The sequence below is a fragment of the Streptomyces sp. NPDC039430 genome (assembly GCF_055639435.1).
This window is the reverse complement of sequence record NZ_JBVKAK010000002.1, coordinates 1-224,312: the sequence shown is the minus strand read 5'-3', so window position 1 is coordinate 224,312 and position 224,312 is coordinate 1. Positions and strand designations below refer to the sequence as shown.

Genomic DNA, 224,312 nt, shown 5'->3' with positions numbered 1-224,312 from the left:
GGCCGCCCCCCCTCAAAGCAGCACTTGCGGTGCAGGGACGGGAGTCAAGGGTGGGCGCAGCCCATCGGCTTGCCGACGCGACGAAGGAGCGCCCTTGACGCCCGACCCGGAGCCGCGAAACTGAAACCCAAGGGGCGGCCCCCACCCGACACCACACCCCCCGGCCCACCACGACTACCCCTCGGTCCTGACCGGTAGCCGAAGAACCCACCCACACCAGCGGGGCATGCATCCCAACCACCCCCCACGGCCAGACGCCGAGCCGGTGCCGGGCCACCCCACACCACTCACGCGCTCCAGCAGACGACAGTGGGCCAGTCGGAGGCCGTGGGGCGCCCTGAGGCCCGGTTAGCTGGCACCAGGACGCATGACCAACCCGACGACCCCCCAAAAGGCCCGCCAAACTGAGACATAGGGGGCAGGTGGCCGCTTCCATCCGCCCCGGCCTACAGAAGCAGCCAACAACGGGCCCTCACCAGCGGGGCATGCGCCCCAACTACCCACTCACCCCTGCTCGCCGAGCCGGTGCCGAGCCGCCCCACTCCACTCCTGCGCCCCCACCCACCGACCGGCAGTCGGCAACCGGACCCCGGGAACAAGGGACCTTCCCCGGGGACCCCTCCCCCCGGGCCGCCCCCCTCAAAGCAGCACTTGCGGTGGAGGGGCGGGAGTCAAGGGTGGAGCGAAGCGGAATCGGCGCAGCCGACGCGACAAAGGAGCGCCCTTGACGCCCGACCCGGAGCCGCGACACTGAAACCCAAGGGGCGGCCCCCACCCGCCATGATCCATTCCGGGTCACCCCGACTACCCCTCGGTCCTCACCCGCACACACCCGCCTCACGGCACGCGCTTCTCCTCCGGCGGCGGGTGGCCGAAGATCTTCTCGAACAAGACGGCCTCATCCGGTTCCTGGAACGCGCTGAGCAGCGCACGGTGGAGACGCCGGTATGCGAGGCGCTGCCTCCGTCGTTCCACCAGCCGCGCGACGACGCCTGACCACCAGCGCGACCTTCGCCTCACAGTCCACCACCCCCGCCGACGGACGGCGCCGCCGGCGGCGGCGGCTCGTAGTCCGGGCACATGGGATGGCCGCACTCGCACGGCGGCCACGCGAGCGCCGACGCCGGGGCCAGGTCAGCGCCTTCCGCGCCGGGAACACCCTTCCGTACGACGAGGACGCCGTCCGTCCCGAACGTCGCGATCAATACGGACAGTCGCCGCCGCGCCTCACTCCCTGTCATGCGACCAACCGCCTGAGCCCGCTCTCCACATGCTCCAGCAGTGCGGGTGTCGGTTCGACGAAGTCCCGTGGCACCCACCCCGGCACCAACCGCCAGAAGCCCCCCGCCTCCACCGTCACGGCCAACTCGTCCGGGTCGTCCGACCTCGTACCGGTGGCTTGTTCGGTCATGAGAGATGTACCTTCCGTTATCGCGCGCTTGCTTTGTGTGTTCAAGCTTCGACGCCGCTGAGCGCGCCCAACAGATAGGCGACTTGGACTCTGGAAGGTGTCCAATGATCATTCGGGGGTTTGAGTGACTGTCGAAAACGAGACCACGGAGACAACCGACCCTGCGGCATCGCCCCTCGCTCACTTCGGAGCCGAGGTACGGCTGGAACGTGAGCGACTGGACATCTCACGCGCGGAGTTGGGCCAGGCGGCGTGCTGTAGCTACTCGCTCGTGGCGAAGATCGAGGCAGGCAAGCGGGTGCCACCGCTGGACTTCGCCGAAGCGTGTGACCGGATGTTCCCGCACTCCAACGGGCGCTTTTCGCGGCTCTGGCCGCTTGCCCTGCGGTGGGCTTTCCCACCGTGGTTCCGTAGATATGTCGAATTGGAGTGGACCGCTACCTCGATCTCCATGTTCCACCCCCAGCTCGTGCCTGGGCTCGTACAGACCGAGGAATACGCGCGGGCTGTGCTACGAACGGGGCGTCCCAGCAATCTTGAGGACCTGGTGACTGCCCGGATGGAGCGACAGCGGATCCTCGCGCGCGAGGATCCGACCCGGCTGTGGATCATTCTGGACGAGGGCGTTCTCCGACGCGCTATCGGCGGGAAGCACGTCATGAGAGAACAGCTCAAGCAGCTGCGGGCTCTGGCGGAGACACCGCGCCATGTCATCCAGGTCATCCCCAAGACCATCGCGGCGTATCCCGGATCGGGTTCCCCGTTCGGGCTCTTGTCCTTCAGCGAAGGCACAGACGTGGTGCACGTCGACGGCTTCCCAAAGGGCTATGTTCTGGCCGGTCCAGACGATGTGGCCACGGCTTACGATGCCTATGATCTGCTTAAGGCAACAGCTCTGCCGCCAGACGAGTCGGCCTCTAAGATCGGCTCCATTTTGAAGGAATGCTATTCATGACCGAGCCGATCCGCGTACCGGAACAGGCGTGGCGCAAGTCCAGCTATAGCGGCAGCAACGGCGGCGAGTGCATCGAGGTGGCCGACGGCATCCCCCACACCGTCCCCATCCGCGACTCCAAAAACCCCAACGGCCCCATCCTCACCCCCTCCCCCACCTCCTGGACCACCTTCATCGCCTTCGCCAAAGCGACCACCGTCTGACCCGTCCGCCAGGACCAGGACCAGGACCAGGACCAGGACCGGAACCAGGACCAGGACCAGGACCGTCACCCGAAGCTGACCCTCTCCAGCCAGAAGTCCAGCAACTTCGCGTCCCCAAGCACCTCGATGTCCCCTCCACCGACCGGCCGGCGTCGCTTGTAGATGATCAGCAGCAGCTCCGTCAGCGGGCCGCGCACGGCGACCGCCGCCTTCTCGTGCGCGCGGCGCCAGGCGAGGGTGTCGCCGGTGAGGTCGACCAGCCACTCCGCCGCCGTCCCCGGTGCGGTGTCGGTCGCGTGGAAGTGGAGGGTGCGGCCGGGGCCGAGCAGTTCGCGCGTCCAGGGGTGGACGTCGAAGTGCATGGGCAGCGAGCCCAGTTCCATCCACTCGTCGACCGCGTCGAGGGCGACCTCCTCGTCGAGTGTGAACTCCGCGCCCAGAGCCAGCGTCGCGTCGGCCCGGTGGATGGCCGTCTCGTGCGTGAACCGGCGGGCGTAGAACGCGCTCGTGCCGCCAGGCACCGGCGTCCATAACCGCGCGTCGGGTCCCGCGGCGCGCAAGGTGTCCGCCAGCAGCGCCGCGCCCTCGATGAGCCAGGGGCCTACCACCGCGGGGTCCTCGTGGGTGTAGGCCGACAGGTCGCGGAAGCGCTCGCCGGAGAGCGGTTCGGCCGCCCGGGTCCGTACGATCGCCTCGGCCCAGCGATGCGCGCCGCCGAGGTGCCGCAGCAGCTGACCGGCGTTCCAGCCGGGGCAGCTCGGCACGGGGACCGTCAGATCCGCGCCCTCGATGCTTGATCGCAGCAGCTCGGCCTGCGCGACGATCTCGGAGCAATAGCGTTCATGGCTCAGGAGGTTCATGTCCTCACGGTAGAGCGCGGCACTGACACCAACCGGTTGTTGGCAAGGATGCCGACCGCCGGACCGGCTCCCCCAGCCCGTCCGGCGGCCGTCGCGTACCTCCCAGGCCCGCGCCGCTCAAGCCCGCGCCGCCCAGGCCCGCGCCGTTCAAGCCCGCGCCGTTCAAGCCCGCACGCGCGCCACCGACACCACGTCGTAGTCCGTCTCCGGCGTCGGTTCCACCACGTCGAAGCGGGCGTTGGGCAGATAGATACGGTCCCCGTAGACCGCGGCGGTCGTCGGGACCCGGAAGTTCTCGGGGTCGGTGATCCGGGTGACCGCCGTGCCCTTCGTGCCCGCGTCGTTGATCCTCAGCACATCGATGGCGTTCTGCCGCTGCTGCACGGCGTACAGCGTGTGGCCCAGGAGGAGCAGGCCGTCGCCGTTCGGCAGTCGGGTCGGGCCGAGGTCCACGGCGCGCGCCACTCCGGTGCGCGGGTCGACCCGCATCAGACCGCCGCCGTTGGCGAAGCTGTTGACCACCAGCAACGCCCGGCCGTCCGGGGTCGTGGTGATGCCGTTGGCGGTGATGGCCGTCCCCTGGACCCAGTCGCCGGACAGCGGGACGGTCACGATCCGGTCCCCCGGCTCACCGTGCCGGCCGAGCGGGAGTTTGTAGAGCTGCGGCTCGAACGAGTCGGTGAACCAGGCGGCGTCAGGGGTCAGGATCACATCGTTGACCATCGTGGCGTCCGTGCCCACCGTGAAGGTCCGGGTGATCTCGCCCGTACGGAGATCGGCGATCCGGATCTCGCCGCTCACCCCGCCGCACAGGAACAGCCGCCCCCGGCCGTCGGTCTTGAGCCCGATGACGGGGTGGTCGGGGCCCAGCCCCTGGACGACGACCCGGCCGCTGCCCGTCGCGAGATTCGCGCGGTACACGTCGCCGCGCGCGATCGATCCGATGTAGGCGTACGGCTCCGAGCCGATGGCGATCCCCTCGGGCCGGAAGCCGGCGGGCAGGGGGAAGCCGGCGGGCCAGCGCCTTCCGGTGGTTTCCATGGCGGCTGCCGTGCCGCCGAGCGGGGCCAGGAGCGCCGCGCCGCCGATGGCGGCCGCGGCTCCGAACAAACTCCGGCGTGCGAAGGAATGTCGCATGACGAACGTCCTTCCGAGGAATGGGATGCGTCCCTCGCACCCCATCACACGCTCTGGCCACACGGGCGCATTGGCCGGAACAGGCCCGCCCACAAGGCCGGTTACTACCCTCGGACGTCGGCTCTCGCCCTCGCGGCACCCCGCGAAGGAGCGTGCGGAGCACCCGCTCCTTCGCATTAGGCTCGGTCGGTGTGAAGGACGAGAAGTACCAGAAGGACGCAGGCGCAGTGCGGCGCTCCAAGGCGCCGAAGGCACCCACGGCGGCCACAGCAGCTACGGCAACCAGGGCAGCCATGAAGCCAGTCGCCAAGGCCCCGGTCCCCAAGAGCGAGCAGACCCGCACGCTCATCCTCGAAACCGCGCTCCGGCTCTTCCAGGAGCGCGGTTTCGACAAGACGACCATGCGGGCCATCGCCGCGGAGGCCGGGGTCTCCGTCGGGAACGCGTACTACTACTTCTCGTCCAAGGAACACCTGGTCCAGGGCTTCTACGACCGGATCGGCGCCGAACACCGGCTGGCGGCGCAGGCCGTGCTCGACCGGGAGACCGATCTGGAGGCGCGTATGGCCGGCGTGCTGAAGGTCTGGATCGATGTGGCCGCCCCGTACCACGAGTTCGCCGCCCAGTTCTTCAAGAACGCAGCCGACCCCGAGAGTCCGCTGAGCCCCTTCTCCCCCGAATCGGAGCACGCGCGGGACGCGGCCATCGCCGTCCACCGCGAGGTGCTGGCCGGTTCGAAGTCGAAGGTGCCGGACGAACTGGCGGAGCTGCTGCCGGAGTTGATGTGGCTCGCCCAGATGGGGCTGGTCCTGTACTGGGTGTTCGACCGCTCCGAGGGCAGCGAGCGGTCACGCCTGCTCGCGGAGCGCGGCGCGCGGCTGACCAGCAGGGGCATCGCGCTTTCGCGGTTCCGGGTGCTGCGGCCGCTCGTACGGGAAGTGCACGAGCTGTTCGCGGACTTCCTGCCGGGGATGGCTGAGATGGCCGCGACCCGCGCCTCCCGGAAGCCCGGCGGCGAAAGCTAAGTCCTGTCCGGACGGAACCGCGCCCCCTGAGCGCGCCCGCCACCGCCCCGGACCGCCCCGCCCCGCACAGCCCCGCCCCTGACCGCCCGGCACTGACCCCCCGCCCCGCACAACCCCGCGCCTGACCGCCCCGCCCCGGACAGCCCCGGCCCTGACCGCCCGGCCCGTCCAGCCCGCCGTCCGCCCACACGCCCCGCCGTCAGAGCCGGCCCAGCTGCCACAGCCGCCAGATCCCGGTCCCGTCCGACAGATACTGCGCTCCCGTGACATCGTCGCTGCTCAGCACGTAGTCCTTCTTCTGCCACAGCGGCAGCAGCGGCACGTCCTCGGCCACCACCTTCTGGATGGACCTGAAGTCCTGCGCGGCGCGGGCGCGTTCGCTGTACTGCTGGGTGGACTCGATCAGCCGGTCGACGCGGTCGCTCGCGTACCCCGTGTGCAGCGTGGAGTCCCGGCCGACCAGGGGCTGGACGAAGTTGTCCGGGTCCGGGAAGTCCGGGAGCCAGCCGACGGTGTACGCGTCGAACTGACCGCCGCCGTAGCCCTTCTGGAACGCCGTCCACTCCCGCTCGACGATCTTCACCTTGAACAGCCCGGTGGCCTCCAGCTGTTTGCGCAGCTCCGCCGCCTCCGGCGCGGCCGAACCGCCCTCCGCGTGCGCGAGCGTGAAGGTCACCGGGGTCTCCACGCCCGCGTCCGCCAGCAGTTCCCCGGCCCGCTCCGGATCCGGCTCGGGATAGGTGTCGAAGAACGGTGTGGTGTGCGAGGTGATGCCCTGCGGGATGGGCGAGTAGAGCGGATCGACCGTCGAGGCATAGACATTGAAGGCGATCTTGGACCGGTCGACGATCGCGGCGACCGCCTGGCGTACCGCCTTGTCGGCCATCGCCGATCCCTCGCGCACGTTGAAGACGAGATTGCGGATCTCGGCGCTGTCGGCCTCGTTCATCCGGATGTCGTCCTTGCTCGCGTCCAGCCCGGCGATCAGCGACGGCGGCAGCTGGCGGTGGGTGACATCGACCGTACGGGCCTTCCAGGCGGCGGCCAGGTCGGCGGACGTCTTGAAGTAGGTGACGTCCACGGGCCCGCCGACCTCGCCGATCGCGCCCCGGTACCGCGGATTGGGCTCCAGGCGCGCCATGGAGCCGGGGGTGTACGTCTTGAGGACGTACGGCCCCGATCCGTCGGTCTCCGGGCCCGTGCGCAGCCCGTTCGCCGGGTAGCGGGTGTGGTCGACGATCGAACCGGCCCCGGTGGCGACCTTCAGCGGGAAGGTCGCGTCGCGCGAGCCGAGCCGGAAGGTGACGGTCAGACCGTCCGCCTCGACCGACTTGAGCGTGGCGAAGAGGGACTGCGGGCCGACGTCCGCCTTGATGGCGAGCACGCGGTCGAAGGAGTACTTGACGTCTTCCGCCGTGATCCTGTTCCCGTTGGCGAAATGGAGGTCGTCCCGCAACTCGCAGCGGTAGGTGCGCAGTTCGCTGCCGATGAAACCGCAGGTGCGGGCGGCGTCCGGAACCGGCGTCACCGAACTGGGTTTGAACGTCAGCAATGACTGGTAGATGTTCCCGAACAGCGCCCAGGATCCGGCGTCGTACGCGCCGGCCGGATCGAGCGAGGTGACCACGTCGGTCGTACCGACAGTGATCGCCTTCTGGTTGGCGTCGCGGGACGGGAGCAGCTGCCAGCCCCCCACCCCCGCGACCACCAGCACAAGAGAAGTGATGAGTATCCGCAGACGGATCGGCCGCATGTGCTGTGCCCCTCTATCACGCCCACCCCTGACCGTGATGGCGCTCACCCAACCACAAGGGGTTCATGGGCGGAAGAGGAATGCCCGGCCACACAGGAAACGGTCGTGTTAACCCCGCCGGGCGGGGCCTGGGCCCGGCCCGGCCCGGCGAAGGTCTCCGCGAAGGTCTCCGCGAAGGTACCGGCAGGGGTCCCGGTGACGGTCCTGGTGAGGATCCGCCAACGGGGTCTACGCCTGCCGCGAGGCCAGTTCCACGAGCGTGATGTCGGAGGGGGCGCCGACCCGGACCGGCGGGCCCCAGGCACCCGCGCCGCGCGATACGTACAGCTGGGTGTCGCCGTACCGCTCCAGACCGGCCACGGTCGGGTTGGCCAGGCCCGCGAGGAGATTGCCCGGCCACAGCTGACCGCCGTGGGTGTGTCCGGAGAGCTGGAGGTCGACGCCGTAGCGCACGGCGTCGTCGATGACGACGGGCTGGTGGGCGAGGAGTACGGATGCCCTGGTCCGGTCGCGGTCGTCGAGCGCCTTCGCGAAGTCGGGGCCCGCGCCCTCGCTCTCGCCCGCGACGTCGTTGACCCCGGCGAGGTCGAAGCCGGGGATCTCCACGCGTTCGTTCTCCAGGGGCCGCAGGCCCAGTTCACGGATATGGTCGACCCAGGCGTCGGCGCCCGAGAAGTACTCGTGGTTGCCGGTCACGAAGAACGAGCCGTGCCGGGCCTTGAGACCGGCGAGGGGCTCGGCCGCGGGACCCAGGTCCTTGACGCTGCCGTCCACCAGGTCGCCGACGACGGCGATCAGATCGGGCTGGGTGGAGTTGATGGTGTCCACGATGCGCTGGGTGTGGGCGCGGCCCAGGATCGGTCCGAGGTGGATGTCGCTGACGACGGCGATACGGAAGCCATGGGCGCCGCGCGCCAGCTTGGCGAGCGGGACGGTGACGCGCTTGACGCGGGGGCCGCGCAGGACGCCGTACGTGCCGTAGCCGACGGTGGCGAGCGCGGCGGTGGCGGCCGCGCCGCCGACGACGCGCGAGACGAACAGGCGGCGGGAGGGCGTGGGAACGGAAGCGACGGCAGGGGAGGCAGCGGGAGCAGAGGAGGGTGAGACGGCCGGGGCGGACACTTCCGCCGCGTCCGGACGTCCGTCGGATATGCCCGTGCCAGGACGGGTATCAGGACCCGCGCCCGGCCCTGTGCCAGGACCCGCACCCACCGGCGTACGCGCGACGGCGTCCGCCGGGACCTCAGCCCCGGCCGTAACCTCAGCCCCGGCCGTAACGTCAGCCCCCGCCGTGACGTCAGCCCCGGCCGACGCGTCCGCGTCGCCCGACGCGTCCCGGCGCTCCAGCAGCCGCCTCAGCAGCGGGCGTACGGCCTCGCCCACCAGCAGCGCCAGCAGCAGGTAGAGCAGCGCCGCCAGCCACAGAAAGCCCGGCCAGGCCAGCGTCTGCTGCGCCCAGAAGGGCATCCCCGAGCGCCCCGAGACCACGGCGCCGACCGACAGTAACGGCAGCACGACCACGGCGACGGTACCCAGCCTGCGGGCGAAGCCGCCGGGGCTGGTCGTGTCGCGCACCAGGCGCCGCCAGAGGTACCAGTGCGCCCCAGCCACCAGCGATATGGCGGCGAGCGCCCCCAGAACGGTCACGACGACCACGAACAGGCCCCTTATCCCTTGTCCCAGTTGTTCACGGCGGTACCTGCGTTACCTGCGTTACCTGCGTTACCTGCGCACACGGCGCTCAAGACGCTCACGGCGTCGGCTGCTGCTGCTCGCGCTCTTCGCGCTCTTCGCGCTGTACGCGCTGTTCGCGCCGGAGCGCCCGCACACTTCGGAACCCGATGACACCGACAGCCGTCCCCAGAAGAAAGGACACGATGGCGAGCGTCAGGTGCACCCAGAAGTACCCCGTCGGGTCACCGGCGTCGTCAAACGCGAGTCCGCTGCCGTCCTGCCACAGGTTCTTGACGAAAGTGATCCAGATGAACCAGCTCCACACCCCGAACGCGAGCAGGAACCAGGACACGGGGCGGTTGAGCTTCATGGGTTCAGTATCACCGGCGCCGTCCGGTCGACGGCAGCCGGGTCCGGAGAGCGGGCGGCCGGATCGGCGGGCGGTACGGCCGCGGGCGGTACGGCCGCACGCGGTAGAGCCAGTGGGGCTGTACGCGCCGGGAACGGGGCCGATCAGCCCACCCGGGTCGGCGTCGGTGTCCACGCCATGTACGTTTTCGATCGTGTCCGCTCTGAAAAAGACCGCGTTGACGGTCGCCGCCGCCGCAGTGCTTCCCGTGATGATTGCCGTGCCCGCGTCGGCCGACGGCAAGATCGACGGGCCCGACACCAACGGGCCGAAGCCGCCCGTCTCCATGTCCACGGTCGGCGGGGCGAAGCTCGGCCGGGCGGGTACGCAGGTGAACCTCGGCGCGGGCGCGCCGGTCCTGCCCAAGCAGTTGAGCGGCCGGTCCTGGATCGTCGCGGACGCCGAGTCCGGCGCGGTGCTGGCCTCGCACAACGCCCACTGGCGGCTCCCGCCGGCGTCCACCCTCAAGATGCTCTTCGCGGACACGGTGCTGCCCAAGCTGTCCAAGAACGAGGTGTACAAGGTGGGGCCCACCGATCTCGCGGAGGTGGGCGCGGGCAGCAGCCTGGTCGGCGTCAAGGAGAACCTCACCTACTCCGTGCACGATCTGTGGCTGGGGGTCTTCCTGCGCTCCGGCAACGACGCCGTCCACGTGCTCTCCAAGATGAACGGCGGGATCCCCAAGACCGTCAAGGACATGCAGAAGCACGCCGAAGAGCTCCAGGCCCTGGACACGCATGTCGTGACGCCCGACGGTTACGACGAGAAGAACCAGGTCTCCAGCGCGTACGACCTCACGCTGATCGCCCGCTCCGGACTCCAGAAGAAGGACTTCCGGGAGTACTGCTCGACGGCGTCGGCCAAGTTCCCCGGCGACGTGCAGAAGCCGAAGGAGGGCGAGAAGGTCGAGAAGGACAAGAACGGGGACCCGAAGCGCGACTCGTTCGAGATCCAGAACACCAACCGGCTGCTGACCGGCGCCCCCGGCGTCACCACGTACAAGGGCATCGCCGGGGTGAAGAACGGCAACACCACCCACGCGGGCGCGACCTTCACCGGGGTCGCGGAGCGCGACGGCCGGGTGCTGCTGGTGACCGTCATGAACCCGTCCTCCACGGAGGGCCAGGCGGTCTACCAGGAGACGGCGCGGCTGCTGGACTGGGGCTTCTCGGCGGCCGGGAAGGTGAAGCCGGTCGGTGAGCTGGTGCCGCCCAAGTCCGCCCGTACGAAGGCCTCGCCGAACCCCACCGCCGTGGGAGCGGACTCGGCCGGGGCCGGTAAGGCCACCGAGCCCGCCAAGCTCGCGGCCGCGAACGGCGAGGGCACCGGCGGTGTCGGCACGGCTCTCGCGGTCGCGGGCGGGGTGCTGGTCCTGCTGGGAGGCGCGGTGTTCCTGGTCAACCGGCGCTGGCCGCTGCCCGACCTGGTCCGCCGCCGTCCGCGCGGGTAGCCCCGCCGGCGCGGTTGCCGTCGCCCCGCCGCCGCTCGGTCTCCGGCCCGGTGTCCTGCTCGATCTCCTGTCCGGTCCTCGGCCCGGCGTCCGGCCCCGCGTCCTGTCCGGTGTCTCCCTCGTCCGCCAGGTCGCTCTTGCTGGGGGTCGCCGTCCAGGCGGCGCAGAACAGCAGGAGCTTCGCCGTGAAGTTGATCCACAGCAGCAGCGCCACCGGCACCCCGAACGCGCCGTACATGCTCTTCGCCGCCACGCCCTTCACATAGCCGCCGAGCAGCAGCTTGAGCAGTTCGAAGCCGATGGCGCCGATGAGCGCGGCGACGACGAGCCGGCGGCGCGGCGGGTGGACGCGGGGCAGCAGCGTCAGTACGTACAGCAGCAGCAGGAAGTCGGCGAGGACCGCCACGACGAGGGCGGCGGTCTGGAGCAGGACGCCGCCCGCGCCGTTCTCGGGGATGCCCAGCCGCTCGGCGGACCAGCCGACGGCGGTGGAGCCGAAGCCCGAGGCGCCCAGTGAGGCCAGCCCGACCGCTCCCAGGCCGAGGAGCGCCACCGCGTCCTTGCCCTTGAGCAGGAACGGATTGCCCTCTTCCGCGTCGTCCAGTTCCCAGACGGCGCGCAGGCACTCCCGCATCGAGCCGACCCAGCCGATCCCGGTGAGGAGCAGCAGCGCGCCGGCCACCACCCCGACCGTGCCCGCGTTGGCCACCAGGCCGTTGATGTCCAGCTGCTGGGAGATGCCGGGGACCTGCTTGGCGATGGTGTCCTGCACCTGGTCGAGCCGGCTCTGGCTGAGGAGCGCGGCGCCGATCGCGGCGCCGACGGTGATCAGCGGGAAGAGCGCGATGAAGCTGATGAAGGTGATGGCGGCGGCGAGCCTGGTCCAGTGGACGCGGTCGAGCGTCTCGTACGAACGCCAGGCGTGCGTCAGCGTCAGCCTGGCCACGAACGGGCCGACAAGGGGCAGTTTCTTCAGCCAGTCCATGAACGACGTGTACCCGCTGATCGGAAAACAAGCGCGAGCGGCACGACAAAGGCCACAAAGAACGCGGTATGGGGCGATACGGTCACCACCATGTCTGCCGACACCGCCCTCGACACCGACACCCCTACCGCCCTTGACACCGCCTTCGTGGACGACGGCGCCGACCCGTTCGTCTCCCTCACCGGCTGGGGCCGTACCGCCCCGACGACCGCCCTGCTGGTCCGCCCCCGTTCGTACGAGGAAGCGGTCGCCGCCGTACGCGCGACCGGAAGCCGTGGTGCCATCGCCCGCGGCCTCGGCCGGGCCCACGGCGACGCGGCCCGGAACGCGGGCGGCGCGATCCTCGACACGACCGCGCTCGACCGGATCCACGCCATCGACGCGGACACGGGCGTCGTCGTGTGCGGCGCGGGCGTGAGTCTGCACCGGCTGCTCGAAGTGCTGCTGCCGCTGGGGTGGTTCGTGCCGGTGATGCCCGGGACGCGCTATGTGACGGTCGGCGGGGCGATCGGCGCCGACATCCACGGCATGAACCACCCCGGGGCCGGTTCCTTCGCCCGCCATGTGCTGTCGGTGGAGCTGCTGACCGCCGACGGTGAGGTACGTACGGTCCACCGCGGCACGCCGCTCTTCGACGCGACGACGGGCGGGCTCGGCCTGACGGGCGTGATCCTCTCGGCGACCGTACGGCTGCACCGCGTGGCGACCTCCCTGATGTCCGTCGACACCGAACGGGCCGGGGACCTGGACGATCTGCTCGCCCGGCTGGCCACTTCCCGCCCCCGCCACCGGTACGCGGTCGCCCGGATCGATCTGCTGGCCCGGGGGGCGGCTCTGGGGCGCGCGGTGCTGATCCGCGGGGAGCACGCGCCGCTGGACGCCCTCCCCGCGCGCGCCCGGCGGCACCCACTGGCGCTGCGTCCGCTCCCCTTCCGGCCGGGGAACCTCACCGCCGCGCCCGCGCTCGTACCGCCGGGGCTCCTCGGACGGACCGCGGCCGGGCTCGTCAGCGCCCTCGGATACCGCGCGGCGCCGCCGCGCAGGACCGGGGAGCTGCGGCGGCTCGCGGCGTTCTTCCATCCGCTGGACCGCGTGCCGCACTGGAACCGGATCTACGGGCGCGACGGCTTCGTCCGGTACCAGTTCGTCGTCGGAGACGGGCAGGAGGAGGCCCTGCGGCGGATCGTGGAGCGGATGGCGCGCCGGGGCTGTCCGTCGTTCCTCGCCGAGCTCAGACGTTTCGGAGAGGCGGATCCGGGGTGGTTGTCCTTCCCGATGGCCGGGTGGGCGCTGGCCCTGGACCTGCCCGCGGGGCTGACCGGTCTCGGCCCGTTCCTGGACGAGCTGGACCAGGACGTCGCGGCGGCCGGGGGCCGGGTCTGTCTCGCGAAGGACGCCCGGCTGCGGCCGGACCTGCTGGCCGCGATGTATCCACGGCTGGAGGAGTTCCGCGCGCTGCGCGCGGAACTGGATCCGCGCGCGGTCTTCACCTCGGACCTGTCACGCCGGCTGTCGCTCTAGGGCGTGTTGCGAAAGTCCCGCCTGGCCCTCCCGGGCCTTCTCCTCCCCCCACGTCCCCACGTCCCCACTTCCCTGCTGCCCCCTGAGGAGCGATTCACGATGAAGGACGCCTTCGGCACCCCGCAGTCCCTGCTCATCCTCGGCGGTACGTCGGAGATCGGGCTCGCCACCGCGCGCCGGCTGATCGCCCGCCGGACCCGTACGGTCTGGCTGGCCGGCCGCCCCTCCGCCGCCCTGGACACCGCCGCCGCCCGGCTGCGCGCCCTGGGCGCGGACGTCCGTACCGTCGCCTTCGACGCCCTGGATCCCGGCTCACACGAGGAGACGCTCGGCAAGGTCTTCGCGGAGGGCGACATCGATATGGTGCTGCTCGCCTTCGGGGTCCTCGGCGACCAGGCGAACGACGAGGCGGAGCCGCTCGCGGCGGTCCGGGTGGCGCAGACCAATTACACCGGCGCGGTCTCGGCGGGCCTGGTGTGCGCGGGCGCGTTGCAGACGCAGGGGCACGGTTCGCTGGTGGTGCTGTCGTCGGTGGCCGGTGAGCGTGCCCGCCGCGCGGACTTCATCTACGGGTCGAGCAAGGCGGGCCTGGACGCGTTCGCGCAGGGGCTCGGGGACGCCATGTACGGCACGGGGGTGCAGGTCATGGTCGTACGGCCCGGGTTCGTACGGTCGAGAGCGGCGACCGGCCGGCCGGAGACGGGGCTGGCCACCACACCGGAGGCGGTGGCGGCGGCCATCGAGCTGGGGCTGCGGCGGCGCTCGGAGACCGTATGGGTGCCGGGGGCGCTACGGGTGGTGATGGCGGCGGTGCGCCATCTGCCGCGCCCGCTGTTCCGCAGGCTGCCGGGCTGAGTCGGGGTTCCGGGGTTCCGGGGTTCCGGCGCCCCGGAGCGGGACCGGAAACAGGAGGGCGGGGCTCAGCGCAGGAGCCGTGACTCCGCGCAGGGAGGCGGGCCGCTCGACGGGGGTGCGTCGACGGGGGTGCTCTGCGAGGGCACCCCCGAGATCTCTCCGCCACCGCCGAAGGCGTACTCCTGCAGCTTGCGCCATACGGCGTCCGCGCCCTGCTCGTACAGCGCGAACGAGGTGCAGCTCCAGGCCGCGCCGTACTCGGACAGTTCCTCGTAGGCGCGGTCCATCGCCTCCTCGGCGATGCCGTGCGCCACCGTCACATGGGGGTGGTACGGGAACTGGAGCTCGCGTACGAGCGGTCCCGACGAGTCCCTGACCCGCTTCTGCAGCCAGGTGCAGGCCGCCGCGCCCTCGACCACCTGGATGAAGACCACGGGCGAGAGCGGGCGGAACGTACCGGTGCCGGACAGCCGCATCGGGAACGGCCTGCCGGCCGACGCGACCGCGGCGAGATGCGCCTCGATCGCGGGCAGCGCCGACGCGTCGACCTCGGTGGGCGGCAGCAGCGTGACATGCGTGGGAATGCCGTGTGCGGCGGGGTCACCGAAGCCCGCACGCCGGTCCTGGATCAGGCTGCCGTACGGCTCCGGGACCGCGATCGAAACGCCGAGCGTTACGGTCCCCACATCGATCTCCTCAGTCCCGTGGTCCATGTGTCGATGGTCTGTGTCTTCGCCGCCGCCCGCCAGTGTGACGGTCGCACCGCCCGGCCCGCCAGCGGTGGCCGGGGCCGTCCGGCGCGGTGGTCTTCCGTACCGGTGCACCCCACTGACCTCCGGTGTCTTCGCTCCGCGACGGCGCCCGGCGGCACTTCCGCGCCGGTGCGCCGCCGGTACTCCTCCGTACCGCGCCAGTACTCCGTCGGTGCGTGGCCCGTACTCCGTCAGTGCGTGGCCCGCGCCGTCAGTGCTTGGCGGGGAGGAAGCCGACTCTGTCGTAGGTCTGCGCCAGCGTCTCGGCCGCGACCGCGCGGGCCTTCTCCGCGCCCTCGGCCAGGATCGAGTCCAGCGTCTCCGGATCGTCCAGATACGCCTGGGTGCGTGACCTGAACGGGGTGACGAACTCGACCATCGCGTCCGCCAGGTCCGTCTTCAGCGCACCGTAGCCCTTACCAGTGTATTTGTCCTCCAGCTCCGCGACGGTGGAGCCCGTGAGCGTGGAGTAGATCGTGAGCAGATTGCTCACCCCCGGCTTGGCCTCCGTGTCGAACCGGATCTCCGTGCCGGTGTCGGTGACCGCGCTCTTGATCTTCTTCGCGGTGGCCTTCGGCTCGTCGAGCAGATTGATCAGGCCCTTGGGCGTGGACGCCGACTTGCTCATCTTGATCGCCGGGTCCTGGAGGTCGTAGATCTTCGCGACCTCCTTGACGATGTGCGGCGCCGGGACCGTGAACGTCTGTCCGAAGCGGCTGTTGAAGCGCTCGGCGAGATCGCGGGTCAGCTCGACGTGCTGCCGCTGGTCCTCACCGACCGGGACGGCGTTCGCCTGGTACAGCAGGATGTCGGCGACCTGGAGGATCGGGTACGTGAAGAGCCCGACCGTGGCGCGGTCCGCGCCCTGCTTCGCGGACTTGTCCTTGAACTGCGTCATCCGGGAGGCCTCGCCGAAGCCGGTGATGCAGTTCATGACCCAGGCGAGCTGGGCGTGCTCGGGCACATGACTCTGGACGAAGAGCGTGCAGCGCTGCGGGTCGAGCCCGGCGGCGAGCAGCTGGGCCGCGGCGAGACGGGTATTGGCGCGCAGCTCGGCGGGGTCCTGCGGAACGGTGATCGCGTGCAGGTCGACGACCATGTAGAAGGCGTCGTGGGTTTCTTGCAGCGCGACGTACTGACGCACCGCACCGAGGTAGTTCCCGAGGTGGAACGAGCCTGCGGTGGGCTGGATTCCGGAGAGCGCGCGGGGACGATCAGAGGCCATGCTCACCATTCTCTCAGGTATGACCGACAGGTCGGGAACGGAGACGGGGGCCGAGCCGGAACGGATACGGAGCGGATACGGAGCGGGGACGGGACGGAGACACGGCCGGGCAAGGTTTCCTCGTCCTCGCGGCGAGCGACGATAGAAAGTGGGGCCGCGCCCCGCCCGTACCGCACAGCTTGTCCCGCACTGCCCGCACTGCCCGCACTGCCCGCACAGCTGGTACCGCACAGCTGGTCCTGACCGATCGGAGAAACCCGTGTCGACAACGGAGAGTGCCATCGCCTCGGCGGAGGCGCACAGCGCGCACAACTACCACCCGCTGCCCATCGTGGTCGCCTCCGCGGACGGCGCGTGGATGACCGATGTCGAGGGGCGGCGCTACCTCGACATGCTCGCCGGGTACTCGGCGCTCAACTTCGGCCATGCCAACAGGAGGCTCATCGACGCCGCGAAGGCGCAGCTGGAGCGGGTGACGCTCACCTCCAGGGCGTTCCACCACGACCGGTTCGCCGACTTCTGTACGCGGCTGGCCGAGCTGTGCGGCATGGAGATGGTGCTGCCCATGAACACCGGCGCGGAGGCGGTGGAGACCGCCGTGAAGACCGCCAGGAAGTGGGGCTACCAGGTCAAGGGCGTGCCGGACGGCATGGCGAAGATCATCGTCGCGGCCAACAACTTCCATGGCCGTACGACCACGATCGTCAGCTTCTCGACGGACGCGGAGGCGCGGGCGGACTTCGGCCCGTACACGCCCGGCTTCGAGATCGTTCCGTTCGGGGACCTCACCGCGATGGAAGCGGCGATGACCGAGAACACCGTGGCCGTGCTCCTGGAGCCGATCCAGGGCGAGGCCGGGGTGCTGATGCCGCCGGCGGGCTATCTCGCCGGGGTCCGGGAGCTGACCCGGCAGCGGAACGTGCTGTTCATCGCGGACGAGATCCAGTCGGGCCTGGGCCGGACGGGGAAGACGTTCGCCTGTGAGCACGAGGGCGTGGTGCCCGACATGTATGTCCTGGGCAAGGCGCTGGGCGGCGGGGTGGTGCCGGTGTCGGCGGTGGTGTCCTCGGCCCGGATCCTCGGCGTGTACCGCCCCGGAGAGCACGGCTCGACCTTCGGCGGCAATCCGCTCGCCTGCGCGGTGGCGCTGGAGGTCATCGCGATGCTGCGGACGGGCGAGTTCCAGCAGCGCGCGACGGAGCTGGGCGACCATCTCCACCACGAACTGGGCGTGCTGGCGGGCGGCGGCGCCGTGGAGACGGTACGGGGCCGGGGCCTGTGGGCGGGGCTGGACATCGTGCCGTCCCACGGAACGGGCCGGGAGATCTCGGAGCGGCTGATGGACCGTGGCGTGCTGGTGAAGGACACGCACGGCTCCACGATCCGGATCGCCCCGCCGCTGGTGATCAGCAAGGAGGACCTGGACTGGGGCCTGGACCAGCTCAGGGCGGTGCTGGCGGAGTAGGCGGGTGCCCGGTGTCCGCTCGGGGGCGTTTTCCGGGCGGACCCGGGCGTAACCGGGCGGACCTACCCGGGCGGACCCGGGCCGTACTGCGCCGTACGGGGCCTACAGGCCCTAGAGGATCACATGCGGCAGGAAGCGGGCGTACTCGTCGGTGATCAGCCCCGCGGACTCGCGGATGCCGAGGCCCGCCGCCTCGTCCTCGACGACCCACGCGCCGAGCACCACGCGGTTGCCGTCGAAGTCGGGCAGCGGCGCCAACTCCTGGTAGCAGCACGGCTCGTCCCGTAGCACCGGGGGCGCACCCGGTTCGTGGACGGTGACTCCGGCGCCTTCCCGGCCGAGGAGCGGCTTGGCCACATAGCCGCGGGACGCGGCCAGTTCGCGGGGGCCGTCGAGGTGGGAGGGCAGCAGGTTGGGGTGGCCGGGGTGGAGTTCCCAGAGCATCGCCAGGAGCGCCTTGTTGGAGAGGAGCATCTTCCAGGCGGGTTCGATCCAGCAGGTGGTGCCCGTACCGCCGCCGTTGTCCAGGGTGTCCTGGACGTATGGGCCGAAGCGGTCGGTGGTCAGCCACTCCCAGGGGTAGAGCTTGAAGCAGCTGCGGATGAAGCGCAGCCGGTCGTCGACGAAGCGGCCCGACAGCCGGTCCCAGCCGATCTGTTCGACGGAGAGCGCCTCCGTGTCCAGGCCCGCCTGCTGGGCGGTCTCGCGCAGATACGCGACCGTCATCAGGTCCTCGCCCAGTTCGTCGCCGTCGGAGTGCGCGAAGTGCACCGGGCCGGGCGGGAGGAGTCCGGACTGCCGTTTCCAGGCGGCGACCAGGCGTTCGTGCAGGGAGTTCCACTGGTCGGCGTGGGGGAACCGGTCCTCCATCCAGAACCACTGGGCGCTCGCGGCCTCGACCAGTGAGGTGGGGGTGTCGGCGTTGTACTCCAGCATCTTGGCCGGACCCGTGCCGTCGTAATGCAGGTCGAACCGCCCGTAGACGGACGGCAGTTCGGCGCGGCGCCGCCAGGACTCGGCGATCAGGGCGGCGAGCCGGGGGTCGGTGATGCCGAGGTCGGCGAAGCGGTCGTGCTCGACGATGTGCGCGGCGGCGCCCAGACACAGCGCGTGCAGCTCTTCGACGACCTCTTCGAGGGCCTCCACCTCGGGCAGCGTGAAGGAGTAGTAGGCGCTCTCGTCCCAGTACGGCCGCAGCGAGTCGTCCGGGTAGCGGGTGAGCGGATAGATGACGCCCTGTTCCTCGACGATCCGCTGCCAGTCGGGGCGGGGCTCTATGGCGTGACGTTTCATCAGCGGATCAGCCGCCGGTCACCTGCCGGCCTGGCCATCGCTCAGCCGCCTCCGGAGCCGGAGGAGGAGCAGCCGAACCCGCCCCTGTCGACCGCCGACTTGTCGAAACTGCCGCCGTCGACCTTGCCCTTGCTGCTCGAACCGCCGTAGTAGTACGAGCCGCTGCCGCCGCTCTTGCACTCCGAGCTGGGCAGGGTCTGCCGGGTCGTCCGGTCGGCGCACCGTTTGTCCGGGTCCGAACCGCAGGACGTGATCGTGACGGCGAGGACCCCCATGCTTCCGAGCACGACCGTGCTCGACCTCAGCCTCCGTTGACGCGTAGCGGCCATGTGCCCGCCCCTTCCCCCGTTGTTGTGAACACCATAGGTGGCCCCACCGCCCTGTCGTAAAGGCGCCCGCGCCGTCTTTACGGCTTCCGCCGGGGCCGCTACCGTCCCGCGGCGCGCCGGATCCCGCCCTCCGCGGGCAGCCCGGCGGGTGGCGGTTCCGGACGCCGAAGCCGCGGACGGCCGCGCCGTCCCGGCCGTCAGGCCTGGCTCTCCGCGAAGAGCCGGGTGGACCGCGCGAAGGCGGACCGTATCGCCCCGCCCCTGGTCAGCGGGGCCCGGTCCACGCCGGCGAAGAGCGCGACGATCGCGATGTCCGCGGCGACGGCCCGGCCCGCCACCCGCACCACCAGCTTCTTGCCCGCGCCGATGCCGGACTGCTTGGCCGTGAGGGAGACGCCCGGGTCCTCGTTGTCGGCTTCCCGGCGCAGGACGTACTGCTTCCGGTTGACCGCCCACAGCCGGTAGTGGTCGCCGCCGTATCGGAAGTGCAGGGCGCGGGCCTTGTGCGTCAGCCCGAACCGGTCGCGCCGCGGATACACCGTCGCGTCGCCGACCCTGAGGGTGGACCGGTTGAGCGTCGGCAGGTCCGCCGCCTCGGTGTGGATGCCGCTGGTCTCGAACGTCGCGGTGAGGATGAGCGTGCCGCGCACCTCGGAGACCACGCTGCCCGGGGTCGTCTTCCTGGGCAGCGGGCAGGTCAGCACGATCTCGCCGAACTCCGGCGAGGCGCCCCGGTAGCCGGCGCGCCGCTCGTGCGTGCGGCCCTCCTTCCAGAACTCCAGCGTGATCGGGGCGGTGGCGGTATGCATCGGCCTTCGGTCTCCTTCGGTCGAACGGGTTGAGGGTGCGGTCGAACGGATTGAGGGCGCTGCCCAGCTTCTTCGCCCGGCCGGAGGTACCGTCTCCGGTGTCCGACCGGTCCGGCTTACGGCAGCACCCGGCACAGCGCGTCCAGAGCGCCCGTCCACGCGCTGTCCGGCGGGGTGGCGTAGCCGACCACCAGGGCGTCGCGTCCCGGCGGCGCCGAGGGGTGGGAGAAGCGGGACAGGCCCTCCACCGCGAGCCCCTGCCAGGCCGCGGCCTCGACCACCGAGCGCTCGGTGCCGGGGGGCAGTTCGAGGACGGCGTGCAGGCCGGCCGCGATCCCGGTCACGCTGATGCCGGGCGCCCGCTCCGCCAGCGCCGCCACGAGCTGGTCGCGGCGGCGCCGGTAGCGCAGCCGCATGGACCGGACATGACGGTCGTACGCGCCCGAGGCGAGGAACTCCGCGAGCGTGAGCTGGTCCAGCGCGCTCGACGCCCACTCCGCCTCGCCCTTCGCCGCCACCACCTCGCCGACCAGCTCGTCGGGCAGTACCAGCCAGCCGAGCCGCAGCCCCGGCGCCAGGGACTTGCTCGCCGTGCCGAAGTACACGACCCGCTCGGGGTCGAGCCCTTGGAGCGCGCCGACGGGCTGTCGGTCGAACCGGAACTCCCCGTCGTAGTCGTCCTCCAGGATCAGCCCGCCCGTACGGCGCGCCCAGTCCACGGCCGCCGCGCGCCGGTCGGGGTGGAGCGCCACGCCCGTCGGGAACTGGTGCGCGGGCGTCAGCAGCACCGCGCCCACGCCACGGGCGGCCGCCGGGTCCGGCGGGTCGGCCAGGTCCTCGGTGCGCGTGCCGAGCGCGTCCAGGGCGAGCGCGGGGGTCCGCAGCCCGGCTCGGGTCAGCAGGTCCCGGTGTACGTCGAGGCCGTACGACTCGGTGGCCACCGCCCGCACCCGGCGCGCGGCCAGGACCGTCCCGAGGAGCGTCAGCCCGTGGACGAAGCCCGCGCACACCACGATCCGCCCGGGGTCGGCGTACACACCGCGCGCCCGCGCCAGGTAGTCGGCGAGTACGGTACGCAGCTCGGTCCGGCCCCGCGGGTCGCCGTACCCGAACGCTTCGTGCGGCGCGGCCGTCAGCGCGCGGCGGGCGGCCGTGAGCCACTGCGCCCGGGGGAACGCGGCGAGGTCGGGGGTGCCCGGCATCAGGTTGTACGCGGGCCCGCGGCGTACCGGCCGCGTTCTGGGCGCGGCGGGCGCGGGTCTGCGGGGCGCGGCGCGCCTGGCCACCTGGGTCCCCGAGCCCTGCCGCGCGGTGAGCCAGCCCTCGGCGACCAGCTCGGCGTACGCGTCGGCGACGGTGTTGCGTGCGATGCCCAGATCGGCGGCGAGCGAGCGGGAGGACGGCAGGCGGGTGCCGGGCGTGAGGCGGCCCGTACGGACGGCGTCGCGCAGGGCGTCCATGAGCCCGGAACGCAGTCCTGAGCCCGGTCCTGAGCCGGGTCCTGAGCGCGGTCCTGAGCCGGGTCCTGACCCGCGCAGCTCCAGATGCAGATCGACACCGGCGATCCGCGTATTGGCCCAGGAATCCGTCATGGAAATGGACCATACTGCTGTGCCACTGGGCGCGTAGCGTCGTACACATGACGACGACAGAGACGACGACAGAGACGACGACAGAGACGACGGCAGACACGGCGACGACAGACACGGCGAACGCCTCCGAGGGAGCCGAGGGGACCAAGGGATACGCCCCGGAGCACAGCCCCCGCCTGGACATGGCCAAGCTCGCCCCCGAGGTCTACAAGGCCATGGTCCGGCTGGACGCGGCGGCCCGGCGGGGCGTGGATCCGACCCTGCTCGAACTGGTCAAGATCCGTGCCTCCCAGCTCAACCACTGCGCGTTCTGCCTCGACATGCACTCGAAGGACGCGCTGGCGGCGGGCGAGTCGGTGGAGCGGATCATCCAGCTCAGCGCCTGGGAGGAGTCGCGGCACTTCTACACGCCGAAGGAGATCGCGGCGATCGAGCTGACCGAGGCGGTCACCGTGCTGACCGACGGTTTCGTGCCGGACGAGGTGTACGAGCGGGCCGCGGCCCACTTCGACGAGACCGAGCTGGCCCATCTGATCTCCGCGATCACGGTGATCAACGCCTGGAACCGGTTCGGGGTGACCACCCGGATGGCCCCGGGCCACTACACGCCCGGCCAGTTCAAGCACTGATGACGGCCCTGGCCTTCCGCGCCCTGCACCACGGCCGCGCCGCCGCCGACCCGCTGGTCCTGCCGGGCCCGTGGGACGCGGCCAGCGCCCGCGTCTTCGCCGACGCGGGCTTTCCCGCCCTCGCCACGCCGAGCGCGGGGGTCGCGGCGTCGCTCGGTTACGAGGACGGCGCGACCCCTCCCGACGAGATGTTCGCCGCGATCGCGCGCATCGCCCGCGCCGTCTCCGTACCGGTATCGGCGGACGTGGAGGACGGCTACGGCCTCTCCCCCCGCGAGCTGACCGGGCGCCTGCTGGACGCGGGCGCGGTCGGCTGCAATCTGGAGGACTCCTCCGACGGCGCCCTCAAGGACCCGCACCGGCACGCGGACTGGCTGGCGGAGGTACGGGCCGCGGCGGGCGACGCCCTCTTCATCAACGCGCGCGTCGACACGTTCATCCGGGGCGTCGACGACCCGGCGGAGGCGGTGGCGCGGGCCCGGCTCTATGTGGCGGCGGGCGCGGACTGCGTCTACCCGATCGCCGCGCCACCCGAGGCGCTGCCCGCGCTGCGGACGGGCATCGAGGGCCCGCTCAACACGATCGCTCTCCCGACGGGCCCGCCCCCGGCCGAGCTGGGCACCCTGGGCGCGACCCGCGTCACCTTCGGCCCGCTCCTGCAACGACGCGCGATGACGGCGCTCAGGGAGATCGCGGACCACCTCCCGCACCCGGCCGGCTGAGGACACCGGACTGAGCCTCGGTGCCCGACCGCTACAGCCCGCCCTGCCGAACCGGGGCGGACGCGCCCGGCGACGGGCCTGTCCGTCGCCGGGCCGCCGTCGTCTACTTCTTCGTGAGCCACTTCTTCCAGGTCGGACCGTTCGTTTTGACCCACTTCGCGGCCGCTTCCTCCGGGGAGAGTTTCTGTTCCGCGATCATCAGGGCGACCTCGTTCTGCTGCTCGGTCGTCCAGGTGAAGTTCTCCAGGAACCGTGCCGCGCTCCCGCCCTTCTCCGCGAAGTCCGCGTTGAGGAACTTCTGGAGCGGGGTGTGCGGGTAGGCGCAGGCGACCTTCTCGGGGTCGGCGTCGCAGCCCTCCTTGTACGCCGGGAGCTTCACCTCCGTCATCGGCACCTTCTGGAAAAGCCACTGCGGCTTGTACCAGTAGGTGAGGAAGGGCTTCTTCTCCTTGGCGAACTGCTTGATCTGGGTGATCTGCGCCGCCTCCGAGCCCGCGAAGACGACCTGGTAGTCGAGATCCAGGTTGTTCACCAGCGCCTTGTCGTTGGTGACGTACGACGGTGAGCCGTCGAGCAGTTGTCCCTTGCCGCCGCTCTCGGCGGTGCGGAGCTGGGAGGCGTACTTGTTGAGGTTGCGCCAGTCCGTGACGTCCGGGTGGCGCTCGGCGAAGTACGTCGGTACGAACCAGCCGATGTGGCCGGTGACCCCGAGGCCGCCGCCCGGTGCGATCGTCTTCTTCTCGTCGACGTACCGCGCTTCCTGATCCGGGTGGCCCCAGTCCTCCAGGATGGCGTCGACCCGGCCCTGACTGAGGGCGTCCCAGGCGGGGACCTCGTCGATCTGGACGGTGTCCACGCGGTAGCCCAGCTCGTGTTCGAGCAGATACGACGCCACGGCCACATTGGCCTGGGCGCCGACCCAGGACTGCACGGAGAGGGTGACGGTCTTCGCGCCCTGCGCGTTGGCGTACGGGGACGCCTGCTTGGTCATGTCGGCCGCGCCGCAGCCGGTGACGGCGAGCAGGGCGCCCGCCGAGGCGAGAGCCAGAGCGGCGTGTGTACGGGTACGAGCCATGTCAGGCCGCCTTCCTGGTCCGGCCGGTACGGCGGTGCGTACTGCGTTGCGCACCGCGCTGCGCACGGCGCTCCGTGGGCTGGGTCACCCGGTCGAGCATCAGGCCGAGACAGACGATGGCCGCGCCCGCGACCAGCCCGGTCGCCAAGTCGCCCTGCGCGAGCCCGAACACGACGTCGTACCCGAGCGCCCCGCCGCCCACCAGACCGCCGATGATGACGACGGCGAGCACCAGGACGACGCCCTGGTTGAGCGCGAGGCGCAGCGCGGGCCCCGCGAGCGGCAGTTGGACCTGGCGCAGTTGCTGGCCGCCGGTCGCGCCGAGCGAGCGCGCCGACTCCATGGCGGCGGGGTCGACCTGGCGCAGGCCCTGGGTGGTGATACGGACGACCGCCGGCAGCGCGTACACGACGGCGGCGGCGACCGCGGGCGCGCGCCCGACGCCGAACAGCGCGACCACCGGGATCAGATAGACGAACTGCGGCAGGGTCTGGAAGACGTCCAGTACGGGCCTGAGCAGCGCTTCCACCCGTGAGCTGCGGGCGGCCGTGACGCCCGCGGCGAAACCGATGACGAGCGTGACGGCGACGGCCGCCAGCACCTGCGAGAGCGTGTCCAGCGACGGCTTCCACACCCCGAGGACACCGATCGCGGCCATGGCGAGCACGGCGGTCAGCGCGGTCTGCCAGGTGCCGATCAGCAGCGCGAGCGCGGCGACGACCAGCAGCACCGCCCACCAGGGCAGGGCCTGGAGGCCGCCGCGCAGCGGGTCGAGCACCCAGGTGGTGAAGCGGGCGGCCCAGTCGGCGGTGCCGCCGATGACGGGGACGCCGGAGTAGAGATGGGCGGTCATCCAGTCGACGGCCCGGTTGACGGGCTCGGCGATGTTGACGGTCCAGGTCCCGGGCCAGTCGAGCCGGTCCGTGAGACGTCCCGCGATCGCCACGAGGACGGTCGCCAGGGCCGCGACGGCCCAGCCGAGCCTGCCGCGCATGCCGCGGCCTCCCGCACCGGGACCGGCGCTCGAACCGGCCCCCGTACCGGAACCGGTCGTACCGGAACCGCCCGTGCCGGAGGCGGAAGTACCGGAACCGGCCGCCGCCGTCGTACGGTCCAGGACCACCGCAAGCAGCACGATCGGCAGCCCCGCCGCCAGCGCCGCGCCCACATCGACCGAGGCCAGCGCCTGGTACACCCGGTCGCCGAGTCCCCCGGCGCCGATCACGGACGCGATCACGGCCATCGAGAGCGCCATCATGATGGTCTGGTTGAGGCCGAGCAGCAGTTGCTTACGGGCGAGCGGCAGCCGTGCGGTCAGCAGCCGCTGCCGGGCCGTCGCGCCGAGCGAGGAGACGGCCTCCATCACCCCGCGGTCCGCCTCGCGCAGCCCGAGCGCGGTCAGCCTGGCCATCGGCGGAGCCGCGTAGACGACGGTGGCGAGGACCGCCGCCGGGACGCCGATGCCGAAGACCAGCACCACGGGCAGCAGATACGCGAAGGCGGGCAGGACCTGCATGGTGTCGAGCAGCGGGCGCAGCGCCCGGTACAGCCGGTCGGAGAGCCCGGCGGCGAGGCCGAGCAGGCCGCCCAGCACCACGGACGCGGTGACGGCGACCACCATGAGAGCAAGTGTCTGCATGGTGGGGACCCACATACCGAGCACGCCGCAGACGGCGAACGACACGGCGGCGGTGAGGGCGAGTCGTACGCCCGCGACCCGCCAGGCGATCAGCCCGGCCGCCGCGGTGACCCCGGCCCAGCCGGCCGCGAGCAGCAGCAGGTACACGCCGCGCACGGCGAGCACGACCGCGTTGCTGATGTGCCCGAAGAAGTAGAGGAAGAGCGGGTGGCTGTCGCGGTTGTCGATGATCCAGTCGCTGGCACTGCCGAGCGGCGCGGACAGATCCACGGTCAGCGCGGCGGGCCAGGCGGTGCCCGGCCAGCGGGTGAGGGCCAGGGGTACGAGGACCGCCGCGAACACGGCGAGCGGCAGCAGTCTGACGAGCGCGCTGCCGAGGGGTGAGGAGAGCACGGCGGACGGGCCCCCGCGCTCGACGGGCGCGGTGGTCGCGGTGGTCGCGGTGGTCATCGGAGCGCCGCCTTCCCGGCCTCCGCCCTCGCTCCGGGAGATCCAGGTGATCCGGGGGATCCGGGGGATCCGGGGGATCCGGGGGATCCGGGTGATCCGGCGGCTCCGGGAGATCCGGGCCGCTCCCCTGGCGCCTCCGGCCCCGAAGGCCCGGCCCCGCCCGCCATTTCCGTCGTACCCGCCACCACGTTCAGCAGGCGCTCGCGGTCGACGACACCGAGCAGCCTGCCCCCGTCGACCACGCGCGCCGCCGCGTCCCCGGAGCGCGCCACGGCCTCGATCGCCTCGGAGACGGTCGCGGTCGGCGCCAGCGCGGGCCCGGATTCGGCGTCGCCCGCCAGCGGGCGACGCATGGCGGCCCCGACGGTGATGACCTGCTCGCGCGGTACGTCGCGGACGAAGTCCCGTACGTACGCGTCGGCCGGCCGCCCCACGATCTCCTCCGGCGTGCCCAGCTGTACGACACGGCCGTCACGCATCAGCGCGATCCGGTCGCCGAGACGCAGCGCCTCGGTCAGATCGTGCGTGATGAAGACCATCGTGCGGTGCTCCTCGTGGTGCAGCCGGATGACCTCCTCCTGCATATCGCGGCGGATCAGCGGGTCCAGCGCGCTGAACGGCTCGTCGAACAGCAGCACTTGGGGGTCCACGGCGAGCGCGCGTGCCAGCCCGACGCGCTGCTGCTGACCGCCGGAGAGCTGGCCGGGACGGCGGTCCTCCATCCCGTCGAGGCCGACCTTGCCGATGACCTCGGCGGCCTTCTCGCGACGCTGGGCCCGGCCCATGCCCTGGATCTCCAGGCCGTAGGCGACGTTGTCGAGGACCGAGCGGTGCGGCAGCAGCCCGAAGTGCTGGAAGACCATCGCGGCGCGGTGGCGGCGCAGTTCGCGCAGCCGGCCCCTGTCCATCGACAGCACGTCCTCGCCGTCGATGGCGACCGCCCCGGCCGTCGGCTCGATGAGCCGCGTCAGACAGCGGACGAGCGTGGACTTGCCGGAGCCCGACAGCCCCATGACGACGAACACCTCGCCCTTGCGGACGTCGAAGGAGACGTCGCGTACGGCGGCGGTGCAGCCGGTACGTTCGCGCAGCTCGGCGGCGGTGAGCGCGGCGAGTTCCGGGTCGCCGGGTACCCGCTCGGCCTTGGGTCCGAAGACCTTCCAGAGGCCGCGTACGGCGAAGACCGGCGGCCGTTCCGACACCTCGTTCTCCGTGCCGGGCGGGGTGAGGTCCTTGCCCGCCGGGTCGTCCCAGTGTGCCGTCTCCGCCGCTGTCGCCGCATCGCTCATCGGTTCCGCGTCGCTCATAGGTTTCGCGTCGCTCATCGGTTCCGCGTCGCTCATCGCTTCGGGCCCTTCTGGTCGTCATGAGCCTCGTCGCGGCTCTCGGTCAGCAACTGGGCGCACTTCTCGCCGACCATCAGGACCCCGATCATGGGATTCACCGCCGGCATCGTCGGGAAGACGGACGCGTCGGCGATACGGATGGCCTCCAGCCCCCGGATTCTCAAGTCGGGTGCCACCACTGCCTGTTCATCACCGACGGCGCCCATCCGGCAGGTGCCCGCCGGGTGGTACACCGTGTGCGCGCACCTACGGGCGTACTCGCTCAGCTCCTCGTCGGAGGTGACCTCGGGCCCCGGACAGACCTCCCGCTTCAGCCAGCCCGCCAGCGGCTCGGTGGCGGCGACCCGGCGCGCGATCCTGATGCCGTCGACGAGGGTCCGGCCGTCGTAGTCGTCCTCGTCGGTGAAGTAGCGGAAGTCCAGGGCCGGTTTGGCCTCCGGATCCGCGCTCGTGAGGTAGAGCCGGCCGCGGCTGCGCGGCTTGGGGATGTTCGGGGTCATCGACACGCCGTGCGCGGGGCGCTCGTACCCGAGCCGCTCCGGATTGTCCGTGAACGGGATCTGGGAGAAGTGGAACATCAGGTCCGGCCCCTCGGCCGCCGGATCGCGCCGGACGAACAGCCCCGCGTCGGAGTCCATCGCCGAGTTCTCCGGGATCGGCCCGTCCGTCTCCCAGACGATCACCGACTCGGGGTGGTCGAGCAGGTTCTCCCCGACGCCCGGCAGATCGTGGACGACGGGGATCCCGAGCTTCTCCAGGTCGGCGCGCGGCCCGATGCCGGAGTGCAGCAGCAGCCGAGGGGTGTCCACGGCCCCCGCGCAGACGAGGACCTCACGCCGGGCCTCGATCAGCCGCTCCTCGCCGTCCGCCGCCCGTACGCGCACACCCCGCGCGCGCGTGCCCGCCAGCTCCAGCCGGAACGCCCAGGTCTCCAGCAGCAGACGGAGATTCGGCCGGTCGAGGAAGGGGTGCAGATACGCGACGGACGCGGACGACCGCTTGTTGTTCTCCGGGTGGTACGCGAGGTCGAAGAAGCCGGCGCCTTCGTGGAAGGGCTTCTTGTTGAAGCCCTCGACGCGTGGAACGTCCAGCGCCCCGCGCGCCGCGTCCACGAAGTCACGGGCGATGGGATTACGGTCCCGCTCGTCCACCGGCACGATGTTGTTCCGCAGCCGGCCGAAGTACGGGTCCATCGCGGCGGCGTCCCAGCCCTCGGCCCCGGCCGCCGCCCACTCGTCCCAGTCGGACGGCAGCGGCTTGAAGGCGATGAGCGTGTTGTGCGAGGAGCAGCCGCCCAGCACCCGGGCCCTGCTGTGCCGGATGTGCGAGTTGCCGCGCGGCTGTTCGGTCGTCGGGTAGTCGTAGTCCAGCTCACCGCCCAGCAGTCCCATCCAGCGCCGCAGCGTCAGCACGTCCTGGCGGTCGACATCGGAGGGGCCGCCCTCGATGACGGCGACGGTGATGTCCGGGTCCTCGGTGAGGCGGGAGGCGATCACCGATCCGGCGGTGCCGCCACCGACGACGACGTAGTCGTACACGTCGTCGTGCGCGGACTCGGGCTTCGGGTCAGGGGCGACCGTAGATCCCATGGCTGGCTCTGCTCCTCTGCTTGCGGTGGTGGGGGGTGCGGGTGCGGGGTGGCGGGGCCGGGGTGCGGGGTGCGGGGTGCGAGACGGCCGGGCTGTCCGGTTGTCAGCCCGCTGGCTGTCCGGCTGTCAGCCCGCGAACCAGCGGACCGGGCGCGGCGCGAGGTTCTGGTAGATGTGCTTGGCCTCGCGGTATTCGGCGAGTCCCGCCGGCCCCAGCTCCCGTCCGATGCCCGACTTGCCGAAGCCGCCCCACTCCGCCTGCGGCAGATACGGGTGGAAGTCGTTGATCCAGACGGTGCCGTGCCGCAGCCGTCCCGCCACGCGCCGCGCGCGCCCCGGGTCCGCGCTCCACACGCCGCCCGCGAGTCCGTACTCGGTGTCGTTGGCGAGGGCCACGGCCTCGTCCTCCGTACGGAAGGTCTCCACCGTCAGCACGGGCCCGAAGACCTCTTCCCGTACGACCCGCATCTCCCGGTGGCACTGGTCGAGCACGGTCGGCTCGTAGAAGTAGCCCTCGGCGGGCCGGACGTCCGACGGCTCGGGCCGCTTGCCGCCCGAGCGCAGCACGGCGCCCTCGGCCAGCGCGGAGGCGACATACTCCTCCGTCTTCGCCAACTGCCGCGCGGAGACGAGCGGTCCGCACTCCACGCCCTGCTCCGTACCGCGTCCGAGGCGGATCCGCGCGGCGCGGCGGGCGAGTTCGCCGACGAAGCGCTCGCGTACGGACTCCTCGATGATCAGCCGCGCACCGGCGGAGCAGACCTGGCCGCTGTGGATGAACGCGGCGTTCAGCGCCTGGTCGACGGCGGTGTCGAAGCCCTCGTCGGTGGCGCAGGCATCCGCGAAGACGACGTTCGGGTTCTTGCCGCCGAGTTCGAGGGCGACCTTCTTCACGCCGGGCGCGGCGGCGCGCATGACCTGCGTACCGCTGCTGAGCCCGCCGGTGAACGAGACGAGGTCCACGTCCGGGTGTTCGGACAGCCGGGCGCCCACCGGATCGCCCGCGCCGGTCACCAGATTGGCGACGCCGGGCGGCAGGCCCGCCTCGGCGAGCAGGTCGATGAGGTCGACCGTGCTGAGCGGGGTCAGCTCGCTCGGTTTGACGACAAAGGTGTTGCCCGCGGCGAGGGCCGGGGCGATCTTCCAACTCGCTTGCAGCAGCGGGTAGTTCCAGGGGGTGATCAGCGCGCAGACGCCGACGGGCTCGTGGACGACCACGCTGTGGACGGTGTCCGAGCCGGCGTCGACGACCCGGCCGCCGCTCTCGTTCATCACGAGATCCGCGAAGTAGCGGAAGGCGTCGGCGACGCAGTCGACGTCGACGCGCCCCTCCTCCAGCGTCTTGCCGGAGTCCCTGCTCTCCAGCAGCGCTATCTTCTCGCGGTTGCGGATCAGCAGCTCGGCGGTCGTGCGCAGCAGCCTGGCCCGCTCGGCGACCGGGGTACGGGGCCAGGGGCCCTCGTCGAAGGCCGTACGCGCGGCGGCGATCGCGGCGTCGGCATCCTGCGCGCCGCCCTCGGACACGACGGCGAGGACCGTCGCGTCGGCGGGGTCGAGGATGTCTCGTGTGGCGCCGGAGGCGGCTTCACGCCACTTCCCGTCCACATGAATCGTCTGTTGTGCCGACACGTCGCGTATCGCCTTCCATTCCCGGAGCGTTCACCACCAGCGAGAACTGGCGATCCGGGCGCCTGCCCCGAGGCGCGGAAAGCATGCGTGCCGGGTGACCGAAAGTGCTTCGGGTCACCCGGCCGGGGCATGTCCACCGGTCCGCACCCCCGTGTCGGACCGGTGATCCGCCGGTCACTCCTCGTCGGGCTCGTCCCGTACGGTCAGCCCGGCCACCCACAGGGGCATCAGCCAGTGCGGGACCAGGACCGCGATCAGTACGGGGGTGACCAGCGCCTCGACCCGTACCTCCCCGAGCCAGCCGAGGAAGCCGATGCCGACGGCGGCGGCCAGCAGCAGGAGCGAGGTCAGCCGGTGGGCGCGCGCGAGGACGGTGTCGCGCTCCCTGAGCTGACGCTCGTCCAGCGCACGGCCGCGCAGCTCCAGCAGTCCGCGCGTGGCGCCATTGATCAAGCCGGTCGCGACGCACCACGGCAGCAGCGCCCCGAGGAGGACGAAGATGGACCACATCCGGTCGGCGAAGACCATGAGGGTCCAGCCCGCGACACCCGCCACGGTCAGAGCGATATGCGCGCAGACGATGGCGCGCCGCCGGGCGGCCGTCGCGTAGAACGGCCGCCCCTCGCGCCTGTTCATCACCGTGTACATCCGCCGGTCGTACTTCGTCAGTCCTGTGGTCATCGCTGCTTCCTCCCGTAGACCTCGTCCGTGAGCGGGCTGAAGGGTTCGAGGGAGAACAGCGCCTCCACGGGGAGGCCGAAGAACTCCGCGATCCTCAGCGCCAGGTCGAGGCTGGGGTTGTACTGGCCCCGTTCGATATAGCCCACGGTCTGATAGTGGGCCCCGACTGCCTCGGCCAACTGCTGCCGGGACACCTTCCGTTCGGCCCTGACGACTGCCAGCCTGTTGTGGACCTGCTCGCTCATGTATAAGAAGTACTACATTCGAGTGGAGGTACGCAATAACTCGTGCGCGTGGGCTGAGAAGTTGAGACCTTGCGGAGCCGAGGAACTGCGGGAGCTGCGGGGTCCAGGAATCGCGAAAGGCCCTGGACCGCGGGGTACGCGGTCCAGGGCCTTCCGGGGGATCGGAGGGCGAGTGGGATCAGATCAGACCCAGCTCGCGCACCGCGTCGCGCTCCTCGGCCAGCTCCCGCACCGAGGCGTCGATCCGGGTCCGCGAGAAGTCGTTGATCTCCAGGCCCTGGACGATCTCGTACGCACCGTTCTTGGTGGTGACGGGGAAGGAGGAGATGAGCCCCTCCTCGACACCGTAGGAGCCGTCCGACGGGATACCCATGGAGGTCCAGTCGCCCGCGGCCGTGCCGTTGACCCAGGTGTGGATGTGGTCGATGGCGGCGTTGGCGGCGGAGGCGGCCGAGGAGGCGCCACGGGCCTCGATGATCGCCGCGCCGCGCTTGGCGACGGTCGGGATGAAGGTGTCGGCCAGCCACGTCTCGTCGTTGACGGTCTCCGCGGCGTTCTTGCCGGCGATCTCCGCGTGGAAGATGTCCGGGTACTGCGTGGCGGAGTGGTTGCCCCAGATCGTCAGCCGCTTGATGTCGGAGACGGCGGCACCGGTCTTCGCGGCGAGCTGCGAGATGGCGCGGTTGTGGTCGAGGCGGGTCATCGCGGTGAAGCGCTCGGCCGGTACGTCGGGCGCGGCGGCGCGTGCGATCAGCGCGTTGGTGTTGGCCGGGTTGCCGACGACGAGGACCTTGATGTCGTCAGCGGCGTGGTCGTTGATGGCCTTGCCCTGCGGCTTGAAGATGCCGCCGTTGGCGGCGAGCAGGTCGCCGCGCTCCATGCCCTTGGTGCGGGGGCGGGCACCGACCAGCAGCGCCACGTTGGCACCGTCGAAGGCGACGTTCGGGTCGTCCGTGATCTCGATGCCGCTGAGCAGCGGGAAGGCGCAGTCATCGAGCTCCATCGCGGTGCCCTCGGCGGCCTTGAGGCCCTGCGGGATCTCAAGGAGACGCAGCTTGACCGGCACGTCCGAGCCGAGCAGATGACCGGAGGCGATGCGGAAGAGCAGCGCGTAGCCGATCTGGCCGGCCGCGCCGGTGACGGTGACATTCACGGGAGTGCGGGTCATGGCGATCTCCGTAAGACAGCTGGCGGTGGGGGTCCCTGCCCCTGGTGCGGGACATCTCCCCATCGCTGAACTGAATCTTGACGTGAAGAGATATCCAGCGGTCAGGCTATCCGACCCAGGAGACCCCACACCCACGCACCCTTGTGGCGCGGCTCACGACAGGGGGCGGGACGGCGTGGCGCGGCGGCGCGGTGATGGCGCCGCGGCCGCTGCGGCAGCGCTGCGGCGTGGTGGGAGACGTACGAGGGAGCGCCGCCGGAGTGGAGGGGCCAGGGCGGGCGATCCGGAGTGGAGGGGCCAGGGCGGACGGGCCAGGGCGGGCGGTCCGGGGCGGACGGGTCCGGCCCCGGTCACCGAACCGGGGTCACCGTACCGGGGTGCAGCCCGTCTCCCCCGAGGCGAGCCTCGCACACGCCTTGGCGCCCGCGGAGTCCGGTGAGGCGACCATCGGGGTGTAGGCGTTCGCGGTTGTGTCGACCTCGCCGGTCTGGCCGCTCGTCTCCCCGCCCGTCGTGATCCGCACCTCGTCGCCCACGGCCGCCTGGGTGATCCGCGCCCAGGCCGCCGAGCACCTCTTGCTGTAGCGGACCTCGATCAGGGCCGTACCGACGGTCGCGCTAGCGACGGTCTCGACGAACTCGCCGCCGCAGCCCATCTCTTCGGGATCCTTCCCGGTGCAGGCGTCGCCACCGCACTTCACCCCGGGCGGCAGTACGGGTGCGCTGCTGGACTGCGACGGCGAGGGCGACGGGGACTCGGCGACGGTCCGCTCACCGCTGTCACCACCGATATCGGTCAGCAGCACCGCGGCGGCTATCACCAGCGCCGCGCCTACGACACCCGCGACGAAGACCGTCATCCTGCGCCGGCCGCGCTTCCGGTCCGCCGACGGCGGCCCGGCGGGCGACGGGCCGCCCGGTCGCGGAGGACCGCCGGGACCCCGCTGCTGCGGTACGGAGGGTGCCCCGGGCCCGCGCGTGCCACCGAACTCGACGGTCGCGCCCGCCGGCCGGCCCCCCACGCCACCGGGTCCGGCGGATCCGCCCGACCGAGCCGACGCCCCGGACGCCCCGGACCCGCCGGAACGGCCGGAGCGGCCGGAGCGGCCGGATCCGCCGACCGGGTTCTGGCTGAACTCCCCGAGCGACGAACGCGCCTGGGAGATCCGTATCGCCTCCATCGTCATGTCGTGGCGCATCTCGGACCGGCTCCAGGCGCGCTCCGCCAGCTCCCACATCGTGGTCAGATGCCCCTGATGCGTGCCGGTCACCTCGGCCAGCGCGACGATCGCGCCCTTGGGCGCGAGCAGCCGCCCGTTCAGATAGCGCTCCCACGACGTCTTGCTGTAGCCGGTCCTGTCGGACACGGCGGCGATGCTCAGACCACTGCGGTCGACCAGCCCGCGCAACTGGCTCGTGAACTTGCTGACCTCCGGATCGAGCCCCTCCGGCAGCGCCTTCCAACGAGGCATCTGTGCCTCCCCCTTGTCCCCCGCACGTGCTGGATGTGCTCCGCGCTGCCATCCCCACGCCGCCCGCTGCCCTCCCCGTCAGTCGACAGCGCACAGGAGTATTCGGGACAGTCCGCACGCCCCGTCGCGCGCCCCCTGTACCGAACCCCGCACAGTCTCACATCCGTTGCCCGCCGATCACGCCTTGGCAAAATGGCCAATTCCGCGCCATGGACACCAAGCGCCCCTTGAAGGATCTCGGCCGGTCCATGACGCGAATCTCATACGGACAGCCGGTATTCACGACTGTTCACGACCGGTCACGACCGTTCACGACTGTTCGCGACTTTTCACGACGCGGAAACCCGCGGCGCCAGGCCCAGACACTCCTGTTCACCGCCGCCTTCGGGCAGGAGACAGGCCCGTGCCTCGGACGGATCGTCTGCGGGCACCATCGGCGTCACGAGATAGCGTCCTGTGTCCCGCCGGGCGACCGCCGCGATCTGCTGTTCCCGCCGGCCGGGTACGGTCAGCACGACCCGGTCCCCCACCCGCAGCCCGGTCGCCCGCACCCACACCGTGCGGCACGTTTCCCCGTACCGCAGTTGCAGCCGCTGGCCGCCCGTCGCGGTCAGCGAGCCGAGCGTGGTCATCGCGCCTTCCACGCCGCACTCCATGGGCGCGGGATGCTCGCCTTCGCACGCCGGGCCGGTGCAGCCGGGCCGCAGCGGGCCGACCTTGCTCCACGCCACGTCCTCGGGGACGTCCCGCCGCGCTCCGTCGTCGCCCGTCAGCCAGGCCCCGAGCACCGTCGCCACGGTGACGACGGCCGTCACGGCCGAAGCGGCGAGCACCGCGGTACGGCGTCTGCCACGCGGCGCCTTTCCTGGCGTCGGAGACGTCGGGGATGCCTGCGGCGTCGGTGATGCCGGTGGCGTCGCCGGTCCCGCCGGCCCCCCTTGTCCCGTCCGCGGAGGCGCGGGTGACGGCGGGGAGGGCCCTCGTACGGTCCCGACTCCGGCCCCGCCCCCGGCTTTGGCTCCTGCACCGGTATCCGCGGCCGCCCTGCCGCTCCACGCCACGTCCGCCAGCTCCCAGAGCGCGAGCAGCCGCCCCGGCGGCTCCCCCGCCAGCGTGCACAGGGCCACCACAGCCTGCCGCGGCAGGGGCTTCGTACCGTTGAGATAGCGCTGCCAGGACGACTTGCTGTACGGCGTACGCCCGGCGAGCGCGACCAGGCTCAGCCCCGTACGGGCCCGGAGCGCGCTCAACTCACCCGCGAGCCGCTCGCACTCCGCCGCCGGCCTCTCGGCGACCGGCTTCTCGGCCACCGGCTTCCCCACCGTCCGCTTCTCCGTCCCCGGCCTCTCCGCCGCGTTCTCCAACGCGCCGCTCACCGGCGTAACTCCGCCCAGGTGTCAGGCCCCACGATGCCGTCGCTGACCAGCTTCCGCGCCTTCTGGAATTCCTTTACGGCGGACTCCACGCCCGGCCCGTAGAGCCCGTCGATCTCGCCCGGGTCGAAGCCGTGGCGCTGCAGATGACACTGCACCTCGACCACGTCGGGTCCACTGCCGTTGATGCCGACAAGCGCTTCGACGGTGGTGCTGTGCCCGGCGTAGGCCGCGCCGTCCTTACGTCCCTCGTGGTCGCAGTCGTACGTACGGCCGGGACCGTACGTCACCGGCTTCGCGGCCTCGTCGCCCCCGCCCCCGTCGCCGCCGGCCACCAGCAGCCCCGCCGTGAAGGCCGCAGCCGCGGCCGCGACCGCACCGGCGACCGCGTACCGCAACGGCACCCGCCGGACGGCCGAACGCGCCCGGGGCTCCGGGGCACCGGGCCCCGGGACACCGGACGTTCGGGTTCCGGCCGGCTCGTCCGTGACCGCCGCCTCACTCGCCGCCTCACCCGTCTCCTCATCCGCGCCCTCACCCTCACCGCCACCCACCGCGCCCGTCCCGGCGACGGGCTCGGCGACGGGGCCGGCGGCGGGCTCGGCGGCGGGCTCGGGCGGTTGCCGCTCGGCCACTTCGTGCAGGACGAGCAGCTTCGTCGGATCCGTTCCGCAGACCTTGGCCAGTTCCTCGACGGCCTTCCGGGGCACCGGCTGTTTTCCGTTGAGATAGCGCTCCCAGGAGGAGCGGCTGTACCCCGTCTTCGCCGCGAGCGCGGCGAGTCCGAGGCCGGAGTGATCCTTCAACCGTCGCAACTGAACGATCAGTTGACGGTCCTTCTCGGGCAGTTCTGACGGGAGCGATTTCCAACGCGGCATGTCCACCTCATGCGTGATCGGACCCCTTCGGGGTTCCACGTCCCCTTTACTCCCCGCGAACGACGGCCTCGCAACACCCGGTTCCGCGGGCGGCTCCGGGCCGCCGCCATCCGGCCAGGCCGCCACGCCACGACAGCGGGCCCCCGGCGTCCCACAACGTCCCACGAGGTGCGGCGTTCCCGCAGGTCAGGATCGCCCGCGTCCCACAGATACCCGCTTCGACGGGCTTGCCTGGCGGCGGTGCGAGGTGACGCGGAACAGTCTGTGGTGCACACCGGGCGGCGCGGTCCACCCCGCGCCGCCCTCATGTGGTCACGGAACGGGCGCGCACTGGGACGGCGGTCCGTCCTCCTCGGGGGAGAGGACGGCCCGCCGTCACGGACCGGCGTCACCGGCCGGCGCCACGGACCGTGGCACGCGCTACGGGACCGTCGAGTGGACGACGTCCTCCAGGAACGGGATCTCCAGCCACGGCTTGGGCTGTGTCATCAGGCTGAGCAGCACGATCGCGAGACCCAGCAGGCCGTACGTGAGCATGTCGGTGAAGCGTGACCGTACGGCCAGCATGCCCACGGAGGGCAGCACGCGGCGCAGCACAGCGCCGCCGATCAGGGCCACGCCGATCAGGATGGTGCCGATCCGGAACGCCTCCGCGAAGGGGTGCGTACCGACGATCAGCAGTCCGAGACCGGTCGTCCCGAGGACGCTGAGCAGGGGCCACTGCCGGGCGGGCGCCGGGGCGTCCGAGGGCGCGGCCCGGCCGCCGCCCTCGGGCCGTGCGGTGTCCTGGGTGAGCGAGAACCGCCGGTCGCGCTGCTCGGAGGCCCCGGTCCCGTCCGAAACGTCCGCGGCGCCGGCCGTGCCCGAGGCGTCGGCCACGTCGGGGGTATCAGTCGCATCCGGGGCGTCGGCCGTGCCCGGGGCGTCGGTCACGTCGGGGGCATCGGTCACATCCGGGGCCGAGGCGTCCGTACGCTCCGTGCCCGCCGTCCTCTCAGCGGCCCCCGTACCCTCAGCCGCCACCGTGCTCTTCGTCACGGTGTCCGCGCCGAGGGCGCCCGCGGCCACCACCGGCCCGGCCTCCCTGACCGCCTGTCCCTCGGTCTCCGGCGCCTGCCGTGTCCCGCGCCGCGACCGGGCCGCGTCGCCCGCGCTCGTACCAGCACCCATCAGTGGCGCCCCTTTCCGGTTCGGCTCGCGTTCAGCCCGCGTCCGCGACGGCGCGTTCGGCCGCCTCGACCACGTTGACGAGCAGCTGGGCCCGCGTCATCGGACCGACGCCGCCCGGGTTCGGCGAGATCCAGCCCGCCACCTCCGCGACGTCCGGGTGGACATCGCCGACGATCTTGCCGTCACCGTCCCGGCTGACCCCCACGTCGAGGACGGCCGCGCCCGGCTTCACGTCCTCGGGCTTGATGATGTGCGGCACCCCGGCGGCGGCCACGATGATGTCGGCCTGCCTGAGCTGCGCCGACAGATCGCGCGTGCCGGTGTGGCACTGCGTGACCGTCGCGTTCTCGGACTTACGGGTCAGCAGCAGCGGGATGGAGCGCCCGACGGTGATCCCGCGGCCCACGACCACGACATGCGCGCCCTTGATCTCGACGCCGTGGTGGCGCAGCAGCTGGATGATGCCGTACGGGGTGCAGGGCAGCGGACCCGTCTCGTTGAGCACCAGCCGGCCGAGGCTCATGGGGTGCAGCCCGTCGGCGTCCTTGACCGGGTCCATCAGTTCGAGCACCCGGTTGGTGTCGATGCCCTTGGGCAGCGGCAGCTGCACGATGTAGCCGGTGCACTCGGGGTTGGCGTTCAGCTCCGCGACCACGGCCTCGATCTCCGCCTGGGACGCGGTGTCGGGCAGTTCGCGCTGGAGCGAGGCGATACCGACCTGGGCGCAGTCGCGGTGCTTGCCGTTCACGTACCAGCGGCTGCCGGGGTCGTCCCCGACCAGCAGCGTGCCGAGGCCGGGGGTGACTCCCCGCTCCTTGAGGGCCGCCACGCGGGCGGTCAGATCGGACTTGATCGCGGCTGCGGTGGCCTTGCCATCGAGAATCTGGGCGCTCATACCCCCATCCTCGCGGATGACCCCTCCCCGGTTCCAATTCGCTTCCCATCCTGAGACGACCTGGGAGTTCGCGCGCCCTGTCGCGGGCGCCGGGAGAGGTTGCGCTTGCACAACGCCCACCCATGGCGACTGGACAAAATAAGAGGTAGATAACACGATTGCGGGCGCAGTACGCGGCCGTCGACGGGGGGCAGACCGCTCACTTCTGAGAAGTTCCTCCTCCACGTGGGTCGCGCCGTCCCCGCAACACCCAACGGAGGAACCCCGCCATGAGCTTCGGCGACCCCAACAACCCGTACGGCCAGCAGCCCCAGTCCGGATCCGGCCAGCCCCAGGGACAGCCGGGCTACGGCTACCCGCAGGGCCAGCCGCAGCAGCCCGGCTACGGCTACCCGCAGGCGCCGCCGGTCCAGCCGTACGGCGGCGGCTTCCCGGGCGGTCCCGGCGGCCCGCTGGAGATGCCGGGCGGTGTCAAGGCGGCTCGTGTGATGCTGTGGGTGATCTCCGGTCTCTGCCTGATCGGCACGTTCATCTTCTTCGGTTCGGCCGCGTCGCTCAACGCGGCGAAGGACAGCTCGACGCTGCAGAACGACTCGCAGTTCCAGGACCTCGTGGATGGTTCGAGCGGCTTCCTCTACGGCCTCGGCACGCTGGCCCTGGTGTGGCTCGTGCTGTCGGCCTTCCTCGCCATCAAGGTCAAGACCGGTGGGAGCGGCTTCCGTACCGCTCTCATCGTGTACGGCATCGTGACCGCTCTGATCGCCGTCTACCCGTTCACGGTCTTCGGGATCGTGCACCTCGTGCTCGCCATCCTGATCGCCGTCTTCGCCGGGAAGTCCGACGGCGCCGCGTGGTTCAACCGCCCGCGCTACTGACGCCACGCGGCGCACCGGGCAGCGCGTCGAGCGACGCACCGGGCACGCGTCGAGGCACCGGGCAGGAATGAAGGCCGTAATACCCGTCCCCCAGCGGGTTTTACGGCCTTCCTGCGTTTTCGCTGTCCTGTCTGCCTCTGCCTGCCCGCCGTCCCGTCCGTCCGCCGCCAAAACGGCTCAGTGGAAGAAGTGGCGCGTCCCCGTGAAGTACATCGTCGCGCCCGCCTTCCGCGCCGCCTCGACGACCAGCTCGTCACGGACCGAACCGCCCGGCTGCACCACCGCCTTGACGCCCGCGTTCAGCAGGATCTCCAGCCCGTCGGGGAACGGGAAGAACGCGTCGGACGCGGCGTACGCACCACGCGCCCGCTCCTCGCCCGCCCGCTCCACCGCGAGCTTCGCGGAGTCGACGCGGTTGACCTGGCCCATACCGACCCCCACCGACGCCCCGCCCTTGGCGAGCAGGATCGCGTTGGACTTGACCGCCCGGGACGCCTTCCAGGCGAAGGCCAGTTCGCGCAGCCCGGCCTCGGAGAGCGCCTCGCCGGTCGCGAGGGTCCAGTTCGCCGGGTCGTCGCCGTCGGCCTGGAGCCGGTCGGTGACCTGGAGCAGCGCACCGCCGTCGATCGGCTTGACCTCGACGGACGCGGACGGGGCCTCGGGGCAGCGCAGCACGCGGATGTTCTTCTTGCGTGCCAGCACCTCGACCGCGCCGTCCTCGTAGCCGGGCGCCACGATGACCTCGGTGAAGATCTCGGCGACCTGCTCGGCCAGCGCCACGGAGACCGGCCGGTTGACGGCGATCACCCCGCCGAACGCGGACAGCGGGTCGCAGGCGTGCGCCTTGCGGTGCGCCTCGGCGACATCGTCACCGATCGCGATGCCGCACGGATTGGCGTGCTTGATGATCGCGACACAGGGCTCGGCGTGGTCGTACGCGGCACGGCGCGCGGCGTCCGTGTCCGTGTAGTTGTTGTACGACATCTCCTTGCCGTGCAGTTGCTCGGCCTCGGCGAGGCCGCCCTCGGCGCTGGTGTAGAGCGCGGCGGGCTGGTGCGGGTTCTCGCCGTAGCGCAGCACGTTCTTGCGCGCGTACGTGGCGCCCAGGAACTCCGGGAGGCCCGCGGCCGAGCCGCTGTCGGACTCGGCGTCCGCCGCCGCGTAGTCGTCGACGAACCAGGTGGCCACGGCCACGTCGTACGCGGCCGTGTGCTGGAACGCCTCCGCCGCGAGCCGCTTGCGGGTCGTCAGGTCGAATCCGCCGTCCCGTACGGCGCCGAGGACGTCCCCGTACCGTTCCGGGCTGGTGACGACCGCGACCGAGGGGTGGTTCTTGGCCGCGGCGCGGACCATCGAGGGCCCGCCGATGTCGATCTGCTCCACGCACTCGTCGGCGGTGGCGCCGGAGGCGACCGTCTCGCGGAACGGGTAGAGGTTCACCACGACCAGGTCGAACGGCTCGATGTCCAGCTCGGCGAGCTGCTCGCGGTGCGAGTCGAGCCGCAGGTCGGCGAGGATGCCGGCGTGGACGCGCGGGTGCAGCGTCTTGACCCGGCCGTCCAGGCACTCGGGGAAGCCGGTCAGCTCCTCGACCTTCGTGACCGGCACCCCGGCGGCGGCGATCTTCGCGGCGGTGGAACCGGTCGAGACCAGGGTGACGCCCGCCTCGTGCAGCCCGCGGGCCAGCTCTTCCAGACCCGTCTTGTCGTAGACGCTGACCAGCGCTCTGCGAATGGGGCGCTTCGTACCTTCGGCGCTCACTGGATCGTTACCTTTCGTCCCTCAATGCGATAGCCGTGCCGGGCGAGACGCCCCACGACCTCGACGAGCAGGCGTCGCTCGACTTCCTTGATGCGCTCGTGGAGAGCGTCTTCATCGTCCTCGTCCCGTACCTCGACCACGCCCTGCGCGATGATCGGGCCGGTGTCGACACCGTCGTCGACGAAGTGGACTGTGCAGCCGGTGACCTTCGCTCCGTAGGCGAGCGCCTCGCGCACGCCGTGGGCACCGGGAAAGCTGGGGAGCAGCGCGGGATGGGTGTTGACGAACCGCCCGCCGAAGCGCGCGAGGAACTCCTTCCCCACGATCTTCATGAAGCCGGCCGAGATCACCAGATCCGGTTCGTACGCCGCGGTCGCCTCGGCGAGCGCCGCGTCCCAGTCGTCACGGCTCGGATGGTCCTTCACCCGGCACACGAACGTGGGAAGCCCGGCGCGCTCGGCGCGCTCCAGACCCGCGATGGAACCGCGGTCCGCGCCGACGGCCACGACCCGCGCGCCGAAGGCCACCGGGTCGTCACCGATCGCGTCGAGCAGGGCCTGCAGATTCGTACCGGATCCGGAGACCAGGACCACGAGCCGGGCCGGGCGGGCGGAGGAGGGCGGGGAGGCCACGGCGGGGCGCCTTTCTGGAGCGAGCACAGCCTGTGCGGACGGCTGCTTGAGTCGTCGTACGGTTTTGTGTGGTCGTACAAACGAATCACGTCCCCCGATACGGGGAACTCTACGAAGAAGCCGACCGTCAGCAACGATACCGGCACACCGAGCGGCCCCCACGGGACGGGGGCTTGGCCGGGAGGTAGCGTCTGGGGACAGGGTTCGTCTCCGGGACGGGCCATACGAGACAAGACCCCCGCGCACTGGGTCTGAGGGGAAGACGTTCACCTGATGCCGGACCGACGCCGCCGCACGGCACTCCACCTCCCGCAGCCTTCTGGGCCGGTGCTGCTGCCGCGGGAACGCCAGTCCTCTTCCACCGGGCCTTCCGGACCCTCAGGGCCGCCCGGAACCTCCGGGCACTCCGGGACGGACGCCCCTGGACCCTCCAAGACTCCCGGGGCTCCAGGGCCCTCCGGGACCGCGGGGCCGGGGTCCTCGGGCGCCGGTTCGCCGGACTCGTCCTCTTCGGGCACTTCCACGCCGGGCACGTCCTCGCCGGGCACGTCCTCGCCGGGCACGTCCTCGCCGGGCTCCGCCGAGGACAATCCGTTCGCGCCGCCGCCCGAGGACGCGCCCGACCAGCCGTGGCAGCCCCGCCGTCCCGAGCACGGCGGTGACGCGTCGAACGACGGCTCCGGCTCGGGGCGGGGCGGCTGGGGCAGCCAGTGGAGCAGCCGTCAGCCCGGACGCTCCCAGGGCGGCTTCGGCAGCCGTCCGGGGGGCCAGAACGGACAGAGCGGCCAGGGCTCCGGCAAGGACGGACCCGACGGAGGCCGGGGCGGCCTGCGCTGGGACCCGACGGACCCGGCCCAGCGCCGCGCCCGCTACGCACTGCTCGCCGGAATGTGGGCCTTCTTCTTCGCGCTCTTCGACTTCCCGGAGATCGCGCTGCTCCTCGGGGCGCTGGCGCTGTACTGGGGCATCAGCTCGCTGCGCAACAAGAACAAGAGGCCGTCGCCGGACACCGACGGCACAGCGGCCGGCGGCTCGGCCCCGGCGGCGGTGCGGGCGGGCGGAGCCGCGACCGGCCAGCCGCAGCCGGGCCGGCCCGGAGCGCCCGTCCCCGCGTCGAGCAGGCCGCAGACCTCCGCGGCGGTGAGCGGACTGGTGACGGCCGTCATCGCGCTGGCGATCGTGGCCACGACCTTCACCGTGCAGCTGGTCTACCGCGACTACTACACGTGCGTGAACGACGCTCTGACGACGACGGGCCAGCTCTCCTGCAACGACCTGCTGCCCGACTCGCTGGTGCCGGTCTTCGGCGTCAAGGAGTAACGCCTCCCGGATCCTCGTCCGTGCCGGAGCCGCCCTTCCTGGGGGAGGGCGGCTCCGGCGCGAGCGGCCCCGGCGTGGCCGGAAAGTCGGCCATCAGCCCACCCGACGCCTCCTTGAACGCCGCCCACCGCGCTTCCCGCGCACCGCGCTCGTGCCAGGCCTCGGCCGGCAGGAAGTCATAGGGCTCGAATGCGGGATCGATCGCTTCCCGCGCCCCGGCTCCCGTACTGCCCGCACCGCCTGTACGGCCCGCACCACTCGTACGGCCCGCACCACTCGCACCGCCCGCACCACTCGCACCGCCTGTACCGCCCGCACCACTCGTACGGCCCGCACCTGTCGTACCGCCCGCGGCCGCTCCCGCGCTCCCGCCCGGCCCCGCGCCCGCGCCGGCCTCCGCCACATCCAGCGCGTCCAGGATGTCCAGGCCGCCGATCGCCTCTTCCTCCTCCGAGGGGGCGCGCGGACCCGGCGCCGCCGCGCCCGCACCACCCCGTCCCGCCGGTCGCCGCCAGGGCATCCGCCACCACGCGCCCCCCGGAGCACCGGATTCCGCGCCCCCGGCACCGGACGCCGCTCCCGGCCCGGTCGCGGGGGGCTGTTCGGCCGCCGGCAGGTCCTTCGGGCGCCGCTCCCGGAGCCGCCAGAGCCGCAGCAGCAGCGCCGCCGGTACGCCGAGCGCCACCGTCCATGCCAGCGCCGCGGCGCCCGTCAGCCACCACACGGGGCCGAAGGCCGCCAGCCTGCCGCTGCCCAGCGGTCCGCCCGCGAGCCCCGCCAGCACCGCCGTCAGCCCCGCGCACACCACGCCCCCCAGCGCCGCCGTGAGCGCCGTCCCCCGCGCGCTCCACGCCTCTTCCCGCAGGGCGAACGGGGGCGCGGCCACCCGTACCGTGAACCAGGCGACGGCCAGCCCCGCGACGACCGGGACCCCGGCCGCGGCCCAGTTCAGCGGCGTGCCGAGACCGTCCGGCACGGCGGCGAGCAGCGGGAAGGAGGGCAGCGCGGGGGTGCCCACGACCCCGAGCGGCGTCGCCGTCGCTGTCGTACCGAGCGCGAAGCCGGGCCCCAGGCCGTACGCGGCGCCCCAGACCGCCGCGTTCGGCACCAGCGCCAGCCCCAGCAGCAGCACGGCGACCCGCCCCGACCAGTCCCCGGCGAGCTGGACGAACGAGGTGTGTGCCGGGTCTCCGTGCCATACGAGCGACGCCCCGACCAGGAGCGCGCCGCCGCCCACCAGCAGCAGGCAGGCCGCCGCCCCCGAGCGCCCCGCGACGGCCACCCCCCGGCGTCCGGCGGGCGTCCAGAACGTGCGGGCGAGCGCTCTCCGTACCGCCCCTGGCAGCCGCTGCGGCAGGGGCAGGCGCGGGCATCCGTGCGCCGTCCATGCCCCGGCCGCCGCCGACAGCACCGTCAGCACGGGCAGCGTGAGCGCCGCGCGCAGCGGATGCGCGGTGAGCGCGCCGCCCCCGGCATAGAGCACGGCAGAGGCGCCGACCAGCAGATATCCCCCCGACACGGTGCAGACGGCGCCGAGGCCGGTGAGCTGGGGCCGTCCCTCGTCGGGTTCGAGGGCGTCCCGCGCGGCGCGGTACGCCAGCCAGGCCGGCAGACCCATTAGGAGCAGCGGTACGACTCCGATGGGCGCGGGGGTCCCGGAGAGGGTGTCCGGGCGCACCAGCTCGACGCCATGGCCCAGCAGCCAGAGCCCGGCCGCGATCCGCAGAGCACCGCCCGCACCGCTGTCGGGGAACGGTGAGGTGATCCACATCGCCATCACCAGCACGGCGATCGCGCCGAGCCCCAGGCCCGCGGCGAAGGCTCCACGGAGAACGGCGGAGGTGAGCGTCGCGGCCCTACCACGCTCAAGGGCCGCGGCCGAGGACAACGGCGCACTGTGTTCGGTCAATTGGGTCACGACGTCATGCTGCCCATGACGGGCATCTAATTCGCGCAACAGGCGAATAGTCGCCGTGTCGCTCAATATACGCTTATGCGCTTTATTGCCCAGAACCGTGCTGCGGGGAGCCCCACATGACGCAGAAGACCACGCAGAGCACCGCACGAGGCACCAGGGCCGGCGCCCCGTCGCTGCCCGCCCCCGAGGAGCGGCGAAGACTGCGCGAGTCGAAGCCGATGACCGAGAAACAAGCCGCCGCCGCGGTGGGCGTCACACGGTCGACGCTCAGGTCCTGGGAGACCGGGCGCACGGCTCCGCGCGGCCGCAAAGGGGAGTTGTACGCGAGGCTGCTGGCGTCGATCGCGGCGGAACTCCGGGAGAACGCGGAGCAGGAGGAACGGGCCAGGCGGGAAGCCGCGAGGGCGGCCGCGCAGCGGTCCGCGGCGCGGAGCAGGAGCCCCTCCCCGTCCAGGGGAACCGCGGGTACGGCGCGGGCCGCCGGACCGGCGAGGGCCTCGGGCCCGGCGAGGGCCGCGGGCGCCGCGAGGGCCGCGGGTACGGCGCGCGTCGCGGGTACGGCAAGAGCCGCCCCGGCGTCCGCGGCGGGCTCCGCGTCATCGCCCGTCCCGGGCACCGCCGGGCGCGGCCGCGGGGCGAAGGCGAACACGACGAAGGCGAACGCCGCGACGGCGAACCCCGTACCGGCGAGAGCGGCGTCGGCGAGCACGGCCGGAGCGGTTCGGCCCGCCCCGGTTCGGCCCGCCCCTGACGTGCGCAACACCGACTGGCCCGAGCCGCCCGCCGTCGGGATCGAGCCCCGGACGCCCGACGAGGCCTTCGACGCCCTGTACGCGTTCACCGCGCCCGCCCTCGTACGCCAGGCGTATCTGCTCACCGGGCGGCGGGTCCTCTCCCAGAGGTCCGTCGAGCGCGCCTTCCATCTCGCGTGGGCGCGCTGGCCCGAGGTCGCCGTCGACCGGGACCCGGCGGGGTGGCTGCGGGCCGCCGCGTACGAGTACGCGATGTCGCCCTGGCACCGGCTGCGCAGCCCTCGGGAGCGCCCCGATCCGGTCGCGCGCGCACAGGAAGAGCCCGATGAGCGGGCGCTGCGCGAGACGCTGTTGAGCCTTCCCGCGTCGTACCGCCGCACGCTGCTGCTCTACGACGGGCTCGGCCTCGACCTGCCGGAGACGGCCGCCGAGACCGAGGCGAGCACCCCGGCCACCGCCAACCGGCTGCTGAACGCACGCAAGGCCGTCGCCGTGCAGTTGCCCGAACTGACCGACACGCGGCTGCTCCAGCAGCGGCTCGGCACGCTCGTCCGGGCGGCGACGCCACCCCCGATCGGGGAGGCGCCCGCCGTGAGGTCCGGCTGCGAGCGGCGGGCCCGGTTCTGGACGCGGGCGGCCATCGCCTTCACCGTGCTGATCGTCGGGGCGACGGGGTTCACCCTGGCCACCGCGCCGACGCAGTACCAGCCGAAGGTGTCGCCGGGCGAGCGGGTCGGCGGTGTTCCGGTGACCGGCGGTCCGCCCCGGCTGAGCAAGCAGGACATGATGCTGCGCGACAAGCTCCGCCGCGCACCGGCGACCGGCCCCCACCGGCTCGTACCGCGGCCGTTCTGACCCGCCGGCCGGGAACGCTCGTGGGCCCGCACCCGGGAGAGGGTGCGGGCCCACGCGCGTGTGCCGTACGGACCGGCGGCCGACGGCCCGCGGAAGACGGACCTCTGCGGACGGCCTACGGGAGGCGGATACTCAGCCCGCGAGGATGGCGCGGGCGAGCCCGGCCGTCTCGGTCGGCGTCTTGCCGACCTTCACGCCCGCGGCCTCCAGGGCCTCCTTCTTCGCCTGGGCGGTGCCGGAAGAGCCGGAGACGATGGCGCCGGCGTGGCCCATGGTCTTGCCCTCGGGCGCGGTGAAGCCCGCGACGTAGCCGACGACCGGCTTGGAGACGTTCTTGGCGATGAAGTCGGCAGCGCGCTCCTCGGCGTCGCCGCCGATCTCGCCGATCATCACGATCAGGTCGGTCTCGGGGTCGGCCTCGAACGCGGCGAGCGCGTCGATGTGGGTCGTACCGATGACCGGGTCGCCACCGATGCCGACGGCCGAGGAGAAGCCGATGTCACGCAGCTCGTACATCATCTGGTAGGTCAGCGTGCCGGACTTGGACACGAGACCGATCCGGCCGGGCTTGGTGATGTCGCCCGGGATGATGCCCGCGTTGGACTGGCCGGGGGTGATCAGACCGGGGCAGTTCGGGCCGACGATCCGGGTCTTGTTGCCCTTGCTGCCCGCGTACGCCCAGAAGGCGGCGGAGTCGTGCACCGCGATGCCCTCGGTGATCACGACGGCCAGACCGATCTCGGCGTCGATCGCCTCGATGACGGCGGCCTTGGCGAAGGCCGGCGGCACGAAGACGACGGACACGTCGGCGCCGGTCTTCTCGATGGCCTCGGCGACGGAGCCGAAGACCGGTACGGACGTGCCGTCGAAGTCGACGGACGTGCCGGCCTTGCGCGGGTTCACACCGCCGACGATGTTGGTGCCGTCAGCGAGCATGAGCTTGGTGTGCTTCATGCCGGTGGCGCCGGTCATCCCCTGGACGATGACCTTGCTTTCCTTGGTCAGGAAAATAGCCATGGTGTCGGAATCCCTGTCCCTTACTTCGCAGCCGCGAGCTCGGCGGCCTTGTCGGCCGCGCCGTCCATGGTGTCCACGCGCTGCACGAGCGGGTGGTTGGCGTCGGACAGGATCTTGCGACCCAGCTCCGCGTTGTTGCCGTCCAGACGCACGACCAGCGGCTTCGTGACGTCCTCGCCCTTGGTCCTGAGCAGTTCGAGGGCCTGGACGATGCCGTTGGCGACCTCGTCGCACGCGGTGATGCCACCGAAGACATTGACGAACACGGACTTGACGTCCGGGTCGCCGAGGATGATCTCCAGGCCGTTCGCCATGACCTCGGCGGAGGCGCCGCCGCCGATGTCGAGGAAGTTGGCGGGCTTCACGCCGCCGTGGTTCTCACCGGCGTACGCGACGACGTCGAGGGTCGACATGACCAGACCCGCGCCGTTGCCGATGATGCCGACCTCGCCGTCGAGCTTGACGTAGTTGAGGTTCTTGGCCTTGGCCGCGGCCTCCAGCGGGTTGGCGGCGGCCTTGTCCTCCAGCGCCTCGTGTCCGGGCTGGCGGAAGTCGGCGTTCTCGTCGAGCGAGACCTTGCCGTCGAGCGCGATGATCTTGCCGTCGCCGGACTTGATCAGCGGGTTGACCTCGACGAGGAGGGCGTCCTCCTTGATGAAGACGGTCCACAGCTTCTGCAGGACGTCGGCGACCTGGTCGGCGATCTCGGCCGGGAACTTCGCGGCGGCGACGATCTCGGCGGCCTTCTCGGGCGTGCAGCCCTCGTTGGCGTCGACCGGGATCTTGGCGAGCGCGTCGGGGTTCTCCTCCGCGACGACCTCGATCTCCACGCCGCCCTCGACGGAGGCCATGGCCAGGAAGGTGCGGTTGGTGCGGTCCAGCAGGAAGGAGACGTAGTACTCCTCCGCGATGTCGGCGGTCTGGGCCAGCATCACCTTGTGGACCGTGTGGCCCTTGATGTCCATGCCCAGGATCTGACCGGCCTTCTCGACGGCGTCCGCCGGGTCGGCGGCCAGCTTCACGCCACCCGCCTTGCCGCGCCCGCCGACCTTGACCTGCGCCTTGACGACGGCCTTGCCGCCGAGCCGCTCGGTCACCTCGCGAGCCGCGTCAGGCGTCGTGATGACTTCACCGGCCAGCACCGGTACACCGTGCTTGGCGAAGAGGTCCCTCGCCTGATACTCGAACAGGTCCACGCGTGTCCGTCCCTTTGTCTTTTAAACCGCAGCCTGGTGATCGCGGGTTCGTTGTCTGCGTGGGCGTGCCGCGAAGGGCAACGTGACTGCGCTGTCACAGAGGGAGGCGTACTCGCTGTCCGGTACGCGGCATGTCCGTCTCGCAGGTTATCCCCGTGGGCGGTAGGTCCCTAAATCGCAGATCACAGATGAGCGGTGATACCTGTCACAGAGCGGTGATACCCGTCACACCCGCCCCGGAAGCCTTCCGCGTCACCGGGAGATCGCCCCGTTCGGCAGCTCCTTGTCCGGTTTGGGAAGGGGGCGCTTCTCGATGGCGGCCGCCATCACCTCGGGGAAGAGATCGGGGGTGCAGGCGAAGGCCGGCGCACCGAGCGCGGCGAGGGCCGCCGCGTGCTCGCGGTCGTACGCGGGCGCTCCCTCGTCGGACAGCGCGAGCAGCGTCACGAACCGCACGCCCGACGCCTTCATCGCCGCGACCCGCTTGAGCATCCCGTCCCGTATCCCGCCCTCGTAGAGGTCGCTGATCAGTACGACCACGGTGTCGGCGGGCCGGGTGATCCGCGACTGGCAGTAAGTGAGCGCGCGGTTGATGTCGGTGCCGCCGCCGAGCTGGGTGCCGAACAGGACATCGACAGGGTCGTCGAGCTGGTCGGTGAGATCGACGACGGCGGTGTCGAAGACCACGAGCCGGGTGGCGAGGGAGCGCATGGAGGCCAGGACCGCGCCGAAGACGGAGGCGTAGACGACGGAGGCCGCCATCGAACCGGACTGGTCGATGCAGAGGATGACCTCCTTCTTCACCGACTGCGCGGCGCGGCCGTAGCCGATGAGCCGCTCCGGGACCACCGTGCCGTGTTCCGGCAGGTAGTTCTTGAGGTTGGCGCGGATCGTACGGTCCCAGTCGATGTCCCGGTGGCGCGGCCTGCTGAGACGCGCGGACCGGTCGAGCGCGCCGGTGAGCGTCGCGCGGGTGCGGGTGGCGAGCCGCTTCTCGATGTCCGCGACCACCTTGCGCACGACGGCGCGCGCCGTTTCCTTGGTCGTCTCGGGCATCGCCTTGTTGAGCGACAGCAGTGTGCCGACGAGATGGACATCGGCCTCGACGGCCTCCAGCATCTCCGGCTCCAGGAGCAGCGCGGCGAGTCCGAGCCGGTCGATCGCGTCGCGCTGCATGACCTGGACGACGGAGCTGGGGAAGTACGTACGGATGTCACCCAGCCAGCGGGCGACGGAGGGCGCGGAGGCGCCGAGGCCGGCGGAGCGGCTGGTGCCGCTCGCGCCGTTCTTCTCCCTGCCCGTGCCGTAGAGGGCGGCCAGCGCGCCGTCCATCGCCGCGTCCCGGCCGGTGAGCGCGCGTCCTGTCCCGTCGGCGCTCTCCCCGCCGAGCACCATCCGCCAGCGGCGCAGCCGCTCGTCGGCGGCGCGGTCCGTCCCGTCGGCGCCGGCGCGGTCCGTGCCGGTGCCGTCGGTCGCGCTGCCGATGCCGCCGCTCATCCCACCGCTCATCCCGTCGCCTCCAGAAGATCGTCGCTGTTGTGGGCGGCGCTGCCCCCGGCTCCCAGCAGCAGACGGAGCACCGGCAGTACGGCGTCCGCGCGCGTCTCGTCGAGCCCGGGGCCGAAGCCGGGCGCGGCGGCCTCGGGCGCCACCGGGCCGCCGTTCGCGGGCCCGCGCCTGACCAGCTCGCCCAGCGTGCGCCGTACGCCCGGCTCGTACGCGGAGAACGTGCGGCGCAGCAGCGGCAGCACATCCGTGAACGCCTCGGCCGACACTCCGGTCAGCCAGGCGTCCACCAGGCCGAGGAGCCGTTCGTCATGGACCAGGAGCATGCCTCCCGCGCTGCTCGCCGCCTGGCGCCCGGCTCCGGACGCTCCGCCGACGAAGCCCTCGATCCAGGCCGCGGCGTCGGTCGGCGGGGTGCCGGGCGACAGCGCGAGGCCCATGAACCGCGCGGCCTCGTCCTCGGCGAGCCGTCCGTCGTCCAGCAGCAGCCGGGCGGCCCGGCCCCTGATCTCCCCGGGGGCGGTGTCCCGTCCGGCGAGCGTGCGGAGGACGGCTCCCCAGCGCCCGGCCAGATCGCGGCCGTGGCCGTCCGGGAGGAGGCCGATCGCCGTGTGGACGCCGTCGAGATGGCCGCGCATCTCGGCCGCTCCGTCCGCGTCGAGTCCGGTGCAGGCGGGCGGCAGTCCGACGCAGATCCGCTCGGCGAGCCCGGCCGCCACCTCGCCGAGCGCCCCGGTGTCGGTGGAGCGCACGTCGCCGTAGCGCAGCGAGCGGGCCAGCGCGGGCAGCGCCTGGGCGAGCCGGCCGACATCGGCGTCGAGCGCGGCGCGGTCGGCGAGGGCCCGCATCACCGTGGGCAGGGCGTCCGGGAGCGCGGCCAGCAGACAGCGCTCCGCCAGCGCCGTGACCTCGGCGAGCGCGGTCGCCGCGAGGGCCCGCGATTCGGCCTTGGCGGTGGCGGCGGAGAGCACGGTCGTGCCCCATACGCCGGCCTCCGCGACCCGTACGTACAGCTCGGGCTCCCAGCGCAGCCGCCAGCTCTCCCGGAACGTGCCGGTGCTCGGCCGTGCGATGAGCGGTTCGCCCCAGTCGATACCGAGCAGCCGCAGCCGGTGCAGGAGCCTGCCGCGCTCGGCGTCCAGCTCCTTGCGGAGGTCCAGGTCCAGCTCGCGCTCCAGCGCCTCCGGCTTGAGCCGCAGGGTGCGCTGGAGCGCGGTGAGATCGCGCTGGAGCGGCACGGCGGGGGCCGTGTCGGGGACCTCACCGAGCACCTCGCCGACGATGAGCCGGTCGTGGATGAGGCCGAGCGGCACATCCGATCCCTCGCACATCACCGCGCGGACCGCGTCGGTGGTCTCGGTCAGACCGGCGAGCGGACGTCCGCGCATGGCGGCCAGCGTCTCGGCGAGCCGTACCGCCTCGATGACATGGGCGGAGGAGACGGTCCTGTCCTCCTCCCTGAGCAGGCCGGCGACCTTGGTGAGCCAGCGCTCGACGGGGCGGTCCGGCACCCCGAAGAGATGTCCGTACCAGCCGGGCGAGTCGATGCCCGCGCCGTAGCCGCTGTGCCGGGCGAGCCTGCGGTGGGTCCAGGGCACCCACGTCATCCCGGCCTTGACCTTGGGCAGCCCCTTCAGCAGCGCGCGGTCCGCGGCGACGGTGGTCTTCCGGCCGAGCGCGGGCACATGCCAGGCGCCGCAGACCACGGCGACGCCGTCGTCCCCGAACTCCTTGCGCGCGGTCCTGAGCTGGAGCCGCATATGGGCCTCGCGGACGAGATCGCGCCGGGGTCCGCCGTCTCCGTACTCCTCGCGCAGCGCGCCCATGGCCTCGGCGACCGCCGCGAACGGTGCGAAGGGGTCGTCCGCGCGGCCGGGTCCGCGGTGCTCGATGACGTCCTCCCACCACCGCTCGGGGTCGTCGTACCCGGCGGCCCCGGCGAGAACGGCGAGCGGATCGGTCCGCACGCTCTCCTCGTCCGCCGATCCGTCGCCCTCGGACCCGGACTCCGGTTCAGACCCGGACCCGGACTCGGACCCCGACTCGTCGGCATGGACGTCGACGTCGCCGGATTCGTCGTCCGCCGCGGCGAGCGCCAGGGAGTGCGCCGCGGGCAGGTCGATGAACCGGGCCGGTACGTCATGCTCCAGCGCCCAGCGGATCGCGACCCACTCCGGTGAGAACTCGGCCAGCGGCCAGAAGGCCGCGCGCCCCGGATCGTCCACCGCGTGCGCCAGGAGCGCGACGGGCGGCCGCATCGCCTCGTCGGCGGCGAGCGCCAGCAGCGCGTCCCCCTCGGGCGGGCCTTCGACGAGGACGACGCGGGGCGCGGCCGCGTCGAGCGCCGCCCGTACCGCACGCGCGGACCCCGGCCCGTGATGCCGGACCCCGAGCAGCAGCGGTCCGCCCGCGCCGGATCCGCTCCTGACCCCCGCTCCCGCACGCGCACGCGTGCTCGCCGAGCCCGTGCTCGCGGCGCCCGCGCCCGGCGCGCCCGTCGTGGTCACGCGCTCACCTCGCGGCAGGCACGGTAGAAGTCCTTCCAGCCGTCGCGCTCACGGACCACCGTCTCGACGTACTCCTGCCAGATCACCCGGTCCGCCGCCGGGTCGCGGACGACGGCGCCGAGGATGCCTGCCGCGACATCGCCCGGCCGCAGCACGCCGTCCCCGAAGTGGGCGGCGAGCGCGAGGCCGTTGGTGACCACGGAGATCGCCTCGGCCGTGGAGAGCGTCCCCGAGGGGGACTTGAGTTTCGTCCGGCCGTCGGTCGTGACGCCGTCGCGCAGTTCACGGAAGACCGTGACGACCCGGCGGATCTCGTCGATGCCCTCGGGCCCGGCCGGCAGATCGAGCGAACGCCCCATCTGGTCGACGCGCCGGGAGACGATGTCGACCTCGGCCTCCGGGGTGGCGGGCAGCGGCAGGACGACGGTGTTGAACCGGCGGCGCAGCGCGCTGGAGAGGTCGTTGACCCCCCGGTCGCGGTCGTTGGCCGTGGCGATCAGATTGAACCCCCGGACGGCCTGCACCTCTTGGCCCAGCTCGGGGACCGGCAGGGTCTTCTCGGACAGGATCGTGATCAGTGAGTCCTGCACATCGGCGGGGATACGGGTCAGTTCCTCGACGCGCGCGGTCATCCCCTCCGACATGGCCCGCATCACCGGGCTGGGCACCAGCGCGTCGCGGCTGGGGCCGTGGGCGAGCAGCTGCGCGTAGTTCCAGCCGTAGCGGATCGCCTCCTCGGGCGTGCCGGCCGTGCCCTGTACGAGCAGGGTCGAGTCACCGCTGACAGCCGCCGCCAGATGCTCGGAGACCCAGGTCTTGGCGGTGCCCGGCACGCCGAGGAGCAGCAGCGCCCGGTCGGTGGCGAGCGTGGTGACCGCGACTTCGACGATCCGGCGCGGCCCCACGTACTTCGGTGTGATCACCGTCCCGTCGGGGAGCGTGCCACCGAGCAGATACGTGGCCACGGCCCACGGCGACAGCCGCCACCTGACGGGCCGCTGCCGGTCGTCGGCCGCGGCCAGCGCCCTCAGCTCGTCCGCGAACGCGTCCTCGGCGTGCGGGCGCAGCGCCTCCTCGGTCCCGGCGGGCGCGGTGGTTTCGGGCATGGTCATGGATCCCCCTCCAGATCGGTCGACCGGATGTGAGATCCACGGTGCACCACGCCACTGACAATCGGCCGTCGTCGCGAGGGCCGGGCGGGCGTCGCGGGCCGGGGCCGCGCGTACGCGGACGCGCCCGCGTACGAGGGGGCGTTACCCCGCGCCCGAGCCCCGGGCCCACGACCCCGCGATCGTCAGCCGGCGATCGTCAGCCGGCGATCGGGGAAACCGCGATGCAGCCGCCCGCTGCGGCCTTGCCCGCGTCCGTCTCCTCCTTGATGACCTCGCCCTTGTAGATGATCTTGCAGGTGACCTCGGCGCCGGCCGCGTCCAGGGCGGTCGGCATGACACCGGGCGGCATGATGCCGCGCAGCGTGACCGTCTTCTTCCAGGGCAGCGTGGGCTTCTCGACCGTCTCGATCTTGGGCTCCATGGCCTCGCCGCCCCCGCCGTGGTAGTCGATCGTGTCGATGTTCTTGCCCGTGACCTCGTAGGTGACCTCGTAGGTCTCGTTGACGGCCTTGTCGACCTCGTCGGTCACGGCCTTGTCGACTCGCTCCGCGGCTTCGGAGCAGGCGCCGAGGCCCAGCGCGAGGCCGGTGACGGCGAGGGTGGAGAGGGCGGCGCGGACGGTGCGGTTCATGAGTGATCCCCCGGTTCGTGGCATAGGAAGCTCGCACGATATAGCAAAGGCAAGGCAAAGTCATTCTGCCCGTTGTTCATCGAATACGCAGGTCAGAGCGATTGTCAGTGGGGCGTTCTAACGTCGTGGACATGAATCAAACGGGGGTGCGCTGGACGACGGAACAGGTGCTCGCTCTGGCTCCTGACGACGCGTCACGGAAAGCGGGCAACAAACTGGGCACGGCCGGGCCGTGGTCGGAGGCGGGCTGCGGCTCCGCGGGGGCCGTGTGGGGCCTGTGCAAAGGCAGCGGCAGTAAGCCGTATCAGACCATTGTGGACACAACGGGCCCCGCTTACAAGTGCAGTTGCCCGAGCCGGAAGTTTCCGTGCAAGCACGCGCTGGGGCTGCTGCTGCTCTGGGCGGTGGACGAGCGGAGCGTGCCGGAGACGGCGGAGGAGCCCGGCTGGACCGCGGAATGGCTCGAAGGGCGCGGGGATCGGGCAGAGGAGCGGCCCGCGGGGGAGGCCGGCCCGGCCGGGTCCGGGAAACCGGCCGATCCCGAGGCCGCACGGCGCAGGGCGGCGCGCAGGGCCACCAGAATCAGCGCGGGTGCCACGGAGCTTGAGCAGCGGCTGACGGATCTGCTGCGCGGCGGGCTGGCCTCGGCGGAGCAGTCGGGATACGGACTGTGGGAGGAGACGGCGGCCCGGATGGTCGACGCCCAGGCGCCGGGGCTCGCGGGCCGGGTGCGGGAGCTGGGGGCGATACCCGGCTCGGGCCCGGGATGGCCGGTGCGGCTGCTGGAGGAGTCCGCGCTGCTGCATCTGCTGACCACGGCGTGGCTCGGCCGCGACCGGCTGCCGGAGCCGCTGGCGACGACGGTCCGTACGAGAATCGGTCTCCCGTCACCGGCCGCCGGCCCGCCGGTCAGGGACCACTGGCAGGTCCTCGCCCAGTCCGACTCCTCGGACGGCAAGCTCGTCACCCGCCGGATCCGGCTGTACGGACGGGGCTCGGGGCGTTCCGCGCTGGTGCTCGCCTTCGGCGCGGCGGGGCGCTCCCCGCAACTGGCGCTGCCGGTGGGCCTGATGCTGGAGGCGGAGATCACCCCGCACGGGGGCGGAGGGCAGCTACGGGCCGACTGGGGGCAGCAGTTCGGCGCCCCGGCCCCGATCCCGGGACCGCCGCCCGGCGGCTCCACGACAGCGGCGATCGAGGCGTACGGCGCGGCACTGCGCGCCGATCCCTGGCTGGACGCCTGGCCGGTGACACTGACGGAGGTCATCCCCGTGCCGGCGCCGGGCGGCGGCTGGCAACTGGCCGACGCGGACGGGGAATCCGCGCTTCCGATCACGGGCTCGGCTCTCGCGCGGCCCGGTCTGTGGAAGCTGGCCGCGCTGTCCGGGGGCGGTCCTGTCACGGTCTTCGGCGAGTGCGGCCACCGCGGCTTCCTTCCGCTCGCGGCCTGGTCCGAGGACATACGCGGGCCGGTCCCGCTGACCTGACGGTCCCCCGGCCCGACAATCCCGCCGACCCCTCAGCCACCGGACCCGCTCGCCCACCGGCCCCGCTCGCCCGGTGATCCCGCTCACCCGACGGTCCCGCTCACCCGACGGTCCCGACAGGACCTGGCCGACCCGCGCCGACAACGGAGGGCTTCATGACGGACACGACTCGCACCATCGACCCGGCCGGCCCCACCGGCACGCCCCGCGTCACGACGCCCTGGGAAGGGCTCGTCACCTCCGCGCTGCTCGGTACGGAGCGCCGCACCCCGCCCGCGGAGATCCTGGCCCCGGGCAAGGAGGAGCCGGTGGCCCTGCTGGACGCCGCCGCGCTGCACACCGTACGGCGCAGGGCGGGCCTCCTTCCGGCGCGCGCCGCGGCCCGCCCGGAGCCCGCGCCCCATGACGGCCGCGCGCCGTTGCCGGACGCCGCCGGAAGACGGCTCGGCCAGTTGCTCGCCGACCGGACGGCGTCCTCGGGCGGCGGAGGGCGGCGCGGCGCGGCCCCCGACCTCACCGAGCTGCTCCCGCAGTGGCTCGCCGCCGCCAACGAGCACGGCTATCGCGCGCCCGCCGACGTACTGCCCGCGCTGCTCGACGCGGCCCGCGCGCGTACCGATCTGCGCCCGCAGGCGCTGACGTTCGCCGGGCCGCGCGGGCTCTGGCTCGCGCGGTTCAACCCGGAGTGGAAGTTCGCGCTGCGGGGCGCGTCCGGCGGCGCCCTGCTGCCCGACCCACGGGACGGCGAGGCCGTCCGGCAGCTCTGGGAGGAGGGCCTGTTCGCCGAGCGGGTCGCGCTGCTCGCCGCCGTACGCGCCCAGGACGCGGAGGCCTCCCGGGCGCTGCTCGCCTCGACCTGGTCCACGGAGCGCGCCGAGGACCGGCTGATGTTCCTCGACTCGCTGCGTACGGGGCTGTCGGGGACGGACGAGCCGTTTCTGGAGCGGGCCCTGTCGGACCGCAGCCGCAATGTCCGCCACACCGCCGCCGAGTTGCTCTCCGCGCTGCCCGGCTCCGCACTCGCCGGACGGATGGCGGCCCGCGCGGCGACGTGCGTGAGCATGGACCGTACGGGCGGCGGGCAGGTCGTCACGGTCGAGGCGCCGCACGAATGCGACGCGGACATGCAGCGTGACGGCGTGGTCCCGGCGCCGCCCGCCGGCCGGGGCGAACGGTCCTGGTGGCTGGGCCAGTTGGTCGAGGCGGCCCCGCTGGCCACCTGGCCCGCCAGGCTCGGCGGCCGTACTCCGGAGGAGATCGTCGCGCTGCCCGTCCTGGACGACTGGGCCGACGAGCTGCACGCCGCCTGGTGCCGGGCGGCCGTACGGCAGCGGGACGCGCGGTGGTCCACGGCCCTGCTGGGCGCGCCGGCCGCTTCCCCGGCCGCCGGTCCCGGCACCTCCGGCACCTCGTCGCTGGCGGAACGGGCGAAGCTTCTCGCCACGCTGCCGCCCGCCGAACGGGCCTCCTGGGTGGCCTCGTTCATAGCCGCCCATGGTCTCTCCGAGGCGTTCCAGCTGCTCGGCGTCTGCGCGGTGCCCTGGGCGGAGCCGCTCGGCCGGGCGGTCGTGGACGCGCTGGACATCGCCCGGGACGCGGGAAGCTACCCCTGGAGCTTCAGCGGGGTCATGGGGCTCGCCGAGCGATGCCTCGATCCCGCGGAGGCGAGCCGGCTGGAGCTGCTCACCGCGACCCGGGACGAGCCGGAGGACGCGTCACCGGGCGCGGGCGGCTACTGGTCGGAAGCCTTCCGGCGGCTGGTCTCCACGCTGCGGCTGCGCGCGTCGATGCTGGCCGAACTCGACGGACACACCGGGATCACCGGCGCCGACGACCTCGGCCGGCCCACCGAACCGACGGCGCCGTGAGCGACGCCGCGCCTCACGCGCCCGCGGGCTGGCGTGTCCTGGTGCTTCGGGCCTTGCGGGACACACTCCGCGCCTCACGCGCCCGCGGGCTGGCGGACGTGGGCGTTGATCCAGGCGACGATGGAGGTCGTCGTCGCCCCCGGGGTGAAGATCTCGGCCACGCCCAGCTCCTTGAGCGGGGGGATGTCCGCCTCCGGGATGATGCCGCCGCCGAAGACCTTGATGTCGGCCGCGTCGCGCTCCTTGAGCAGCGCGATGACCTTCGCGAAGAGCGTGTTGTGCGCCCCGGAGAGGATCGAGAGGCCGATCGCCTCGGCGTCCTCCTGGATCGCCGTGTCCACGATCTGCTCGGGTGTCTGATGGAGCCCCGTGTAGATGACCTCCATCCCCGCGTCGCGCAGCGCACGCGCGATCACCTTGGCCCCGCGGTCGTGCCCGTCGAGTCCCGGCTTCGCCACCACCACCCGGATCGGGCCGCCGGCCGGCCGCGCTCCGCTCGTGCCGTCCTGGCTCCGCGACTGATTCCCCGGATCCTGGTTCTCCGGATGCCAAGCCACACCCATCACTGCCTCCACATACCGACCGCACTGTCATTGGCACGGGTCCCCGCGCCCCGGTCCGGTCGGGACCGGGCCCACGGAGGTGAACGAACGTTATCCACAGCATCCCGCACGCGGCCGTTTCGCGGAGGTCCGCGAGGGGGAAATCACACGTGGGACATGTTCGCTTTGCGTCGTTCCGGTATGACTCGGCCCACCCGGCCGGGCAGGGGACGACCGCGAGGGGAGCCGCAAGAGGAGTCGCCACATGGGCGCCGTTCCACCGTGCCGCCAGCCGCGCGGCGCGGTGGCACGGCTCACGTGTACCGGCCCCGGGCACTTCGGCGTGCCGGAAGCCATCCGACCCGCCGGGCGGCGCCCCATGAGGGCACGCGAGGGCCAGAGACGCCCCCCGGGTGCCGTTCGGAGGTCGGCTGTGAAGGTTTCGCCGTTCTTGCCGCTTTTCCCCTTCGTTCCGCCACTCCTGCGCCAGGCGGGCCGCGTGTGGCACGCCACGCTCCCCGACGACGCGCTCGACGCGCTCCGGGCCAACGCGCTCGACCTGGCGGTGCTCACCGGCCATCTCGTCCTCTACCCGGCCGGAATCATCCAGGAGCGCCGAGCCGAACCCCTGCCGCCGGAAACCGCCCAGTTGCCCACCGAGGGCCGCACCCATCCCCCCGTCGTCCTGCTCCACGGCCTCGTCGACAACCGGTCCGTCTTCGTCCTGCTGCGCCGCTCCCTGGCCCGGCACGGCTGGACCCGGCTCGTATCGCTCAACTACTCGCCGCTGACCTGCGACATCCGCACGGCCGCCGAGGAGCTGGGCCGCCATATCGAGGAGATCCGCGCCCGCACCGGCCACCGACAGGTCGATGTGATCGGACACAGCCTCGGCGGGCTGATCGCGCGCTATTACGTACAGCGTCTGGGCGGTGACTCACAGGTACGTACGCTGGTCACGATCGCGACGCCGCACGAAGGCACGGCCGTCGTGCCACTGGCGGACGCCCACCCCGTCGTACGGCAGATGCGGCCGGGGTCGGATCTGATCGAGGAGTTGCGGCTGCCCGCGCCCGGCTGCCGTACGCGATTCGTGAGCTTCTGGAGCGATCTCGACCAGCTGATGACGCCGGCCCTCACCGCGCGCATCACGCATCCAGACCTCCAGGCGGAGAACGTACTGGTGAGCGGGGTCGGGCATCTCGCCATGACCGTGCACCCAGGAGTCGCCGCCGGGATCCGGCACGCGCTCGAATCCCCCGGACTCACCGGCGAATTCAGCCTGGACGCCGTCAACTCCGGTCTCACGCCCGAGGAATCCGCGGAGGACGAGCCCCGATTCGACGGGCCGGCGTCCGTCGCCTGACGCGCGGGACTCTTCGAAATCCCTCTCCCGTCTCGAACATGTATCGAACGTAGGGCCAAGTCTGCGCCCGTCGTCCGCCGAAACACGGCCGAATGCCCGTTTCAACGGAACGCAAAACCTGCCGAAGATTGTCGCCGTCCTATACCGCCGGGTACAGTCGCGGCCACTGCTTTCACTCAGGGAACCGGTCCGCCGGACAGGCTCCCGGAGGAAACCCTGGTTCTGCTGCCGAGGCGAGAGAGAAGTTGGTGAACGACCAGCACGCCCACGCCGGGTACGCCGCATACGACGGCTACCAGAACGGCAGCTTCGAGACCGACCCACTCTTCGGTACCATCCCGGACGGCTCGGGCGGCTATGACAGCCCCCAGGCCATGCCCGGCCAGTACGACGGTGCACAGTGGGACACCGGCGCTCATCAGACGACCGCGACCGCGTACGACGCGTACGCCGGGCCGCAGTACGAGCAGTACGACACCAGCGGCCAGTGGGCCACGGTCACCACCGCGCCCGACAGCGGCTATCAGCAGACCCCGGGCATCCCGGGCCAGTCGGCGGAGCCGGATGTCACGGGCCAGTGGGACGCGGACGCCTGGAACCAGGCGAACCAGGCGAACCTGTCACATCAGGCGCATCAGGGTGACCCGCTGAACGGGGCTGGCGGAACAGGTCAGTTCGACGCCACGCAGTTCGCGTACGGCGTCTCGGACCACACCGTCGCGGCACCGTTCGACCCCACCGCACCGTTCGCAGGCGCACAGTTCGAGACGGGGCAGTTCGAGACCGGGCAGTTCGACGCGTCGCAGTTCGAGACGGGCCAGTTCGAAGCGGCGCCGTTCGGGTACGAGGCGACCGCGCAGTGGGCGGCGCCCGCGTTCGACACCGGCGCGTACGACGCCACCGCCTGGAACTCGTCCGGCACAACGGCCGACGCCCCGTACGACAACGCGTACGAGCGGTACGACCTCGCCCCGGGCGCGGAGTACGGCGCCCCGGGGCCGGAGCCTGAACACGCCTTCGACGCGGAGCCCGGCTACGACGCCGAGACCGGCACGGGAAGCGACGCGCACGCCGAGGCCGGAGGGACCGGAGAGCCCGTAGCGACCGGGACCGGCACGGCCGGATTCGAAGGCGACACGGAAACGGACGCCGCGCCCGAGGCCGAACCGCTGCACATGGCGGAGACCATGACCACTCCCGCCGTGAGCGTCCCGCCCCGCAGCGAACGCCGGGCAGGCCCCGGCCCGTCCGGTGGCCGGGGCCGCCGTCGCACCCCCGCCAAGCGCTCCGCGCTCCTCACGGTCGCCGTCCCCTCCGCCTGCGTGATGGGCGTCGCGGGTGTCGCCGCCGCCTCCGTCGGCGGCCTCGGCGCGGGCGAGGAGTCCCAGGCCGACAAGACCACGACCGCCTCGGCCGCCGATCCCGGCTCCGTGAAGCCCGTGGCCGCGAACAACAAGCTGGACACCCAGCTCGCCGCGCTCAACGCCGACGCCCGCGACTTCGGCGACCGGGCCAGCCGCACGCAGGAGCGCATCGACCTCCAGGCCCGGCAGGAAGCGGAGAAGAAGAGGCGCGCGGCGGAGGCGGCCCGCAAGGAGGCCGAGCGGCCCAAGTTCGTCCTCCCCGTCTCACAGCACGGGCTCAGCGCGCGCTACGGCCAGGCCGGCGTCAACTGGATGTCCATTCACACCGGGATCGACTTCCCCGTGTCGTACGGCACGCCGGTGATGGCCGCGACCGACGGCACCGTACGCACGCAGTACAACAGCGCCTACGGGAACATGGCGATCGTGACCGCGCCCGACGGCACCGAGACCTGGTACTGCCACCTCAGCACCACGAAGATCCGTTCCGGTTCGGTCAAGGCCGGTGACGTGATCGCGTATTCGGGGAACTCGGGCAACTCCACGGGACCGCACCTGCACTTCGAGGTACGGCCCGGCGGCGGCGCCGCGATCGACCCGCTGGCCTGGCTCCGCAGCCACGGCGTCGACCCGACGTAACCCGACGTCAGGGGCGCCCCGCGGCGACCGCGCCCGCCCCGCCTCCGAACCGGCGTCGGACGTCCGGCGTAACGAGCCCCCCTCCGGGGCCCGTTACGTCGTCCCGTCCTCTTACCGCCCTTACAGCTTCTCGACCGGCGCGTAGCGCAGCAGCAGCCGCTTGGGCTTCGTGTCGCCGAAGTCGACCGTCGCCTGTGTGTCCGCGCCCGTACCCGTCACCGCCATGACCGTGCCGAGGCCGAACTGGTCGTGCGTGACGCGGTCCCCGACCGCCAGCGCGATCACCGGCTTGTCGGTGGTGCGCCGCGTCGCGAAACCCGAAGGCCCGCCGCCCGACCTCGACCGCGCGGAGGACGAGGACAGCGAGGACGCGATCCCGGACGTCGGCCCCGCGGGGATCTGCGCGCCGGTCCGCTTCCACTCCAGGTGGTGTCCGGGGATCTCCTCCAGGAACCGCGACGGCGGGTTGTACGAGGGCTGGCCCCACGCGCTCCGCATCGACGACCGGGTCAGATAGAGGCGCTCGCGGGCGCGCGTGATGCCCACGTACGCCAGCCGCCGCTCCTCCTCCAGTTCCTTCGTCTGGCCGAGGGCGCGCATGTGCGGGAAGACGCCGTCCTCCATGCCCGACAGGAACACGACGGGGAATTCGAGGCCCTTGGCGGTGTGCAGCGTCATCAGCGTGATGACACCGGAGCCGTCCTCGTCCTCGTCGGGGATCTGGTCGGAGTCGGCGACGAGCGCCACCTTCTCCAGGAATTCGGCGAGCGTGCCGGTCGTGGCGGCCGTACCGGCCGCGGGCGCGCCTTCGGCAGCAGCCCCGCCGTCCCCGCCGTCCCCGCCATCGCCCGCTGCCTCCGCGGCGGCCTGGCCGCGCTCCTGCTCGAACTCCAGCGCCACCGCGGCCAGTTCCTGGAGGTTCTCGATCCGCGTCTCGTCCTGCGGGTCGGTCGAGGCCTGCAACTCCGCCAGATAGCCGGTCCGTTCGAGCACGGCCTCCAGGACCGTCGCGGGCCCGGCGCCGGACTCGACGACCGTACGCAGCTCCTCCATCAGCGTGTTGAACCGCTTGACGGCGTTGGCCGACCGGGCGGCCATGCCGTACGCCTCGTCCACCCGCCGCAGCGCCTGCGGGAAGGTGATCCTCTCGCGCAGCGCGAGCGCGTCGATCATCGCCTCCGCGCGGTCCCCGATGCCGCGCTTGGGCACGTTCAGGATCCGGCGCAGCGGGACGTTGTCCTCCGGGTTGGCCAGGACGCGCAGATAGGCCAGCACGTCGCGGACCTCCTTGCGCTCGTAGAAGCGCACTCCGCCGACGACCTTGTAGGGCAGGCCGACCCGGATGAAGATCTCCTCGAAGACACGGGACTGCGCGTTCGTACGGTAGAAGACCGCGACATCGCCCGCCTTGGCCTCGCCCGCGTCCGTCAGCCGGTCGATCTCGTCGGCGACGAACTGCGCCTCGTCGTGCTCCGTGTCCGCGACGTAGCCGGTGATCTGGGCGCCCGCGCCGGCCTTCGTCCACAGATTCTTCGGCCGGCGGCTCTCGTTCCGCTCGATGACCGCGTTGGCGGCGCTGAGGATCGTCTGCGTGGAGCGGTAGTTCTGCTCCAGCAGAATGGTCGTCGCGTCCGGGTAGTCCTCCTCGAACTGGAGGATGTTGCGGATCGTGGCGCCCCGGAAGGCGTAGATCGACTGGTCGGCGTCACCGACGACACACAGCTCGGCCGGGTCGTTCTCCTCGCCCGAGGGGCCCACCAGCTCGCGTACGAGCGTGTACTGAGCGTGGTTGGTGTCCTGGTACTCGTCCACCAGGACATGCCGGAAGCGCCGACGGTAGTGCTCGGCGACATCGGGGAACGCCTGGAGCAGATGGACGGTGGTCATGATGATGTCGTCGAAGTCCAGCGCGTTGGCCTCGCGCAGCCGCGACTGGTACATCCGGTACGCCTCGACGAGCGTCTTCTCGAAGCCGTCGGCGGCCTGGCCGGCGAACGTCTCCTCGTCGATCAGCTCGTTCTTCAGATTCGAGATCTTGGCGCTGAAGGACTTGGGCGGGTACCGCTTGGGGTCGAGGTCCAGATCGCGGCAGACCAGGGCCATCAGGCGCTTCGAGTCGGCGGCGTCGTAGATGGAGAACGACGAGGTGAAGCCGAGCCTCTTCGACTCGCGCCGCAGGATCCGTACGCAGGCGCTGTGGAACGTCATGACCCACATGGCGTTGGCGCGCGGGCCGACGAGCTGGCCGACCCGTTCCTTCATCTCGCCCGCGGCCTTGTTGGTGAACGTGATCGCCAGTATCTGACCGGGGTGGACGCTGCGGGTGCCCAGCAGATACGCGATCCGGTGGGTCAGCACCCTGGTCTTGCCCGACCCGGCCCCGGCCACGATGAGCAGGGGCGAGCCGGTGTGCACGACGGCCGCGCGCTGCTCCTCGTTCAGCCCTTCGAGCAGCGCGGCGGGGTCCACGACCGTACGCGGCGCGCCGTCGCGGTGGTACTGGTCCCGCGCCGGGGGCGCGTCGTAGGCACCCTGGAAGAGGTCGTCGGGCACCTGCTCCGGTGCGTGCCCGGCGTCGTCCTCGGGCGGCGGAGGATGCTCGTCGCCGGAGGGCTGGAGGTCTGCCAGGAAACTGTCGTCAAAGAGGCTGCTCATCGCTTTCCGAGTCTAGGCCGCCCCACTGACACCCCGCGCCCGCCTTCGGAATTCCCCGCCCTGGTCGTCATCACCACAGGCGGCTCCCCGCTCACCCATCGTGACGAACGGACCCCACCAGCCGGTTTCACTCATCGCACCCGCAAATAGTCACGAAAATGTATCGGGCATATCGGCCATCGACCTTCACACCAGCACCACACTTTGGCTAGCGTGCTCGATCAGGCAGCCCGTACCCCCAACGGCGACCCACGCCAAGCGGGCGGCCCACGTCGAATTCGGACTTTCCTGAAGGAAGTTCGGAACCGGGGACCCACAGTGCACAACCGGGGTGAATCGGGCCTTTCACTCAAGGCCCGTAGGGCAGCCTTCCGTTCCGCCCGAACCCGACAGCTAACCCGGTAGGCGGTCCACGGAAGGAGATGCCGACCTTGGCGTCGCATCGCAAGCCGCGCAGCCTCAGCGGCGTACGTACCGCTTCTCCCGCCGTCGGGATCACGACAGCCGCGCTCGCCTCGGTCACGTTGCTCTCGGCGCAGAGCGCGAGCGCCGCGCCCGTCGAGCCGAAGCCGTCCATGGAGGAGGTACAGAAGAAGGTCGACGATCTGTACCGCCAGGCCGGCAGTGAGACGCAGAAGTACAACCGGGCGAAAGAAGCCACGCAGAAGCAGAAGCGCGCGGTTGACCGGGTGCTCGACGAGGTCGCCAAGCGCGCGGACAAACTGAACGAGGCCCGGCGTACGCTCGGCTCGTTCGCGGCCGCGCAGTACCGGGAAGGCGCGATCACCCCGACCGCCGCCCTGCTGTTCGCGGACAGCCCGCAGTCGTTCTTCGAGCAGAAGCAGGTGACGGACCGGCTGACGGAGCGTCAGCGCGGCGTCCTCACCGACTACCAGACGCAGCAGGCCGACGCGGCGAAGCAGCGGCAGCGGGCGTCGAAGGACCTGGAGTCGCTCACCGCCTCGCAGGCCGCGCTGCGTACGAGCAAGCAGAACGTGCAGCAGAAGCTCGGCGCGGCGCGTGCGCTGCTGTCGAAGCTGACCACGGAGGAGAAGGCGCGGCTGGCCGCGCTGGAGCGCAAGAAGGAAGAGGAGGCCCGCCGCACGGCGGAGGCACGGGCGAAGCAGGAGGCCCGCGCGAAGGCGGAGGCCGAGCGCAAGCGTGAGGAGCGGCAGGCCCAGGCCCCGTCGGCCGGTACGGGCTCGGGCACCGGCTCAGGCACGGGTACGGGTACGGGCGGTACCGGCACAGGGACCGGCACCGGAGCCTCGGACGGCAGCTATGCCACCAAGGCCGCCAAGGTCCTCTCCTTCGCCCGCGCCCAGAAGGGCAAGCCGTACGTCTGGGGCGCCACGGGCCCCAGCTCGTACGACTGCTCCGGCCTCACCCAGGCCGCCTGGAAGGAGGCGGGCGTGGAGCTGCCGCGCACCACCTGGGACCAGGTGAAGGCCGGCGCGCGCGTCGCGACCGAGGATCTGCTCCCGGGTGACCTGGTCTTCTTCTACGACGACATCAGCCACGTCGGCATCTACATAGGCGACGGCATGATGATCCACGCCCCCAAGCCGGGCGCGAACGTCCGCGAGGAGTCGATCTACTACATGCCGATCTACGGAAGCGTCCGCCCCGCCTGACAGCGGCCCCGGGGCCCTGTCAGGTCCAGAGCGTGGCGATGAAGATGTTGGCCATCGCCAGCCCGCCGACCGCGCCGAACAGCGGCTTCGGGGCGGTCTCGTCGTCGCGCTTCACGTACACCACGGCGAGGATCACGACCAGCACCGCGAGCTTGATGCCGACCTTGATGTTGTTCACCGTCTGATCGTCGGCCTGGTTGAGGCCCACCAGCGCCACGCCCGTGATGAGCATCGTCAGCGCGCCGTGCAGCATCGCCTTGTTGAAGCGGGCCGTCCCCGTGCTCATCGACTTCATCTGCGTGAGGAAGCCGCCGAGCAGCGAGGCTATGCCGATGATGTGAAGCGCGACGAAGACATTGATGAGTACGTCCATGCCCGGACCCTATCGAGGGCCATATCACCACCGAGCGGCGAGGTGGGGATCTGTTCCGATATCGGTCGGGTCCGGACGGAAAGGGGTGCCGAGGCCGCGATCATGCCGGTCACAATCCGGCCCTGTTCTGCCACCTCTCGCCAATACCGGCCATGCCGAGGCCGGACTGTGACCTTGCGCCCTAGCGTCCTTCTCCTGGCGACCGGCCATGACCCACCGTGACCGACTAGGGAAGAGGATCCACCCCCGTGGCAGCGCACCGAAAGCCCAGACAGCGCACGCTCACCGGCCCCGCCGGCCGAACCGCCGCCACCCTCGCACTCGCCGGGGCCGCGACCGTCACCGCCCTCGACGGCCCCGCGCACGCCGAGCCCCAGCTCACCCCGGCCCAGGTCAAGGCCAAGGTCGACGGGCTGTACGCGCAGGCCGAGACCGCCACCGAGCGGTACAACGGGACGAAGGTGAAGGCGGACAAGGCCCGTACCGCGCTCACGCATCTGCGGGACGAGGCCACGCGCAGGACGGAACGGCTCAACAACGCGCGCAACGCGCTCGGTTCGATCGCCTCCGCGCAGTACCGGGCCGGCGGCCTCGACCCCGCCGTACAGCTCGCGCTCAGCTCCTCGCCCGAGGAGTACCTGGAAGGGGCCTCGCTCGCCGAACGGGCCGGTTCCCGGCAGGCCGCCAGGATCACCGCGATCCGCAAGGAACTCGCCCGAATCGCCGAACTGCGCGCCCGCGCCGACGGCCGGCTCACGGAGCTGAGGGCCACCCAGTCCGAGCTGGCCCGGCACAAGTCCGCCATCCAGGAGAAGATCGGCTCCGCCCAGCGGCTGCTCGACCGCCTCACCGCGCCACAGCGCGCCCAGTACGACCAGCAGGACGGCCAGGAGCGGCGGGGCGCCGCGTCCCCGGCGCCCGGCGCGGTGCGGGCGCCGAACGCCCGTGCCGCCGCGGCCGTCGCCTACGCCTACGGGGCGCTCGGCAAGCCGTACGTCTGGGGCGCGACCGGACCCGGTGCCTTCGACTGCTCCGGGCTCACCCAGGCCGCCTGGCGCGCCGCGGGTGTCTCCCTCCCCCGCACCAGCTACACCCAGATCAACACCGGGCAGCGGGTCTCACGCGGCGATCTCGCCCCCGGTGACCTGGTGTTCTTCTTCTCCGGCGTCAGCCATGTGGGGATCTATGTCGGCGGCGGGCAGATGATCCACGCCCCCCGGCCGGGCTCGGCGGTCCGGCTGGCGCCGCTCGACCAGATGCCGTTCGCCGGGGCCAGCAGGCCCGCCTAGGTCCTGTCCGGCCGGACAGGACCTGGGCCCCGTCTTCGGAGTCCCGCAACTCCGGAGTCGCCGAACGGCCCACACCGGCGTGCCGGTTGCCCCTCCCCGGGTCACGATGGGCGCAGCATCCCGTCTGCCCTGAAGGGGGAGCCGTGAGACGAGCCAACGCCGTCAGAGGAACGGTTCTCGCCGTCGGCGCACTTTTCGTCCTGGCGCCGGTCGGCCTCACTCCACGGGGATGCGGCGATCTCTCCGGCGGCCGGCTCTGTATCGAGGGCCCGGTGGGCGGCGCGGGACCGTTCACCGTGCGCTACGAGCAGTACCAGGGCCGGCCCGGTGTCGCCGTACGCCTCGGCTACCAGCGCAAGGACGACCGGATCACCGCGTTCCCCGGCTGGCTGGGCACCCAGCAGACCTGGCGCGGCCGCGCCGAACAGACCGGCAGGCTCGACACCGCGCCGGGCGAGTGCATCCGCGGCGTGATGGAGCACCGGGACCGGACGTACGTCACCGAGTGGCACTGCTCGTAGAACCTCGTGGCCCTCGCGGACCGGACGGCGCGCGGACCGGACGACCCGCAGGCTCGGACGGCCCGCAGGCTCGGACCAGCCGCGCGCGGTCCCGGACCGGACGGCGCGCGGCTCAGACCAGCCTGCGCGCCGTCGCCCAGCGCGTCAGCTCGTGCCGGTTGGAGAGCTGGAGCTTCCTCAGCACCGCCGAGACATGGGACTCCACGGTCTTCACCGAGATGAAGAGCTGCTTGGCGATCTCCTTGTACGCGTACCCGCGCGCGATGAGCCGCAGCACCTCGCGCTCGCGCTGCGTCAGCCGGTCCAGGTCCTCGTCCACCGGCGGCGCGTCCGTCGAGGCGAACGCGTCCAGCACGAAGCCGGCCAGCCGGGGCGAGAAGACCGCGTCGCCCTCCTGCACCCGGAAGATCGAGTCGACCAGGTCCGTGCCGGTGATCGTCTTGGTGACATAACCGCGGGCGCCGCCCCTGATGACCCCGATCACATCCTCGGCCGCGTCCGAGACCGACAGCGCCAGGAAGCGCACGGGATGCTCGACCGCCCCCATCATCGGCGCGCAGCGGCGCAGCACCTCCACGCCACCGCCGCCCGGAAGGTGGACGTCGAGGAGTACGACCTCGGGGCGGGTCGCCGTGATGACGGTGACCGCCTGGTCGACATCGGCGGCCTCGCCGACGACCTCGACGCCCGTCTCCTCCGTACGGCCGATCTCGGCCTGCACTCCGGTACGGAACATCCGGTGGTCGTCGACGAGCACGACCCGTACGCGCCGGCCGTCCCCCGCCGGGCCGCCGCTCTCCGCACCGGTGGCCCCGGCCTGTGCGCCCTCGCTCATGGTCTCTGTCCCTCGCCCTAGTCGTTCGCCGCTGATACAAACCGCTGGTGCGGACCGCTCGCACGGGCCGGGACCCGGCACCCGCACTCAGTCTGCCCGTTCCATCTCCAGCTCGACCTCCGTGCCGCCGCCTGGCACCGAACGCAGCCGCGCCGTGCCGCCGTTGCGCTGCATCCGGCCGATGATCGACTCCCGTACGCCCATCCGGTCGGCCGGCACCGCGTCCGGGTCGAAGCCGGGGCCCCGGTCCCGTACGGAGAGGAAGACCGTACGCCCCTCCACCTCCGCGAAGACCTGTACGGCGCCACCCTCGCCACCGTACTTGGCGGCGTTGACCATCGCCTCGCGCGCGGCCTGCATCTGCGCGGCCAGCCGCTCGTCGAGCGGGCAGTCGCCCACGACCACGACCTCGATCGGGACCCCGTGGTAGTCCTCGACCTCCGCCGCCGTGCGCTTCACCGCCTCGGCGAGGGTGGTGGGTTCGTCCTCCTCGTCCTTGCCCGTGCCCTCGGGTTTGTAGAGCCAGGCACGCAGCTCCCGCTCCTGGGCGCGGGCGAGCCTGCGGACCTCGCCGCCGTCGTCGGCGTTGCGCTGGATGAGCGTGAGGGTGTGCAGCACGGAGTCATGGACATGCGCGGCGACCTCGGCCCGTTCCTGCGCGCGGATACGCATCAGCCGTTCCTCGGAGAGGTCCTGCGTCATCCGTACGAGCCAGGGTCCGGCGAGCAGGGCGACACCGGCCATGACCGCGATCGCGCCGGTCAGGATGTTGCCGAACTGGGCCGCCGCGCCGCGCACCACCATGAAGACGGTCAGGCCGAGGCCGACCAGCGCGACGCCCGCGAGACCGCGGGCGAGCTGGAAGATCCGGGGGCGTCTGCCGACCTCGGTCCAGCGGGCGCGGCGCGCGTTGTCCGCCTGCCGCCAGACCAGGACGACGCCCGCGCCGATCAGCAGGGCGGGCCATATGTAGCGGTCGGCGTCGCCGCCGCCCAGATTGACGTTGCCGACGAAGACGGACGCGCCGATCAGCAGCGCGACAAGCGCGAAGATCTGGCCCATGTCGGGCTTGCGGAGCCGCCGCCGGCCGTCGGGGCGGGTCTCGAAGAGGGTGCGCGGTTCGGCCGTCGTACCGCCGACACCGAGCGGTACGACGATCCAGAAGACGGCGTAGAGCAGCGCGCCGAGGCCCTGGGCGAAGAGGAGACCGAGGAAGACCAGCCGTACCCAGACGATCGGCAGCCCGAGATGCCCGGCCAGCCCGCGCGCGACACCGCCGACCATCCGGCCGTCCGCGCTGCGGTAGAGCTTGCGCGGAGCCTGTTCCTCGGGCAGAGGGGCGCGGGAGGCTGAGGTCGCGGCGCGTGGCGGGGGGGCTGGCATGTCATTGATGGTCACATGGCGCGGCGTACGGGGACATCAGGGTCGGACCCCTGAGGCGACCCTGAGACCTGGGGATACCCGAGGGGCGCCTGAGAGCGCCCGGACCGGGCAGGCGGGACTTTCGCAACACGCCCTAGGGGCGCCGCCTGCGTCAATATCAGGGACAGACCGGGGTCGGCGCCGCTGGAGCCCGCGCCCGCGCGCCGTCACCATGGACGTATGACCCAGCCGCCCTCCGCGCCGCCTGCCGCGCCTCCCCCGGCATCGGCCCCCGGCCCCGGCTCCGGCCCCGCGCCGTCCCGCCCTCCGGCCCCGGACCTGCGGCGAAGCCACCGGCAGAAGGTGGTCGCCGGGGTGTGCGGCGGCCTCGGGCGGTACTGCGACATCGATCCCGTGATCTTCCGGATCGTGATCGGGGTGCTCACGGTCACCGGCGGCATCGGACTGATCTTCTACGGCTTCGCCTGGCTGATGATCCCGCTGGACGGCGAGGACGAGAACGAGCTCCGCAGACTGCTGTCGGGCCGGGTCGACGGCTCGTCGCTGATCGCCGTCCTGCTCGCGCTGGTCGGCTGCGGACTGGTCCTGTCCATGCTGGGCGACGACGGCACGCTCTACTTCGCCACGATGCTGTCGATAGCGGTCGTGGGCTCGGCCGTCTGGTCGCAGCGCCGCCGCGTCACCGTGTCCGCCGGTGTGTCCGCCGCTTCCGCGACGGCGCACGCCACGGCGGAGGCGCCCCCCGAGACCCAGGCACCGCCGACGCCGGGCGGCGCCCCCTCGTGGTGGCGTGACCCGATCGTCAAGGACGGCGCCACGGGCCGCACTCCGGGCCGCCCGGCCGGGGCGGACTATCTGTGGGGTCCGCCGGAGGCCGCCGAGGAGCGCCGGGAGCGGCGCGGCGGCATGCCCTCGCCGCGGATACGGACGCCACGCCCCCGGGGCCCGCGCGGGATCAGCGGCACCGTATTCCTGCTCGCGCTGCTGGCGGGCGGGCTCGGTACGCGCCTGACGTGGGACAGCCATCCGTTCGGCACGAGCCTTCAGATCGGTCTGGCCGCCGCGCTCGCGGTCCTCGGGCTGGGGCTGGTGGTCAGCAGCTTCCTGGGCCGGACCGGTCTGGGCACGATCTTTCTGGCGATGGTCACGGCCGGGCTGCTCGCGGCGAGCGCGGCGGTGCCCAAGGACATCACCACGGAGTGGGGCCGCCGGCAGTGGACCCCGGCCGCCGTCGCGTCCGTGGAGCCCCGGTACGAGCTGGGGTCCGGCATCGCCACCCTCGATCTGACCGGCCTCGCCGTCCCCCAGGGGCAGACGGTCCGTACGTCCGCCGAGGTGGGCGCCGGGCAGCTCAAGGTCGTCGTACCGGAAGGAGTGACGGTGAAGGTGCGTGCCACGGCCGGTCTCGGGGACATCAGCTTCCCCGGGGAGCCGCCCAACGAGGTGAACATCTCCGCGGACCAGGCGCGGCAGCGCACACTGTCGCCCCGCGCCGGATCCGCTCCGGCGGGGGCGCTGGAGCTGCGGCTCGAAGTCGGCGTCGGCCAGGTGGAGGTGACCCATGCCGCGTCATGACTTCAGACCGGGCCGGCTGTTCGTGGGGCTGACGATGCTCGGCACGGCCGTCCTGTACGCGGGCGACGGCACGGGCACCTGGCACACACCGTGGTACGTGGCCTTCCCGCTGGTCTTCTGCGGCCTCTTCCTGGCGTCCGTCGTCGCCTGGACGCACTACCGCGTACGCCGCCGCCGGCCGGCCAGGACGGCGTCCAGCGAGAACACCGGCGCACCGGCCAGCACGAGCGGCAGCCAGGCCATGAGATAGGCGAGGTCGTTGCCGTAGTAGTACGGGGTGCTCTGCCAGCTGATCGTCAGCCACAGGCTCAGCGAGATCAGGGCGCCGCCGAACGCGGCGAGCCGGGCGAGCACCCCGAACAGCGTCCCCAGGCCCACGGCGAGTTCGCCGAGGGCGATGGCGTAGCCGAACCCCGAGGGGCTCTTGAGCGCCAGATCCACCAGCGCGGGGATGGCCGAGCTGTCACGGACCGCCCGCATCATCTCGCCGACGGACCCCGTGCCGGTCGCCGAGAAGAAGCCGCTCTGGGTGAGTTTGTCGATCCCCGCGTAGATGAAGGTGACGCCGAGGAAGATCCGCAGCGGCAGGAGCGCGTAGCGCGCGGCGTTCTCGCGCCGGCCCGTCCGCTCGTCAGCGAGCCGCCCATAGGTGTCCGTCCGGTAGCCATGCGTCATCGCTGGTCCGCCTCTCCTGTCCCACGCCGCTGCCGCGGGGGCGAGTGTCCCCGCGTGCCTTGTCCATGCATACGCATCAGGACACGCCGGCACTCAGTGAACCAGCCAACAGCCTGTCGGAATCGGACAGTCATCAACAGGCTCTGAACGGTGAGCGGCCGGATACGTTCACTACCTGACCCGACCGCTCACACCTGACCTCACGGCTGAACGGGCTCCCGCCCGGCATGACAGGTCTAATCCAGAACCTCGACGATCACCCGGTTGGTCTCGATTCCGGCCGCCGTCACGACCTGCACCTCGACGGGGCCCGGCTCCACATCCACCGGTACGGGCACGGTGAGCGAGGTGTCCGACGGATTGGCGAAGCCGCCGGGGACGGGCACCAGCGGGACATGGACGTGGACCGCGCCGATCCTCACGACCATCCGGGCCAGCCGGTCCGGGGTGCCCGCGCCCGGCGGCACGAATCCGGCCCCGCGGATCTCGATGTCGTCGCCGGTACGGATCGGGGCGTCGAGATCGCCCGCCTCCCTGGCGCGTACCACCGACAGGACGACGGGCCGCCCGCCCTCCGCGTACTTGCCCGCGAAGTAGGTGGCGGCGGAGACCGCGACCAGCAGCGCCAGCGCCCAGGGCAGATCGGGCAGTTGCTCGGGCCTGCGCGCCAGCCGGACCGCCGAGAAGACCACGGCGACGGCGCTCACCAGCGTGTACTGCACATCCGTGAAGCTGCCGCGTCCCGCGTCGTCGCAGAGCAGATCGGCCAGCCGCGGCCGGTCCGCCCGTACCTTCTGCAGCCGCTGGCCCAGGACCCGTACGGCCACCACCCGGCGGACGACGACGGCGATGGCGCACACCACGGCCAGTACGGTCACCAGGCCCGCGCCCCGGGCCAGTTCGAGGCCGGCGATCAGCTCGTCGCGCCGGCCGGGCCCGGCGGCGCCCGCCAGCTGGAGGGCGAGGACGAGCACGGAGAAGACGGCGAGCAGGACCCAGGCGGAGGCGACGGTCCGCGAGGTCGACAGCCGGTTGTCCTCGCCGATCAGCGGCGCGAGCAGGCCGCCCCGGCCGCGGTGCAGCCAGGCGGCGGCGGTCAGCAGCCCGGCGACGACGAGCGCGGCGATCAGTCCGGCCGTACGCGCGAGCGTCCAGCCGGCCCCTATCGCGGTCACGGACTGGACCAGCGCGAGCAGCACGACCCCGCCCCACACCACCAGCAGCGTCCGCCGCCGTACGGCGTACAGCCAGGCGTCGCCCGCCTCACGGCCGCGGTCGGCCACCGCGTTGGCCGACTGGGTGAGTTCGTCGGAGACCCACTGGCGGGAGGCCGCCGCCGAGTACGCCACCGCGGCGGGCAGCCCCTGTCCCGCGGCCAGTTCGTCCCGTTTCACCAGGAACGCGGCCACCGCTCGCCGGTGCCCCTCCCGCGCTCCGTGCGGACAGTCCCCGCACGCACAGCCTCCGCCGTGCGCGCCCTGCCTCGCCTCTTGCACCGCCACGCCGAACGCCGCCTTCCCGCCCCGCCCGCCCACCGAACTTCCTTGCAACGCAAGGAAAATTCTGCCGTACGGAGGGCAACCCGCGCGCCGTAGAGGCGGTCGGAACGGGTGACAACAGCGTTACGGTGTTGACCGCGGGGGCACGCTGTCCGTCATTCCCACTCGATGGTGCCCGGCGGCTTGCTCGTCACATCGAGGACCACGCGGTTGACCTCCGCGACCTCGTTGGTGATCCGCGTGGAGATCCGCGCCAGCACCTCATACGGCATCCGCGTCCAGTCGGCGGTCATCGCGTCCTCGGACGAGACGGGCCTGAGCACGATCGGATGGCCGTACGTCCGTCCGTCGCCCTGCACACCCACGGACCGCACATCGGCGAGGAGGACCACCGGGCACTGCCAGATGTCCCGGTCGAGCCCGGCCGCCGTCAGCTCCTCGCGGGCGATCGCGTCGGCGTCGCGCAGCAGGTCGAGCCGCTCGCGCGTGACCTCGCCGACGATCCGGATACCGAGGCCCGGTCCGGGGAAGGGCTGGCGCTGGACGATCTCGTCCGGCAGCCCCAGCTCCTGGCCGACCATCCTGACCTCGTCCTTGAACAGCTTGCGCAGCGGCTCGACGAGCTCGAACTCGATGTCGTCGGGGAGCCCGCCGACATTGTGGTGGGACTTGATGTTGGCGGTGCCGGTGCCGCCGCCGGACTCGACCACGTCCGGGTAGAGCGTGCCCTGGACGAGGAACGCGACGTCCTCGCCCTCCGCGCCCGCCTCGGCGACGATCTCGGCCTGCGCCTGCTCGAAGACCCGGATGAACTCCCGGCCGATGATCTTCCGCTTCTGCTCGGGGTCGGAGACCCCGGCCAGCGCGGTGAGGAAACGCTCCTCCGCGTCGACGACCCTGAGCTGCACTCCGGTGGCGGCGACGAAGTCCTTCTCGACCTGCTCGGTCTCGCCCTTGCGCATCAGCCCGTGGTCGACATACACGCAGGTCAGCTGGGAGCCGATGGCCTTCTGGACGAGGGCGGCGGCGACGGCCGAGTCCACCCCGCCCGACAGCCCGCAGATCGCGCGCTTGGTGCCGACCTGCTCACGGATGAGGGCGACCTGCTCGTCCACCACATTGGCGGTGGTCCAGGTCGGCTCGATACCGGCGCCGCGGTAGAGGAAGTGCTCCAGGACCTGCTGGCCGTAGGTGGAGTGCATGACCTCGGGGTGGTGCTGCACCCCGTACAGCTTCTTCTCGTCGTTCTCGAACGCGGCGACGGGTACGACATCGGTGGAGGCCGTGACGGTGAACCCGGCGGGCGCGGCGGAGCAGGCGTCGCCGTGCGACATCCAGACGGACTGCTCGGCCGGGGTGCCCTCGAAGAGCGTGGAGCCGGTCTTGGAGACCCGCAGCTCGGTACGGCCGTACTCCCGCGCTCCCGTGTTGTCGACGGTGCCGCCGAGCGCGGTCGCCATCAGCTGGAAGCCGTAACACATGCCGAAGACGGGGACGCCGGCCTCGAAGAGCGCGCGGTCGACGCTCGGGGCGCTCTCCGCGTACACGGAGGACGGGCCGCCGGAGAGGATGATCGCCCGGGGGTTCTTGGCCAGCATCTCGGCCACCGGCATCGAGGACGGGACGATCTCGCTGTAGACCCGTGCCTCGCGGACGCGGCGGGCGATGAGCTGGGCGTACTGCGCGCCGAAGTCGACGACGAGTACGACGTCGGGAGCGGCGGCGGGGGGTGCTGCTGGCACGGGGGCGGCCTTCCGGCGGTGATGGAACGTGGGATGTCGCGGTGCCAATTCTAACGGCGGGCGGACACCGGCCGGGGACGGCCGCTCGTCTCACCATCCGAACCCGCTTTGCCCCGCGCGGGTGGGCGGGGTCCATACTGTCCGTATGCGCACGCAGCTGACCTTCGTCTTTACCTATGGCACCGGCCCGTCCGGCTGCCATGGTCGTGCTGCTTGAGCTGACAAGCGACTTCCCAGGCGCCCCGGGCCGACAAGGCCCGGGGCGTCTGTCGCGTTCGGGGCCGTGTGGCCGCCGGGGCCGTTCATCCCCCGAGCCCCCGAGAAGGAACCCCGCATGACTGTCACGGAGAACACCGGCGCCCGTACCGAGAACACCGGTGCCCGTACCGAAGAGGCCGCCACGCTCATCGGAGACGCGCGCGAACGCGTCGACGCGCTGGACGACCGGATCATCGGTCTCGTCCAGGAACGGATGGCGGTCTCGGCCGTCATCCAGGACGCGCGGATGACCTCCGGTGGCCGCCGGGTCAATCTCTCCCGCGAGATGGAGATCCTCGGCCGCTACCGGGAAGCCCTCGGCAAGCCGGGGACGGCGCTGGCGATGACTCTGCTGGAGCTGAGCCGGGGCCGCGTCTGAGCCGTGCGGTGTCCCGGGCGGGTCCCGCCGTGTCCCGGTCCCGCCGTGTCCCGGGACACCGTCACGGATCAGGCCCGGTCGCGGATCAGGCCGTGTCCCGGTCAGGCCGCATCTGAGTTCGGGTGCCGCTCTCACCCGTACGGCGCGTGACCGGGTCCCGTGAGGCTTCGTTGGACCGTGCGTCCGTGCCCAGCCAGGGGCGGGCGCGCACGAAGAACAGAGGAACACCACGCGTGGCTCCGCCGGGGCGTGCGGCGTACCGCAGGTGCGCCGTGGGACCTCGCCCCGGCGTTCGTGACCGGTCGGCAGGGGACAGCAGCCCGGTCACCCATGGGAGGCCGGTTCCGGGGACGCCCGGGACCGGCCTCCCTTCGCGGCTCCCACCGGCACGGCACATGCCGGCGTCGCTCTCACGCCCTCTTCGGCGGGATCTCCGGCATCGCCACGAACGGCAGCCGCAGCGCCCCGAACGCCTCCTCCGGCACGGCCGGGGACACCGGCGCGACCGGAGCCTGCCTGACGTACGCGGCCCCCTGCTCGGGACGGCGGTCGGGCTCGCCCTTGTTCGGCCAGAGCGACATCGCGCGTTCGGCCTGGGCCGTGATCGTCAGGGACGGGTTCACCCCGAGGTTCGCCGAGACCGCGGAGCCGTCGACCACGGAGATGCCGGGGTATCCGTACAGCCGGTGGTACGGGTCGATCACGCCCTCCTCCGCCGAGGCCCCGATGACGCAGCCGCCCAGGAAGTGCGCGGTCAGCGGCGTACCCATCAGCTCGCCCACGTTGCTGCCCGCGAAGCCGTTGATCTCCTGCGCGATCAGCGTCGCGGCGCGGGTCGCCTCGGGGATCTGCTTCGGGTTGGGGGCGCCGTGTCCCTGGCGCGCGGTGAGCAGCCCCTTTCCCACGCCGCCCGGTTTCCGGTAGGTCGTCAGGGAGTTGTCCAGCGACTGCATGACGAGACCGATGATGGTCCGCTCCGACCATCGGTGGTTGGAGAGTGAACGGAGCACCAGCATCGGGTGCCTGGCCGCGTTCCCGAGCCAGCTCCGTACCCGCCGCTCGCTGTAGGGCACCTGAAGGAGCGTCAGCACGCCCATCGCGTTCGAGCGCTTGCCGTAGCGCACCGGCTCGATATGGGTGGTGTCGTTCGGGTGGACCGAGGATGTGATGGCGACGCCCCGGGTGAAGTCCACCTTCGGCGCGCCGTGCCGCGCGCGGTAGCGCCGGTCGTCGGTCTGCGCGCCCACCAGCGCCTCGGAGTTGCTGCGGGTCAGCTCGCCGAGCCGGGCCGAGAGGCGCGGCAGCAGTCCGCGGTCCCGCATGGTGTGCAGCAGGGTCTGGGTGCCGTACGTACCGGCGGCGATCACGACCCGGCGGGCGCGCAGAACGCGTACCCGGCCCTTCTGGCGGCCCTTTCCGCGCACCCGCGTGGGCACCGTCGTGACCCGGAAGCCGCCCTCCCCGTCCTCCGTCACCGCCACCACCGAGGTCATCGGGTGGACGGCCGCCCCGGCGCGTTCGGCCAGATGGAGGTAGTTCTCGTTGAGGGTGTTCTTGGCGCCGTGCCGGCAGCCCGTCATGCACTCGCCGCACTGCCTGCACGCGGTGCGCGCGGGGCCCGCCCCGCCGAAGTACGGGTCGTCCACGGCGGACCCGGGCCGGGTCTTCGCCGTACCGTCCGCGTCCTGGCCATCCCCGAAGAAGACCCCGACCGGCGCGAGATGGAAGCTGTCACCGGCGCCCATCGCCTCGGCCGCCGCCTTCAGATGGACGTCCGAGGGGGTCATGGTCGGGTTGAGCCGTACGCCGAGCATGCGGCGCGCCTGGTCGTAGTAGGGCTTCAGCTCCTGCTGCCAGTCGGTGATGGCCGCCCACTGGGGGTCCTCGAAGAACGCGGCGGGCGGTACGTAGAGCGTGTTGGCGTAGTTGAGGGAGCCGCCGCCGACCCCGGCGCCCGCCAGCACCATCACATTGCCGAGGAGATGGACGCGCTGGATGCCGTACAGCCCGAGCGCGGGGGCCCACAGGTAGTTCTTGAGGTCCCAGGAGTTCTTGGGGAGGGTGTCGCGGGTGAAGCGGCGGCCCGCCTCCAGGACGCCGACGCGGTATCCCTTCTCGGTCAGCCGCAGCGCGGAGACCGAGCCGCCGAAGCCGGAGCCGACGACGATCACGTCGTAGTCGTACGCGGAATCGTCGTACGCGGAATCGTCGTCCTGTCCGTCACGGCCGTCGCGCACCGCGTCCTGATCCTGGGCATGGCTGTCCTGTGCCACTGGCTCTCCTCATTGAGACCGTGTGCTGAACCACCGCGTCACGCACTACCGCAGCCGCAGCGCCTTCATGACCCGCAGGCTCCGGCTCATCAGCGCCGCGTACTTCTCGTCGTCCATCCCCAGGGACGGCGCCATGGGCAGGATCCGCTGCTGCGCGACCGTCTGGGCCTCGGTGAACTTGAGGATCCCCTCGGAGCCGTGCCTCCTGCCGAGACCGGAGTCCTTCATGCCGCCCATCGGCGACCGCACGCTGCCGTACGTCGGCGCGTACCCCTCGTTGATGTTGACCGTGCCGGTGCGCAGCCGGGCCGCGATCGCGTGGCCGCGCCGGGAGTCCTTCGTCCACACGCTCGCGTTGAGGCCGTACGGAGTGGCGTTGGCGAGGCCGATCACCTCGTCCTCGTCGCCGAACCGGTAGACGGAGACGACCGGTCCGAACGTCTCCTCCGCGCACACCGCCATCGGCGCCTCGACCCCGTCCAGGATGGTCGGCTCGTAGAAGAGCGGCCCGATGTCGGGACGCGCGACCCCGCCCGCGATGACCGTGGCGCCCTTGGCGACGGCCTCCTCGACATGGCGGGTGACCGTCTCCAGCTGGCGTTCGCCCACCAGGCACCCCATGTCGGCGCCGTACGCGAGGGAGCCGCCGAGCCGCATCGCCTTCGTACGGGCGGCGAACCGCTCCAGGAACGCGTCGGCGACGGAGTCATGGACGTACAGCCGCTCGATGGAGATGCAGAGCTGTCCCGCGGAGGAGAAGCAGGCGCGCACCGCGCCCGCCGCCGCCTTCTCCACATCGGCGTCCGCGAGCACCAGCATGGCGTTCTTGCCGCCGAGTTCGAGCGAGACGCCGACGAGCCGGTCGGCGGCTCCCCTGGCGACCTCGCGGCCGGTACGGGTCGAGCCGGTGAAGGAGACGTAGTCGGCGTGCCTGACCACCTCAGGGCCGATGACCGGCCCCTCGCCGAGCACGACGAGGAAGACCTCGGGCGGCAGTCCGGCCTCGATCAGCAGATCGCGGGCCCACAGCGCGGTGAGAGCGGTCTCGGTGTCGGGCTTCATCACGACGGCGTTGCCCGCCACGAACGCGGGCAGCGCGTCGCCCGCGGACAGCTCCAGGGGGTAGTTCCAGGGCGCGATCTGGCCGATGACCCCGCGCGGCTGCCGCAGCTCGGTGACCTTCGTCAGGACCGGTACGACGCCGGTGTGGCGCTTCGGCCGCAGGTACGACGCGGCGGCGCGGCCGTAGTGCCGGGCTTCCACGGCGAGCCCCTGGACCTCTTCGTGCGCGTGCAGCCTGGCCTTGCCGGTCTCCAGCTGGATCAGGTCGAGCACCTCGGCCTGGCGCTCCAGCAGGAGATCGTGGAAGCGGAGCAGCACCGCGGCCCGCTGCCGGACGGGCAGCGCCGCCCAGAGAGGCTGGGCCGCGCGGGCGCGCTCGAAGGCCGTCGCCACGTCCTCGGGCGTGGACTCGGGCAGCTCCGCCAGCCGTTCCCCGGTGAAGGGGGTGTGGTTGGCGGTACGGCCCGAGCCGACGACGCCGCGGACGAGCCGGGCGACCACCTCGGGCGTGACCACGTCGGCCGCGGTGCGCGCGCCTGCCGGGGCGGCGGCCACCGGGTTGGTGCCGAGGCTCCCGGCGGTCCCGTTGGTCCCGGTGGCGTCGTGGACGGTGGTGGGGGTGGCGGCGGGGGCCTGCGAGTCCGTCATGATGGCGAGCGTATGCCGCGATCCGGGCTTTGGGTACCCGTCGGTAACAGCTTTTCGCCAGACACCCACACCACGCCAGCGATCACTGGCACATAACCCCTGATCAGCGGTTCACGGCGGTCCGGTACGGCTACGACTGACCGCCGGGGTGGCTCCGGGGCCTGTCTTCGAAGCAACGCCGTACGCCCGGGGTGGCTACGACTCTCCGAGGTCGAGCTGCCCGGCGACCGTCGCGTACAGCTCCTCGCCGTCCTTCACCGCCGCGCCCTGCGCGGGCATGGACACCCTCAGCCGCAGATAGGTGTCGTCCGCGCCGGGGATGATGAGTTCGTGCCAGCGGTAGCGGACGGGAAAGTCGTCCGTATCGCTGTAGTCGGTGAAGTCGACGACCAGCTCGAAGCCGCGCTTGCCCTGATGCTCGACATCCTTGCTGGTGACCTTGGCGTCCTTGATCTCCGTCCCGTTCTCGCCGCCGCGCTCGTAGTGCGCCGTCCAGACGTCCGCCTTCGGCTCCAGGAGATCGTCGTCCGGCAGCTTCTGTTTCCGCTCGAAGAAGACGCGGAAGACCCCGCTCGGGTCGTTGTAGATGACACCGGTGTCATCGGTCAGCTGCTCGCGCCGGTAGTCGTCGGGGACCCCGACCTTGGCGCGGAGGATCTCGTTCTCCGGACGGATCCCCCAGCCCTCGGGGAGTCCGCCGCCGCCGAACGGGTTGGCGAGGAGCAGTACGAGCGCGACGGCCACGGCCAGCACGCCCGCGCCCAGTCCGTACCGCGCGGGACGGCTCCGCCGGAGCACCGGGGGGACCCAGCCCCCGAGGCCCGTGGCAGCGGGCTCGGGACCGGCGTCGGAGTACGGCCGGGTGGTCACCGGCGGGCGCGCCGCCGACTCCAGGACCGCCCGGATCTCCGCCGCGTCCGGCCGCGCCGCCGGATCCTTGGCCAGCAGGCGCATCACGAGCGTGCCGAAAGCCCCGGAGCCGCGCGCGGGCATCTGCGGCTCCGCGGACAGCACGGCCTGGAGCGTGGCGGGAACGTTGGAGCGGCGGTACGGCGACATGCCCTCGACCGCCGCGTACAGCACCACGCCGAGCGACCACAGGTCCGACTCCGGTCCCGGCTGCCGGCCCAGCACCCGCTCGGGCGCGATGAACTCGGGCGAGCCGACGAACGCGCCGGTCTCGGTCAGCCCCTGCTCGCCCTCCACCTGGGCGATTCCGAAGTCGCTGAGGACGACCCGGTCGCCGCGCCCGAGGAGCACGTTGTCCGGCTTGACGTCACGGTGCAGTACGCCCTTCTCGTGGGCGGCCGTGAGCGCGTCCAGTACGGCCAGTCCGATACGGGCGGCCTCACGCGGGTCGAGCGTGCCCTCCTGGAGCCGGTCGGCGAGCGACTGACCGCGCACCAGCTCCATCACGATCCACGGCTTGGCGTCCTCGATCACCACGTCGTGCATGGTGACGACGGCGGGGTGCTCGATCCTGGCGGCGGCGCGGGCCTCGCGCTGCATCCGCAGATACACGCGCTCCCGGTCGCGCTCGCCCACGTTGTCCGGAACCCGCGGTTCCTTGATCGCCACATCGCGGTCCACGACCTCGTCGTGCGCCAGCCAGACCGTGCCCATCCCGCCGTGTCCGAGCCGGGAGACCAGCCGGTAGCGGCCACCGAGCGCCCGCCTGGCGACCGGATCGCCGACGGGCGCGGGCACGGGCGCCACGGGGTACGCCGGCGCGGGTCCTGGTACGGGCGCGGGCGCGGGTGGCTGCGGGGCCCGGACGGCCTGTGTGGGCGGGTATCCGGCCGCGTCCGCCCGCCCCGCGTCAGGCGGCGGCACCCGCGGTGCGTCCGGCGGCCTGAGTTCGTAACTAGTGGGCTCGTCCACCCGTCCCCCGTCATTGGTCATGTACGTATCCTCCGCACGTCCTCACGAAGCGCGGCCGCGATCGCCGAACCGTTTCAGCGGCCGTTCTCGACCGGTGGTGCCTGCCAGCTGCGCAGGACGGCGTCGAACTGCTTGCGCGTCGTCGCCCAGGTCTCCTCGGGACCGGCCATGTAGATCGCGTACTCCGTACCGCTGTCGTCCGAGTAGTAGATCTGGTCGATCGCGTGCCGCTTGCCGGGATGGCCGGTCTTCTCGGTCCAGGTGAACTCCCAGATGGCGGACTTCGCGTGATCGCGGTAGTTGTTCGGGGCCAGCTTGACCCTGGCGTACTCCGGGAACTTCTGGACGGACTTCTCCATGCTCAGCATGTGCATGTACGGATTCTCGAAATCGGGCGTGCCGACGCTGATCCGTATGAGATGACGGCCGTTGTCCGGGGTGAAGTCGATCTGATTGCCGTCCATCTGGCGTTCCCAGCCTTCGGGGACGTTGAGGCTGAAACCCTCCTCGGCCTCGACATGGGTCCAGCCCTCGGGAGTGGTCCCGCCGCCGGGGTCTTTCCCGTCCGCCGTACCGTCGGTCGTGGTGCCGTCCGTCGTGGTGCCGTCGGTCGTGGTGCCGTCGGTCGTACCGTCACTCGTCTTACTGTCGTCGGCCGTACCGTCGCCCGGCGTACCGCCGCTGCCCTCCGCCGGGCCGTCGCTCACGGACGGGCCGCTCCCGCTGTCGGCGGAAGCACCGTCTCCGGCGTACTTCAGCGCGGCGAAGCCGGCGCCGCCGCCGAGGACCGCGGCGGCGACCACGGCGACGACCGTCGTACGCCAACGGTTACGGCGGCCACGGCTCGTGGGCGAGGCCACCGGCCCCGGAACGGTCGGGGAGCCCGGCGCCGGGGCGGTCGCGGGGCCGGCGGCGGGTGCCTGGCCGGTGGCGGCGGGCACGGAGGCCCCCGCCGCGAAGGGCGGCCCGGCGGACGGCTGCCGCTGGGTGGACGGCTGCTGCTGCGGGGCGGACGGCCGCTGCTGCGAGGTCGCCGACTGGGGCTCCCCGTAAGGCAGCTGGCGCGTCGGCGTATGCTCCTCGGCCCCGGCCGACGTCCTGCCCTCCGCCACCTCGCGCAGCATGCCCTCGGTCCGCGCCGCGTCGGGCCGTCCGTCCGGGTCCTTGCGCAGCAGCGCGGCGATGACCGGCGCGAGCGGGCCCGCCTGGTCGGGGTGGTCGGGCTCGTCCGTCACCACGGCCTGCATGGTGGACAGCGGCGAACTCCGGCGGAACGGCGAGACCCCCTGCACCGCCAGGTACAGCGTCACCCCGAGCGACCAGAGGTCTGAGGCGGGGCCGGGATCGCCGCCCCGTACCCGTTCGGGAGCCAGATAGTCGATGGAGCCGACGAGTTCACCGGTCCTGGTGATGGTCGAGTCGCCCTCTATCGCCGCGATCCCGAAGTCGGTGAGCAGCACCCGGCCGTCGCGCGCGAGCAGGACGTTGCCGGGCTTCACATCGCGGTGCAGCACCCCTGCCGCGTGCGCCGCCCGCAGCGCGTCGAGGACCGCGAGACCGATCCTGGCGACCTCGCGGTAGTCCATCCGGCCGGACTCCTTCGCGGCGTCGGCGAGCGAGGGGCCGTCGACGTACTGCATGACGATCCACGGCCGACCGTCGTGTTCCAGCACGTCGTGGACGGTGACGACACCCGGGTGGCTGATCCGGGCGGCGGCCCGCGCCTCCTTCTGCGTCCGCTGGTGCAGGACGGCCCGGTCGGCCTCGGAGACATAGCGCCCGGCCGTCAACTCCTTGATGGCGACGACCCGGTGGAGCACCTCGTCGTGTGCCCGCCACACCTTGCCCATGCCGCCGCTGCCGATGGATTCGGCCAGCCGGTAACGCCCCGCGAGCAGCGGCCCCGCGCTCCCGCCCGTTCCCGATGCCGCGCCCATGCTCGTTCCCGTGCCCTGTGTGTGCTCCACGCCCAGCCCCGTTCCTTGGGGTCACAGATTACGGAGGGGACGTGGGGACGCGGAACCTAGGGTCCGTCACGGAAACCGCACTGTGATGCGTGACCAGCGTTGCACGGGGCACAAGTTGGGACTCTTGCCTCAGCCGGTGACCCGGTAGGCGTTGATCGCCTGCTGGTAGATCTCGTCGACCTTGTCCCGCTGTCCGTCCGGACCGATGACCTGGATGACGTGGTAGCGACCGTCGATGATCATCGCGAGGTTCCGTACGAACACCGCCCGCCCGCTGCTGTCCGTCCAGGTGTACTGCCCCTCCGCCATGGCCTGCCGGCCCACATCGATCCGGCGTACGCCGGAGGCGCTGGACCAGGACGAGTCGCGGAACGGCTGCAGCTCCCGCTCCTTGTCGCGCTGGTAGGCGACCGGGTCGCCGCCGTTCTCCGCCACGCTGTCCCGGCCGGGAACGGCGATCACCGTGAAGTCGCCCCCGACGTAGCGGACTTGCCCGCTGTCGTTGATGGGGCGGCGCTGCCAGCTCTTGTCGACCGCGATCCGGAAGCCCTCGGGGTCGTTGCGCAGGACATAGCCCTCCGCCAGATCGACACCGGGACCCGAGGTCTGGGGCGCCGAGGCACGGGGCGGCGCCGAGTCGGCGTTGCCCGGAGCCGGTGATTCCGGTGCGGCGGAGGCGCTGGGGCCCGCCTCACCGACGCTCTGGCCCTGCTGCGTATTCGCCTTGGGCAGAAACATCACGGCGTAGACGATGGCCGCCACGAGCAGCAGCAGTATCAGGATCAGGAGGTTGCGCCCGAGGGAACGGGGGCCGCGGCCGGCGCCCTTGCCGCCCTTCCCGGCTTTCCCGCTCTTCCCGCCTCTGTCGAACCTGTCCGGGCCGTCGAACCCATCGAACTCGTCGGACCTGTCCGAATAGTCCGCCCTGTCGAACCGCTCGGGCCCGGCCGCCCGCTCGGGGCCGTCCAGCAGCCGGTCCAGGCGTTCCGTACGCTCATGGGGCGCGTCGGCCCGGAGCGCGTATTCGTTCTCGCGCTCGGGCTCCCGCTCCTGCTCGTACTGGCGCCGCTCGTCGAGCCCGGTCCGGCCGCCCTTCTCCTTGCGCTCCTTGCCCTTCTTGTGGCGGTGGCGTCCGCCCAGGTCGCGGCCACGCCAGCGGCGCCTGCGGACCAGCTCGCCCCGGCGGCGCACGATCGGCAGCCGGGTCTCGTCCGCGGGCAGCGGTACGACGTCCAGACCGGCCTCCGGCTCGGGCGCAGACCGTACGAGCGAGCGCAGCCAGCCGCGCAGCTCCTCGAAGTCCGGCCGCTCGGTGGGGTCCTGACGCAGCAGCGACTCCACGACGGGGCGCAGCGGTCCGCACTCCTCGGCGAAGGCGGGCGGTTCGGCGCAGACGAGCTGCACCAGCTCGATGGCGCTCTCTTCGGGGTACGGGGCATGGCCCTGCACCGCGCGGTACAGCAGCGCGCCGAGCGCCCACAGGTCGGTGGCGGGCCCGATGGGCGGTGCCAGCTGCCAGTTCTCGTGGACGGGACCGGCCTGTTCGGGCGCCCAGCGCTCGGTGACGGCGCCGACGACCGCGATACGGGCCTGCCGGGCGCGCTCGGCGGCGAGCGGCGTGGCGGGGCCTCGGTACGCGGGCAGCGCGCCGCTCGCGACTATCTCGTCCCAGCGCCCGGCGCCCGCGCCCTGCCCGGTGACGGCGGGCAGCTGGGCGGACTGGCGCTGCGAGTCGGCGCGGAACGCGTCACGCGCCCCGCCCGTCTGCCAGTTGCCGCTTCCTCCGCCGCTGCCGCTGCCGGGTCCTGAGTACGGGGTGTCGCCGCCACGGGCGACGAGGGCACCGGAATCGGCGTCCGATCCGGACCCGAAACCAAACCCGGAACCGGACCCGGACCCGGAACCGACACCGGACCCGGAACCGGACCCGGCCATGGAACCGGAACCGGAATCGGAACCGCCGGACGGCAGCGCGGGAATGCCCGCCGTACCACCGGCGGACGTACCACCGGCGGATGGCCCACCGCCGCGCGCGCCGGAGCCGCCGCCGAAGGGGCCCGCCGAGTCCGGGCCGTACGGGCTGCCGCCCGCCGGTACGGAGCCCGAGGCGTCGTTCCAGGGCGCCGGGCCGTCGCGCCAGATACCGGCCAGATGGGCGCGGTAGGGGGTGGGCGGGTCGTCGTCCTCGTCGGCGTCGGCGTCTGCCCCCGCGAAGGTGCGCGGCTGTGCCCACCAGTCCGGGTCGGGGCTCGCGCCCTGCGGGCCGCCGGGACCGCTCCGGGGCGGCTCCTGCGCACCCGCACCGGTGACCGCGCCGCCCGTACCCGTCGGCCCGCCCGTACCCGTCGGCCCGCCCGAGGCTCCCGGGACGGCCGGGAGGCCCGTACCGCTCGTGGCGCCCGAACCGCTCGTACCGGCGCCCTGGTCCTCAGTGGCGCGCGCGGCGGCGCGCGCTCCCGCGCGGTACGCGGCGATGGCTCCGGCGCGGGCGGCGCGGATGTCGCCCGAGGCGCTGCCGCCCGGCAGCGCCGGCCGGCCGCCGTACGGAGCCGGGATGCCGGGGGTGCCGTGGTGCGGGCGCGGCATCGCGCCGGACGTACCGGACGAGGTGCCGTCGTCGTACGGACTGTCCGCGCCGCGGCCCGTCCCCAGCGCGGCGCGGCCCGGCGCACCGGGCACCCCCGCCGTCGGCCCGGGGTCGTACGGCAGGGCGGTCGCCGGCGAGCCGGAGAGCCCTTCCGTCGGCGCGTACTGTCCGGGCGGCCCGAGCCGCTCGTAGGGCCCCTGTTGTCCCTGCGCGCCCAGTTCCTCGTGCGGCTCGTGGGGGTCGTGCGGTCCGAGCCGCTCCTGCGGTTCCTGGTGGTCCGGCTCCTCGAACCGGTCCGGCGGCGGCTCGGGCACCGGCGCGTATCCGCACAGCGCCTCTTCCGCCGCGCCCGCGGCGAGCCCGGTCAGCACCACGCGCCCGTCGTCGCAGACGAGCACCGTACGGACGGTGATGTTCCGGTGGGTCCAGCCGTGCGCGTGGACCACCCGTACCGCGGTGAGCACGTCGGAGGCGATCTCGGCGGCCCGGAAGGGGTTCAGCGGACGCTCGGCGAGCAGCGCGGCGAGCGGTCTGGCCGCGACCAGTTCACTCACTATCCACAGCGAACCGGCCTCCGCGAACACGTCGAAGACCTGGTCCAGCCGGGGGTGATCGGGGATCTGGGCGGCGCTCTGCGCGGCCTCGATGGCCCGCCGCACCGCCGGATCCGTATGCCTGCGTGCCGAACGCCCCGGGGCCCGGCGCGGCGCCGCGGCGCCGTCCGCGTCCACCACCTCCGCGTCCACGACCTCCGGCAACGGCACCTGCCTGACGAGGACTTCCTGCCCGCTGTACGTGTCGAAGGCCCGGGTCTCGGCAAGTTCGTACTCATCGGAGGGTGGCAACGGCAGGCGATAGCGGTCGGCGAGCACCCGTCCCGCGTAGTCGTCCACAACGCCTCCCCACCACACGCCGTCTCCCGGTCCCGGAGACTCGCGAAACCGCCAATTCCGGTCGTTTACCGGCTCATTGTGGATGCGTACGGTTCGCGAGCTCTCACGATACGTGGCCGCGGGCCAACATGCCGCCGGGTCGCGGCAACCCACTGCGTAACGTTCCGTTCTCGTACGCCGAACTACCCACCTCAGCGGCCGGAACTCATCACTCCGCCCACTGGATCGTTGGCCGATTCAAGCGGGTCGATATGAGCGGGCCCATAACAGGCGGGGCGATGCGGGCGACCCGGCCGGAGCCGCCGCTCAGGCCGTCGGCTCGAACGTCGCGAACGCCGTCTCGCGCAGCGTCTCGCACTCCGTGTCGTTCCACTCGCCCGCCTCGCAGCTGACCATGATCGAGTAGCCGCGCTTCGAGTCGATCTTGAAGCCCCGGTTGAGGACCCTGATCCGCTCGCCGCTCTGATCGCGCTCGAACTCCCAGTCGGCGACGGTCTTGTAGCCGTTGTAGTCGACCTTCTTGATACCGCGCAGCTTGTAGTTGTCGCTGCTGCCCCTGACCGCCGACTGGAGCCCCTGCCAGGCGGCCACCGCGTCATCGGTCGGGCTGTCGTTGAAGTCGATCTGGACCCTGGGGAAGTCCCCGTCCTCGCTGTAAATGCCGCCGGAGTTGGCTCCCGCTATGCCGGTCCTGTGGAACCCCTCGGGCATCGCCATCGAGAAGTGGAACCGGTCGTCGGAGACCTTGGCGTAGCCGTCGGGCAGCGCGCCGCCCTTCTTCCCGCCACCCTCCTTGCCTTTGCCCGAGGTGCCGGACGAATCGGAACCGGAACCGGAGTTGTCGGCCCCCTGCCCGTTCGTGGCGGCGGTGTCCCCCTTGCCGTCCCCCTGGCCGTTCCCCGCCGCGCTCGTGTCCGGCCCCGGGCTCTGCCCCTTGCCGTCGCCCGATCCGTCCCCGCCGGCGGTGGCACCCGCCGAGGCGGTCGAGGTGTCCTTGCCCTGGTTGCTCCCTGACGTGTCGTCGGAGTTCCCGTTCAGCGCGACGATCAGGACCGTGGAGATGAGCGCGAGCGCGGCGACGACCGCGATGATCACCAGCGTGCGCCGGGGCACCACATCGGTGAGCGACGCGCGGGGCGGCGCCGGCCGCTGCGGCACCCCGGGCTCCGGGGCCGGCCGGGTCTCGGACGCGCCTGCCGCCGCGTTCCGTACGGAGCGCAGCGCGCCACGCACCCGGTCCGCGCCCGCCTCCCCGGCGGAACCACGCGCCGGCCGCGCGTCCGGGGTCTCGCCCGGCACCGGCGGCAGCGGCACGACGCGGGTCGCGTCCGGCGCCGGTTCCGGAGCGTGCCGGGGCTGCTCCGGCGCGTCGACGATGGCCTGGAGGAGCGCACGCGCGCCCGCGTCGTCGAGCCGCTGCTCGGGGTCCTTGGCGAGCAGCCCGTAGATGACCTCTTCGAGCGGGCCCGCGTTCTTGGGCGGATCGACCGGCTCGGTCATCACGGCGGTCAGCGTGGCGATGGCGGAGCCCTTGTCATACGGAGGGCAGCCCTCCACCGACGCGTACAGCAGACCGCCGAGCGACCAGAGGTCGGCCGCGGGTCCCGGCTTGTGGCCGCGTGCGCGCTCCGGCGAGATGTACGAGGGGGCGCCGACGAGCATGCCCGTCGAGGTGACCGACGGGTCGCCCTCGACCTGGGCGATACCGAAGTCGGTGAGGACCACGCGCCCGTCCTCGGCGATCAGCACATTGGACGGCTTCACATCGCGGTGCAGGATGCCCTCGCGGTGCGCGGAGCGCAGCACGTCGAGGACCGCCAGCCCGACCTCGGCCGCCCGCCTGGGCGTCAGCAGCCCGTCTTCCCTGACGGCTTCGGCGAGCGACTTGCCCTCGACCAGTTCCATGACGATCCAGGGCCGGTCGTCCTCGTCCACGACGTCGTAGACCGTCACCGCGCCGCTGTTGCGGATCCGCGCGATCGCCTTGGCCTCGCGCAGTGTGCGCGTGATCAGCCTGCGCTTCTCGTCCTCGTCGATGCTGGAGGGAAAACGCAGTTCCTTCACCGCGACCGTGCGGCCGAGCGTCTCGTCGAGCGCCCGCCAGACCGTGCCCATGCCACCGCGCCCGAGCACCCCGTCGAGCCGGTACCTGCCCGCGAGCAGGCGCCCTTCCGGGGTGCTGTCGGCGCTCTTCCTCGCGTCCTGCTGGGGCTCCTGCGCCGTGTCCCGCGACTGCTCCGACTGCGACATGCGTCCCCTCTGCGATCCCTGATCCTGGCCCGCGACTCCACCCGCCCGCGCGGTGCCGTAACGCGCCCTGGCAGAGGCTTCATTGTCCCTCACTCCGGGACCGTCACCGCTCCCGGGTCCGGCGTCCGCCAGGATGGTGCCGGAGGAAGGGATCCCCACCATGCCACTACTACGGGGCCGGTTGACCACCCTGCTGGTCATGAGCCTGTTCGGTTTGGGCACATGGGTGCCAGGCACCGGTGTGACGGATGTGCCCGGCGGGGCGGATGTGGCACGTCCCGATGCGTCACGTCCCGAAGCGGTCCGTCCCGAAGCGGCCCGTCCCGCCCCCTCCCTTACGGAGAGACCACCCGCCTCGTCTCAGCCCTCGCCCACATCCGATGTCCTCCCCCTGCTGGTCTCCGACGGCCGCGCGCCCGGCGCCGCCCTGGTCTCCCGCACGCCCTTCTCCTCCCGGTTCGAGTCCGCCGGTTCCGGAATCCGTCGCACCGACCGCTTCCGGGCCGGCAGCACCACCAAGACGCTGGTGGCGACGGTCGTCCTCCAACTCGCCGCCGAGGGGCGGCTACGCCTGTCCGACACCGTCGAACACCATCTGCCGGGGCTGGTCCGCGGCCATGGCAACAACGGCCGGCTGCTCACCCTGCGCATGCTGCTGAGCCACACCAGCGGGCTGTACGACTACACCACCGCCGTCCCGGCGCCCGCCCCCACCACTCCCCGGGCGGCGCTCCGTATCGCGCTCGCGCGCGCACCGGCGCCGCTCGGCTCGTATCGGTACTCCAATACGGATTACGTCCTGCTCGGGCTCGTCGTCAAGAAGGTGACGGGCCGTTCGTACGCGGACGAGGCCACAGACCGCATCATCGTTCCCCTCGGTCTCACCGGCACCTCCTTTCCGGGCGCCCGCACCACACTGCCCTCCCCGCACGGCCGCGCCTACACCTGGGATCCGGCCTCCGGCGGCACCCGGCGCGATGTCACCGACATCGACCCGCGTCCGGCGGGCGCGGCCGGTGAGCTGATCTCCACGCTCGACGACCTCGACCGCTTCTACTCCGCCCTGCTCGGCGGCCGACTGCTCGCCGCGCCCCAGTCGCGTGAGCTGCTGGACACCGCCGCCACGCACGGCGCCTACGGCCTGGGCATCTACCCGCAGAGGCTCTCCTGCGGCCTCACCGTCTGGGGCCACAACGGCCGGATCTCCGGCAGCTACGTCCGTACGGCCACCACCCCCGACGGCCGACGCACCCTCACCTTCCGCGTCAACACGGATGCCCTCCCGGACGAATTCCTCGGACCTGTCGAACAAACCCTGCTGGACGAGGAGTTCTGCCGTTCCGGAAAGGCCCCCCGCACTCGCCCCTGAGAGGCCCTTCCGGCCGCACCCCGGCCCGGTGCGTCAGATCGGCGCGTCAGATCGGCACGATGTCCGGCGCGCCGAGCCGCGCCGCGTCCGCCGTCTGGTCGTCCGGCTGCCGCTGCGACTCCCGCTCCGCCTCCACCCGCTTCTCGTAGTGCTCAACCTCCCGCTCGATCCGGTCCTTGTCCCAGCCGAGGACCGGCGCCATCAGCTCCGCGCACTCCCGGGCGCTGCGGGTGCCCCGGTCGAACGTCTCGATGGAGATCCGCGTACGCCGGGTCAGTACGTCGTCGAGATGGCGCGCCCCTTCGTGCGAGGCGGCGTAGACGATCTCGGCGCGCAGATAGTCGTCGGCGGCGGCCAGCGGCCGACCGAGACCCGGGTCCGCGGCGATCAGTTCGAGCAGCTCCTCGACGAGCGTCCCGTACCTGTTCAGCAGATGCTCCACGCGGGCGACATGGATCCCGGTCCGCGCGGCCATCCTCGCCCGCGCGTTCCACAGCGCGTGATACCCCTCGGCGCCGAGCAGCGGCACATCCTCGGTGACGCACTCGGCCACCCGCTGGTCGAGGCCGTGCACCGCCTCGTCCACCGCGTCCTTGGCCATCACCCGGTACGTCGTGTACTTGCCGCCGGCGACGACCACCATGCCGGGCACCGGATGCGCGACCGTGTGCTCGCGCGACAGCTTGCTCGTGGCATCGGACTCCCCGGCGAGCAGCGGACGCAGTCCCGCGTAGACGCCCTGTACGTCGTCCCTGCTCAACGGCGTGTGCAGCACGGAGTTCACGTGTTCGAGCAGATAGTCGATATCGGCGCTGGAGGCCGCCGGATGGGCCTTGTCCAGATCCCAGTCCGTGTCGGTGGTGCCCACGATCCAGTGCCGGCCCCAGGGGATGACGAACAGCACGGACTTCTCGGTCCGCAGGATCAGCCCCGTCGACGAGTGGATCCGGTCCTTGGGCACGACCAGATGGATGCCCTTGGAGGCCCGGACATGGAACTGCCCGCGCTCGGCGATGAGGGCCTGGGTGTCGTCCGTCCAGACCCCGGTGGCGTTGACGACCTGCTTGGCCCGGATCTCGTACTCCCCGGCCCCTTCCCGCCCCGCGCTCTCCACGTCCCGCACCCGCGCCCCGACGACCCGCTCCCCCTCCCGCAGGAAGCCTATGACCCGCGCCCGGCTGGCCACATGCGCGCCGTAGGTCGCGGCCGTACGCACCAGCGTCGCCACATAGCGCGCGTCGTCCATCTGCGCGTCGTAGTACTGCAACGCCCCGACCAGCGCGTCCTTCTTGAGGCAGGGCGCCACCCGCAGCGCGTTGCGCCGGGAGAGATGGCGGTGGACCGGCAGCCCGCGGCCATGCCCGGACGAGACGGACATCGCGTCGTACAGCGCGACGCCCGAGCCGGCGTAGAGCCGCTCCCAGCCCTTGTGCCGCAGCGGGTAGAGGAACGGCACCGGCTTCACCAGATGGGGAGCCAGCTTCTCCAGCAGCAGCCCGCGTTCCTTGAGGGCTTCGCGTACGAGCGCGAAGTCGAGCATCTCCAGATAGCGCAAGCCGCCGTGGATCAGCTTGCTCGACCGGCTGGAGGTGCCGGACGCCCAGTCCCGCGCCTCGACGAGGCCGGTCGAGAGACCTCGGGTCACGGCATCGAGGGCGGTCCCCGCACCGACCACGCCCGCGCCCACTACCAGTACGTCCAGTTCACGCTCGGCCATCGCCGCGAGCGCCTGGCCGCGCTCCGCAGGTCCCAGTGTCGCTGTTCTCACCGCTGCCTCCCGTCGTCCCCCGTGTGGTCGGGCTCACATCATCGATTCTGTCCGCACTCCACGACTTCAGCCACCGCCTGTGGATAACACCCGTCACACAGCTGTCGACGAATGACGTCATCCCCCACGCGAAACGGACTTCCCCGGCCACGCCATGCCACATAACGGTCATATTTACGCCTAGTCTGACATTGCGCATGCTCATTCTGTCCACAGGGCTTGCGCTCTCTGTCCACTCCGGCTATGGGAAGGGCGGTCATCGCCGTGCCCGCAGATCTCGCCGTCATCGGACTCGGCCATCTCGGCCTGCCCCTCGCCCAGACCGCCGTGGCCGCCGGTATCGACACCATCGGCTACGACACCGACCCACGGCCCGTCGCGGAGCTGGCCGCCGGCCACTCCCCGGTCGACGGACCGCTCACCGCCTCGGACGTGCGCCGGATGCTCTCGGGGGGCTTCCGGCCGACCACCAACCCGACCGATCTCGGCCGGGTCCGCACCGCCGTGATCTGCGCGCCCTCCCCGCTCGGCGCCGACCGCACCCCCGATCTGACCGCGATCGGCGACGCGGCCCGCGCGCTGGCCGCCCGGCTGCGCCCGCACACCACCGTGCTGCTGGAATCACCCGTCGCGCCCGGCACCACCGAGGGCTTCCTCCGCACCGTCCTGGAAGAGGGCTCAGGACTGCGCGCCGGACGCGACTTCCACCTCGCGTACTCCCCCGGCCGGCTCGACCCCGGCAACCGCACCCACGGCTTCGCCAACACCCCCAAGGTGATCGGCGGTCTCACCCCCGCCTGCACCGAATCGGCGGCGGCCTTCTACAGCCGCCTCACCGACAAGGTCGTCCGGGCGCGCGGCCCGCGCGAGGCCGAGACCGTCAAACTCCTCGAAACCAACTTCCGGCACGTCAACATCGCGCTGGCCAACGAGATGGCCGTGCTCTGCCACGACCTCGGCGTCGACCTCTGGGACGTCATCCGCTGCGCCGAGACCAAGCCCTTCGGCTTCCAGGCCTTCCGGCCCGGACCCGGCGTCGGCGGCCACGGCGTACCGATGGACCCCAGCTATCTGCCGCACGCGGGGCGCACCCCGGGCCATCCGCTGCGGATGGTCGGCCTCGCCCAGGAGATCAACTCCCGGATGCCGCAGTACGTCATCCAGCGCAGCGCCACCCTCCTCAACGAGCACGGCAAGTCCGCCCGCGGCGCCCGCGTCCTGCTCCTCGGTGTCACCTACAAGCCCGACCTCGCCGACCAGGAGAGCTCACCGGCCACCGAGATCGCCTGCCGGCTGATGGATCTGGGCGCCGTCGTCAGCTACCACGACCCGTACGTCCCGGACTGGCGCGTACGCGAACGCCCCGTGCCGCGCGCGGACTCGCTGTACGAGGCCGCGGCCGACGCGGACCTGACCGTGCTGCTCCAGAGCCACCGCACCTACGATCTGCAAGGTCTGGCGGTCAAGGCGCAGTTGCTGCTGGACACCCGGGGCGCGAGCCCGGCGGGCGCCGCGTACCGCCTGTGAAACCGGTACGGGAATGTCCGACCTGACTGCTACTGTCCAGGGCCATCGAGCGCAGGTCATGCGCACGACACTTTTCCCTGGGGGGATCAGCAGCATGAGTCAGTCCGTTCCGCCACCCGGCAACCCTTTCGCCGGCGGCGCCGTCCCGCCCGGCCCGTACACCCCGCCCCCGCCGCCCGCGCCCGCGCGCGACAGCCTCGCGCTCGGTCTGGTGGCGGCCCTGGTCGCCGCACTCGTCGCCGGCGGGGTCTACGGCGGGATCGCCGGGGCCATCGAGCGCGAGATCGGCTTCGCCGCCATCGGTGTCGGCTTCCTGACCGGGTTCGCCGCGGGCAAGGTCGGCGGGTCCAACCCCGTGCTGCCGGTCGTCGGCGCCGCCTTGTCCCTGGGCGCGGTCTACCTGGGCCAGCTCCTCGGCATCGCGATCATCGTCGCCAAGGAACTGAACGTGTCCACGACGGACGTCTTCCTCGACAACTTCGGTCTGCTGACCGAGGCGTGGAACGAGGGCAAGGACGTCATGACGTTCCTGTTCTTCGCGCTCGCCGCCTTCGCGGCCTTCTCGGGCGCCAAGAAGGCCGCCGCGTAAGGCCGCCGCGTACGACGGCCCGTCACGGCACGGCACAGGACAGGGCCTGGACGCCCCGGACCGCGCGACGCGGCCCGGGGCGACCGTGCTTCACGCGCCCGGCGCTCCTCAGCGGCGGTGCTGCGAGTCCGCCACCGTCACCTCGACGCGCTGGAACTCCTTCAGCTCGCTGTAGCCCGTCGTCGCCATGGCCCGCCGCAGCGCGCCGAAGAAGTTCATCGACCCGTCCGGGATGTGCGAGGGGCCGGTGAGGACCTCCTCCGTCGTCCCGACGATGCCCAGATCCACCAGCTTGCCGCGCGGCACGTCCTCGTGGACCGCCTCCATGCCCCAGTGGCGCCCCTTGCCCGGCGCGTCCGTCGCCCGCGCCAGCGGCGAGCCGATCATCACCGAGTCCGCGCCGCACGCGATCGCCTTGGGCAGATCGCCCGACCAGCCGACCCCGCCGTCCGCGATGACATGCACGTACCGGCCGCCGGACTCGTCCATGTAGTCCCGGCGGGCCGCCGCCACATCCGCGACGGCGGTCGCCATCGGAACCTGGATGCCCAGCACATTGCGGGTGGTGTGCGCGGCGCCGCCGCCGAAGCCGACGAGCACACCCGCCGCGCCCGTACGCATCAGATGCAGCGCCGCGGTGTACGTGGCGCAGCCGCCGACGATGACCGGCACGTCCAGCTCGTAGATGAACTGCTTCAGGTTCAGCGGCTCCGCGGCCCCCGACACATGCTCGGCGGAGACCGTCGTACCCCGGATGACGAAGATGTCGACCCCGGCGTCCACCACGGCCTTGGAGAACTGGGCGGTGCGCTGCGGCGAGAGCGCGGCCGCCGTGACCACGCCCGAGTCCCGCACCTCCTTGATGCGCTGCCCGATCAGCTCTTCCTTGATCGGCTCGGCGTAGATCTCCTGGAGCCTGCGGTTGGCGGTCGCCTCCTCAAGGCCGGCGATCTCGTCGAGCAGCGGCTCCGGGTCCTCGTACCGGGTCCACAGGCCCTCCAGGTTGAGCACCCCCAGACCACCCATCTCGCCGATCCGGATCGCGGTCCGCGGGGAGACGACGGAGTCCATGGGGGCGGCCAGGAACGGCAGCTCGAACCGGTAGGCGTCGATCTGCCAGGCGATCGAGACCTCCTTCGGGTCCCGGGTGCGCCGGCTGGGGACGACGGCGATGTCGTCGAAGGCGTACGCCCTGCGGCCGCGCTTGCCGCGCCCGATCTCGATCTCAGTCACGATGTGTGGCCTTTCCCTCTACGTCTGCCCGTCCAGTATCCCCGACGCACCCGTGAGGGGCGGTCCCGGATTCCGGGGCCGCCCCTCACGGAAGCGCTCGTTCGGTACGCGGTGCGGCTCAGTTCGCGGTGTAGTTCGGTGCCTCGACGGTCATCTGGATGTCGTGCGGGTGGCTCTCCTTGAGGCCCGCGGACGTGATCCGTACGAACCGGCCCTTGCGCTCCATCTCGTCGATGGAGGCGGCGCCCACGTACCCCATGGTCTGGCGCAGCCCGCCGACCAGCTGGTGCAGTACGGCGGCGAGCGGACCGCGGAAGGGGACCTGGCCCTCGATGCCCTCGGGCACCAGCTTGTCGTCCGAGGACACCTCGGCCTGGAAGTAGCGGTCCTTGGAGAACGAACGCCCCTGGCCGCGCGACTGCATCGCGCCCAGCGACCCCATGCCCCGGTACGACTTGAACTGCTTGCCGTTGATGAACTGAAGCTCGCCGGGCGACTCCTCGCACCCCGCGAGCAGGCTGCCCAGCATGACCGTGCTGGCTCCGGCGGCGAGCGCCTTGCCGATGTCGCCGGAGTACTGGAGGCCGCCGTCGCCGATCACCGGGATACCGGCCGCCTGACAGGCCACCGCCGCCTCGTAGATCGCCGTGACCTGCGGGACCCCGATACCGGCGACCACGCGGGTGGTGCAGATCGAGCCGGGCCCCACACCGACCTTGACGCCGTCCACGCCCGCGTCGATCAGCGCCTGGGCACCGTCACGGGTGGCGACATTGCCGCCGATGATGTCCACCGCGACACTCGACTTGATCTTGGACATCCAGCTGAGGGCGTTGCTGTTGTGGCCGTGCGAGGTGTCCACGACGAGGAAGTCCACGCCCGCCGCGACCAGCGCCTGGGCCCGCTCCAGCGCCTCCGGGCTGGCCCCCACGGCGGCGCCGACCAGCAGCCGGCCCTCCGCGTCCTTGGCCGCGTGCGGGTACTTCTCCGCCTTGACGAAGTCCTTGACGGTGATCAGGCCCTTGAGGATGCCCGCGTCGTCGACCAGCGGAAGCTTCTCGATCTTGTGACGGCGCAGCAGCTCCATCGCGTCCACACCGGAGATGCCGACCTTGCCGGTGACCAGCGGCATCGGGGTCATCACCTCGCGCACCTGGCGCGTACGGTCCGCCTCGAAGGCCATGTCCCGGTTGGTGACGATGCCGAGCAGCTTGCCCGCGCGGTCGGTGACCGGGACGCCGCTGATCCGGAACTTGGCGCAGAGCTGGTCGGCCTCGGCGAGCGTCGCGTCGGGGTGGACCGTGATCGGGTCGGTGACCATGCCGGACTCGGAGCGCTTCACCAGATCGACCTGGTTGGCCTGGTCCGCGATGGAGAGATTGCGGTGCAGCACACCGACGCCGCCCTGCCGCGCCATGGCGATCGCCATCCGGGCCTCGGTGACCTTGTCCATCGCCGCGGACAGCAGCGGGATGTTCACCTTGACGTTCCGCGAGACCAGAGAGGCGGTGTCCACCTGGTTCGGCAGCACTTCCGAGGCCCCCGGAAGCAGCAGCACGTCGTCGTATGTCAGCCCGAGCGTCGCGAATTTCTCGGGCACTCCGTCGACGTTTGCAGTCATGACACCTTCCCCAAATGGCCTTGATCGGTGCGGATGTCCATGCTAACGGGCTTCGCGGGCCGCTCATTCCACGATCGAGATCACCGATCGGCTTCGTATGTTCATACGTTTGGATGACTCCGGATGCCGCACACGACGGCGGCGGGGCCGGTCCCGGGGCGGTCCCCGGACGGGAAAGCACCCGTACGACCACCCCGGCTCACTGCTCGGCGAGCGCCCGCAGCCTGCTGAGCGCGCGGTGCTGGGCGACCCGTACGGCGCCCGGCGACATCCCGAGCATCTGCCCGGTCTCCTCGGCGGTCAGCCCGACGGCGACCCGCAGCACCAGCAGCTCGCGCTGGTTCTCCGGCAGATTGGCGAGCAGTTTCTTGGCCCACTCCGCGTCACTGCTGAGCAGCGCGCGCTCCTCGGGCCCCAGGGAATCGTCCGGCCGCTCGGGCATCTCGTCGGACGGTACGGCCGTGGATCCCGGGTGCCGCATGGCGGCCCGCTGGAGATCGGCGACCTTGTGCCCCGCGATGGCGAAGACGAACGCCTCGAAGGGCCGGCCGGTGTCGCGGTAGCGCGGCAGCGCCATGAGGACCGCGACACAGACTTCCTGCGCGAGATCCTCCACGAAGTGCCGCGCGTCCCCGGGCAGCCGGTTCAGCCGCGTACGGCAGTAGCGCAGCGCGAGCGGATGGACCCGGGCCAGCAGATCGTGCGTGGCCTGTTCGTCGCCGTCGACGGCACGGTGAACGAGCGCACCAATCACCGTGGTCTCGTCATCGCGCATCGGTCCATGGTGCCTTGGCGGCTGCTGATCGGTGGCACCGCGTCCATAGTTGTGCACCGAAGCGTTATGAGCGGGTGCGGCAGAACTCATTTCCGGCGCTCTCCCCTCGCGCTCGTCCGACTCGTCCCCGAGGAACTCCACATCTCAAGGATGCGGCATCGCGCGGGAAACGGGTGTGTACGCGCGTACGTTGCTCCGCCCGCCGGGCCCTGGGGTGACAGAGCCGGCCGGCGGGCGGAGCGCTGAGGCGTGTCAGCGGACGAGGCCCCAGCGGAAGCCGAGCGCCACCGCGTGCGCGCGGTCCGAGGCGCCGAGCTTCTTGAAGAGCCGCCGGGCGTGCGTCTTGACCGTGTCCTCGGAGAGGAACAGCTCACGGCCGATCTCCGCGTTCGACCGGCCATGGCTCATGCCTTCGAGCACCTGGATCTCGCGCGCGGTGAGCGTGGGCGCGGCGCCCATCTCGGCCGAGCGGAGCCGGCGCGGCGCGAGCCGCCAGGTCGGGTCGGCGAGCGCCTGGGTGACGGTCGCGCGCAGTTCGGCGCGCGAGGCGTCCTTGTGGAGATAGCCGCGGGCACCGGCGGCGACCGCGAGCGCGACTCCGTCCAGGTCCTCGGCGACCGTGAGCATGATGATCCGGGCGCCGGGGTCGGCCGAGAGCAGCCTGCGGACGGTCTCGACACCGCCCAGCCCCGGCATGCGTACATCCATCAGAATCAGATCGGACCGGTCGGCACCCCAGCGGCGGAGGACTTCCTCGCCGTTGGCCGCGGTCGTCACGCGCTCGACACCGGGCACGGTCGCGACCGCGCGGCGGAGCGCCTCTCGGGCAAGCGGGGAGTCGTCGCAGACGAGGACGGATGTCATGACCGTCCTCCGCAGCTGATGCGCGTCACCTTGAGCCTCCAGGCTGGGTACATATCGTCACCTGTGCGGTTGGCGCTCTCGGACATGCGCCCGAGCGCTCATTCTCTCAACCGCCTCGCACATTCAACGACGGTCACTCGAAAGAGTTACGGGTCCGAGGACCCTCTTCGACACTCCCTGTGAGGGGTCGGACACAGAGCAGAGCGTCAGGGGTTGACCGGTACCCAATCGGAGGTATGCCCCATTTAGCGGCTTTTCTTCACTTTTACTGGTGTCTGTGGCTAGATTCGCAATGAGTCATATTTACATCTACTTACATAGTAGATGTACGGTCGTGAGCACCGGTGTGAGTACGCGCCGGGCTCGTACCCGGCGTCCAAGCGGCCCGTATCCGCCTCAGCACGGTTTCAAGGGGACATGAGCAATGGCAGATTTCTCCCGCCTTCCCGGACCGAACGCAGACCTGTGGGACTGGCAGCTCCTCGCGGCATGTCGGGGTGTCGACAGTTCCCTCTTCTTCCACCCGGAAGGGGAAAGAGGCGCGGCACGAAGCGCGCGTGAGAACTCGGCGAAAGAGGTGTGCATGAGGTGCCCGGTCCGCGCGGAGTGCGCGGCACACGCGTTGGCGGTACGGGAGCCGTACGGCGTGTGGGGCGGCCTGACGGAGGACGAACGCGAGGAACTGATGGGGCGGGCGCGGACCCGGCTCATCACGGCGTCGACCTCGGGTCACGGCGGCACCGGCGCCGGCCACAGTCACGGACACGGCAACCACAGCCACAGCCACGGGGGCCACGGGGGCCACGAGAGCGGCTGAGCGACCTCCGCCCCTCAGCGAAGAAACGTTCCTTCAGGCAACAGCGCCACACCCGTAACGCCACACCGCACATCCCGCGTCCCGCCCGCGTGCCCCGTCACCGCGCGCCGGCCAGGACCAGCTGATCCAGCGTCGCAGCCACGGCCGGGACCCGCGCCAGATCGGGCAGAGTCAGCGCGACGATCTCCCGGTGGACACACGGCTCGACCGCGAGCACGCGGACGCCCTCGGTGCGTACGGACTCCATCGCCAGCTCCGGCAGCACCGCCACCCCCAGCCCCGCCGCGACCAGGCCGATCACGGCCGGATAGTCATCCGTCGCGAAGTCGATCCGGGGCGTGAATCCCGCCGCCTCGCAGGCGTCGACCAGTTGTGTACGGCAGCGCGGGCAGCCCGCGATCCAGGATTCCGCGGCCAGTTCGGCGATCGCGACCGCACCCGCGTCCGCGAGCCGGTGGCCCTCGGGGACCAGACCGACGAGCCGGTCGACGAGGAGCGGACGCACGGCGAGGTCGTCCCACTCGGCGCCGGAGCCGCCGTACCGGAACGCCAGCGCGATATCGCACTCGCCGTCCCGCAGCATCGCCGCCGAACTCGGCGGCTCGGCCTCGACCAGCGAGACCCGCGTGCCCGGATGGGCCGCGCGCAGGGCGGCCAGGGCGGTCGGCACCAGCGTGGAACTGCCGCTGGGGAAGGACACCAGCCTGACCCGGCCGGCCCGCAGCCCGGCGATGGCCGCGATCTCCTCCTCCGCCGCGGTGAGCCCGGCGAGGATGCCCGTCGCGTGCCGTACGAGCGCCTCGCCGGCCTGCGTCAACCGCATCTCGCGGCCCGTACGCACGATCAGGGGGGTGCCCGCGGAAGATTCGAGCGCCTTCATCTGCTGGCTGACGGCCGGCTGCGTACAGCCCAGCTCGCGCGCCGCCGCGGAGAAGGAGCCCGTGGCGGCCACGGTGCGCAGGACACGGAGATGACGGGCTTCGATCACCCTTCGACTATAAGCGACGCTTTGGGGTATTGCTCAATAACGGGTGGATCGTTTGAGATTGAGGCGGATAACGTGGCGCGTATGAAGCTTCTGACCGTAAATGTGGGGCGGCCGACGGCCGTGGAGTACACGGACAGTCCGGGCGGGGTCACCGGCATCGACAAGCGTCCGACGGACGGTGCCGTACGGGTGGCGGATCCCGGGCCCAGGGGCGAGGGCGCGAGCGGGGTCGCCGGTGACACGGTCTGCGATCTGCGCCATCACGGCGGCACCGACCAGGCGGTGTACGCGTTCGCGCGGGAGGATCTGGACTTCTGGGAGCGGGAATTGGGGCGGCCGCTGGCCAACGGCGCCTTCGGGGAGAACCTCACCACGTCCGGTCTGGACGTCATGGGCGCCAGGATCGGCGAGCGCTGGCGGATCGGCGCCGAAGTGGTGCTGGAGACGACGAGCGGGCGGATTCCGTGCCGTACGTTCCAGGGCTGGCTCGGCGAGAAGGGCTGGGTGCGGCGGTTCACCGGGCAGGCCGTGACCGGCGCGTATCTACGGGTCGTCACCCCCGGCGAGATCCGCGCGGGCGATCCGATCGAGATCGTCCACCGGCCGGACCATGACGTGACGGTGTCCCTGGCCTTCCGCGCCGCCACCACCGAGCGTGCGCTGCTGCCGCGGGTCCTCGCGGCCGGGGACGCCCTGCACGCGGGGGAGTTGAGGACGGCGCGGGAGTACGTCGAGAAGTACGGCGCGGGGGATACGGCGGGGAACGCCGCGAAGTAGCCCTTTCCCGGGCATCGCCGGGTCCGCCCGCGCAGGCACTAACGTGCCTGCCTATGACGACTGCTTTGATTACCGGCGCGACAGCGGGGATCGGCGCCGCCTTCGCTCGGCGGCTGGCCGCGGACGGCCACAATCTCGTCCTCGTGGCCCGTGACACCGAGCGATTGCGGGTCCAGGCCACCGAACTGCACGACCGGCACGGCATCGAGGCCGAGGTGCTGACCGCGGACCTCTCCACCGACGACGGGATCGCCTCGGTGGAGAGAAGGCTCTCGGACCGGAAGCAGCCGGTCGATCTGCTGGTCAACAACGCGGGGTTCGGCAACAAGGGACGGTTCCTCGACGTCTCGATGGCCGACGAGCTGACCATGCTGAAGGTGCACTGCGAGGCGGTGCTGCGGCTGACCTCGGCGGCGGTCCCGGGGATGAAGGCGCGCGGCCGGGGCGGAGTGGTCAATGTCGCGTCCGTGGCGGCGTTCGTACCGCGCGGGACGTACGGCGCCTCGAAGGCCTGGGTCGTGCAGTTCACCCAGGGCGCGGCGCGGGATCTGGCCGGGACGGGGGTACGGTTGATGGCGCTGTGCCCCGGTTTCGTACGGACCGAATTCCATGAGCGGGCCGGGATGGGCACGGACAACATCCCGGGCTGGATGTGGCTGGACGCGGACAAGCTGGTGGCCGCCGCGCTGGCGGACCTGGCGCGCGGCAAGACCGTGTCCGTACCGGATCCGCGCTACAAGGCGCTGATGGGAGCGGTGAAGCTGGCCCCGCGCGGGCTGCTGGGCGGGATCAGCTCGAAGACGGGCCGCAAGTACGGCCCGTCGTAGCCGCCGGCGGTCCCCACCGGCTCGCACCGCCGGCCCACACCGGCGGAACGCGCGGAACGCGCCGAGGCCCGGCACCCCGCGGAGGGGTACCGGGCCTCGGTGCGTTCGTCCGGCAGGACGCCTGCACCTCGGTCAGTGGCTGTGGCCGTGGCCGCCGTGGCCCGCGTCGGCCTCTTCCTCGGCCGGCTTCTCGACGACCAGGGTCTCGGTCGTGAGCAGCAGCGAGGCGATGGACGCGGCGTTCTCCAGGGCGGAGCGCGTGACCTTGACCGGGTCGATGACGCCGGCCTTCACCAGGTCGACGTACTCGCCGGTCGCGGCGTTGAAGCCGTGACCCTTGTCCAGCTCCGACACCTTGGAGGTGATGACGTAGCCCTCAAGGCCGGCGTTCTCGGCGATCCAGCGCAGCGGCTCGACCACGGCGCGGCGGACGACCGCGACACCGGTGGCCTCGTCGCCCTCCTTGCCGAGGTTGCCGTCGAGCACCTTGGCGGCGTGCACCAGAGCGGAGCCACCACCGGAGACGATGCCCTCCTCGACCGCGGCGCGGGTCGCGGAGATGGCGTCCTCCAGACGGTGCTTCTTCTCCTTCAGCTCCACCTCGGTGGCGGCGCCGACCTTGATCACGCACACGCCGCCGGCCAGCTTCGCGAGGCGCTCCTGGAGCTTCTCGCGGTCCCAGTCGGAGTCCGTGGACTCGATCTCGGCCTTGATCTGGTTGACGCGCCCGGCGACGTCGGCGGAGTTGCCGCCACCGTCGACGATGGTCGTGTCGTCCTTGGAGATGGTGACGCGGCGGGCGGAGCCCAGCACGTCCAGACCGGCCTGGTCGAGCTTGAGGCCGACCTCCTCGGCGATGACGGTCGCACCGGTGAGGGTGGCGATGTCGCCGAGCATGGCCTTGCGGCGGTCACCGAAGCCGGGGGCCTTCACCGCGACGGCGTTGAACGTGCCGCGGATCTTGTTGACGACGAGGGTGGAGAGCGCCTCGCCCTCGACATCCTCGGCGATGATCAGCAGCGGCTTGGAGCCACCCGCCTGGATGACCTTCTCCAGCAGCGGCAGCAGGTCCTGGATGCTGGCGATCTTGCCCTGGTGGACGAGGATGTACGGGTCGTCGAGGACGGCCTCCATACGCTCCTGGTCGGTCACCATGTACGGGGACAGGTAGCCCTTGTCGAAGGCCATGCCCTCGGTGAAGTCCAGCTCAAGACCGAAGGTGTTGGACTCCTCGACGGTGATGACACCGTCCTTGCCGACCTTGTCCATCGCCTCGGCGATCAGCTCGCCGACCTGCTCGTCCTGGGCGGAGAGCGCGGCGACGGCGGCGATGTCGGACTTGTCGTCGATCGGGCGGGCGGTCGCGAGGAGCTCCTCGGACACGGCCTTGACCGCGGCGTCGATGCCCTTCTTCAGGGCGGCCGGGGAAGCGCCCGCGGCGACGTTGCGCAGGCCCTCGCGGACCAGCGCCTGGGCCAGCACGGTGGCGGTGGTGGTGCCGTCACCCGCGATGTCGTTGGTCTTGGTCGCCACCTCCTTCACCAGCTGGGCGCCGAGGTTCTCGTACGGGTCGTCGATCTCGACCTCGCGGGCGATCGTGACACCGTCGTTGGTGATGGTCGGGGCGCCGAACTTCTTGTCGATGACGACATTGCGGCCCTTGGGGCCGATCGTCACCTTCACCGTGTCGGCAAGCTTGTTGACGCCGCGCTCAAGGGCGCGACGGGCGTCCTCGTCGAACTTCAGGATCTTCGCCATGGGAGCTTCTCTGTCCTCTCAATGAACTGCGCCCCTGTCCGCCCGGCAATCGCAGGGGGGCCAGGGGCGCAGTCCAAAAGCAATTAGGTGAATTACTTCTCGATGATCGCGAGTACGTCGCGAGCCGAGAGGACGAGGTATTCCTCGCCGCTGTACTTCACTTCGGTGCCGCCGTACTTGCTGTACAGAACGACGTCGCCGACGGAGACGTCGAGCGGAAGCCGCTCGCCGTTCTCGAATCGGCCCGGGCCCACGGCCAGGACGACGCCCTCCTGGGGCTTCTCCTTGGCGGTGTCCGGGATAACCAGGCCAGAGGCCGTGGTCTGCTCGGCGTCGAGCGGCTGGACCACAATGCGGTCCTCGAGCGGCTTGATGGCAACCTTGGTGCTGGCGGTCGTCACGATCCGACCTCCCCCTTCGGAGATCTCACGGGGTTAACTGTCTGAGGGTGGCGACCAGATAGATCCGTCGTCGCGGGTGCCGGACCTGCCAGTCGCGCTTTGGCACTCTCCAGTGGGGAGTGCCAGACCAGAGACTATGACTGCGATTAGCACTCGGTCAAGCGGAGTGCCAATGAGCGCGGTCGTGGCGGATCTTTCCCTCCTACGGAAACGCGGCTCCGGGAGCCGGGGTTCCGTACGAGCCGGGCAGGACCGAGGGGCAGTGCCGCAGCGGTGGCGAGGGCGGCGAGGGCGTGGAAAGCAGCGGGGACGGCGGCGCGAGCGGGTGCGCCAGCGGCGGTGCGGGCGAGGGCGCGGGTGACATCTCGTGCAGTCCGCAGACGGGGCGTACGGGAGCGTCCGGCGCGGACGGGTCCATGGACGGATCCGCGGACGGCGACACAGACGCGTCCACGGACGGGTCCGTGGACGCGTTGGTGGACGGGTTCGTGGACGGGGACATCGATCCCGGGCCAGGACCCGGCAGCGGCACGGGCACCCGGGACGGGTCCGAGTGGTGCGGGCTCACCCCCTGCGCCGCCTTGCGGCCGAGCCGTTCGATCGGGTCCATCGGGTCCATCACGTCGGCCGACTGCGCGCAGCCGGCCGCGAGGAGCGCACCGGCGGCCAGCACCCCGGCCAGCAGCCGGTGCGCGGGCCTCATACGTAGTCCTCCAGCTTGCCGACGGCGTAACCCTTGTCCGTGACGACCTTCATCACATGGCGGATCATGTCGGGCATGGTGCCCTTCCACTCGTCCCGCCCGCGGAAGTGGGTCAGGATGATGTCGCCGGGGTGCATGTCCCGGTCCCACTCGCGCCACTCCATGTGGTCGGGGTACGCCTCGGACGCCCAGATCGGCGCGGCCTTGATCCCGCACTCCTTGGCGGCGCGCAGCGTGTCGGCGTTGTAGTTGCCGTACGGCGGCCGGAAGAGCGTGGGCCGCTTCCCGTAGTTCTTCTCCAGCAGGTCCTGCTGGCCGCAGATCTCGTGCTTCTGCTCCTCGTACGACAGACCGGGCATGTACGGGTGGTTGAGGGTGTGATTCTGGATGGCGACCCCGCGGTCCCGCATCTGCCTGAAGTAGCCGTAGTTGTCATTGATGACGTAATCGCTGAGGAAAGCGGTGTACGGGATCTTCAGCTCGCTCATCATCCGCAGCAGCTCGGGGTCCTTCTCCGAGCCGTCGTCCATCGTCAGGAAGACGACCTTCTTGCCGTCGACCGGGACGGTGGTGAACAGCGGCGGCAGGTCCTCGCCGCCTTCGACCTCGAAGCCCTCGCGCGTGCTGATATCCGGCTTGACGGCGGGCGGCCGGGGCGCGGGCAGGGGGGTGCTCGCGAGCCCCCACTTCTTCGCCGCGACCGCGCGTGCGGCCTGGGTGCGGCGTACGTTCTCGGGCGCGTAGAGCGCGTCCAGTTCGGCGGCTTTCAGCTCGTGCGGCGCCCCGGCGGCGGCCTGGCCCGGCTTCCCGGCGGCGGACGCGCCGTGTGCGGACTTCACCGGTTCACCGGATCCGGCGGCGCATCCCGAGCCGAGGGCGGCGACCAGCAGTGTGACCAGGACCGTACGGCCGCGCCATCGTCCGCATCCCGGTGCACGGTATGCGGCTTGCATGATCGTTTCTTCTTTTTGTCGTACTAGCTGCATGGCGTCGCATCCTGTCAGCGCGCGGAGCCTCCGGTCGCCCGACACCGCCGCCCCGGCGCGTACCGTCCCCCGGCTGGCCCACAATGGACCGGGTGACCGACCGCGCCTCCTCCCCCGCCGCCTCGCCCCCTGCCGTACCGGCTCCTCCCACGCCGCTCCTCGCGCCCCTTCTCTCCGCCGAGGGACAGGCCCTGCTCGCCGAACTGCGCGACCACGACCCGGCTCAGGAGCTCGCCCTCGCCACGCGGCTGCGCCGTGAGCATCCGGCCGAGCTGGTGTCGGCGGCGCTGGCGCAGGCGCGGCTGCGGCAGCGCGCGGTGGCGAAGTTCGGCGCGGAGGACGCGTACCGCATGTACTTCACGCCGAACGGCGTCGAACAGGCCACGCGCGGCAGCGTCGCCGCCCACCGGGCCGCCCGCTTCCGCGCACTCGCACCGGACGCACGGGTCACGGACCTCTGCTGCGGCATCGGCGGCGACGCGATCGAGCTGGCCCGCGCGGGCCTCGCCGTGACCGCGGTCGATCTCGACCCACTGACCTGCGAGATCGCCCTCACCAATGTGCGCACCCTGGCGCCGGACGACCCGCCCGTGGCCGTGACCAGGGCGGATGTCCTGGAGTACGACACGACCGGGGCCGACGCCCTCTTCATCGACCCCGCGCGGCGCGGCGGCCGGGGACGGATCTTCGATCCGGAGGCCTACTCACCGCCGCTGTCCTGGGCGGTCGACGCGGTACGGCGGGCCGGCGCGGGCGCGGTCAAGATCGCGCCCGGCATCCCGCACGAACTGATCCCCGACGACTTCGAGGCCGAGTGGATCTCGGACGGCGGCGACGTGAAGGAAGCCGTGCTCTGGCACCGACGTGAGGGCGGGCGCGGAAACGGAAACGTGGACGGAGGCGGGGGCGGGGGCATGCGCGACGGACTGGCGAGCGTCGTCCCCGGCACACGCCGCGCCACCCTCCTGCCGTCCGGCGCCACCCTCACCGGGCGCGGTCTGCCCGATCCGCCGGTCCGGCCGGTCGGCCGTTTCCTGTACGAGCCGGACGGCGCCGTCATCCGCGCGCATCTGGTCGCCGAGGTCGCGGAGGACCTGGACGGCGGGCTGATCGACGAGACGATCGCGTACATCACGGCCGACGAACCGCGCCGGAGCGCGTTCGCCACGGCCTACGAGATCACCGACCAACTCCCCTTCGGCCTCAAGAAGCTGAAGGCCCTGCTGCGCGAGCGCGAGGTCGGCGTACTGACCGTGAAGAAGCGCGGCTCGGCGGTGGAGCCCGAGGAGTTGCGCCGCCGCCTCAAACTCAAAGGCCCCCACGCGACGACGGTCTTCCTCACCAGGGTCGCGGGCGCCCCGACGATGCTCATCGGCCACCCGGTCGCATAGGCCCCGTGTGGAGACCCGGCGTACCCACGGGCTCAGTGCAGGCCCGTCGGTTCAGGCCCGTCGGTTCAGGCCCGTCAGTTCAGGTCGGTCAGCTCGTCCGCGTAGATCTGTGACAGCGGCTGCGGGCCGATGTACTGCTGGCAGTTGCACTGCCGGCGCTCGTACCGCAGGGGCTTCTTGTTCTCGTCCCACTCCATCGGCACCTCCACGTCCTCGTGGCACTTGCCCCGCCGGTCGTGCTTCGCCAGATGGTGCGAGCAGCCGCAGACGGGCTCCGGGGGCTTGTTGGCCTGCTCGATGGCCAGCCGTTCGTGCTCCTGGAGCTTGAGACGCTCAATTCTTCGTTCGTGCCGGGTCCGCAGCGCTGTACGGCCCGTGTCGGCCATCCAGCCGAAGCCGCCCACGATGAAGAAGACGAAAATCCACCAAACCCATTCCATCCGCCGCCCCTTAACCCTGAATGGCGCATGCGTTCCCTCCTCAGGATAGGACGGACACGGTAAGAGCGGCCTCAGCGATGCGCGCCTCCGCCGCCACGGATCAGCTCCGGCCCCGTAAACCACTCTGACCAGCACTGATGCCGGACGGACGGGACCAGTCCGAGCAGACCGGTCACCAGGAGGGTCCCGCCGAGCCCCAGCGCGTACGCCGTCTCCCCCAGCGCGACCGACTCGCGCCCGGTCGCGCCCCCGCTCATGGCCTCGATCAGGGCCCGGCCCGTCACCCACATCCCCACCAGGCACAGCAGCACCGAGGGCAGCAGCCACATCACGGACCGCCGGTGCGCGCCCAGACGTATGTCCGTCACACGTTCCGGGGCGAACTCCGCCCAGGCGGCCAGCCGCTCCCGTATGAGACGGCCCCGGCTCAGCCAGAAGCCGACCACGACCGCCGCCACGACCAGGAGGACCGCCGCGAGGCCCAGCGAGACCACCCCGGTCATCAGGCCGAGACCGCCGCCCTCGAAGCTCTGGATCGCCGTCCCGACGGCCGCCCAGCCGACCACGGCGAGCGCCCCTGTCAGCCAGAGCGTCACCAGGCGTCCGAGGGAGAGACCGCGTCTGCTCAGCTCCACCATGGCCTGGGTCCGCTCGGCGAGCAGCGCGGCGTGATCGGGCCACGGGCCCGGCTCCTCGGACGGCGGGGGCGGCGGCAGCGGAGCGCGGCTGATCATTCGCCAGAGGTTAGCGGTGCGGAGCGGCGCCGCCGGAGCGGGGCCCGGCGCGCGGTACCCGGCGCGGGACGCGAGGCCCGGCGCGGGACGCGAGGCCCGGCGAGGCCGGACAGCCCGCGCGCGGCCGCCCCGCGCGGGCTGTCCGGTCAGACCTGTTCCGTCGGCCTGATCAGCATCTCGTTGACCGCCACCCGGCGCGGCCGGGTCACGATGTACTCGATCGCCTCCGCGATGTCCTCCGGCCGCAGGCTCTCCATCCCGCCGTACCAGGCCTCGATGGTGTCGCGGACCCCGTCCCTGATGTGGTGGGTCAGCTCCGTGACCACCGCGCCCGGCTCCACCGCGCTCACCCGTACGTGCTTGCCCGCCAGCTCCTGGCGCAGCGCCTCGCTGACCGCCGCCACCCCGAACTTCGTCAGGTTGTAGACCGCCGCTCCGGCGGTGGCCACCCGTCCCGCGACGGAGCTGATGTTCACCAGGTCGGCGACCCCGCGCGGCCCGTCGGCCGCGGCCGACACCAGGTGCGGCAGCGCGGTGTGCGTCACCCGGAGCAGCGCCGACAGATTGAGGTCGACCATCCGCTGCCACTCCGTGAGCGGGGTGTCCAGCGCGGGCCCGAGCAGCATCACGCCCGCGTTGTTCACGACGGTGTCCAGCCGGCCCAGTTCCTCCACGACCCGGGTGACGACCGCCTCGCCCTCGCCCGCCTCGGTGATGTCCGCGCCGAACGCGTGCGCGGCGCCGCCCGCGTCCCGGATACGTGCCACGAGATCGTCGAGCCGGTCCTTGCGGCGGGCCACGACGGCGACCGACGCGCCCCCGGCGGCCAGGGACAGAGCCGTCGCCTCACCGATACCGCTGCTCGCGCCGGTGACCAGCGCGACCGTTCCGTCCAAGCGTCCGCTCATCGTCTGTTCCACTCTCTCTTTCCCGCTGAGTCCGTTTGTGGTCCGTGCGTCTGTCGCATCAGTCGCGCCTGTCGCATCAGTCGCGCCTGTCACTCCTGGCGCGACCGTCGCGCCTGTCGACGTCATTCGCGGGTGTCCGAGACCCAGTTCGGGTCGTCGTTGTCCGAACGGCGCCCCACCACACCCGCGGCCAGGCCGCTCAGCAGCCCCAGCTGCTCCACGTCGAGAACGACGTCCAGCGACCCGATGTTCTCATCGACCCGGGCGGCCCGCCGCGTACCCGGGATCGGGACCACCGGCAGTCCGAACCGCTGCCCCTGCGCACGGAGCCAGGCCAGCGCCACCTGCGCGGGGGTGGCGCCCAGCTCGGCCGCGAGGCCCTGGACCGCGCGGACGACGGCCTGGTTGCGGTCGAAGGCGTCCCCCGAGAAGCGGGCCAGCCCCGCGCGCCAGTCACCGGCCAGCGCGGCCCGGTCCGTGAGCGTGCCGGTGAGGAATCCGCGTCCCAGCGGCGCGTACGGCACGAACCCCACGCCCAGCCCGGCCGCCGCCGGCACCACCGCACGCTCCACATCGCGGCTCCAGAGCGACCACTCGCTCTGCACGGCCGCGATCGGATGTGTGGCGTGTGCCCGCCGCAGCTCGTCGGCGGTCACCTCGGACAGTCCCAGATGCCGGACCTTGCCCTGCTCGACCAGCTCCGCCATGGCTCCCACCGTCTCCTCGACGGGGACGGAGACGTCGCGGCGGTGCAGGTAGTACAGGTCGATGGTGTCGACGCCCAGCCGCTCCAGCGTCGCGTCCGCGCAGGCCCGTACGTACGCGGCGTCCCCGCGCGTCGTCATCCCCTCCGTGCCCATGCCGGACTCGCCGAGGACGATGCCGAACTTGCTGGCCACGGTCACTTCCGCGCGCCGCTCGGCGAGGAGCCGTCCGACGAGGCGCTCGTTCTGTCCCGCGCCGTACACATCGGCCGTGTCGATGAACGTCACGCCACGGTCGAGCGCGTGGTGCAGGGTGGCCAGGGACTCCGACTCCTCGGCGGGGCCGTAGACGTCGGACAGGCCCATCGCTCCGTAGCCGAGCACGCTGACCGCGAGCCCGTCGCCGAGTGTGGTGGTGGGGACACGCGTCATCGTCGTATTCCTTGGGGATCGGGGAGGGATCGAAGAGGGGTGGGGCAGGGGGCCGGGCGGGAGGGCCGGACGGTGCCGGCCGCCGCTCCCTCCACACAACCACCGCGCGTCGCCTCCCGCACCACCTCGGCCGCACCCTGCCCGGACCGGGACACGGCAGGCCCCGGGCACTCCCCGACCAGGTCTGACAGACCCACCTTCGCCCGCCCGTACGCTCCCCTCGTACGGCTACAGTCGTTCGAATGGAGCGCAACGCGGAACTGCGGGATTTCCTCCGCACCAGGCGCGCCCGGATCACCCCGGAGCAGGCCGGCGTACAACCGCATCCGGGCCCGCGCCGGGTGCCCGGACTGCGGCGCGAGGAAGTGGCGTATCTGGCGGGCGTCAGCGCCGACTACTACGGACGCCTGGAGCAGGGCCGTCATCTCAACATCTCCGACAGCGTCCTGGACGCCGTCGCGCGCGCCCTGCGGCTGAACGCCATCGAGCGCGACCATCTCATCGAGCTGGCCCGGCCGCCCCGGGGCCACTCCCGCCGCGGATCACCCGCCGCGCAGCGGATCAGGCCGGGACTGGCCGCCCTGCTGGCGAGCCTCGACCACGTACCGATGTTCCTGATCGGTCACCGGATGGACGTCCTCGCCTCCAACCAGCTGGCGCACGCGGTGCTCACCGATTTCGACGCGCTGCCCGCCGGTGAGCGCAACTTCGCCCGCTATGTCTTCCTCGACCCCACCGCGCGCGAGCGGTACGCGGAGTGGGCGGAGATGGCGGAGGACTGCGTCGCCAATCTGCGCCGTTACAGCGGTCTCTTCCCGCACGATCCCCGACTGGCCGCGCTGATCGGCGAGTTGTCCGTCCGGGACGCGGACTTCCGGCGCTGGTGGGCCGATTACAACGTCCGGTACGCCACGCACAGGACGAAGCACGTACGGCATCCCGCGGTCGGTGACCTGGTCCTCCACTGCGAGACGCTGGCCTTCCCCGACGAGCCCGACCAACTGCTCAACCTCCTCAGCCCCGAGCCGGGTTCGGCCTCGGCCGAGTCGCTGCGGCTGCTCGGCTCGCTGAGCGCGCCTCCGGTTACCGTGAGCGCTTCCGCGAGTGTCAGACGGTCCGGGCGGGGCACGGCCGGGTAGTTTCGGGGCGATCGAGCCGAACGAGGTCCGCCCATGTCACCGCTGTCCCTCGCGTACCTCCTGAGACGGCTGCTGGGCAGTGAGCGCTGGCAGCGGCTGCATGTGCGAGCGGCTGCCTGGGCCACGCTGGCCGTCGTCGTGATCCTGCTGGCCGGCTCCTGGATCATCGTCCCGTTCGAGGTGTCGGCGCCGCACGCGACCATCACGTCCTTCCCCCTCGCTCTGTGGTGGTCGATCGAGACGGCGACCACCGTGGGGTACGGGGATCTGTATCCCGTCACCGCGCCGGGGCGCGTCATCGCCAGTGTGGTGATGCTCGCCGGGATCTCCGTGTTCAGCATCGTGACGGCGTCCGTCGCCACCTGGTTCGTCGGCGGGGCCGCCCGGCACGCGCGTCAGCTGGCGCTGGCCGTCGAACACGCGGAGCGCGAGGGGAGGGCGGGCGTCTCGGAGGAGACACGCGCGCTCCACGAACGCTTCGACCGTCTGGAGCGCCTGCTCATGGACCGCGACGGCCCCGCGCCCCCGCAGGACCACTGATCCGCTGATCGCGCTAATCCGCCGCGACCGACTCGAAGCGCCAGCGGTGGGGCGGGCGGGCGAGGAGCTCCGGGGGCGGGGACGGGAGTTCCGGGAGATCCGCGTCGTAGGGGGCGTCCCACCAGATGATGGCCAGGACGCGGTCCTGGGGGGCGCGCAGGAGTTCGCGGCGGAGGGGGGCGTCCGGCAGTTCCCGCGACCGCGACCGCGCCCACTCCAGCAGCTCCGCGCCCCGGCCCGGTGCCGCTTTCGCCTCCCACATCAGCGCGACCGTCATGAGTACAGGTTGTCCTTCGCCACTTCATGCACATGGTCGTGATCGTGCTGGTGGTCGTGCGTCTCCCCCGGCACATGCGGTTCCGTCACCGGCAGCGACGAGTCCGCCGACAGCTCCCAGTCCGACGCCGGCCGGTTGCGCGCCACCATCTCCGCGCCCAGCGCCGCCACCATCGCGCCGTTGTCCGTGCACAGCCCCGGGCGCGGCACCCGCAGCCGGATACCCGCCCGCTCACAGCGCTCCTGCGCGAGCGCGCGCAGCCGGGAGTTGGCCGCGACGCCGCCGCCGATCATCAGATGGTCGACGCCCTCGTCCTTGCAGGCACGGACGGCCTTCCGGGTCAGTACGTCGACCACCGCCTCCTGGAACGAGGCCGCCACATCCCGTACGGGCACCTCCTCGCCCGCGTTCCGCTTCGCCTCGATCCAGCGGGCCACCGAGGTCTTCAGGCCCGAGAAGGAGAAGTCGTACGGCGCGTCGCGCGGCCCGGTCAGACCGCGCGGGAACGCGATCGCGGACGGGTCGCCCTCCCTCGCCAGCCGGTCGATCACCGGACCGCCGGGGAACCCCAGCTGGAGCACCCGCGCGATCTTGTCGAACGCCTCGCCCGCCGCGTCGTCGATCGTCGCGCCCATCGGCCGCACATCGGCCGTGATGTCCGGCGCGAGCAGCAGCGACGAGTGGCCGCCGCTGACCAGCAGCGCCATGGTGGGCTCGGGCAGCCGGCCGTGTTCCAGCTGGTCGACGCAGATGTGGGAGGCCAGGTGGTTCACCCCGTACAGCGGCTTGCCCAGCGCGTACGCGTACGTCTTCGCCGCCGAGACACCGACCAGCAGCGCGCCCGCGAGACCGGGGCCCGCGGTCACGGCGATCCCGTCCAGATCGCGCGCGGAGACCCCCGCCTCCTTCAGCGCGCGCTCGATCGTCGGCACCATCGCCTCCAGATGCGCGCGGGAGGCGACCTCCGGCACCACACCGCCGTAGCGCGCGTGCTCGTCGACGCTCGACGCGATGGCGTCGGCGAGCAGGGTCGTCCCCCGCACGATCCCGACGCCGGTCTCGTCGCAGGAGGTCTCGATACCGAGGACGAGGGGTTCGTCAGCCATGGGTCTCAGTTCCTTGATGGGTCTTCACGTGGTGGCGCATGACGAGCGCGTCGACATTGCCCGGCTGGTAGTAGCCGCGCCGGAACCCGATCGGCTCGAAGCCGAACCGCTCGTACAGCCGCTGCGCGCGGACGTTGTCCACCCGCACTTCGAGCAGCACCTCCTCGCACTCGAAGGCGGTGGCGTGCTGGAGCAGATCGGTGAGCAGCCGGGAGCCGAGGCCGGTGCCCCACTGGTCGCGGGCGGCGGCGATGGTCTGTACGTCGCCGAGTCCGCCGGCGGCGGCGAGTCCCGCGTAGCCGACGATCCGGGCGCTTCCGGGGTCCGTTGCCTCGGCCACCACATAGCGGCGGGTGGCCCGGGGGCCGCGCGCGTGGGCCAGTTCCGACCAGAACATGCCCGGGGACCAGGCGTCCTCGGGGAAGAGTTCGCGTTCGAGCGCGAGCACCGGCTCGATGTCCCACCAGCGCATCTCGCGCAGGGCGACGACGGGAGCCGCGGCCCCTGCCGCACCGGCCGCACCAGCAGCGTTCGCAGCAGCAGCCGCGTGCACGTCAGCCGCAGTCCCGTCAGCCGCATCCGTCGCGTCCGTCACTTCGGTGTGACCACCTTGTAGTTCTTGGGCACCTGCGCGTCCGGCCTGCGCAGATAGAGCGGCAACGCCGGCAGGAACTCCCCGCCGGAGGCCAGTCTCTCCGCCGCCAGCGAGGCGAGCGCCGCCGCGGACTGGTGCTCGGGGCCGCGGGCGTCCGGGAAGGTGCCGGGGTAGAGCAGCGCCCCCGCGCCGACGGCGGGCAGCCCCGCGACCGCCTCCGCGATATCGGCGGGCCGGTCGACGGCCGGTTCGGTCAGCCGGGTACGGGCGTCCGCGTAGCGCGCCCAGTAGACCTCCTTGCGCCGCGCGTCCGTCGCGACGACGAAGGGGCCCTCGGCGCCGGAGGCGTACGCGAGCCCGTCCAGCGTGCACAGCCCCCGCACCGGCACCCCGAGCGCCGAGCCGAGGGTCAGCGCCGTGACCAGGCCGACGCGCAGCCCTGTGTACGGTCCGGGGCCGACGCCGACGATCACGTCCGTGACCGCGTCCAGTTTGAGCCCGGCCCCGGCGAGGACCCGGTCGACGGCGGGCAGCAGCAGTTCCCCATGGCGGCGCGCGTCGACCTGACTCTCCTCGGACAGGACGGAGGCGCCGTCGTGGAGGGCGACGGTGACGGCGGGCGTGGCGGTATCAACGGCGAGCAGAAGCACGCAAACAGCCTACGGCTCCCGGCCCCAAGGCACGGCGCCCCGTCCCGTCAGCCGCCTGCTGCTAACGTCACCACGGAGTCATACGTACGAGAGGTGGATCAAGGTGTCCAGGAGCAGCTCGGGAATCGTGGCCGGGCTCACCGCGGCTGCCATCGCCGTGGTCGGTTTCCTCGCCTACCAGGCGTCGGCGCATGTCCCCGACACCCTCGCCAAGCCCAAGACACCCAGGACCGCCCCCTCCGGCGCAGCCGGGTCCCCCGCGCAGAAGCCCAGGAATCCGAACGCCCTGCCCGCGGAGTCGGGCGAGGGCGTACGGGTCGTCTACGCGCTGGCCGACCGGCGCGTGTGGCTGGTGGAGGCGAAGGAGCGGGTGACGCGGACCTTCCCGGTCATGCCGAGCACCGTCAGTCCCGAACCCGGCTCGTACCAGGTGACCTCGCGGTCGGGATCGGTCACGGGCTCGGACGGGGTACGAATCGAACATGTCGTGCGGTTCGCGCTCGTCGGCGATGTCGCGATCGGCTTCAGCGCGGCGGTGGACGGCACGCTGTCCAGCCCCGACCCGACGCTGAAGACGGGCGGGGTCAGGATGAAGGTGGCGGACGGAAACGCGATGTGGACGTTCGCTACGGTCGGTTCCAAGGTCGTGGTCGTCCCGTAGTCCGGGACGCTCGTCCCGTAGTCCGGGACGCTCGCCCCCGGGGCTCCCCGGCCGCTCCGACCTCGTACGCTCTCACGCTCTCACGCTCTTACGCGGCGTCGCGCTCCCGTGCGGCGTCGCGTCTCTGTTCCCGCTCGCGCAGCGACTCCAGATCCCCGGCCTCGGCGTCCTTGGCCGACGGCGCGCACGGCGGCGTGGACACCGCGGCCGCCGACGCGCAGGACGCCAGCAGATCCTTCATGGAAACGGACGACGGCGAGAGCGATCGCGCCAGATACGAAGTGGAGCGCGGACGCGGGGCAGGTGCTGGCGCCGGCATGGATGCCTCCTGGTGTTCGGGGGCAGGCTAGTTAGGTAGACCTAACCACTTCTCCGTACCATGTCACCACGTACGGCACGGCACGCGCAACATTTTGCCGACGTCTTGTCGGAATGTACGGAACGGCTGGCCGAATCGGTGGGGTGGCGGGGCGATTCGGTGCGCGAGCGGGCGGCGCGCGGCGGGGCGGGGGCGGCTCAGCGGGGTGGCGGGCGGCTCAGCGGGGTGGCGGGCGGCTCAGCGGGGTGGCGGGCGGCTCAGCGGGCCAGCGTGGCCAGATCCGCGTCCGACCAGCGGCTGCCGAAGCCGGTCAGCGTGACCGTGCGCCGTTCGTCAGCGCCGTCGGCCCCCGGCTCAGCTTCCGCGTCCATGTTCGTATCCGCGTCCGGACGCCCGTCCGGACGCGCGTGCGTGTCCCCGCCCACGGTCCGGTGGATCACCACATGGAGCCGGTCGTCCGACAGTTCCTCGACCTTGCCGTCGCCCCACTCCACGACCACCACGGAGTCCGGCAGCGAGACATCCAGGTCGAGATCCTCCATCTCGTCGAGGCCCCCGCCAAGCCGGTACGCGTCGACATGGACCAGCGCGGGGCCGCCGACCAGGGACGGATGGATCCGGGCGATCACGAACGTGGGGGAGGTGACGGCGCCGCGGACACCGAGGCCCTCGCCGAGGCCGCGCGTGAGGGTGGTCTTGCCCGCGCCGAGTTCGCCGGTCAGCATCACCAGATCGCCGGGGCGCAGGAGGGCCGCGAGACCGCGGCCCAGCTCGCGCATCCGCTCCGGGCTCTCGACGGTGAGGCGGACGGCGGAACGGTCGGCGGGAGAGCCGACGGGAGAGCCTGCGGGACGGGCGCCGGGTGCGGCGTCAGCCGCCGGGCTGTGCGGTGCTTCCATGCGTACCAACGTTAGCCGCTGCCGGCATCGCGCCCACCCGTGCCAGCAGGTCGGCGAGCCGGTCCGTGACGGCCTCCGGATGCTCCAGGATCACCAGATGCCCGGCGTCGGGTACGAGTACCAGCTCCGCGTCCGGCAGCAGATCGCCGATGGCCTCGCTGTGCGTGCTGGGGGTCACCAGATCGCTCTCCCCGGCCAGGACCAGCGCCGGGACATCCAGGAAGACCGAGAGCGCCTGCACCTTGTCGTGATCGGTGAAGGCCGGGTAGAACTCCGCGACCACATCGATCGGGGTCGACTCGATGAGCCGCTCGGCGAACCGTATGACCGCCGGGTCCACGTCCTTCGAGCTGAACGAGTACCGCTTGATCAGGCCCGCGAAGAGATCCGCCGTGGCCCGCCGGCCGCGCTCGACCAGCTCCGCCTGAGAGCCGAGTGCCTTGAGCACGCCGGGCAGGACGCGCCGTACGGCGTTCACGCCCGCGACCGGCAGACCGTAGTTGACCTCGCCGAGCCTGCCGCTGGACGTACCGATGAAGGCGACGCCGACGACCCGCTCCCGCACCAGCTCCGGATACTGGTCGGCGAGGGCCATGATCGTCATTCCGCCCATGGAGTGACCCACCAGCACCAGTGGCCCCTCGGGCGCCGCCGCGTCGATGACGGTCTTCAGATCGCGGCCGAGCTGGTCGATGGTGACCGGGACCGCGTCGGGGCCCTGCTGGGCGGCGCCGCGCGCGGAGCGGCCGTGGCTGCGCTGGTCCCAGTGGACGGTACGGACGAGTCCCTGCAGGGCGGCACGCTGGAAGTGCCAGGAGTCCTGGTTGAGGCAGTAACCATGGCTGAAAACGACCGTGACCGGCGCGGGGGTCCTCCGGCCGAAGAGCCTGCGGCGGCGCGGGGCGGCCGCCGGATCCGCGCCGGACGCTGTCTCCGGATCGACCTCGTCGATCTCGTAGTACAGCTCCGTTCCGTCGTCGGCGAGCGCCTTGCCCGGGGTGCCGCGGAGCGCGCCGTACGGTCCCGACGCGTCGAGCGCGAGCCGGGCCCTTCTGCGCATCCCGCGGCCGACGGTCATTCTCTCGATCGCGACCCCGGCCGCCGCACCTGCGGCGATCACGCCTATCGCGGCTCCGGCGACGCCGGCCTTGCGCCAGTTGCCCGTGACCGACGCCACCGAGGCGGCCGCCCTGGCCGCCGTGTCACCCGCCGCGCTGCTCTCGCCCACCGTGCGCTCCTCGTCGTTCCCGCCGGATTCTTCCCCGTCGTACTGAGCTCCACCCGGCCGCGGTCACACGGGCCGTTGCCCCTTCAACATACTCATTCGGGCAACGCGGCCATTCAGGCCACTGGTTCCGGCCGTCACGCGGGCCGTCACGCGGGCCGCTCCGTGGATCGTCATACGGGCTGTCATACGGGCGGCCATACGGACCGCTCGTCGAGTCCGGGCTGTCATCCGGACCGCTCGTTGAGATAGACGCGAGGGACGCGCGAACCGATGCGGGTGACGATCTCGTAGGCGATGGTGTCCGCCGCCTCGGCCCAGTCCTCCGCGGAGGGCTCGCCGCGGTCGCCGGGGCCGAACAGGATGGCGGTCGCGCCCGGCTCGGGGGTGTCGCCGCCGAGGTCGACGACGAACTGGTCCATCGCGACCCGCCCGGCCACCCGCCGCCGCACCCCGCCGACGAGGACGGGCCCGCGGCCGGAGGCGTGGCGCGGGATGCCGTCGGCGTAACCGAGGGGTACGAGCCCGAGGGTCGTCTCCCGGGACGTGACGTAGCGGTGGCCGTAGCTGACGCCGTGGCCCTCCGGCACCCTCTTGACCAGGGCGACGGAGGCGGAGAGCGTCATCGCGGGCCGCAGGCCGAAGTCCTGGGAGGTGCCGACCTCGGGGCTCGGCGAGATGCCGTACAGGGCGATGCCGGCCCGTACGAGATCGAAGGACGCCTCGGGGAGCGTGAGCGTGGCCGCCGAGTTGGCGATGTGCCTGACCTCGGGTTCGGCGCCTTCCTTCTCGGCGTACGCGACCATCTCGTGGAACGCGTCGAGCTGCGCGGCGATGGAGGGATGGCCCGGCTCGTCGGCGCACGCGAAGTGGGACCAGAGTCCGGTGATCCGGACCAGACCGGCGGCCTGGGCGTCGAGCGCGGCGGCGACGAGTTCCGGCCAGTCGGCGGGCTGGCAGCCGTTCCGGCCGAGGCCGGTGTCCGCCTTGAGCTGGATACGGGCGGGGCGCGCCGCCTCGCGGGCGGCCGCGGTCACCTCGCGCAGGGCCCACAGCGCGCTGACGGACATGTCGAGATCGGCCTCGATGCCCGCCCGCCATGGGTCGCCCGGTGTCCAGAGCCAGCACATGATCCGGCTCTCGACGCCCGCCGCGCGCAGGGCGAGCGCTTCGTGCGGGGTGGCCGTACCCAGCCAGGTGGCGCCCGCGTCGAGGGCGGCCCGCGCGGTGGGCACCATGCCGTGCCCGTAGCCGTCGGACTTCACGACGGCCATCAGCGCGACGCCGGGTCCCACGCGGGAGCGCAGCGCGCGCACATTGCCCCGCAGGGCGGCGAGATCGACTTCGGCCCGCGCGCGGACGCCGGCCGAAGTGTGTGTGTTTTCGGTCATCGTGCCCAGTCTCTCAGAGCGATGTCCGGGGCCGGGGCCGTCGCCCCGCCGCTCGCCATGGCACCACGGCGCCACGGCCCGGCGCGTCGCCGCTCAGCACGGCACCACCGCCCGGCGCGGCAACCGCTCAGCACCGCGACCGGCCGGGACGAACGACCGCCCGGCACGGCAACCGCCCGGCGCAGGGACGCTCAGCCGACGACGTTCCGCCACGCCTCCGGGAGGCTCGCCGCCACGTCGTCCGCCGCCACCGGCGCGTTCCTCGATGCCAGCCGGGCCGAGAGGCCATGGAGATAGGCCGCCACCGACGCCGCGTCACGGGCCGGCAGGCCGGTGGCGAGCAGGGAGCCCGACAGGCCCGTGAGGACGTCCCCGCTGCCCGCCGTGGCCAGCCAGGACGTGCCCGTCGGATTGACCCGGACGGGGACGGCCGGGTCCGGGTCGGCGACCAGCGTCGTCGAGCCCTTCAGCAGCACCGTCGCGCCGTACCGCGCCGCCAGCTCCCGTACCGCCGTCAGCCGGCCCGACTCCACCTCCGCTCTGGCCACCCCGAGCAGCGCCGCCGCCTCGCCCGCGTGCGGCGTGAGAAGGGTCGGGGCCGTACGCCGCCGTACCGTCTCCGCGTCCAGCAGCCGCAGCCCGTCCGCGTCCACCAGCACCGGGACGTCCGAGGCCAGGACGTCCGCGACGGCGGCCTCGGGGCCCGATCCGTCGCCCAAGGCGTCCCCGAGCCCCGGGCCGACCGCCCACGCCTGGACCCGGCCCGCCTTCGACGGCGGCCCCTCGTGCACCAGCGTCTCCGGGAAGCGCGCGATCACCGCGTCGCCGCGGGGGCCCACATAGCGGACCGCGCCCGCGCCGCCCCGCAGCGCGCCCGCCACCGCGAGCACCGCCGCGCCCGGATACCGCGCGGATCCGGCCACGACACCGATCACACCGCGCCGGTACTTGTCGCTCTCGCCCGTCGGCACCGGCAGCAGCCGCGCCACGTCCTCGTGCTGGAGCGCCTCCAGCTCGGGCACGGACGGCAGGTGCGGCGCGAGGCCGATGTCCACGAGCCGTACCGCGCCCGCGTGTTCCCTGGCCGGGTCGATCAACAGGCCCGGCTTGTACGTACCGAACGTCACCGTCACATCCGCGCGCAGCGCCTCCCCCGTCACCTCCCCGCTGTCCGCCTCGACCCCGCTCGGCAGATCGACGGCGACGATCACCGCGCCGGAGCCGCGGGCCGCCCGTGCCACCGGTACGGCGTCGGTGCGCAGCCCGCCGTGTCCGCCGATGCCGGTGATGCCGTCCAGCACGAGATCGGCGGCGGCCAGTACGTCGAAGGGGTCGTCGGCGACGCGTCCGCCCGCGCCGAGCAGCGCCGTCAGCCCGCCCTCGTGGGTCCGGCCGGGGACCAGCCGTACGACGGTGACCACGGCGCCCCGGCGGGCCAGCCGGGCCCCGGCGTAGAGCGCGTCACCGCCGTTGTCCCCGCTGCCGGCGAGCAGGACGACCCGCGCCCCGTACACCCGCCCCAGCAGATCCCGCAGCAGGCCCGCGCAGGCGGCGGCGAGACCCGCGGCGGCGCGCTGCATGAGCGCGCCGTCCGGGAGCCGTGCCATCAGCTCGCGTTCGGCGTTCCGTACCGTCTCCACGCTGTACGCAGTACGCATTCGACCAGCCCTTCCACCCTCGCCCGCTGTCGCCCGCCCGCCGTTGCCCGCCGGCGTGCGCCCGCCTGCCTCGCCTGCCTCGACCCTCCGCTACCCTCAACCCTCCGCGATCACCACGGCCGACGCCACCCCCGCATCGTGGCTGAGCGAGACGTGCCAGCTCCGTACGCCCAGCTCCGCGGCGCGCGCCGCGACCGTCCCCCGTACCCGCAGCCGCGGTTGCCCGCTGTCCTCCACGCACACCTCGGCGTCCGTCCAGCGCAGCCCGACCGGCGCGCCCAGCGCCTTGGCCACGGCCTCCTTGGCGGCGAACCGCGCCGCCAGGGAGGCCACTCCACGCCGCTCACCGCTCGGCAGCAGCAGCTCCTCGTCCGAGAAGAGCCGGCCGGCCAGTTGCGGCGTCCGCCGCAGGGACTCCGCGAACCGGTCGATCTCCGCGACGTCGATCCCCACCCCGATGATCAACTCATCCTCCTTGTCCGGTCGTCCGGCTGTTCGCCGTACCCACCACCCCACGCCCCGACTTCACCGCTCACCGCTCACCGCTCACTTCACTCCACGGTCACGGACTTCGCCAGGTTCCTCGGCTGGTCCACCTCATTGCCGCGCGCCGTCGCCAGCTCGCACGCGAACACCTGCAACGGCACGGTCGCGACCAGCGGCTGAAGCAGCGTCGGTGTCACCGGGACACGGATCAGATGATCCGCGTACGGCACCACCGCGTCATCCCCCTCCTCCGCGATCACGATCGTGCGCGCGCCCCTGGCCCGGATCTCCTGGATGTTCGACACGATCTTGTCGTGCAGCACCGAGCGGCCGCGCGGCGAGGGTACGACCACCACCACCGGCAGATCCTCCTCGATCAGCGCGATGGGGCCGTGCTTCAGCTCACCGGCCGCGAAGCCCTCGGCGTGCATGTACGCCAGTTCCTTGAGCTTGAGCGCGCCCTCCAGGGCCACCGGATAGCCCACGTGCCGGCCCAGGAACAGCACCGTCCGCTTGTCCTTGAGCGAGCGCGCCAGGGCCCGTACCGGCTCCATCGTCTCCAGGACCCGCTCCACCTCGCGGGAGATCCGCGACAGGTCCCGGATGACGGCCCTGATCTCGTCGCCCCACTTCGTACCGCGCCGCTGCCCCAGATACAGCGCGACCAGATAGCAGGCCACGAGCTGGGTCAGGAACGCCTTGGTCGACGCGACGGCGACCTCGGGGCCCGCGTGCGTGTAGAGGACCGCGTCCGACTCCCTCGGGATGGTCGAACCGTTCGTATTGCAGATGGCCAGCACCCGCGCGCCCTGCTCCCGGGCGTGCCGCAGCGCCATCAGCGTGTCCATGGTCTCGCCGGACTGCGAGATCGCGATCACCAGCGTGCGCCGGTCCAGGATCGGGTCCCGGTAGCGGAACTCACTGGCCAGCTCCACCTCGCAGGGCATCCGCGTCCAGTGCTCGATGGCGTACTTCGCGATCAGCCCGGCGTGGAAGGCCGTCCCGCACGCCACGATGACGACCTTGTCCGCCTCGCGCAGCACGGCCGCCGGGATACGTACCTCATCGAGCGTCAGCGAGCCCTCGGCGTCGATCCGTCCGAGGAGGGTGTCCGCGACCGCCTTGGGCTGCTCGGCGATCTCCTTCAGCATGAAGTAGTCGTAGCCGCCCTTCTCGGCGGCGGACGCGTCCCAGTCCACGTGATACGAGCGGACCTCGGCCGGCGCGCCGTCGAAGTCCGTCACCACCACGCCGTCGCGGCGCAGTTCGACGACCTGGTCCTGGCCGAGTTCGATGGCGGAGCGCGTATGGGCGATGAACGCGGCGACGTCCGAGGCGAGGAACGACTCGCCGTCCCCGACGCCCACCACCAGCGGGGAGTTACGGCGCGCGCCGACCACCACGTCCGGTTCGTCCGCGTGTACGGCGACGAGCGTGAAGGCGCCCTCAAGCCGCCGGCACACCTGCCGCATCGACTCCGCGAGATCGCCGCACGACGAGAACGCCTCGGCGAGCAGATGCGCCACGGCCTCGGTGTCGGTCTCCGACTCCAGGTCATGGCCGCGCCCGGCCAGCTCGGCGCGGAGCGCGGCGAAGTTCTCGATGATGCCGTTGTGCACGACGGCGACGCGTCCGGCGTTGTCCAGATGAGGGTGGGCGTTGACGTCGGTCGGGCCGCCGTGCGTGGCCCACCGGGTATGCCCGATACCGGTGGCGCCGCTCGGCAACGGCCGTTCCACCAGCGTCTTCTCCAGATTGACGAGCTTGCCCGCCTTCTTCGCCGCGGCCAGCCCGCCGTCGGCGAGTACCGCGACCCCGGCGGAGTCGTACCCCCGGTACTCCAGCCGCTTGAGGCCCGCGATGACCACATCGAGCGCCGACTGTCCGCCGACGTAACCCACAATTCCGCACATGTCGGCAGCCTAGGTCCTGTCCGGTCGATCTTCGTGGACCAGCCCGCGGCGTCTGGTGCCGTACATCGCAAGGCGCAGGATCGGCCTCTTCACGGACCGGACTGGGCGCGGGCGGACGCGCCTCGTCCTCCCCTCCGGCCACGTGACCGAGCACACCATCCACGGGCGCCCCGCACCCCCGACAATGGCGGGGTGATCACTTCGCCGCCACAAAGCGCCCAACGACGGGCCGAGCACGGGCCGACCCCCTACGTCGACCTCAGCCGGGCCGAGTGGAGCGCGCTGCGCGACAAGACGCCGCTGCCCCTGTCCGCCGGGGAGGTCGAGCGGCTGCGCGGGCTCGGCGACGTCATCGATCTCGACGAGGTACGGGACGTCTATCTGCCGCTCTCCCGGCTCCTCAACCTCTATGTCCAGGCCACGGCGGGGCTGCGCGGCGCGCTGAACACCTTCCTCGGGGACGCGGGCAACGGGCACGGCGCCCAGCGCGGTACGCCGTTTGTCATAGGCGTGGCGGGCAGTGTCGCCGTCGGGAAGTCCACCGTGGCCCGGCTGTTGCAGGCACTGCTCGCGCGCTGGCCCGAGCACCCGCGGGTCGAACGCGTCACCACCGACGGCTTCCTGCTCCCGATGAAGGAGCTCCAGTCCCGCGGGCTGATGTCCCGCAAGGGGTTCCCCGAGTCGTATGACCGCCGGGCGCTGACCCGGTTCGTCGCGGACATCAAGGCCGGCAAGGACGAGGTCACGGCCCCGGTCTACTCGCATCTGATCTACGACATCGTGCCCGGCGAACTGCTCACCGTACGGCGGCCCGACATCCTCATCGTCGAGGGCATCAACGTCCTCCAGCCCGCACTGCCGGGCAAGGACGGCAGGACCAGGGTCGGTCTCGCCGACTACTTCGACTTCAGCGTGTATGTCGACGCCCGCGCCGAGGACATCGAGACCTGGTACCTCCACCGCTTCCGCAAGCTGCGCGAGACGGCCTTCCAGGACCCCGCCTCGTACTTCAGGAAGTACACGCAGGTCTCCGAGGAGGAGTCGCTCGACTACGCCAGGACGATGTGGCGGACCATCAACAAGCCCAATCTCCTGGAGAATGTGGCGCCGACGCGCAGCCGCGCCACACTGGTCCTGCGCAAGGGCCCCGACCACAAGGTCCAGCGGCTGTCGCTGCGCAAACTCTGAGGATCCGAAGAGCTGAGGGGCTGTCAGCGTGCTGCATCTGCGTCTGCTCGTGCCGGACGGCCGTACCGACGAGGTCGTACGGGCCGTGGAGCGCACCGTCGGCACCGCGCATCTCGTCGTCGTGCCGGGGGCCTCCCGCGATCCGCGGGGCGATCTGGTCATGTGCGATGTGGCACGCGAGGCGTGTGACGAACTGCTCGTGGACCTGCGCGCCCTCGGGCTCGACAAGTCCGGTTCGATCTCGGTGGAGAACATCGATCTGTCGCTGTCGAAGCGGGCGGACGAGGCGGAGGAGGAGGCGCCGGGCGAGGGCGCCGACGCCGTGCTGTGGGAGCAGCTGGAGGACGTGACCCACGAGGAGTCCTCGCTCTCCCTCACCTATCTGGCGTTCCTCGCCCTCGCGACGATGATCGCGGCCTGCGGTGTGGTGCTGGACAACGCGATCCTGATCGTGGGCGCGATGGCGGTGGGTCCGGAGTTCGGGCCGCTGGCCGGGATCTGTACGGCGCTGGTGCAGCGCGCCCCGCTGCTGGCGTGGCGTTCGCTGGTCGCACTGATCGCCGGGTTCGCGGTGGCGATGGGGCTGACGACCGTCTTCAGTCTGGTGATGGACGCTTTCGGGCTCTTCTCGCAGTCCATGCTGCACGCGGACCGGCCGAACACCTCGTTCATCTGGAACCCGGACCTGTTCTCGCTGGTGGTCGCGGCGCTCGCGGGCGTGGCCGGGATGCTCTCGCTGACCTCGGCGAAGTCGGGCGCGCTGGTGGGGGTGGCCATCTCGGTGACGACGGTCCCGGCGGCGGCCAACGCGGCGGTCGCCCTCGGCTACGGCGACTTCACGCAGGTATGGGGCTCCAGCGGCCAGCTCCTGCTGAACCTGGCGGGCATCGTGGCCGCCGGTACGCTCACGCTGTTCACCCAGAAGGCGCTGTGGGCGACGCAGCGGGGACGCCTACGGCGTACGGGCACCCCCCGCGTAGGGCCCTGACCGCCCTGGCCCCTGGCCCGCGCCGGCCCCTGACCGGCCCTGGACCGGGGCGGCCCGGAACCGGGCGGCGGCCCGCACCCGCCGTGGGTCCGGGCCGCCGGAGCACATCACCGGATCGGCTCAACGCCTTCAGCCGAGCGCCGACTTCACCGCGTCCGCCAGCCGGCTCGCCACCGACCGCGCCTGGTCGATGTCCGCCGCCTCGACCATCACCCGTACCAGCGGCTCCGTGCCCGAGGGGCGCAGCAGGACGCGGCCCGTGGAGCCCAGTTCGTGTTCGGCCTCGGCGACCGCCGCCGCCAGTTCGGCGGAGGTCGTCACGCGCGCCTTGTCGACGTCGGGCACGTTGACGAGCACCTGCGGCAGCCGTCGCATGACACCCGCGAGGTCGGCCAGCGTACGGCCCGTCGCGGCGACCCGGGCCGCGAGCATGAGGCCGGTGAGGGTGCCGTCGCCGGTCGTGGCGTGGTCGAGGACGATGACATGGCCCGACTGCTCGCCGCCGAGGGCGTAGCCGTGCTCCTTCATCGACTCCAGTACGTAGCGGTCACCGACCGCGGTCTCGACGAGATGGATGCCCTCGCGCTCCATCGCGATCTTGAACCCGAGGTTGGACATGACCGTCCCGACCACGGCGTCGCCGCGCAGCGTGCCCGCCTCGCGCATCGCGAGGGCCAGCACGGCGAGGATCTGGTCGCCGTCGACCTCTTCACCCGCGCCGTCCACGGCCAGGCAGCGGTCCGCGTCGCCGTCGTGAGCGATGCCGAAGTCCGCGCCGTGCTCGACGACCGCGGCCTTGAGCTGGTCCAGATGCGTGGAGCCGCATCCGTCGTTGATGTTCAGCCCGTCCGGCTCCGCGCCGATCGTGATGACCTCGGCGCCGGCGCGGGTGAACGCCTCCGGCGACACCCGGGCCGCCGCGCCGTGCGCCTCGTCCAGGACGACCTTCAGCCCGTCGAGCCGGTTCGGCAGCACCGCGATCAGATGGGCCACGTACTGATCGAAACCTTCGTCGTACGAGCGGACCCGGCCGACTCCGCCACCCGTCGGCCGCTCCCAGGGGGCGCCGGTGCGGTGCACGGTGTGCTCGTAGTAGGCGGCCTCGATACGGTCCTCCAGCTCGTCGGCGAGTTTGTGCCCGCCGCGCGCGAAGAACTTGATGCCGTTGTCGGGCATGGCGTTGTGGCTCGCCGAGAGCATCACGCCCAGATCGGCGCCGAGCACCCCGGTCAGATACGCCACCGCGGGGGTGGGCAGCACACCGACCCGCAGGACGTCCACGCCCGCGCTCGCGAGTCCCGCCACGACGGCGGCCTCCAGGAATTCACCGGACGCGCGAGGATCACGTCCCACCACCGCCGTGGGCCGATGCCCCTCGAAGGTCCCCACCTCGGCGAGCACATGCGCCGCCGCGACCGAAAGGCCGAGCGCCAGCTCAGCCGTCAGATCGGCGTTGGCGACACCGCGCACGCCGTCTGTGCCGAAGAGTCGTCCCACAGCTCTCCCTCCGAGAACACCCGGAGCCGGCAATCGCCGGCATCGCCCCGAGCGAAAAGATTTCGAAAAACGCAAAACCATGCAAAGTTTTGAGCGCCTGATGCTTTTATACGCCCGAGTAACCAATAAAACGAACGCCCCGGCAGCACGGAGTGCCGCCGGGGCGTTCGAATGCCGTACAGGCCGGCCGGAGAGGCCGTAATGCCGGTACCGGCAAGCGAGCGTTTAGCGCTTGCTGTACTGCGGCGCCTTGCGGGCCTTCTTCAGACCGGCCTTCTTGCGCTCGACGGCGCGGTCGTCGCGGCTCAGGAAGCCGGCCTTCTTCAGCGGGGCGCGGTTGTTGTCCACGTCCGCCTCGTTCAGCGAGCGGGCCACACCGAGGCGCAGGGCGCCGGCCTGGCCGGAGACGCCGCCACCCGAGATACGGGCGATGACGTCGTAGCGGTTGTCGAGCTCAAGCACCTTGAAGGGCTCGTTGACAGCCTGCTGGTGCACCTTGTTGGGGAAGTACTCCTCAAGGGTGCGACCGTTGATCTTCCACTTGCCGGTGCCCGGGACGATCCGGACGCGGGCGATGGCGTTCTTGCGACGGCCCAGGCCGGCCGCCGGCTGCGGGTCGCCGAAGCGGGACGCCAGCGACTCGGAGGTGTACTCACCCTCGACCGGGGTCTCCGACTCGAAGGTCGTCACCTCGGCGTACGTCTCTTCCGCCTCAGGCGCTTCGACGGGGGTCTCTGCAGTGGTCTCGGCCACGATGCTCCTCAGATTTCTTTTCGTCTTAGGGGGTGGCCGGAACTACTGCGCGACCTGGGTGATCTCGAACGGGACCGGCTGCTGCGCAGCGTGCGGGTGCTGGTCACCCGAGTAGATCTTCAGCTTCGAGAGCATCTGACGGCCCAGGGTGTTCTTGGGAATCATGCCCTTGATGGCCTTCTCGACGGCCTTCTCGGGGTTCTTGGCGAGCAGCTCGTCATAGCGGACGGAACGCAGACCACCCGGGTAACCGGAGTGGCGGTACGCCAGCTTCTGGGTCCGCTTGTTGCCGGACAGGTGCACCTTGTCGGCGTTGATGATGATGACGAAGTCACCGGTGTCGACGTGGGGCGCGTAGATCGGCTTGTGCTTACCGCGCAGAAGGTTGGCGGCGGTGGTCGCCAGACGGCCCAGGACGATGTCCTGCGCGTCGATGATGTGCCACTGGCGCGTCACATCGCCGGGCTTGGGGCTGTACGTACGCACGGTCGTATGCCTTCGCTTCTTCAGTGATGGGGTCTCCCCCAGCCCCCCAGGGCTGAGGGGACGGGTCCTGTACAGGGACCACCCGGACGATCACGACAGCCCTGGTGATGCTTCGGGGACGCAACCCGCGCACCTACCGCTGTCCATCGGCCCGGTGGACCGGCGTAAGGGCCCCTCGCGTGAGAACGACCAAGCCAATACGCATAACGAACCAGAAGAATACCGTCGCTGCCCCGTACGGGTCAAAACGGGGGCCGCGCCCCGCGAGGGCCCCGGCCCCCGGCCCCGCGCCTACCGCGCCCGTACCACCCGTCGCTCGTCCCACACCGGCTCCGGCGTCTCCCGTACGACCCCGTCCGAGCCGAATACCAGATACCGGTCGAAGGAGCGAGCGAACCAGCGGTCGTGGGTGACCGCGAGCACCGTCCCGTCGTACACCTCAAGACCGTCCTGGAGGGCCTCCGCCGACTCCAGGTCCAGGTTGTCCGTCGGCTCGTCCAGCAGCAGCGCGGTCGTACCGCGCAGTTCGAGCAGCAGGATCTGGAAGCGCGCCTGCTGGCCGCCCGAGAGCTTGTCGAAGGGCTGGTCGCCCTGGCGCTCCAGCTCGTAGCGGCGCAGCACGCTCATCGCGCCGCCGCGGTCCTTCGCGTGCTCCGTCCACAGGATGTCGACCAGCGTGCGGCCGAGCAGCTCGGGGTGGGCGTGGGTCTGCGCGAAGTGGCCCGGCACGACGCGCGCGCCCAGCTTCCACTGCCCGGTGTGCCGTACGTCCTCACCGGCCAGCAGCCGCAGGAAGTGGGACTTGCCGGAGCCGTTCGACCCGAGGACCGCGACCCGCTCGCCGTAGTAGATCTCCAGCGAGAACGGCTTCATCAGCCCGGTCAGCTCCAGGTTCTCGCAGGTCACGGCCCGTACGCCGGTACGGCCGCCGCGCAGCCGCATGGAGATCTCCTGCTCGCGCGGCGGCTCCGGCGGCGCTCCCGCGTCCTCGAACTTCTTGAAGCGCGTCTGCATCGCCCGGTAGCGCGAGGCCATGTCCGGGCTGATCGCCGCCTGCTGCCGCAGCCGGTGCACCAGCGCCTTCAGCCGGGCGTGTTCCTCGTCCCAGCGCCGCTTCAGCTCCTCGAAGCGCGCGAAGCGCTCCTTGCGGGCCTCGTGGTACGTACCGAACCCGCCGCCGTGCACCCACACGTCGGAACCGGCCGGGCTCGGCTCCACGCTCACGATCTTCTCGGCGGCCCTGGCCAGCAGCTCCCGGTCGTGGGAGATGAAGAGGACCGTCTTACGGGTCTCCTTCAGGCGCTCCTCCAGCCACCGCTTGCCCGGCACGTCCAGATAGTTGTCCGGCTCGTCGAGGAGCAGCACCTGATCGGGTCCGCGCAGCAGGGCCTCAAGGACCAGCCGCTTCTGCTCACCGCCGCTCAGGGTGCGCAGCTCGCGCCACTGCGCCTTCTCGTACGGGACGCCGAGCGCCGCCGTCGTGCACATGTCCCAGACCGTCTCGGCCTCGTAGCCGCGTGCCTCCGCCCAGTCGCTCAGCGCCTGCGCGTACCGCATCTGCGCGGCCTCGTCGTCGACCGTCATGATGCCGTGCTCGGCCGCGTCCACGGCCGCCGCGGCCTCCCGCAGGCGCGGCTGCGCGACCGAGACCAGCAGGTCACGGACCGTACGCTCGTCCCGTACCGACCCCACGAACTGCGACATCACCCCGAGCCCGCCGCTGACCGTGACCGTGCCGCCGTGCGGCTGGAGCTCCCCCGCGATCAGCCTCAGCAGCGTGGTCTTGCCGGCGCCGTTGGCCCCGACGAGAGCGACGACCGAGCCTTCCGCGACACGGAACGAGGCGTCGGCGAGCAGCACCCGCCCGTCGGGGAGGTAGTACTCCAGATGCGCGGCCTCAACATGTCCCATGTCCGGCATTGTCCGTGCAGGTCGCGCCGGAGCCCAATCCTTTTCCGATTCCCGCGCGATTTCCCGGCCGCCGGGCGGTCTAAACTCCCGTCATGAGCTTTGGGCAAGGGGGGCCCTCCTGGGGCGGCCCCGGTTCACCGGACCATGACCCGCACGGCACACAGACACCGGACTGGGCCGCTCTCGCGGACGCCTCCGCCGCGCGTACCCGCCGCAAACGCCGGCTGATGATCGGTGGCGGCGTGCTCGCGACCGGCGCGATAGCCGCGATCGTGGCGACCGCCGTCGTCTCCATGAACGGCGGGAACGACCGCGGCACGCAGAACACCGCCAACGAACTGCCCACGCCCACCGATCTGCCGGACCGGAGCCCCGAGGCCGAGCCCACCTTCTCCTCGGTCGAGCCGCTGCCGCCGCCGAACCCGAAGGACTACGTCTCCAGCGCCGACAAGGACAAGGCGCCGCTGAGCGCCGACACCCTCTTCCCCGGCGACAAGGTCACGATGAGCGACCGCGCGTACGCGAAGGGCGCCACGGCCCGCACCACCAACTGCGCGGCGGCGGCACAGGGCGCACTCGGCTCCATCCTCGCCTCGAACAGCTGCGACCAGGTCATCCGCGCCACGTACAGCAAGGGCGGGGTCGCCGTGACCGTCGGCGTCGCGGTCTTCGAGACGGAGGCGAAGGCACTGAAGGCCAAGGACCAGGCGGAGGACGGCATCGCCTCGCTCTCCGGCGCCGGCGTCCCGACCTTCTGCCGGGCCCCCTCGGTCTGCCGCAAGACCACCAACTCGTACGGCAGGTACGTCTACTTCACGGTCGGCGGCTTCACCTCCGGCAAGAACGTCACCACCTCCGACAAGGACGTCTTCACCACCGGGGACGACATCGCGGAGTTCGCCTTCCGCCAGATCCTCGCCCGGGGCAGGGCCCAGGCATCGGCCGCGGCCACCGCGCCCGTCGCCCCGTGACCGGGCCCGTCACCCCGTAGCCACCGGCCGTACGCCGCGTCGCCCGCACCTCTTTCGGCCTCGCGCGCGCTCCGCGCTGGGTACAGTCGGCGCGAATGTGTGGCGCTGGTGAACGTGCAGAGGGCGTGGGGTGGATGACGGTCAAAGTCACCGTGGTGGTGCCGACGTACAACTCGGGAATCCACATCGAGCCGCTGGTCGGCTCGCTGCTGGGGCAGACCCTGCCAAGCGACGAGTTCGAGGTGCTCTTCGTCGACGACGGCTCGACCGACGCGACCCCGGAGCGGCTGGCGGCCCTGGTCGCCGAGCACGGCCACTTCCGGCTGGAACGCATCGCCAACTCGGGCTGGCCGGGGAAGCCGCGCAACATCGGCGTGGAGCGGGCGAACGGCCGGTACGTGCAGTTCGCCGACCACGACGACCGGCTCGCGCCCGAGGCGCTGGAGCGGCTGTACGCCATGGCCGCGCGCAACGACTCCGACATCGTCATCGGCAAGGTCGCCAGCAACTTCCGCAGCCGGGGCGTCCCGTACGGTCTGATGACCCGGACCCGGGAGAGCTGCACCGTACGGAACGCGCCGCTGATCGACAGCCTCACCCCGCACAAGATGTTCCGCACCGCGTTCCTGCGCGAGCACGGCATCGCGCACCCCGAGGGGCCCTGGATCCTGGAGGACCAGCTCTTCATGGTCCGCGCCTACCTCAAGGCGTCCGTGGTCTCCGTACTGGGCGACTACGTCTGCTACGCGTACTGGGCCCGTGAGGACGCCGAGAACGCCGGTACGGCCGCCATGGACCCGCGCCGGTACTACGGGAATCTCCGCGAGGTCATGGCGACCGTCGTCGCGGGCACCGCGCCGGGGCCCGAACGCGACCGGCTGCTGCGCCGCTTCTACCGGGTGGAGATGCTGCACCGGCTGGGCGAGCCGCCGCGCGGCCTGCTGGTCGACCCGCCCTTCCGGGACGACCCGTTCGAGGTGGTGCGCGAGCTGGCCGAGGAGTTCATGACGGACGGTGTGCACACGGGGCTGGCGGCCGTGCAGCGGACCAGATCGGCCCTGCTCCGGGAGAACAGACCGGCGGAACTGACCGAGTTCACCCGCAGACAGACGGATCTGAGCGCCCGGTGCGCGATCGAGCGGGCGGGCTGGAACCGCGACCGGTTCACCGCGTCGTTCACCGCCCGTTTCGCGGGCGAGCCCGGCCCCGACGGCGCGCACGACGGCTCCGGTCTGCTGCTGGCCAGGCGGGGGGACCGGTACTTCCTCGCGCCCTCCCTCACCGACGGGGTCCTCTCCGAACCCGTCGACGTGACCGACGAGTTGAAGTCCTTCAAGGCCGATGTGCTGCTGCACCACGCGGAGACCGCGCATGTGTGGCTCCCCGAGCGCGAGACCTCGCTCGTCCTGGAGGAGGAACCCGCTCCGGAACCCGCCCCGGACGGCCCCGGCGGCCCCAGCGGCCCCGCCGGCCTCGTACCCGAGGGCACCGTTCTCGTACGGCCCGTCGTCCACGGCACCGTCGCCGTCGACCCGCTGCGCGGCGCGGGCGGCGGGCCGCTGGCCGAGGGCGTGTGGGAGGTACGGATCAGGCTGACGGGCGCGGGCTTCGACCGGTACACGCGCCTCGGCGGGAGCACGGCCCCCGGAGAGGTGGCCCTGCCCGCCCCCGGGATCCTCGGCGGGCACGAGATCACCGGCGCACTCACCGACGACGGACTGGCCCTGACCGTACGGGCGACCGACGCGGCGCCCGGCCCCCGGCCGCCGAAGGTCAGCGTCGTCGTACCGACCGCCGGAGCGGCGCCGGAGGCCGTCGAGACCACCCTCGCCTCACTGGCCGCCCAGACCCTGCCGGCGGACGCCGTCGAGGTGATCACCGTGGCGGACGCGGCGCCGGGCACCGATCCCCGCAACGCCGGGACGGACGGCGCGACCGGCGAGTACGTGCTGTACATGGAGCCGGGCGACCGGCTCGGCACGGAAGCCCTGGAGCGGATGTACGCGTACGGCATCGAGCACGACGCCGACATCGTCGCAGGCAAGCTCGCGGGCAAGGGCCGGCCCTTCCCGCGCGAGCTGTTCGTGAGGGACCGGCCGCGCGCCACCCTCGCCAGGGACCCGCTGGCCGACAGCCTCACCGCCGACAAACTGTTCCACCGCGCCTTCCTCGACCGGCACGGGCTGCGCTTCCCCGCGGGCGGATCCCGGCTGGCGGAGCAGGCGTTCACCGCCGAGGCCACCCTCCGGGCGGGCCGTACCGCCGTCCTCGGCGGCTACGTCTGCTACCACTACGGTCCGGGCGGCGCGGGACCCGCCGTACCGCCCGGGGAGTTCTACCCCGAGCTGCGCGCCCTGCTGAAGACCGTCGACGGGCTCGTCGGCCCCGGGGCGGCGCGCGACCGGCTGCACCGGCGCTGGCTGCGCGTGGAGATCCTGGACCGGCTGAGCGGCAAACGCCTGCTGGACCTGGACGAGGACGCGCGGCGCGAGCTGTTCCGGGCGATCCGCGGGGTCGTCGTGGACGGGATCTCCGAGACGTCGGTGGCCGGTCTGCCCGCCGCGCGCCGGGTGGCCGTCGGGCTGATCACCGACGACCGGCTCGACGATCTGGTGGCGCTCGCCGCGTGGGAGTCCTCGGTCGTCTGCCACGCCCGGCTGGACGCGCTGTCCTGGCTGGACGACGGCGGCTGTCTGCGGATCGCCTTCACCGGCGAGCTGCACGGCGCCGACGGCCCCCTGGGCGTCACCGACACCGGCGCAGGCACAGGCACCGACACAGGCACAGGCACAGGCACAGGCACAGGCACAGGCACCGAGACAGGCTCCGCCCCCGGCACAGGCACAGGCACCGGCACCGGCACAAGCGCCGGTCCCGACACCCGTACGGACCACGAGGCCCTCGCCCCGGCCGGTCTCTCGCCCGCCCTGCGGGACCGGCTCGCCCGTGAGCCGCTCACCGGCGGCGCCTCCCCCGCCAAGGCGTCCGTCGTGCTCGTCCTGCGCGAACGCGCCAGCGGCGCCGAGTACCGGCTGCCCACGAAGACCACCGTCTTCCGCCCCGACGGCGTGCTGAGCGTCGCGGGGACGGCCCGGCTCGACCTCGCCACGGCGCTGGACGGCGCGCCGCTCGGCGACGGCGTCTGGGATCTGTCCGTACGCCTCACCGCGCTCGGCTGGACGAAGTCCGCGCGGCTCGGCTCCCGGCGCGGGCCCGAGGTGCCCGAGCGGCTCACACCCGTACCGCACCCCACCGCGCCGGACCGCCGCGTCACCCCGTACTGGACGAATCCGCACAAGGATCTGTCCCTGCGCGTCGCGGTCCCCGCGCCGGAGCCCGCACCCGCGCCGGCCACGCCGTCCCGTAGGCCGGGACCGCTGCGCCGCCTGGCCCGCCGGCTGCGGAGCAGCTGACCCCGGGGGCCGGCCCCGGCAACCGGCCTCAGCAGCAGCCCGCGTCCCCGCCGCCGTCCGCGTTCCCGTTCAGGTTCGCGCCCAGCGTCCGCTTGTTGCGCGCCGCACGGTTCCGCTCGCCCAGCAGTTCGTCGGCCGGATAGCCGACCTCCTCCAGGGTGAGCCCGTGCGGCCGTACGACATGCACCGCCGAGTCCCGCACCCCCGTCGCGAGCACCTTCGCCGGCCACTCCACGGGCCGGTGCCCGTCTCCCACGAACAGCAGCGCGCCCACCAGCGAGCGCACCATGTTGTGGCAGAAGGCATCGGCCCGCACGGTCGCGGTGATCACCCCGTGCGCGTCGCGCTCCCACTCCAGCCGCTGGAGCGTACGGATGGTCGTCGCGCCCTCACGCCGCTTGCAGTACGCCGCGAAGTCGTGCTCGCCGAGCAGCCCGGCGGACGCCGCGTTCATCGCCGCCACGTCCAACGGCCAGTCGTGCCAGAGCACATGGCCGCGCAGCAGCGGATCCACACCCCCGGGATGATCGGTCACACGGTACGCGTAGCGCCGCCAGACCGCCGAGAACCGCGCGTTGAAGCCCGGCGGTGCCTCGGTGACCCTCCAGACCCGTACGTCGTGGCTCAGCCGCCCCGCGAGCCGTCTCAGCAGCCGCTCCCGGTGCTCGGCCCACACGTCGTCCGGCAGATCGACATGCGCGACCTGCCCGCGCGCGTGCACGCCCGCGTCCGTACGCCCGGCGACGGTCAGCTCGTACGTACGCGAGGACCGCGTCACCGTACGCAGCGCGTCCTCGATCTCGCCCTGGACGGTCCGCTGGGTCCGCTGCCTCGCCCAGCCGGAGAAGTCCTTGCCGTCGTACGACAGGTCCAGCCGTATCCGTACGTGTCCGGGCGCCGCGCCCTCGACGTCCGCGCCGTACGTGTTGTCCGCGCTGTCCGTCCTGTCCGCGCCGTCCGCGCCGTCCGCGTTCGACTGGCCCATCCGACCCACCTGACCCACCTGTCCGTCCTCTCCACGCGGAACGGGCCCGCCCCCCTCAGGGAGCGGACCCGTCCGTCAGTCGTCAGAACGCTCAGGCGTCCTTGGACTCCGACTCGGCCTCGGCGGCCGGCTTGGCGTCCTCGACGGTCTCGGCCGGAGCCTCGTCCTTCTTGAGGGCGTCTTCCTTGACCGCGCGCTTCGTCGCCGCCTCGGCCTCACCGGTGGCCTGCTGCGCCACGGTCAGGGCCTCGACCAGCTCGATGACCGCCATCGGGGCGTTGTCGCCACGACGGTTGCCGATCTTGGTGATACGCGTGTAACCACCGGGGCGGTTCTCGTACCGCGGGGCGATCTCGGTGAAGAGCGTGTGGACGACGCTCTTGTCCGTGATCGACTGCAGCACCAGGCGACGGTTGTGGATGTCGCCCTTCTTCGCCTTGGTGATGAAACGCTCCGCGATCGGGCGCAGGCGGCGGGCCTTGGCCTCGGTCGTGGTGATGCGGCCGTGCTCGAAGAGCGACTTCGCGAGGTTCGCGAGGAGCAGCTTCTCGTGCGCGGCGCCGCCGCCCAGACGGGCACCCTTGGCGGGCTTCGGCATGTGTATCTCCTTGTGTCTGCACCGGCCGTATCAGGTACCGGTGTCAGTTCCCGCGGGGCGGCTGCCCCGCGGAAGCGAACTCGGGCCGGTCCGGGCTGCTCAAGCCCCGGGAACCCGGCACCATCAAGCCCGTCCGGGGATGGAGGACAAAGCCCTCCGCCCCGGACTCGGGGCCTTTAGTACTGCTCGGTCTCCACGAAACCCGCGTCCGCGTCGTCGTCGGCGCCGAAGGCGTCCGCGGCGGCGGTCGGGTCGAATCCGGGCGGGCTGTCCTTCAGGGCCAGGCCCATGCCGGCCAGCTTCGCCTTGACCTCGTCGATCGACTTCGCACCGAAGTTACGGATGTCGAGCAGATCGGCCTCGGAGCGCGCCACCAGCTCACCCACGGAGTGGATGCCCTCGCGCTTGAGGCAGTTGTACGACCGGACGGTGAGCTCAAGCTCCTCGATCGGCAGGGCGAGATCGGCGGCCAGCGCCGCGTCCGTCGGCGACGGGCCCATGTCGATGCCCTCGGCGTCGATGTTGAGCTCGCGCGCCAGACCGAACAGCTCGACCAGCGTCTTACCGGCGGACGCCATGGCGTCGCGCGGCCGCATGGCCTGCTTGGTCTCGACGTCGACGATCAGCTTGTCGAAGTCGGTGCGCTGCTCGACACGGGTCGCCTCGACCTTGTACGTGACCTTGAGCACCGGCGAGTAGATCGAGTCGACCGGAATCCGGCCGATCTCCTGGCCCACCTGCTTGTTCTGGACGGCGGAGACATAGCCGCGACCGCGCTCGACGGTCAGCTCCATCTCCAGCTTGCCCTTGCCGTTCAGCGTCGCGAGCACGAGGTCCGGGTTGTGCACCTCGACACCGGCCGGCGGGGCGATGTCAGCGGCCGTGACCAGGCCGGGACCCTGCTTGCGCAGGTACATCACGACCGGCTCGTCGTGCTCCGAGGAGACGACCAGCTGCTTGATGTTCAGGATGAGGTCGGTGACGTCTTCCTTGACGCCCGGCACGGTGGTGAACTCGTGCAGGACACCGTCGATCCGGATCGACGTGACCGCCGCGCCGGGAATCGAGGAGAGGAGCGTACGCCGGAGCGAGTTGCCGAGCGTGTAGCCGAAGCCCGGCTCCAGCGGCTCGATCACGAACCGCGAGCGGTATTCGTCGACGACCTCTTCGGTCAGCGAGGGACGCTGAGCGATAAGCATGTTTCGGTCCTCCAGTCTTGGCACCCGCTATTTGATGCCAACAGAACAAGGGTACGGGCGGCACGGCACCGAAGCGCCGTACCGCCCGCGAGCCGTTCCCCCGGCGAGGGGGGAAGGGGTCAGACGCGGCGGCGCTTCGGGGGGCGGCAGCCGTTGTGCGGGGTGGGGGTGACGTCCTGGATCGAGCCCACCTCCAGGCCGGTGGCCTGGAGCGAGCGGATCGCGGTCTCACGGCCGGAGCCGGGACCCTTCACGAAGACGTCGACCTTGCGCATGCCGTGCTCCTGCGCGCGGCGGGCGGCCGACTCGGCGGCCATCTGCGCGGCGAAGGGGGTGGACTTGCGCGAGCCCTTGAAGCCGACGTGGCCGGCGGAGGCCCAGGAGATCACGTTGCCCGAGGGGTCGGTGATCGAGACGATCGTGTTGTTGAACGTGCTCTTGATGTGGGCGTGCCCGTGAGCGACGTTCTTCTTTTCCTTGCGGCGCACCTTCTTGGCAGCGCCCTGACGACCCTTGGGGGGCATCTATTTCTCCTACAGGGAGGTGGTCGGTCCTACAGCGAAGACCGCGGATGAGCGTCCGCTGAGGACTACTTCTTGCCCGGCTTCTTCTTACCGGCGATGGCGCGACGCGGGCCCTTGCGGGTACGAGCGTTCGTGCTGGTGCGCTGTCCGTGCACCGGCAGGCCACGGCGGTGACGCAGACCCTGGTAGCAGCCGATCTCGACCTTGCGGCGGATGTCGGCGGCGATCTCGCGACGGAGGTCACCCTCGGTCTTGAGGTTGGCGTCCACGTACTCGCGGATCTTGACGAGGTCTTCCTCGGCGAGGTCGCGGACGCGGACGTTCGGGTCGACGCCAACGGCGGCGAGAGTCTCCTTGGACCGGGTGCGCCCGATACCGAAGACGTAGGTGAGGGCGACCTCGACGCGCTTTTCGCGCGGGAGGTCAACGCCTGCGAGGCGTGCCATTCATGGCTCCTGATGATGTCGGAGGTCTTCCACAGCGTCGTCCTGGCCGTACGGCATTGCGCACCGCACGAATTCCAGGTCCCCGGCCTCCGCCGGAGGTGTCGGTTCCCACCGCGTGGGAGCCGGACACTGCGTCATTACGAGTTTGCTCGCGTCGCGCGAAGTACTGCGAGAGGCAGGTGGTCTTGCGTCAGCCCTGGCGCTGCTTGTGGCGCAGGTTGTCGCAGATGACCATGACCCGGCCGTGACGGCGGATCACCTTGCACTTGTCGCAGATCTTCTTGACGCTCGGCTTGACCTTCATGGGATTGAGGTTCTCCGGGTCAGTGCGGGCACCCCGTGAGGGATGTCTGCAAGATCTACTTGTATCGGTAGACGATCCGGCCACGCGTCAGGTCGTACGGAGACAACTCCACCACAACCCGGTCATCGGGGAGGATTCGGATGTAGTGCATCCGCATCTTGCCGCTGATGTGCGCGAGGACCTTGTGACCGTTCTGCAGCTCCACCTTGAACATGGCGTTCGGGAGGGACTCGATCACGGTGCCCTCAATTTCGATGGCACCTTGCTTCTTGGCCACGCTTCGCCCTTCGAATCGGCTACCTTGATCGATTCTGGCAGCCGCATGAAGACACACGGGTACACCAGAGCCGACGCGTCAGTCTACGGGAGCGCACTCGAAAAGACGAATCCGTTGAGTTTGCCCACCGCGGGAGATTCTTAAGCCAATGGATCGGGAGCCGCGGTGATGCCCAGCTCGGCGAGCTTCGCCTTACCGCCGTCGGGGGCGGTCAGGACCAGCGGGCCCTCCTCGGTCAGCGCCACGGAGTGCTCCCAGTGCGAGGACCAGGTCCCGTCGGTCGTGATGACCGTCCACTCGTCCTCCAGCACCTCCGTACGCGGCGTACCGAGCGAGACCATCGGCTCGATCGCCAGGCAGAAGCCGGGGACCAGCTTCGGGCCTTTGCCGCGCTTGCGCGAGACGTAGTTCAGCAGGTGCGGGTCCATGTGCATCTCGGTGCCGATGCCGTGCCCGCCGTAGTCCTCGATGATCCCGTACTTGCCGCCGCCGGGGCGGGGCTGGCGGCGGATATACGTCTCGATCGCCCGGGACACGTCCACCAGCCGGTTGCCGCTCCGCATGGCCGCGATCCCGGCCCACATCGATTCCTCGGTCACCCGGGACAGCTCGACCAGCTCCGGAGCGTGACCGGTACCGACGAACGCCGTGAAGGCCGCGTCGCCGTGCCAGCCGTCGATGATCGCGCCGGCGTCGACGGAGATGATGTCGCCGTCCTTGAGGACGGTCGTGTCGTCCGGGATGCCATGGACGACGACCTCGTTGACCGAGGTGCAGATGGTCGCGGGGAACCCGCCGTACCCGAGGAAGTTCGGCTTGGCGCCGTGCTCCGCCAGGACCTTGCGGGCGACCTGGTCCAGGTCCCTGGTGGTGGCGCCAGGCACCGCCGCCGCGCCGGTGGCCGCGTGCACGGCGGCGACGACCAGTCCCGCCTCGCGCATCTTCGCGATCTGCTCGGGGGTCTTGATCTGCACCATGCCTGTGCCTTCCACCTGACTGTCACTGATTCGATACGCGCTGCTCGATACGCACTGCTCGATACGTCCGCCGCACGCGGACCGCTCAACAGTACGGCCGTGGTGTCCGAGGGACGCCACGGCCGTACTGGTACTGCTGCACTGCTGGGACCCGGGACCTACGCGGCCCGGACCTGCTCAAGCGCCGCCATCGCACGGTCGGTCACCTCGGTGACCTTGCCGAGCGCGGAGATCGTCACCACCAGGCCCTGGGCCCGGTAGTGGTCGATGATCGGCTCGGTCTGCGTGTGATAGACCTCAAGGCGGGTCCGCACCGTCTCCTCGGAGTCGTCGTCCCGCTGGTACAGCTCGCCGCCGCAGATGTCACAGACACCCTCCTTCTTCGGCGGGCTGTAGGTGACGTGGAAGACATGCGCGCTGTCGTTGCGACAGACCCGGCGCCCCGCGATCCGCGTGACGACCTCGTCCTCCGGGACCTCCAGGTCCAGCACCGCGTCCAGCTTCACGCCGTCCGCCTCCAGGGCTTCGTCCAGCGCCTTCGCCTGCGAGACATTGCGCGGGAAACCGTCCAGCAGGAAGCCGTCCGTGGCGTCCGGCTGGGCCATCCGCTCCTGGGCCATCGCGATGGTCACCTCGTCGGGTACCAGGTTCCCGGCGTCCATGTACGACTTCGCCAGCTTGCCGAGGGTCGTGCCCTGGCTGATGTTGGCCCGGAAGAGGTCGCCCGTGGAGATGTGCGGGACCTTCAGGTTCTTGGCGAGGTACGCGGCCTGCGTTCCCTTGCCGGCACCGGGCGGCCCGACGAGGACGATTCGCATCAGCGGAGGAACCCTTCGTAATTACGCTGCTGAAGCTGGCTCTCGATCTGCTTCACGGTTTCCAGACCCACACCCACGATGATGAGGATGCTCGTCCCGCCGAACGGGAAGTTCTGGTTCGCACCGCCGAAGCCTGCCAACGCCATCGTCGGGACGAGAGCAATCAGACCCAGATACAGCGAGCCCGGCCAAGTGATCCTGTTGAGCACGTAGCTCAGATACTCGGCTGTAGGTCGACCTGCCCGGATACCCGGGATGAAGCCACCATACTTCTTCATGTTGTCGGCGACTTCTTCGGGGTTGAAGGAGATGGCCACATAGAAGAAGGCGAAGAACACGATCAGCAGGAAGTACGTCGCGATGTAATACGGGTGGTCACCCTTGACGAAGTGCGCCTCGATCCAGGTCTTCCACGCGGAGTTCCCACTGGAGAACTGCGCGACGAGCGCCGGGATGTACAGCAGCGACGACGCGAAGATGACGGGGATCACACCCGCCTGATTCACCTTCAGCGGGATGTACGTGGACGTACCGCCGTAGGACCTGCGGCCGATCATGCGCTTCGCGTACTGCACGGGGATCCGGCGCTGCGCCTGTTCGACGAAGACGACCAGGCCCACCATCACGAAGCCGATCAGGATGACCGTGCCGAACTCGATCCAGCCCTTGGCGAGCGTGCCGCTCTCCTTGATGGCCCACAGCGCGCCGGGGAAGCCGGCGGCGATCGAGATGAACATCAGGATGGACATGCCGTTGCCGATGCCGCGGTCGGTGATGAGCTCACCGAGCCACATGACCGCCGCGGTGCCCGCGGTCATGGTGATCACCATGGTGACGGTGACGAAGATCGACTGGTCGGGCACGATCTCCGAGGCGACCGGGCAGCCGCTGAAGAGCGCGCCGCTACGGGCGGTGGCGACCAGGCCTGTGCCCTGCAGCACGGCGAGGGCGACCGTCAGATAACGGGTGTACTGCGTGATCTTGGCCTGACCGGACTGTCCCTCCTTCTTGAGGGCCTCCAGCCTGGGGATGACCACGGTCAGCAGCTGCAGAATGATGCTCGCGGTGATGTACGGCATGATGCCGAGCGCGAAGATCGTGATCTGCAGCAGCGCCCCGCCGCTGAACATGTTCACCAGACCGAACAGGCTGTTATTGCCCTTCTGGGCCGCGTCGACACACGTCTGGACATTCTCGTAACTGACACCCGGTACCGGGACATGTGCCCCGAGCCGGTACAGCACGATGATGGCGAGTGTGAAGAGCAGCTTCTTGCGCAGGTCGGGCGTCTTGAACGCCCGGGCGAACGCGGTGAGCACGGTGCCTCCTGCGACCCCCGCGCTACTGCGTCAGAGGTGACGGTATTGAGGATCGACGGATACGGAACAAGCGGAACCGCGCGGGGAACCCCTGCGGACACACCGCGCGGCGGGGGTCCGGGGGCGAGCCCCCGGCTTCAGTACAGCAACAATGCACGCCACCTTACCGGCGACAGTGCCCCCCTTGGAACGACCAACCGGGGATGCCCCTTTTGAGAGGCATCCCCGGTCGGATGTTCAGGCCATCGAGTTGTCTCAGACGAGCTCGGTGACGGTGCCGCCGGCGGCGGCAATCTTCTCCTTGGCGGAGCCGGAGACGGCGTCAACCGAAACCTGCAGCGCCACGGAGATCTCGCCCTGGCCCAGGACCTTGACGAGGCTGTTCTTGCGCACCGCGCCCTTGGTGACCAGATCGGCCACCGTGACCTCGCCGCCCTCGGGGTAGAGAGCGGAGAGCTTGTCCAGGTTCACGACCTGGTACTCGGTGCGGAACGGGTTCTTGAAGCCCTTGAGCTTCGGGAGACGCATGTGGAGGGGCATCTGCCCACCCTCGAAGCGCTCCGGAACCTGGTAGCGGGCCTTGGTGCCCTTGGTGCCACGACCTGCGGTCTTACCCTTGGACGCCTCACCACGACCCACACGGGTCTTGGCGGTCTTGGCGCCCGGGGCAGGACGGAGGTTGTGGACCTTCAGCGGGTTGTTCTCCGCCATGTCAGTCGACCTCCTCAACGGTCACGAGGTGGCGGACGGTGTGCACCATGCCGCGGAACTCGGGGCGGTCCTCCTTGACAACCGTGTCGCTGACCCGCTTGAGGCCGAGCGAACGCAGGGTGTCGCGGTGGTTCTGCTTGCTGCCGATGTACGACTTCGTCTGCGTGATCTTGAGACGGGCCATTACGCACCCGCTCCCGCACGCGCACGGAGCAGAGCCGCGGGGGCGACGTCCTCAAGGGGCAGACCGCGGCGGGCCGCGATCTCCTCGGGACGCTGCAGGCCCTGGAGGGCCGCCACGGTCGCGTGCACGATGTTGATCGCGTTGTCCGAGCCGAGCGACTTCGACAGGATGTCGTGCACGCCCGCGCACTCCAGCACGGCACGCACCGGGCCACCGGCGATCACGCCGGTACCGGGGGAAGCCGGCTTGAGCAGGACGACGCCCGCGGCCTTCTCGCCCTGGATCGGGTGCGGGATGGTGCCCTGGATACGGGGGACCTTGAAGAAGTGCTTCTTGGCCTCCTCAACACCCTTGGCGATGGCGGCCGGCACCTCCTTGGCCTTGCCGTAACCGACACCGACGGTGCCGTCACCATCGCCCACCACGACCAGCGCGGTGAAGCTGAAGCGACGACCACCCTTCACAACCTTGGCAACGCGGTTGATCGCGACAACGCGCTCAACGTAAGCGGTCTTCTCGGCGGCAGCGCCACCGTCGCGACCCTTCCGGTCCCGCCGCTCGCCGCCACCGGCACCGCTTCCGCGGCGCTGGGGTCCAGCCATTGGATTTACCTCTCTCTGTTACGTCCGCTAGCTCCGGAACCGGGGCTTAGAACTTCAGCCCGGCTTCGCGGGCGGCGTCAGCCAGAGCGGCAATGCGCCCTGCGTACTGGTTACCACCGCGGTCGAACACGACGGCCTCGACGCCGGCGGCCTTGGCTCGCTCGGCGACCAGGGATCCGACCTGCTTGGCCTGGGCGCTCTTGTCGCCCTCGGCACCACGGATCGAGGTGTCCAGGGTCGACGCCGACGCGAGCGTGTGGCCCGCGATGTCGTCGATGACCTGAGCGACCATGTGGCGGTTGGAACGCGTCACGACCAGGCGCGGACGCTCCGGCGAACCGGAGATGCGCTTGCGAACGCGGATGTGACGACGCTTGATGGCAGCGGCCTTGTAGGCCTTGCCCTTAGCAATCTTGACACCGTATGCCATGGCTTACTTACCCGCCTTTCCGACCTTGCGGCGGATGACCTCGCCCGCGTACTTGACGCCCTTGGCCTTGTACGGGTCGGGCTTCCGCAGCTTGCGGATGTTAGCGGCGACCTCGCCGACCTTCTGCTTGTCGATGCCCTCGACGGTGAACTTCGTGGGCGACTCGACCTTGAAGGTGATGCCCTCGGGGGCCTCGATGAGGATCGGGTGGCTGTACCCCAGGGCGAACTCCAGGTTGGAGCCCTTCGCCTGGACGCGGTAGCCGACTCCGCTGATTTCGAGCGCCTTGACGTATCCCTGGGTCACGCCGGTGATCATGTTCGCCACCAGCGTGCGGGACAGGCCGTGCAGGGCCTTGTTCTGACGCTCGTCGTTCGGGCGCAGCACCTGAAGGATGCCGTCCTCGCCCTTGGTGACCTCGATCGGCGCGGCAACGGTGTGCGAGAGGGAACCCTTGGGGCCCTTCACCGCGACCGTACGGCCATCGATGGTGACGTCCACACCGGCGGGAACCTGGATGGGGAGCTTGCCGATTCGCGACATGAGCTATTCCTCCGTTCCCGACTACCAGACGTAGGCGAGGACTTCCCCACCTACGCCCTTCTTGCTGGCCTGCTGGCCGGTCAGGAGACCGTGGGACGTGGAGATGATGGCCACGCCCAGGCCGCCGAGAACCTTCGGCAGATTGGTGGACTTCGCGTACACACGCAGACCCGGCTTGGAGATGCGCTTGATGCCGGCGATCGAACGCTCGCGGTTCGGGCCGAACTTCAGCTCCAGGACGAGGTTTTTGCCGACCTCGGCGTCCTCGACCTTCCAGCCGGTGATGAAGCCCTCCTGCTGGAGGATCTCCGCGATGTGCGACTTGATCTTGCTGTGCGGCATCACGACGTCGTCGTGGTACGCCGAGTTCGCGTTGCGCAGACGCGTGAGCATGTCTGCGATGGGATCAGTCATGGTCATGAATTGGCCTTCGGCCTCTCTCGCCGGGGTTTCCTGTATGCGCCATCCCTCTCCCCGATCAGAGCCGGGACGGGTGCGGTGCGGGGACCTACGGCGTAGTAAGTCTTAAATGGACGGCGGGCGCCCAACCCCACAAGCCTACGGCATGTGAAGGAGGGCTCCCACCAACCACATTGCTTACCGAGAGCTTCGGGTGGTCCTGAAAAGAAGGACTACCAGGAGCTCTTGGTCACGCCCGGCAGCTCGCCGCGGTGGGCCATCTCACGAAGGCACACACGGCACAGGCCGAACTTGCGGTAGACGGAGTGGGGACGGCCGCAGCGCTGGCAGCGGGTGTAACCGCGCACACCGAACTTCGGCTTGCGGGCGGCCTTAGCGATCAGAGCCTTCTTCGCCACGGTCAGTTCTCCTTGAACGGGAAGCCGAGGTGACGAAGGAGGGCACGACCCTCGTCGTCGTTGGTCGCCGTGGTGACCACGGTGATGTCCATGCCCCGGACCCGGTCGATCTTGTCCTGGTCGATCTCGTGGAACATGACCTGCTCCGTGAGACCGAAGGTGTAGTTGCCACGGCCGTCGAACTGCTTCGGGGACAGACCGCGGAAGTCACGGATACGCGGCAGCGCGAGCGACAGCGTACGGTCCAGGAACTCCCACATACGGTCACCACGGAGGGTGACGTGACAGCCGATCGGCTGACCCTCGCGCAGCTTGAACTGCGCGATGGACTTCCGGGCCTTGGTGACGGACGGCTTCTGGCCGGTGATCGTGGTGAGGTCCTTGATGGCACCCTCGATCAGCTTGGAGTCGCGGGCGGCGTCGCCCACACCCATGTTGACCACGATCTTGACGAGGCCGGGGATCTGCATGACGTTCTCGTACGAGAACTCCTCACGCAGCTTTCCGGCGATCTCCTCGCGGTAGCGCAGCTTCAGACGCGGCGCGGTAGTGGTCGCAGTCATCAGATGTCCTCACCGGTCCGCTTGGCAACGCGGATCTTGTTGCCCTCGTCGTCAAAGCGGTAGCCGACGCGGGTGACGACCTTCTTGCCGTCCTTCTCCACGACCAGCTGAACGTTGCTGATGTGGATGGGGGCTTCGGTGGTCACGATGCCGCCGGTCTGGGAACCGCGAGCGGTCTGGCCGGCCTTGGTGTGCTTCTTGACCCGGTTGACACCCTCGACGAGAACACGGTCCTGCGTGGGGTAGGCCACGATGACCTTGCCCTGCTTGCCCTTGTCCTTACCGGTGATGACCTGAACCAGGTCGCCCTTCTTGATCTTCATGCTTACAGCACCTCCGGCGCGAGCGAGATGATCTTCATGAACTTCTTCTCGCGCAGCTCACGGCCCACCGGGCCGAAGATACGGGTGCCGCGAGGGTCGCCGTCGTTCTTCAGAATGACGGCGGCGTTCTCGTCGAAGCGGATGTACGAGCCGTCCGGACGGCGGCGCTCCTTGACGGTGCGAACGATGACGGCCTTGACGACGTCACCCTTCTTCACGTTGCCACCGGGGATCGCGTCCTTGACGGTGGCGACGATGACGTCACCGATGCCCGCGTAGCGGCGACCCGAACCACCGAGAACACGGATGGTGAGAATTTCCTTCGCACCCGTGTTGTCGGCGACACGCAGTCGCGACTCCTGCTGGATCACGTCTATCTCCTGATCGTCTGCCGGTTCCCGGCGGGGCTCCGTAAGTCGACTTGCGTAGGTCACTCATGGAGCCCCACCGAGCCTGGCGGAACTGTTCCGAGGGGAAACCCCCTCGGAGGGGTTACTTGGCCTTTTCGAGGATCTCGACGATGCGCCACCGCTTCGTGGCGGACAGCGGCCGGGTCTCCATCAGGAGGACGCGGTCGCCGATGCCGGCGGCGTTCTGCTCGTCGTGCGCCTTGAGCTTGTTCGTACGGCGGATGACCTTGCCGTACAGCGCGTGCTTGACGCGGTCCTCGACAGCGACGACGACGGTCTTGTCCATCTTGTCGCTGACGACCAGACCCTCACGGGTCTTGCGGAAGCCGCGGTCGGTCGTGGCGTTGGTCTCGGTCACATTGCTCTCAGTCATCAGGCGCTCTCCACCGTCTCGATGCCCAGCTCGCGCTCACGCATCAGGGTGTAGATCCGCGCGATGTCCTTGCGCACGAGCTTCAGCCGCCCGTGGTTTTCGAGCTGACCCGTCGCCGCCTGGAAGCGGAGGTTGAACAGCTCTTCCTTGGCCTCGCGAAGCTTCGCGAGAAGCTCCTCGCTGCCCAGTTCGCGCAGTTCGGACGCCTTGGTCACGGCCGCCATCACGACTCACCTGCCTCGCGCCGAACGATCCGGCACTTCATCGGAAGCTTGTGAGCAGCGCGGGTAAGCGCCTCACGCGCAATCTTCTCGTTCGGGTAGGACAGCTCGAACATCACCCGACCGGGCTTGACGTTCGCGATCCACCACTCCGGGGAACCCTTACCGGAACCCATGCGGGTCTCGGCGGGCTTCTTGGTGAGCGGACGGTCCGGGTAGATGTTGATCCAGACCTTGCCGCCACGCTTGATGTGACGGGTCATCGCGATACGAGCGGCCTCGATCTGACGGTTCGTCACGTACGCGGGGGTCAGCGCCTGGATGCCGTACTCGCCGAACGCAACCTGCGTCCCACCCTTGGACATTCCGCTGCGCTTCGGGTGGTGCTGCTTGCGGTGCTTGACCCTACGGGGGATCAGCATTTCGGTCAGGCCTCCGTTCCGCCGGTAGAAGAGGACGTCGCCTCAGCGGCCGGAGCAGCGGCGGCGTCGGCCTTGGGGGCCTCGGCTGCCGGGTTCTGCTGCGGCTTGCGGCCACGGCCGCCACGCTCGCCACCGCGGCCACCACGGCCGGCGGGACGGTCGTTGCCACCACCACGGGCCGGACGGTTGCCGGCGCGGGCCGCGGCGTTCTCGGCGCGCACCTCGGCGATGTTCTTGACGTCGCCCTTGTAGATCCAGACCTTCACACCGATACGGCCGAAGGTCGTCTTGGCCTCGAAGAAGCCGTAGTCGACGTTCGCGCGGAGCGTGTGCAGGGGCACGCGGCCCTCGCGGTAGAACTCCGAGCGGGACATCTCGGCGCCGCCGAGACGGCCACCGCACTGGATCTTGATGCCCTTGGCGCCGGCCTTCATCGTCGACTGCATGCTCTTACGCATGGCGCGACGGAAGGAGACACGCGAGGACAGCTGCTCGGCGACGGCCTGGGCCACCAGCTGAGCGTCCACCTCGGGGTTCTTGACCTCAAGGATGTTCAGCTGGACCTGCTTGCCGGTCAGCTTCTCCAGCTCGCCGCGGATGCGGTCGGCCTCGGCGCCGCGGCGGCCGATGACGATGCCCGGACGTGCGGTGTGGATGTCAACGCGGACGCGGTCGCGGGTGCGCTCGATCTCCACCTTGGAGATGCCGGCCCGCTCCATGCCCTTCGTCATCATGCGACGAATGGCGACGTCTTCCTTGACGTAGTCCTTGTACAGCTTGTCGGCGTACCAACGGGACTTGAAGTCCGTGGTGATACCGAGCCGGAACCCATGCGGGTTAACCTTCTGGCCCATTACCGGGTTCCTTCCTTGCTGCTGACGACCACGGTGATGTGGCTGGTCCGCTTACGGATCCGGTAGGCACGGCCCTGGGCACGCGGACGGAACCGCTTCAGGGTCGGGCCCTCGTCCACGTACGCCTCGCTGATGACCAGCGAAGAGGCGTCGGTGTGGTCGTAGTTGTGCGCGGCGTTGGCAATGGCGCTGTCAAGCACCTTGCCGACCGGCACGCTCGCGGCCTGCGGGGCGAAGCGCAGGACCGCCTGAGCCTCCGTGGCATCCATGCCACGGATGAGGTCCACCACGCGGCGGGCCTTCATGGGCGTGACGCGGATGTACCGCGCCTGGGCCCTGGCTTCCATGGTTGTCCCTTCGGTGTAAGTCATAGTCAGTCACCCCGCGTTAGCGGCGCTTCGACTTCCGGTCGTCCTTGACGTGGCCGCGGAAGGTGCGAGTCGGCGAGAACTCGCCGAGCTTGTGGCCGACCATGGACTCGGTGACGAACACCGGGACATGGATCTTGCCGTTGTGCACCGCGATCGTGTGGCCCAGCATGGCCGGGACGATCATCGAGCGACGGGACCAGGTCTTGATGACGTTCTTGGTGCCTGCTTCGTTCTGGACGTCCACCTTCTTGATCAGGTGGTCGTCGACGAAGGGCCCCTTCTTGAGACTGCGCGGCATCTAAACCCGCTCCTAGCGCTTCTTGTTCGTCTTGCGGCGGCGGACGATGTACTTGCTGCTTGCCTTCTTCGGCGAGCGAGTACGACCCTCCTTCTGACCCCACGGGCTGACCGGGTGGCGTCCACCGGAGGTCTTGCCCTCACCACCACCATGCGGGTGGTCAACCGGGTTCATCGCGACACCGCGGACGGTCGGGCGTACGCCCTTCCAGCGCATACGGCCGGCCTTGCCCCAGTTGATGTTCGACTGCTCGGCGTTGCCGACCTCACCGATGGTGGCGCGGCAGCGGACGTCGACCAGCCGGATCTCACCGGACGGCATACGAAGGTGGGCCATGGAGCCCTCCTTCGCCAGCAGCTGCACGGAGGCACCCGCGGAACGGGCGAACTTCGCGCCGCCGCCGGGCCGCAGCTCGATGGCGTGGATGGTCGTACCGACCGGGATGTTGCGCAGCGCCAGGTTGTTGCCGGGCTTGATGTCGGCGGCCGGACCGTTCTCGACACGCGCGCCCTGCGCCAGGCCACGCGGCGCGATGATGTAGCGCTTCTCGCCGTCCGCGTAGTGCAGCAGCGCGATGCGCGCGGTGCGGTTCGGGTCGTACTCGATGTGCGCGACCTTGGCCGGCACGCCGTCCTTGTCGTGACGACGGAAGTCGATCACGCGGTAGGCGCGCTTGTGTCCACCACCCTGGTGGCGAACGGTCACACGACCGGCGTTGTTACGGCCGCCCTTGCTGTGCAGCGGGCGGACCAGCGACTTCTCCGGCGTGGACCGCGTGATCTCGACAAAGTCGGCGACGCTGGAGCCACGACGGCCCGGGGTCGTCGGCTTGTACTTGCGGATACCCATTGTCTCTCAGTCCTCGGAAGAATTCCGGATCCTGGACGTCTCGACCTCCGTCAGGAGGTCGGGCCGCCGAAGATGTCGATACGGTCGCCCTCAGCGAGGGTCACGATGGCGCGCTTGGTGTTCGCGCGCTTACCGAAACCGGTGCGGGTGCGCTTGCGCTTGCCCTGGCGGTTGATCGTGTTGACCCCGGTGACCTTGACCGAGAAGACCGTTTCCACGGCCTGCTTGATCTGGGTCTTGTTGGCGGTCGGCGACACGATGAACGTGTACTTGTTCTCGTCGAGCAGCGCGTAGCTCTTCTCGGACACCACGGGCTTGACGAGAACGTCACGCGGGTCGTCGAAGGTCTTGCTGGTGATCTCGGCCATCAGGCTTCGCTCCCTTCGGTCTCAGCGGCCTTGGAGGGGCCAGACACGAAAGACTCGAAGGCGGCCTTGGTGAAGACCACGTCGTCGGAGACGAGCACGTCGTACGTGTTCAGCTGGCCCGGCGCCAGGATGTGCACCTGGGGCAGGTTGCGGGCGGACAGCCACGCGGCCTCGTCGGACCTCTCGGCGACCAGGAGCACGTTCTTGCGCTCGCTGATCTTGCCGATCAGGGTCCGGGCGGCCTTGGTGGACACCGCGTCCTCGACCAGGCCGGAAACGACGTGGATACGAGAGTGACGGGCCCGGTCGGTGAGGGCACCGCGCAGGGCGGCGGCCTTCATCTTCTTGGGGGTCCGCTGCGAGTAGTCACGCGGCACGGGGCCGTGGACGACGCCACCACCGGCGAACTGCGGAGCGCGGGTCGAACCCTGACGGGCGCGGCCGGTGCCCTTCTGGCGGTACGGCTTCTTGCCACCGCCACGGACTTCGCCGCGGGTCTTGGTCTTGTGCGTGCCCTGTCGGGCAGCGGCCAGCTGGGCGACAACGACCTGGTGGATCAGCGGAATGCTGACCTTCGCGTCGAAGATCTCCGAAGGGAGTTCGACGGTCCCGGCCTTGTCGCCTGCCGGCGAAAGGATGTCAACGGTGCTCATCAGTTACCTCAGGCCCCCTTGGCCGCGGTACGGACCAGGACGAGGCCGCCGTTCGGACCAGGAACCGCGCCCTTGATCAGGAGCAGGCCCTTCTCCGCGTCAACGGCGTGAACGGTCAGGTTCTGGGTGGTGACCCGCTCGTTGCCCATACGGCCCGCCATGCGGAGGCCCTTGAACACACGGCCCGGGGTGGCGCAGCCACCGATGGAGCCGGGAGAGCGGTGCTTGCGCTGGGTGCCGTGACCGGCGCCGAGGCCCTTGAAGTTGTGACGCTTCATGACACCGGCGAAGCCCTTGCCCTTGCTCTTGCCCGTGACGTCGACCTTGACGCCGGACTCGAACGTGGCGGCGGTGATCTCCTGGCCGAGCGTGTACTCGGCGGCGTCGGAGGTGCGGAGCTCCACCAGGTGGCGGCGGGGGGTCACGTCGGCCTTGGCGAAGTGGCCCTTGAGGGGCTTGTTCACCTTGCGCGGGTCGATCTCGCCGAAGGCGATCTGGACCGACTCGTAGCCGTCGGAGTCATTCGTACGGACCTGGGTAACAACGCAGGGCCCGGCCTTGACGACGGTCACCGGGACGACACGGTTGTTCTCGTCCCAGACCTGGGTCATGCCGAGCTTCTCGCCCAGGACACCCTTGATCTGCTTTGCCATCTCTTCCGCGCCTCTCAGAGCTTGATCTCGATGTCAACGCCGGCCGGAAGGTCCAGGCGCATCAACGAGTCAACGGTCTTGGGCGTCGGGTCGAGGATGTCGATCAGGCGCTTGTGCGTGCGCATCTCGAAGTGCTCGCGCGAGTCCTTGTACTTGTGCGGCGACTTGATGACGCAGTACACGTTCTTCTCAGTGGGCAGCGGCACCGGGCCCGCGACCGACGCACCAGTACGCGTCACCGTCTCGACGATCTTCTTCGCCGAGGAGTCGATGACCTCGTGGTCGTAGGCCTTGAGCCGGATGCGGATCTTCTGTCCCGCCATGGCTGCTTCGTAGTCCTGTCTCTCGTAACGCTCTGGAACCCGGTAGCTCCGCTCCTCGCTCCGACCCACGCGGTCGGGCGTGTCGCATCCTCGCCAATGAAAATCTCCCGAAGGAATTTCCCTGCCAAGGGGTGCGGTCGTACTGACCGCGAGCCAGGGCCGGACCGCGATACGCGATCAGCCACCGGGCGCCTGGCCGGAGCCCCGCTCACGCTTCCCGGAAGATTCCCGTACGTCCGTCCCAGCGCTGCCCCGGAGGGCAGTTGGGACGACGAGTACTGTGGGACTCGCTTCCGGTCCTCCCGGCGGGAGGCGCGCAGCATCGGCACTCAACCGAGCAACCTGAACAGTGTGCCATAGGGGCCCTGGCCCTGGCCAATCGCGGCCGGAAAGGGTACCCCACGCCGGGACGGATGAATCAGCGGACCGGCCCGGGGTTCCGGAAACGGGAGGGCGAGGCGGCGCCGGAAGGCCCCGCGGAGCCGCTGCCAGGGGTCTCCGAACCGTACGAGGGGGCCGGGGCGTGCGGGCCCCGGCCCCCTGTCTCTGCCGCTGTCCCGCCTCTACGGGCTCTACGGGCTCTACGCGCTCTACGGGCCCCTACGGACTACGGGGCCTGCGGGCCTGCGGGGCTCTTACGGGCGGGGCAGTCCGGCGGGCGCGGTGGCCCAGTCCCTGTCGGGCCGGTCCCGCAGCGTGAAGGAGAGCGAACCGCCGGACCGTACGAGCGAGCCGCTGGCCCACGAGGCGTTCCGCCGCTCGCCGTTGACCCGGACCTCGGCCACGTACAGGTTCGCGTCGGACGCCGCCGGGGCCGTGATCGTGAGGTCGCGCCGCTCCCCCGCCCCCGCGATCACCGCGCGCGGGAACAGCGGACCGGTCAGCAGCAGGTCGGCGCGGCCGGGGGCCTGCGGGTAGATACCGAGCGCGGCGAACACGTACCACGCCGACATCGTGCCGAGGTCGTCATTGCCCGGAAGCCCCGCGGGACCGGTCCCGTACACCGTGTCGACGATCTCACGGACGGTCTCCTGGGTCTTCCAGGGCTGTCCGAGCGCGTTGTACAGCCACGGGGCGTGGATGCCGGGCTCGTTGGTGGGGTCGTAGCGCAGCGCGTCACCGCCGCGCACCGACCAGGAGCCGTCGGGCTTGTGGAAGAAGCCGTCCAGCCGGGCCGCCGCGGCGTCACGGCCGCCCATGGCCTCGGCCAGGCCCTGGACGTCCTGCGGCACCATCCAGGTGTACGTCGCCGCGCTGCCCTGCGCGAAGCCCCGGTCGGAGGCCGGGTCGAAGGGGGTGACCCACGTACCGTCCAGGTTCCTGGCCTGGATGTAGCCCGCGCCGGCCGTGGCCTGGGGGTTGAATACGTTCTTCCAGTAGCCGCCCCGCTCGCTCAGCTCCTCGTACTCCCGCTCGCGGCCGAGCTGCCGGGCCCACTGCGCGAGCGCGGCGTCGGCGACGGAGTCCTCCAGGGTCTCGGCGGCGCCGCCCCAGCAGTGGCAGGCGTCCTGCGCGGCGTAGCGCGAGTCGAGGTACTGGGCCAGATTGGGCCGCTGCCCCTCGCACTGGCCGGGGCAGCCCGCGTCGGAGAGCCCGTCCGGGTGCGGGACCGTGGCCTGCCGGTAGAGGGAGTCGAAGGCGCCCTCGGTGTCGAAGTTCCGTACCCCCATGGCGTAGAAGGTCGCCAGCGTCGCGGCCGTCGGGTCGCCCGTCATCACATGCGTCGCGCCGCTGATGTGCACCCAGCGGTCCCAGACCCCGTCGTTCTGCTTGGCGAAGTTGAACAGCGACTGGGCGAAGTCACCGGCGACCCGAGGTTCGAGCAGGGCGAGCAGCTGCACCTGGGCGCGGTACTGGTCCCAGCCCGAGAAGTTGCTGTACTGCGCCCCCTGGCCACGCTCCACGCGCCGTGTGACGCGGTCCATGCCGGAGTAGCGGCCGTCGCGGTCACTGATCAGGTTGGGCTGCTGGAGCGCGTGATAGAGCGCGGTGTAGAAGGTGGTGCGCTGTGCCTCGCTGCCGCCCCCGATCCGCACGCCGCGCAGCGTACGGTCCCAGGCCGCCCGTCCGGCGTCCGCCACGTCCGCCACGCTCGCGCGGGGCGCTATCTCCCCGCGCAGGTTGGCCTCGGCGCCCGCGAGGGAGACGTACGAGATGCCGAGCCGCATCCGGACATCGTTGTCACGACCCGTGTCGAAGCTGACGTACCCACCGGATCCCCGGCCGGCCCGGTCCGCGCCGGTGGCGTACCCCTCGCCGCCGCCCGCCGTGGTGGAACCGGCGGACAACCGGTCGTCCTGCCAGGTGCCGACGCCGGAGAAGGCGCGGTCGAAGGAGGCGGTGAAGTAGAGGCGGTAGTAGCTGGTGCGGTTGTTCTCCCCGCCATTGGCACGCCGCCCGCAGAACGCCCCGGTCTCCACCCACCCGGTGACCTTGCGCGCCTTCTCGTCGATGGAGATGTGCGCGTCCTCGCTGCCGTTCAGGGAGTTGGAGACCCGGAAGAGCAGGTTGGCGGGCTTGTCGGCGGGGAAGGTGAAGTCGGCGACACCGGCGCGCTCACTGACCGCGAGATCGGTGACGGCCCCCGAGTCCAGCCCCACCCGGTAACGGCCGGGCTCGGCCTTCTCGTCGGCGTGCGAGAAGTTCGCGGCGTACTTCGCGTCCTTGGTGTCGGCGGACGGCGAGGTGTCGACATCACCGACGAACGGCATGATCGGCACGTCCCCCGCGGCCCCCGGATGGCAGCCCGCGCCATTGACATGGGTGAGGCTGAAGCCGCGCAGGCGCGTCGTGACGTACGAGTAGCCGTTGGCCGCGGCGGTATTGGTCTGGTCGCCGGCGGTGCTGGTCGGGGACCAGGCGATCATGCCGAACGGCAGATTGGCGCCGGGGTACGTATTACCGCCGTTGGTGGACCCGATGAGCGGATCGACGTACGCCACGGGGTGCCGTACCGCCCCGGCCGCCGACGCTCCGCCGGACGACGCCGCGCCGGCGGTGGTACCGACGGCGAGCGACGCGACGAGCCCCGCCAGAGCCGTGACCACACCCCCGCCCCGCAGCGCGGACCGGCTCCGGTACCGGCCCCGCCGCCACTCTCTCTTCCGCTCCTTCTTCCACAACGCTTCCATCGCGCACACGCCCTCTCCCGCACTGCCGCGCCCATTGAGACCGCTGCGACCCTAGGAGCGCCCGGCGGCCCAGCCCCGTGCGACGGAAAGCACAGCCGATGAAGCTTGCGTGAACCGGCCTGCCGGCAAGCACGCACGGCGCCGGGGCCCGCGCCGTGGACAGCCGCGGGGACTGCGGTCCCGGCGACCTGCCGATCGGATTGACATTGCGTTCGGTAATCGCGTCGCGACAGACTACGCACCATGGCCAAGGGTGGGGACCACATGTCAGAGGCTGGGCAGACTCAGGCCCGGCGGGAGTTCGCGGTTCTGCTGGGCGAGTTCCGGCGTGCGGCGGTGCTGGTGCCGTTGGACGCGGCGGGGGATCTGTGGTCGGCGGAGTGGGGCGGGGTCCGGTGGATCTGCGCGTTCTCGCATGAAGAGGCGCTGTCCGTGTTCGCCCACGCGCAGGGCGCGGCCGGGCGCGCGTGGTCGTACCAGCGGGTGCTGGGGGCCAGGCTGCTGGACGCGATGGTGCCGGCCCTGGAGGTTCCGGCGGGGGTGGCGCTGGACGCGGGCAGCGCGGACGGGGCGTTGTTCCCACCGGTGGCGGGGGTCGTGCCGGACGCGGCTGTGGTCGGCCCAGGAGGCACGGTATGAGCGGGGAGCAGTCGGACCTGGCGGTACCGCCGGAGGCACTCGCGCTGATCGCACGGGGTATCGACAAGGCACACGCGGAGCTGAAGGACCTCGGGATGATCGGCGAGGCGTCCATGGGGCGCGGTTTTTCCGATCTGGCCCTGTCGGGGGTGGAGTTGGGGCACGACGGGCTCGCGGCGGAGTTCACGACGTTCTGTGAGCGCTGGGAGTGGGGCGTGCGGGCCCTGATGGGGCGAGGGAACGGCTTCGCGCGCGGGGTGGGCCTGTCGGCCGGGGCGTTTCATGAGCAGGACCAGTACGTCAAGGACACGATCAAGATCGTGGCGAACGGGTCGAACGGGAATCCGCATCTGAGCGAGGACGAGGTCAGGGGCATGACCTGGGACGAGATCCGCCTCCAGTCGCCCACCGACGGTGCCGACTGGAACCGGGAGTCGTTCTCGCAGGCGCACGGCGAGGTGAAGCAGCTCTGGCGGGACACCGCCTACGACGTGGAGGACGGGGCGCTCGACTCGCTCGGTAACTCCGGTCTGCTCGCACCGGAGGTACGGGAGGTGCTGGACGAGGAGATGCGGGAGACGCTCGACCCGTCGGACGAAGCGATCCAGCGGGCCGAGCAGCCGACCTGGGCGGACCGCTGATGGTGGACTGGGGTGAGCTGGCCGACAAAGGGCTCGGCAAGCTGGAGGACGGGGTCGAGTGGGGCAAGGAAAAGGCCGGCCAGGGCATCGACTGGGCGACCGACAGGGCCGGTGACGGTCTTGAGCGCCTGGGCCAGGACGCGATGGCGGACGCCGTCGAGGACTGGGGAGACCGAACCGCTTCCTCGCTCGGCGCGAAGGTCGGTGAGCGGCAGCTCGGGCAGAGCGAGGAGGCCGATGAGCTGGTCCACGGCAATACGGGCCGTATCAGCGCGAGTGTGCAGAATCTTCGGGACTTCAGGACGGCGTTCGACCTCGTCGGCCAGGGCATGAAGAGCCTGGACTCCGGCCACTGGAAGGGCGAGGCTGCCGAAGCGTTCCGCGACAAGTTCCAGACGCTGCCGACGGACTGGCTACGGGCCGCGGACGCGTTCGAGGACGCGGCCAAGGCGCTGGAGACGTACGCGACGACGGTCGCCTGGGCGCAGAGCAGGGCCGGGGAGGCGATCGCGCTCTACAAGAAGGGCGAAGCGGCCTCGAAAACGGCGATCGACACGTACAACGAGAAGGTCGACGCGTACAACGCCGCGCGCGACAGCCCGGACCCGCCGCCCAGACCGGGCGCCTTCACCGACCCGGGCGAGGCCCAGCGGGCACGCGCACGGGAGATCCTGGCGGAGGCCCGCCGTCAGCGCGACGGGGCGGCCGGCACCGCGAGGACGACGGTCACCGCGGCCTTGGCCCACGCCCCGGCCGAGCCGTCCGCCAGCGACCGGGCCCGGCTCGATCTGGCCGACTACGGCGGCGGCCAGGCCGTGGAGCTGACTCACTTCGCGGGCGGCGTCGTGAAGGGCACGGTGGGCCTCACCAACTTCGTCCGCTCGGTCAACCCACTCGACCCGTACAACCTCACGCACCCGGCCGAGTACTACAAGAACATCAACATGACGCTGACCGGCCTGGCCTCCACAGCCGCCCACCCGGACCGCGCGCTGAAGGGCGCGTGGGAGGCGGCCAAGGGCGACCCCAGCGAATTCATCGGCCGTCTCGTACCCGAACTCATCGGGACGAAGGGCGCGGGCGGCATCAAGAGCCTTGCCCGCGCCGGAATGAGGAACGGAGTGAGGGACGGCGTCAAGGAAGGCGCGGGAAGCTCGCTCGACAATCTGGCGAGCAGAGGTTCCGGGGTCCACATTCCTGGGTTTGATGAAGTGAAGAAAGCCGTCATCGAGAGCAATCCACAGCCACTGTCACACAAATGGCCCGACACCGATGGGCGCTACTACGCGAGCCGAGTGCTGAAAGGCGGCAGACCCGACGGCGAAAGCGTCTTGGCCGGCCACGGCTACTTGGAGTTCGACGCAGGGGAAACCGTCGTCCCACCGGGCACGAGCATCTCGTTCTATGTACCCCACGGGGAAAGAATCCCCGGACTCAACGGGGTCGCCGTAGAAGGAGGCTCGTATCCTGGAGCAGCCGTAGAGAAATTCGGACCAGGAGACAAGATTCCGAACTATACACTTGCGCCACCGGAAGCAAAGGGAGCCGGCGGGTTCACCGTCTACGAGAATTCCACAACGGTGGCCCGCCGGACCCAACTCGGCGACCTCCTCGAATCAGGTATGGGCAATGTACACTGGGCCGCCTGCCGTGAGCTTCAATAATAGATTACTCACTACGGGAGCATAACGAGAATGTGGGCGAACCAGTGAGCGTCGACTCGCACGACGCAACGTCGTGGGTACTGACGGCCGTGGCTCTTATCGTGAAGAAAAGCGACCTCGACCCGAATTCGGTCACGGAGCGACTGGCGTTGCAGCCGTCAGCCGTGCGGATGCCGGGAGTCGACCGATGGAACCCCGAGGGGAGCGCTGCGGGGCAGTGGCGCCTCCAATGCGACGAGCACACCACCAGAGTGTTTTCGGAGCAGCTTGACACAATCCTCCGGGCAGCCGAGGGATGCGCCGGGACTCTCGCGATGCTGAGAGCAGAGGGATGCGACGTCACGATCACCGTGAGAGGTTTCGCCGACAACGACTCCCAGGTCTCTTTCTCGGCGGACGAGATGACGAGAGCCTCCCGCCTGAAAATTCCCCTGAAAATAATCCCGAGCCTCAATGCCCGATAGGTGCGACACAGAAGGAGGACGCCATGAATGCGGCCGGGTCGTGGGAGTCTGTGAATGTTTCACTGGCCATCACGAAAAAGGATGTTTCCGTCGACTTCGTCAATAGCACTCTCGGACTCGACGACGATCGATCAGATCGTGGAGCCAGGATTTATTCGGGGCCGCACTGGTGGGCATACACCTACGCCGAAGAGTCCACAGGGGACCTGGAAGCGATGGCGATTTCTCTGGCGCACGACATCCGGCCCCTCCGGGACAAGGTCGACACGCTTCTACGGACGGGCCATTCGGTCCAGGTGGCCATCGCGGGAACAGTGGAGACCGGGGACCAGCTGCTCCTCTCCCCCACCGCCCTTGAGCACCTGGCGTCCTTGGCTCTCCCGGTCTCCTTTACCAGCCTCACCCCTTCGGGTGCCCAGGAAGAAGACCCGTTGAGTTGGCTCGAAGAAGGCTGACACCTCGGTTTCGAGCGGAGCGTCTTCTTCGAGTTCTTCGAGCGGAGCGTCTTCGCGGTCCCCGGGTGAGGGGACAAAACACAGGGGCCCCGCGCCGCCGTCCTCGCGGACGGGGTGCGGGGCCCCTGTTGGATGCTCCGGGGAGCTACCAGGTCAGATCAGCGATTACTTGTTGATCTTGGTGACCTGGCCGGCGCCGACGGTCCGGCCACCCTCACGGATGGCGAACTTGAGGCCCTCCTCCATGGCGACGGGCTGGATCAGCTCGACCGTCATGACGGTGTTGTCGCCCGGCATGACCATCTCGGTGCCCTCGGGGAGGGTCACCACGCCGGTCACGTCCGTGGTACGGAAGTAGAACTGCGGGCGGTAGTTGTTGAAGAAGGGGGTGTGACGGCCACCCTCGTCCTTCGACAGGATGTAGGCCTGGGCCTCGAAGCTGGTGTGCGGCGTGACCGAACCCGGCTTGATGATGACCTGGCCGCGCTCGACGTCCTCGCGCTTGATGCCACGGAGGAGCAGACCGACATTCTCGCCGGCCTGGCCCTCGTCGAGCAGCTTGCGGAACATCTCGATGCCGGTGACCGTGGTGGTGGTCTTCTCGGTCTTGATACCGACGATGTCGACGGTCTCGTTGACCTTCAGGACACCACGCTCGATACGACCGGTGACGACGGTGCCACGACCGGTGATCGTGAAGACGTCCTCGATCGGCATCAGGAACGGCTTGTCGACGTCGCGCTCGGGCTGCGGGATGGACTCGTCAACGGCCTTCATCAGGTCGAGAACGGTCTTGCCCCACTCGGCGTCGCCCTCAAGGGCCTTGAGCGCCGAGACCTTGACGACCGGCAGGTCGTCGCCCGGGAACTCGTACTCGGAGAGCAGCTCGCGGACCTCGAGCTCGACGAGCTCAAGGATCTCCTCGTCGTCCACCATGTCGGCCTTGTTCAGGGCGACAACGATGTACGGAACGCCGACCTGGCGGGCCAGGAGCACGTGCTCCTTGGTCTGCGGCATCGGGCCGTCGGTGGCGGCGACCACGAGGATGGCGCCGTCCATCTGCGCCGCACCCGTGATCATGTTCTTGATGTAGTCCGCGTGACCCGGGCAGTCGACGTGCGCGTAGTGACGCGACTCCGTCTGGTACTCGACGTGCGCGATGGAGATGGTGATACCGCGCTGGCGCTCCTCAGGAGCCTTGTCGATCTGGTCGAAGGCCGAGGCCTCGTTCAGGTCCGGGTACGCGTCATGCAGCACCTTGGTAATGGCGGCCGTGAGGGTCGTCTTACCGTGGTCGATGTGACCGATGGTGCCGATGTTGACGTGCGGCTTAGTCCGCTCGAACTTCGCCTTCGCCACTGGGGTCCTCCTGGAGTGGTTCTGTACGCCTTACTCATCGGCGCCAGGTGATCTTTGCTGGGATGCCGGCCCCCGGGGCGGCCCCGCCATGATCTGGTGGATCCGGCGGAACTGCCCCGGGACGTGCCGGTGACAAGCCTAAAGCGTGGACTCGGAAGAGTTACTCGCCCTTGGCCTTCGCGATGATCTCCTCGGCGACGTTCCGGGGAACCTCGGCGTAGGAGTCGAACTGCATCGAGTAGCTTGCGCGACCCGAGGTCTTGCTGCGGAGGTCTCCGACGTAGCCGAACATCTCCGACAGCGGCACCAGGCCCTTGACGACCTTGGCGTTGGCCCGGTCCTCCATGGCCTGGATCTGGCCACGCCGGGAGTTGATGTCACCGATGACATCGCCCATGTAGTCCTCGGGCGTGGTCACCTCGACGGACATCATCGGCTCAAGGAGCACCGGAGACGCCCTGCGGGCACCTTCCTTGAACGCCTGCGAACCGGCGATCTTGAAGGCCAGCTCCGAGGAGTCGACCTCGTGGTAGCCACCGTCGAGCAGCGTGATGCGGACACCGGTCATCTCGTAACCCGCGAGGATGCCGAACTGCATGGCCTCCTGCGCGCCGGCGTCCACCGAAGGGATGTACTCCTTCGGGATACGGCCACCGGTGACCTTGTTCACGAACTCGTACGAGGTGTCGCCACCCTCGATGGGCTCGATCATGATCTGCACCTTGGCGAACTGCCCGGTGCCACCGGTCTGCTTCTTGTGCGTGAAGTCCACACGCTCGACGGTCTTGCGGATCGTCTCACGGTAGGCGACCTGCGGCTTGCCGACGTTCGCCTCGACCTTGAACTCACGCCGCATACGGTCGACCAGCACCTCAAGGTGGAGCTCGCCCATACCGCCGATGACGGTCTGGCCGGTCTCCTCGTTGCTGTGCACCTGGAAGGAGGGGTCCTCCTCCGCGAGACTCTGGATGGCTACACCCAGCTTCTCCTGGTCACCCTTGGACTTGGGCTCGATCGCGACCTCGATGACCGGTGCCGGGAAGTCCATGGACTCCAGGATGACCGGGCTCTTCTCGTCGCACAGCGTCTCACCGGTGGTGGTCTGCTTCAGGCCCATGACGGCGACGATGTCGCCGGCGCCCACCGACTCGATCTCCTCACGCTTGTTCGCGTGCATACGGTAGATCTTGCCGATGCGCTCCTTGCGGCCCTTCACCGAGTTCAGCACCGCGGTGCCGGACTCCAGCCTGCCGGAGTACACACGGACGAAGGTGAGCTTGCCGAGGTGCGGGTCCCTCATGATCTTGAAGGCCAGCGCGGACAGCGGCTCGTCGACGGAGGGCTTGCGCTTGACAACCAGCTCGGGGTCCTTCACGTCGTGGCCCTCGATGGCCTCGACGTCGAGCGGGGTCGGCAGGTAGCGCACGACCGCGTCGAGCAGGGGCTGGACGCCCTTGTTCTTGAACGCGGTACCGCAGAACACCGGGGTGACGGTGGTGCCGTCCGACTTGCCGGAGGCGATGGTGATACGGCGGATCGCCGCGTACAGCTGCTCCACGGTGGGCTCGGTGCCCTCCAGGTACAGCTCCATCAGCTCGTCGTCGTTCTCCGAGACGGTCTCCAGCAGCGTGCCGCGCCACTCCTCGGCCGCCTCGACGTGCGTGGCCGGGATGTCGACGACGTCGTACATCTCGCCCTTGGCGGCCTCGGCGGACCAGACAAAGGCCTTCATCGTCACGAGGTCGACGACGCCCTTGAAGTCGGCCTCGGCACCGATCGGAAGCTGCATGACGATCGGAACCGCGCCGAGGCGGTCCTTGATCATGTCGACACAGCGGTGGAACTCGGCACCGGTCCGGTCGAGCTTGTTCACGAAGCAGATACGGGGCACACCGTAACGGTCGGCCTGCCGCCATACCGTCTCGGACTGCGGCTCCACACCGGCGACACCGTCGAACACGGTGACGGCACCGTCGAGGACGCGGAGCGAACGCTCCACCTCGACCGTGAAGTCCACGTGACCCGGGGTGTCGATGATGTTGATGGTGTGGTCGACGTCGTCGAGCGGCCAGTGACAGGTCGTCGCGGCGGACGTGATGGTGATGCCGCGCTCCTGCTCCTGCTCCATCCAGTCCATCGTGGCAGCGCCGTCGTGGACCTCACCGATCTTGTAGCTCACACCGGTGTAGAACAGGATGCGCTCGGTGGTCGTCGTCTTGCCCGCGTCGATGTGGGCCATGATCCCGATGTTGCGGACCTTGGCCAGGTCAAGCGAAGTGGTGGCCATAAGGCTCAATCTTCTCTCGGTCTCGATGTGGGTAGCGACTACCAGCGGTAGTGCGCGAAGGCCTTGTTGGACTCGGCCATCTTGTGCGTGTCCTCACGCTTCTTGACCGAGGCGCCGAGACCGTTGGAGGCGTCGAGCAGCTCGTTCATGAGGCGTTCGGTCATCGTCTTCTCGCGACGGGCGCGGGAGTAACCCACGACCCAGCGCAGGGCGAGGGTGGCGGCGCGACCGGGCTTGACCTCGATCGGCACCTGGTAGGTGGCGCCACCGACACGGCGGGACTTGACCTCAAGCGTGGGCTTGACGTTCTCAAGCGCGCGCTTCAGCGTGATGACCGGGTCGTTGCCGGTCTTCTCGCGGAGGCCTTCCATGGCGCCGTACACGATCCGCTCGGCGGTGGAACGCTTGCCGTTGAGCAGAAGCTTGTTGATCAGCGACGTGACAAGAGGAGAACCGTAGACCGGGTCGATGATGACCGGGCGCTTCGGGGCGGGGCCCTTACGAGGCATTCTTACTTCTCCTTCTTGGCGCCGTAGCGGCTGCGGGCCTGCTTGCGGTTCTTGACGCCCTGGGTGTCAAGGGAGCCGCGGATGATCTTGTAGCGAACACCCGGCAGGTCCTTCACACGGCCACCACGCACGAGCACGATCGAGTGCTCCTGCAGGTTGTGTCCCTCACCCGGAATGTAGGCCGTGACCTCGATGCCGGAGGTCAGACGCACACGCGCGACCTTACGGAGGGCCGAGTTCGGCTTCTTCGGGGTGGTCGTGAAGACACGCGTGCAGACGCCGCGGCGCTGAGGGGAACCCTCAAGTGCGGGCGTCTTGTTCTTCTCGACCTTGTCCTGCCGGCCCTTCCGGACCAGCTGCTGGATCGTAGGCACTACTTCTCCGGTTTCTGTGTGCCGTTAGTGAAACTAACCTGGAACACCTCCGACCCACGCGGTCGGGTGTGTCGAATACTGCACAGCCTCACCCGGGGGCGAGGAGGGGGCAGATTACGGTGGCCGGTGCTCAAGCTCGCGTGCGGTTGAGGACACGCACAGGAGCCCAGGCACACCCCAGGCACAAGGTCTGAGCGTACCTACCTCATGGACTCCGGTCAAAACAAATGCCGGGGCCCCCGACACGCCGGACGTCCTCCTGGTGAACGGCGGGCGACGGGGGCGCGACGCGGCTCATTGGAGCAGGTCGTCGCCGGGGGGCCGGGAACGGTCGCGCCGGGTGCGGCGGGGCGGGGGAAGCGTGGGGATGGTCGGCACCTTCGAGCTGCGTCTCTTGTGGACGAAGGCGGGTTTGACGGACTCGGTGGGCGGGGCGGGCGGAGTGGGCGGGCGCTGTTCGGTACCCGGGGTGGTGCGCGGGGCGGTGCGCGGGTCGCCGGTACGCGGGTCGCCGGTACGCGGGGGGACGTGCGGGGCGGGGCGCGGACCGGCTTCGGGGGCCGCGGGGCCGCCCCGCCGGTCCGGGTGGTCGTGTGCCGGATCCCCCTGCGGGCGCTCATGCGGGCGCTCATGCGGGCGTTCCCGCAGGCTTTCCTGCGGGCTTTCCCGCGGGCTCTCCTGCGGGCGTTCCTGCGGGAACGGGATCACCGCGGCCTGTCCTGGCGTGCGCCCGACGAGCCGCAGACGTCCGGCCCTGGCGACGGCCCGCGCCTGCTCCAGCGCCGATTCGTACTGATCGGCCGCGTCCCGCCAGCCGCTCGCGTACGCCCTCAGCTCCCGGCGTTCGATCTCCTCGCGCAGGAGTACGACGAGCTCCTCGGGCGCATGGTCTTCGAGGGACCGGCCGAGGGAGTCGAGGAGCGCCCGGAGATCTCCCGGGGGTGGGATCAGCGGCCCGCCGGCCCGGATCCTGTCGTCCTTGGCGATGGGCAGGGACGACCGGGGAGGCTCGTCGTCCTCTGCCGCGCGCGTCTCCTCGTCACGTCCCATGGCCTCCCATCCCGCCCATTCCGCCCATGGCGTCGGGGCGGCACAGCCCAGGCACAGCCGCTCAGCCCCGCGTTACCGCCGACGAACCCTCACAAAGAGGTATTCCACCTGCACATCCGTAGGTGCGGGGACAGGCCATGACAGTTTATCGGGCACATTCGGTAACGGGCCGGTCAGAAGCGGTCAGTCCGAGGCGAGCGGGATTCGCTCGTCCGGGCCGGTGGCGGCCGCGGCCGGCGCGTTCGCGGGCAGGAACTGTCCGGCGACCCTGACGAACATGTCCCGCTGCTCGACCGGAACGCCGAGGGCGATCGCCGCCTCCTCCAGCGTGAGCGTGCGTGACGCGGAACCCGTGGCGGACTCCCCGGCGGGCGCGGCGTACAGCGGATCGGGGAGCGGAAGATCCTCCTCCGTCAGCCTTCCCGACCTGATCAGCATCTCGCGCACCGGGACCTGAAGAACGTGCGCCAGCCGCCGGGTGGTCTCCAGGTCCGGCATGCTCTGCCGCTGGAGCAGCCTGGTGATGGCGGCCCGGTGCACACCCGCCTCATCGGCGAGGCGGGACTTGCCCCCGCCACGAGGGCTGTCGATGTCGAAGCCACGCCGACGTATCAGCTCTTCGACCCAGGTGGCGAACTGCTTGAGTTCGCTGGAAGTCATGGGTGGTCGCCTCCCTCCGAAGCGGGTAACAGGCTACCGCGCTTGCGCGCACAGAATTACGGCCTTCGTCTGTGCCAGTTGTGAGGGTTCTGTTCCCGCCATCACCCTGTCACGCCTGCGCCACCCCCGTGTCACCGGGGACACGGGGACCACCGCGGGGAATTATTGGTTGCGCGCTCGCTCGCAACATGTAAGTCTGCACCCTCGCCCGGCGCATCTATGCCACCCGGCCTGCGCCGACTCTGCCGACTGGAGCGCCGCCATGCCCGCACTCTCCGTACCACCGCGCCGGACACCGGAGTTAGCCGACTGGCGAGCTGCCGCCGCCTGCTCCGGTCTTCCTCCGCGGATCGTCTTCGCCCGGCACGCGTCGACGGCCGGACCCGCTCTCCGCGCCTGTGCGCGCTGCCCCGTGGTGCGGGAGTGCGAGGAGGCGGTGGCCCCCGCGGCGAGCTGGTTCGACGGAGTCAGCGCCGGACGGCTGTGGCGCAACGGTCGCCCCGTCGCGCTCGGCCGACAGCGAAACCGGCGGCAGGACCGGCGGCAGGACCGGCGGCAGAAGCAGAAGGGGACGAAGCGCTGATGGAGGACCTCATGCCCGCACCCGTCCACAACACCGGCACTGGCACTGGCACCCGCACCGGCACCGGCACCGGCACCGGCACCGGCACCGGCACCGGCACCGGCACAGAAACCGACAGCGCGCTCTGGATCACCCTGCTCGCCCGGCAATTCCCCGACCTGCTGGACGAACTGGCCCCCGGCCGAGCCGCACCCGCAGCCACCCGCGCACCCACCCCCGGCCGCCCGGTCCCCGACCTTCAGATCCGCGCGGAGCGCCGGGACGCGTTGCGCAATGAACAGGTGCACGGTCTCGCCGTCCCTGGCCACACCGCCGCACCGCTGCGCCTGTACGTCTCCGACGCGATCCGCGACATCACCGACGGCGTCGTCGAGCTGGACGAGGCCGTGCATCACAAGCTCGGGCTCCCCCGGCCGCGCCGCGCCCAGGTCCCCGAACGGCTGCTGCGTATCGCCGGGTTGCTGGACCGTATCGCCGCCGAGCCGGTGCTCGCGCGCCATGTACGCGACGAGGCGCGCCGGATGGCCCGCCGTTGCGCCCGCACGCTCGGTGACACCGAACCCATGGTGCGTGTGAACGGCCGCTGCCCGTGGTGCGATTCGGTGTCCCTGCGGGCCTTTCCGTCGCGGCGGGCGGTGCTCTGCGTCAACCCCGCGTGCCGTTGCGGTGAGGACGCCTGCGACTGCGCCGCCGATCCCGCCTTCCGGCACTTCTGGGAGGCGGCGGAGTGGGCCGCACTCGCCGAGGCCGCGGGCGGCAGCGCGCGGGAGATGAGCGACCGCGTCGAGGAGCGGCCGGGGCATGACGGGGCAGGGGACGGGGACGGGCGCGAGGGCGAGGGCAGAGTCCGATGACGGCCGTACCGTACGGCGCCGCCATGATCACGGGCGATCTCGCGGCGACCGAGGCCGGCGTCGCCCCGGCGACCATCAGGAAGTGGGTGCAACTCGGCCGGCTCGCACCCGCCGGCAAGCGGGGGCGCGCTCAGCTCTACCGGCTGGAGGATGTCTTCGCGGCGGAGCGCGCGGCACGCGGTCGGCCCCACTGAGCCAGGTCCGCGCCCGCGCCCGTGCCCGAGCCCGTGCCCAGGTCCGCGCCCGTGCCCGTGCCCGTGCCGGGAGATTCCGGAGACAGCTGTGGCGGCCACTCCCTTCGCGGGGGTGGCCGCCTTCGTCGTTCCCGTACCCAGGGCCCACACCCAGGCCCGCGTACCCAGGTCCCCGGATCCTTCAGCGCGGAGGCCGCCAGGGGAGGCCGCCAGGGGAGGCCGTCACGGGACAGATCAAGAACCGCCCTCGGTGTCATCGGGCCGCTCGGGCATCCGCAGAACCCGCGCGCCGTCCAGCGAGCCGCCGCCCGCCAGATCGACGGCCTCCTGCCAGCCGCTCGAAAAGCCCCGCACCTCCACGTCGACGGCGATACGGGCGCCGACCTTGCCGACGACGGCCGTGAGAGTCCGGGCGACGTCATCGGTGTACGTCCCGGCCTCCCCCGCCTCGGCAGCCACTTCCACGGCCGCGGCCACCACATCCACCAGCCGGTCATGGGCACTGCTCGCCATCGCGCTCCTCCTCACCCGTACCGCCTCTCACGCCCTGCACTCGAATGTTAGTTCGATAATACGCAGCGTAGCGCACCGTAGCGCAGGGATAACGGCGAAGAGGGAGTCATTGCGAGCGCGAGCGGTTAGTTAGTTGCGCGCTCGCACGTTGTGCGTCACAGTTGGTGCAGCGGCGGAGTTGTGCCCGCATCCCTCAGGGTGCGACTCCGCCGCTCTCGTATGTCCACCCATTGCCCCGCGCTTTGCCCCGCCAGCTGCCCGCCCTCCCCTCCCCAACTGGAGTGATCCCGTCATGTCCTCTCCCCCGAGCGCCTTTCCCGATGTGCAGGCCATCGTCGTGGACCTCCTCGACGACCGCGCGGAACTGGCCGGCGCGATCGTGGACGAAACCCCGCCGCCGGGCTTCGACGGCACGGCGAGGGCGGTCCTCGTCTCCCGCGTAGGCGGCGCCTGGATCGACGATCTGCATCTGGACCAGCCGCTGATCGAGCTGGAGGTCTACGGCCCCGACAAGTCCACGGCGCACACGCTCGCCAACGCCGCGCGCGCCGCGCTGCTGACCGCGACCGGCCGGGTGTACGGAACGACGACGATCACGGACGTCACCGAGGCCGACGGCCCGCGCTGGCTGCCGGACTACGTCTACGCCGCGGCCAACCGGTATCTCTGCGTGCTGCGCCTCTCCCTGCGTACGGACTGAGCGCGCCCTCCGTTCGCCCCGCCCCGCCCCACCCCCACCCATGGACCGGGCCCCGCCACCGGCGGGGCCTTTGCCGTACCCACGGCAGCCCACCCGCTCACCCACCTCACCCATCTCACCCACTCATCCATCAGGAGCGATTCATGGCAGGCAACAACTCGTCCGAGATCCGTATCGCCGGAACCGGCCGCATCCTCGTCGCGACCGCCGGCACCCCCGCCCCGACCGACTTCGCCGTCGACTGGGATCCGTCGGTGTGGAAGGACCTCGGCTACACCTCCACCGAAGGCGTCACCTTCAGCAAGAAGGACAAGCTGGACCCGGTCGAGACCTGGCAGGCCATCAGCCCGGCCCGTTTCATCTACGCGGACCGCGACCTGAGCCTGAAGTTCGCCCTGCTCCAGTTCAACGAGGAGACCCTCCCCTTCTTCATGGGCGGCGACAAGGTCGAGTCCGTGGACGCCACGGCGAACCCGGGCGTCTACTCCTACTCGGTGCCGGACGGCCCGCAGTTCGACGAGCGCGCCCTCGGCCTGGAGTTCAAGGACGGCTCGGACATCACGTACCGCTTCGTCATCCCGCGCGGCCAGGTGACGGCGAGCGACGACATCAAGCTCGCCCGGAAGGCCGCCGCCTCGCTCGGTGTCACCTTCACCGCGCTGTCCTCGGGCGACGCCCAGCCGCTGGCGACCTTCGTGATGAAGGACCCGTCGTACGGCATCGCGTAATCCCTCCGCCCGGGGGCGGAACCTCTGCGCCGGCGCCGGCTCCGCCCCCGGGCCGCCTCTCCTCCCACACCGCTCACACCAGTCCCACCGGCCCACTTCCGTACGGAGATGAGAACCGCATGGCCCGTTTCGACGTCAACGCCGCCCGCGCACAGCGCATGGAGGCCCTTGGCCGTACCTGGTCCTTCGACCTGGACGACGACACGTTCGAACTCCCCACCGAACTCACCCGCGAGACCGCCAAGGCGCTGCGCGGTCTCGACGACAACGACGTGGACGGGCTGCTGGCCCTGCTGATGGGGCAGCAGCAGTTCGACCGCTTCGCCCGGCACGACGTCACGATGCAGGACATCGCCGCGATCCTTGAGGCGTACGGCAAGGAGACCGGGCTCGGCCTGGGGGAAGACTGAGCCTCGACGCGTTCGCGGAAGAACACGCCGAGGCGCTGGAAGCCGATCTGCTGCGGCACTACGGCGTGGACCTGCTCGACTGGCACCGCGGCCGGCTCTCCGCCCGCCGGCTCGCGGTGCTGATCGAGCACATGCCACGCGACAGCGCGATCTCCCACGCCCTGCACGGCGACGCGGCCGAGTGGACGGTCACCGACTATCTGCTCGCCGCGGCCGTGGACCATCTCGCGGCGGCCAACTGGATGTTCGCCGCCGTCAACACGGACGAGAACGCGGACCCCCCGGAAGCCCCCATCCCGGTCCCCCGCCCCGGAGCCCCCACACCCGCCGCGCCCGAGGCCCCGCCACCCATCACGCCGGAACCCCCCACCCCCCACGCGCTGGCCCACTTCTTCAGCTGAAGCGGACAACCCCGTACAGGGCCACCAGCACTCCGACAACCGCGAAGAACACGATGGCGCCCAGCGTGGGAAGGCGACGCGCCCGATCCGCGAGCTGCATGCGCGCCGGGTACTTCGGGTCGTACACGACTTCCACCTCGTGCCCGACTCGAATCCCCGGGGATCTCCCGCGCACCACGCCTTCGGCGACCTTCCCGTTCCGGACGACCGGTCCCATGTCATAGACCGTTTCGCCGAAAGAACCGGGCAGAGAGCCCCTGGACGCCACGAGGGCCCGCTCGCGGCGCTTGAGTCCACGCAGGTCGGAAACGAGTAGAGCCATTCCGAAACAGAAGAAGCCAGAACCACTCAAAATCATTTCAGAAGGCGAACTTCAGAACTGCCGCCGACACCAGCATGACGACAAACAGCCACTGAGCGACAACCCCCATGTACCGCGATTGCCGCGAGTGCAGATACTGCACACCCTCCGCCCGTCGCGGATTTTCGGGGTCAAATATGATCTGCAACTGCTGCCCGACCCTCGGCGGCGGCTTCGGCGCCCTTACCTGAACACGGACGTGTTCGCCCGGCCAGGGTTGAAACAAGCAGTTGACGCGGATAACCGTGGCGCCGCCCCGGTACAGGCGTTCTTCACATACCGCGGTGGCTTCCACCCCCGTCGCGCGAAGGGATCTCCCCTTTCGCTGCAAGGGGTACGCGAGCAGCGCGTATAACCCCACGAAAAAGGAGAGCACGAGAATCAGATTCGAGAATCCCGAAATGTCCGGAATTGACAGCACGAAAACCCCCACACTCGATGTCGAGTTTTGGTCACACAGCATACACGGAAACTCCACATCCTGGAGGCATTAGATGCCCGAGGAGTACGTAACAGAGCGCGCCCTGGAAGCCCGTCTCGCAGAGGCGGATGTGGCCAACGCCACAGGGGGCTACGCCACACACGCCGAGACGTCCGAAGCCATCAAAGGGGCGATCGAAGGATACGAAAAGGAGAAAAAGAAAGAGGAGGGTGAATTCAAATGGTTCTCGGAGTGGAAAAACTGGGTTCCAACAGAGTTCAATGCGATCAAGAGCGAAATCACCGCACTGAAGGCGGAGTTCGTCCCGTTCAACGCCACTCTTCCGTCATTCTTCAGCCTTGAAGAATTGGTCAAGAATAAACTTGACCTCGAATACGGTGATTCTGGCTTCTTGCGAAGGCGTGCGCTCCAGCCCGGCACGGACGACCCGACCGCCCCGGGCGGAACGGGCGAACCCGCCAGTGGGGCCGCCCCTCCCCCCGCGCTTCCCGCACCCCCCACGAATGATCCGTCCCCCCAAGGGAGCACTCAACAGGGCACCCCCGCCCCGACCCGGGGGTCAAGCGAGCCCGCCGCTCGGGGCACCGGCTCCCGAAACACCGGGTCCCGAGGCACCGGCGGGCGAACACCGGGCCCGACAACCGCGCAGTTGCGGCAGCAGGAGGACCAGGCTCGCCGGACCGGTGACGCGATGAGCCGCATGACCGCCGCGGCGCGCCCTGCGGCCGACGGGGTGCGTCGCCTCACTGCCGACGTGAACGACCTGGACCGCAACCTCGGTTGACACACCCATCCGCCATCAATGAAAACAATGGAATCTGGTGAGCCATGTCTCTAGTGAGCTCTCTCGGGAGAGCCTCGTCATCTCTGAAGGACTTCCAGAGCAAGGCCCAGAACGCCGGCCGCGCCGCCGGAAGTCTGCAAGGCGGCGCCAGTGCCGGTCAGCGGGGAATGAAGCAGCTCAAGGATTCGTCCCAGAGCGCCGCCAGGGAGCTGAACAGCCTCAAGACCGCCGCCGACCGGGCCGAGAAATCGATGAGCGGGGCGGGCAAGGCCGGGCAGACCGGCGGGACGCGGATCGGGCGGTTCAAGGCCGGGGCCGATAACGCCTCCAAGGGCATGGGCGGCCTGAACAAGTCCATGAAGGGCAATTTCATCGGCACCCTGCTCGGCCTGCTCGCGCCCCTCATCGAGAGGGTCGTCGAGATGGCGACCAAGTCCAAGACCATGCAGAAGGTCCTCAACGTCGCCTTCGAGGCGATCAAGAAGGTCATCAGTACGGTCATGAAGGCCGTCGGGCCGATCATGCAGAAGGCCGGCGCTCTCATCAAGAAGGTCTGGGACGGCATCAAGAAGGCCGTCTCGACCGTCGTGAAGGCCGTCAGCTCCGTCATCTCCACGACGTTCAACGCGATCAAGAAGACGATCACGACGATCATGAACGGCGTCAGAAGCGTCGTCTCCAGCGTCTGGAACGGCATCAAAAGCGTCATCACCCCGGTCGTGAACTGGATCCGGGATGTGGTCCCCAGGGCCTTCAGCGCCGTCAAGGACAAGCTGTCCAGCGTCTGGGGCGGGCTCAAGGACATCGCGGGCAGGGCCTTCGACAAGATCAAGGGCGCGGTACGCGGGCCGGTCAACGCGGTCATCGATCTCATCAACTCCGCCATCGGCAGGCTCAACGGCATCAAGGTCTCGGTCCCCGGCTGGGTCCCCCTCGTCGGCGGCAAGACCTTCGGCATCCGGCTGCCGACCATCCCGCGCCTCGCCCAGGGCGGCATCGTCCAGCCCCGCAGCGGCGGTGTGCATGCGATCGTCGCCGAGGCGGGCGAGGCGGAGGCGGTGCTTCCGCTGTCCAAGCTGGACCGGCTGCTGCGCCACACCGCCCGGCAGGGCCGTACCGCCTCCCTCGGCGGCGGCGGGGGCGCCGGCTTCAGCATCGAGAACTACTACGAGGCGCCGACCAGCGACCTCCAGTCGACCGCCGCGGCGCTGATGTTCCTGTCCAAGGCCCGCGGATGAGTGCCGCGACCGCCACGCCAGGTTCGCTCACGCCCGGTCCGCTGAATCCGCTCGCGGGCGTGGACCGCGCGCTGCGCGGGTTCCGCGATCAGCTGGCCCAGGTGTCCCGCTCGTTCCCGGCCGTCCTCGGCGAGGTGAGGCGGGCCGACTCCGCCGCCGCCCGGGTCAGGGGCGGAGCCGACCCGGCCGGCACCGCGCTGCCGCAGTTCGGTACGGCTACGGCGCCCGCCGCCGCGGCCCTGTCCAAGGCGGGCGGTTCCGCGGGCCCGGCCGCGACCCGGATCCGTACCGGCGGCGGCAAGGCCCGCTCCGTCACCGCCCCGCTCACCTCGCTCGCCTCCGGTTCCGCCGCCTTCGGCGCGGTCGCCGGGCCGCTCGGCAAGGCCTCCGGCACCGTCTCCACGTTCATGACCGTCTTCGGCGGAGCGCTCACCGTCGCCGCCGGCGCCATGACCGCCGTGAACGTGGCCATGCGCGCCAACCCGATCGGATTCCTGATCGGCCTGCTCGTGCCGGTCGCCGGATTCCTGATCGAGTACGCGCTCACCACGCAGACCGGACAGCGCGTGATGCGGCAGGTCTTCGACGGCGTGCTGACGGGCTTCCAGGAGATCGGGAAGTTCCTCGGCCCCGTCGTCCAGGGCTACGCGACCGTCATCTCCGCCCACTTCTCGGCCGTACGTACCGTCGTCACCACCGTGCTCAAGGTCGTCGGCGCGCTCGTGACCGGGAACTTCGGCGCGGCGGGCAAGGCCATAGGCTCGGCCACCCGGGCCGTCACCGGACTCATCAGAAAGGCGTGGAACGGCTTCCGGTCCGTCATCCAGCCCGTCCTGGACTGGATCACCCGGAAGATCCCCGACATGTTCACCCGGGTACGGGACGCCATGTCCCGCACCCTGCACGGCATCGGCGACTTCCTGACGACCGGTATGCAGATGCTGCTGAGCGTCGTCAAAGGTCCGCTGAACGGCCTGATCGCCTTCGCCAACTGGGTCATCGACGGCCTCAACAGCCTCAGCTTCAGCGTTCTCGGCAAGAAGTTCGGCGTCCATCTCAGCAAGATCCCGCAGCTGGCCGCGGGCGGCGTCGTCCTGCCCGCCAGGGCCCCGGGAGGCGCGGGCTCGGTCCTCCCGCTGTCCGCGCTCGACCGGCTCGCGCCCGCCGACGGGACGAAGGGCCCGTACGGGTCAAGCGCCCCGTACCGCCCGTACCGCGTCCCCCCCGGCCGTACCGACCTGCACACGTACCACGAAACCAGGGACAGCGGCCCGCTCGCCATCGCCGAGGACCTGCTGTTCCTGCACCGGACCGCGGCATGAGCGACGGACAGCTCCCCACGCCGCCCGAGAGCGAAGTGAGGTGAACGGCCTGATGGCCGAGACCACGAACCCCAATCCGGACGACACATCCCCCGGCTCACTGATCACCCGCGACGGGCAGATCCAGTGGGCCGGCCTGCTGATGGGCCCCGGGACGCCGTACGAGATCGACCGCACCGGCATCACCGGCTGGGACGATCTCCCCGAGCTCGACACCGGCGATGTCCCCCGGCCCGACCAGCACGGCTCCTGGCCCGGTGCCCGCTGGGCGAAGTCCCGGGTCGTCGGTACGACCGTATGGCTGCTGCCCGAGACCGTCGAACGGGCCGGCGCCACGGCCGCCGCCTTCCGCGCGGCCACCGGCCCCGACGGCGGCGAACGCTGGCTGGCCGTCCGGCTGCACGGTGAGACCCTCGCCGTCCTGGCCCGGATCAGCCGTCGCGTCGTCCCGCAGGACCGCGGCTACGTACGGTCGGGCACCTCGAAGATCAGCCTGCAGTGGACCGCCACCGACCCCCGCCGCTACGGCACGGTCCAGCATCGGGCCAGTACCGTACTGCCCGCCCCCGAACCCGGGCTGAACTGGCAGGACACCACGCGGGACACCTCCGGCGACGGTCTGAGCTGGCCGCTCGACTGGGGCGCGACCGGGGTGGCGGGCACCCTCACCGCGGCCAACGCGGGAGACGCCCCGGCCCACCCGGTGGTCCAGTTCCGCGGCCCGGTGCGGCGTCCCGCCCTGACGCGCCTGTCCGACGGGCGGCAGCTCCAGTACGACATCGTGCTCGGCGCGGGCGACGTACTCACCGCCGACACCGACGCGGGCACGGTCCTGCTCAACGGCACGGCCTCCCGGCTGTACACCGCGGCCCTCGGCTCCGCCCCCGAACAGCTCTTCCAACTGGGCGCCGGGGAAACGGAGTTGGCGTTCCGCTCCGACGACATCACCTCCGACGCGCGGGCCTCGGCCACCGTGCTGTGGCGCGACGCCCACTGGTGATCGCGGCCGCGACGAGAGCCACGGCCCACGCCACCGGCCCCGGACCTACGGCCCACACCACCCGCACGTACCTCCGCCCCCGCACCACCGGCCCGAACCGTCACACCCGCACCACCTCACCCACGCCACGCCAGCCTCACCAGCCCACCCGCGCCACCGCACCCTCACCACCACCCGAGGCACCCGAGGCACCTCGCCACCGCCGAAGCAGACCGAAGCAGACCGAAGCAACTCGCCCCTGGAGGACCCCATGCCCGTACGCAGCGCGTGGCTCATCAACCGCACCGACTCCGAGTCCGGCCAGTCCCGTGCCGACACCCGGCTCTCCCCCACCGGCACCATGGCCCCCACCGGCGCCCTCACCTCGCAGAGCGGTGTCATCCCCGGCTCCCAGGGCGGCTCGGAGCTGATGGACGCGCTGTACGTCTACGGCGCGACGGCCGGTATGACGGCGATGGTCAGTCCGGGCCGCGCCGTGATCCAGAGCTATGGCCCGGCCGGCGCCTACCCGGTCGTCGTCACCGACCACACCCCGGTCACCTTCGCGGACGGAGACGCGAGCAATCCACGGCTCGACCTCGTCGTCCTGGCCGTCCGGGACGGTCAGTTCGACTCCTCGGGCCGTACGGAAGCCGTCCTGGAGGTGATCCAGGGCGTGCCGGCCGGTACGCCCGAGGCGCCGCGCGTCCCCGACGCCGCACTGCCACTGGCCCGGGTCACCGTCCCGGCCGGTTCGTCGGCCGGCTCCGGCGGCCTCGACTGGTCCACCGCGCTCTACGATCTGCGCGACACGACCGTCGCCGTCGGCGGCATCCTCGCCGAGAGCTGGAACCGCGAGGTGAACGGCGGGTACGTGGGGCAGTACCGCGACACCGGCAGCGAGTTCCAGCGCTGGGACGGCCGCCGCTGGTCCGGTTATCCCCAGCAGCTCGGCGGTATCGCCGCGCAGGGCGCGCTGGCGGCCGGCGGCTACACCGGCCAGTACCGCGACGAGGGCGGGCGGCTTGAGCGGTGGGACGGCACGGTGTGGCGGCGGGCGGTGCCCGGTGCCGCGTTCGCGTCCCACGGCGACGGCGGCTACTGCAAGACCACGACCTGGAGCGAATCGGTCACCGACACGACGGGACCGGTGGTCACCACCTCCTTCACCGTGCCGGTCTCGGGCGCGGTCCTGGTGACGGTGGGCTTCCTCGGCAACGCCCAGCTGGACGGCCAGTGGGCCCGGATGGGCGCCGTCATCCGCAAGAACGGCGCCGTGGTGCTGGCCGCCGACGAGACCCGCTCCGCCACGGTCTCGACCAAGAACGCGACGAGCGTGTCCACCGTGTTCCGGGTGACCGGCCTCCAGGCGGGGGTCGTCCACACCATCACCACCGCGCACATCTCCTCGGCCACCACCAGCAACGCCTGGTTCGACAACCGGTTCGTCCGCGTCGACCCGGTGCTGTGAGCCGGGCGATGACGACACCGACCACACCCAACACACGCACCGCACTCAGCACACTCACCGCACGCACCGCACCACCCGTCACAGCCACCACACCGGTCTACCGGGCGCTCTTCTGCGATCTCCGCACCGACCAGGTGATCGACGTCCTCCCGCTCACCGAGACGAAGTTCGACGACTACATCGGCAAGCCCGGCTCGCTGACCGCCACCATCCCGCTGCCCGGCCCCGCGCTCGCCCAGCGGGCCCGCCTCGCGCTCCAGCCCGGCCGTACCGCGGTCTGGCTGGAGCGGGACGGCGACATCTGGTGGGGCGGCGTGCTGTGGACCCGCACCCCGCAGTCCGACGAACAGGGCCGGATGAGGGTGCAGTTCCAGGCCGGCACGTTCGACTCGTATCTCGACCACCGGATCCTCTCCGGGGACCTGTTCGGTACGGCGACGGACCAGTTCGACATCGTCCGTACGCTGCTCGGGCACGCCCAGGAGCAGCCGGGCGGCGACATCGGCATCAGCGCGGGACCCGAGCTGTCCGGAGTGGTGCGGAACTACTCGTACGGCTGGTCCTCCCTCGCCAGGATCCGTGAACTCATCGATCAGCTCGCCCAGTTGGCCGACGGCTTCGAATGGCGGGTGCACTGCCACCGGGACGCCCAGGGCCGCCGCGTCAAGCGCCTGCAACTGGGCAGCCCGGCCATCGTCACCGGCCACACCGATCTCATGCTGGACCAGCCGGGCACGGTCATCTCGTACAACCTGCCCGCCGACTCGACCGTGCAGGCCAATGTGTGGGTGGCCCGGGGCGAATCGGCCAACACCGACCAGTCCCAGGAGTCGCTGCCGCTGACCGCGCGGGCGGAGAGCGCCCAGGACATCGCGGAGGGCTGGCCCCGGCTGGAGTCCACCTCCGACCACAGCTCCGTCCAGGACGAGGCGGTACTCGCCTCCTTCGCCCGCGCCGAACTGGCGCGCCAGCGCAGGCCCGAGGTCATCCCGGAACTCACCGTACGGATGGACGGCCGCGTCACCCCCGCGCTGCTCGGGGCGCGGATCCGGCTGCGGCTGCACGATCTGTGGCACCCGAACGGGTCCGACCACCGGTACCGGATCGTCGGCCTGGCCGTCACCCCGCCCCAGCGCACCGCGGCCGAGACGGCCACGCTCTATCTGGAAGAGGTGTGACGCCGTGGCGATCATCCCCACCGATCTGCTGGACCGCATTCGCGACCTGGAGCGGCAGGTGCGTGCCCTGATGGGCAGCGCCAACACCAGTCCGCCGATGAACCAGATCATGAACGGCGATGTGGTCATCGGGGAGGGCGGCCGGCTGCGGGTGCGCACCGCCCGGGACGAGGATCTGCTCTACCTCGGCCGCGTCCAGCCGGACCGCGACGAGCGGACACCGCAACAGGGCCTGGTGGTACGGCGGGACGACGGTTCGCTGGCGCTCACCGTATGGACCGGCGCGCCCGACACCCTCCCCGTCCAGCCCGTCCAGATCCTCGACCGCAGGGGCAATGTGGTGATGGCCGACGACGCCACCCACCAGGGGCTGGCCCGCCCGTACATCCCGTATCCCCTGCCGGTCCCGGCCGGGACCGGCAGCTGGGAATCCACCGGCGCGGTCGACTTCACGACGCTCTACCGGGGGCCGGGCATCGTCCAGCACCCCCGGCTGCACTGCCGGGTGGCGGCCACCGGACCGGAGGGCGCGGAGCTGCGGCTGCTGGCCGACGGCGCGCAGGTGGGCCCGCTGGGCGGTCCCGAGGGGCTGGAGTTCACCGCGCTGCTCGATGTGGAGTACGGCTCCACCGTCACCTTCGAGGTGCAGGCGAGGGTGGCGACGGCAGGCGGCACCGTGCGGTGCAGGCCGCTCGCGCTCTACGGCATCCAGTCCTGACGACTTCCCTTCGACTTCCCTTCGACTCGACTCCCCCAGAGCCCAGAGCCCACAGTCCGCAGCCCACAGCCCACAGCCCACAGCCCACAGGAGGCACTTCCGTGCTGCCCGAATCCATTCCCACGGTGCGCGTCAGCGCGCGCTATCTCGCCCCGGACGGCCGCCCGTTGACCGGTACGGTCGAGTTCCGGCCGCCCGCGCTGCTCACCCACGCCGAAGCCGACCTCTTCCTCGGCGGCCCCACCGTCGCCACCCTGGACGGGGAGGGCAGGCTGCGCCTCGTCCTGCCCGCCACCGACGGCCCCGGCTGGAACCCCGCCGAGTGGACGTACACCGTCGTCGAGAAGCTCACCGGCCTCTCGCCGTCGCGCACGTACCAGATCGTCCTGCCCTCGGCCCGGCCCGCGGTCGATCTGGCCGATCTGGCACCGGCCGACCCCAGCACGCCGAACTATGTGGCGGTGACGGGCCCGCCGGGACCCGCGGGTGAGCCCGGACCGCCCGGGGTGAAGGGCGACCCCGGCTCGGTGCACTCGGTCAACGGGCACACCGAGGGCGTCATCGTCCTCTCCGCCGCCGATGTCTCCGCCGTACCCGCCGATACGGTCGGCAGGCCGGGCGGCCTGGCGACCCTCGGCACCGACGGACTGGTGCCGACGAGCCAGCTGCCGACCGGCAACGGCGCGGCGGTGGCCTCCGTCAACGGACGCACCGGAGCGGTCGTCCTGGAAGCCGCGGATGTGGGCGCGCTGACCCAGGCCGCGGCCGACACCCGCTATCTGGGCATCACCGCGGCGCCGGTGACCTCCGTGAACGGGCGTACGGGAGCGATCTCCCTGGCCGCCGCGGATGTCGCGGCGGCCGCCGCCGACGAGGCGGTGCTGCTCACCGGGGACCAGACGGTGGAAGGGGCCAAGACCTTCGCCGTCCCGCCGTCCACCGCCGTCAACCCGGCGGGCGCCAACCAGCTCGCCAGGCGCGGCTACGTCGACGCGGTCTCGGCTGCGGGCACGTGGTCACCGGCCTCGATGGGGTTCAGCGGCTGGACGTTCGACCCGGCGGCCAGCTCCGCCGACGTGGCGCAGTACTGCATCAACGGCTGGCTCTATCTGATCGGCGTCCCGCTGCACGCGGCCGCCACCATCACCAAGGTGGTCTTCTACTGCCCGGGGTACGTGGGCGGCAAGCTCAGCGCCACCTCCTTCGCCGGGCTCTACACGGGCGCGGGCCAGCGCGTGGGCGTCGTGACCCCGACCCTGGACAAGCTGATCCCCGCCACCGAGGGCCAGACCGTCGTGGGCACGCTGGACAAGGCGTACGCGGCGGCGGCCGGCAACTACTACATCGCCCTGCTCATCAACGGCCCGGCCGTGAAGACGGACGGCCCCGCCTTCATGGTCGGCGGCGCGATGGGCAAGACCCCGGGCGGCAGCGCCCGGATGCCCGGGGCCTTCATCCGGCACGGACGGCTGTCCAGTACGGGAGTGACCTCCCTGCCCGCGTCCTTCACCGCCGCAAGTGTGGTGGCCGACTCCAACGCGATCTGGGCCGCCCTGGCCTGACCGTCGCGACGCCCCTGCCCCCGTCCCCATACCTCCGGAAGGAGATCCTCCATGGCCACTCCCCTGACCGCCGACCAGTTCGTCGCCGCGCTGCGCGCCGAAGGCGTACGCGTCGTCGAACACCGGTCCTGGCGAACCCACAACCGCGATCACAAGGGCGCCTGGGGCCCGCTGCACGGTGTGATGATCCACCACACGGTCACCCGGGGCAGCGCCACGTCGGTCCAGCTCTGCTACGACGGCCACGCCGCGCTGCCGGGGCCGCTCTGCCACGGCGTGATCGACAAGGAGGGCACCGTCCACCTCGTCGGCCACGGCCGCGCCAACCACGCGGGCCTCGGCGACGACGACGTCCTGCGCGCCGTCGTCGCGGAGAGCGCCCTGCCCGCGCCCGGCGAGAACAACACCGACGGCAACGCCCGCTTCTACGGCTTCGAGTGCGTCAACCTCGGCGACGGGGCGGACCCCTGGCCGGCGGCGCAGCTGGACGCCATCGAGCGCGCCTCGGCGGCGCTCTGCCGCGCCCACGGCTGGACGGCACCGTCCGTCATCGGCCACAAGGAGTGGACGAACAGCAAGATCGACCCGCGTGGTTTCACCATGGCGTCGATGCGCGCGCGTATCACGAAACGGCTCGCCGCACCGCCCTCGGGAAGCCGCCCGGCCCCCGCCCCCGCCCCCACTCGCCCTTCCCCGCCCGCTCCCGCGCCGAAGCCGGTCTTCGAGCCGTTCCCCGGCGCGCAGTACTTCGCCTCGCGCCCCACCTCCGCGCTCATCACCGCCATGGGAAAGCGCCTGGTCGCGGAGGGCTGCTCCGCGTACGCCGAGGGCCCGGGACCACGCTGGACCGACGCCGACCGCCGCTCGTACGCGAAGTGGCAGCGCAAGCTCGGCTACGCGGGCCCGGACGCCGACGGCATTCCGGGCCGCGTCTCCTGGGACGCGCTGAAGGTCCCGCGTACCACCCGGCGGGACCGCCCATGACGGAACCGGTACGGTCCGATCCCGCCTGGGTGGCGCTGGAACTGGAGCGGCTGCGCGGCACCATGGAGGCCGGATTCGCCCGCGCCGACGGCTCGCTCGCGCTCCTGGTCCAGCGCAGTGACCAGAGCGACAAACAGCTCGCCGACCACGAGGAGCGGCTGGACGCCCTGGAGCGCTCCCGCTGGCCGCTCGCCAGCATCGCCGCGCTGACGGCGGTCTCGACGGTCGCGCTCACCGCCTGGCAGCTCACGGCACGCTGAAGCGGAATCGGAAACGCGAAGGCCCCCGAACGGAACCCCCGGGACCCGAGACCCGAGACCCGGCACCCGGCACCCGGCACCCGGCACCCGGCACCCGGCACCCGGCACCCGGCACCCGGAAAACGAAACGCCGAAGGGCGGCCACCCCGTACAGGATGGCCGCCCTCCGTTCGCTCACGCCTTACTGGTTGTACGGACCGTAGTCGTAGTCCTCCAGCGGAACGGCCTGGCCGGAGCCCGTGCCGAACGGCGAGTAGTCGATGTCGTCGTAGCCGACGGCCGAGTACATCGCGGCCTTGGCCTCCTCGGTCGGCTCGACCCGGATGTTGCGGTAGCGGGACAGACCCGTACCGGCCGGGATGAGCTTACCGATGATGACGTTCTCCTTGAGGCCGATCAGGGAGTCCGACTTGGCGTTGATCGCCGCGTCGGTGAGGACCCTGGTCGTCTCCTGGAAGGACGCCGCCGACAGCCACGACTCGGTGGCCAGCGACGCCTTGGTGATACCCATCAGCTGCGGACGGCCGGAGGCCGGGTGGCCGCCTTCCGTGACCACACGACGGTTCTCGGTCTCGAACTTCGAGCGCTCCACCAGCTCGCCCGGCAGCAGCTCCGCGTCGCCGGACTCGATGATCGTCACGCGGCGCAGCATCTGCCGGATGATGATCTCGATGTGCTTGTCGTGGATCGACACACCCTGCGAGTTGTAGACCTTCTGGACCTCGCCGACCAGGTGGACCTGGACCGCGCGCTGACCGAGGATCCGCAGCACGTCGTGCGGGTTGGTGGCACCCACGGTGAGCTTCTGGCCCACCTCGACGTGGTCGCCCTCGCCCACGAGCAGACGGGCACGCTTCGAGATCGGGAACGGAGTCTCGTCGCTGCCGTCGTCCGGGGTGACGACGAGCTTCTTGGTCTTCTCGGTCTCCTCGATACGGACGCGGCCGGCCGCCTCCGAGATCGGGGCGACGCCCTTGGGCGTACGGGCTTCGAAGAGCTCGACGACTCGGGGCAGACCCTGGGTGATGTCGTCACCGGCCACACCACCGGTGTGGAAGGTACGCATCGTCAGCTGGGTACCGGGCTCACCGATGGACTGGGCGGCGATGATGCCGACCGCCTCACCGATGTCGACCAGCTTGCCGGTGGCCAGCGAGCGGCCGTAGCAGAAGGCACAGGTGCCGACCGCGGACTCGCAGGTCAGGACCGAGCGGGTCTTGACCTCCTCGACCCCGGCGGCCACGACGGCGTCGATCAGGACATCGCCCAGGTCGACATTTGCCGGCGCGATGACCTTGCCGTCGACGACGACGTCCTCGGCGAGCATCCGCGCGTACACGGACGTCTCGACGTCCTCCGCCTTGCGCAGCACACCGTCGGCGCCGCGCTCGGCGATCCGCAGCTTCAGACCGCGGTCGGTGCCGCAGTCCTCCTCGCGGATGATGACGTCCTGCGAGACGTCCACCAGACGACGGGTCAGGTAACCCGAGTCGGCGGTACGCAGGGCGGTGTCGGCCAGACCCTTTCGGGCACCGTGCGTGGCGATGAAGTACTCCAGCACGGACAGACCTTCACGGAAGGACGCCTTGATGGGACGCGGGATCGTCTCGTTCTTGGCGTTGGACACCAGACCACGCATACCGGCGATCTGACGCATCTGCATCATGTTTCCGCGGGCACCCGAGTTGACCATCATGGAGACGGGGTTGGTCTTCGGGAAGTTCGCGTTCATCGCCTCGGCGACCTCGTTGGTCGCCTTGGTCCAGATCGCGATGAGCTCCTGCGTGCGCTCGTCCTTGGTGATCAGACCGCGCTCGTACTGCTTCTGGACCTTGTCGTCCTGCGCCTCGTAGCCCTGGACGATCGCCTTCTTCGCCTCGGGCACGATGATGTCCGAGATGGCGACGGTGACACCGGAACGGGTCGCCCAGAAGAAGCCGGCCGCCTTCAGGTTGTCGAGCGTCGCCGCCACGATGACCTTGGGGTACCGCTCGGCCAGGTCGTTGACGATCTCGGAGAGCTGCTTCTTGCCCACCGTGTAGTCGACGAACGGGTAGTCCTCGGGCAGCAGCTCGTTGAAGAGCGCGCGGCCCAAGGTCGTACGCAGCCGGAACGGGTCGCCCTGCTGCCACGGCACCGCGGTGCCGTCCGTGTCGGCCTCCTCGGCGGCCGGCGGGGTCCAGCCGCGCGGCGGGATGGTGCCCACCGGGAAGCGGATGTCGACCTTCGCCTGGAGCGAGAGCTCACGGTTGTCGAACGCCATGGTCGCCTCGGCCGCGGAGCCGAAGGACCGGCCCGCGCCCTTGACCTCGCGCTCCTCCTCGTCCGTCGTGAGGAAGAAGAGTCCGAGCACCATGTCCTGGGTCGGCATGGTGACGGGACGACCGTCGGCCGGCTTCAGGATGTTGTTCGAGGACAGCATCAGGATGCGGGCCTCGGCCTGCGCCTCCGCGGAGAGCGGCAGGTGGACGGCCATCTGGTCACCGTCGAAGTCCGCGTTGAACGCGGTGCAGACGAGCGGGTGGATCTGGATGGCCTTGCCCTCGACCAGCTGCGGCTCGAAGGCCTGGATGCCCAGACGGTGCAGGGTCGGCGCACGGTTCAGCAGCACCGGGTGCTCGGCGATGACCTCTTCGAGCACGTCGTACACGACCGTACGGCCGCGCTCGACCATGCGCTTCGCCGACTTGATGTTCTGCGCGTGGTTCAGGTCCACCAGGCGCTTCATCACGAACGGCTTGAAGAGCTCCAGCGCCATGGCCTTCGGCAGACCGCACTGGTGCAGCTTGAGCTGCGGGCCGACGACGATCACGGAACGGGCCGAGTAGTCGACGCGCTTGCCGAGCAGGTTCTGACGGAAACGGCCCTGCTTGCCCTTGAGCATGTCGCTCAGGGACTTCAGCGGGCGGTTGCCGGGACCGGTGACCGGACGGCCGCGGCGGCCGTTGTCGAACAGCGCGTCGACGGCCTCCTGCAGCATCCGCTTCTCGTTGTTCACGATGATCTCGGGGGCACCGAGGTCAAGGAGACGCTTGAGGCGGTTGTTGCGGTTGATCACACGGCGGTACAGGTCGTTCAGGTCGGAGGTCGCGAAGCGGCCACCGTCCAGCTGCACCATCGGACGCAGGTCCGGCGGGATGACCGGCACGCAGTCCAGCACCATGCCCTTGGGGCTGTTGCTGGTCTGCAGGAACGCGGAGACGACCTTGAGGCGCTTGAGCGCGCGGGTCTTCTTCTGGCCCTTGCCGGTACGGATGATCTCGCGGAGGCGCTCGGCCTCCTCGTCCAGGTCGAAGGACTCCAGGCGCTTCTGCAGCGCCGCGGCACCCATCGAACCGTCGAAGTACGTGCCGAAGCGGTCACGCAGCTCGCGGTAGAGCAGCTCGTCGCCCTCCAGGTCCTGGACCTTGAGGTTCTTGAAGCGGTTCCACACCTCGTCGAGACGGTCGATCTCGCGCTGCGCGCGGTCGCGCAGCTGCTTCATCTCACGCTCGGCGCCTTCGCGCACCTTGCGGCGCACATCGGCCTTGGCGCCCTCGGCCTCCAGCTCGGCCAGGTCGGTCTCAAGCTTCTTGGCGCGGGCTTCGAGGTCGGAGTCACGGCGGTTCTCGACCTGCTGACGCTCGACGGAGACATGCGCCTCCAGCGACGGAAGGTCGCGCGTGCGGCGCTCCTCGTCCACGAACGTGATCATGTACGCGGCGAAGTAGATGACCTTCTCCAGGTCCTTCGGCGCGAGGTCGAGCAGGTACCCCAGGCGTGACGGGACGCCCTTGAAGTACCAGATGTGGGTCACGGGCGCGGCCAGCTCAATGTGGCCCATCCGCTCACGGCGCACCTTGGCGCGCGTGACTTCGACGCCACAGCGCTCACAGATGATGCCCTTGAAGCGGACACGCTTGTACTTGCCGCAGTAGCACTCCCAGTCCCGGGTCGGACCGAAGATCTTCTCGCAGAAGAGTCCGTCCTTCTCGGGCTTGAGCGTGCGGTAGTTGATGGTCTCCGGCTTCTTCACTTCGCCGTGCGACCAGGTCCGGATGTCGTCCGCGGTGGCAAGGCCGATCCGCAGCTCGTCGAAGAAGTTGACGTCGAGCACTTGTCGTCAATCCCTCTTTCGGGGGTTCGAGCCCCTCGCGTCAGCGAGTAGATGGGGCACTTCAGCAATGGTCTGAACGGGTCCGGGGAGAGCCGGCCGGATACGGGATCCGGCCGGCGAACCCGTCAGACCTCTTCGACGCTGCTCGGCTCGCGCCGGGACAGGTCGATACCGAGCTCCTCCGCCGCGCGGAAGACGTCCTCGTCCGTGTCGCGCATCTCGATGGACATACCGTCCGAGGACAGCACCTCCACGTTGAGGCAGAGCGACTGCATTTCCTTGATGAGCACCTTGAAGGACTCGGGAATGCCGGGCTCGGGGATGTTCTCGCCCTTGACGATGGCCTCGTAGACCTTCACGCGGCCGGTCACGTCGTCGGACTTGATCGTCAGCAGCTCCTGGAGGGCGTACGCGGCGCCATAAGCCTCCAGCGCCCACACCTCCATCTCACCGAAGCGCTGGCCGCCGAACTGGGCCTTACCACCCAGCGGCTGCTGGGTGATCATCGAGTACGGGCCGGTCGAACGCGCGTGCAGCTTGTCGTCGACCAGGTGGTGGAGCTTGAGGATGTACATGTACCCGACCGAGATCGGGTCCGGGAACGGCTCACCGGAGCGGCCGTCGAACAGGTGCGCCTTGCCGGACGGCTGGACCATCCGGTTGCCGTCGCGGTTCGGGATCGTCGCCTCGAAGAGACCCGAGATCTCGTCCTCGCGGGCACCGTCGAAGACCGGGGTGGCGACATTGGTGCCGGAGGCGACCTCGTCGGCGCCGATGGCCTTCAGCCGCTCCATCCAGTCCTCGCTGCCCTCGACCTTCCAGCCCTGGCTGGCGAGCCAGCCGAGGTGGATCTCCAGGACCTGGCCCGGGTTCATTCGGGACGGGACACCCAGCGGGTTGAGGATGATGTCGACCGGGGTGCCGTCCTCCAGGAACGGCATGTCCTCGATCGGCAGGATCTTCGAGATGACGCCCTTGTTGCCGTGACGGCCGGCGAGCTTGTCACCGTCGGTGATCTTGCGCTTCTGCGCGACGTACACGCGAACCAGCTGGTTCACGCCCGGCGGCAGCTCGTCGCCCTCCTCGCGGTCGAAGACCCGTACGCCGATGACCTTGCCGGTCTCGCCGTGCGGCACCTTCAGCGAGGTGTCACGGACCTCACGGGCCTTCTCACCGAAGATCGCGCGGAGCAGTCGCTCCTCCGGGGTCAGCTCGGTCTCACCCTTGGGCGTGACCTTGCCGACCAGGATGTCTCCGGCGACGACCTCGGCACCGATCCGGATGATGCCGCGCTCGTCGAGGTCCGCGAGGACCTCCTCCGAGACGTTCGGGATGTCCCGGGTGATCTCCTCGGGGCCCAGCTTGGTGTCACGGGCGTCGACCTCGTGCTCCTCGATGTGGATCGAGGAGAGGACGTCGTCCTGGACCAGCCGCTGGCTGAGGATGATCGCGTCTTCGTAGTTGTGGCCCTCCCACGGCATGAACGCCACGAGGAGGTTCTTGCCGAGCGCCATCTCGCCGTTCTCGGTCGCCGGACCGTCGGCCAGCACCTGGTCGGCGATGACCCGGTCGCCCTCGTTCACGACAACCTTCTGGTTGACCGAGGTGCCCTGGTTCGAGCGGGAGAACTTGTGCAGGCGGTACGTGGTGTACGTGCCGTCGTCGTTGGCGGTGGTGATGTAGTCCGCGGAGACCTCCTGGACCACACCGTCCTTCTCCGACTTGAGTACGTCACCGGCGTCGACGGCGCAGCGGTACTCCATGCCGGTGCCGACGAGCGGCGCCTCGGACTTGATGAGCGGAACGGCCTGGCGCATCATGTTCGCGCCCATGAGGGCGCGGTTGGCGTCGTCGTGCTCCAGGAACGGGATCATGGCGGTCGCGACCGACACCATCTGGCGCGGCGAGACGTCCATGTAGTCGACGTCGTCACCGGGGACGTAGTCGACCTCACCGCCACGACGGCGGACCAGGACGCGGGCCTCCTCGAACCGGAACTCGTCACTGAGCGGCGCGTTGGCCTGCGCGATGACGAACCGGTCCTCTTCGTCGGCCGTGAGGTAGTCGACCTCGTCGGTGACGACACCGCCGGTGACCTTGCGGTACGGCGTCTCGATGAAGCCGAACGGGTTGATCCGTCCGTACGAGGCGAGCGAGCCGATCAGACCGATGTTCGGGCCTTCGGGGGTCTCGATCGGACACATGCGGCCGTAGTGCGACGGGTGAACGTCACGGACCTCGAAGCCGGCCCGCTCACGGGACAGACCACCCGGACCGAGCGCGTTGAGGCGGCGCTTGTGGGTGAGACCCGACAGCGGGTTGTTCTGGTCCATGAACTGGGACAGCTGGCTGGTGCCGAAGAACTCCTTGATGGAGGCGACGACCGGCCGGATGTTGATCAGGGTCTGCGGCGTGATCGCCTCGACGTCCTGGGTGGTCATGCGCTCGCGCACGACCCGCTCCATACGGGCGAGACCCGTACGGACCTGGTTCTGGATCAGCTCGCCGACGTTGCGGATACGGCGGTTGCCGAAGTGGTCGATGTCGTCGGTCTCGACCATGATCGAGGTGCCGTTCTCACCGACCGTCTCGGTCTCCCCGGCGTGCAGCTTGACCAGGTACTTGATGGTCGCGATGACATCGTCGGTGGTGAGCACGCCGGCGTCCAGCGGCTCGTCCGCGCCGAGCTTCTTGTTCACCTTGTAGCGGCCGACCTTCGCGAGGTCGTAGCGCTTCGGGTTGAAGTAGAGGTTCTCCAGCAGCGTCTGAGCGGCCTCACGCGTCGGGGGCTCGCCCGGACGCAGCTTGCGGTAGATGTCGAGCAGCGCGTCGTCCTGGCCCTGGGTGTGGTCCTTCTCCAGGGTGGCGCGCATGGACTCGTACTCGCCGAACTCCTCCAGGATCTGCTCGGTGGTCCAGCCGAGAGCCTTGAGGAGGACGGTCACGGACTGCTTGCGCTTGCGGTCGATACGGACACCGACCATGTCGCGCTTGTCGATCTCCATCTCCAGCCAGGCACCCCGGGACGGGATGATCTTGGCGGAGAAGATGTCCTTGTCGGACGTCTTGTCGATCGACGAGTCGAAGTAGACGCCCGGCGAGCGGACGAGCTGGGACACCACGACACGCTCGGTGCCGTTGATGACGAAGGTGCCCTTGTTGGTCATGAGCGGGAAGTCGCCCATGAAGACCGTCTGGGACTTGATCTCGCCGGTCTCGTTGTTGGTGAACTCAGCCGTGACGAAGAGCGGGGCGGCGAACGTGAAGTCGCGCTCCTTGCACTCGTCGATGGAGTTCTTGGACGGCTCGAAGCGGTGATCGCGGAAGGTGAGCGACATCGACCCGGAGAAGTCCTCGATCGGGGAGATCTCCTCGAAGATCTCCTCCAGACCTGACTTCCTGGGGACGTCTTGCCCACTCTCCAGAGCCGCCTCGACACGAGCCTTCCAAGCGGCGTTACCGAGCAGCCAGTCAAAGCTCTCGGTCTGCAGCGCCAGGAGGTTCGGAACCTCGAGGGGCTCCTTGATCTTTGCAAAGGAGATGCGCAGCGGGGCGGTGCTGGCACCGTTGTTCGTATTCGTGGTCGAGGCGTTGCGCGAGGCGGCCAAGAGGGGGTCCTTCCGAGGGCTCGGACTCACTACGCGCGTACCGGTCCCAAGCGGGGCACGGAGGGGGAAAGCCCTGGTCGGGGCCGTTCACTCACCGATGCTCTTGCGAGGGGGTGCCCCTGGTGACGGGCAGGGAGCAGCTAACAGGCAGCGCAAAGGGTCAGTGTAGCCACTTGGCACACTGATGTCCAGACCGGGTTTTCCGACACCCTCGTTTTTCTCAACACCCTTGTCTCAACTGCGGCAACTCAACTGCGTCAAGCCTCGCGCCGTAGGCGCACATCGATACTGCCCTCTTCGCCGTCGATCCATGCCTCGGATGCGGATCGATTGTGACGACGCGTCCTGAGAATTGCGCGCTGCGTGCGGTTCGTCAAGGCCCCCCACCCCACGCGGAAGGTCACGGGGCGTACGGAAGCACGGCGATGATCACGATACTCGCCGCGCGCCGAAGAGCAAGGCAGCCCCCACAGGGACGCCAAAGGGCGACCACCCGACTGGGTGATCGCCCTTCGCGTCAACATCGCGCCTCGCGGCGCCGAGACTGCCTCCGTACGCCTACAGGCGGCCGGTGACGGACTCGTACGGGGTCACTTGACCTCGACGGAGGCGCCGGCGGCCTTGAGGGACTCGGCGGCCTTGTCAGCGGCCTCCTTGGCGACCTTCTCCAGGACGGGCTTCGGGGCGCCGTCCACGAGGTCCTTGGCCTCCTTGAGGCCCAGGGAGGTGAGCTCGCGCACGACCTTGATGACCTGGATCTTCTTCTCGCCGGCACCCGTGAGGATGACGTCGAACTCGTCCTGGACCTCTTCGGCCTCGGCGGGGGCACCCGGGACACCGGCGACCGGCGCGGCGACCGCGGCGGCGGCGGTGACGTCGAACTTCTCCTCGAACGCCTTCACGAACGCGGAGAGCTCGATGAGGGTCATGTCCTCGAACTGCGCGAGCAGGTCTTCCTGGCTGAGCTTCGCCATGATGGCGGTCCTTCCACTAATTCGGCTGGTGCCGTATGTACAGTTCCGCGGGCGTACCGGCCCGCTGCGACCGACCGAGCGTGATTACTCGGAGTCGGCCTCGGCGGGAGCCGGCGTACCGGCACCGCCCTGCTCTTCCTTCTTGACGCGAAGCGCTTCCGCGGTGCGGACGAACTTCGACGGAAGCGCCTGGAAGAGCGAGGCAGCCTGCGACTGCTTGCCCTTCATGGCACCTGCCAGCTTGGAGAGCAGAACCTCGCGGGACTCAAGGTCCGCGAGCTTCTTGATCTCATCGGCGCTGAGCGCCTTACCATCGAGGACGCCGCCCTTGATGATGAGATTCGGGTTGTCCTTGGCGAAGTCACGAAGACCCTTCGCCGACTCCACCGGGTCACCGGTGACGAAGGCAACCGCCGTCGGACCCGCGAACAGGTCGTCCAGCGTGTTGATCCCGGCCTCGTTGGCCGCGATCTTGGTCAGCGTGTTCTTCACCACGGCGTACTGGGCGTTCTCACCGAGAGAACGACGCAGCTCCTTGAGCTGCGCCACGGTGAGACCCCGGTACTCGGTCAGCACGGCGGCGTTCGAGCTGCGGAACTTGTCCGTCAGCTCGGCTACCGCGGCAGCCTTGTCGGGCCTTGCCATGAGCGTCGGCCTCCTTCCGGGTGATGAGGACCGCTCAGAAGGGGCTGGGCAAAACGAAACGCCCCGGCGCAGGCGCACGGGGCGTAGCTCGACCGAATGGAATCCGGGAGCTGTCCACAGTCACCTGCGCAGGTCGTCCGCAGCTAGCGGATCCTTCGGCCGCCGCACCCTCTTACGAGCACACGGCAACGACCAGCGGTCTTTGGCTTCTGGGGAAGACTACGGGACTGACACGCCGCGTGCCAAATCGGGCCGGACGGGCCGTACGGCAAAGCCGGTCCCCGCGCCTCCTGAGAGGTGCGGGGACCGGCTTTCGTACGCGGGGCCCGCGGCTGCCGTCAGTGTCAGACGGAGGCCGGGTCCTCCTCGACGAGGAGGTTGCGGGTGCGGTTGGCGTCCAGCGGGATGCCGGGGCCCATCGTCGTGGCCAGGGTGGCCTTCTTGATGTAGCGGCCCTTGGCGGCGGACGGCTTGAGACGGAGGACTTCCTCCAGCGCCGCGGCGTAGTTCTCGACCAGCTTCGTCTCGTCGAAGGAGACCTTGCCGATGATGAAGTGCAGGTTCGAGTGCTTGTCGACGCGGAACTCGATCTTGCCGCCCTTGATGTCGTTCACAGCCTTGGTGACATCGGGGGTGACGGTGCCGGTCTTCGGGTTCGGCATCAGACCACGCGGGCCGAGGACGCGGCCGAGGCGGCCGACCTTGCCCATGAGGTCCGGGGTGGCGACGACGGCGTCGAAGTCCAGACGGCCCTTCGAAACCTCGTCGATGAGTTCGTCGGCGCCGACGATGTCGGCGCCCGCGGCACGCGCGGCCTCGGCACGGTCACCGGTCGCGAAGACCAGGACCCGGGCGGTCTTGCCGGTGCCGTGCGGAAGGTTCACGGTGCCACGGACCATCTGGTCGGCCTTGCGCGGGTCGACGCCCAGCCGCATGGCCACCTCGACGGTGCCGTCGAACTTGGTGGTGGTGGTGTCCTTGGCGATACGGACCGCCTCAAGCGGGGCGTACGTACGCTCCCGGTCGATCTTGGCGTCCGCGCCGCGGAGAGCCTTGCTGCGCTTCACTTCGTCTCCTGGTGGTTCATCAGGTGTGGAGGTCGTGGTCCGGGCCGCGCATGGCCCTGCCACTGGGGCTTGCCCGGCTGGGTCAGCCCTCGACCGTGACGCCCATGGAACGGGCGGTGCCGGCGATGATCTTCTCGGCGGCGTCCAGGTCGTTGGCGTTCAGGTCGGGCATCTTGGTGGTGGCGATCTCGCGCACCTGGTCGCGGGTGAGCTTCGCGACCTTCTTGACGTGCGGCTCGCCTGAGCCCTTGTCCACGCCCGCGGCCTTGAGGATCAGCTTGGCGGCCGGCGGCGTCTTGGTGATGAAGGTGAAGGAGCGGTCCTCGTAGACCGTGATCTCCACCGGCACGACCATGCCACGCTGCGACTCGGTCGCGGCGTTGTAGGCCTTGCAGAACTCCATGATGTTGACGCCGTGCTGGCCCAGCGCGGGGCCGACCGGCGGAGCCGGGTTGGCCGCGCCGGCGCTGATCTGGAGCTTGATAAGCCCCGTGACCTTCTTCTTCTTGGGAGGCATTGCTCTCTCCGGGTCCTAGTGAGAGTGTTCAGCCAGCCGTCCGGTCATCCGGATGGAGGCATACCGCACAACGATAACGGGTATAGCTGCGCGGCCAAAAACCGACAGGTCAGACAGCTGTATGAGCCTGTCTGACCTGTCGGAAGCTGCTGTCGCGGGCGGGCGCCGGAGCGCACACCGCCCGCTGGGCTCAGTTCTTCTGGATCTGGTCGAAGCTCAGCTCGACCGGGGTCTCGCGGCCGAAGATCTCGACCAGGCCCTTGACCTTCTTCGAGTCGGCGTTGATCTCGTTGATGGTCGCCTGGAGCGTGGCGAACGGACCGTCGGTGACGGTGACCGAGTCGCCGACCTCGAAGTCCAGCACCTGGACCTCGACCTTGCGGGACGGGGCGGGCTTGCCCTCGGCCTCCGCGGCCTCACGGGCGGCCTTCTCCTCGGCCTCCGGCGCGAGCATCTTGACGATCTCGTCCAGGGTCAGCGGGTACGGGTCGTAGGCGTTGCCCACGAAGCCGGTGACACCGGGGGTGTTGCGGACGACGCCCCAGGACTCGTTCGTCAGATCCATGCGCACCAGGACATAGCCCGGGAGCTTGTTCTGGCGAACGTTCTTGCGCTCGCCGTTCTTGATCTGGACGATCTCTTCCTCGGGGACCTCGGCCTGGTAGATGAACTCCTCGACGTTCAGCGAGACGGCGCGCTGCTCCAGGTTGGCCTTCACGCGCTTCTCGTAGCCCGCGTAGGTGTGGATCACGTACCACTCGCCGGGCAGCCCGCGCAGTTCCTCACGGAGGGCGGCGACCGGGTCGGCGGGAGCCTCGGGCTCTTCGTCGGCCTCGGTGTCGTCCGCGTCGACCTCGTCGGCGGCGGATTCGTCGGCGCCGTCCCGCGCCGGGTCGTCCTCGTCGTCCTCGATGTGGAGCGCGGCTTCCTCGGCCGGCTCGCCCGCGGCGACGTCAGCGGCTTCGGCCTGGTCTGGCTCGACAGCGTCCGCCGCCTCGACGATGCCGGTTTCGTCCTCGCGGGACTCCACCGACTCGCTGGCGTCGTTCAGTTTCGGGTCAGACACGGTGGCTGCTTCTTCCTGGCTCAATGGGTGGAACACGCGAAAGGGGCGCCGCGCCGGGCGCCCTCGCGGGATCAGCCGAAGACGTACTTGATTGCTTGCTGGAAGCCATAGTCAATCACGGTCACCAAACCGATCATGACGACGACGAAGACAATCACCACGGTGGTGTACGTAGTCAGCTGGTTGCGAGTCGGCCAGACGACCTTGCGCAGCTCGGCGACGATCTGACGGTAGAAGAGCGCGAGACGGCCCAGTGGGCCCTTCTTGCCGCGCTTGCCGCCCTTACGGGGCTTCTTCGACTCGGCGGACTCGTCGTCAGCATCAGGCTTGTCGATGGAGCCCACGGCGTCCGTCACGCTCTCTCACCTGATTCCGGGTCGTGGCCGTGCCGCGCCCGGGGGAGCCGCACGGCGATGCATTCAATGTACGTACATGCGCACACATCCTGGCGAAGATGTGTGTAGCAGGGCCGGAGGGACTTGAACCCCCAACCGCTGGTTTTGGAGACCAGTGCTCTACCAATTGAGCTACGACCCTTTGCGTTTTCCCCAACCTACCGCATCCGACCGGATGCACGGAGTGCCCGGTACGGACCTGGTGGCTGAGGGCCAACGACGAGTGAGTGTACGTGGTCGCGGCCCCCGCGTCGAACAGCTTCCCCCACGACCGTCGCGGCCCACGTCCCGCGCGGCGGTCTTTCTCCCCCGTCCACCTATGTGTCCACCCAGCGAAACCTGTGTGCCAGGGAGGTTTCGGGTCTGGGACCATGGGCCCATGAGCGCTGCAATCCCTCCGACCGAGCGCCGGGTCTCCGCCCGTATCGGCGCGATCTCCGAGTCCGCGACCCTGGCCGTGGACGCCAAGGCCAAGGCCCTGAAGGCAGCCGGACGTCCGGTGATCGGCTTCGGCGCCGGCGAGCCCGACTTCCCGACGCCCGGCTACATCGTCGAGGCCGCTGTCGAGGCGTGCCGTGACCCCAAGTACCACCGCTACACGCCGGCCGGGGGGCTCCCCGAGCTGAAGGCCGCGATCGTCGCGAAGACGCTGCGCGACTCCGGCTACGAGATCGAGCCCGCGCAGGTCCTGGTGACCAACGGCGGCAAGCAGGCGATCTACGAGGCGTTCGCGGCCATCCTGGACCCGGGCGACGAGGTCATCGTCCCGGCTCCGTACTGGACCACGTACCCCGAGTCGATCCGGCTGGCCGGCGGTGTCCCGGTAGAGGTCGTGGCCGACGAGACCACCGGCTACCGGGTCTCCGTCGAGCAGTTGGAGGCCGCGCGTACCGAGCGCACGAAGGTCGTCCTCTTCGTCTCGCCGTCCAACCCGACGGGCGCCGTCTACAGCGCCGCCGACACCGAGGCCATCGGCCGCTGGGCCGTCGAGCACGGGCTGTGGGTGATGACGGACGAGATCTACGAGCATCTCGTGTACGGCGACGCCGCCTTCACCTCGCTGCCGGCCGTCGTGCCGGAGCTGCGCGACAAGTGCGTCGTGGTCAATGGTGTGGCCAAGACCTATGCGATGACCGGCTGGCGTGTGGGGTGGATCGTCGGCCCCAAGGATGTCGTCAAGGCCGCGACCAACCTCCAGTCGCACGCGACGTCCAATGTCGCCAACGTCTCGCAGGCCGCGGCGATCGCCGCCATCTCCGGTGACCTCACCGCCGTCGCCGAGATGCGCGCCGCCTTCGACCGGCGCCGCCGGACCATCGTGCGGCTGCTGAACGAGATCGACGGCGTCGTCTGCCCGGAGCCGGAGGGTGCCTTCTACGTGTACCCGTCGGTGAAGGCGCTGCTGGGCAAGGAGATCCGCGGCAAGCGCCCGCGGACGTCGGTCGAGCTGGCCGCGCTGATCCTGGACGAGGCCGAGGTCGCGGTCGTCCCCGGAGAGGCGTTCGGCACACCCGGCTATCTGCGGCTGTCGTACGCGCTCGGCGACGAGGACCTGGCTGAGGGCGTGGGCAGGCTCCAGAAGCTGCTGGGCGAGGCCAAGGACTGAGCAGGCTCGCGACGGGCTCCCGGCTTACCGCCGGGGGCCCGTTTTTGCGTTCGGACAAGATCTCGATCGGGGAAAGTGGCTGCCGGTCGGCGCGAGCATGCGGCAGGATCTACGAATGGAGAGCACCACCCGCCCCCGCGACCTCAGCCTGCTGCCCAAGGCTCATCTGCATCTGCACTTCACCGGTTCGATGCGGCCCACGACGCTGCTCGAACTCGCCGACAAGTACGGCGTTCATCTTCCCGAGGCGCTGACCAGCGGCGAACCGCCCAGGCTGCGCGCGACCGACGAACGCGGCTGGTTCCGTTTCCAGCGGCTCTACGACATCGCCCGGTCCTGTCTGCGGACGCCCGAGGACATCCAGCGGCTGGTGCGCGAGGCGGCCGAGGAGGACGTACGGGACGGCTCGGGCTGGCTGGAGATCCAGGTCGACCCCACCTCGTACGCTCCCCATCTCGGCGGACTGATCCCGGCCCTGGAAGTCATCCTGGACGCCGTGGACACCGCGTCCAGGGAGACCGGCCTGGGGATGCGGGTGCTGGTGGCGGCGAACCGTATGAAGCATCCGCTGGAGGCCAGGACCCTGGCCAGGCTCGCCGTCCGGTACGCGGACCGGGGGGTCGTCGGTTTCGGGCTCTCCAACGACGAGCGCCGCGGGATGGCCAGGGACTTCGACCGGGCCTTCGCGATCGCCAGGGACGGCGGGCTGCTGGCCGCGCCGCACGGCGGTGAGCTGACCGGTCCCGCGTCCGTACGTGACTGCCTGGACGATCTGCGGGCGGCCCGTATCGGGCACGGCGTCCGCGCGGCGGAGGACCCGAAGCTGCTGCGCAGGCTCGCGGAGCGCGGGGTGACCTGTGAGGTCTGCCCGTCCTCGAATGTCGCGCTGGGCGTCTACGAGAAGCCGGAGGATGTCCCGCTGCGGACGCTGTTCGACGCCGGGGTCCCGATGGCGCTGGGCGCGGACGACCCGCTGCTGTTCGGCTCGCGGCTGGCGGCGCAGTACGAGCTGGCGCGCCGGCACCAGGGCTTCAGCGACACCGAACTGGCCCAGCTCGCGCGGCAGTCGGTGCGGGGGTCGGCGGCGCCGCGGGAGGTACGGGAAAAGCTGCTGACGGGCATCGACGGCTGGCTGGCCGGCTGACGCGCGGTTCGTCCGGCCGGACGAACCGCTACGTGTCCGGACAGGACCTAGAGGCTGACGCCGACCGTCACCGGCTCGTTGACCAGCGTGATCCCGAACGCCTCCTGGACCCCGGCCACCACCTCCCGGGCGAGCACGAGCAGATCCTCGGTGGTCGCCGCGCCCCGGTTGGTGAGGGCGAGGGTGTGCTTGGTGGAGATACGGGCCGGGCCCGTGCCGTACCCCTTGGTGAAACCGGCCCGGTCGATCAGCCAGGCCGCGGAGGTCTTCGTACGCCCCTCCCCGTCCGGGAAGCCGGGCGGCGTCACCTCGTCGCCGAGGCGGGCCCGTACGCGCGCGACGAACTCCGCGTACTCCCGGTCGGTCAGGATCGGGTTGGTGAAGAAGGACCCGGCCGACCAGGTGTCGTGGTCCTCGGCGTCGAGCACCATGCCCTTGCCCGCCCGCAGCTTGAGGACGGTGTCGCGCGCGGTCTCCGCCGGGACGCGGTCGCCGGGTTCGACCCCGAGGGCGCGGGCCGTCTCGGCGTACTTGAGCGGGGCGGAGAGTCCGTGCGCGTCCTCCAGGGCGAAGCGGACCCGCAGCACGACCCAGCGCTCCGGGTGCTGCTTGAACCGGCTGTGGCGGTACGAGAAGCCGCAGTCGGCGTTGGTGAGCGTGACTGTCCGCCCGGTGGAGCGGTCGTAGGCGACGACGTCGGTGAGGGTGCTCGACACCTCCTGGCCGTACGCGCCGACGTTTTGGATCGGCGTGGCGCCGGCCGAGCCGGGGATCCCGGCGAGGCATTCGATGCCCGCCAGGCCCGCTTCGACGGTACGGGCGACGGCGTCGCTCCAGATCTCGCCCGCGGCCAGCTCCAGGGTGGTGCCGTCGAGCGAGAAGCCCTTGGTCGCGATGCGCAGGGCGGTGCCGTCGAAGCCCTTGTCCCCGATGACCAGATTGCTGCCGCCGCCGATGATCAGCAGCGGCGTACCGGCGTCGTCCGCCTCGCGCACGGTGGCGGTCACTTCGTCGTCGGTGACCGCTGTGACCAGGCGGGTCGCCGGGCCGCCGAGGCGGAAGGTGGTCAGTGGGGCGAGGGGCGCGTCGTGGAGTTCCTGCACGGGACAAGGGTACGGGCCAGCGCGATCGCGGCTGCGATCGCGGCTGCGATCGCGGTGGCCCGACATCAGACGGCCGCGGGCTCGCGCTCGTCCGTTTCGTCCTTTGCTTCCTTGAGCATCGACACCCGCTGGGCGCCGCGCCCCGGGATGAGCAGGGCCGTCAGCGCGCCGAGCGCCACGAGCCCCGCGCCGATCCAGAGTGCCGGCACCGTGCCGTCCGTGAAGGTGTCCGGCGTGCGGTAGCCGCCCCGCGCGGCGAAGACGGCGCCGAGGACGGCCACACCGAGCGCTCCGCCGACCTCGCGCAGGGCGTTGTTCGTACCCGAGGCGATGCCCTGCTCGGCCGGGCGGACGCTGGACATGACCAGGCTGGCGGCCGGGGCGAAGTAGAGCCCCATCCCGACCCCGCTGACGACCAGCGCGGGCAGCTGCACCGCGTACGACATGTCCGGCTCGATGACCAGGGCGAACAGCCCGAGGCCGAGCGCCTGGAGGGTCAGACCCGCGACCACGACGGGCCGGCCGCCCATCCGGTCCGTGAGCACCCCGGCGATCGGTGCGACGAGCAGCGGCATGGCGGTCCACGGGAGCATCCTCAGCCCGGCCTGGGTGGGCGTGTAGCCGAGGACACCCTGCAGGAACTGGCTGAGCAGGAAGATCGAGCCGAACATGCCGAGGAACATCAGGAGGCCGGCGCCGTTGATACCGGCGAAGCCGCGGTTCCTGAACAGCCGCATGGGCAGCATCGCGTGCGGGTGGCGCAGTCCGTGCACGACGAACGCGATGAGCAGCGCGCCGCCGGCGGTCAGGCCCAGCAGGACCGGGAAGCTCGTCCAGCCGTCGGCGTTGGCCGTGACCAGGGCGTAGACGATGCCGAAGAGGCCCGTACTGACGAGGAGCGTGCCGGGGATGTCGAGGCGGGCGTTCGGCGCGGACGACTCCTGGAGGCGCAGCCGGGCGAGGGGCAGCAGGGCGAGGCCGATCGGGACGTTCAGCCAGAAGATCCACTGCCAGGAGAGGTGTTCGGTGAGGGTGCCGCCGACGAGGGGACCGCTGGCGACCGCGAGGCCGGTGAGGGCGCCGAAGACGCCGAGGGCGGCTCCTCGCCGTTCGGCGGGGACGGCGGCGGTGAGCAGGGTGAGGGTGAGCGGCATCATGATCGCCGCGCCGACGCCCTGCACGGCGCGTGCGGCGATCAGCGCGTCGATGCCGGGTGAGAGCGCGGCGGCGGCCGAGGCACCGGTGAAGATCGCGAGGCCGGCCAGGAAGAGCCTGCGGCGGCCGTACCGGTCGCCCAGGGCGGCGCCGAACATGAGGAGGACCGCGAACGTGAGCGTGTAGGCGTTGACGGTCCATTCCAGGTCTTCCAGCGCCCCGCCGAGTTCCTCGCGGATGGAGGGCAGCGCGGTGGTGACGACGAGGTTGTCCAGGGCCGCCATGAAGCCGGCGACCCCCGTGATGACGAGGGTCCAGATGGCTCTGGACCCGCCGGGCGTTGGCTGACTCATTGTTCTCCCCCTGTTGGACATCACACTGATTAGTTATTGATGACTAACTCCCCCGGGCATACGGAAGCGCCTGGCACTCCCCGCCCGGCGTTCAGCCCTCGGACGGCCGGGCCTCGCCGTGGAAGCCGGACCAGATGCGATGACCGGACGGGAAGCCCAGCGAGACGAGCGTGTTGATCAGCATCCCGTACGCCAGGAACGTCGTGGTCTCGTCCACGTCCGCCCCGAGCGCGAGGTGCACGGTGTCCCAGAGCGTCTGCCAGCCGGCCCGTACCGTGTCGCCGAACTCGTGGTCCCCCGCGGCCTCGGCGGTCGCCACCGCGACGTACATCTGCATCTGCATCAGCAGTTTCTGCGGATCATCGGCGATGAGCCGCTGATAGGCGTTCGCCATGGCGTGCAGGGCCGCTTCGCCCTCCAGCCCTTCCGACGCCTCCGTCATGACGCGCGTGGTGTCCGCCAGACAGCGTTCGGCGGCGGCGAGGAACATGGCCTGCTTGTTCGGGAAGAGCCGGAAGAGATACGGCTGCGAGACTCCGACCCGGTGGGCGATCGCCTCCGTGGAGGTGCCGTGGTAGCCGCCCCTGGCGAACTCCGCGACCGCCGCGCGGACCACACTCTCGCGTCGCTCTTCCGCACTCATCCTGACCATGGAGATTAAGTTATTGACCAATCACTACCTATGTCAACCGTAAGGGGCGCCCGTCTGTTGCGGGCACCCCTTACACAGTGATCACGCAGCGGTCACTCGGCCGCGTACGGATCGGTCACTCAGGCGAGCCGGACAACGGCGCGGGACATGCCCAGCACCTTCTGTCCCGCGCTCATCGCCGTCAGATCCACCCGGACCCGGTTGTCCTCCAGCTTGGCCGCGACCTTCGCGCTGACCTCGATCAGCGCGCCCCGGTCGTCATTGGGCACCACGACCGGCTTGGTGAAGCGGACTCCGTACTCGACGACGGCTCCCGGATCGCCCACCCAGTCGGTCACCACCTGGATCGCCTCGGCCATGGTGAACATGCCGTGCGCGATCACGTCCGGGAGTCCGACCTCCTTGGCGAACTTCTCGTTCCAGTGAATCGGGTTGAAGTCCCCGGAGGCGCCCGCGTACCGCACCAGCGTCGCGCGCGTGAGGGGGAAGCTGCGGGCCGGCAGCTCCGTACCGATCTCGACCTCGTCGTAGCCGATCTTCGCGGTCACCGGCCTCACGCCTCCTCGGCGGCGCGTGCCACCAGCTTGGTCCACGCGGTCACGACATGCCCGCCGGCCTCGTCATGCACTTCACCACGGACGTCGATGATGTCGTTCCCGGCCAGGGACTTGATCGCCTCGATGGTCGACGTGACACTCAGCCGGTCGCCCGCCCGCACGGGACGGGTGTACGCGAACTTCTGGTCGCCGTGCACCACGCGGCTGTAGTCCAGACCCAGCTGCGGATCGGCGATGACGTCACCCGCGGCCTTGAAGGTGATCGCGAACACGAAGGTCGGCGGCGCGATCACATCGCAGTACCCGAGGGCCTTGGCGGCCTCCAGATCGATGTACGCCGGATTCGGGTCGCCCACCGCCTCGGCGAACTCGCGGATCTTCTCCCGGCCGACTTCGTACGGCGCGGTGGGCGGATAGCTCCGCCCCACGAAGGACTGATCGAGCGCCACTGACTCGCTCCCTCCTGATGTAGATGACCACAGGTCTGCTGGAGACCTGGAGACCCTGATGTGGACAAGGAAACGACACGAGGCCGTCCCCAACCGGGGACGGCCTCGCATACGAGCCTGATTCAGCGCGTTTCGCGGTGCGCGGTGTGCGAGTTGCAGCGCGGGCAGTGCTTCTTCATCTCAAGACGGTCCGGGTTGTTACGCCGGTTCTTCTTGGTGATGTAGTTCCGCTCCTTGCACTCCACGCAGGCCAGCGTGATCTTCGGGCGGACGTCGGTGGCAGCCACGTGAGTGCTCCTTGGACGGACAACGGATGAACGGATGAACGCAGAAAAGAGTAGCCGATCGAAGGACCGACCCCACAATCGGCTACTTTGTGTAGCGGTGACCGGACTTGAACCGGTGACACAGCGATTATGAGCCGCTTGCTCTACCGACTGAGCTACACCGCTTCGATGTTGGATCTCCTCGCCCGAGGGCGAGGATCACCGAACATCTGAGCCCCAATACGGAATCGAACCGTAGACCTTCTCCTTACCATGGAGACGCTCTACCGACTGAGCTATTGGGGCGAGCGATGAAGACATTACACGGTCGGTTGCCGATCGCCCAAATCCGTTTTCCCGCCCCTCACCCCACGCGTCCCGCGGTGTCCCGTACGCCACTGGTGGGCTCGCCGGTACGACTATTGCGCTCCTCCTCGAACGCCGGCCGAGGCGCCCCTAGGCTCGACTCACGCTGCGTGATCTTGCACGCCGGAGTCCGACCAGAAAGCCCTCACCAGGAGCCCGATGCCCGACAGCCAGCCGCAGCCGCAGCCGTCCGACGGAGCCCCGGCGGACACCACCGCGCTCGTCCTGTGCGGCGCCCGTCTCACCGACGGCCGCACCGTGGACGTACGGCTCAGCTCGGGCCGGATCGAGGCCGTGGGCACGGCGGGCAGTCTCGCCGCGTACGGCACCCGGCTGGATCTGGCCGGCTATCTGCTGCTCCCGGCGCCGGCCGAGCCGCACGCCCACAGTGACACCGCCCTCACCGCGCTCACCCCCGACGGACCGGGCTCCTACTCCCCCGAGGACGTGCAGCGCCGCGCCACCGAGGCCGCCCTGCTCCAGCTCGGTCACGGCGCGACCGCGCTGCGCTCCCACGTACGGATCGGGGACGCGCAGGAGCTGGGCCGCATGGAGGCGGTGCTCCAGGCCCGCCGTTCGCTGCGCGGTCTCGCCGATCTGACCGCCGTCGCCGTACCGCGCCTGCTGACGGGCCTCGCGGGCGCCGACGGGCTCGCGATGCTGCGGGACGCGGTGAAGATGGGCGCGGGGGTGGTGGGCGGCTGCCCCGATCTGGACCCGGATCCGGCCGGGTACGCGGAAGCGGTGCTGGGGATCGCGGCCGAGCACGGCTGCCCCGTCGATCTGCATACGGACGGTGACGATCCGGTCCGGCTCGCCCGGCTCGCCGCGATGGCGGGCGGCCTGCGGCCCGGGGTGACGCTCGGGCCGTGCGCGGGGCTGGCCAGACTGCCCGCCGGGACGGCGGCGCGGGCCGCCGGGCAACTGGCGGCGGCCGGTGTGACGGTGGTCTGTCTGCCGCAGGGCGGCTGCGGAGGCGTGGAACGTACGGATGTGGAGCGGGTGGACGCGGACCGGCGGGCCACGCGGCCGCCGGGCGCGGAGTCACGGGGCTCCGGGCTGCCGGACGCCGAGCGCGGCGTCGCCCCCGTACAGCTGCTGCGGGCGGCCGGGGTGCGGATCGCGGCGGGCAGCGGGGCGCTGCGGGACGTGTCGAACCCGGTCGGGCGCGGGGATCCGCTGGAGGCCGCCTACCTGCTCGCGTCGCAGGGCGGCATGCGGGCGGCGGAGGCGTACGACGCGGTGAGCGGGGCCGCGCGGGCGGCGATGGGGCTGCCCGCGGTACGGGTCGAGGCGGGCTTTCCGGCGGAGTTGCTGGCGGTACGCGGGGAGCGGATCGAGGGCGTGCTGTCCCTCGCGTACAGCAGGATCGTCATCCACCGCGGGCGGGTGGTGGCGCGGACGAGCGCTGTACGGGAGTACTGCGACTCGGCGGCGGCCGTCGCGCTGGAACTGCCCCGGCAGGGACGGTCCGTCCTGGGCAACCCCGGTCCCTGAGCGGGATGGCGGATGAGCGGCGAACGGCCGCCGGACGTACGGTCGTGAGCATGCGAATCGTGATTGCCGGAGGACATGGTCAGATCGCGCTGCGGCTGGAGCGCCTGCTCGCCGCACGCGGAGACGAGGCCGCGGGCATCATCCGCGACCCCGCCCAGGCGGCGGATCTGCGCGACGCCGGCGCCGAACCGGTCGTCCTGGACCTGGAGTCCGCCTCCGTCGAGGAGGTGGCCGAGGTGCTGAAGGGCGCGGACGCGGCGGTGTTCGCCGCGGGTGCGGGCGGCGGGAGCGGAGCGGCCCGCAAGGAGACGGTGGACAAGGGCGCGGCGGTCCTCTTCGCGGACGCCGCCGAGCGCGCGGGCGTACGCCGTCATGTCGTCGTCTCGTCCATGGGCGCCAACCCGGATCACCAAGGCGATGAGGTCTTCGACGCGTATCTGCGGGCCAAGGGCGCGGCGGACGCGTACGTACGGTCCAGGTCCGGGCTCGACTGGACGATCCTGCGGCCGGGGATGCTGACGAACGACCCGGGGACGGGGCTCGTACGGCTCGCGGAGTCGACGGGGCGGGGGCCCGTGCCGCGCGACGATGTGGCGGCGGTGCTGGCCGAGTTGGTGAGGACCACGGGGACCGCGGGGCGGACGCTGGAACTGATCGGCGGGACGGTGCCGGTGGCCGAGGCGGTGAAGGCGGCGGAGGGACGATGAGTTCCGTGCCCCGCGGCGGTCCTTGTTCCCATGAACGAGGACCTGAGCGTGCGGAACGTGATCGAGGACATCGAGGACATGGACCGGAGCGCGCCGTGAACCTGCCGAAGATCGTCCGACGAGGCGAGCAGCCGTACGTCGCCATCGGGAAATCCGTGCGGATGGACGAGTTCCCGACGATCGCCGACCGGCTGCCCGAGGTCATCGGCTGGGTGCTCGGCCAGGGCCTGGAGCCGGCGGGGGCGCCGTTCTTCCGCTACCGGACCGTCGACATGGACGGCGAGTCGGAGGTGGAGGCCGGCGTCCCGCTGGTGTCGGCGCCGGAGCCGGAGGGCGAGATCCGCGTCGGGACGCTGCCCGCCGGCCACTACGCGACGCTCACTCACCTCGGCCATTTCGAAGGGCTGTTGGCGGTGACCCGGGCGCTGCGCGAGTGGGCGGCGCACGAGGGGCTGGAGTGGGACATGACCGTCGTCGACGGGGTGGAGCACTGGGGCTGCCGGCTGGAGTCGTACAAGACCGACCCACGGGTGGAGCCTGACCCGGCCAACTGGGAGACGGAGCTGGCGTTCCGGCTCGCCGACCTGAACGAGTAGCCCGGCCCGGACGGGGGTCGCGGCCCGGACGGGCGCGCTCGTGTGCCCCGTCCGGCCGGCCGTCCGGCCGCGAACGCTCCCGGGCCTTGGCGACAAGTACAGGGTGAGGCCGCTGTCCAGGCGGTGCCGATGGGAGGTCCGGTGGAAACGGACGAAGATCTGCTCACCCGCTCGATACGGGAGCCGGCGGCGTTCGAGCTGTTGGTGGTACGGCATTCAGGGGCGCTGCACGGCTATCTCTCGCGCCGGGCGCCGGGCGCCGCGGACGATCTGCTGGCGGAGGTATGGCTCCGGGCCTTCGCAAGCCGCGGTACGTACGACGTGGACCGCGGCACGTCGCGCGCACCCGCCGGCCCCCGGCTGCGTGCGGCGGCGCTCTACGAGGTCCTCGCCGGCATCCCGCATGTGCGTCTGGCCGGCAGTGTCAAGGACAGTGCGGGACGCCAGGGCACCGCCATTGAACTGAAGATGGGGTACGGCAGCAGTCGCGTGATCATCGAACCCAGGACCTCCCGACTGCTGGAAGCGATATCGGTCCTTCGGGCAAGCCCTGGGGGCGAGGCCGGCACCGTTCGCAGGACGTACCTCTCCGCCGGACCGGCCGAGAACGCTCCGACTCCCCGCACACAGTCCGGGGAGTCCACCGCGAACCCCTCCCCTCGGCCCAAGGGCTGACGCCGGCCCACGAGAAATGGCCCCCGGTCTGCGTTTCCGCAGACCGGGGGCCATTTTTATCGCGTGGCGGCGCCAGGATTCGAACCTGGGTAGGCTAAGCCGACGGATTTACAGTCCGCTCCCATTGGCCACTCGGGCACACCGCCATGGGATGTTCGCTGCCTTCTGGAGAAGCCGCTGTGGGCGGTGCTCCGTGGCAACGACGTAAACGATACCCGATGCGCGGGGGTGCTCCGCCACCGGATTGATCAGCACTCTAGTCGGGTGTGGGTGACTAGGCTTTGCGGCAGCGACCGGCGGTGTCCAGACGCCGCAGCGAGCATGCGATGAGCACCCGAACAGCACCGATTACAAGGAGCCACAGGACATGGCCGACTCCAGTTTCGACATCGTCTCGAAGGTCGAGCGGCAGGAGATCGACAACGCACTCAACCAGGCCTCGAAGGAGATCGCGCAGCGTTACGACTTCAAGAACGTCGGCGCCTCGATCGGCTGGTCCGGCGAGAAGATCCTCATGCAGGCGAACTCGGAGGAGCGGGTCAGCGCGATCCTCGACGTCTTCCAGTCCAAGCTGATCAAGCGCGGGATCTCGCTCAAGACGCTGGACGCGGGCGAGCCCCAGCTGTCCGGCAAGGAGTACAAGATCTTCGCGTCGATCGAGGAAGGCATCTCCCAGGACAACGCCAAGAAGGTCGCGAAGATCATCCGTGACGAGGGCCCCAAGGGCGTCAAGGCGCAGGTGCAGGGCGACGAGCTGCGGGTCAGCTCGAAGAGCCGCGACGACCTGCAGACCGTGATCTCCCTGCTCAAGGGGCACGACTTCGACTTCGCGCTGCAGTTCGTGAACTACCGGTGACACGGACCGACCGGTGACGTAGGAGGACGCGGGAGTCATGGGCGCGGGGCGGGCGCTCCGCTCCCGCCCCGGACGCCACCGGTCGGGCGTGCTGTCCGAATTCCGCCAGCCACGGCGGTTCGGAGGGCGGAGACTCGTTACTCGTAGCGGCTGTACGCGACCGGAACGCGGCTCGTGGACAGCTGAGCACGACAGCTGAGCACGCTGCGAGGAGAGGGATGAGTGATGACCGGGACCGGGACCATGTACACGACGTTCGACAGCCCGTTGGGCGAACTGCTGCTCGTCGGCGAGGAGTCCGCCACCGCGAAGGGCGGCGTCGCGCTCGCCTCGCTCTCCCTGCCGGGACAGAAGGGCGCGGCCGTCGTCCAGGACGGATGGGTCCTGGCGCCCGAGGCGTTCGAGGAGATCGCCGGGCAGCTCAGGGCGTACTTCGAGGGCACGCTGACGCGGTTCCGCGTCGAGTACGCGCAGAGCGGTACGGACTTCCAGCGGCGGGTCTGGCAGGCGGTGGACGCCATTCCGTACGGCGCGACCGTGACGTACGGGCAGATCGCCGGGCAGGTCGGCTCGTCCGGGGCCGGGGTACGGGCCGTGGGGACGGCGATCGGACGGAATCCGCTGCTTGTCGTACGGCCGTGTCATCGGGTGATCGGCGCGGACGGGGCGCTGCGGGGGTACGCGGGCGGAGTGGACCGCAAGGAGCGGCTCCTCGGCCTGGAGGGCGCGCTGGTGAGATGAGCGGGAATCCGTGACGAGCGGAGAGCTGTGATGAACGGGGAGCCGTGATGAGCGGGGAACTGTTCCCGAGGCCGCGAGCCGTCGTCGCTCCCGGCGCCGTGCATGTGCCCGCGTGGCTGTCCGATGCGCGCCAGCGGGAGTTGGTGGACGCCTGCCGGGGCTGGGCGCGGGGGCCGGTGCCGATCCGGCACACGGTGCTGCCGAGCGGCGGTGTGATGTCCGTACAGACCGTCTGCGTGGGCTGGCACTGGCAGCCGTACGCGTACACCCGTACCGCGGGCGATGTGAACGGCGCGCGGGTGGCGGAGTTCCCGGACTGGCTCGTCGAGTTGGGGCGCGAGGCGCTGGTCGAGGCGTACGACGAGCCGACGGCTGGCGCGGCGTACACCCCGGACACGGCGCTGATCAACTTCTACGAGGGCGGCGCGAAGATGGGGATGCACCAGGACAAGGACGAGAGGTCGGGGGCGCCGGTGGTGTCCCTGAGCATCGGCGACCGGTGTGTCTTCCGCTTCGGCAACACGGAGAGCCGGGGGCGGCCGTACACGGATGTCGAACTCTCCTCCGGGGACCTCTTCGTCTTCGGGGGACCGTCGCGGTTCGCGTACCACGGTGTGCCCAAGGTCTATCCGGGTACGGCCGACCCGGCCACGGGTCTGCGCGGCGGGCGGCTGAACATCACCCTGCGCGAGACCGGTCTCGTGTAGCGGAGCCGACGGGCGCGAGGCCGACGGGGCCGGCGGGGTCGGCAGGCGGCGGGGCGGTGTCAGCGCGAGCGGGAGTGGCCGAAAATAAGCCGGTAGAGAACGAGCAGGACAAGAGCGCCGCCGATGGCCGAGATCCACGTCGGCCCGTCGTAGAAGTCCTTGCTGATGGGATGGTCGAGCCAACGGGCCGAGATCCAGCCACCGATGAAGGCGCCCGCGATGCCTATGAGGGTCGTACCGATCAGTCCGCCCGGGTCCCGGCCCGGGAGAAGGATCTTGGCGGCGGCCCCGGCGAGAAGTCCTAGAATGATCCAGCTGATGACACCCATGTCTTGAACCTGCCCTTCACGCCGTCAAACAGTCGTGTCCAGGAAGACGCTGTATGGGCGGGTTGCGGTTGCACCTGGCATCACAGCAGATGGTCCCCGGGGTCAGCGGCCCGCGAACGGCTCGTCGGTGGGGACGATTTCCTTGCCGAGCGGCATCAGCGAGAGCGGAATCAGCTTGAAGTTGGCCAGGCCCAGCGGGATTCCGATGATCGTGACGCAGAGGGCGATGCCGGTGAGGACATGGCCGAGCGCGAGCCACCAGCCGGCGAGAACCAGCCACAGCACATTGCCGACGCACGAGGGCGCGCCCGCGTCGTGGCGGTCGACCGCGCGATAGCCGAAGGGCCACAGGGCGTAGAAACCGATACGGAACGCGGCCACCCCGAAGGGGATGCCGATGATCGTGACGCAGAGCAGCGCGCCCGCCAGCAGATACCCGAGGCACATCCAGAAACCGCACAGAACGAGCCAGATGACGTTCAGGATTGTCTTCATGGTCGGCGACCTGCCATCTGTTCCAGTCGGGCGATGCGCTCCGCCATCGGCGGGTGCGTGGAAAACAGCTTCGAGACCCCCTCCCCGGGACGGAAGGGGTTCGCGATCATCATGTGGCTCGCGGTCTCGATCCGTGGCTCGGGAGGCAGCGGAAGCTGTTTCGTCCCGGCGTCCAGTTTACGCAGCGCACTGGCCAGAGCGAGCGGGTCGCCGGTGATCTGGGCACCCGACGCGTCGGCTTCGTACTCCCGCGAGCGGCTCACCGCCAGCTGGATGACCGAGGCCGCGAGCGGGCCCAGAATCATGATCAGCAGCATGCCGAAGATCCCGGGGCCGTCGTCGTCGTCCGACCGGCCGAAGGGAATCAGCCAGGCGAAGTTCACCAGGAACATCACCACCGAGGCGAGGGCTCCGGCGACGGACGAGATCAGGATGTCCCGGTTGTAGACGTGGCTCAGCTCATGGCCGAGGACTCCGCGCAGCTCACGCTCGTCCAGGATCTGGAGAATGCCTTCCGTACAGCAGACGGCGGCGTTGCGCGGGTTGCGGCCGGTGGCGAAGGCGTTGGGGGCCTGGGTGGGCGAGATGTAGAGCCGTGGCATGGGCTGGCGGGCGGCGGTCGAGAGCTCGCGGACGATGCGATAGAGCTGAGGCGCCTCGAACTCGCTGACGGGGCGCGCGCGCATGGCGCGCAGGGCCAGTTTGTCGCTGTTCCAGTAGGCGTACGCGTTCGTGCCGATCGCCACGACGAGCGCGACGATCAGACCCGTACTGCCGAAGAAACTGCCGATCGCGATGATGAGTGCGGACAGTCCCCCGAGGAGTACGGCGGTCCTGAGCCCGTTGTGCCGGCGGTGCACGGTACGCCCTCCAAGTGGTGCGGCAGGGGAACCCTTTGCTGGTGCTGCTCCACTCTTCAGTGGACCCTTCCGTACTGGTCAACGCCAGGCGGGCGGCACGGGTTCCCTTGTTGCGCCGGACAGGGGCGTACGCCGTCCGGGTGGCGGTGGTGCGGGAGGGGGCGCGGGCGCGGTGCCGCGCGACCCGGCGCACGGGGCCGGTACCCGCGGTCCTTACGGGGGCGCTACGGGGTCCGAAGGGGCTCAGAACAGGCCGGTGCCGGCGAAGCGCAGGACGAGCTGGGGCACCCCGGAGAGGGCGACACCGGCGGCGGCTGTGAGCGCGATCGCGACGGCGACGGCCGCGGGGGGCCGGCCGATGGCCACCCGGTCGCCTCCGCCGTCCGGGACCACGCCGGGGGTCCGGGGAGTCCTGCCGCCGGCTTCCGCCGCGCCGGTACCGGCCTCCCGAGCCGCGCCCGCGCCCGCGGCCTCGGACTGCGGCTCCGACTCCGGCTCCGGCTCGCGGAAGAGGGCCGCCGTCCACTGGAGGTAGTAGTACAGCGCGATCACCACATTGGCGGCCATGACGACGGCCAGCCAGCCGAGGCCCGCGTCGACCGCCGCCGAGAAGACCGTGACCTTGGCGAACAGGCCGATGATGCCCGGCGGCAGCCCGGCGAGACAGAGCAGGAAGAAGCCCATCGCGAGGGCCACGAGGGGCCGCCGCGCGTAGAGGCCCTGGTAGTCGGCGAGCCGGTTCAGCGGCCGCGTACGGGCCACCAGCGCGACGACCGCGAAGGCCCCGAGGTTCACGACGGCGTACATCAGGGCGTACGCGACGGTGGAGCCGATCCGGTCCCCGCCCGCGTACGCCGCGGCGGCGATCGGCACCAGAAGATAGCCCGCCTGCCCCACGGACGACCAGGCCAGCAGCCGTACCGCGCTGTTCGCGCGAGTGGCCGACTGCCGCACCGCCGCGGCGTTGCCGAGGGTCATGGTGAGCGCGGCGACGACCGCGAGGACCGGGCCCCATACGTCCCGGTACGTGGGGAACGCGATGACGGTCACCAGGATGAGGCCGGAGAAGCCGACCGCCTTTCCGACGACGGAGAGGTACGCGGCGATGGGCAGGGGCGCGCCCACATAGGTGTCGGGGACCCAGAAGTGGAACGGAGCCGCGGCCGTCTTGAAGGCGAAGCCGACGAGCGTGAGGGCGACGCCCGCCTTGGCGAGGGTGTCCAGCTGGCCGGGGACATGGCTCAGTTCCGCGGCGATCCGGGTGAGGTGGAGGGTGCCGGTCGCGGCGTACACGAAGCTGACGCCCAGCAGCATCACGGCGGTCGCGGTCACCGACGAGAGGAAGAACTTCAGCGCGGCCTCGGAGGAGAGGCGGTCGCCGCGCCGCAGCCCGACGAGGGCGAACGCGGGCAGCGACGCCACTTCGAGGGCGACGACGAGGGTGGCGAGATCACGCGAGGCGGGCAGCAGCGCGGCGCCTGCGGCCGAGGCGAGCAGCAGGAACCAGTACTCCCCCATCGGGAGTTTCCGGCTGTCGTGGAGCGAGATCAGCGCGGTGAGCAGCGCCCCGCCGAGCACCAGCAGCTGGATGACCAGGGCGAAGTGGTCGGCGGTGTAGCTGCACACGTCGGCCTCGGTGGTGAGGCAGAACGTGGAGCGGTCGCCGGCGCGCAGCGGGAGGAGGGTGAGGAGCGCGGCGACGAGACCGGCGATCGCGATTCCGCCGAGGAGCGGCTTGCGGTGCTCAGGTACGAAGAGATCGGCGACCAGCACGATCAGGGCGACGACCGCCGTGATGGTGGGAGGCGCGATCGCGAGCCAGTCGATCGACTGGACGAGGCTGGCGCCGGCGGCGGCGCTCTCGGCGGCCACGTTCACGACTTGCCTCCTGAGAGGAGCTTCTGCACGGCGGGGTCGGTGAGGCCGAGCAGGACCGCGGGCCAGAGTCCGGCGAGGACGGTGAGGACGACGAGCGGGGTCCAGGCGGCGAACTCATAGGTCTGGACGTCGGCGATGCGCGCGGGCTCCGGCGCTCCGGCCCGCGGCGCCTCCCGCGGGGATCCTCCCGGCGTTTCCTTCGGGGCCTCCCGCGAGGCGTCCTTCGGCGCTTCCCGCGGTTGCGCGCCCATGCAGACGCGGCGTACGACGATCAGCAGATACGCGGCGGTGAGCAGCGTGCCGAAGCCGGCGATCACCATGAAGGTGAGGAAGGCGGGGCGGCTCAGCCCCTCCGCGGGGTCGAAGGCCCCGAACATCGCGAGCATCTCGCCCCAGAACCCGGCGAGGCCGGGCAGGCCGAGGGAGGCGACGGCCGCGAAGGCGAGCAGACCGCCGAGGCGGGGGGCGCGGCCGTAGAGCGCGGCGCCCGTCGCTCCGGCGAGGGTGTCGAGGTCGGCGCTGCCGTACCGCTCCTTGACCGCTCCGACCAGGAAGAACAGCAGGCCGGTGATGAGGCCGTGGGCGATGTTGGCGAAGAGCGCGCCGTTGACGCCGGTGGGCGTCATGCTCGCGATGCCGAGCAGGACGAAGCCCATGTGGCCGACGGAGGAGTACGCGATCAGCCGTTTGAGGTCGCCGCCCGCGCCCTGTTTGGCCAGGGCGAGGCAGGCCAGGGAGCCGTAGATGATGCCGACGACCGCGAAGGCGGCGAGGTAGGGCGCGAAGGTCCGCATGCCGTCGGGGGCGATGGGCAGGACGATACGGACGAAGCCGTACGTACCCATCTTGAGCAGCACGCCGGCCAGGAGCACCGAGCCGACGGTCGGGGCGGCGGTGTGGGCGTCGGGCAGCCAGCTGTGCAGCGGCCACATCGGGGTCTTGACCGCGAGGCCGAGGCCGATCGTCAGAACGGCGATGAGCTGCACGGATGTGCTGAGCCCGCGGCCGTTGTCAGTGGCGAGTGCCACCATGTCGAATGTGCCCGCGTTGAGCCCGATCAGCAGCAGGCCGAGCAGCATGACCACGGAGCCGAGCAGCGTATAGAGGATGAACTTCCAGGCGGCGGCCTGCCTGCCGCCGGTGACGCCTTCCGAGCCGCCCCAGCGGGCGATGAGGAAGTACATCGGGATCAGCACCATCTCGAAGGCCAGGAAGAACAGCAGGAGGTCGAGGACGGCGAAGGTGGCGAGCGTGCCGGACTCCAGCACGAGCAGCAAGGCCACGAACCCCTTGGGAGAGGGGCCCGGGGGCATCTTGAAGTAGCTGTAGAGCGCGCAGAGGAAGGTCAGCAGCGCGGTCAGGACCAGAAGGGGGAGGGAAATGCCGTCGACGCCGAGGTGGATCCGCACGTCCAGCGCCGCGATCCAGCTGATGTCCGTGGTGGCCTGCGTCTTTGACGGCTGGTCATGGTCGAAGCCGAGTGCCAGGACGATCGCGGCGATGAGGATCACGCCGGTCACGGTCACGCCGTGGCGCAGCACGGCCTGGTCGGGGCTCTTGCCACGCAGTCCGGGCGGGGCCGGGAGGAGTGCCGCGACGGCCCCGACGAGCGGCCCGACGACGATCAACGCGAGAAGGAACTGCATCACGGACTCACTGATATCGATCACGGCTCACGCTCCGGCGGCGACGAGTACGGCGGCGATCGCCAGGACGACGGAGCCGGCCAGCAGGGCGCTGAGGTAGGTCTGCACGTTCCCGGTCTGGGCGCGGCGTACGGCGGCGCCGAGCCAGCCGGTGCCGGTGCCCGCGGCACGTACGTACGTGTCGACGACCTCGCGGTCGAGGAAGCGGACCAGCTGGGCGGCCGCCAGGACGGGGCGTACGAACAGCCGGTGGTAGACGGCGTCGAGGTGGAAGCCGACGGCCGCGTGGCGGTGGAGCGGTCCCAGCAGGAGGCGGGCGGGGTCCGCGGGGTCGGGGGCGCCCGCGATCGAGCCGTACACCTGGGTGTGGATCTCGATGGCCTCCCTCTCCGCGAGGGCGGGCTCCGTGTCGGGGTGGGGGACGACGGCCCCGATCGGCGTACGGGAGGCCAGCGCCGAGGTGTGCCGCCAGCAGCCGTAGGTGAGCAGACCGCCGACGAGCGCGACGCCCGTGCCCAGGACGGACGTGGTGAGGTTCGGGGCGAGGCTGTGTCCGTCGAACCAGCCGGGGAGATAGCCGATGGCCAGGCCGAGACCGATGGAGGGGATGGCGAGCACCCACAGGACGGCGTTCATGGCGAGGGGCTGTTTGCCGTAGTCGGGGACCTCGGCGCCCCGGCCGCGGAAGGCCAGCAGCCAGAGGCGGGCCGCGTAGGCGGCGGTGAGGAGGGCGGTGAGCAGTCCGGCGATCAGCACGGTCCAGCCGGCGGCTCCGGGGGCGGCGCCGCCGGATTCGCCGAGGGCCGTGTGCTCGGCGGCGACGAGGACGGACTCCTTGGAGAAGAAGCCGGCGAAGGGAGGGATCGCGGCGAGCGCGAGGAGGGCGACCGTCACCGTCCAGTAGGCGTCCGGGATGCGCCGCGCGAGGCCGCGCATCCGGGACATGGCGGCCAGGGAGTTGGTGCCGGCGGCATGGATGATCACACCGGCACCGAGGAAGAGGAGCGCTTTGAACGCGCCGTGCGCGATGAGATGGAAGACGGCCGCGCCCCGGTCGCCCACGGCCAGGGCGCCCGACATATAGCCGAGCTGGCCGATGGTCGAGTAGGCGAGGACCCGCTTGATGTCGTCCTGGGCGAGGGCGGCGAGCGCCGAGCCGACCATCGTGATCGCGGCCATCACGGCGAGCACCACCAGCGCGGCGGCCGAGGCGGCGAAGACGGGGAGGAGCCGGGCCACGAAGTAGATACCGGCGGCGACCATCGTCGCGGCGTGGATCAACGCGGAGACGGGTGTGGGGCCCGCCATCGCGTCGGGTAGCCAGGTGTGCAGCGGGAACTGCGCGGACTTTCCGGCCACGCCCGCGAGCAGCAGCAGCGCGATCAGCGTGGGGTGGTCGAGGCCGCCGTCGGCGACGGTCTTCAGCACGCCGGTGATGCGGAACGTGCCGGCGTCGGAGGCGAGCGCGAACAGCCCGATCAGGAAGGGGACATCGCCGAGCTTGGTGATGAGGAAGGCCTTGAGGGAGGCGGCGCGCGCCTCGGGGGTCTCCCAGTAGTGGCCGACGAGGAAGTACGAGCAGATGCCCATGATCTCCCAGCCGACCAGCAGCACCATCAGATCGCCGGAGTAGACGACGAGCAGCATGGCGGAGGTGAAGAGCGAGACCAGGGCGGCGTACGAGGGGTAGCGCGCGTCGCCGCGCAGATAGCCCGTGGAGTAGATCTGCACGCATGACGCGACGACGCCGACGAGGACGGCGACCAGGGCCGCGAAGCCGTCGATGTACAGGGCGAGGTCGATGGGGACCGAGCCGGTGGGGGTGAGCTGGGTCGCGGCGGCCAGCGGCGCCTTCCCGGCACCGTCGCCGCCGCCCTGGCGTACGGCCACGGCGATGGCGAACGCCGCGGCGGCCAGGGTCGGCAGGATGGCCAGCGGGCGTACGAACCCGGGTGAGACGCGGCCGAGCAGCAGCCCGGCGACGGCGCCCAGGAAGGGCAGGAGGGGGACGAGGACGGCGAGGGTCGTGGTGGTCACGCGGTGGCCTCAGCCTTCTGCGCCGGGGTGGCGTCGGTCGCTTCCGACCCGGCGCCCCCGGAGCTGCCGGGGCCTTCCGCGGTGTCGCGGAGTCGGTCGATGTCCGAGGTGCCGCGGTTGCGGTAGACCATCAGGACGATCGCCAGGCCGATGCCGATCTCCGCGGCGGCGATGGCGATGACGAAGAGGGTGAGCGCCTGGCCGGCGTGCAGGGTGTCGCGGAGCCAGACGTCGAAGGCGACCAGATTGAGGTTGACGGCGTTGAGCATCAGTTCGACGGACATCAGGACGAGGATCGCGTTGCGTCGCGCGAGCACTCCGTACAGCCCGGTGCAGAACAGGAGGGCCGCGAGCACGGCGGGATAGGCGAGATGCATCAGCGCTGCTCCTTACCGCTACGGCTGTTGCTGGCGGCGGTGCCGTTCTTCGTGGCGCTGTTCTTCGCGGTGCCGTTCTTCGCGGTGGCGCCGCGTTTGCGGGAGAGCACGATCGCGCCGACGAGCGCGGCCAGCAGGAGCACGGAGAGCGCCTCGAAGGGCAGCACCCAGTTGCGGAACAGGAAGTGGCCGGTCACTTCGGTGGAGCCCTGGGCCGGCCCGTCCAGGTCGATCCAGGTCGTACGGAACGCGTCGACGACCACCCAGACCAGGGACACGGCCGCGACGACGGCGACCGCGAGGGCGACCGGGCGGTTGCCCGAGTCGGCGTCCGGGGAGCGGCCGATGGGCGCCTTGGTGAGCATGAGCCCGAAGAGGAGGAGGACCACCACGGAACCGAGATAGATCAGGACCTGCACCCAGGCGATGAACTCCGCCGTGAGCAGCAGATATTCGACGGCCAGACCACCGAGCGTGACGACCAGCCAGAGGGCCGCGTGTACCAGCTGTTTCGTCGTGACGGTCACGAGGGCCGCGCCGAAGGTGACCAGACCGACGAGGAGGAAGGCGATCTCGACCCCGCTGGGCGACAGGAAGCCGTGCGCTGCGAGGCTCACTCGCCCGCCTCCTGTTCCCGCTCCCGCTGCGCCGCCGTCGCGAGCTTCTCGGCGGTCTTGCGGGCGGCGCCGAGCTCCTTCGGCTCCTCGGCGGCCGGGTCGAGGGCGGGCGGCGCGGGCACCGTCCACATCCACTCCCGGAGCTTGTCCCGCTCGTGGGTCAGCTCACGGATGTCCGTCTCCGCGTACTCGAACTCCGGCGACCAGAAGAGTGCGTCGAAAGGACAGACCTCGATGCAGATACCGCAGTACATGCAGAGTGCGAAGTCGATCGCGAACCGGTCGAGGACATTGCGGCTGCGCTCGCGGCCACCGGGGACGGCGGCCGGGACCGTCTCCTTGTGGGAGTCGATATAGATGCACCAGTCGGGGCACTCACGGGCGCAGAGCATGCAGACCGTGCAGTTCTCCTCGAACAGTCCGATCACGCCACGGGTGCGGGGCGGGAGTTCGGGCTGCGCTTCGGGGTACTGGTGCGTGACGGTCTTCCTGGTCATCGTCCGCAGGGTGACGGCCAGGCCCTTGGCCAGGCCGGAGCCGGGAAACGAGGGGGCCACTAGTTGATCGCCACCTTCACGATGCCGGTGAGCGCGATCTGCGCGAGGGCGAGGGGGATGAGAACGGTCCAGGCGAGCTTCTGCAGCTGGTCCTCGCGCAGCCGCGGGTAGCTCACGCGCAGCCAGATGACGACGAACGCGAGCACGGCCGTCTTGAGGAGCGTCCAGACCCAGCCGAGTTCTTCGGCGCCGAGCGGACCGTGCCAGCCGCCCAGGAAGAGGACGGTGGTCAGTCCGCAGAGGACGACGATGCCCGCGTACTCGGCGAGCAGGAAGAGCGCGAAGCGCAGACCCGTGTATTCGGTGTAGGCGCCGAAGATGATCTCGGAGTCGGCGACCGGCATGTCGAAGGGCGGGCGCTGGAGTTCCGCGAGCCCCGCGACGAAGAAGACCAGGGCACCGACGATCTGCCAGGGCAGCCACCACCACTCGAAGGCATTGAGGATGCCGGGCAGGGAGACGGTGCCGGCCGCCATCGCGACGGAGGCGGCGGCGAGCAGCATCGGCAGTTCGTACGCGAGCAGTTGCGCGGCGGTACGCAGGCCGCCGAGAAGGGAGAACTTGTTGGCGGAGGCCCAGCCCGCCATGAGTGAGCCGAGCACCCCGATGCCCATCACGGCGAGCACGAAGAAGATGCCCGCGTCGACGACCTGGCCGACCGCGCCCTCGCTCGGACCGATGGGGATCGCGACGAGCACGAGGAGGTACGGGAGAAGGGCGACGGCCGGGGCGAGCTGGAAGATACGGCGGTCGGCGTTGGCCGGGACCACATCCTCCTTCTGCGCGAACTTCACGCCGTCCGCGACGAGTTGGGCCCAGCCGTGGAAGCCGCCCGCGTGCATGGGGCCGAGACGGCCCTGCATATGGGCCATCACCTTGTGCTCGGTCTGTCCGACGACGAGGGGAACGACCAGGAACACGGCGAAGACGACGACCAGCCGGAGGGCGACGTCGAGTACGTCGTTCACGCGTCTCCTTCGGGGCGGCGGTCGCTCTCGGGGCTCTCGCTCGGGGGGCCCTCGGTCTCGGGGCTCTCGGTCTCGGGGCTCACGCTCCGAGGGCTCTCGCTCTCGGGGCCCTGGCCCGGAGGGGGTTTGCGCCATGGCGCGTCCGGAGTCGTGCCCTCCGGCTGCTGGCTCGCCGAGCCCTGCGAAACGCTGCGCGCACGGCGCACCGGGCGGTCGCCCGTCGCGCCGCGGGCACCCGCGTCTCCGGCGCCCGCCGCGCGCGCCCCACGGGCGGGGCGGGCCGGGGCCGGGGGCAACTGTCCCTTGAGCGGGCCCCACTCGTTCGGGTCGGGGACACCGGGCGGGAGCATCTGGCGCCGCTTGGGGCCGCCGTGCTCGGACTCCCCCGGCTCCTTCGCACCCGGCCACGCCTTCACGACACGGGCCGCCAGGACGAAGTCCTTGCGCAGCGGATACCCCTCGAACTCCTCCGGGAGGAGGAGGGGAACGAGATGGGGATGGCCGGAGAAGGAGACGCCGAACATCTCGTGCGTCTCGCGCTCGTGCCAGCCCGCGCCCGCGTAGACCCCGACGGCCGTGGGCAGGACGGCCGCGTCGTGCGGGACGGTCGTACGGACCAGCAGCCGGCGGACCGTACCGCCGTCCAGGGCGACGACATGGGCGCAGACGCGGAAGCCGGTGCCCGGCTCGTCGACCGCGCTCAGCCAGTCGAAGTAGGTGCAGCCCAGCCGGTCGCGGGCGGTTTCGAGGGCGGGGATCCAGGACTCGGCGGGGACATCGACCGTCAGCAGGTCGTACGCCCGCTCGGCCGTGGCCCCCTCGCCGAAGATCTCGGCGGCGGCGTCGGGCAGCCGGTCGTACGCGGTCACGTCGTCGCCGTGCGCGTCGCCGTTCTCGGCGTTCACGTCATCGTCGTGCGCGTTCACGAGGCGTCCTCCCCCGGCTTCGGGGCCGGCGGCGGTGGCGGGGTGACCAGTCCGCTGCGCAGTGCGGCGGCCGAGGGTCGGCCGGCCGAGGCGTAGCGCTCGCCGAGCGATTCGCGGGCGATCTTCTCCTGGAGCTTCAGGATGCCCTGGAGGAGCGCCTCGGGGCGGGGCGGGCAGCCCGGTACGTAGACATCGACCGGGATGATCTGGTCGACGCCCTTCGTGACGGAGTAGGAGTCCCAGTACGGGCCGCCGCAGTTGGAGCAGGCGCCGAAGGAGATCACGTACTTGGGCTCGGGCATCTGCTCGTACAGCCGCCTCACGGCGGGCGCCATCTTGTCCGTGACGGTGCCGGAGACGACCATCAGGTCGGCCTGGCGCGGTCCGGGGGCGAAGGGGATCACTCCGAGCCGGATGAAGTCGTGCCGGGCCATGGAGGCGGCGATGAACTCGATGGCGCAGCAGGCGAGTCCGAAGTTGAAGACCCAGAGGCTGTAGCGGCGGCCCCAGTTGAGGACCACCTTCATGGGCTGCGGAGCCAGCCGGGAGAGCACACCGAGCCGTTTGCCGCTTCCGGTCGCGTCGCCGCCATCGATCGCGGCTCCGGCTCCGGCTCCGGCTCCGGCTCCGGCGGGACCGTCGGCGGGCACGGTCGGCAGGAGTTCGGGGGCGGGAGTGGGGGTCACGTCCATTCCAGGACGCCCTTCTTCCATGCGTAGAGCAGTCCTACGGCCAGGAAGCCGAGGAAGATGAACATCTCAACCAGCGTCGCGGCACCGTACCCGGGGGCCGCGAAGACGGTCGCCCAGGGGAACAGGAAGATCGAGTCGACGGCGAAGACCACGTAGAGGAACGCGTAGACGTAGTAGCGGACCTGGGTGTGGGCCCAGCCCTCGCCCACGGGGTCCACACCGCATTCGTAGGTGAGCAGTTTCTCCGGCGTCGGCACCACCGGCCGCAGCAGCCGGCCCGCCCCGAAGGCGACGGCGACGAACAGCACGCCGACCACGGCGAGCAGTCCGACCACTGAATAGCTCTGGAAGTAGTCCGACGCGAGAACGGTCGGTTGCGACACGTCCGCCCCTCGCTCCCTGACCTCGTAGCGGCTTCTTCGACTTCTGCGACTTCTGCGACTTCTGCGCCGATGTGTTTCGGCGATCTGTACGGACGGGAGTCTAGGCCCTGTTAAAGACTCGGTAAGCAGCCGCGTCCCGCATAGTGGGGTTATCCCTACTTCGCCTGGCCCAGCCACCCCATGGCGCGCGCCATCCGCTCCATGCAGGCTTGGTGCTTATGACCGTGAGCAGCAGCCTTTCCGACGATGATCGTCCGCCGCCCGTGCGCTTCGCCTTCGACCGGCACACCTGGAAGGAGATCGCGCATCTCCTGGTGAACCTTCCGGCTTCCCTGGTCGGTTTCGTCTATGTGGTGGTCACGGTCTCCACCGGTGCGGGGCTCTCGGTGACGGTGATCGGGCTGCCGTGGCTGGTCTGCGGGCTCGCGGGGGCGCGGCTGCTCGGCCGGGCGGAGCGGGCGCGGGCGCGCAAGCTGCTCGGGGTACGGATCGACGAGCCGAGTCCGCTGTACGGTCCTGGCCGGCGCCCCGACGGGCTTCTGGGCCGGATATGGGCCGGGCTGAAGGATCCGGTGGCCTGGCGGACCGTGCTGTACGAGTTCATCCGGCTGCCCTGGGGTGTGCTGACGTTCGCGGTCACGCTGACCGGTCTCGTCGCGTTCTGGCCGGTCCTCCCCTATGTGGCGCGCGGGCTCAGCAATGTCGACCGGGCGATGGTGCGGGCGCTGCTCTCGCCCTCCGACGAGCTGGAGCGGCGGATCGCGGAGCTGGAGTCGGACCGGGGGGTGGTGGTCGACACGGCCGCCGCCGATCTGCGCCGCATCGAACGCGATCTGCACGACGGCGCGCAGGCCCGGCTGGTGGCCCTGGCCATGGGGCTCGGCCTCGCCAAGGAGAAGCTGCTGGAGGACCCGGAGGCCGCGGCGAGCATGGTGGACGAGGCGCACGGCGAGGTGAAGCTCGCGTTGCAGGAGCTGCGCGATCTGGCGCGCGGTATCCATCCGGCCGTGCTCACCGACCGCGGGCTGGACGCGGCGCTGTCCGCCATCGCCTCCCGCTGCACGGTCCCGGTGAAGGTGACCGTGGATCTGGCCGAGCGGCCTGCGGAGGCGATCGAGGGCATCGCGTATTTCACGGTCTCCGAGCTGCTCCAGAACGTCAGCAAGCACAGCGCGGCGCGGTCGGCGTCGGTGGAGGTGTGGCGGCGGGACGACAGGCTGCTGATCCAGGTGCGGGACGACGGGCGCGGGGGCGCGCGGCTGGACGGTGGTACGGGCATGGCCGGGCTGTCCGAGCGGCTCGGCGCGGTCGACGGTCTGTTCGTCCTGGAATCCCCGGCCGGCGGGCCGACGATCGTCACGGCCGAGCTGCCGTGGCGGCGGCGCGGAAAGGGCTGACGGGGGCCGCGGGCGGGGCGCGACCACACCTCGGGGGTGGGGAAAACCCCAGGGTGAAGAGTGCGACCGGCCTCATGGTGCGGGCGCCGCGGCGCCGGGAGCATGGAGGACACGGAGGACACGGAGGACAGGGAAGCAAGGACCCTGCTCATCCTCGGCACCCTGCGTTCCCGCTCCCGCTCCACCCTCCCGCTCCACCCTCTCTGCTCCCCTTCAGCCCGCTCGCAGAATGGATCACACCCATGGCCCTGGATTACGGATCGCGGTCGCGGCCCCACTTCCTTCCGCCTGCCCTGCGCGCCCCGGTCGAGGGGCGCACCTGGCGCGAGTTCGGCTATCTGCTGCTCAGCCTGCCGATCAGCGCGGTGCTGTTCGGCTACGCGATGGCGACCATCGCGCTCGGGGCGGGGCTGCTGATCACCTTCCTCGGGGTGCCCGTGCTGGCGTTGGGGCTGGCCGGCTGCCGCGGCTTCGGGATGCTGGAGCGGGCGCGGGCGCGGGCGCTGCTGGGGCTGGACGTACCGGATCCGGCGCCGGCCCGTGGCGCGAAGAGCGGGCTGATGTCCTGGGTCGGCGCGGTGCTGAAGAGCGGGGTGTCCTGGCGCCATCTGCTCTACGCGATCCTGCATTTCCCGTGGGCGGTGTTCGCGTTCGTGGTGTCCCTGACGTTCTGGACCGTGGGCTGGGCGCTGTTCTCATACCCGCTGTGGCACGGGGTGTTCGACGACCATCTCGACCAGTCGGGCATCGCGCTCTACAGCGACGGCACGGGGGGCGGCTACTTTCTGGACTCCCCGTTCGAGATAGCCGGCACCTCCGTGGTGGGGCTGGTGCTGGTGCTCTTCGCCCCCTGGCTGATACGGGCCCTGTCGACCGTGGACCGGCTGCTGGTGACCGGGCTGCTGGGCCCGTCGCGGCTGGCCTCCCGGGTCTCGGAGCTGGAGTCGGACCGGGGGGTGGTGGTCGACACGGCCGCCGCCGATCTGCGCCGCATCGAACGCGATCTGCATGACGGCGCGCAGGCCCGGCTGGTGGCCCTGGCCATGGATCTGGGGCTGGCGAAGGAGAAGCTGGCGGAGGACCCGGAGGCCGCGGCGCGCATGGTCGGCGAGGCGCACGGCGAGGTGAAGACGGCGCTCCAGGAGCTGCGCGATCTGGCGCGGGGCATCCATCCGGCCGTCCTGACCGACCGGGGACTGGACGCGGCGCTCTCCGCGATCGCCTCCCGCTGCACGGTCCCGGTGGAGGTGGAGGTCGATCTCCCGTACCGGCCGGCCGCCGCGATCGAGGGGATCGCCTACTTCACGGTCTCCGAGCTGCTCCAGAACGTCAGCAAGCACGCCGGGGCGAGCCGGGCGACGGTGGAGGTGTGGCAGACACCGGACCGGCTGATGCTCCAGGTCACGGACGACGGCAGGGGCGGGGCGGACGCGACGGCGGGCAGTGGTCTGGCCGGGCTGACGGAGCGGCTGGACGCGGTGGACGGGATCCTGGTCATCGATTCCCCGGTCGGCGGTCCGACGACGGTGACGGCGGAGCTGCCCTGGCGGGGCTGACGCCGGGCGGCACGGAGTGGGGCGGGCGGACAGCCCCCGAGGCAGCCGCACTGAACGCGGGCGGGCTGGCGTCGGCCGCCCCGCGAGACACGCTCTCGCGGGGCGGTGGTCCCGTTTTCCCGGCAGGTGGGCGCGGAGCGATCCGAATACTGGGATGCTGGAGGACACAGGGGACAGATCTCATCTATGGGGGCTACTGCATCGTGGTGGAGGACAGAGTGCGGGTCGTCATCGCCGAGGACTCAGTGCTGCTTCGGGAGGGCCTGACCCGGCTGCTGACCGACCGCGGGCACGATGTCGTCGCCGGTGTCGGTGACGGGGAAGCGCTCATCAAGACCGTGGGTGAGCTGGCGGACCAGGGCGCGCTGCCGGATGTGGTGGTCGCGGACGTGCGGATGCCGCCGACCCACACCGACGAGGGGGTACGGGCCGCCGTACGGCTGCGCCGGGACCATCCGGGGATCGGGGTGCTGGTGCTCTCGCAGTACGTCGAGGAGCAGTACGCCACGGAGCTGCTGGCCGGCAGCAGCCGGGGTGTGGGCTATCTGCTGAAGGACCGGGTGGCCGAGGTCAGGGAGTTCGTGGACGCGGTCGTACGGGTGGCCAGGGGCGGGACCGCGCTGGACCCCGAGGTCGTCGCCCAGTTGCTCGGGCGGAGCCGGAAGCAGGACGTACTGGCGGGGCTGACGCCCCGCGAGCGTGAGGTCCTCGGGCTGATGGCCGAGGGCCGGACGAACTCCGCGGTCGCCAAGCAGCTGGTCGTGAGCGACGGCGCGGTCGAGAAGCACGTCAGCAACATCTTTCTGAAGCTTGGGCTTTCCCCTAGTGACGGGGATCACCGCCGGGTGCTGGCCGTGCTGACCTATCTGAGGTCCTGAGCGAGGGAAGTCCCGGTCTGTCGCCCCGTCAGCCGCACCCGCCGGGTGCGCGATGGGACGAAAGCCCTAGAACCAAAGGATGAGGACGGAACGACCCGCCCGAATCGACCAGGTGCGGGCGAATAGGGGCAAATCGACACTCAAGGATGCCTCAAACTGGCGTCCAGTATTCGATCGGTCAAGGGAAGGCGACCCTTACCGACGTAGGGTGGCCTCGGGGACTGCCGGGCGGCCGGCCGGTCCCGAGCCGCCGCCCGAGGGAGGTCCAGTTCAGTGACCAGCCAGGTCAGTAGCCCAGCCGAGCAGGCCGATGGAGCCGGCGGCGCGAGCGATCGCGCCGTCGGTGACCAGCGCGCCCCCGCGTCCGTTCAGTCCGTTCAGGAGGGCGCAGGCGAGAAGGAAGTCCGTCGTCTGGACCGGGTGATCATCCGTTTCGCGGGTGACTCGGGTGATGGGATGCAGCTGACGGGTGACCGGTTCACGTCGGAGACGGCGTCGTTCGGGAATGATCTGTCGACG

Annotated in this window: 216 protein-coding genes, 4 tRNA genes, 2 pseudogenes and 1 riboswitch; of the genes and pseudogenes, 72 read left to right on the top strand and 150 right to left on the bottom strand. The window is 70.7% G+C overall.

The genetic code is table 11. The annotated features are described in order from the left end of the window. Positions 1-1,237: 1,237 nt before the first annotated feature. Positions 1,238-1,411 (bottom strand): hypothetical protein, encoded by a 174-nt coding sequence (locus ACZ7LS_RS05970; RefSeq protein WP_382520593.1) that lies wholly within the window; start codon positions 1,409-1,411, stop codon positions 1,238-1,240. A 124-nt stretch (positions 1,412-1,535) separates the two neighbouring features. Here ACZ7LS_RS05970 and ACZ7LS_RS05965 point away from each other — a divergent pair, with 124 nt between their 5' ends. Together ACZ7LS_RS05965 and ACZ7LS_RS05960 are read left to right on the top strand one after the other, a co-directional pair. Further along, on the top strand, positions 1,536-2,366 hold the full coding sequence (locus ACZ7LS_RS05965) for a helix-turn-helix domain-containing protein (protein ID WP_385131918.1): 831 nt from the start codon (positions 1,536-1,538) through the stop codon (positions 2,364-2,366). Beyond that, entirely contained in the window at positions 2,363-2,569 is a 207-nt protein-coding gene (locus tag ACZ7LS_RS05960) for a DUF397 domain-containing protein (RefSeq protein ID WP_385131915.1), read from the top strand. Before ACZ7LS_RS05965 ends, ACZ7LS_RS05960 begins: the two co-directional genes overlap by 4 nt. A 65-nt stretch (positions 2,570-2,634) precedes the next feature. Here the strand turns inward: ACZ7LS_RS05960 and ACZ7LS_RS05955 are convergent, their stop codons facing one another. Next, a complete protein-coding gene (locus ACZ7LS_RS05955; protein ID WP_385131913.1) occupies positions 2,635-3,429 on the bottom strand; it encodes a maleylpyruvate isomerase family mycothiol-dependent enzyme in 795 nt (264 codons plus the stop codon). Between the two features lie 162 nt (positions 3,430-3,591). Beyond that, the gene (locus ACZ7LS_RS05950; protein ID WP_385131910.1) at positions 3,592-4,566 is read right to left on the bottom strand and encodes an SMP-30/gluconolactonase/LRE family protein; all 975 of its coding nucleotides are present in this window, start codon (positions 4,564-4,566) and stop codon (positions 3,592-3,594) included. A gap of 293 nt (positions 4,567-4,859) precedes the next feature. On the opposite strand from ACZ7LS_RS05950, the gene ACZ7LS_RS05945 reads away from it, so the two are divergent. Beyond that, positions 4,860-5,591, top strand: coding sequence for a TetR/AcrR family transcriptional regulator (locus ACZ7LS_RS05945; RefSeq protein WP_385131907.1), 732 nt, complete (start codon positions 4,860-4,862; stop codon positions 5,589-5,591). Between the two features lie 199 nt (positions 5,592-5,790). On the opposite strand, the gene ACZ7LS_RS05940 is transcribed toward ACZ7LS_RS05945, so the two are convergent. The 3 genes from ACZ7LS_RS05940 to ACZ7LS_RS05930 form a co-directional block, all read right to left on the bottom strand. Further along, positions 5,791-7,344 carry an ABC transporter substrate-binding protein gene (locus tag ACZ7LS_RS05940; protein WP_385131904.1) on the bottom strand — a complete coding sequence of 518 codons (1,554 nt, stop codon included), beginning with the start codon at positions 7,342-7,344 and terminating at the stop codon, positions 5,791-5,793. A gap of 228 nt (positions 7,345-7,572) precedes the next feature. Next, positions 7,573-9,000 carry a metallophosphoesterase gene (locus tag ACZ7LS_RS05935; protein ID WP_385131901.1) on the bottom strand — a complete coding sequence of 476 codons (1,428 nt, stop codon included), beginning with the start codon at positions 8,998-9,000 and terminating at the stop codon, positions 7,573-7,575. Between the two features lie 94 nt (positions 9,001-9,094). Continuing rightward, positions 9,095-9,388 carry an SCO4848 family membrane protein gene (locus ACZ7LS_RS05930; RefSeq protein ID WP_385131898.1) on the bottom strand — a complete coding sequence of 98 codons (294 nt, stop codon included), beginning with the start codon at positions 9,386-9,388 and terminating at the stop codon, positions 9,095-9,097. A gap of 193 nt (positions 9,389-9,581) precedes the next feature. Between ACZ7LS_RS05930 and ACZ7LS_RS05925 the strand changes: the two genes are divergently transcribed. After that, a complete protein-coding gene (locus ACZ7LS_RS05925) occupies positions 9,582-10,877 on the top strand; it encodes a D-alanyl-D-alanine carboxypeptidase family protein (RefSeq protein ID WP_469449677.1) in 1,296 nt (431 codons plus the stop codon). On the opposite strand, the gene ACZ7LS_RS05920 is transcribed toward ACZ7LS_RS05925, so the two are convergent. Next, positions 10,825-11,862, bottom strand: a complete 1,038-nt coding sequence (locus ACZ7LS_RS05920) for a YihY/virulence factor BrkB family protein (protein WP_385131895.1) — start codon at positions 11,860-11,862, stop codon at positions 10,825-10,827. The two genes, ACZ7LS_RS05925 and ACZ7LS_RS05920, sit on opposite strands and share 53 nt — an antisense overlap. A 90-nt stretch (positions 11,863-11,952) precedes the next feature. On the opposite strand from ACZ7LS_RS05920, the gene ACZ7LS_RS05915 reads away from it, so the two are divergent. Together ACZ7LS_RS05915 and ACZ7LS_RS05910 are read left to right on the top strand one after the other, a co-directional pair. Then, complete coding sequence (locus ACZ7LS_RS05915) at positions 11,953-13,383, top strand: FAD-binding oxidoreductase (RefSeq protein WP_382876771.1); 1,431 nt, start codon at positions 11,953-11,955, stop codon at positions 13,381-13,383. 99 nt (positions 13,384-13,482) lie between these two features. Next, positions 13,483-14,238 (top strand): decaprenylphospho-beta-D-erythro-pentofuranosid-2-ulose 2-reductase, encoded by a 756-nt coding sequence (locus ACZ7LS_RS05910; protein ID WP_382668232.1) that lies wholly within the window; start codon positions 13,483-13,485, stop codon positions 14,236-14,238. A 65-nt stretch (positions 14,239-14,303) separates the two neighbouring features. Here ACZ7LS_RS05910 and ACZ7LS_RS05905 read toward each other — a convergent pair whose 3' ends face one another. Further along, positions 14,304-14,924, bottom strand: a complete 621-nt coding sequence (locus ACZ7LS_RS05905) for a 2'-5' RNA ligase family protein (protein WP_382520726.1) — start codon at positions 14,922-14,924, stop codon at positions 14,304-14,306. Positions 14,925-15,201: 277 nt separating this feature from the next. Then, positions 15,202-16,215, bottom strand: coding sequence for a tryptophan--tRNA ligase (gene trpS, locus ACZ7LS_RS05900; RefSeq protein ID WP_385131891.1), 1,014 nt, complete (start codon positions 16,213-16,215; stop codon positions 15,202-15,204). 259 nt (positions 16,216-16,474) lie between these two features. Here trpS and rocD point away from each other — a divergent pair, with 259 nt between their 5' ends. Beyond that, on the top strand, positions 16,475-17,680 hold the full coding sequence (gene rocD / locus ACZ7LS_RS05895) for an ornithine--oxo-acid transaminase (protein WP_382520571.1): 1,206 nt from the start codon (positions 16,475-16,477) through the stop codon (positions 17,678-17,680). Positions 17,681-17,791: 111 nt separating this feature from the next. Here the strand turns inward: rocD and ACZ7LS_RS05890 are convergent, their stop codons facing one another. The 4 genes from ACZ7LS_RS05890 to pdxR form a co-directional block, all read right to left on the bottom strand. Continuing rightward, a complete protein-coding gene (locus ACZ7LS_RS05890) occupies positions 17,792-18,973 on the bottom strand; it encodes a glutathionylspermidine synthase family protein (RefSeq protein WP_385131888.1) in 1,182 nt (393 codons plus the stop codon). 41 nt (positions 18,974-19,014) lie between these two features. Continuing rightward, entirely contained in the window at positions 19,015-19,302 is a 288-nt protein-coding gene (locus tag ACZ7LS_RS05885; protein ID WP_382520567.1) for a hypothetical protein, read from the bottom strand. 197 nt (positions 19,303-19,499) lie between these two features. Next, the gene (locus ACZ7LS_RS05880; protein WP_385131886.1) at positions 19,500-20,111 is read right to left on the bottom strand and encodes a hypothetical protein; all 612 of its coding nucleotides are present in this window, start codon (positions 20,109-20,111) and stop codon (positions 19,500-19,502) included. A 116-nt stretch (positions 20,112-20,227) separates the two neighbouring features. Continuing rightward, a complete protein-coding gene (gene pdxR / locus ACZ7LS_RS05875; protein WP_385131883.1) occupies positions 20,228-21,703 on the bottom strand; it encodes a MocR-like pyridoxine biosynthesis transcription factor PdxR in 1,476 nt (491 codons plus the stop codon). Positions 21,704-21,750: 47 nt separating this feature from the next. Between pdxR and ACZ7LS_RS05870 the strand changes: the two genes are divergently transcribed. Beyond that, complete coding sequence (locus ACZ7LS_RS05870; RefSeq protein ID WP_385131880.1) at positions 21,751-22,332, top strand: carboxymuconolactone decarboxylase family protein; 582 nt, start codon at positions 21,751-21,753, stop codon at positions 22,330-22,332. Continuing rightward, complete coding sequence (locus ACZ7LS_RS05865; protein WP_382520559.1) at positions 22,332-23,054, top strand: isocitrate lyase/PEP mutase family protein; 723 nt, start codon at positions 22,332-22,334, stop codon at positions 23,052-23,054. Before ACZ7LS_RS05870 ends, ACZ7LS_RS05865 begins: the two co-directional genes overlap by 1 nt. A 103-nt stretch (positions 23,055-23,157) precedes the next feature. Here ACZ7LS_RS05865 and ACZ7LS_RS05860 read toward each other — a convergent pair whose 3' ends face one another. The 13 genes from ACZ7LS_RS05860 to ACZ7LS_RS05800 all read right to left on the bottom strand — a co-directional run bounded on the left by ACZ7LS_RS05860 (position 23,158) and on the right by ACZ7LS_RS05800 (position 38,663). Continuing rightward, positions 23,158-24,129, bottom strand: a complete 972-nt coding sequence (locus tag ACZ7LS_RS05860; protein ID WP_385131876.1) for an ABC transporter substrate-binding protein — start codon at positions 24,127-24,129, stop codon at positions 23,158-23,160. A 1-nt stretch (position 24,130) separates the two neighbouring features. Next, a complete protein-coding gene (locus ACZ7LS_RS05855; protein WP_385131873.1) occupies positions 24,131-26,218 on the bottom strand; it encodes an ABC transporter permease in 2,088 nt (695 codons plus the stop codon). Next, entirely contained in the window at positions 26,215-27,507 is a 1,293-nt protein-coding gene (locus tag ACZ7LS_RS05850) for a quaternary amine ABC transporter ATP-binding protein (RefSeq protein ID WP_385131931.1), read from the bottom strand. The genes ACZ7LS_RS05855 and ACZ7LS_RS05850 overlap by 4 nt, the downstream gene beginning before the upstream one ends. A gap of 50 nt (positions 27,508-27,557) precedes the next feature. Beyond that, on the bottom strand, positions 27,558-29,153 hold the full coding sequence (locus ACZ7LS_RS05845; protein ID WP_385131870.1) for a GMC family oxidoreductase: 1,596 nt from the start codon (positions 29,151-29,153) through the stop codon (positions 27,558-27,560). A 126-nt stretch (positions 29,154-29,279) separates the two neighbouring features. Further along, entirely contained in the window at positions 29,280-30,782 is a 1,503-nt protein-coding gene (locus ACZ7LS_RS05840) for an aldehyde dehydrogenase family protein (RefSeq protein ID WP_382668259.1), read from the bottom strand. Positions 30,783-30,956: 174 nt separating this feature from the next. Then, positions 30,957-31,463, bottom strand: a complete 507-nt coding sequence (locus ACZ7LS_RS05835; protein WP_382520551.1) for a hypothetical protein — start codon at positions 31,461-31,463, stop codon at positions 30,957-30,959. Next, complete coding sequence (locus ACZ7LS_RS05830; protein ID WP_382520550.1) at positions 31,460-31,708, bottom strand: helix-turn-helix transcriptional regulator; 249 nt, start codon at positions 31,706-31,708, stop codon at positions 31,460-31,462. The genes ACZ7LS_RS05835 and ACZ7LS_RS05830 overlap by 4 nt, the downstream gene beginning before the upstream one ends. A gap of 178 nt (positions 31,709-31,886) precedes the next feature. Then, the gene (locus ACZ7LS_RS05825) at positions 31,887-32,876 is read right to left on the bottom strand and encodes a malate dehydrogenase (RefSeq protein ID WP_382520549.1); all 990 of its coding nucleotides are present in this window, start codon (positions 32,874-32,876) and stop codon (positions 31,887-31,889) included. A 364-nt stretch (positions 32,877-33,240) separates the two neighbouring features. Beyond that, on the bottom strand, positions 33,241-34,347 hold the full coding sequence (locus ACZ7LS_RS05820) for a helix-turn-helix domain-containing protein (protein ID WP_385131866.1): 1,107 nt from the start codon (positions 34,345-34,347) through the stop codon (positions 33,241-33,243). 329 nt (positions 34,348-34,676) lie between these two features. After that, positions 34,677-35,723, bottom strand: a complete 1,047-nt coding sequence (locus ACZ7LS_RS05815) for a helix-turn-helix domain-containing protein (protein ID WP_382668266.1) — start codon at positions 35,721-35,723, stop codon at positions 34,677-34,679. Next, a complete protein-coding gene (locus ACZ7LS_RS05810; protein ID WP_385131863.1) occupies positions 35,720-36,598 on the bottom strand; it encodes a peptidoglycan-binding protein in 879 nt (292 codons plus the stop codon). Before ACZ7LS_RS05810 ends, ACZ7LS_RS05815 begins: the two co-directional genes overlap by 4 nt. Before the next feature lie 420 nt (positions 36,599-37,018). After that, the gene (locus tag ACZ7LS_RS05805; RefSeq protein WP_382969165.1) at positions 37,019-37,768 is read right to left on the bottom strand and encodes a DUF3017 domain-containing protein; all 750 of its coding nucleotides are present in this window, start codon (positions 37,766-37,768) and stop codon (positions 37,019-37,021) included. A gap of 31 nt (positions 37,769-37,799) precedes the next feature. Further along, on the bottom strand, positions 37,800-38,663 hold the full coding sequence (locus ACZ7LS_RS05800) for a bifunctional methylenetetrahydrofolate dehydrogenase/methenyltetrahydrofolate cyclohydrolase (RefSeq protein WP_382520542.1): 864 nt from the start codon (positions 38,661-38,663) through the stop codon (positions 37,800-37,802). A gap of 269 nt (positions 38,664-38,932) precedes the next feature. On the opposite strand from ACZ7LS_RS05800, the gene ACZ7LS_RS05795 reads away from it, so the two are divergent. After that, positions 38,933-39,538, top strand: coding sequence for a proline-rich domain-containing protein (locus ACZ7LS_RS05795; protein ID WP_382520540.1), 606 nt, complete (start codon positions 38,933-38,935; stop codon positions 39,536-39,538). Between the two features lie 177 nt (positions 39,539-39,715). Here the strand turns inward: ACZ7LS_RS05795 and purH are convergent, their stop codons facing one another. Both purH and purN read right to left on the bottom strand, forming a co-directional pair. Then, positions 39,716-41,299 (bottom strand): bifunctional phosphoribosylaminoimidazolecarboxamide formyltransferase/IMP cyclohydrolase, encoded by a 1,584-nt coding sequence (gene purH, locus ACZ7LS_RS05790; RefSeq protein ID WP_382876271.1) that lies wholly within the window; start codon positions 41,297-41,299, stop codon positions 39,716-39,718. Then, a complete protein-coding gene (gene purN, locus ACZ7LS_RS05785) occupies positions 41,296-41,931 on the bottom strand; it encodes a phosphoribosylglycinamide formyltransferase (protein ID WP_382520537.1) in 636 nt (211 codons plus the stop codon). Before purN ends, purH begins: the two co-directional genes overlap by 4 nt. 273 nt (positions 41,932-42,204) lie before the next feature. Between purN and ACZ7LS_RS05780 the strand changes: the two genes are divergently transcribed. After that, the gene (locus tag ACZ7LS_RS05780; protein ID WP_385131857.1) at positions 42,205-43,251 is read left to right on the top strand and encodes a hypothetical protein; all 1,047 of its coding nucleotides are present in this window, start codon (positions 42,205-42,207) and stop codon (positions 43,249-43,251) included. On the opposite strand, the gene ACZ7LS_RS05775 is transcribed toward ACZ7LS_RS05780, so the two are convergent. Further along, positions 43,241-45,169, bottom strand: a complete 1,929-nt coding sequence (locus tag ACZ7LS_RS05775) for a cell division protein PerM (RefSeq protein WP_385131855.1) — start codon at positions 45,167-45,169, stop codon at positions 43,241-43,243. The genes ACZ7LS_RS05780 and ACZ7LS_RS05775 overlap by 11 nt on opposite strands. A 116-nt stretch (positions 45,170-45,285) precedes the next feature. Between ACZ7LS_RS05775 and ACZ7LS_RS05770 the strand changes: the two are divergent. Continuing rightward, positions 45,286-45,444 (top strand): annotated as a pseudogene (locus ACZ7LS_RS05770) (helix-turn-helix domain-containing protein); the annotation flags it as partial. Between the two features lie 477 nt (positions 45,445-45,921). Beyond that, the gene (locus ACZ7LS_RS05765) at positions 45,922-46,776 is read left to right on the top strand and encodes a sigma factor-like helix-turn-helix DNA-binding protein (protein WP_382520739.1); all 855 of its coding nucleotides are present in this window, start codon (positions 45,922-45,924) and stop codon (positions 46,774-46,776) included. Positions 46,777-46,908: 132 nt separating this feature from the next. On the opposite strand, the gene sucD is transcribed toward ACZ7LS_RS05765, so the two are convergent. The 6 genes from sucD to ACZ7LS_RS05735 form a co-directional block, all read right to left on the bottom strand. After that, positions 46,909-47,793, bottom strand: a complete 885-nt coding sequence (sucD, locus tag ACZ7LS_RS05760; protein WP_385131852.1) for a succinate--CoA ligase subunit alpha — start codon at positions 47,791-47,793, stop codon at positions 46,909-46,911. Between the two features lie 20 nt (positions 47,794-47,813). Next, complete coding sequence (gene sucC, locus ACZ7LS_RS05755) at positions 47,814-48,989, bottom strand: ADP-forming succinate--CoA ligase subunit beta (protein WP_382520529.1); 1,176 nt, start codon at positions 48,987-48,989, stop codon at positions 47,814-47,816. Between the two features lie 252 nt (positions 48,990-49,241). Then, positions 49,242-50,498: a VWA domain-containing protein gene (locus ACZ7LS_RS05750; RefSeq protein WP_385131849.1), complete on the bottom strand. Its 1,257-nt coding sequence runs from the start codon at positions 50,496-50,498 to the stop codon at positions 49,242-49,244. Continuing rightward, entirely contained in the window at positions 50,495-53,002 is a 2,508-nt protein-coding gene (locus ACZ7LS_RS05745) for a DUF5682 family protein (RefSeq protein WP_385131846.1), read from the bottom strand. Before ACZ7LS_RS05745 ends, ACZ7LS_RS05750 begins: the two co-directional genes overlap by 4 nt. Continuing rightward, positions 52,999-54,114: an ATP-binding protein gene (locus ACZ7LS_RS05740; RefSeq protein WP_382668290.1), complete on the bottom strand. Its 1,116-nt coding sequence runs from the start codon at positions 54,112-54,114 to the stop codon at positions 52,999-53,001. The genes ACZ7LS_RS05745 and ACZ7LS_RS05740 overlap by 4 nt, the downstream gene beginning before the upstream one ends. A 196-nt stretch (positions 54,115-54,310) precedes the next feature. Then, the gene (locus ACZ7LS_RS05735) at positions 54,311-54,745 is read right to left on the bottom strand and encodes an MmpS family transport accessory protein (protein WP_382520521.1); all 435 of its coding nucleotides are present in this window, start codon (positions 54,743-54,745) and stop codon (positions 54,311-54,313) included. A gap of 131 nt (positions 54,746-54,876) precedes the next feature. Here ACZ7LS_RS05735 and ACZ7LS_RS05730 point away from each other — a divergent pair, with 131 nt between their 5' ends. After that, positions 54,877-56,232 carry an SWIM zinc finger family protein gene (locus tag ACZ7LS_RS05730; RefSeq protein WP_385131843.1) on the top strand — a complete coding sequence of 452 codons (1,356 nt, stop codon included), beginning with the start codon at positions 54,877-54,879 and terminating at the stop codon, positions 56,230-56,232. 155 nt (positions 56,233-56,387) lie between these two features. Next, positions 56,388-58,100, top strand: a complete 1,713-nt coding sequence (locus ACZ7LS_RS05725) for a DUF5691 domain-containing protein (RefSeq protein WP_385131841.1) — start codon at positions 56,388-56,390, stop codon at positions 58,098-58,100. A gap of 74 nt (positions 58,101-58,174) precedes the next feature. Here the strand turns inward: ACZ7LS_RS05725 and ACZ7LS_RS05720 are convergent, their stop codons facing one another. Continuing rightward, a complete protein-coding gene (locus tag ACZ7LS_RS05720) occupies positions 58,175-58,663 on the bottom strand; it encodes a cobalamin B12-binding domain-containing protein (protein ID WP_382668299.1) in 489 nt (162 codons plus the stop codon). Positions 58,664-59,093: 430 nt separating this feature from the next. Between ACZ7LS_RS05720 and ACZ7LS_RS05715 the strand changes: the two genes are divergently transcribed. Together ACZ7LS_RS05715 and ACZ7LS_RS05710 are read left to right on the top strand one after the other, a co-directional pair. Then, positions 59,094-60,008 carry an esterase/lipase family protein gene (locus ACZ7LS_RS05715; RefSeq protein ID WP_385131838.1) on the top strand — a complete coding sequence of 305 codons (915 nt, stop codon included), beginning with the start codon at positions 59,094-59,096 and terminating at the stop codon, positions 60,006-60,008. Positions 60,009-60,256: 248 nt separating this feature from the next. Beyond that, the gene (locus ACZ7LS_RS05710; RefSeq protein WP_385131836.1) at positions 60,257-62,011 is read left to right on the top strand and encodes a M23 family metallopeptidase; all 1,755 of its coding nucleotides are present in this window, start codon (positions 60,257-60,259) and stop codon (positions 62,009-62,011) included. A gap of 120 nt (positions 62,012-62,131) precedes the next feature. Here ACZ7LS_RS05710 and ACZ7LS_RS05705 read toward each other — a convergent pair whose 3' ends face one another. Continuing rightward, the gene (locus ACZ7LS_RS05705) at positions 62,132-64,666 is read right to left on the bottom strand and encodes an ATP-dependent DNA helicase (RefSeq protein ID WP_382520510.1); all 2,535 of its coding nucleotides are present in this window, start codon (positions 64,664-64,666) and stop codon (positions 62,132-62,134) included. Between the two features lie 276 nt (positions 64,667-64,942). Further along, positions 64,943-65,090: riboswitch (cyclic di-AMP (ydaO/yuaA leader) on the top strand. Here ACZ7LS_RS05705 and ACZ7LS_RS05700 point away from each other — a divergent pair. Further along, positions 65,089-66,300, top strand: a complete 1,212-nt coding sequence (locus tag ACZ7LS_RS05700) for a C40 family peptidase (protein WP_385131834.1) — start codon at positions 65,089-65,091, stop codon at positions 66,298-66,300. It overlaps the preceding riboswitch by 2 nt. Before the next feature lie 19 nt (positions 66,301-66,319). Here ACZ7LS_RS05700 and ACZ7LS_RS05695 read toward each other — a convergent pair whose 3' ends face one another. Next, a complete protein-coding gene (locus ACZ7LS_RS05695) occupies positions 66,320-66,673 on the bottom strand; it encodes a hypothetical protein (RefSeq protein ID WP_385131831.1) in 354 nt (117 codons plus the stop codon). Between the two features lie 248 nt (positions 66,674-66,921). Between ACZ7LS_RS05695 and ACZ7LS_RS05690 the strand changes: the two genes are divergently transcribed. Next, the gene (locus ACZ7LS_RS05690; protein WP_382873992.1) at positions 66,922-67,962 is read left to right on the top strand and encodes a C40 family peptidase; all 1,041 of its coding nucleotides are present in this window, start codon (positions 66,922-66,924) and stop codon (positions 67,960-67,962) included. A 143-nt stretch (positions 67,963-68,105) separates the two neighbouring features. Next, positions 68,106-68,483: a hypothetical protein gene (locus ACZ7LS_RS05685; protein WP_382520503.1), complete on the top strand. Its 378-nt coding sequence runs from the start codon at positions 68,106-68,108 to the stop codon at positions 68,481-68,483. Positions 68,484-68,595: 112 nt separating this feature from the next. On the opposite strand, the gene ACZ7LS_RS05680 is transcribed toward ACZ7LS_RS05685, so the two are convergent. Together ACZ7LS_RS05680 and ACZ7LS_RS05675 are read right to left on the bottom strand one after the other, a co-directional pair. Continuing rightward, entirely contained in the window at positions 68,596-69,318 is a 723-nt protein-coding gene (locus ACZ7LS_RS05680) for a LuxR C-terminal-related transcriptional regulator (protein ID WP_382520501.1), read from the bottom strand. 87 nt (positions 69,319-69,405) lie between these two features. Beyond that, positions 69,406-70,701: a PspC domain-containing protein gene (locus ACZ7LS_RS05675; protein ID WP_382520499.1), complete on the bottom strand. Its 1,296-nt coding sequence runs from the start codon at positions 70,699-70,701 to the stop codon at positions 69,406-69,408. A 219-nt stretch (positions 70,702-70,920) separates the two neighbouring features. On the opposite strand from ACZ7LS_RS05675, the gene ACZ7LS_RS05670 reads away from it, so the two are divergent. Both ACZ7LS_RS05670 and ACZ7LS_RS05665 read left to right on the top strand, forming a co-directional pair. Continuing rightward, on the top strand, positions 70,921-72,276 hold the full coding sequence (locus tag ACZ7LS_RS05670; protein ID WP_385131827.1) for a PspC domain-containing protein: 1,356 nt from the start codon (positions 70,921-70,923) through the stop codon (positions 72,274-72,276). Next, positions 72,263-72,526, top strand: a complete 264-nt coding sequence (locus ACZ7LS_RS05665; protein ID WP_382520495.1) for a hypothetical protein — start codon at positions 72,263-72,265, stop codon at positions 72,524-72,526. Before ACZ7LS_RS05670 ends, ACZ7LS_RS05665 begins: the two co-directional genes overlap by 14 nt. Here the strand turns inward: ACZ7LS_RS05665 and ACZ7LS_RS05660 are convergent. The 3 genes from ACZ7LS_RS05660 to guaA form a co-directional block, all read right to left on the bottom strand. Then, complete coding sequence (locus ACZ7LS_RS05660; RefSeq protein WP_382873983.1) at positions 72,433-72,951, bottom strand: DoxX family protein; 519 nt, start codon at positions 72,949-72,951, stop codon at positions 72,433-72,435. The two genes, ACZ7LS_RS05665 and ACZ7LS_RS05660, sit on opposite strands and share 94 nt — an antisense overlap. A 236-nt stretch (positions 72,952-73,187) precedes the next feature. Continuing rightward, positions 73,188-74,453 carry a hypothetical protein gene (locus ACZ7LS_RS05655; RefSeq protein ID WP_382520491.1) on the bottom strand — a complete coding sequence of 422 codons (1,266 nt, stop codon included), beginning with the start codon at positions 74,451-74,453 and terminating at the stop codon, positions 73,188-73,190. Between the two features lie 152 nt (positions 74,454-74,605). Further along, positions 74,606-76,192, bottom strand: coding sequence for a glutamine-hydrolyzing GMP synthase (gene guaA / locus ACZ7LS_RS05650; RefSeq protein WP_382520489.1), 1,587 nt, complete (start codon positions 76,190-76,192; stop codon positions 74,606-74,608). Between the two features lie 334 nt (positions 76,193-76,526). Here guaA and ACZ7LS_RS05645 point away from each other — a divergent pair, with 334 nt between their 5' ends. After that, positions 76,527-76,829, top strand: coding sequence for a chorismate mutase (locus tag ACZ7LS_RS05645; RefSeq protein ID WP_382668328.1), 303 nt, complete (start codon positions 76,527-76,529; stop codon positions 76,827-76,829). Positions 76,830-77,239: 410 nt separating this feature from the next. Here ACZ7LS_RS05645 and ACZ7LS_RS05640 read toward each other — a convergent pair whose 3' ends face one another. The 6 genes from ACZ7LS_RS05640 to ACZ7LS_RS05615 all read right to left on the bottom strand — a co-directional run bounded on the left by ACZ7LS_RS05640 (position 77,240) and on the right by ACZ7LS_RS05615 (position 90,390). After that, positions 77,240-79,102, bottom strand: a complete 1,863-nt coding sequence (locus tag ACZ7LS_RS05640) for a GMC oxidoreductase (protein WP_385131822.1) — start codon at positions 79,100-79,102, stop codon at positions 77,240-77,242. Between the two features lie 45 nt (positions 79,103-79,147). After that, positions 79,148-80,812 carry a succinic semialdehyde dehydrogenase gene (locus tag ACZ7LS_RS05635; RefSeq protein WP_382520485.1) on the bottom strand — a complete coding sequence of 555 codons (1,665 nt, stop codon included), beginning with the start codon at positions 80,810-80,812 and terminating at the stop codon, positions 79,148-79,150. 195 nt (positions 80,813-81,007) lie between these two features. Continuing rightward, positions 81,008-82,714 carry a serine/threonine-protein kinase gene (locus ACZ7LS_RS05630; protein WP_382668331.1) on the bottom strand — a complete coding sequence of 569 codons (1,707 nt, stop codon included), beginning with the start codon at positions 82,712-82,714 and terminating at the stop codon, positions 81,008-81,010. Positions 82,715-82,767: 53 nt separating this feature from the next. Further along, entirely contained in the window at positions 82,768-84,630 is a 1,863-nt protein-coding gene (locus tag ACZ7LS_RS05625) for a serine/threonine-protein kinase (protein WP_385131928.1), read from the bottom strand. A gap of 159 nt (positions 84,631-84,789) precedes the next feature. Next, complete coding sequence (locus ACZ7LS_RS05620; protein ID WP_385131818.1) at positions 84,790-88,140, bottom strand: serine/threonine protein kinase; 3,351 nt, start codon at positions 88,138-88,140, stop codon at positions 84,790-84,792. A 306-nt stretch (positions 88,141-88,446) separates the two neighbouring features. Continuing rightward, positions 88,447-90,390, bottom strand: a complete 1,944-nt coding sequence (locus ACZ7LS_RS05615) for a protein kinase domain-containing protein (protein WP_382520479.1) — start codon at positions 90,388-90,390, stop codon at positions 88,447-88,449. A 160-nt stretch (positions 90,391-90,550) separates the two neighbouring features. Between ACZ7LS_RS05615 and ACZ7LS_RS05610 the strand changes: the two genes are divergently transcribed. Next, positions 90,551-91,759 carry a serine hydrolase domain-containing protein gene (locus ACZ7LS_RS05610; protein WP_385131815.1) on the top strand — a complete coding sequence of 403 codons (1,209 nt, stop codon included), beginning with the start codon at positions 90,551-90,553 and terminating at the stop codon, positions 91,757-91,759. Between the two features lie 46 nt (positions 91,760-91,805). Here ACZ7LS_RS05610 and ACZ7LS_RS05605 read toward each other — a convergent pair whose 3' ends face one another. Beyond that, complete coding sequence (locus ACZ7LS_RS05605; RefSeq protein WP_385131812.1) at positions 91,806-93,527, bottom strand: glycerol-3-phosphate dehydrogenase/oxidase; 1,722 nt, start codon at positions 93,525-93,527, stop codon at positions 91,806-91,808. A 264-nt stretch (positions 93,528-93,791) separates the two neighbouring features. Between ACZ7LS_RS05605 and ACZ7LS_RS05600 the strand changes: the two genes are divergently transcribed. Beyond that, on the top strand, positions 93,792-95,054 hold the full coding sequence (locus ACZ7LS_RS05600) for a nucleotide sugar dehydrogenase (RefSeq protein WP_382520719.1): 1,263 nt from the start codon (positions 93,792-93,794) through the stop codon (positions 95,052-95,054). A gap of 94 nt (positions 95,055-95,148) precedes the next feature. Next, positions 95,149-95,643: a hypothetical protein gene (locus ACZ7LS_RS05595; protein WP_385131809.1), complete on the top strand. Its 495-nt coding sequence runs from the start codon at positions 95,149-95,151 to the stop codon at positions 95,641-95,643. A gap of 108 nt (positions 95,644-95,751) precedes the next feature. Here the strand turns inward: ACZ7LS_RS05595 and ACZ7LS_RS05590 are convergent, their stop codons facing one another. The 4 genes from ACZ7LS_RS05590 to ACZ7LS_RS05575 form a co-directional block, all read right to left on the bottom strand. Next, a complete protein-coding gene (locus tag ACZ7LS_RS05590; RefSeq protein WP_030351489.1) occupies positions 95,752-96,876 on the bottom strand; it encodes a GuaB3 family IMP dehydrogenase-related protein in 1,125 nt (374 codons plus the stop codon). A gap of 118 nt (positions 96,877-96,994) precedes the next feature. After that, positions 96,995-98,497, bottom strand: a complete 1,503-nt coding sequence (gene guaB, locus ACZ7LS_RS05585) for an IMP dehydrogenase (RefSeq protein ID WP_382520472.1) — start codon at positions 98,495-98,497, stop codon at positions 96,995-96,997. A 199-nt stretch (positions 98,498-98,696) separates the two neighbouring features. After that, a complete protein-coding gene (locus ACZ7LS_RS05580; RefSeq protein ID WP_030351487.1) occupies positions 98,697-99,272 on the bottom strand; it encodes a sigma-70 family RNA polymerase sigma factor in 576 nt (191 codons plus the stop codon). A gap of 252 nt (positions 99,273-99,524) precedes the next feature. Then, the gene (locus ACZ7LS_RS05575; protein WP_003948568.1) at positions 99,525-100,136 is read right to left on the bottom strand and encodes a response regulator transcription factor; all 612 of its coding nucleotides are present in this window, start codon (positions 100,134-100,136) and stop codon (positions 99,525-99,527) included. A gap of 424 nt (positions 100,137-100,560) precedes the next feature. Here ACZ7LS_RS05575 and ACZ7LS_RS05570 point away from each other — a divergent pair, with 424 nt between their 5' ends. Beyond that, on the top strand, positions 100,561-100,953 hold the full coding sequence (locus ACZ7LS_RS05570) for a WhiB family transcriptional regulator (RefSeq protein ID WP_385131806.1): 393 nt from the start codon (positions 100,561-100,563) through the stop codon (positions 100,951-100,953). A gap of 97 nt (positions 100,954-101,050) precedes the next feature. On the opposite strand, the gene ACZ7LS_RS05565 is transcribed toward ACZ7LS_RS05570, so the two are convergent. Beyond that, positions 101,051-101,941 (bottom strand): LysR family transcriptional regulator, encoded by an 891-nt coding sequence (locus ACZ7LS_RS05565; protein ID WP_382520468.1) that lies wholly within the window; start codon positions 101,939-101,941, stop codon positions 101,051-101,053. A gap of 81 nt (positions 101,942-102,022) precedes the next feature. Here ACZ7LS_RS05565 and ACZ7LS_RS05560 point away from each other — a divergent pair, with 81 nt between their 5' ends. Both ACZ7LS_RS05560 and ACZ7LS_RS05555 read left to right on the top strand, forming a co-directional pair. After that, on the top strand, positions 102,023-102,718 hold the full coding sequence (locus tag ACZ7LS_RS05560; RefSeq protein WP_385131803.1) for an MOSC domain-containing protein: 696 nt from the start codon (positions 102,023-102,025) through the stop codon (positions 102,716-102,718). Positions 102,719-102,771: 53 nt separating this feature from the next. Beyond that, positions 102,772-103,545, top strand: coding sequence for an SDR family NAD(P)-dependent oxidoreductase (locus ACZ7LS_RS05555; protein ID WP_356515729.1), 774 nt, complete (start codon positions 102,772-102,774; stop codon positions 103,543-103,545). 132 nt (positions 103,546-103,677) lie between these two features. Here the strand turns inward: ACZ7LS_RS05555 and groL are convergent, their stop codons facing one another. From groL to ACZ7LS_RS05535, 4 genes are all read right to left on the bottom strand, one after another. After that, entirely contained in the window at positions 103,678-105,303 is a 1,626-nt protein-coding gene (gene groL / locus ACZ7LS_RS05550; RefSeq protein WP_129770822.1) for a chaperonin GroEL, read from the bottom strand. 92 nt (positions 105,304-105,395) lie between these two features. Continuing rightward, positions 105,396-105,704, bottom strand: coding sequence for a co-chaperone GroES (groES, locus tag ACZ7LS_RS05545; protein ID WP_023539274.1), 309 nt, complete (start codon positions 105,702-105,704; stop codon positions 105,396-105,398). A gap of 202 nt (positions 105,705-105,906) precedes the next feature. Further along, positions 105,907-106,407: a hypothetical protein gene (locus ACZ7LS_RS05540; RefSeq protein ID WP_385131800.1), complete on the bottom strand. Its 501-nt coding sequence runs from the start codon at positions 106,405-106,407 to the stop codon at positions 105,907-105,909. Then, complete coding sequence (locus tag ACZ7LS_RS05535; RefSeq protein WP_382520461.1) at positions 106,404-107,393, bottom strand: polysaccharide deacetylase family protein; 990 nt, start codon at positions 107,391-107,393, stop codon at positions 106,404-106,406. Before ACZ7LS_RS05535 ends, ACZ7LS_RS05540 begins: the two co-directional genes overlap by 4 nt. 83 nt (positions 107,394-107,476) lie before the next feature. Between ACZ7LS_RS05535 and ACZ7LS_RS05530 the strand changes: the two genes are divergently transcribed. After that, positions 107,477-108,784, top strand: a complete 1,308-nt coding sequence (locus ACZ7LS_RS05530) for a class I SAM-dependent methyltransferase (RefSeq protein WP_382668362.1) — start codon at positions 107,477-107,479, stop codon at positions 108,782-108,784. A 74-nt stretch (positions 108,785-108,858) separates the two neighbouring features. On the opposite strand, the gene ACZ7LS_RS05525 is transcribed toward ACZ7LS_RS05530, so the two are convergent. From ACZ7LS_RS05525 to ACZ7LS_RS05510, 4 genes are all read right to left on the bottom strand, one after another. Beyond that, positions 108,859-109,224 carry a hypothetical protein gene (locus tag ACZ7LS_RS05525; protein ID WP_382520458.1) on the bottom strand — a complete coding sequence of 122 codons (366 nt, stop codon included), beginning with the start codon at positions 109,222-109,224 and terminating at the stop codon, positions 108,859-108,861. A gap of 71 nt (positions 109,225-109,295) precedes the next feature. Next, positions 109,296-109,958 (bottom strand): hypothetical protein, encoded by a 663-nt coding sequence (locus tag ACZ7LS_RS05520; RefSeq protein ID WP_382520457.1) that lies wholly within the window; start codon positions 109,956-109,958, stop codon positions 109,296-109,298. Between the two features lie 146 nt (positions 109,959-110,104). After that, positions 110,105-110,866, bottom strand: a complete 762-nt coding sequence (locus ACZ7LS_RS05515) for an SDR family NAD(P)-dependent oxidoreductase (RefSeq protein ID WP_385131795.1) — start codon at positions 110,864-110,866, stop codon at positions 110,105-110,107. Positions 110,867-110,988: 122 nt separating this feature from the next. Beyond that, positions 110,989-112,002 carry an aldo/keto reductase gene (locus ACZ7LS_RS05510; RefSeq protein ID WP_382520453.1) on the bottom strand — a complete coding sequence of 338 codons (1,014 nt, stop codon included), beginning with the start codon at positions 112,000-112,002 and terminating at the stop codon, positions 110,989-110,991. Positions 112,003-112,244: 242 nt separating this feature from the next. On the opposite strand from ACZ7LS_RS05510, the gene ACZ7LS_RS05505 reads away from it, so the two are divergent. Then, complete coding sequence (locus ACZ7LS_RS05505; RefSeq protein ID WP_385131792.1) at positions 112,245-113,141, top strand: helix-turn-helix transcriptional regulator; 897 nt, start codon at positions 112,245-112,247, stop codon at positions 113,139-113,141. A 33-nt stretch (positions 113,142-113,174) separates the two neighbouring features. Then, a complete protein-coding gene (locus ACZ7LS_RS05500; protein WP_385131789.1) occupies positions 113,175-113,681 on the top strand; it encodes a potassium channel family protein in 507 nt (168 codons plus the stop codon). Between the two features lie 13 nt (positions 113,682-113,694). Here the strand turns inward: ACZ7LS_RS05500 and ACZ7LS_RS05495 are convergent, their stop codons facing one another. From ACZ7LS_RS05495 to tsaB, 4 genes are all read right to left on the bottom strand, one after another. Beyond that, complete coding sequence (locus ACZ7LS_RS05495) at positions 113,695-113,958, bottom strand: hypothetical protein (RefSeq protein WP_385131787.1); 264 nt, start codon at positions 113,956-113,958, stop codon at positions 113,695-113,697. Next, complete coding sequence (tsaD, locus tag ACZ7LS_RS05490) at positions 113,955-115,064, bottom strand: tRNA (adenosine(37)-N6)-threonylcarbamoyltransferase complex transferase subunit TsaD (protein WP_382520445.1); 1,110 nt, start codon at positions 115,062-115,064, stop codon at positions 113,955-113,957. Before tsaD ends, ACZ7LS_RS05495 begins: the two co-directional genes overlap by 4 nt. Next, complete coding sequence (gene rimI / locus ACZ7LS_RS05485) at positions 115,057-115,536, bottom strand: ribosomal protein S18-alanine N-acetyltransferase (RefSeq protein WP_382520717.1); 480 nt, start codon at positions 115,534-115,536, stop codon at positions 115,057-115,059. The genes tsaD and rimI overlap by 8 nt, the downstream gene beginning before the upstream one ends. Positions 115,537-115,655: 119 nt before the next feature. After that, on the bottom strand, positions 115,656-116,309 hold the full coding sequence (tsaB, locus tag ACZ7LS_RS05480; RefSeq protein WP_382668372.1) for a tRNA (adenosine(37)-N6)-threonylcarbamoyltransferase complex dimerization subunit type 1 TsaB: 654 nt from the start codon (positions 116,307-116,309) through the stop codon (positions 115,656-115,658). A 103-nt stretch (positions 116,310-116,412) separates the two neighbouring features. Between tsaB and ACZ7LS_RS05475 the strand changes: the two genes are divergently transcribed. Next, complete coding sequence (locus ACZ7LS_RS05475; RefSeq protein ID WP_382520442.1) at positions 116,413-116,970, top strand: L,D-transpeptidase; 558 nt, start codon at positions 116,413-116,415, stop codon at positions 116,968-116,970. An 88-nt stretch (positions 116,971-117,058) separates the two neighbouring features. Here the strand turns inward: ACZ7LS_RS05475 and ACZ7LS_RS05470 are convergent, their stop codons facing one another. The 7 genes from ACZ7LS_RS05470 to glmS all read right to left on the bottom strand — a co-directional run bounded on the left by ACZ7LS_RS05470 (position 117,059) and on the right by glmS (position 124,861). After that, positions 117,059-117,289: a hypothetical protein gene (locus ACZ7LS_RS05470; protein ID WP_382520440.1), complete on the bottom strand. Its 231-nt coding sequence runs from the start codon at positions 117,287-117,289 to the stop codon at positions 117,059-117,061. A gap of 257 nt (positions 117,290-117,546) precedes the next feature. Beyond that, complete coding sequence (tsaE, locus tag ACZ7LS_RS05465) at positions 117,547-118,188, bottom strand: tRNA (adenosine(37)-N6)-threonylcarbamoyltransferase complex ATPase subunit type 1 TsaE (protein WP_382520438.1); 642 nt, start codon at positions 118,186-118,188, stop codon at positions 117,547-117,549. Continuing rightward, positions 118,160-119,416 carry an alpha/beta fold hydrolase gene (locus ACZ7LS_RS05460; RefSeq protein WP_382520437.1) on the bottom strand — a complete coding sequence of 419 codons (1,257 nt, stop codon included), beginning with the start codon at positions 119,414-119,416 and terminating at the stop codon, positions 118,160-118,162. The genes tsaE and ACZ7LS_RS05460 overlap by 29 nt, the downstream gene beginning before the upstream one ends. Positions 119,417-119,640: 224 nt before the next feature. After that, complete coding sequence (gene alr, locus ACZ7LS_RS05455; RefSeq protein ID WP_382520435.1) at positions 119,641-120,804, bottom strand: alanine racemase; 1,164 nt, start codon at positions 120,802-120,804, stop codon at positions 119,641-119,643. 191 nt (positions 120,805-120,995) lie between these two features. Beyond that, a complete protein-coding gene (locus tag ACZ7LS_RS05450) occupies positions 120,996-122,462 on the bottom strand; it encodes an NAD(P)H-hydrate dehydratase (RefSeq protein ID WP_385131781.1) in 1,467 nt (488 codons plus the stop codon). Positions 122,463-122,558: 96 nt separating this feature from the next. After that, positions 122,559-122,927, bottom strand: coding sequence for a holo-ACP synthase (locus ACZ7LS_RS05445; protein ID WP_382520432.1), 369 nt, complete (start codon positions 122,925-122,927; stop codon positions 122,559-122,561). Between the two features lie 86 nt (positions 122,928-123,013). Next, a complete protein-coding gene (gene glmS, locus ACZ7LS_RS05440) occupies positions 123,014-124,861 on the bottom strand; it encodes a glutamine--fructose-6-phosphate transaminase (isomerizing) (RefSeq protein ID WP_382520430.1) in 1,848 nt (615 codons plus the stop codon). A 192-nt stretch (positions 124,862-125,053) separates the two neighbouring features. On the opposite strand from glmS, the gene coaA reads away from it, so the two are divergent. Together coaA and ACZ7LS_RS05430 are read left to right on the top strand one after the other, a co-directional pair. Continuing rightward, positions 125,054-126,049, top strand: coding sequence for a type I pantothenate kinase (gene coaA, locus ACZ7LS_RS05435; protein ID WP_382520428.1), 996 nt, complete (start codon positions 125,054-125,056; stop codon positions 126,047-126,049). 28 nt (positions 126,050-126,077) lie between these two features. Beyond that, positions 126,078-127,037, top strand: coding sequence for a DUF389 domain-containing protein (locus ACZ7LS_RS05430; RefSeq protein ID WP_382520426.1), 960 nt, complete (start codon positions 126,078-126,080; stop codon positions 127,035-127,037). Positions 127,038-127,166: 129 nt separating this feature from the next. Here the strand turns inward: ACZ7LS_RS05430 and glmM are convergent, their stop codons facing one another. The 4 genes from glmM to ACZ7LS_RS05410 form a co-directional block, all read right to left on the bottom strand. Then, a complete protein-coding gene (glmM, locus tag ACZ7LS_RS05425) occupies positions 127,167-128,534 on the bottom strand; it encodes a phosphoglucosamine mutase (protein ID WP_385131777.1) in 1,368 nt (455 codons plus the stop codon). A gap of 225 nt (positions 128,535-128,759) precedes the next feature. Next, positions 128,760-129,287 (bottom strand): 30S ribosomal protein S9, encoded by a 528-nt coding sequence (rpsI, locus tag ACZ7LS_RS05420; protein ID WP_030351459.1) that lies wholly within the window; start codon positions 129,285-129,287, stop codon positions 128,760-128,762. A gap of 42 nt (positions 129,288-129,329) precedes the next feature. Continuing rightward, positions 129,330-129,773, bottom strand: a complete 444-nt coding sequence (gene rplM, locus ACZ7LS_RS05415) for a 50S ribosomal protein L13 (RefSeq protein ID WP_129770846.1) — start codon at positions 129,771-129,773, stop codon at positions 129,330-129,332. A gap of 291 nt (positions 129,774-130,064) precedes the next feature. Continuing rightward, positions 130,065-131,684 carry an ABC-F family ATP-binding cassette domain-containing protein gene (locus ACZ7LS_RS05410; protein WP_382668390.1) on the bottom strand — a complete coding sequence of 540 codons (1,620 nt, stop codon included), beginning with the start codon at positions 131,682-131,684 and terminating at the stop codon, positions 130,065-130,067. A 92-nt stretch (positions 131,685-131,776) separates the two neighbouring features. Here ACZ7LS_RS05410 and ACZ7LS_RS05405 point away from each other — a divergent pair, with 92 nt between their 5' ends. After that, a complete protein-coding gene (locus ACZ7LS_RS05405) occupies positions 131,777-132,655 on the top strand; it encodes a hypothetical protein (protein ID WP_385131772.1) in 879 nt (292 codons plus the stop codon). Between the two features lie 134 nt (positions 132,656-132,789). Continuing rightward, positions 132,790-136,068: a glycosyltransferase gene (locus ACZ7LS_RS05400; RefSeq protein ID WP_385131770.1), complete on the top strand. Its 3,279-nt coding sequence runs from the start codon at positions 132,790-132,792 to the stop codon at positions 136,066-136,068. 28 nt (positions 136,069-136,096) lie between these two features. Here the strand turns inward: ACZ7LS_RS05400 and truA are convergent, their stop codons facing one another. The 32 genes from truA to ACZ7LS_RS05240 form a co-directional block, all read right to left on the bottom strand. Further along, the gene (gene truA, locus ACZ7LS_RS05395) at positions 136,097-137,053 is read right to left on the bottom strand and encodes a tRNA pseudouridine(38-40) synthase TruA (RefSeq protein WP_385131767.1); all 957 of its coding nucleotides are present in this window, start codon (positions 137,051-137,053) and stop codon (positions 136,097-136,099) included. A gap of 91 nt (positions 137,054-137,144) precedes the next feature. Next, entirely contained in the window at positions 137,145-137,651 is a 507-nt protein-coding gene (rplQ, locus tag ACZ7LS_RS05390; protein ID WP_129770851.1) for a 50S ribosomal protein L17, read from the bottom strand. 176 nt (positions 137,652-137,827) lie between these two features. After that, positions 137,828-138,850 carry a DNA-directed RNA polymerase subunit alpha gene (locus ACZ7LS_RS05385; protein WP_003956430.1) on the bottom strand — a complete coding sequence of 341 codons (1,023 nt, stop codon included), beginning with the start codon at positions 138,848-138,850 and terminating at the stop codon, positions 137,828-137,830. A gap of 119 nt (positions 138,851-138,969) precedes the next feature. Further along, entirely contained in the window at positions 138,970-139,374 is a 405-nt protein-coding gene (gene rpsK, locus ACZ7LS_RS05380; RefSeq protein ID WP_003956432.1) for a 30S ribosomal protein S11, read from the bottom strand. 65 nt (positions 139,375-139,439) lie between these two features. Beyond that, complete coding sequence (rpsM, locus tag ACZ7LS_RS05375; RefSeq protein WP_030351452.1) at positions 139,440-139,820, bottom strand: 30S ribosomal protein S13; 381 nt, start codon at positions 139,818-139,820, stop codon at positions 139,440-139,442. 190 nt (positions 139,821-140,010) lie between these two features. Next, positions 140,011-140,124, bottom strand: a complete 114-nt coding sequence (gene rpmJ, locus ACZ7LS_RS05370) for a 50S ribosomal protein L36 (RefSeq protein ID WP_003956441.1) — start codon at positions 140,122-140,124, stop codon at positions 140,011-140,013. Between the two features lie 55 nt (positions 140,125-140,179). Then, entirely contained in the window at positions 140,180-140,401 is a 222-nt protein-coding gene (infA, locus tag ACZ7LS_RS05365; RefSeq protein ID WP_003956442.1) for a translation initiation factor IF-1, read from the bottom strand. A 140-nt stretch (positions 140,402-140,541) separates the two neighbouring features. Next, the gene (gene map, locus ACZ7LS_RS05360) at positions 140,542-141,378 is read right to left on the bottom strand and encodes a type I methionyl aminopeptidase (RefSeq protein WP_382520414.1); all 837 of its coding nucleotides are present in this window, start codon (positions 141,376-141,378) and stop codon (positions 140,542-140,544) included. Between the two features lie 158 nt (positions 141,379-141,536). Beyond that, positions 141,537-142,196 carry an adenylate kinase gene (locus ACZ7LS_RS05355; RefSeq protein ID WP_382520412.1) on the bottom strand — a complete coding sequence of 220 codons (660 nt, stop codon included), beginning with the start codon at positions 142,194-142,196 and terminating at the stop codon, positions 141,537-141,539. Then, positions 142,196-143,515 (bottom strand): preprotein translocase subunit SecY, encoded by a 1,320-nt coding sequence (gene secY, locus ACZ7LS_RS05350; RefSeq protein WP_030351449.1) that lies wholly within the window; start codon positions 143,513-143,515, stop codon positions 142,196-142,198. Before secY ends, ACZ7LS_RS05355 begins: the two co-directional genes overlap by 1 nt. 255 nt (positions 143,516-143,770) lie before the next feature. Beyond that, positions 143,771-144,226: a 50S ribosomal protein L15 gene (gene rplO, locus ACZ7LS_RS05345; RefSeq protein WP_030351448.1), complete on the bottom strand. Its 456-nt coding sequence runs from the start codon at positions 144,224-144,226 to the stop codon at positions 143,771-143,773. 1 nt (position 144,227) lies between these two features. Then, complete coding sequence (gene rpmD / locus ACZ7LS_RS05340; protein WP_066943591.1) at positions 144,228-144,410, bottom strand: 50S ribosomal protein L30; 183 nt, start codon at positions 144,408-144,410, stop codon at positions 144,228-144,230. After that, on the bottom strand, positions 144,410-145,012 hold the full coding sequence (rpsE, locus tag ACZ7LS_RS05335; RefSeq protein ID WP_030351447.1) for a 30S ribosomal protein S5: 603 nt from the start codon (positions 145,010-145,012) through the stop codon (positions 144,410-144,412). The genes rpmD and rpsE overlap by 1 nt, the downstream gene beginning before the upstream one ends. Before the next feature lie 46 nt (positions 145,013-145,058). Continuing rightward, positions 145,059-145,442, bottom strand: a complete 384-nt coding sequence (gene rplR, locus ACZ7LS_RS05330) for a 50S ribosomal protein L18 (RefSeq protein WP_030351446.1) — start codon at positions 145,440-145,442, stop codon at positions 145,059-145,061. Positions 145,443-145,445: 3 nt separating this feature from the next. Further along, positions 145,446-145,985, bottom strand: a complete 540-nt coding sequence (rplF, locus tag ACZ7LS_RS05325) for a 50S ribosomal protein L6 (protein WP_129770855.1) — start codon at positions 145,983-145,985, stop codon at positions 145,446-145,448. Between the two features lie 21 nt (positions 145,986-146,006). After that, positions 146,007-146,405 (bottom strand): 30S ribosomal protein S8, encoded by a 399-nt coding sequence (gene rpsH / locus ACZ7LS_RS05320; protein ID WP_030351444.1) that lies wholly within the window; start codon positions 146,403-146,405, stop codon positions 146,007-146,009. 212 nt (positions 146,406-146,617) lie between these two features. After that, positions 146,618-146,803, bottom strand: a complete 186-nt coding sequence (locus ACZ7LS_RS05315) for a type Z 30S ribosomal protein S14 (RefSeq protein ID WP_003948630.1) — start codon at positions 146,801-146,803, stop codon at positions 146,618-146,620. A 2-nt stretch (positions 146,804-146,805) separates the two neighbouring features. Continuing rightward, positions 146,806-147,366 carry a 50S ribosomal protein L5 gene (gene rplE, locus ACZ7LS_RS05310; RefSeq protein ID WP_030351443.1) on the bottom strand — a complete coding sequence of 187 codons (561 nt, stop codon included), beginning with the start codon at positions 147,364-147,366 and terminating at the stop codon, positions 146,806-146,808. Continuing rightward, entirely contained in the window at positions 147,366-147,689 is a 324-nt protein-coding gene (gene rplX, locus ACZ7LS_RS05305) for a 50S ribosomal protein L24 (protein ID WP_030351442.1), read from the bottom strand. Before rplX ends, rplE begins: the two co-directional genes overlap by 1 nt. Before the next feature lie 2 nt (positions 147,690-147,691). Further along, a complete protein-coding gene (gene rplN, locus ACZ7LS_RS05300; RefSeq protein ID WP_003974257.1) occupies positions 147,692-148,060 on the bottom strand; it encodes a 50S ribosomal protein L14 in 369 nt (122 codons plus the stop codon). A gap of 121 nt (positions 148,061-148,181) precedes the next feature. Further along, a complete protein-coding gene (gene rpsQ, locus ACZ7LS_RS05295) occupies positions 148,182-148,472 on the bottom strand; it encodes a 30S ribosomal protein S17 (protein ID WP_249948331.1) in 291 nt (96 codons plus the stop codon). Continuing rightward, positions 148,472-148,696, bottom strand: a complete 225-nt coding sequence (gene rpmC / locus ACZ7LS_RS05290) for a 50S ribosomal protein L29 (RefSeq protein ID WP_382520408.1) — start codon at positions 148,694-148,696, stop codon at positions 148,472-148,474. The genes rpsQ and rpmC overlap by 1 nt, the downstream gene beginning before the upstream one ends. Continuing rightward, complete coding sequence (rplP, locus tag ACZ7LS_RS05285; RefSeq protein WP_014047785.1) at positions 148,696-149,115, bottom strand: 50S ribosomal protein L16; 420 nt, start codon at positions 149,113-149,115, stop codon at positions 148,696-148,698. Before rplP ends, rpmC begins: the two co-directional genes overlap by 1 nt. A 5-nt stretch (positions 149,116-149,120) precedes the next feature. Then, complete coding sequence (gene rpsC, locus ACZ7LS_RS05280; RefSeq protein ID WP_030351439.1) at positions 149,121-149,969, bottom strand: 30S ribosomal protein S3; 849 nt, start codon at positions 149,967-149,969, stop codon at positions 149,121-149,123. After that, positions 149,969-150,316, bottom strand: coding sequence for a 50S ribosomal protein L22 (rplV, locus tag ACZ7LS_RS05275; RefSeq protein WP_004571827.1), 348 nt, complete (start codon positions 150,314-150,316; stop codon positions 149,969-149,971). Before rplV ends, rpsC begins: the two co-directional genes overlap by 1 nt. A gap of 40 nt (positions 150,317-150,356) precedes the next feature. Then, positions 150,357-150,638: a 30S ribosomal protein S19 gene (gene rpsS / locus ACZ7LS_RS05270; protein WP_030351437.1), complete on the bottom strand. Its 282-nt coding sequence runs from the start codon at positions 150,636-150,638 to the stop codon at positions 150,357-150,359. A 12-nt stretch (positions 150,639-150,650) separates the two neighbouring features. Then, a complete protein-coding gene (gene rplB, locus ACZ7LS_RS05265; RefSeq protein ID WP_129770859.1) occupies positions 150,651-151,487 on the bottom strand; it encodes a 50S ribosomal protein L2 in 837 nt (278 codons plus the stop codon). A 50-nt stretch (positions 151,488-151,537) separates the two neighbouring features. Then, the gene (rplW, locus tag ACZ7LS_RS05260) at positions 151,538-151,855 is read right to left on the bottom strand and encodes a 50S ribosomal protein L23 (RefSeq protein ID WP_382520405.1); all 318 of its coding nucleotides are present in this window, start codon (positions 151,853-151,855) and stop codon (positions 151,538-151,540) included. Continuing rightward, the gene (gene rplD, locus ACZ7LS_RS05255; protein WP_129770861.1) at positions 151,855-152,508 is read right to left on the bottom strand and encodes a 50S ribosomal protein L4; all 654 of its coding nucleotides are present in this window, start codon (positions 152,506-152,508) and stop codon (positions 151,855-151,857) included. Before rplD ends, rplW begins: the two co-directional genes overlap by 1 nt. Positions 152,509-152,516: 8 nt before the next feature. Beyond that, positions 152,517-153,161 carry a 50S ribosomal protein L3 gene (gene rplC / locus ACZ7LS_RS05250; protein WP_030351433.1) on the bottom strand — a complete coding sequence of 215 codons (645 nt, stop codon included), beginning with the start codon at positions 153,159-153,161 and terminating at the stop codon, positions 152,517-152,519. A 14-nt stretch (positions 153,162-153,175) separates the two neighbouring features. Continuing rightward, positions 153,176-153,484 carry a 30S ribosomal protein S10 gene (gene rpsJ / locus ACZ7LS_RS05245; protein WP_003948644.1) on the bottom strand — a complete coding sequence of 103 codons (309 nt, stop codon included), beginning with the start codon at positions 153,482-153,484 and terminating at the stop codon, positions 153,176-153,178. A 635-nt stretch (positions 153,485-154,119) separates the two neighbouring features. Next, positions 154,120-156,615, bottom strand: a complete 2,496-nt coding sequence (locus ACZ7LS_RS05240) for a GH92 family glycosyl hydrolase (RefSeq protein WP_385131924.1) — start codon at positions 156,613-156,615, stop codon at positions 154,120-154,122. 243 nt (positions 156,616-156,858) lie between these two features. Here ACZ7LS_RS05240 and ACZ7LS_RS05235 point away from each other — a divergent pair, with 243 nt between their 5' ends. From ACZ7LS_RS05235 to ACZ7LS_RS05215, 5 genes are read left to right on the top strand one after another with little or no spacing between them, the layout of a single operon-like run. Next, entirely contained in the window at positions 156,859-157,254 is a 396-nt protein-coding gene (locus ACZ7LS_RS05235) for an SseB family protein (protein ID WP_382520403.1), read from the top strand. After that, positions 157,251-157,895, top strand: coding sequence for a hypothetical protein (locus ACZ7LS_RS05230; RefSeq protein ID WP_382520401.1), 645 nt, complete (start codon positions 157,251-157,253; stop codon positions 157,893-157,895). The genes ACZ7LS_RS05235 and ACZ7LS_RS05230 overlap by 4 nt, the downstream gene beginning before the upstream one ends. Further along, on the top strand, positions 157,895-159,559 hold the full coding sequence (locus ACZ7LS_RS05225) for a WXG100 family type VII secretion target (protein ID WP_385131757.1): 1,665 nt from the start codon (positions 157,895-157,897) through the stop codon (positions 159,557-159,559). The genes ACZ7LS_RS05230 and ACZ7LS_RS05225 overlap by 1 nt, the downstream gene beginning before the upstream one ends. A 44-nt stretch (positions 159,560-159,603) precedes the next feature. Further along, complete coding sequence (locus ACZ7LS_RS05220; protein ID WP_382520398.1) at positions 159,604-160,023, top strand: DUF4279 domain-containing protein; 420 nt, start codon at positions 159,604-159,606, stop codon at positions 160,021-160,023. Between the two features lie 23 nt (positions 160,024-160,046). Continuing rightward, positions 160,047-160,478 carry a hypothetical protein gene (locus tag ACZ7LS_RS05215; RefSeq protein WP_382520396.1) on the top strand — a complete coding sequence of 144 codons (432 nt, stop codon included), beginning with the start codon at positions 160,047-160,049 and terminating at the stop codon, positions 160,476-160,478. Positions 160,479-160,643: 165 nt separating this feature from the next. Here ACZ7LS_RS05215 and tuf read toward each other — a convergent pair whose 3' ends face one another. The 6 genes from tuf to ACZ7LS_RS05185 all read right to left on the bottom strand — a co-directional run bounded on the left by tuf (position 160,644) and on the right by ACZ7LS_RS05185 (position 166,717). Further along, positions 160,644-161,837, bottom strand: a complete 1,194-nt coding sequence (gene tuf, locus ACZ7LS_RS05210; protein ID WP_129770864.1) for an elongation factor Tu — start codon at positions 161,835-161,837, stop codon at positions 160,644-160,646. 160 nt (positions 161,838-161,997) lie between these two features. Then, positions 161,998-164,124: an elongation factor G gene (gene fusA / locus ACZ7LS_RS05205; RefSeq protein WP_356515659.1), complete on the bottom strand. Its 2,127-nt coding sequence runs from the start codon at positions 164,122-164,124 to the stop codon at positions 161,998-162,000. Between the two features lie 38 nt (positions 164,125-164,162). Then, positions 164,163-164,633, bottom strand: a complete 471-nt coding sequence (gene rpsG / locus ACZ7LS_RS05200; protein ID WP_030351427.1) for a 30S ribosomal protein S7 — start codon at positions 164,631-164,633, stop codon at positions 164,163-164,165. A 2-nt stretch (positions 164,634-164,635) separates the two neighbouring features. Beyond that, positions 164,636-165,007, bottom strand: a complete 372-nt coding sequence (gene rpsL, locus ACZ7LS_RS05195; RefSeq protein WP_003948652.1) for a 30S ribosomal protein S12 — start codon at positions 165,005-165,007, stop codon at positions 164,636-164,638. A 294-nt stretch (positions 165,008-165,301) separates the two neighbouring features. Then, positions 165,302-166,057, bottom strand: a complete 756-nt coding sequence (locus tag ACZ7LS_RS05190; protein WP_385131752.1) for a hypothetical protein — start codon at positions 166,055-166,057, stop codon at positions 165,302-165,304. Between the two features lie 183 nt (positions 166,058-166,240). Next, positions 166,241-166,717, bottom strand: a complete 477-nt coding sequence (locus ACZ7LS_RS05185; RefSeq protein WP_382520392.1) for a helix-turn-helix domain-containing protein — start codon at positions 166,715-166,717, stop codon at positions 166,241-166,243. Positions 166,718-166,979: 262 nt separating this feature from the next. On the opposite strand from ACZ7LS_RS05185, the gene ACZ7LS_RS05180 reads away from it, so the two are divergent. From ACZ7LS_RS05180 to ACZ7LS_RS05170, 3 genes are read left to right on the top strand one after another with little or no spacing between them, the layout of a single operon-like run. Continuing rightward, positions 166,980-167,300: a WhiB family transcriptional regulator gene (locus tag ACZ7LS_RS05180; protein ID WP_382872585.1), complete on the top strand. Its 321-nt coding sequence runs from the start codon at positions 166,980-166,982 to the stop codon at positions 167,298-167,300. An 11-nt stretch (positions 167,301-167,311) separates the two neighbouring features. Further along, the gene (locus ACZ7LS_RS05175; RefSeq protein WP_385131748.1) at positions 167,312-168,154 is read left to right on the top strand and encodes a hypothetical protein; all 843 of its coding nucleotides are present in this window, start codon (positions 167,312-167,314) and stop codon (positions 168,152-168,154) included. After that, a complete protein-coding gene (locus ACZ7LS_RS05170; RefSeq protein ID WP_382520386.1) occupies positions 168,151-168,348 on the top strand; it encodes a MerR family transcriptional regulator in 198 nt (65 codons plus the stop codon). Before ACZ7LS_RS05175 ends, ACZ7LS_RS05170 begins: the two co-directional genes overlap by 4 nt. Before the next feature lie 234 nt (positions 168,349-168,582). Here ACZ7LS_RS05170 and ACZ7LS_RS05165 read toward each other — a convergent pair whose 3' ends face one another. Further along, the gene (locus tag ACZ7LS_RS05165; RefSeq protein ID WP_382872591.1) at positions 168,583-168,861 is read right to left on the bottom strand and encodes a hypothetical protein; all 279 of its coding nucleotides are present in this window, start codon (positions 168,859-168,861) and stop codon (positions 168,583-168,585) included. 292 nt (positions 168,862-169,153) lie between these two features. Here ACZ7LS_RS05165 and ACZ7LS_RS05160 point away from each other — a divergent pair, with 292 nt between their 5' ends. The 4 genes from ACZ7LS_RS05160 to ACZ7LS_RS05145 all read left to right on the top strand — a co-directional run bounded on the left by ACZ7LS_RS05160 (position 169,154) and on the right by ACZ7LS_RS05145 (position 171,100). Further along, positions 169,154-169,561 carry a hypothetical protein gene (locus tag ACZ7LS_RS05160; RefSeq protein ID WP_385131745.1) on the top strand — a complete coding sequence of 136 codons (408 nt, stop codon included), beginning with the start codon at positions 169,154-169,156 and terminating at the stop codon, positions 169,559-169,561. Positions 169,562-169,704: 143 nt separating this feature from the next. Further along, entirely contained in the window at positions 169,705-170,289 is a 585-nt protein-coding gene (locus ACZ7LS_RS05155) for a phage tail tube protein (protein WP_382520382.1), read from the top strand. A 119-nt stretch (positions 170,290-170,408) separates the two neighbouring features. Continuing rightward, the gene (locus ACZ7LS_RS05150) at positions 170,409-170,699 is read left to right on the top strand and encodes a hypothetical protein (protein WP_382520380.1); all 291 of its coding nucleotides are present in this window, start codon (positions 170,409-170,411) and stop codon (positions 170,697-170,699) included. Between the two features lie 65 nt (positions 170,700-170,764). Next, positions 170,765-171,100, top strand: coding sequence for a hypothetical protein (locus tag ACZ7LS_RS05145; RefSeq protein WP_382668437.1), 336 nt, complete (start codon positions 170,765-170,767; stop codon positions 171,098-171,100). Here the strand turns inward: ACZ7LS_RS05145 and ACZ7LS_RS05140 are convergent. Both ACZ7LS_RS05140 and ACZ7LS_RS05135 read right to left on the bottom strand, forming a co-directional pair. Further along, complete coding sequence (locus ACZ7LS_RS05140; protein ID WP_469449611.1) at positions 171,093-171,227, bottom strand: hypothetical protein; 135 nt, start codon at positions 171,225-171,227, stop codon at positions 171,093-171,095. The two genes, ACZ7LS_RS05145 and ACZ7LS_RS05140, sit on opposite strands and share 8 nt — an antisense overlap. Positions 171,228-171,459: 232 nt before the next feature. Next, positions 171,460-171,924 (bottom strand): hypothetical protein, encoded by a 465-nt coding sequence (locus ACZ7LS_RS05135; protein ID WP_382520377.1) that lies wholly within the window; start codon positions 171,922-171,924, stop codon positions 171,460-171,462. 31 nt (positions 171,925-171,955) lie between these two features. Between ACZ7LS_RS05135 and ACZ7LS_RS05130 the strand changes: the two genes are divergently transcribed. The 10 genes from ACZ7LS_RS05130 (at position 171,956) to ACZ7LS_RS05085 (ending at position 182,399) form a co-directional block, all read left to right on the top strand. Further along, positions 171,956-172,687: a hypothetical protein gene (locus ACZ7LS_RS05130; RefSeq protein WP_385131740.1), complete on the top strand. Its 732-nt coding sequence runs from the start codon at positions 171,956-171,958 to the stop codon at positions 172,685-172,687. A gap of 44 nt (positions 172,688-172,731) precedes the next feature. Then, positions 172,732-173,925 (top strand): phage tail protein, encoded by a 1,194-nt coding sequence (locus tag ACZ7LS_RS05125; protein ID WP_382520374.1) that lies wholly within the window; start codon positions 172,732-172,734, stop codon positions 173,923-173,925. Further along, the gene (locus ACZ7LS_RS05120) at positions 173,922-175,247 is read left to right on the top strand and encodes a phage tail tape measure protein (protein WP_385131737.1); all 1,326 of its coding nucleotides are present in this window, start codon (positions 173,922-173,924) and stop codon (positions 175,245-175,247) included. The genes ACZ7LS_RS05125 and ACZ7LS_RS05120 overlap by 4 nt, the downstream gene beginning before the upstream one ends. A gap of 52 nt (positions 175,248-175,299) precedes the next feature. Next, positions 175,300-176,247 (top strand): phage distal tail protein, encoded by a 948-nt coding sequence (locus tag ACZ7LS_RS05115; protein ID WP_385131734.1) that lies wholly within the window; start codon positions 175,300-175,302, stop codon positions 176,245-176,247. A 250-nt stretch (positions 176,248-176,497) separates the two neighbouring features. Beyond that, complete coding sequence (locus ACZ7LS_RS05110) at positions 176,498-177,697, top strand: hypothetical protein (RefSeq protein WP_385131731.1); 1,200 nt, start codon at positions 176,498-176,500, stop codon at positions 177,695-177,697. A gap of 8 nt (positions 177,698-177,705) precedes the next feature. Further along, on the top strand, positions 177,706-178,875 hold the full coding sequence (locus ACZ7LS_RS05105) for a hypothetical protein (protein ID WP_385131729.1): 1,170 nt from the start codon (positions 177,706-177,708) through the stop codon (positions 178,873-178,875). A gap of 4 nt (positions 178,876-178,879) precedes the next feature. Beyond that, complete coding sequence (locus tag ACZ7LS_RS05100) at positions 178,880-179,593, top strand: hypothetical protein (protein ID WP_382668461.1); 714 nt, start codon at positions 178,880-178,882, stop codon at positions 179,591-179,593. Positions 179,594-179,694: 101 nt separating this feature from the next. After that, positions 179,695-181,155 carry a phage tail protein gene (locus tag ACZ7LS_RS05095; RefSeq protein ID WP_382520362.1) on the top strand — a complete coding sequence of 487 codons (1,461 nt, stop codon included), beginning with the start codon at positions 179,695-179,697 and terminating at the stop codon, positions 181,153-181,155. Positions 181,156-181,206: 51 nt separating this feature from the next. Continuing rightward, positions 181,207-182,139, top strand: a complete 933-nt coding sequence (locus ACZ7LS_RS05090; protein WP_385131724.1) for a peptidoglycan-binding protein — start codon at positions 181,207-181,209, stop codon at positions 182,137-182,139. Continuing rightward, positions 182,136-182,399 (top strand): hypothetical protein, encoded by a 264-nt coding sequence (locus ACZ7LS_RS05085; RefSeq protein ID WP_129771802.1) that lies wholly within the window; start codon positions 182,136-182,138, stop codon positions 182,397-182,399. Before ACZ7LS_RS05090 ends, ACZ7LS_RS05085 begins: the two co-directional genes overlap by 4 nt. A 181-nt stretch (positions 182,400-182,580) precedes the next feature. Here the strand turns inward: ACZ7LS_RS05085 and ACZ7LS_RS05080 are convergent, their stop codons facing one another. From ACZ7LS_RS05080 to ACZ7LS_RS05040, 9 genes are all read right to left on the bottom strand, one after another. Next, positions 182,581-186,495 (bottom strand): DNA-directed RNA polymerase subunit beta', encoded by a 3,915-nt coding sequence (locus ACZ7LS_RS05080; RefSeq protein WP_382520359.1) that lies wholly within the window; start codon positions 186,493-186,495, stop codon positions 182,581-182,583. Between the two features lie 125 nt (positions 186,496-186,620). Then, a complete protein-coding gene (rpoB, locus tag ACZ7LS_RS05075) occupies positions 186,621-190,103 on the bottom strand; it encodes a DNA-directed RNA polymerase subunit beta (protein WP_382520357.1) in 3,483 nt (1,160 codons plus the stop codon). Between the two features lie 590 nt (positions 190,104-190,693). Further along, positions 190,694-191,077 carry a 50S ribosomal protein L7/L12 gene (gene rplL / locus ACZ7LS_RS05070; RefSeq protein ID WP_382520355.1) on the bottom strand — a complete coding sequence of 128 codons (384 nt, stop codon included), beginning with the start codon at positions 191,075-191,077 and terminating at the stop codon, positions 190,694-190,696. 84 nt (positions 191,078-191,161) lie between these two features. After that, positions 191,162-191,722 carry a 50S ribosomal protein L10 gene (gene rplJ / locus ACZ7LS_RS05065; protein ID WP_356515626.1) on the bottom strand — a complete coding sequence of 187 codons (561 nt, stop codon included), beginning with the start codon at positions 191,720-191,722 and terminating at the stop codon, positions 191,162-191,164. 344 nt (positions 191,723-192,066) lie between these two features. Then, the gene (gene rplA / locus ACZ7LS_RS05060) at positions 192,067-192,789 is read right to left on the bottom strand and encodes a 50S ribosomal protein L1 (protein ID WP_129771798.1); all 723 of its coding nucleotides are present in this window, start codon (positions 192,787-192,789) and stop codon (positions 192,067-192,069) included. Between the two features lie 82 nt (positions 192,790-192,871). After that, the gene (gene rplK, locus ACZ7LS_RS05055) at positions 192,872-193,306 is read right to left on the bottom strand and encodes a 50S ribosomal protein L11 (protein ID WP_030351419.1); all 435 of its coding nucleotides are present in this window, start codon (positions 193,304-193,306) and stop codon (positions 192,872-192,874) included. Positions 193,307-193,496: 190 nt separating this feature from the next. Next, positions 193,497-194,372: a transcription termination/antitermination protein NusG gene (gene nusG, locus ACZ7LS_RS05050; protein ID WP_385131719.1), complete on the bottom strand. Its 876-nt coding sequence runs from the start codon at positions 194,370-194,372 to the stop codon at positions 193,497-193,499. Positions 194,373-194,443: 71 nt separating this feature from the next. Further along, positions 194,444-194,728, bottom strand: a complete 285-nt coding sequence (gene secE, locus ACZ7LS_RS05045; RefSeq protein ID WP_030351417.1) for a preprotein translocase subunit SecE — start codon at positions 194,726-194,728, stop codon at positions 194,444-194,446. Between the two features lie 108 nt (positions 194,729-194,836). After that, positions 194,837-194,909 (bottom strand) — tRNA-Trp (locus ACZ7LS_RS05040). A 237-nt stretch (positions 194,910-195,146) separates the two neighbouring features. On the opposite strand from ACZ7LS_RS05040, the gene ACZ7LS_RS05035 reads away from it, so the two are divergent. Together ACZ7LS_RS05035 and ACZ7LS_RS05030 are read left to right on the top strand one after the other, a co-directional pair. Next, entirely contained in the window at positions 195,147-196,373 is a 1,227-nt protein-coding gene (locus ACZ7LS_RS05035; protein ID WP_382668474.1) for a pyridoxal phosphate-dependent aminotransferase, read from the top strand. Positions 196,374-196,470: 97 nt separating this feature from the next. Further along, the gene (locus tag ACZ7LS_RS05030; RefSeq protein ID WP_382668477.1) at positions 196,471-197,517 is read left to right on the top strand and encodes an adenosine deaminase; all 1,047 of its coding nucleotides are present in this window, start codon (positions 196,471-196,473) and stop codon (positions 197,515-197,517) included. A 47-nt stretch (positions 197,518-197,564) separates the two neighbouring features. On the opposite strand, the gene ACZ7LS_RS05025 is transcribed toward ACZ7LS_RS05030, so the two are convergent. The 8 genes from ACZ7LS_RS05025 to ACZ7LS_RS04990 all read right to left on the bottom strand — a co-directional run bounded on the left by ACZ7LS_RS05025 (position 197,565) and on the right by ACZ7LS_RS04990 (position 202,358). Beyond that, a complete protein-coding gene (locus tag ACZ7LS_RS05025; RefSeq protein WP_385131715.1) occupies positions 197,565-198,620 on the bottom strand; it encodes a UDP-N-acetylmuramate dehydrogenase in 1,056 nt (351 codons plus the stop codon). Between the two features lie 65 nt (positions 198,621-198,685). After that, a complete protein-coding gene (locus tag ACZ7LS_RS05020; protein ID WP_382520344.1) occupies positions 198,686-200,128 on the bottom strand; it encodes an MFS transporter in 1,443 nt (480 codons plus the stop codon). A gap of 91 nt (positions 200,129-200,219) precedes the next feature. After that, positions 200,220-200,780, bottom strand: coding sequence for a TetR/AcrR family transcriptional regulator (locus tag ACZ7LS_RS05015; RefSeq protein WP_382668484.1), 561 nt, complete (start codon positions 200,778-200,780; stop codon positions 200,220-200,222). Between the two features lie 119 nt (positions 200,781-200,899). Beyond that, entirely contained in the window at positions 200,900-201,328 is a 429-nt protein-coding gene (locus ACZ7LS_RS05010) for a MaoC family dehydratase (RefSeq protein WP_129771792.1), read from the bottom strand. A 5-nt stretch (positions 201,329-201,333) separates the two neighbouring features. Then, complete coding sequence (locus tag ACZ7LS_RS05005; RefSeq protein WP_382520341.1) at positions 201,334-201,786, bottom strand: FAS1-like dehydratase domain-containing protein; 453 nt, start codon at positions 201,784-201,786, stop codon at positions 201,334-201,336. 122 nt (positions 201,787-201,908) lie between these two features. Then, the gene (rpmG, locus tag ACZ7LS_RS05000) at positions 201,909-202,073 is read right to left on the bottom strand and encodes a 50S ribosomal protein L33 (RefSeq protein WP_003956487.1); all 165 of its coding nucleotides are present in this window, start codon (positions 202,071-202,073) and stop codon (positions 201,909-201,911) included. A 92-nt stretch (positions 202,074-202,165) separates the two neighbouring features. Then, a tRNA-Met gene (locus tag ACZ7LS_RS04995) sits at positions 202,166-202,238 on the bottom strand. 47 nt (positions 202,239-202,285) lie between these two features. Continuing rightward, positions 202,286-202,358, bottom strand: a tRNA-Thr gene (locus ACZ7LS_RS04990). Positions 202,359-202,577: 219 nt separating this feature from the next. Between ACZ7LS_RS04990 and ACZ7LS_RS04985 the strand changes: the two genes are divergently transcribed. The 4 genes from ACZ7LS_RS04985 (at position 202,578) to ACZ7LS_RS04970 (ending at position 205,893) form a co-directional block, all read left to right on the top strand. Beyond that, positions 202,578-203,915: an amidohydrolase family protein gene (locus ACZ7LS_RS04985; RefSeq protein WP_382520340.1), complete on the top strand. Its 1,338-nt coding sequence runs from the start codon at positions 202,578-202,580 to the stop codon at positions 203,913-203,915. 50 nt (positions 203,916-203,965) lie between these two features. After that, a complete protein-coding gene (locus ACZ7LS_RS04980; protein WP_382520339.1) occupies positions 203,966-204,622 on the top strand; it encodes an SDR family oxidoreductase in 657 nt (218 codons plus the stop codon). A gap of 95 nt (positions 204,623-204,717) precedes the next feature. After that, on the top strand, positions 204,718-205,218 hold the full coding sequence (locus ACZ7LS_RS04975) for a GyrI-like domain-containing protein (protein ID WP_382520337.1): 501 nt from the start codon (positions 204,718-204,720) through the stop codon (positions 205,216-205,218). A 141-nt stretch (positions 205,219-205,359) separates the two neighbouring features. Continuing rightward, positions 205,360-205,893 carry a hypothetical protein gene (locus ACZ7LS_RS04970; RefSeq protein ID WP_385131710.1) on the top strand — a complete coding sequence of 178 codons (534 nt, stop codon included), beginning with the start codon at positions 205,360-205,362 and terminating at the stop codon, positions 205,891-205,893. A 64-nt stretch (positions 205,894-205,957) separates the two neighbouring features. Here the strand turns inward: ACZ7LS_RS04970 and ACZ7LS_RS04965 are convergent. Continuing rightward, positions 205,958-206,039 (bottom strand) — tRNA-Tyr (locus tag ACZ7LS_RS04965). A gap of 221 nt (positions 206,040-206,260) precedes the next feature. On the opposite strand from ACZ7LS_RS04965, the gene ACZ7LS_RS04960 reads away from it, so the two are divergent. From ACZ7LS_RS04960 to ACZ7LS_RS04950, 3 genes are all read left to right on the top strand, one after another. After that, the gene (locus ACZ7LS_RS04960; protein ID WP_382520332.1) at positions 206,261-206,749 is read left to right on the top strand and encodes a YajQ family cyclic di-GMP-binding protein; all 489 of its coding nucleotides are present in this window, start codon (positions 206,261-206,263) and stop codon (positions 206,747-206,749) included. Between the two features lie 225 nt (positions 206,750-206,974). Then, positions 206,975-207,490 carry a methylated-DNA--[protein]-cysteine S-methyltransferase gene (locus ACZ7LS_RS04955; protein ID WP_382520330.1) on the top strand — a complete coding sequence of 172 codons (516 nt, stop codon included), beginning with the start codon at positions 206,975-206,977 and terminating at the stop codon, positions 207,488-207,490. A gap of 47 nt (positions 207,491-207,537) precedes the next feature. Next, positions 207,538-208,197 carry an alpha-ketoglutarate-dependent dioxygenase AlkB family protein gene (locus tag ACZ7LS_RS04950; RefSeq protein ID WP_385131707.1) on the top strand — a complete coding sequence of 220 codons (660 nt, stop codon included), beginning with the start codon at positions 207,538-207,540 and terminating at the stop codon, positions 208,195-208,197. Between the two features lie 59 nt (positions 208,198-208,256). On the opposite strand, the gene ACZ7LS_RS04945 is transcribed toward ACZ7LS_RS04950, so the two are convergent. The 13 genes from ACZ7LS_RS04945 to ACZ7LS_RS04885 all read right to left on the bottom strand — a co-directional run bounded on the left by ACZ7LS_RS04945 (position 208,257) and on the right by ACZ7LS_RS04885 (position 219,962). Next, positions 208,257-208,526 carry a GlsB/YeaQ/YmgE family stress response membrane protein gene (locus tag ACZ7LS_RS04945; RefSeq protein WP_382520327.1) on the bottom strand — a complete coding sequence of 90 codons (270 nt, stop codon included), beginning with the start codon at positions 208,524-208,526 and terminating at the stop codon, positions 208,257-208,259. A 102-nt stretch (positions 208,527-208,628) separates the two neighbouring features. Beyond that, entirely contained in the window at positions 208,629-209,021 is a 393-nt protein-coding gene (locus tag ACZ7LS_RS04940; RefSeq protein ID WP_382520325.1) for a YccF domain-containing protein, read from the bottom strand. After that, positions 209,018-209,881 carry a zinc metalloprotease HtpX gene (gene htpX, locus ACZ7LS_RS04935; protein WP_129771783.1) on the bottom strand — a complete coding sequence of 288 codons (864 nt, stop codon included), beginning with the start codon at positions 209,879-209,881 and terminating at the stop codon, positions 209,018-209,020. The genes ACZ7LS_RS04940 and htpX overlap by 4 nt, the downstream gene beginning before the upstream one ends. A 243-nt stretch (positions 209,882-210,124) precedes the next feature. Then, the gene (locus ACZ7LS_RS04930; protein ID WP_385131702.1) at positions 210,125-211,759 is read right to left on the bottom strand and encodes an NADH-quinone oxidoreductase subunit N; all 1,635 of its coding nucleotides are present in this window, start codon (positions 211,757-211,759) and stop codon (positions 210,125-210,127) included. Beyond that, complete coding sequence (locus ACZ7LS_RS04925) at positions 211,756-213,405, bottom strand: NADH-quinone oxidoreductase subunit M (protein WP_382874966.1); 1,650 nt, start codon at positions 213,403-213,405, stop codon at positions 211,756-211,758. Before ACZ7LS_RS04925 ends, ACZ7LS_RS04930 begins: the two co-directional genes overlap by 4 nt. A 27-nt stretch (positions 213,406-213,432) precedes the next feature. Continuing rightward, positions 213,433-215,442: an NADH-quinone oxidoreductase subunit 5 family protein gene (locus tag ACZ7LS_RS04920; RefSeq protein WP_382520322.1), complete on the bottom strand. Its 2,010-nt coding sequence runs from the start codon at positions 215,440-215,442 to the stop codon at positions 213,433-213,435. Continuing rightward, positions 215,439-215,819 (bottom strand): NADH-quinone oxidoreductase subunit NuoK, encoded by a 381-nt coding sequence (gene nuoK / locus ACZ7LS_RS04915; RefSeq protein WP_385131699.1) that lies wholly within the window; start codon positions 215,817-215,819, stop codon positions 215,439-215,441. The genes ACZ7LS_RS04920 and nuoK overlap by 4 nt, the downstream gene beginning before the upstream one ends. Beyond that, positions 215,819-216,436, bottom strand: coding sequence for an NADH-quinone oxidoreductase subunit J family protein (locus ACZ7LS_RS04910; RefSeq protein WP_382520319.1), 618 nt, complete (start codon positions 216,434-216,436; stop codon positions 215,819-215,821). Before ACZ7LS_RS04910 ends, nuoK begins: the two co-directional genes overlap by 1 nt. Further along, positions 216,433-216,993: a NuoI/complex I 23 kDa subunit family protein gene (locus ACZ7LS_RS04905; protein ID WP_382520317.1), complete on the bottom strand. Its 561-nt coding sequence runs from the start codon at positions 216,991-216,993 to the stop codon at positions 216,433-216,435. Before ACZ7LS_RS04905 ends, ACZ7LS_RS04910 begins: the two co-directional genes overlap by 4 nt. Continuing rightward, on the bottom strand, positions 216,993-217,961 hold the full coding sequence (locus ACZ7LS_RS04900; RefSeq protein WP_385131694.1) for a complex I subunit 1/NuoH family protein: 969 nt from the start codon (positions 217,959-217,961) through the stop codon (positions 216,993-216,995). The genes ACZ7LS_RS04905 and ACZ7LS_RS04900 overlap by 1 nt, the downstream gene beginning before the upstream one ends. Next, positions 217,958-218,887: an NADH-quinone oxidoreductase subunit C gene (locus tag ACZ7LS_RS04895; protein WP_385131691.1), complete on the bottom strand. Its 930-nt coding sequence runs from the start codon at positions 218,885-218,887 to the stop codon at positions 217,958-217,960. Before ACZ7LS_RS04895 ends, ACZ7LS_RS04900 begins: the two co-directional genes overlap by 4 nt. Beyond that, positions 218,884-219,579 carry an NADH-quinone oxidoreductase subunit B gene (locus ACZ7LS_RS04890; RefSeq protein ID WP_385131688.1) on the bottom strand — a complete coding sequence of 232 codons (696 nt, stop codon included), beginning with the start codon at positions 219,577-219,579 and terminating at the stop codon, positions 218,884-218,886. Before ACZ7LS_RS04890 ends, ACZ7LS_RS04895 begins: the two co-directional genes overlap by 4 nt. Next, entirely contained in the window at positions 219,570-219,962 is a 393-nt protein-coding gene (locus tag ACZ7LS_RS04885; RefSeq protein WP_385131686.1) for an NADH-quinone oxidoreductase subunit A, read from the bottom strand. Before ACZ7LS_RS04885 ends, ACZ7LS_RS04890 begins: the two co-directional genes overlap by 10 nt. 218 nt (positions 219,963-220,180) lie before the next feature. On the opposite strand from ACZ7LS_RS04885, the gene ACZ7LS_RS04880 reads away from it, so the two are divergent. From ACZ7LS_RS04880 to ACZ7LS_RS04865, 4 genes and pseudogenes are all read left to right on the top strand, one after another. Beyond that, positions 220,181-221,359 carry a sensor histidine kinase gene (locus ACZ7LS_RS04880; RefSeq protein ID WP_382668526.1) on the top strand — a complete coding sequence of 393 codons (1,179 nt, stop codon included), beginning with the start codon at positions 220,181-220,183 and terminating at the stop codon, positions 221,357-221,359. A 242-nt stretch (positions 221,360-221,601) separates the two neighbouring features. Beyond that, positions 221,602-222,915 (top strand): sensor histidine kinase, encoded by a 1,314-nt coding sequence (locus ACZ7LS_RS04875; RefSeq protein WP_382881581.1) that lies wholly within the window; start codon positions 221,602-221,604, stop codon positions 222,913-222,915. 218 nt (positions 222,916-223,133) lie between these two features. Beyond that, on the top strand, positions 223,134-223,793 hold the full coding sequence (locus tag ACZ7LS_RS04870; protein ID WP_382668560.1) for a response regulator: 660 nt from the start codon (positions 223,134-223,136) through the stop codon (positions 223,791-223,793). A gap of 273 nt (positions 223,794-224,066) precedes the next feature. Next, positions 224,067-224,312: pseudogene (locus tag ACZ7LS_RS04865) on the top strand (2-oxoacid:acceptor oxidoreductase subunit alpha); the annotation flags it as partial.

What these genes read in the sequence shown, in the direction of transcription:
- ACZ7LS_RS05970 (WP_382520593.1), bottom strand. Translation starts at nt 1,411, where the DNA reads ATGACCGAACAAGCCACCGGTACGAGGTCGGACGACCCGGACGAGTTG.
- ACZ7LS_RS05960 (WP_385131915.1), top strand. Translation starts at nt 2,363, where the DNA reads ATGACCGAGCCGATCCGCGTACCGGAACAGGCGTGGCGCAAGTCCAGC.
- ACZ7LS_RS05955 (WP_385131913.1), bottom strand. Translation starts at nt 3,429, where the DNA reads ATGAACCTCCTGAGCCATGAACGCTATTGCTCCGAGATCGTCGCGCAG.
- ACZ7LS_RS05950 (WP_385131910.1), bottom strand. Translation starts at nt 4,566, where the DNA reads ATGCGACATTCCTTCGCACGCCGGAGTTTGTTCGGAGCCGCGGCCGCC.
- ACZ7LS_RS05945 (WP_385131907.1), top strand. Translation starts at nt 4,860, where the DNA reads ATGAAGCCAGTCGCCAAGGCCCCGGTCCCCAAGAGCGAGCAGACCCGC.
- ACZ7LS_RS05940 (WP_385131904.1), bottom strand. Translation starts at nt 7,344, where the DNA reads ATGCGGCCGATCCGTCTGCGGATACTCATCACTTCTCTTGTGCTGGTG.
- ACZ7LS_RS05930 (WP_385131898.1), bottom strand. Translation starts at nt 9,388, where the DNA reads ATGAAGCTCAACCGCCCCGTGTCCTGGTTCCTGCTCGCGTTCGGGGTG.
- ACZ7LS_RS05920 (WP_385131895.1), bottom strand. Translation starts at nt 11,862, where the DNA reads ATGGACTGGCTGAAGAAACTGCCCCTTGTCGGCCCGTTCGTGGCCAGG.
- ACZ7LS_RS05915 (WP_382876771.1), top strand. Translation starts at nt 11,953, where the DNA reads ATGTCTGCCGACACCGCCCTCGACACCGACACCCCTACCGCCCTTGAC.
- ACZ7LS_RS05910 (WP_382668232.1), top strand. Translation starts at nt 13,483, where the DNA reads ATGAAGGACGCCTTCGGCACCCCGCAGTCCCTGCTCATCCTCGGCGGT.
- trpS (WP_385131891.1), bottom strand. Translation starts at nt 16,215, where the DNA reads ATGGCCTCTGATCGTCCCCGCGCGCTCTCCGGAATCCAGCCCACCGCA.
- ACZ7LS_RS05890 (WP_385131888.1), bottom strand. Translation starts at nt 18,973, where the DNA reads ATGAAACGTCACGCCATAGAGCCCCGCCCCGACTGGCAGCGGATCGTC.
- ACZ7LS_RS05885 (WP_382520567.1), bottom strand. Translation starts at nt 19,302, where the DNA reads ATGGCCGCTACGCGTCAACGGAGGCTGAGGTCGAGCACGGTCGTGCTC.
- ACZ7LS_RS05880 (WP_385131886.1), bottom strand. Translation starts at nt 20,111, where the DNA reads ATGCATACCGCCACCGCCCCGATCACGCTGGAGTTCTGGAAGGAGGGC.
- pdxR (WP_385131883.1), bottom strand. Translation starts at nt 21,703, where the DNA reads ATGACGGATTCCTGGGCCAATACGCGGATCGCCGGTGTCGATCTGCAT.
- ACZ7LS_RS05870 (WP_385131880.1), top strand. Translation starts at nt 21,751, where the DNA reads ATGACGACGACAGAGACGACGACAGAGACGACGACAGAGACGACGGCA.
- ACZ7LS_RS05865 (WP_382520559.1), top strand. Translation starts at nt 22,332, where the DNA reads ATGACGGCCCTGGCCTTCCGCGCCCTGCACCACGGCCGCGCCGCCGCC.
- ACZ7LS_RS05860 (WP_385131876.1), bottom strand. Translation starts at nt 24,129, where the DNA reads ATGGCTCGTACCCGTACACACGCCGCTCTGGCTCTCGCCTCGGCGGGC.
- ACZ7LS_RS05855 (WP_385131873.1), bottom strand. Translation starts at nt 26,218, where the DNA reads ATGACCACCGCGACCACCGCGACCACCGCGCCCGTCGAGCGCGGGGGC.
- ACZ7LS_RS05850 (WP_385131931.1), bottom strand. Translation starts at nt 27,507, where the DNA reads ATGAGCGATGCGGCGACAGCGGCGGAGACGGCACACTGGGACGACCCG.
- ACZ7LS_RS05845 (WP_385131870.1), bottom strand. Translation starts at nt 29,153, where the DNA reads ATGGGATCTACGGTCGCCCCTGACCCGAAGCCCGAGTCCGCGCACGAC.
- ACZ7LS_RS05835 (WP_382520551.1), bottom strand. Translation starts at nt 31,463, where the DNA reads ATGACCACAGGACTGACGAAGTACGACCGGCGGATGTACACGGTGATG.
- ACZ7LS_RS05830 (WP_382520550.1), bottom strand. Translation starts at nt 31,708, where the DNA reads ATGAGCGAGCAGGTCCACAACAGGCTGGCAGTCGTCAGGGCCGAACGG.
- ACZ7LS_RS05825 (WP_382520549.1), bottom strand. Translation starts at nt 32,876, where the DNA reads ATGACCCGCACTCCCGTGAATGTCACCGTCACCGGCGCGGCCGGCCAG.
- ACZ7LS_RS05820 (WP_385131866.1), bottom strand. Translation starts at nt 34,347, where the DNA reads ATGCCTCGTTGGAAGGCGCTGCCGGAGGGGCTCGATCCGGAGGTCAGC.
- ACZ7LS_RS05810 (WP_385131863.1), bottom strand. Translation starts at nt 36,598, where the DNA reads ATGCCGCGTTGGAAATCGCTCCCGTCAGAACTGCCCGAGAAGGACCGT.
- ACZ7LS_RS05805 (WP_382969165.1), bottom strand. Translation starts at nt 37,768, where the DNA reads ATGGGTGCTGGTACGAGCGCGGGCGACGCGGCCCGGTCGCGGCGCGGG.
- ACZ7LS_RS05800 (WP_382520542.1), bottom strand. Translation starts at nt 38,663, where the DNA reads ATGAGCGCCCAGATTCTCGATGGCAAGGCCACCGCAGCCGCGATCAAG.
- ACZ7LS_RS05795 (WP_382520540.1), top strand. Translation starts at nt 38,933, where the DNA reads ATGAGCTTCGGCGACCCCAACAACCCGTACGGCCAGCAGCCCCAGTCC.
- ACZ7LS_RS05780 (WP_385131857.1), top strand. Translation starts at nt 42,205, where the DNA reads ATGCCGGACCGACGCCGCCGCACGGCACTCCACCTCCCGCAGCCTTCT.
- sucD (WP_385131852.1), bottom strand. Translation starts at nt 47,793, where the DNA reads ATGGCTATTTTCCTGACCAAGGAAAGCAAGGTCATCGTCCAGGGGATG.
- ACZ7LS_RS05750 (WP_385131849.1), bottom strand. Translation starts at nt 50,498, where the DNA reads ATGAGCGGTGGGATGAGCGGCGGCATCGGCAGCGCGACCGACGGCACC.
- ACZ7LS_RS05740 (WP_382668290.1), bottom strand. Translation starts at nt 54,114, where the DNA reads ATGACCATGCCCGAAACCACCGCGCCCGCCGGGACCGAGGAGGCGCTG.
- ACZ7LS_RS05735 (WP_382520521.1), bottom strand. Translation starts at nt 54,745, where the DNA reads ATGAACCGCACCGTCCGCGCCGCCCTCTCCACCCTCGCCGTCACCGGC.
- ACZ7LS_RS05730 (WP_385131843.1), top strand. Translation starts at nt 54,877, where the DNA reads ATGAATCAAACGGGGGTGCGCTGGACGACGGAACAGGTGCTCGCTCTG.
- ACZ7LS_RS05725 (WP_385131841.1), top strand. Translation starts at nt 56,388, where the DNA reads ATGACGGACACGACTCGCACCATCGACCCGGCCGGCCCCACCGGCACG.
- ACZ7LS_RS05720 (WP_382668299.1), bottom strand. Translation starts at nt 58,663, where the DNA reads ATGGGTGTGGCTTGGCATCCGGAGAACCAGGATCCGGGGAATCAGTCG.
- ACZ7LS_RS05705 (WP_382520510.1), bottom strand. Translation starts at nt 64,666, where the DNA reads ATGAGCAGCCTCTTTGACGACAGTTTCCTGGCAGACCTCCAGCCCTCC.
- ACZ7LS_RS05700 (WP_385131834.1), top strand. Translation starts at nt 65,089, where the DNA reads ATGCCGACCTTGGCGTCGCATCGCAAGCCGCGCAGCCTCAGCGGCGTA.
- ACZ7LS_RS05695 (WP_385131831.1), bottom strand. Translation starts at nt 66,673, where the DNA reads ATGGACGTACTCATCAATGTCTTCGTCGCGCTTCACATCATCGGCATA.
- ACZ7LS_RS05680 (WP_382520501.1), bottom strand. Translation starts at nt 69,318, where the DNA reads ATGAGCGAGGGCGCACAGGCCGGGGCCACCGGTGCGGAGAGCGGCGGC.
- ACZ7LS_RS05675 (WP_382520499.1), bottom strand. Translation starts at nt 70,701, where the DNA reads ATGCCAGCCCCCCCGCCACGCGCCGCGACCTCAGCCTCCCGCGCCCCT.
- ACZ7LS_RS05670 (WP_385131827.1), top strand. Translation starts at nt 70,921, where the DNA reads ATGACCCAGCCGCCCTCCGCGCCGCCTGCCGCGCCTCCCCCGGCATCG.
- ACZ7LS_RS05665 (WP_382520495.1), top strand. Translation starts at nt 72,263, where the DNA reads ATGCCGCGTCATGACTTCAGACCGGGCCGGCTGTTCGTGGGGCTGACG.
- ACZ7LS_RS05660 (WP_382873983.1), bottom strand. Translation starts at nt 72,951, where the DNA reads ATGACGCATGGCTACCGGACGGACACCTATGGGCGGCTCGCTGACGAG.
- ACZ7LS_RS05645 (WP_382668328.1), top strand. Translation starts at nt 76,527, where the DNA reads ATGACTGTCACGGAGAACACCGGCGCCCGTACCGAGAACACCGGTGCC.
- ACZ7LS_RS05635 (WP_382520485.1), bottom strand. Translation starts at nt 80,812, where the DNA reads ATGACGGACTCGCAGGCCCCCGCCGCCACCCCCACCACCGTCCACGAC.
- ACZ7LS_RS05630 (WP_382668331.1), bottom strand. Translation starts at nt 82,714, where the DNA reads ATGACCAATGACGGGGGACGGGTGGACGAGCCCACTAGTTACGAACTC.
- ACZ7LS_RS05625 (WP_385131928.1), bottom strand. Translation starts at nt 84,630, where the DNA reads ATGGGCGCGGCATCGGGAACGGGCGGGAGCGCGGGGCCGCTGCTCGCG.
- ACZ7LS_RS05615 (WP_382520479.1), bottom strand. Translation starts at nt 90,390, where the DNA reads ATGTCGCAGTCGGAGCAGTCGCGGGACACGGCGCAGGAGCCCCAGCAG.
- ACZ7LS_RS05610 (WP_385131815.1), top strand. Translation starts at nt 90,551, where the DNA reads ATGCCACTACTACGGGGCCGGTTGACCACCCTGCTGGTCATGAGCCTG.
- ACZ7LS_RS05595 (WP_385131809.1), top strand. Translation starts at nt 95,149, where the DNA reads ATGAGTCAGTCCGTTCCGCCACCCGGCAACCCTTTCGCCGGCGGCGCC.
- guaB (WP_382520472.1), bottom strand. Translation starts at nt 98,497, where the DNA reads ATGACTGCAAACGTCGACGGAGTGCCCGAGAAATTCGCGACGCTCGGG.
- ACZ7LS_RS05580 (WP_030351487.1), bottom strand. Translation starts at nt 99,272, where the DNA reads ATGCGCGATGACGAGACCACGGTGATTGGTGCGCTCGTTCACCGTGCC.
- ACZ7LS_RS05575 (WP_003948568.1), bottom strand. Translation starts at nt 100,136, where the DNA reads ATGACATCCGTCCTCGTCTGCGACGACTCCCCGCTTGCCCGAGAGGCG.
- ACZ7LS_RS05570 (WP_385131806.1), top strand. Translation starts at nt 100,561, where the DNA reads ATGGCAGATTTCTCCCGCCTTCCCGGACCGAACGCAGACCTGTGGGAC.
- ACZ7LS_RS05560 (WP_385131803.1), top strand. Translation starts at nt 102,023, where the DNA reads ATGAAGCTTCTGACCGTAAATGTGGGGCGGCCGACGGCCGTGGAGTAC.
- ACZ7LS_RS05555 (WP_356515729.1), top strand. Translation starts at nt 102,772, where the DNA reads ATGACGACTGCTTTGATTACCGGCGCGACAGCGGGGATCGGCGCCGCC.
- groL (WP_129770822.1), bottom strand. Translation starts at nt 105,303, where the DNA reads ATGGCGAAGATCCTGAAGTTCGACGAGGACGCCCGTCGCGCCCTTGAG.
- ACZ7LS_RS05540 (WP_385131800.1), bottom strand. Translation starts at nt 106,407, where the DNA reads ATGAGGCCCGCGCACCGGCTGCTGGCCGGGGTGCTGGCCGCCGGTGCG.
- ACZ7LS_RS05535 (WP_382520461.1), bottom strand. Translation starts at nt 107,393, where the DNA reads ATGCAGCTAGTACGACAAAAAGAAGAAACGATCATGCAAGCCGCATAC.
- ACZ7LS_RS05530 (WP_382668362.1), top strand. Translation starts at nt 107,477, where the DNA reads ATGGACCGGGTGACCGACCGCGCCTCCTCCCCCGCCGCCTCGCCCCCT.
- ACZ7LS_RS05525 (WP_382520458.1), bottom strand. Translation starts at nt 109,224, where the DNA reads ATGGAATGGGTTTGGTGGATTTTCGTCTTCTTCATCGTGGGCGGCTTC.
- ACZ7LS_RS05520 (WP_382520457.1), bottom strand. Translation starts at nt 109,958, where the DNA reads ATGATCAGCCGCGCTCCGCTGCCGCCGCCCCCGCCGTCCGAGGAGCCG.
- ACZ7LS_RS05515 (WP_385131795.1), bottom strand. Translation starts at nt 110,866, where the DNA reads ATGAGCGGACGCTTGGACGGAACGGTCGCGCTGGTCACCGGCGCGAGC.
- ACZ7LS_RS05510 (WP_382520453.1), bottom strand. Translation starts at nt 112,002, where the DNA reads ATGACGCGTGTCCCCACCACCACACTCGGCGACGGGCTCGCGGTCAGC.
- ACZ7LS_RS05505 (WP_385131792.1), top strand. Translation starts at nt 112,245, where the DNA reads ATGGAGCGCAACGCGGAACTGCGGGATTTCCTCCGCACCAGGCGCGCC.
- ACZ7LS_RS05500 (WP_385131789.1), top strand. Translation starts at nt 113,175, where the DNA reads ATGTCACCGCTGTCCCTCGCGTACCTCCTGAGACGGCTGCTGGGCAGT.
- ACZ7LS_RS05495 (WP_385131787.1), bottom strand. Translation starts at nt 113,958, where the DNA reads ATGACGGTCGCGCTGATGTGGGAGGCGAAAGCGGCACCGGGCCGGGGC.
- tsaD (WP_382520445.1), bottom strand. Translation starts at nt 115,064, where the DNA reads ATGGCTGACGAACCCCTCGTCCTCGGTATCGAGACCTCCTGCGACGAG.
- rimI (WP_382520717.1), bottom strand. Translation starts at nt 115,536, where the DNA reads ATGCGCTGGTGGGACATCGAGCCGGTGCTCGCGCTCGAACGCGAACTC.
- ACZ7LS_RS05470 (WP_382520440.1), bottom strand. Translation starts at nt 117,289, where the DNA reads ATGCCGGCGCCAGCACCTGCCCCGCGTCCGCGCTCCACTTCGTATCTG.
- tsaE (WP_382520438.1), bottom strand. Translation starts at nt 118,188, where the DNA reads ATGGAAGCACCGCACAGCCCGGCGGCTGACGCCGCACCCGGCGCCCGT.
- alr (WP_382520435.1), bottom strand. Translation starts at nt 120,804, where the DNA reads ATGACCGAAAACACACACACTTCGGCCGGCGTCCGCGCGCGGGCCGAA.
- ACZ7LS_RS05450 (WP_385131781.1), bottom strand. Translation starts at nt 122,462, where the DNA reads ATGCGTACTGCGTACAGCGTGGAGACGGTACGGAACGCCGAACGCGAG.
- glmS (WP_382520430.1), bottom strand. Translation starts at nt 124,861, where the DNA reads ATGTGCGGAATTGTGGGTTACGTCGGCGGACAGTCGGCGCTCGATGTG.
- ACZ7LS_RS05410 (WP_382668390.1), bottom strand. Translation starts at nt 131,684, where the DNA reads ATGGGACATGTTGAGGCCGCGCATCTGGAGTACTACCTCCCCGACGGG.
- ACZ7LS_RS05405 (WP_385131772.1), top strand. Translation starts at nt 131,777, where the DNA reads ATGAGCTTTGGGCAAGGGGGGCCCTCCTGGGGCGGCCCCGGTTCACCG.
- ACZ7LS_RS05400 (WP_385131770.1), top strand. Translation starts at nt 132,790, where the DNA reads ATGACGGTCAAAGTCACCGTGGTGGTGCCGACGTACAACTCGGGAATC.
- truA (WP_385131767.1), bottom strand. Translation starts at nt 137,053, where the DNA reads ATGGGCCAGTCGAACGCGGACGGCGCGGACGGCGCGGACAGGACGGAC.
- rplQ (WP_129770851.1), bottom strand. Translation starts at nt 137,651, where the DNA reads ATGCCGAAGCCCGCCAAGGGTGCCCGTCTGGGCGGCGGCGCCGCGCAC.
- ACZ7LS_RS05385 (WP_003956430.1), bottom strand. Translation starts at nt 138,850, where the DNA reads ATGCTTATCGCTCAGCGTCCCTCGCTGACCGAAGAGGTCGTCGACGAA.
- rpsK (WP_003956432.1), bottom strand. Translation starts at nt 139,374, where the DNA reads ATGCCCCCCAAGGGTCGTCAGGGCGCTGCCAAGAAGGTGCGCCGCAAG.
- rpsM (WP_030351452.1), bottom strand. Translation starts at nt 139,820, where the DNA reads ATGGCACGCCTCGCAGGCGTTGACCTCCCGCGCGAAAAGCGCGTCGAG.
- rpmJ (WP_003956441.1), bottom strand. Translation starts at nt 140,124, where the DNA reads ATGAAGGTCAAGCCGAGCGTCAAGAAGATCTGCGACAAGTGCAAGGTG.
- map (WP_382520414.1), bottom strand. Translation starts at nt 141,378, where the DNA reads ATGGTGCAGATCAAGACCCCCGAGCAGATCGCGAAGATGCGCGAGGCG.
- ACZ7LS_RS05355 (WP_382520412.1), bottom strand. Translation starts at nt 142,196, where the DNA reads ATGCGAATCGTCCTCGTCGGGCCGCCCGGTGCCGGCAAGGGAACGCAG.
- rplO (WP_030351448.1), bottom strand. Translation starts at nt 144,226, where the DNA reads ATGGCGGAGAACAACCCGCTGAAGGTCCACAACCTCCGTCCTGCCCCG.
- rpmD (WP_066943591.1), bottom strand. Translation starts at nt 144,410, where the DNA reads ATGGCCCGTCTCAAGATCACGCAGACGAAGTCGTACATCGGCAGCAAG.
- rpsE (WP_030351447.1), bottom strand. Translation starts at nt 145,012, where the DNA reads ATGGCTGGACCCCAGCGCCGCGGAAGCGGTGCCGGTGGCGGCGAGCGG.
- rplR (WP_030351446.1), bottom strand. Translation starts at nt 145,442, where the DNA reads ATGGCATACGGTGTCAAGATTGCTAAGGGCAAGGCCTACAAGGCCGCT.
- rplF (WP_129770855.1), bottom strand. Translation starts at nt 145,985, where the DNA reads ATGTCGCGAATCGGCAAGCTCCCCATCCAGGTTCCCGCCGGTGTGGAC.
- rpsH (WP_030351444.1), bottom strand. Translation starts at nt 146,405, where the DNA reads ATGACCATGACTGATCCCATCGCAGACATGCTCACGCGTCTGCGCAAC.
- rplE (WP_030351443.1), bottom strand. Translation starts at nt 147,366, where the DNA reads ATGACTGCGACCACTACCGCGCCGCGTCTGAAGCTGCGCTACCGCGAG.
- rplX (WP_030351442.1), bottom strand. Translation starts at nt 147,689, where the DNA reads ATGAAGATCAAGAAGGGCGACCTGGTTCAGGTCATCACCGGTAAGGAC.
- rpsQ (WP_249948331.1), bottom strand. Translation starts at nt 148,472, where the DNA reads ATGACTGAGAGCAATGTGACCGAGACCAACGCCACGACCGACCGCGGC.
- rpmC (WP_382520408.1), bottom strand. Translation starts at nt 148,696, where the DNA reads ATGGCGGCCGTGACCAAGGCGTCCGAACTGCGCGAACTGGGCAGCGAG.
- rplP (WP_014047785.1), bottom strand. Translation starts at nt 149,115, where the DNA reads ATGCTGATCCCCCGTAGGGTCAAGCACCGCAAGCAGCACCACCCGAAG.
- rpsC (WP_030351439.1), bottom strand. Translation starts at nt 149,969, where the DNA reads ATGGGCCAGAAGGTTAACCCGCATGGGTTCCGGCTCGGTATCACCACG.
- rplV (WP_004571827.1), bottom strand. Translation starts at nt 150,316, where the DNA reads ATGGAAGCCAGGGCCCAGGCGCGGTACATCCGCGTCACGCCCATGAAG.
- rpsS (WP_030351437.1), bottom strand. Translation starts at nt 150,638, where the DNA reads ATGCCGCGCAGTCTCAAGAAGGGGCCCTTCGTCGACGACCACCTGATC.
- rplB (WP_129770859.1), bottom strand. Translation starts at nt 151,487, where the DNA reads ATGGGTATCCGCAAGTACAAGCCGACGACCCCGGGCCGTCGTGGCTCC.
- rplW (WP_382520405.1), bottom strand. Translation starts at nt 151,855, where the DNA reads ATGGCCGAGATCACCAGCAAGACCTTCGACGACCCGCGTGACGTTCTC.
- rplD (WP_129770861.1), bottom strand. Translation starts at nt 152,508, where the DNA reads ATGAGCACCGTTGACATCCTTTCGCCGGCAGGCGACAAGGCCGGGACC.
- rplC (WP_030351433.1), bottom strand. Translation starts at nt 153,161, where the DNA reads ATGGCAAAGCAGATCAAGGGTGTCCTGGGCGAGAAGCTCGGCATGACC.
- rpsJ (WP_003948644.1), bottom strand. Translation starts at nt 153,484, where the DNA reads ATGGCGGGACAGAAGATCCGCATCCGGCTCAAGGCCTACGACCACGAG.
- ACZ7LS_RS05240 (WP_385131924.1), bottom strand. Translation starts at nt 156,615, where the DNA reads ATGGAAGCGTTGTGGAAGAAGGAGCGGAAGAGAGAGTGGCGGCGGGGC.
- ACZ7LS_RS05235 (WP_382520403.1), top strand. Translation starts at nt 156,859, where the DNA reads ATGGCCAAGGGTGGGGACCACATGTCAGAGGCTGGGCAGACTCAGGCC.
- ACZ7LS_RS05230 (WP_382520401.1), top strand. Translation starts at nt 157,251, where the DNA reads ATGAGCGGGGAGCAGTCGGACCTGGCGGTACCGCCGGAGGCACTCGCG.
- ACZ7LS_RS05225 (WP_385131757.1), top strand. Translation starts at nt 157,895, where the DNA reads ATGGTGGACTGGGGTGAGCTGGCCGACAAAGGGCTCGGCAAGCTGGAG.
- ACZ7LS_RS05215 (WP_382520396.1), top strand. Translation starts at nt 160,047, where the DNA reads ATGAATGCGGCCGGGTCGTGGGAGTCTGTGAATGTTTCACTGGCCATC.
- fusA (WP_356515659.1), bottom strand. Translation starts at nt 164,124, where the DNA reads ATGGCCACCACTTCGCTTGACCTGGCCAAGGTCCGCAACATCGGGATC.
- rpsG (WP_030351427.1), bottom strand. Translation starts at nt 164,633, where the DNA reads ATGCCTCGTAAGGGCCCCGCCCCGAAGCGCCCGGTCATCATCGACCCG.
- ACZ7LS_RS05190 (WP_385131752.1), bottom strand. Translation starts at nt 166,057, where the DNA reads ATGGGACGTGACGAGGAGACGCGCGCGGCAGAGGACGACGAGCCTCCC.
- ACZ7LS_RS05185 (WP_382520392.1), bottom strand. Translation starts at nt 166,717, where the DNA reads ATGACTTCCAGCGAACTCAAGCAGTTCGCCACCTGGGTCGAAGAGCTG.
- ACZ7LS_RS05180 (WP_382872585.1), top strand. Translation starts at nt 166,980, where the DNA reads ATGCCCGCACTCTCCGTACCACCGCGCCGGACACCGGAGTTAGCCGAC.
- ACZ7LS_RS05175 (WP_385131748.1), top strand. Translation starts at nt 167,312, where the DNA reads ATGCCCGCACCCGTCCACAACACCGGCACTGGCACTGGCACCCGCACC.
- ACZ7LS_RS05170 (WP_382520386.1), top strand. Translation starts at nt 168,151, where the DNA reads ATGACGGCCGTACCGTACGGCGCCGCCATGATCACGGGCGATCTCGCG.
- ACZ7LS_RS05165 (WP_382872591.1), bottom strand. Translation starts at nt 168,861, where the DNA reads ATGGCGAGCAGTGCCCATGACCGGCTGGTGGATGTGGTGGCCGCGGCC.
- ACZ7LS_RS05160 (WP_385131745.1), top strand. Translation starts at nt 169,154, where the DNA reads ATGTCCTCTCCCCCGAGCGCCTTTCCCGATGTGCAGGCCATCGTCGTG.
- ACZ7LS_RS05155 (WP_382520382.1), top strand. Translation starts at nt 169,705, where the DNA reads ATGGCAGGCAACAACTCGTCCGAGATCCGTATCGCCGGAACCGGCCGC.
- ACZ7LS_RS05150 (WP_382520380.1), top strand. Translation starts at nt 170,409, where the DNA reads ATGGCCCGTTTCGACGTCAACGCCGCCCGCGCACAGCGCATGGAGGCC.
- ACZ7LS_RS05135 (WP_382520377.1), bottom strand. Translation starts at nt 171,924, where the DNA reads ATGCTGTGTGACCAAAACTCGACATCGAGTGTGGGGGTTTTCGTGCTG.
- ACZ7LS_RS05130 (WP_385131740.1), top strand. Translation starts at nt 171,956, where the DNA reads ATGCCCGAGGAGTACGTAACAGAGCGCGCCCTGGAAGCCCGTCTCGCA.
- ACZ7LS_RS05125 (WP_382520374.1), top strand. Translation starts at nt 172,732, where the DNA reads ATGTCTCTAGTGAGCTCTCTCGGGAGAGCCTCGTCATCTCTGAAGGAC.
- ACZ7LS_RS05120 (WP_385131737.1), top strand. Translation starts at nt 173,922, where the DNA reads ATGAGTGCCGCGACCGCCACGCCAGGTTCGCTCACGCCCGGTCCGCTG.
- ACZ7LS_RS05115 (WP_385131734.1), top strand. Translation starts at nt 175,300, where the DNA reads ATGGCCGAGACCACGAACCCCAATCCGGACGACACATCCCCCGGCTCA.
- ACZ7LS_RS05110 (WP_385131731.1), top strand. Translation starts at nt 176,498, where the DNA reads ATGCCCGTACGCAGCGCGTGGCTCATCAACCGCACCGACTCCGAGTCC.
- ACZ7LS_RS05105 (WP_385131729.1), top strand. Translation starts at nt 177,706, where the DNA reads ATGACGACACCGACCACACCCAACACACGCACCGCACTCAGCACACTC.
- ACZ7LS_RS05090 (WP_385131724.1), top strand. Translation starts at nt 181,207, where the DNA reads ATGGCCACTCCCCTGACCGCCGACCAGTTCGTCGCCGCGCTGCGCGCC.
- ACZ7LS_RS05085 (WP_129771802.1), top strand. Translation starts at nt 182,136, where the DNA reads ATGACGGAACCGGTACGGTCCGATCCCGCCTGGGTGGCGCTGGAACTG.
- rplL (WP_382520355.1), bottom strand. Translation starts at nt 191,077, where the DNA reads ATGGCGAAGCTCAGCCAGGAAGACCTGCTCGCGCAGTTCGAGGACATG.
- rplJ (WP_356515626.1), bottom strand. Translation starts at nt 191,722, where the DNA reads ATGGCAAGGCCCGACAAGGCTGCCGCGGTAGCCGAGCTGACGGACAAG.
- rplK (WP_030351419.1), bottom strand. Translation starts at nt 193,306, where the DNA reads ATGCCTCCCAAGAAGAAGAAGGTCACGGGGCTTATCAAGCTCCAGATC.
- ACZ7LS_RS05035 (WP_382668474.1), top strand. Translation starts at nt 195,147, where the DNA reads ATGAGCGCTGCAATCCCTCCGACCGAGCGCCGGGTCTCCGCCCGTATC.
- ACZ7LS_RS05030 (WP_382668477.1), top strand. Translation starts at nt 196,471, where the DNA reads ATGCGGCAGGATCTACGAATGGAGAGCACCACCCGCCCCCGCGACCTC.
- ACZ7LS_RS05020 (WP_382520344.1), bottom strand. Translation starts at nt 200,128, where the DNA reads ATGAGTCAGCCAACGCCCGGCGGGTCCAGAGCCATCTGGACCCTCGTC.
- ACZ7LS_RS05015 (WP_382668484.1), bottom strand. Translation starts at nt 200,780, where the DNA reads ATGGTCAGGATGAGTGCGGAAGAGCGACGCGAGAGTGTGGTCCGCGCG.
- ACZ7LS_RS04985 (WP_382520340.1), top strand. Translation starts at nt 202,578, where the DNA reads ATGCCCGACAGCCAGCCGCAGCCGCAGCCGTCCGACGGAGCCCCGGCG.
- ACZ7LS_RS04980 (WP_382520339.1), top strand. Translation starts at nt 203,966, where the DNA reads ATGCGAATCGTGATTGCCGGAGGACATGGTCAGATCGCGCTGCGGCTG.
- ACZ7LS_RS04960 (WP_382520332.1), top strand. Translation starts at nt 206,261, where the DNA reads ATGGCCGACTCCAGTTTCGACATCGTCTCGAAGGTCGAGCGGCAGGAG.
- ACZ7LS_RS04955 (WP_382520330.1), top strand. Translation starts at nt 206,975, where the DNA reads ATGACCGGGACCGGGACCATGTACACGACGTTCGACAGCCCGTTGGGC.
- ACZ7LS_RS04950 (WP_385131707.1), top strand. Translation starts at nt 207,538, where the DNA reads ATGAGCGGGGAACTGTTCCCGAGGCCGCGAGCCGTCGTCGCTCCCGGC.
- ACZ7LS_RS04945 (WP_382520327.1), bottom strand. Translation starts at nt 208,526, where the DNA reads ATGGGTGTCATCAGCTGGATCATTCTAGGACTTCTCGCCGGGGCCGCC.
- ACZ7LS_RS04940 (WP_382520325.1), bottom strand. Translation starts at nt 209,021, where the DNA reads ATGAAGACAATCCTGAACGTCATCTGGCTCGTTCTGTGCGGTTTCTGG.
- ACZ7LS_RS04925 (WP_382874966.1), bottom strand. Translation starts at nt 213,405, where the DNA reads ATGCAGTTCCTTCTCGCGTTGATCGTCGTCGGGCCGCTCGTCGGGGCC.
- nuoK (WP_385131699.1), bottom strand. Translation starts at nt 215,819, where the DNA reads ATGCATCTCGCCTATCCCGCCGTGCTCGCGGCCCTCCTGTTCTGCACC.
- ACZ7LS_RS04890 (WP_385131688.1), bottom strand. Translation starts at nt 219,579, where the DNA reads ATGGACGTGACCCCCACTCCCGCCCCCGAACTCCTGCCGACCGTGCCC.
- ACZ7LS_RS04880 (WP_382668526.1), top strand. Translation starts at nt 220,181, where the DNA reads ATGACCGTGAGCAGCAGCCTTTCCGACGATGATCGTCCGCCGCCCGTG.
- ACZ7LS_RS04875 (WP_382881581.1), top strand. Translation starts at nt 221,602, where the DNA reads ATGGCCCTGGATTACGGATCGCGGTCGCGGCCCCACTTCCTTCCGCCT.